Consider the following 230,686-nt stretch of genomic DNA (forward strand, 5'->3'; position numbering starts at 1 on the left):
CGAACTTCCGGCCGCGCGTCGCGTTCGTCTATACGTCCATCTTCGCACGCAGCATGTTCCGCTATCGCGAGTCGTTCTCGTACCGCGTGATGCACCACGACATCGGGCATCTGATGACGACGTTCTCACTGTTGCTGTCCTCGCTCTCCAGACCCGCTTACAGCGCCTACTCGTTTCACGATGAAGAGGTGCGCTCATTTCTTGAGCTCGACGGCTATTTCGAAGCGCCGATGGCCTATTCGCTGGCAGGGTGACCCATGCTCTCGACGCTCAAGCTCAACCCACTTTTCCGGATCCGTTTCGACCGTGCCATTCATTGCGATCTGCTGCTTGAGGGCGAGACGGTTGAGTTCCCCAGCCCGCGCTTCCTCGAACTCCTCGCGGCGGTGCGCTCGACCTGCAGCCGCGAGCAGACCTTGCGCTTGGCCCAGGAGAAGCTTGAGGTTTCGGAGCATGAGGCCGCGGATGTCATCGAGGATCTCATCACCCACCATGTCCTCGTCTCCGGCGATGAGGAGCGGCCCGAGTTGCCCGCAGTGAAGCACTGGGTGGACCGTAACTGGCTCGATGGTCTCATCCTCCACCTCCGGTCCAAGGACTTGAAGTATGAGGACGACGGCGCCGCTGACCCGCGACAGACGAACGATCAGACCTTCCGGTCGCTGATGGAGGCCGAGAAGCTCCCCCCATTCTGGAAGGAGTACCCCGACGCTCAACGCATTCAGCTCCCTCCGCCCGCGCCATTCCCGCGAAATGAGCATCTCGCCGACGTGCTTCTGCGGCGACGCTCCAACCGCCCGTACAAGGTGAGGCGCATCTCGCTCGATGTGCTGAGCCGGATGCTCACCACCGCGAACCTTGAGACGGTCGCGCTACGGGAGCGCGCCGAGCGCGAGGTGGAGTCGAACCCGGGAACGATGCTACTCAACTCTGCGTTCTCGGCGCTCGAGACGTACGTGGCGGTCTACGATGTCGTGGGCTTGGCGCCGGGCCTCTATCACTACTCCCCGCGTGACCGCTCGCTCGTGCTCGTGAAGGAGGGGTCGGTGCGCCAGGACGTCCAGAAGGTGTGCATCGGCCAGGCGCTTTCCGCTGCGGGGGCCTGCTCGTTCCTGATCTCGGCGGCATGGAAGCGATACATGTACCGATACCGCCACCCGCGAGCATACCGGAACCTGATGGTCAACGTGGCGGAACTCGCGCAGAAGTACTTGGTGCTGGCCACCGCGATGGACCTGCACACCTTCCTCACCCCGAACCTCTTGAACGACGAGGCCGACCGGCTGGTCGGTGTGAACGGCTATGACGAGGGCATCCTCTATGTCGTCACTGCCGGATGAACACGACCCTGTTGCGCCGCTCGCTGCCGGCAAGCGCTTCTACTTCTGGGCTTCGCTAGCGCACCACCGGGTCTCGAGCTTCGGCCATTTCCCGCACCCACCCACGCTGCCTGCCCGGACGTTGACGGCGGCCGCCTCTGCGCCCCCTCACACCCGAGAACAGCTCGGCGGGTCGTTGCTCTCCGCCCTGGAACGGCGCCGCTCGACGCGCACCTTCGGCAATACCCCGCTCGCCCAGCACGAGCTGATGACCCTGCTGTGGGCGACGTACGGCGGGCTTGAGTCTGGCCGTCGCACCGTTCCTTCGAGTGGCTCGGTCTATCCGCTGCGGCTCCGGGTGGTCGTCCGGGCCGTAGAGGGACTCGCACCGCAGGTCTATGCCTTCGACCATCATAACGGCGAGCTGACTCCCGAGCCTGAGGTCCCGGCGCCGATGGAGCTTCAGACTTGGTATGTCACCCGCCATGTGAACTTCGATGGCTCGGCGGCGTTGGTGGTGATGATTGGAGACCTGTCTAGGATTGCCGCTGTCTATGGCGAGCGCGGCTACCGGTTCCTGCACCTTGAAGCGGGCCACGCGGGCCAGAACCTCTGCCTCGCCGCCTCACTCCTCGACGTACCGCACGTGGCCCTTGGCGGGTTCGACGACGACGTAGTCAATCGGGCCTTTCACCTCGAGGGGTCGGACAGCTTTGTCGTGTATAGCGTATTGCTCGGGTGCCACCAGGGCTGATGATGAGCGAAGAACCGTGCCCTTTCTTGAGCCTAGTGTATCTCGACGGGCGGTGGATCCTGACTAACCCGGCGATCGATCTCCACGCGGAGATTGAGCCTCCCGAGGAAGGCAGCTTGGACACTCTCGCGGGGCTCGCCTCCAGCCCGGAGCAACTCACGCGGGAAGAGGACATCGAGACCGCCAAGTCTTTTGGGCTTCTCCGCGCGCGCGGCTCCTGGCTGGAGTGGGCACGTTGGGCTCGGGAAGCCGGAGAGGGGCCTGCGTTCGACCTCGCGGCGTTCCAATCGCTGCGCGGAGTGGTCCAGTTCCTCGACTACTCCGAGAAGACGGTCTTCATGAACGATCGCTCGAGGATGGACGCGTACCTCCAGTGCGAGCAGCCTCCGCCAATAGCAAAAACCTATCCGAACGCGCCCCGGCTGCTGCTGCACCACCCATCGCTAGGAGAGCCGTTCGACCGCGCGGGCAAGCTGGGGGTCCTGCTTTTCTGGTCCTTCGGGCGGCTTCGCCAGGCGACCTTCCTCGACGTCCTGACCATGCAGTTCAAGCCGGTGCCATCGCTGGGCGCTCGACACCCGCTTGAGGCTTATGTGTGCGTGGCGGAGGGGGCATGCATCCCGGAGGGCACCTACCACTATGATCCGATCGCTCACGCCCTGGAGCAGCTCGACACGAGAGCCGACGTGCCGTTCGAAGCCGGCCAAGTGTTGCTCACCGTCTCGGTGATCTTCGAGCGCTTCCAATGGCGCTACCGCGACAAATGGATCTACAAGGACCTCTTCCATGAGATCGGTCACGTCCAGGGCAACCTCCACCTCGTGGCCGATGAGTACAGTCTGAAGCTCGAACCGCGCGATGACCTCCACCTGATGCAGGACTCCGAGCGGCTTGTCGAAGAGCCCTACGCCTCCTTTCTCGTGCTGGGCCTTCAGGGAGACCTCGGCGAATGAGCACCCAGCGGTCCACTCTCATATGGCAGGAGATCTCAAGCCGATTCGAAGAGGGACGGTCTCTCACGGCAAGCCAGCTTGAGCACATGGAGTTCCGGCTTCTCGCAGGAGGCACCCCCCTGGAACTCGCCCGAAGGTGGACGCACGCACTCGGGTTGGGAGACGAAGGTAAGCTCCTCCAGTTGCTAGGGCGCGACCGGGAGAGCGACGTGACATTAATTGCCGGGAAGCTCATCGGCTCCTCGCGGGTGCTGGCGCTGATTGCGCGCGACCATGCAGCATTCGAGGAAAGGGACCGATTTGCCGCCGCCGCGCGGCACCTGGCGAGCACACTCCTCAATGGGCCACTACTGGGCGACAGGCGTGAGGTCGAATTCTACCGTCTGCAAGATGTGTCGGGACGCAGCCGGGAGGCACTCGCGAGGGTGGAAATCCTGACCTACCCCTTCTCGTTCGAGGGCTGGGTGGATCCGCGCGAGCACGTCCTGCTCCACCGAAATCTGGTGCTGCTCGACATCGAGGCGCCGGATTGGGAAGACGCGTGCAGGGCCGAGGGCATCGTGCCCAATGCTGGAACCATCACACGTCAAATCATCCAGCTCCGATGCGTACTTGAGCTTGTTTCGGCGAACGGTCCGTTCTCCACCTTTCACTTTCCGGGTGAACGCCTCGGCCGGCGGTCTGGCATCGAAGATGTTGAGCGCTTTCTCTGTGAATTGACCACATGGGTGCTGTTTGCCACGGCTCCCGAGGATGCAGGGGTAGACACCACGCTCTGGCGGTATGCTCTCCAGGTGTTCCTCCGACGTGGCGGCGCTGCCGGCCAGCTCTGGCGAGGTTGGGTGCGAGAGGTCTCCTCACGTGGGGGAGTCGCGATGGAGCCGGAAAGCCTCGCTCGTCAAGCCGTCATGGCCTTGTCAGAACTGTACGAGCCGTTCCTAAACTCGCCGTCCGGACAAGCGGATGGCCACGCGTGGCACCTCGCGGCTGCCGATAAGCTGCGGAGGCAACTTACCGAAGCCCACCGAGTGAACCCATGACCCTCGACTTCGTTCGATTTTTTCGCAGTGCTCCCCGCTGGCGCCCCGAGCGCCGTAACGTCGAATCTGAAGCAACGGAACTTCGGGAGATTCTCGCGCCGATCACGATCGAGCAGTTCGCCGCCGAGTACCTCGGGAAGCAGGCCCTGTTCGTGCGCGGGCAGGCGGAAAAGTTCAAGAGGCTGCTCGACATGGATTCGCTTCGACGCGCGCTCTACATCGGCAGCCAGCATAAGCCCCGCGGCTTCGACATGCGTGCGAACTTCGAACGTGGACTTAACGCGAAGAAAAGCGCGTTCATTGATGCCTCCTACGAGGAGATCGGCCCACTGCTTGAGGCTGGCGCGACCCTCTGCATCACCAACCTCCACCTAGTCGACCCGTTCCTGGCGGCGGTAGTGCGTCGAGTGAAGGTGGATCTCGGCTTCTCGGGCCGCGTGGGCTTCAATTGCTATCTCTCCGCCAGTGGCGGTGGCTTCTATACACATTACGACGCACGCACCGCGATGTCGCTCCAGATCGAGGGAGAGAAGACCTGGTCATACGCTCCCCGCCCGGCGCTCGCATTTCCGCAGCGCAATGCCAGCTATGCGCTCAACGGTGGCGCGGTCCAGGCCTCGAAGATCGTAGACGCTTTCGTGCCCATCGAGCCATGGGAGACGGTGATCCCGATCCCTGAGAACGAGTTTCTTTCCGAAACACTACGCCCAGGCGACCTGCTCTCCCTGCCGGCGGGGACGTGGCATGCCGCCAAGGCGGGTGAGCACTCGCTGGCATTGAACCTCTACTTCCAGCACGCGGACTTCCTGGGGCTGGTGCGTGACGTGATTGAGCCAATGCTCAGGCAGCACGAGAGCTGGCGAAGCGGAGCCCCTCCGGCGCCCAACCGCCCCGAGCGGCTACCCGGAAACGTCCTCTCCTACTTCCAGAGCCGACTTGCGGAGCTTCGGGACGCCATCGATCGCCTCTCCGCGGAAGGGCCTGAGCTCGAGGAAATGTGGCGTCGCCTTATCACCCTCGACGACCTCGCGTCCGATGAAAGCGCCCTAGCACCTGCCGAAGTACCGCCAGTGGACGAGGAGCAGATGTTCCGGGTTCGTCGCGACTACCCGATGATGGTCTACGAGAAGCCGGATGGGGGCGGCGAGCCGTCCGCGCACCTCCTCCATGGCTCCACGCTGCTCAGCCTCTCCATCGAGGCGCTGCCAATCCTCCGACGGCTCGCGGCGGTCACAAAGTTCCGCGCGCGCGAGGTGTTGGAGTGGAACGCGGGTACTTCCAGTCCTGCCTGGGCAGACGTCGCGGACCTGCTCGGCCTCCTCTACACGCATCGTGTCATCGAGCGAGTACCCGATGTGGCCTGACGATCGGCAAGTGTTGATCGACCCGACGGTCGACATTGCGTCGACCATCGAGGGGCACCCCGTCATCATCGGAGCGCAAGGGAGTTCGATTCTTGAAGGGCTGCCGCGCGATGTGCTCGGCGCGATCAGCGAACTCGCGCGCTCTCCGGTGAGTTGGGGGATGCTACGTGCGGAGCTGAGCAAGCGCTGTGCGGGACTCCCTACCGACGAACTACTCGAGGCTCTTGCTCCGCTGCTCCTCGTAACAGAGGAGGAGGCGCGCAGCAGGCGGCCTTCGTGGCTTCGCGTTGAGCGCCCAGCCGAGCCTATCTCGGTTGCCGGCGATGGACCCCTCGCGCGCGAGCTTGCGCGCGCCTACGGACTTGACCCCATCCCAATAGAGAATCTTCAGCAGGGGGGGGCTGGACTGGCGCTTGTCGTTCTCGATGGTTGCACGCTTGGAAGGTGTTTCGAGGAAGAGCGCCGGGTACGCGCATCGCAGATATCGGCCCTTTTCATCGTGCCGACGGCCAGAGGCATCGTCCTTGGCCCGCGGCTCGAAAGGGGGCAGGGCGAGCCGCTCGCGGCGGTCCTCGAGGAGACTGTCTTTCCGGGACTGGGGCCGCTCGCGACGCATCCTGATACAGAGAGGCTCCGCACTGCGGCCGTCGGCGCTCCAGGAGGTGCGTGGCTTGAACGGCTCATCGATGAGGTCTCGTTGCGACTTGGGTGTCCCAAAGGATCCGCCGACCCAGGGATCGCGTTGGTCAATGAGCCGGCCACCGGACGGCGTGGCCGACATTCATACGACGCCTCGCGCTTTGTCTGGCGCGAGGATGATTTGGCATCGCTCGAAGTCTTGAATCGCCCGGGAAAGGAGGGGTTCGAGGACGCCCGTGTCCCGATGCTGGCTTCTGCGCTCGCGGAGCGCGGCTCTGATCGCTTCCAGCACTCGGTGGGCACCTTCCGCGACCATCTGCTCGGCACCGGGAGAATTCTCCGCGGCTGGCGGCAGCGTTCCGAAATCTGCCGGGCAGGCATGTTTCACAGCGCCTACTCCACCCAGTTCTTCCGCGAGCACCTGTTCGCCCCCTGGGAACGGGAGACGGTACGCGAACTCATCGGCGAGACGGCCGAGGCGCTGGTATTCCTGTTCTGCACTGTTGATCGGTTTCGGCTGACGGCGGAGGTCGCCAAGCGTCACACGCTCGATGGTGGCTTAATACTCCACAACCTGCACACCGAGCAGCAGCAGCGCTTCAGCCCGCGGGTGGTCGCGGCCCTCTTGGTGGTCGAGATGGCGAACCTGGCCGAGCAGGTGGCGTATCGCGACCGCGCGCCGGGCCTCTGGATGTCCAAAGTGTCGCACTTCGGCCGTGTCATTCGCAGTCACCTGTACGCGGTACCACCGGTATTCGACCATTGCAGCGCAGTACTGACTCCCGAAGAGGAGAAGGCCGCGCTCGCCACGTATGCGCAAGCGCACACCGGCGCACCAGGAGAGGAAAAGCACCTCCGTGAGACCGTGGCCCTGAATCCATGGGTCGGAGAGCCGCACATCCGCCTTGTGCGCCTGTGCGCGGCCCGCGGAGAACACCTCAAAGCCGAGGGCCATGCCCGTCGAGGCGCGGCGCTCCTGACGGCGTGGGGAACGCCCTGGGACAAGAGCCTTCACCTCGACCAGTGGCTGGTTGCCGCGGCAGCTTCGGCGGGGTGACACACATGGAACGAACGACACTGGCCGGCCTTGATATCGAAGCGCCATGCGTGCGGTGTGCGCAGCTCTGGTTGCCGCTCGAATCCATGGACCTCGAGGTGGACCCCGACCACCTTGCGAATCCACTACCGCGCGTCCCCCGTATATGGCTGAGGGACCCAGACGGAATAGAGTTCTCCCGCCCGTACCTCCCGCACCCCGAGTGTTCGCGGCATCTTGAGCATCGTGAGAGGGTGGATGGGGCCTCCGACCTGCTGCGATACCTGACGCCAGGCCCGCTCGGCCCCATCAAGGCGCGCAACGTCGAGGGGGGCCCTCAAGGTCCTTACGTTTCGGTGGCCATCATGGACCGACCGAGGCAGGTCTCCGCCGCATTCCAGCCGCTCGTCGGCGCGGGGGTCGCGTTCGTGCGGGCGGAAGCCGAGCTCAAAGCAAGCATCGAGGCCCTCGAGCGCTTCTCTCTGTTCTTACGACCGAGGGCGCCCATCGTGTACCACACGAAGGACACCCGATCGGGCCAGACCATCCACGATGCGCGGCTGTCGCCGGGCCTCGACCGCTGGTGGGTGGAGGCGCGCGGTCGCCGCACCGGGGACGTCAAACTCGTGCCGCTCGAACTCATCAACCCCGCCGTACCTCCTCCTGAGCCTGGCATCCGGGGGAGCAGCACGGGGCTGGCGGTCCATCCCGATGCACAAGCCGCGTTTCGAGCGGGTTGTCTCGAGTTTCTCGAGCGAGCAGCCCTGGCAACGCTGTGGGCCGCACAATTGAAGTTCCTTCTGCGGCCGCGAGCGCTGACAGGTCCCGGCGCGGAGTGGATTGAACCTCTCGAACGGTTAGGCTTCGACGTCGAACTCTCGATGGAGCAACCAATACCGGGGGTGCACGTGGCGGTGGCCTTCGGTCGCAGCAGGGCCGAGTCGGCTCCATCGCTCGTGGTCTGCTCGGGCGCCGGTTGCTCACCTTCGGAGGCGATCGCCAGTGCGCTCCGTGAGCTCTACGGACACTGCACCCAGGCGTTGCGCAGCAGGACGGAGCGGCCCCGCGACGGATTGCCGACGCCGTTCGACCATCTGCTTTTCTACCTGAACCCGGCAAATGCTGATGGGCTGCTGCGCGACTGGGGATACCACCAAGCCGAGCGCGGAGACCATCTTGAGAACACAGTCGAGTGCGAACTCGAAGATATTCTCGAGGCGGCGCACGTCGAGGCCTATGTCCTCGACCGCGGCAACCTCCTGACTGATTTCCTGGGGCTCCACGCGCTCCACACCATCCTGCCTGCGTTGCGCATCCTTGAGCGCGACACTGGAGGGCCGCGTCCGTGGCCGACTCCATTCGGGTAGGCGCGCAGTGCGCCCAGCGAACGAGCCAACCGCGCCGTCGGGTAGGGGGCCTGCCGCGCTTCATCCTCATCATCGAGGCCAGGACGGCCAGCCGGGTCAGGGATGGGCGATGACGATGAGCGCGGGTGCACGATCGAGGACGCAACGCAACGCCCTCCGCATCGTCTCAGGGTCGAGCGCGCCGAAACTCTCGTCGAGCACCATCATCCGTGCGCTCTGCAGCAGCGCCCTCGCGATGAAGATCCGGCTCTGCTCTCCGTGCGAGAGCTGCCACCCGATCTCACCTACCAGCTGATCCATTCCTGAGGGCATTCTCTTGAGGAGCGGTCCGAGGCCTAGTTCCGCACAGATGTTGCGCGCGGCGCGGAGGTCATCCGGGCTGGGAGGCCAAGCTCTGCCCAGCAGCAGGTTGAACGCCAGCGACTCAGCGAAGATACGATTCTCGTGGAACTGCGGTGCGGCAACGACCTTTTGCCGCCAGCGCTCGAGTCCAATGGCATGTCGGTCCCAACCCTCAAGCAGCAGGAGGCCGGATTGCGGATCGCGGAAGCCCATCAGCAGAGAGAGGAAGGTGGACTTGCCGCCGCCGGAGGGTCCCTCAAGCAGAATCCGGTCACCGTCACGCACCGTGAGCGACGCGCCATTCAGCAGTGGGCGACCAAGTTCCCGGTAGCGGAAGACGAGATCGTGCGCCTGAAGCACCACCGCCGAAGTGGACTTGACCCGAGGGCGATCCATCGGCAGGTCCTCCTGCCACAGTTCGCAGGTAGGTGCTTGCGCGTCGCGAGTCGCGGCCCGGAAAATGGGGCCAATCCGTTTCCAGGCGACAGCGGCCAGCACCAGATGGACTGCGCTGCTGGTCCCCTGGGCGAACACTCTCATGCCGAGGAAGGCCGCGCCCACGGAGATCGCAGTTGTATCGAACGATCCGTTCGCGTCGAGAATGAAAGGAGTCAACGCCACGATCGCGACGATGAGCCAGCCCCGAGGAATCAGCATCAGGAGCCTCGCGGCGCGGCAATCGGCAGTTTTCATGCTCGCAAGGTAGCGGTCGAGCAGGTCGTCCTCCCGGGTGTGCCATCGGTCCGGGCGCTCTTCGATCAGGCGCGTGCGATGGCCGACCATCTGCTCAACGGTCTCATGAGTCAGTTCCAGGCGGGTGTCCGAGAGGGAGCCGAGCGCGACGTACAGCCGTTTGCCGAGGAGCGCTGCAAGCGCTAGCGTCAGCACGAGAGCAAGAAACTGCGTCAACGGTGCTGCCCCTCGCGCGATAATAAACAAAAGCCCGGCGAGCTCGATGACCGTCGTGAGCGCCAGCACGCCGCCTGACTGCGCGAGGGTTTCGATGAGGTTCGCCTCCATGACCCGGCCCAGCATCTGGCCCGCACCTTGGGTCCTGATTTCGTCTGTCAGGAGACGAAGTCCCCCCTCAAGGATGCGGCGCTTGAAGAGCAGACCTGCCTCAAGCATCAAACGGCCGCCGAGATCAGTGACCAACATCCGGACTGGAACCGTGGTTAGCAGCAGGAGGCCCCAGGTCACGACGGCTCCTGCTGTCAGTCTGTCTTCGAGCAGTGCCCTTCCGATGGTGAACCACGACAGGAGTAGCAGCGCGTACTCCGCTGCGTGTGCGGTGAGGAAGGATGCAAGGCGTAACGGCACCGGGGAGCGGTGCACCAGCCCCCACCATGCCGAGCGGACTGTGTCGCGAAGGAGAATGGCGCGCACGACCCGTACAACGCCAAGCCGCTCTGTCATCAGCACGCGCCGGACTCGTGCGCGCCTGCGCTCGGAACCGGTGACGCTTTCCATCATCCGGTCAACGACGGGCTTGTGGCGCTCCTCCAGCTTCGCAGTGAGCAGCCCCGCCAGCCCCCGCAGCGGCAGTGTGCGGCGAATGCCAAGGACGTCGATGACAACCGCCTTGCCTCGCGAGGTTCTGGCGAGGAGTACGAAAGCCAGCCCATCTGGGTGCGCTACCCGGAGCAGCGCTGGGGGCGACCTTCGAAGGAAGTCCTCGAGTTCTCTATACGTCGTTTCAACCTCAAGGGTCTCCAACTGGAGCTGGTCGGCAGTGCGCACAAGCCACGCACGGAACATCTCCTCAGGTACGATGGGCAAGCGAGCGTCTGGATTGGGAAGCCTCACCAACCGCTGGCTCAGCGAGGTGGTTGCGAGAAGCAACTCAAACCCCTCGCCGAGCCTCGAAAGAGGCCAGAGTAGCTTGGACGCGAGCTCACTCATCAGTCTTGCCTTCCTCGAAGCGGCCGTCAGTCAACCGGATGCGCCGCCACTGCTCAGCCTCCCAGAATTCCGATCGCAGTTCCCGCTCGGCATGGAAGAGCCGCGAGTAGCGGGATTGGCTGTTCAGAAGCCTCTCAGGAAGCCCGTCCTCGACTATCCGGCCACCCTCCACGACCAGCACGCGTGGGAAGCTGGTCGTGTCCTGGATATCGTGCGAAATGAACAGGAAAGTTGCGTCGCGCCAGAGCTCTCGTGCCTCCCTCAGCAGCGCGGCCCGCTTCTTCCGGTCGAGTCCACGGAACGGCTCGTCGAGAATCGCCAACTTCACCTGTGTCTTGGAGAACGCGCGGCCGATGCGAACTCGCTGCCCCTCACCTCCGGAGAGTAGCCCTCCGCCATCTCCTATCAGGGTCCTCAGGCCATGGGGCAGCCGCTCGAGCACCGGGTAGAGGTCGGCGCGCGCGAGCACCTCATCGAGTGCGCGACGGCCGTCCAGGGTGGAGCCGTAGGTGAGGTTCTCAAGCATCGTGCGATTCCAGAGCTGAGCGTTGGGATCGATCCACGCGGTCGAGCTCCGCAGTGCGCGCAGCCGCTCCTGCGTCAAGATGTTGCCGTCGATGAGGAGCGAGCCTTCCGCAGGAGGAAGAAATCCGAGGATGGCGCTGGCCAGGGTTGACTTGCCCGCTCCCGACGGACCAACAACAGCAATCTGCTCGCCTGGGCGAATGCTCAACTGTATCCGCTCCAGGAGCGTATGCCCTGAAGCCTTCACGGTGACTTCCCGAAACTCGATAGCGGTGCCGGGGTGCAACGGCATCTCCTGCGTAGGCTCGGCGGGCACGCCATTACAGCCGTTCGCGGTGTCTTCGAGCGCATCGAGCGGCTCAAGAATGCGGGTCACAAGATTCTTCTGTTCGGGATACCGCGAGAATTGAATGGCGAGGCCATGGCCATAGCCTGGGAGCGAGAGCGCCCAGTACACGAGCAGTAGCGCGGGTCCCAGCTCACGTGACTGTTGCAGGTAGACCGCGACCAGCACCAGGGAGATGGCAAGTCCTAGGAGCCCTTGCATGCCTGTCAGCGACACCGAGGAACGCAGAAGGTCCTTGTAGGCCCTTGCCCACTCGGTAAGGTGGTGCTCGTATTCTTTCGCCAGCGCCCGTTCGCCGCTGTGCGCCTTGAGCGGCACGAGCCCGAGGAGCGCATCCAGGTAGTGGCGCACCAGGATCGATGAGCGATTTTTGAGCCGGAGGTCCCGTTCGCTGAAGGCCCGTTGAAAGAACGGCGGCGTCACAATCAGCATGAGTACGCCCAGAAGCGCTATCCACCCGCTCCGCGCATCGAGCCAGTAGATGGCTGCGGTGGTCGCCAGCATCGCTATGAGGGCGTCGAGTACGCCGCGGCCGATCATCGGCAACTGACGGACCCGGTGGATGCTGTGCACTCGCTCAGCCATGTCAGAGGTCGGGCGGCTACGGAAATAACGGTCCTGTAGCTTCGGAATTTTGTCGAGGAATAGCGCACGCAGGTGAATCTCAAGGCGCCGTCCGATTCTCATCGAGCTGCCCACTAGGACGTACTCAAGCAACAACAGTGTGCTCATCAATCCGAGAAATCCACCGAGCATCATCAAGCGTTCGCGGGTTCCTCCGAGCGCCCTGGTGAGATCGAGAAAAGAGCGGGCGACGACGGCTTCAACGAGGGCCGCGATGGCAGCAACGGCGACGCCCACAGCCAGCAGGCCGAGCCGGCCAGTGCCGTCGCTCGAAAAGGTGTCCATCGCCATCTTGAGCGGTCGAAGCGGAGCCTCCTTCAACACCGCCTTCAGCTCGCGAGAGGCACCGGACTCCTTCGCCACATCGGTGCGGAGCCCGGCGATCTGCACGATCACCGCACCGGTGATAGATACGGCCGGCTCGCCGTCTTCGCTCTCCGACTGCGCTGGGCGAATGGTCCAGCAGTGCTCCGGAATGAGGTCGAACGCGCGCTCCGGGTTCGAGCTGGCCTCCTCGAAGTAGCGGGCGAACAGCTTTTCGGCTTCGGCTCCGCGCCTGATGCCGCCGGCCCGGCATAGGGTGTCGACAAGCCGCAGAGCCGCATCGAGCGCACCGAAGGTCTGGCCACTGGTGTCGCTCGCGCAGCGGCTCAGCCAGGCCTCCGGGTCGCGAATTCCAACACTTCGAAGCCGCTGGGCGAACGCGGGCGAGAAGCTGTCCTTCGCCCATTCGAACCATAGGGCGACCGGGATGTCCATCGTGTGGCGATAAACGTCCGAGAGGATACTGGAGGCCGTGACCCAGTGACGGCCACTGGCGGGATTCATGATTTGAATCCAGCGGTGCTGCCGGCTCCAAGCGATGGTGAAGTGGGTCGATCGGTCGGGGCTGCCAAGCACGACGATGGAGGGGAGCAGCTCCGCCTCGGGGATGAGCAGGTGATCGATCGGCACGATGCGCTGCATTGCATTCAGGCCGAGTCCTCGTGCCACATCCTCAAGGGTATCGATCGATGTGCCGTCGACGTCGGTCTGGCAGGCGTCTCGGAGCCGCTCATAGCTGGCCTGGATACCGTGGCCCGCCAGCAAGCTCTTGATGCAGGCAGGACCGCAGTCGGTCGAAGAATACTGGACGACCTCGGGGACGAAAAAGGACCGACGAGGCTTCATGAAGAGGGTACTCCCTTGGCCGCGCCTTGACTCGACCACCACTTGCCAACGCTACGGAACACCAGTTGTGCCGGTGTGATACGCTCGACCTCCACCTCGATGGAGCCAAGGAGCCCGTGCTGCAGGGGAATGCGCGTGGGGCTTCTCTCGTCGAGTACGAATTCGACGCGCAGTTGTTCTTCCCGGATCTCACTCGCCGCACCCGAGACATGCGCGGATAGGGTTCCATACTCGACCCAAGGGAAGCTCTGCAAGCGCATCACCGCTGGCTGTCCTGGCTTGATCCTTCCCACGACAGAAGAAGGAGGAAAATGGGCCACGATCTTGAAAGCGCCTTGTCCGACCACAGCAGCGACGCGAGTCCCGGCGAACAGGTAGGCACCAGAGTCGGGCACCACGACATCTGATATGGTCCCGTTGCCCGGAGCACGAATGGAACACTTGGCGATCTTTTCGTTGAGGCGCTCGATGATCTGCTTGTGGGTCTCGATGGCGCCCTCAGATTCGGCGATCTCCTTGTTGAGCCGTTCGATCCGGGCGAACTCGCGCGCGAGCTTCTCACCTCCCTCCTCCCGTGTCCGCAGGAGGCGTTGAGTCGATGCCAGTGCCGTTGAGCGCAGCTGGAGTGCCTCGGTGCGGGTGCGTTCGAGTTCCTCGGCCGAGACGTATCCCCCTTCGTGCAACTCTTTCACTCCGGCGGAGAGCCTCTCTGCGAATACGGCAGCAGTACGGGCGGCCTCCTCTTCGGCGGCAGTCTCACGAACTCGCGCCTGGGCGACGCCCCGGAGCTTGTTCACTGTCTGCTGGGTCTGGGTGCGCTCAGAGAGTAGCGACGCGAGCTGTGCCTTGACCATCACAAGGCGGGTGCGCTCCTCTTCCAACGCGAGTTCGTGCACGCGGCAGTCGAGTTGGGCGATGACCTCGCCGGCCTTTACCTCTCTGCCCAGCTTCAGCTCGTTGCGAACGATGCGGCCGTCTATCTCCGTTACGACTGGGTGAATCGTCGTCTCGACCCGAGCCTGGTCAGACGTTTCCAGAACCACGAGTGGAATGAGAAGGAACCAGCCTAGCCAGAGCAAGAGCATCGCGCCGCCCAGTCCGAGCAGGAGCAGATAGGGACGAAAACCGTCCTTTTCGATTGACCGGAGTGTGCGGCTGAACTGCATGGGTACGGCCACGAACAGTTACCTCTCCCTTGCTGGATTGCGCGTAGGAGAGCATAGAACAGATGGAGGCTCTGTATAGAGGGGGAGGCATGGAGAAAGGTGGCAGAGGAACCAGAACGCGGTGGCCGGAGTCTGACGGCCGCCCCCTCTGGACCGACGCTCAACTAGGACCGAAGGCGCGCCTGCAGGGATGTCTCGGAGGCATCACAGCAGCTCATGGCTGGAGCAAGCTCGCCGCCACGGGCTCATAGCCCGGGGTTGATAGTGGACTGTAAAACGAAGTCATTGGACATAGTCCGTGGGCCTATGATGTTCCACCAACTCAGAGGAGGCGAGAGCGCATGCTCACGACTATGCCCACCCGGACCCGGCGCAGGACGTCGGACATCTCCCGCCGTCCTGGCTCGGGGTCCGTTGGCGGACCGGGGTTTTGTTTCCAGCTTCGCCCTCCTGACAGGATGGTCTGATGCGGGGTCTCGTGAGATGGTGCCAAGCCCTGATGCTGCTCTCGCTTGTCGGGTGCGTTCATAGCACGGGCGTCGAACCCAGGCGGTTCTTCATGGGCAGGGCGATGCAGAATGATGCCGAGCGCTGGGAGCTGTTCGAGGCCCCCCTGCGCGTGCTGTCGTACTTGGCGGCTCCCGGTGGGGTGCGTGTCATCCTGGAGCATCGGAAGCTGTCCTCTGGGCCTGCTCAGCTGAGCCCGGCGTAGGGTCCATCACCTGGAGCATGAGGCGCATGGCGCCTTGTTGCTCTTCACCGACTGGGCCGCCGCAGCGGCCACGGAGCGGCGTGTGGTGCGCTTGCCATCTCCCGCCGAGTACCGGCCAGGGCACTTCTACGCGCGCGAGTTTCCGGTCCTGCTCGCCCTGCTCGCTCAGGTCGAGCACCCACCGTGGGCGCCGCGCACGAGAAGGGCATGGGCGCACACCCATGACCGACCCGGATACCGTCGTGTCGGAGCTGGCCGACAAGCTCGGGCTGGAGCGCACCACCATCTGGCACTTGTGCCGTCGCTACGAAGCGTAGGGTGTCGATGTGGTGCTGGAGGCACCCCGCTCCGGCCGTCCGCGGGAGCTTTCCCCCCCCCTGCAGCGAGTGGAGGTGGAACAGTTGGCGTGTTGTGAGTCGGCGGGCGTGGGCTTGCAGATGACGCACTGGTCCATCCGGAGCCTGGCCCTGGTGGCACGCTTCGCACTCACTACCCGCATGTCCGGGTGATTTTCACTCCAGCCCATGCCTCCTGGCTCAACCAGGCGGAGTTGCTGCTAAGCGCCTTCGCCGAGCGCTACCTGCAACGAGGGGACTGGGCCAGCCGTGACGCGCTCGTCGAGCACCTCGACGCCAGCTGGCCCGGGTACAACCGCTTCTGCGCCCACCCCTTCTCCTGGTCCTGGACCCGCGCCAGGATGCATTCGTGGGTGGACCGGCACCTGTCCTGACTATGTTGAAAAACTTGTCGGACACTCCACTAGGTCGGCGAATTTTCTCCACGAAATTACTTTTGTAGTCGGGTTGCATCTACCCGGAGGCGGTGCGGCCCTGGCGGCTCATCGCTGGCAGTAGCTCGGCATGGTGCTCGGCAGTCCGCCCGCGTAGGGAGACGGGACGGTGCCGAAGGGGTGGGCCTGGAGGAACTGCCAGACCGCCGCGCGTGCGTCCGTGGGGATGGAGTGCCCCCTGCCGTGGTTGCAAATCATGGCGAACTGGGACTTGGACTTCAGGTCGTTGTAGTAGTTCTGGCTCACCGTCTGGAAGTTGATGACGACCTGGTCGGACGAGCCTCCATGGAAGATCATGGCGGCGAACTTGTTCGTCGGATCCTGCGTCGGGATGGTGGAGGTCCTTCCACCCGAGTAGGTCGCCACGCTCGCGATGTAGCCAGAACGGCGGTAGCTCATGTGCGTGGTGTTCAGGCCACCCGCGCTCATGCCCATGCTGTGGATGCGGCTCACATTGATGCCGACCTTCTGGATGGCACAGGCCAGGATCTCGTCCGCCACGCGGAAGTCATCGTCGCGTGACGTGGACGAGACATAGAACCAGGGGAAGGTGCCCGCGGCGGGATCATGTGCTGGCGCCGCGACGATTCCACCCTGGGCCTTGATGGCTTCGATCTGCGTCGTGCCAATGCCCGTGGTGGCCTCCGTCGGCTGGCTGCCCGTGCCGTGCCAGTAGAAGACGAGCGGGCCATCCAATGTCTTGGCCGCGTCCGACATCCAGATGCGAACCGAGCGGGCCGCGACGCCCGCCGGCTGGAAGGTCAGCGTTCCATCCTTGAACTCGGGACAGGTGCCGGTGGGCTTGGGAAGGAAGGTGGGAGAAGGTTGGGCCAGACTGGCGCTCGTGCCCGCGAGCGCGTCGGAGGCGCTGTCCTCCGCGCCGCTCCACGAGCCTCCTTCTTCACCACCACATGCGGACACGGTCACGATGAGCGCGGCAGCGAGAACTTTCTTCATGGCAGACAACCTCCGGTGAGGCAGCGGTCAATGGGTAGACATCATTTGAGCATCCTCCGATCTGAATAGGAAGCAAAACGGTATAAACGTAAAAATCGAGTAATCCCAGCGAGGCGCCCGGCGTGCGCTGGGCTCATTGGCTCCAGTCCGCCTATGACACGCGGGTGGGCGGCACGGGGGGCGGCAGGTTCATCACGCTCTGTCGTGCCATCTCCATTCGTGTGATCTCCTCGCCGTGGCGCATGCGCAACCGGATGGTCACGGACGAGAAGTCGAGCGTGTCCCCCAGCCGCTTGCTGGGTTGGATCACGGTGATGGGGCAGTGGCGGTAGGCGCTGCCGTCCGGCTTCTTCAGTTCCAGACCCGCCGCGTGGGCCTGACGCACCAGGTTATTGATGCGGATGAACTCATTGACGTCATTGAGCAGGATTTCATTGATGGTGATGTCGGTGAGGCTGCGCTTGGCCACGTCGATGATGTTGGCCGGGGGGTTCACCTGCTCTGTCTTTCCCGAGCTACAGGCGATGACCACGATTTCCCTCGGGTTGAAGTCCAGGGCGTCGCCGAGCGGGGTGACGTTGCGCAGTCCTCCGTCCACGAAGGACTGGGGACCAATCGCCTCCCAGATGACGGGCATCGTCGCGCTGTGCCACACCGCGTCGAGGAAGTCGGGGGTCTCATGGTTGATCAGCTCGTACTCCCCCGACACGAGCGAGACGCGGCCCACATGGGTGGGGACGTGGAAGGGCCGCCCCGCCGCGTGCTTCTGGATGAGCGCTCGCAGCGGCGAGTCATCGTAGAACCCGAGTTTGTGCTGGACGGCGAGCCGGAAGGCCACGACGGGCCAGGAGAACTTCCGGTAGATGTCCTCCTCCCGGATGTTCATCCAGAGGTCCATCAACCGGGCGTATTCCCGCTGGGCGAGGAGCGTGGCGTTGAGGGCTCCAACGGAGACTCCGATGATGCGCTCCCAGCGGAAGCCGAGTTCCTCGCGAAGGACGCGCTCGGCGCCGATCTGGAATGCACCCTTGGCTCCTCCGCCAGACAGCACGAGTGTGGCAACACGTTCAGACATGGCGACTGCCCCCCCCATCATGGACTCCGGAGGAGGGGTGCATAACGGTATCTCGCGAGGCCTGATATCACCCTGGCGCACGAGGACGGAGTCCGTGTCGGGACACCCTCAGCCCAGCAGCTCGAACGCCTGACTCGCCCCCATCGCCAGGGAGACGGCACGCTCGCCGAGCTCCTCGGGAAGCTCGGGGTCCGTGAGGTTGATGCGGATCAGCCGGGCATCGGGGTGGTGGTGGACGAGGTGCTCCATCCTCCAGCGCACCACCGAGGGCGTGTTGAAGCCCGCCCCCACCTCGATGACGAGCAGCCGTCGTGCCGCGCCGTCGCGCATCCATTGCCGGAAGCGCCGCGCCTGCTCGACATAGGGCTCCTCCAGGAAGGACGCGTCCAGGCGCACGTTCATGAAGACGTCCCCTCCACAGCGGGGGCAGCGGGGGAGGGCGTCCGGCTCGGTCACCTGCTGGGTGACTGGATCCATCGCCGCGAGGCACCGCTCGATGAAGGGCCGCGTGGGCCAGGTCTCGCGAGTGCAGGCCTTCCGACACTGCATGCGCGCGTAGTCCCCTTGCGGCGTGAAGAGCCGCGCCTCGTCGAAGCCATTGCGAGGGAACAGCATGTCGACATTGGACGTGAGGACGAACGTGTCCTTGTCCTTCACGAGGTGCCGGAGTGTCTGGTAGGCGGGGCGCTCGTCCTCCCCGAAGCGCACGTGCTTCACGTGCGTCGACCAGAAGCCCCAGTGCTGCGCGGGGGTGAGGCCTTCGTGGCCAATGAACTGGTATTGGGCGCGAAAACCCAGGCGCACGAAGGCGGGGAACAGCCGGGCGAACGTCGCCGTGTCTCCGTAGTCGATGCCCGCCGCGGCCGACATGCCCGCCCCCGCGCCGATGAGAACCCGCTCGCTCTCCGCGAGCCATCGCCGTGCCAGCTCCACCGCTTTCTCGTGCTTCATGTCCCGTGTTCCTTCATGCGTGTGCATCGAGGGCTCCCCTCCGGAGGGCCGCGGAATACGCCTCGCGATCCTCGTCACCGAAGACGTTGAACAGCACCAACTCGAGCGCGCCGGGGTGCTCGCGCAGCCACGTTCCCACCGTGCGCAGCGCCACCCGGGCGGCGGGCTCCTTGGGAAAGCCGAAGATCCCCGTGGAGATGGCGCACAGCGCGACCGAGCGCACGCCCTGGAGCCGCGTGGCCACGTCCAGACAGGCGCGATAGCAGGCGGCGAGCGCCTCCTCGTGCTCCGGGCGCAAGGCGCCACGCACGATGGGCCCCACCGTGTGCAGCACGTAGCGGGCGGGCAGGTCGTAGGCCCGGGTCGCCTTCGCGTGGCCCGTGGGCTCGGGCGTGCCCTGGGCTCTCATGATGCGGGCACAGTCCTCACGCAGCCTGGGGCCGGCCGCCGCGTGGATGGCGTTGTCGATGCACGGGTGGAAGGGACGGAAGCACCCGAGCAGCTGGGCGTTCGCGGCGTTGACGATGGCATCCGCCGCGAGGGTGGTGATGTCCCCCTGCCACACGGCGCAGTGGGCGGCCGCCGTGCCCGGGACGTCGCCGAGACGGGGCAGGCGCATGGGGTCCACCTCGGGGCGCATCCGCCGCTCCGCCTGGAGCAGCCGGTCCAGGGCCAGGTGGAAGTCCTCCGGCAGTTCCCGGGGGCCGCGAACCGTGAGGAGCGCGCGCAGCCAGTCCCGCTCATCCGCCCCCAGCCGGGTGCTCGGGCCCAACTCCTCTCGCAGCCGTTGCTCGGTGCCATCCGCCTGGAGGTGCGCGAGCAGACGCCGTGACAAGGCCGGGCGTTCCTCTTCCGAGGCCGGGGCGGGGGGCGTGAACGGGGTGTCGAGGGAGACGAGCCCTCGGTAGGCGTCGAGGGCCAGCGCTGGAGTGGGAGAGGACACGGTCATCACCAGAATAAAATGAAACAGAGGTGGTTACAAATAAGGGCAAAAAAAACGAGGTTCGTGTCCCTCCCTAGCGGGAGAGCGCACCGAGCTCCTTGACGAGGTCCGCGACGGTCGTGCGCTCGAGGTCCTTTTCCAGCGCGAGCTGCGCCTCCTCGAAGTGTCCGGCAAGCGCGGACTGGATGGTGCTCCCCACGGGACAGAGGGGATTGGGGGGGGTGCTGTGCAGGGGGAAGAGGGTGCCTCCTTCCACCGCGCGGTAGATGTCCCTCAGGGTGATTCCCTTGGGAGGCCGCGCGAGCTGCCAGCCACCTCCAGCGCCGACCTGGGCGGTGACCAGCCGGGCGTCACGCAGGAGCGCGAGCAACCGCCGGATGACGACCGGGTTGGTGTTCACGCTCCCCGCGATGTACTCCGACGTCAGCTGCTCCCCCCCACCATGGGCGAGCAGGGTCAGGATGTGGATGGCGACGGTGAATCGGCTGCTGGTGTTCATCGGTGGACTTGAACTGTAACTAACATAGTTTCCGTTTACCGTCGTGTCAACACGGCCTGTGCCGCTCCTCCCGCCATGGCTGGAGCATTAATCGGTTGGGCGCCCTATTGAAGGGGGAGAGCCGCAGGCGGTCAGTTGGGACAGGCCCCAGACGCGGGCGAGAGATACCCTGCGACGCCTTCGTAGCTGTAGCCGTAGCTACCAACAGCCCTGACCGCCTCCTGCCAGGACTGTGTGTAGAAGTGGTCGCTATGGCCCCAAAGCCGGTAGAACGGACAGGTTCCCGGCTGTTGTTGTGGATAGACATAACACGCAACCCCTTCGTCCACGTACTTGTGCTGGGCGATGGCGAGGTCCCTCTCCTGCCAGGATGCCGTGTAGAAGTGGTCGTTCGTGCTTCCGCCTTTGTAGAGGCGATAGAGCGGAACTGTCCCCGCTTCTTGAGTGGAGTGGCATCTTCCAGCGACGCCTTCGTAGTCATAGGCGCCATTGACCGCACGGATCATTTCGTCGAAGTTGGTGGTGTAGAAATGATCCGACCCATCGCCGTTGTACACGCGATATAGGTTCATCGGTTCGGCCATGACGACGGATGCCGACAACGTCACAGCCAAAATCATTATCTTCTTCATGAGAAATCCCCCCCACTTGAAAATACGTCGTGTCACATGTGGATGTGACGTCAAATGACGTATTGGCTTAACGCCATGGGCACCTTGGACCCGTGGGATGCCAATGGGAAAGTACCTGTCCAGAGTAGTTGTGGTTTGGCGGACGGTCGCCGAATCATCCGTGCATGCTTTGACACCGTCCACGTCCTGCTGACGGTGAGCCGCACGACCGGGGCGGCGCCCCTGCTCGGCGGGCAGGGGCGCCGCCGGGTGGAAACAGGCGTGTCTTCAACGGCCAGCGCGAGGGTGGCGGCTTCCGGTAGGGTGTTGGTCGTTCATCCCTCGAGGAGGTCGTGTTGAAGCGTGGGTGGCTGGTGGCGGTGCTGGGGTTGGTGGCGGGTGGAGGGTGCAAGAAGTCCTCGGTCCCCACCGCGCCCGCGGACATGGTGCGCACCTCGCCGGACGGCATGCTCTCCCCGGACGGCGGGGGCGTCGTGAACGGGGGCGAGGTGGAGGTGGCCGGTCTGGTCAAGGCGGTCCACGAGGACGGCGGACGCCTCGTGGTCTCCTTCGCGTCGAAGCAGCCCACCCGGTCCGTCCTCTGCCAGGTGGAGGCGGGGCAGGCGGCCGCCGCCGGAAATCTGGCCGCGGGGCAGCTCGTGGCCATGCACGGCCTCGCGCGGGGCCAGTCGGGCGACAATCCCATGCTCGAGCCGTGCCGGGTCGTCTGGGCCGGGCCTCCTCCCGGGACGAGGCCCGCGGACGGCCGGGACGTCTCGCGCGCGGCCCGCTCCCTGGAGATGTGCAGGGTGCCCCTGCTCGTCGACGGGTTGCGACGTGGAGGCCGGACGTTGCCGGATGGCAAGCCCATGACCGAAGCGGCTTTTCGCCAACAGGAGCCCGCCCGGGCCGAGCGGCTCGACGCCGCCGAGAAGAAGGCCCGCGCGGAGCTGGCTTCCGTGGGACAGACCGCCCTGGCCTGCGATCATCCGCTCCTGCACGTCCTCCAGCGGTGCGAGACAGCCTCCGGGCCGGACACACCGGGGGTGGAGTGCGACGCCCCCTATGTGCGGGAGATTCTCGCCCTGCTGACTCCCTGAGGGGAGGGGCTCACGCTCCCTCGAAGTGGACCTGGGCGATGCCCATCACGTGCTCGACGGCCAGCAGGTGCCAGGCCACGTTCTGGATGAGGCCCGCCGACTCGGGCTCCACCATGGCCTCGCGCAACTGCGCGGGCGTCAGGCCGAAGGCGACGGCCGAGTCCTCGAGCACCTCGAAGGCCTTCCCGGGAGGCAGCTGCAGTTGGTCGCGCGCGGCCACGGCCTTGAGGGCCAGGGAAACGCGCAAGCGCCGCTCCACCTCCGAGCGCGTGGTGGGATCGTTCATCCACACGTCGAGCGCTTCCTGCTTCTCCGCGGGCGAGAAGTCCTTCTGCTCGAGCACCTGTCCCTCGGCCGCCTGCCAGCGGCGGCGGATCTCCTCGTCCACCAGGGACGTGGGGAGTTCCACCTCGGTGCGCGAGGCGAGCAGGTCCAACACGAGGTTCTGCGCCTCCAGCCACAGCACGTCGGACTGCTCGTCGAGCAGCTCGTTGGCGAGCGCGTCCATCACCTCCTCGTGCGTGGACCCCCGGCCCAATCGCCGCAGGAACTCGTCCGAGTCGGTGTCGGGCACCCGCACCTCGCGCGCGGCCCGGATGTCCACGAGGAAGCTCGCCGTGATGCCACGCAGCGACTCCACCGGGTAGTCGTCGGGCAGCACGATGTCGAACTTCACGCTGTCGCCCACGGCCGCGCCCTCGAGCGCCTCCGCGAAGCCGGGGAGCGTTTCCTGGGGGGCCAGCTCCATCCAGAAGCTGGTGCGGATGCTGAAGGGCAGCAGTTGGCCGTTGGCGTAGGCGAGCGTGTCGAGCTGGACGTCATCGCCCATCGCCACCTCCTCGCCCGGCCGCCGGTCGCGGCTCTCGGCGAGCGAGCGCGCCAGCTCGTGGAAGCGGCGCAGCAGGTCCTCCTCGGAGAGCGGCGGTGGCGCGGGGACCGTGACCTCGAGGCCCTCCGTGGAGGGCGCCTTCACCTCGGGCAGCACCACCCGGGCCCCCCCCAGGTCGGGGACCTGGGGGAAATGCCGCGTGAGATGGAGCACCGGCGAGGGGGGCGACGCGGGGACCCCCGCACCGCCGTGCGTCTTCTTCTGTGCCACCGGAACTCCTCCTGGCAGGTAGGTGCCACGGCCATGGTCCCAGACTGGGTTGAAGCGCGTGCGTTTCACGAGGCCTACCAGAAAAGCATTCCGGTGACAGCGCGCGCTAGCCGAAGAGTCCGCCGACGAAGCTGGAGACCGTGGACACCGCGGCGCCCACCTGGCTGACCACGGGGATGTTGGTGGCGGCGGCCACCGAGCCGACGGCGGTGATGACGCTCGTCACCTTCTTGGTGGTGCTGGCCTTCGGATCCTTCACGGTGGAGTAGGCGCTCGCCACGTCGAGGGCGGCGATGGCGACGTTGGCGCCCGGGACGAAGCGGCCCGCGGCCTTCGCCACGGGACCGGCGGCGGCGCGAACCCCGGCCTGGACCGCGGCCTTGCCGGCGGCCTCGGCGCCTTCGCGCGCCAGCGTCCGGCCCGCCGCGCGGGTCGCCGCGCCCATGGTGTTGGCGATGGAGGTGCCGTTCTGGGCCACCTTCTTCACGGCCTCCTGCACGCCACGGCGCGCCACGCCCTCGGTGGCACCCTGGAAGGCGTGCCTGGCCGCGGTGGTGGCCGCCGCGCGCACCGCCTTGCCCGTGGCGTTGGGGGCCGCGGTGCGGAAGGCCTGGGAGGCCGCGCGGTAGGCGCCGCCGAACTTCTGCACGTCACGGGTGAGCTCCAGCCCGCCCTTGACGGTGTTGATGGCCGTCTTGGCCGCGGTGGCCACCGAGCCGATCGCCTTGTCACGCTGCTCGGCCGAGCCGGAGCGCAGGGCATCGCGCACGTCCTTGATGGCCGTGCCGACCTGGCCGGGCAGCTTCACGGCGTTGGTCACCGTGCCCACCGCGCCGCTCAGCTTCTTGGCCACGCCCAGCTTGTTGAGCGTGTCCTTGGGGTTGGTGGCCTTCTCCGCCGCCTTGCTCCAGTTGTTCCTCACGGTCGCCTTGAAGCCATCCCGCTTCACGGCGCGCGCGTTGTCGAACACGTCCTTGGGCGTGCTGCGCAGCTTCTGGTACCCGTCGAAGGCCGACTTCGCGGTCTCCGCGGCCTTGGCCGGGTTCTTCACGAGTGCGGTCGTCTTCTGCGCCACGGTGTGGGTGGCGCGCGACACCCCCCGCTTGACTCCATCGATCAGGCTCACGGCGACTCCCCTTCAAATTCCTTGGAAAGACAGTGCTGGATTATCGGAAGCCGAGAGGAAAGGTTTCCTGAGGGGGGGTGCTCTTTCTTCCACACCGGATGACGCGGCGAGTCATTCCTGGTTGGAAGGGAGCGTGGCGGCCGGGCAGGGAAACACTCTGGGGTTCATCCGCGAGCTGCCTCCGACGTTGGTGAATGCCTTCCGCGCCACGCTCGAGGAACTCTCCGAGGCCGATCTGCTCCTGCACGTCGATCAGCTCGCGCACGGGAGCAGGGCTCAGGCAGCTCCTACTCCGGGTGGAGGAGCTGCTCTGGCGCGAGGGCAAGTCGCTCACGGCCAGTGGAGTCTCCATGCAGGATGAGCCTCATCCCCATTGGGAGGCCCCCTGCTTGCTGGCCCACATCGCGGCTGTGTAGGGTCCCGTCTCCCAGTGAACAAAAGGGGGTTGGGATGAAGCTCGTATCGAGCAGTGCCATTGTGACGGGAGCGGGGCAGGGAATCGGGTTGGCGATCGCCGCGCATCTCATGCGGGACGGAGCCAATGTCCTGCTCTTCGGCCGTACCCGGGAGAAGGTGGAGGCCGCCGCCGAGGGGCTCAATCGGACGATGGAGGGACGTGCGCGGGCCGTGCCCTTCGCGGGAGACGTGGTCCGGGCCGCGGACGTGTCCCGGGCGCTCGAGACGGCCACGCGGGAGTTCGGCCTGCCGGGCATCCTGGTGAACAACGCCGGGACGGGCGCCCTCTCTCCCATCATCGACATGCCGGAAGAGGAGTTCGATCGGATCCTCGCCATCAACCTCAAGGGGCCCTTCCTCTTCACCAAGGCCCTGGGGCGGGCGCTCGTGGACGCGAAGCAGCCCGGCTCCATCGTCAACATCTCGTCGTTGAACCAGACGAACGTGACGGATGGGCTCGCCCACTACTGCGCCTCCAAGGCGGGGCTCGCGAACTTCACGAAGGTCACGGCCTCGGAGTTGGGCCGCTACGGCATCCGGGCCAACATCGTCGCGCCGGGGCTCATCCGCACGCCCCTGTCCGAGGGGGCCGGTCTGCAGACGGAGGCCATGACCCGGGCGTTCCTCGAGCGGACGCCGCTCGGCAAGCCGCTCGGCGAGCCGGAGGACGTGGCGAAGGTGGTGTCGTTCCTGTGCAGTGATCTCGCGTCGTGGGTCACCGGTGAGACCATCGCCGTCGACGGCGGCAATCACGTCCGCGGCGTCCACAGCTACCTGGACACGCTGGGCATCACCAGCCCCAAGGTGGGTTGAGGCGCGCTCTTCCTTCCGCCCATCGGGCGGAGGGCGGAGTTCTTCGACACCTGGGTGGACCTGGAGTCTCGCATGTTGCTGATTCGGACGATGTGGACAGGGGTACTGGTGGCCTCGCTGGCCACGGCCGCGGCCCGGGCGGAGGGCTCGTCCCCGGCGCCCCCGCCCGAATCCACCCAGGCGCCCGCCGAGGAGTTGACGCCCATGCCCCCTCCGCCGCGCACGGGCTGGGGGGTCCAGGGCCTGCCGCTCATCAACTACAACAGCGACGAGGGTCTGGGGTATGGCGCGCGGCTGCTGGTGGTGGACTCGGGCGACGGTTCGATCCAGCCCTATCGCTACGCCTTCATGGCGCAGTTCTTCCAGACGACGGTGGGGGTGGCCATCCACCGCCTCTCCCTGGATGCCCCCCGCTTCCTGGACTCGCCCTGGCGGGTGGTCCTGGACGTGGCGCTGATCAACGATCGCTTCTCGCCGTACTACGGCCCGCCCGGGGACACGCGCTACGTGCCCTCCCTCAACACCTGCGATGACCGCGACGCGCTGAAGTCCGACCCCAATGTCTGTCCGGGCAACCCGGACTTCCGAGGCGCGCGCTACTACGCCTTCGATCAACGCACCTTCCCGAGCGTCATGCTCAACGTGCGCCGCTCGCTCAACGGGCCCTGGCAGGTGGCGGCCGGCTACCGCTTCCGGCTCACCGAGCTGCGCACCCGCTACGCCGTGGATGACCTGGGCCAGGCCCGGGACTCGCTCCTGGAAGAGGACGTGCGGGCCGGACGCATCTCCGGACTGACGGTCGACCACCTGGATGGGGTGAGCATCTTCCGCACGGCCGAGGTGACGGCGAGCCTGCTGCTGGACCTGCGCGACAACGAGCCCGCGCCCGTGCGGGGCATGTTCCACGAGCTCGCGGTGCGCGGGGCCGCGGGCGTGACGGGGAGCGCCTTCAACTACTTCGGTGTCACGGCCAACCTGCGCTTCTTCCATCCGCTGGGCACGGACCGGTTGGTGGCCGCCTTGCGGCTCTTCGCGGACGTGATGGGCGGCGATGTCCCCTTTCCGCAGCTCACGTCCTTCGGCGGCGTGGAGTGGCGCGAGACCATGAGCGGCATTGGCGGCGTGAGCACCGCGCGCGGCATGCTCAAGAACCGGCTGCGCGGACAGGTGAAGGCGCTGGCCAACGGGGAGCTGCGCTGGAAGTTCCTCTCGGTGGCCCCGGGGAATCAGCACCTGGACTTCACCCTGCTGGCCTTCATGGACATGGGCCAGGCGTGGGCGGACCTGGGCTCGCTGGACGCTCGGGCCCCGCGCTACACGGGCGGCGGCGGCCTGCGCATCGCGTGGGAGGACAACTTCATCGTCCGGCTCGACTACGGCGTGAGCCCCCAGGAGGGCACCACCGGCTTCTACCTGGACTTCAACCACGTTTTCTGAAGGGGAGGGCGGTGATGAGGACCCTGGCGAGGATCGGCCTTGGTGCCGGTGGCGCACTGGTGTTGTTGGCCGCGGTGATGGGCGTCCGCACGGCGAGGCTCGAGGCCCCCGTGGGGGCGGCCCTGGACGGGGGCTCGTTGGCCGGGCCCGTCGCGGTGGATGTGAACGCGGCCGCCCAGCGCCTGTCCCAGGCCATCCGCTTCCGCACCGTCAGCCACCAGGACAAGGCCGAGGATCAGCCCGCCGAGTGGGATCGGTTCCATGCCTGGCTCCAGAGCGCCTACCCCGCCGCGCACGCCGCCATGACGCGCGAGGTGATCTTCGGCCATACGCTCATCTACACCTGGAAGGGCTCGGAGCCCTCGCTGGCCCCCATCGTCCTCATGGCCCACCAGGACGTGGTGCCAGTGACCCCCGGCACCGAGAAGGACTGGCGCCATCCGCCCTTCGACGGCGTGGTCGCCGACGGCGCGGTCTGGGGCCGCGGGGCCATCGACGACAAGGGCTCGTTGATCTCCCTGTTCGAGGGCGCCGAGTTGCTCGCCGCCCAGGGCTTCACGCCTCGCCGTACGGTGCTCCTCGTCTCCACCCACGACGAGGAGGCACGCGGCGAGGGGGCCCCCGCGGTGGCGGACTGGATGAAGGCGCGTGGGCTCCAGGCCGAGTTCGTGCTCGACGAGGGCATGGCGGTGATCTCGGACAATCCGGTCACCGGTGACGCGGTCGCCCTGATTGGCGTCGCCGAGAAGGGTTATGGGACGTTGAAGGTCGTGGCCCGGGCACCCGGAGGCCACTCGTCCTCTCCGCCCAGGGACGCCGGTGGCGCCGTGCTGTTGTCCAGGGCCGTCGTCGCGATCGCCGAGCATCCCTTCCCCCTGGAGTTCAAGGGGCCCGGGGCGGCCCTGCTGGAGACGCTCGCGCCCACGGGGCCCTGGGCGCTGCGCATGGCCGTGGCCAACCGCTGGCTGTTCGAGCCGCTCATCCTCCAGCAGGTCGCGGCCACCCCCACGGGCGCGGGCCTGCTCCACACCACCATCGCGCCCACCATGTTGAGGGGCAGCCCCAAGGAGAACGTGCTGCCGCAGGACGCCACGGCGTGGATCAACTACCGCATCGCGCCCGGTGACACCTCGGAGACGGTCCTGGCCCACACCCGCGCCGCCGTGGGGGAGCTGCCCGTCGAGCTCTCCTGGACGAAGACCCCGGATGAGCCCACCCCCATCTCCTCCACGCGCTCGCGGGGGTGGAACGTGCTGGCCGCGCTCGCCGGGGAGATGACCCGGGCGCCCGTGTCTCCCGGGCTGGTCACCGCGGCGACCGACAGCCGTCACCTGCGGCCGGTGGCCACGGACGTCTACCGCTTCCAACCCATGACCTTCTCGCTCGCCAGCCTCCAGATGATTCATGGGACGAACGAGCACCTGACGCTCGAGAACCTGGAGTTCGCCGTGGGCTTCTACGCGCGGTTGATCGCGACCGCGGCCCGCTGAGTACTTCGCCCGTCTACTTCCGGGGCCATCCCAGCAGCACGGCTCCAATCACCACCAGTCCCGCACCGGCGAGCTGCCGCCGTCCCATCCGTTCGTTCTGGAGCGCGCCGAGCGCCAGCGCGAACACGATGGACGTATTGCGCAGGGTGATCACGGCCCCCGTGCCACTGCCCGTGAGCGCGACGAGCATCAGCGAGAACGACAGCGTGCACAGCACTCCCGCTGCCACGAGCAGCAAGGGCCGGGTCCTGATCTTCTGGAGCAGCGCGCCCCAGCTCGTCTCCTCCCGGCGGCGCATGAGGACGAGCAGGGGGAGGGCCACTCCGAGCGACAGGGTGAACAGGGCCGGAGGCTGCGCGCCCTCTCCCAGGGCGCGTTTGTAGCTGAGGTTGTACCCGGCGATGCATGCGGCACTCGCGAGGGACCAGAGCACACCATCCTTCTCCCTGCCTCGAGGCAGCACGAGGTTCATCCCCGCCATGCCCACGGCCACCAGGGTCGCGCCAGCCACGGAGCCCGGCGTGAGCTGCTCGTTCAACCACAGCACGGACACGGGCCACACGAGCAACACCGCCCCGCCTCGGGACACCGTGTACGCGAGTCCCAACGGGGCACGGCTCAGGGACTTGGCGAGCGTCACCAGGTAGCCGCTCTCCAGCACGCCAGCCATGAGGCCCCACATCAAGGCTCCGGAGGTGGGAAAGGCCGCGCCCTGGAGACCGAGCGCCCAGAGCCCTCCGCACATCACGGTGATGGTGATGACGCCCACCACGGCGGACTCCGGGTCCTCGTGCCGCTTGAGGAGCGCGCTCCACGACGCATGGAAGAAGGCAGACGACAGGACCAACATCATGGCGACGGGGCTCAACGGTGCTCCAGGGGACGCGCATGGTGCGCGAAGACGGTGTCGAAGGAGTCGAGACGGGGGCCTCGGCTCGCGTTTTCTACACCAAGAAGACGCGTGGCGCAGCCTCGTGCGCTCCCACGTCCCGCGCGTCGGCATCTCCGGCGCGGGAGACTGGCAGCTGGCCGTCAGCGGAGACTGACGGCCTCGCCAGGGCTACTTCATGCGCACGGAGACGGAGTTGGTGGCGGAGGACCAGGTGAGGTAGCCCTTCTGGAACTCGCTCTCGCGGCCAGCAGTGACGGCGTACTCGTCGGACACCGGGTAGCCCAGGGTGCTCTTCTCCCAGCCGAGCGACGCCCACTTGTCGCGGATGAGGCCGCGCACCTCGTGGGCGCCGGTGGCCGGGGTCCAGTAGATGCTGCCCGTCTGGAAGTGGTTGTAGCGGCCCACCGTGTCCGGTGTCGCCATCTCGTCCGTGGTCGGGTAGCCCAGGCCCTTCTCCCAGCCGAGTGCCGCCCACTTCTCACGGATGAGGTGGTGCACCTCGTGGGCGCCGGTCTCCGGGGTCCAGTAGATGCTGCCCTGCTCGAAGTGGTTGTAGCGGCCCACCGTGTCCGGCGTCGTCATCTCGTTGGTGATGGGGTAGCCCAGGACGCTCCGCTCCCAACCCATCTGCTCCCACTTGGCGCGGATGAGGCCGTGCACCGCCCAGGCTCCCGTCGCCTGGGTCCAGTAGATGCTGCCGTTCTGGAAGTGGTTGTAGCGGCCGCGCCCGTCCGGCGTCGTCAACTCGCTCGTCATGCACCCCCCGAGGACTCCTCCTGCTCCGCCCAGCGAGTTGTAGCGCTCCAGGATGGCTCCGCCCACCGAGCACGTTCCGCAGTGGGCATTGGCCCGGTTGAGGTAGTCCGTCCAGGGCCAGTTGGCGCCGGGATCGGTGCGGTTGTACGGCTGCAACTGGCCGTGCCCCACCACGTGGTAGCGATCCCGGGGAATGCCGTGGTCACGCGTCATGTCGCACAGCAGCCGGGCCGAGGCGTCGATCTGCGCCGCTGGCCACGTCGTCTGCGCCGCATACCCGCCGTGCTCGATGCCGATGGTGAAGTCGTTGGAGCTCTTCCCGTTCAGCCCACACTCCATGCCGCTGTTGTTGCTGCACTGGTAGGTGGCGCCGATGTGCCAGGCCCGGCTTCCATCCCGCACGAGCTGGCTGATCTCTCCTCCGTCCTCCCGCACCACGTAGTGCGCGCTCACCTGCGAGGTGCTGTTGATCAGCCAGCTCCAGCACCCCGAGTAGCTGCTCTCACAGGTGTGGATGACGACCATGCGCGGAGCCATGGGCCGGGCGTTGAAGTTGGGCGAGGGCCTCCACACGGCCGCCGCGTAGTCCGGAGCGGCGAGCGCCTGCTCGTTGCGCCCCAGTTCCTGCTCGGCCAGGCCCTGTCCACTCGCGGCCCACTCCGCCGAGAGCGTGCCCAGCCCCAGGCGGGCCACCCGGAAGACCTCGCCGTGGACGAAGCCGCGACGGCCCTCCTCGCTCTCGATGCCGGAGACCGCGCCCACCGCCGGCGCCCAGTTCTCCGCCCGCGTCCGGTCGAGCTGGAGCGCCCCCGCGCGGTGCGACAGCAGGGCCGCCGCCGCCCGGACGTGGGCGCGCGCGTCGGTCCTGGCCTGCTCCTTCGTGACGCCCGCCAGCTTTGCTCCCTCCTCGAGCAGTGCCTCCGACAGCGCCATCATGCCGTGGACGGCCGGGCGCCCCTCGAACTCCTCGGCTCCCTCCACCATCTGGTAGCGCGTCTGCACGAACGCGAGGGACTTGAGCAGCGCTGGCGGCACGTCGAACTCCTGTCCCGCCTCCCGGAAGAGCCCATCGAAGGAGGCATCCTCTCGTGCGGACGCCTCCGCCCCCTTCACGTCCACCGCCATGGCGGGGGCCACGGACTCCTGCTGCGGCTCGTTCGTGCCGCACGCCTGCGTCAAGGCCAGCGAGGCGGCGAGCACGACGATTCCCGGCTTGTTCTTCATCGATTCCTCCCAACGTCTTCACACGTGTGTGGTGGGCAGCCCCTCGCCCCATGCACGTCAGGCGGGGGCTGGCCCCAACAGGAAGAGGTGACGAGCCGGGCCTCGTCCCAGGAATCGACAGGAGGAGCCCCCGAGAAGGGGGGAAGTGCTCACTCCAAGTTCACGCGCATGTCGTGTTCGCGCGGCCAGAAGTTGCCCTATCGGGGGCCTCTCGGGCCGCCTGGGCTCAGACGCGGACCGAACGCACGAACGGCAGCTCCCGGACGCGGGTGCCGGTGAGCGCGAAGATGGCGTTGGCGAGCGCGGGGGCCACGGGGGGCACTCCCGGCTCTCCGACTCCGCACGGCGGGCCCTCGCTGGGAATCACGTGGACATGGATGCGCTGGGGTGCCTCCGCGATGCGCACCAGGCGGTAGTCGCGGAAGGTGCTCTGCTCGGTGGCGCCGTCCTTCATGGTGATGGCGCCATAGAGCCCCAGGCTCATCCCGAAGATGACCGCGCCCTCGAACTGCGCGCGCACGCGATCCATGTTGACGACCGTTCCCGCGTCCGCGACGAGCCACGCCTCGTCCACGCGGATGCGCTCGTTCGCGTCCTTCACCACGGACATCACCACCGCCACGTAGGACAGGAAGCTGCGGTGCGCCGCGAGCCCCAGCGCACGCCCCTCCTTCTTGCGCGAGTCCCAGCGCGACAGCTCCGTCACGTGCTCGATGACGCGGCGCAGGCGCCCGGTGTCGATGGGGTGCTCATCCAGGGACTGGCTGTGGTTGCGCAGCCGTCCCACGCCCAGCTCCTTGGGCGTCACGATGCGCGGCGGGCCGATGAGCTCGAACCGCATGTCGCGGGGATCCGTGCCACGCGCGTGGGCGAGCTCGTCGATGAAGCTCTGCACGGAGAACGCATGGTAGACGTTGGCCACCGAGCGCATCCAGCCGATGCGCGTATACGCGCGGGCCTCGCAGTTTTCCTGGCGCACGTGGGGGATGGCGAGCGGCAAGTCCAGGAGGCCATGGTTGAGCTCGCTGTCGCCCGCGAACGTGGCGCCCGAGAAGACGGAGTCGATGGGCGGAAACGCGCTGCGGTGGCGCCAGGCCTGGACCTTTCCCGAGTCATCGAGCGCGGCCGACAGCCGCTGCGCGCTGGTCGCGTGATAGTAGTCGTGGCGCAGGTCATCCTCGCGCGTCCACTGCACGCGCACGGGGGCGCCCACGGCGCGTGCCACCAGGGCGGCCTCCGGTACGAAGTCCGGCATCGACTTGCGGCCGAAGCCACCACCGAGCAGCGTCACGTGGATGGTGATCTGGCTCTCGTCGATGCCGAGTGCCCGTGCGACCTCGGTGCGGTCGGCCTGGGGGTTCTGGGTCGCCGCCCAGATCTCGCACCGGTTTCCCTCCACCCGCGCGACCGTCACGGGCGGCTCCATGGGCGCATGGGCCAGGTGCGGCGTGTAGTAGTCGGCCTCGACCTTGTGTTTGGCACTCGCGAGCGTCGCGTCGGCATTGCCCACGTTGCGCACGATCTTGCCCGAGGCGCCGATGGCCTTCGTCAGTTCCTGCCGGTACTCCTCCGAGTCGTAGCCCGCGTTGTCGCCGTGCTCCCATGTCACCTCGAGCGCCGCGCGCCCGCGCATCGCCGCCCAGGTGTTGTCCGCCACGACGGCGATGCCTCCGAGCGGCTGGAAGCCGAAGGGCAGCTTGGGCGCGGGCAGCTCCACCACGTGCTTGACGCCCGGCACGGCGAGCGTGCGCGTCGCGTCGTAACGGACGGCCCGGCCACCGGCGACGGGAGGCCGGACCACCATCGCGGTGAGCATGCCGGGCAGCACCACGTCCGCGCCGAAGATGGCCTTGCCGGTGACGAGCTCCGGCGCGTCGATCAGTGGCAGCTCCTTGCCCAGATGGCGCAGCTCGGAGCGGGGCCGCAGCGTGACGTCCTTCTTCTCGGGAACCGGGAGCCTGGCGGCGTCGTTGGCCAGCTCGCCGAAGCCGATGGAGCGCTCGCTGGCCGGGTGGAACACGGCATGGTCTCGGGCCACGCAGGCGTTCGCGGGCACTCCCCAACGCCGGGCCGCCACGGTGATGAGCATGGTGCGCGCCGTGGCGCCCACGTAGCGCAGGTCCGTGAAGATCTTGCGCACGCTGCACGAGCCGTCGGTGTTCTGGTCTCCGTAGGCCTCGTCCCCATCGGCCTGGGTGACCTTCACCTGGGCCATGTCGGCGCCCATCTCGTCCGCGATGAGCACGGGCAGGGAGCTGCGCACTCCCTGGCCCATCTCCGAGCGGTGGCACACCACCGTCACCACCCCATCGGGTGCCACGTGCACGTAGACGTGGGGACGGAATCCCTGCTCGGGCACGGGTGGGTAGGCGTTGGGCATGGTGGCCGCCCGCGCGTTCGTGGGCAGCAACTCGAGCGCCAGCCCGGCGGCGACCAGTCCGACCCCCTTGAAGAAGGAGCGGCGCGACAGGCGGATGGGGTTGTCGTCCAGGACGTGCTCACTCATGGGGAAGTCCCGCCGCCTTCTTGATGGCGCAGCGAATGCGCGTGTACGTGCCACACCGGCACAGGTTGCCGCTCATCGACCTGTCAATCTCGCCGTCGCTGGGCTGGGGCTTCTTCGCCAGCAGCGCCGCCGCGGTCATGATCTGCCCGGACTGGCAGAAGCCGCACTGGGGCACGGCGAGCTCCACCCAGGCCTTCTGCAGGGGGTGGGAGCCATCGGCGGACAGCCCCTCGATGGTGGTGACGTGGCGTCCCGCGGCGCGGCTGACCGGGGTGACGCACGCGCGCACGGCCTCGCCGTCCAGGTGCACGACGCACGCGCCGCACAGCGCCTGGCCACAGCCGTACTTGGTGCCCGTCAGTCCGAGCACGTCCCGCAGGGCCCAGAGCAGCGGCATCTCCGGGTCGACTTCGAGTTCGCGCTCGGTTCCGTTCAACTTCAGGTGGATGCTCATGGCCGTGCCTCCTCGTCCGGACACTCGGCGCCGTCCTTCGCCCACGCGGCGATCAGGGCCCCGAATTGTTCTTGCGTGCCGGGGGCGGGAACCCGCTCCCTCCCCGGTTTCCATCCCCACCCGACGAGCTCGTCGTGAGCGGAGTGCTCGATGAGCTGCTCGAGGCTCTTGTTGCCGTTGCGCTGGCGATCCTTGAGCTGTTCGCACAGGGAGCGGGGCGTGGCGCCCACCCAGGCCATGGAGCGCGGAGCGAGGTGCCAGTTGGGAGCGCCCGGAACCCGCGCGTGGGCGAGGTTCTTGTCCTGATGGCAGGAGGTGCACTCGAGGCCGGGCACGCCCTGGTCCTTGGCGCCACGGAAGACGGGGGGCTGATGAGCGAGCCCGCGCTCGCCCTGGGCGGGGGTGTCTCCGGCGGGGTGGCAGTTGGTGCAGCGCGGATGGAGCATCACGCGGCTGGCTTCCAGGAAGAGGGCGCGTGAGCGCTCCGGACGGGAGGTGATGCGCGCGAACATGTCGGGGGTGCGCAACTGCTGGGCCGTCACGGGGGGCAGCTGCGTGGCGGGACTCACGCCGCCACGGTTTGAACTACACGCCAGCGCGAGCGCGGCGCACAGGGCTCCCGCTCCCAGCGAAGCGGTGAGGATGCCCGGGTGATGCATCATGGAGACCTCCAGGCGGGGTGGGGATGGCCCGCACTAGTCGGTTTATTTTGTGTCCTTAGCTATTCCTATTTAAGCCAGTTTTTATTAATAAACCGTGTAGCGCTACTTCATGAGCAAAAACGAATCAGTCGCTCGGTGACGTGGTCTTGGTTATCGGCGGCGAATACATGACCGCTGTTCAGGATTAATCCAGCCAGGATGTCCGTGGCGATCAGGCGCACGCCGTGGAGCATCTGCTCTCGCGGGAGGCTCTGGTCTTCGTTGCGCACGAGGGCTGGCCTCAGCGGTGTCTCGTCATACTGGAAGCCACCGCGCATACCACCCGGTGCTGCATAGTGATTGAGAAATTCCGTCCAGTCTGTCTGGTTCCGAGGGAGGGAGAGGAACCAAACGAGCGCTTCGACACCTGAACCGGCTCACTCCAAGGAGGAGAGGGCGGAAGGGGAACGCCCTTCCTGTCCGCGCTCGGCGATGGCCTGGGGCACGCCACCTTGTCCGCCGATCTCCCGGTGGAGCTGGATGACGGTGTCGCGCACCTGCCGCAGCAGGGCGTCGCGGTCCGCCTTCCCGAGCCCCTTCGTGTCGATGGGCTGGCCCACCTTCACGCGGATGTCGTGTCTGCGCAGCCAGATGGCGCCCCGGGGAAGCACTTGCAGGGCGCCCTCGATGGCCACGGGGACGATGGGCACCTGGGCCTCGATGGCGAGCACGAAGGGGCCCTTCTTGAAGGGGAGGATGAGCCCGTCACGCGAGCGGGTGCCCTCGGGGAAGGCCAGGATGGACTTGCCCGCGCGGATGCGCTCGCCGGCGAGCGCCAGGCTCCGCACCGCCTCGCGGTGGTGGGAGCGGTTGATGAAGATCATCCCCGTCATCGCCATGTACCAGCCGAGGAAGGGCACGTACTTGAGGACGTGCTTGGCGATGAAGCGGAGGTTCACCGGCAGCGCCGCGAACGCGCAGGGGATGTCCATCGCCGACTGGTGATTCATGACGAAGATGTGGGGCTTGCTCCAGTCGATGTCCGGCAGCGGCTCCACGAGCATCCGCGAGCCGGTGATGCGCCAGTGCAGGGGGGCCCAGAAGCGCCGCGCCATCATCAGCGGCACGTTGCCGTCGAGGGTCAGGATGGCCCCCAGGCCAGCGACGATGATCCAGAAAGCACCCCACGCCACCAGGATGAGGGCCTGGAGCACGTTGAGCAGAGGGTAGAGGAGCTTCATGGGCGGACATCTCCCGGCATGGCGGTGCCTTTCCGGGAATGGCCCTCTATCACGCTCCTGGGGCGGCGGGAGGGGGAGGCCCCCGTGCCGGGGAGCCTCTCGGGACGAGTGGGCTCGGAAGCGGCCCGAACGCATGATTCAGACAGCGCCTGGTTGATAATGGCCGTTTGGTAGACATTGTTCAAACTCCTTTCAATTGACGCGCGCGAGAATCAGCAATCGCTCTCGATTTCTTTCCAATCAAGAAGCCCTGGTCGAGCTCACGCACAGCGCGATCCGGAGATTCCGGCCGCTCTCTATCTCTGCTTCCACGAAGATGCTTTGAACCGGTTCACACCCTGGGACGAATGGTTCCGATGGGCACAGGGTGGCCGTCACCGCGGGCACGCCAGTTCCCGTTCCCCTTCGTGTCAGCGGAGAACGAAGGGCAGGAGTTGCCCGGGTGTTCCACTCATGCGAGGTGGCCGGGGCACCGCTTCCTCATGGGAGCGCCCCGGCCATCCCCGTGTCCGACTCAGACGCGAACCGAACGCACGAACGGCAACTCCCGGACGCGGGTGCCGGTGAGCGCGAAGATGGCGTTGGCGAGCGCGGGGGCCACGGGGGGCACTCCCGGCTCTCCGACGCCGCACGGCGGGCCCTCGCTGGGAATCACGTCGACGTGGATGCGCCGGGGCGTCTCCGCGATGCGCACCAGGCGGTAGTCGTGGAAGTTGCTCTGCTCGGTGGCGCCGTCCTTCATGGTGATGGCGCCGTAGAGCCCCAGGCTCATGCCGAAGACGACGGCGCCCTCGAACTGCGCGCGCACGCGCTCCGCGTTGATGATGGTGCCCGCGTCCGCGACGATCCACGCCTCGTCCACGCGGATGCGCTCGTCCGCGTCCTTCACCACGGACATCACCACCGCCACGTAGGACAGGAAGCTGCGGTGCGCCGCGAGCCCCAGCGCGCGTCCTTCCTTCTTGCGCGAGTCCCAGCGCGACAGCTCCGTCACGCGCTCGATGACGCGGCGCATGCGCCCGGTGTCGATGGGGTGCTCGTCCAGGGACTGGCCGTAGTTGGGCACCTTCTCCACCCCCAGCTCCTTGATCGTCACGATGCGCGGCGGGCCGATGAGCTCGAGCCGCGTGTCGCGGGGATCCGTGCCACGCGCGTGGGCGAGCTCATCGATGAAGCTCTGCACGGAGAACGCGTGGTAGATGTTGGCCACCGAGCGCATCCAGCCGATGCGGGTGTGCGCGCGGGCCTCGCAGTTCTCCGTGCGCACGTGGGGGATGGCGAGCGGCAAGTCCAGGAGGCCCTGGTTGAGTTCGCTGTTGCCCGCGAACGTGGCGCCCGAGAAGATGGAGCCGATGGGTGGGAACGCGATGCGGTGGTGCCAGGCCTGGACCTTGCCCGAGTCATCGAGCGCGGCCGACAGCCGCTGCGCGCACGTCGAGTGGTAGTAGTCGTGGCGCAGGTCATCCTCGCGCGTCCACTGCATGCGCACGGGGGCGCCCACGGCGCGCGACACCAGGGCGGCCTCCGCCACGTAGTCCGGCTTCGACTTGCGGCCGAAGCCGCCGCCCAGCAGCGTCACGTGGATGGTGACCTGGCTCTCGGCGACGCCGAGCGCCCGCGCGACCTCGGTGCGGGCGGACTGGGGATTCTGGGTCGCCGCCCACACCTCGCACCGGCCGCCCTCCACCCGCGCGACCGCCGCGGGCGGCTCCATGGGCGCATGGGCCAGGTGCGGCGTGTGGTAGTCGGCCTCGACCTTGCGCTTCGCGCCCGCGAGCGCCGCGTCGGCATTGCCCACGTTGCGCACGACCTTGCCCGAGGTGCCGATGGCCTTCGTCAGCTCCTGCCGGTACGCCTCCGAGTCGTAGCCCGCGTTGTCCCCGTGCTTCCACGTCACGTCGAGTACCGCGCACCCGCGCATCGCCGCCCAGGTGTTGTCCGCCACGACGGCGATGCCTCCGAGCGGCTGGTAGACGAAGGGCAGCTTGGGCGCGGGCAGCTCCACCACGTGCTTGACGCCCGGCACGGCGAGGGCTTGCGTCGCGTCGTAGCGGGCGACCCGGCCACCGGCGACAGGAGGCCGGACCACCATCGCGGTGAGCATGCCGGGCAGCACCACGTCCGCGCCGAATTGAGCCTTGCCGGTGACGATGTCCGGCCCGTCGAGCAGTGGCAGCTCCTTGCCCAGGTGGGGCAGCTCGGAGCGGGGCCGCAGCTTGACGTCCTTCCTCGCGGGGACCGGGAGCTTCGCGGCGTCGTTGGCCAGCTCGCCGAAGCCGATGGAGCGCTCGCTGGCCGGGTGGAACACGGCATGGTCCCGGGCCACGCAGGTGTTCGCGGGCACTCCCCAACGCCGGGCCGCCACGGTGATGAGCATGGTGCGCGCCGTGGCGCCCACGTAGCGCAGGTCCGTGAAGATCTTGCGCACGCTGCTCGAGCCGTCGGTGTTCTGGTCTCCGTAGGCCTTGTCCCCATCGCCCTGGATGACTTTCACCCGGGCCATGTCGGCGCCCATCTCGTCCGCGATGAGCACGGGCAGGGAGCTGCGCACGCCCTGGCCCATCTCCGAGCGGTGGCACACCACCGTCACCACCCCATCGTGCGCTACGTGCACGTAGACGTTGGGGCGGAAGCCCTGCTCGGGCAGGGGCGGGTAGGTCGTGGGCATGGTGGCCGCCCGCGCGTTCGTGGGCAGCAGCTCGAGCGCCAGCCCGGCGGCGACCAGTCCCACTCCCTCGAGGAAGGAGCGGCGCGACAGGCGGATGGGGTTGTCGTCCAGGGCGTGCTCACTCATGGGGAAGTCCCGCCGCCTTCTTGATGGCGCAGCGAATGCGCGTGTACGTGCCACACCGGCACAGGTTGCCGCTCATCGACCTGTCAATCTCGCTGTCGCTGGGCTGGGGCTTCTTCGCCAGCAGCGCCGCCGCGGTCATGATCTGCCCGGACTGGCAGAAGCCGCACTGGGGCACGGCGAGCTCCACCCAGGCCTTCTGCAGGGGGTGGGAGCCATCGGCGGACAGGCCCTCGATGGTGGTGACGTGGCGTCCCGCGGCGCGGCTGACCGGGGTGACGCACGCGCGCACGGCCTCGCCGTCCAGGTGCACGACGCACGCGCCACACAGCGCCTGGCCACAGCCGTACTTGGTGCCCGTCAGTCCGAGCACGTCCCGCAGGGCCCAGAGCAGCGGCATCTCCGGGTCGACCTCGAGTTCGCGCTCGGTTCCGTTCAACTTCAGGTGGATGCTCATGGCCGTGCCTCCTCGTCCGGACACTCGGCGCCGTCCTTCGCCCACGCGGCGATCAGGGCCCCGAATTGTTCTTGCGTGCCGGGGGCGGGAACCCGCTCCCTCCCCGGTTTCCATCCCCACCCGACGAGCTCGTCGTGAGCGGAGTGCTCGATGAGCTGCTCGAGGCTCTTGTTGCCGTTGCGCTGGCGATCCTTGAGCTGCTCACACAGGGAGCGGGGCGTGGCGCCCACCCAGGCCATGGAGCGCGGAGCGAGGTGCCAGTTGGGAGCGCCCGGAACCCGCGCGTGGGCGAGGTTCCTGTCCTGATGGCAGGAGGTGCACTCGAGGCCGGGCACGCCCTGGTCCTTGGTGCCACGGAAGACGGGGGGCTGATGCGCGAGCCCGCGCTCGCCCTGGGCCGGGGTGTCTCCGGCGGGGTGGCAGTTGGTGCAGCGCGGATGGAGCATCACGCGGCTGGCTTCCAGGAAGAGGGCACGCGAGCGCTCCGGACGGGAGGTGATGTGCGCGAACATGTCGGGGGTGCGCAACTGCTGGGCCGTCACGAGGGGCAACTGCGTGGCGGGGCTCGCGTTCACGCCGCCACGGCCTGAACCATACGCCAGCGCGAGCACGGCGCACAGGGCTCCCGCTCCCAGCGAAGCGGTGAGGATGCCCGGGCGATGCATCATGGAGTCCTCCAGGCGGGGGGGGGAGATGGCCCCGAGCCAGAGCGGGACATTGTGCGCCCGGAGCTGTTTCGCCCCAAACCAGATGTTGTGAATGGGCCTTGAAGGGCTCCTTCACGAAGCGGCTGCGCCGCCCGGAGACCCGATGCGGGGCCTCAGACCGCCGGTTTCACGGTGGCGAGCATGCGCCGCACCTCGCGCAGCAGGGCATCGGGCAGGCACGGCTTGGTGACGTACGAATCGCAGCCCGCGTCCTGGGCCTCGCGCGAGTGCCCGTCCAGCGCGTGCCCGGTGAGCGCCACCACGGGGATGGCCTTGGTGCGCGCGTCGCCCTTGAGCCGGCGCGTGGCCTCCCAGCCATCCATCACCGGCAGGGACAGGTCCATGAGGACGACGGCGGGCCGGAACTCCATGGCCTTCTCCACCGCCTCCAGCCCGTTGCGCGCCTCGATGACGCGGAAGCCGGAGAACTCCAGGTACTCGGCGTACATCTCCCGGGCATCCTGATAGTCATCCACGATGAGGATGAGCGGCGCGGACTCGTTGGCCATGGCTTGGGTCATGACCGCCTCGCGAGGCGGGGCAGGTGCAGGGTGAACGTCGAGCCCTGGCCCACGGCGCTCTCCAGGCTCACGCGCCCGTCGAGCATCGCGGCCAGCCGGCGGCAGATGGACAGGCCGAGCCCCGTTCCCCCGTAGGCCCGAGTGGGCGAGTTGTCCACCTGCTGGAAGTCCTCCCAGATGCGCTCCTGATGGGCCGGGTCGATGCCGATGCCGGTGTCCATCACGGAGATGTGGAACGCGGCGGTGGCGACCTCGTACCGGGCCTTCACCTGGATGCTCCCCTCGTGGGTGAACTTCAGGGCGTTGGACAGCAGGTTGACGACGATCTGCTTCACCTTCTGCCGGTCGCTGTGCACCCCGGGCAGGTTCGCCTCCACCTGGGTGCTCACCGCCAGCTTCGAGCGGACGATGATGGGATCCAACTCCGCCATGACCTCCTGGAGCAGCTCGGGCAGGCGGAACTCGGACAGGTGCAGCGGCATCCTTCCCGCCTCGATGCGGGTGATGTCGAGGATCTCGTTGATGATCTCCAGGAGGTGGCGCCCGTTGGAGTCGATGCGGCTGAGGCTGCGGCGCTGCGGAGGGGGCAGCTCGCCGTTGACGCCCTGCAGCAGCATGTTGGTGTAGCCGAGGATGGCGTTGAGCGGCGTGCGCAGCTCGTGGCTCATGTTGGCGAGGAACTGGGACTTGGCGGCGCTCGCCTGTTCCAACTGGATGGCCTGGCGGCGCAAGAGCTCGTTCTGCGTGGCCAGCTCCTCGGTGGCGGCGTTGACCCGGGCGGCCAGCTCACTGGAGGCGGCCTCGAGCCGGGTGAGCTGCCGGCCCTTGTACAGGCGCGTGAGGTGCGAACCCAGGTGGCCCGCGAGCCAGCCCACGTCCGGCGACAGCTCCGACGAGGCGGGCGTGACCAGCAGCAATCCCGGCGGAGGAATGCCGGGGGCCGCCTTGCCGAGCGACAGCGAGAAGAGCCCCCGGCGCAGCGGCGACAACTCCGGGGAGAGCTGGCCCGGAGCGATCCACCGGGGCTCGGACCACTGGAGGGCTTCCACCAGCGGGTGCTTCGTCTCGTGCAGCGCGAGCACGACGCCCTCCACGCCGGGCATCCCATAGGAGGCCAGGGGCACGAGGGAATCCGATTCGTCGGGTGCCAGACACAACACCTGCTCCACCCGCGCGTGGTGCACGAGCCAGGACACAGCGGCTTCGGCACACGTCCGGGCGTCATCGCACCCGAGCAGCAGCTCCGAGAAGGCCAGTCGGGCCTCGGAGCTGGGCGCGGGGTGTGTTGGCAGTGCGGCAATGGATGGCAAGACGTAACGCTCCGGTGTCCGTGGGGTTCAGAGGTCTCGGGTGCGGATCATGGAGTCGAGTGACTCCATGGTAGTGTGTCCCCTCCACGTTCCGGCCAACGCCCGCCAGGCCCGGTTGTTGGGTCTTATACAAAAAAAGGCTTCAGTGGAGGACAGGCAGGCAGGCGCGCCCGGCTGCTCGTTCCCCCTACCAGCCCTCGGCCGAGTTCCTAGCCTTGGAAGATGGTCGATGAGCGCGAGCATCAATCCTTGTGGACGGTGTCGGCTCCGGCGCGGCGGTATCCCCCGCTGCCGGGGGATCTCGAGGTGGACGTGGTGGTGGTGGGGGGAGGCCTGGCGGGGCTCACCACGGCCTGGCTGCTCAAGCAGGAGGGCAAGCGGGTCGCCGTGGTGGAGATGCACCGCATCTTGACGGGGCAGACAGGGCAGACGACGGCGCACCTCACGGAGCTGCTGGACGTCTCCTATGACACGCTGGCGTCGGACTTCGGGGAGAAGGGGGCGCGGTTGGCGGCCGAGTCCGTGCGTGCCTCCATCGAGAAGATCTCCAGCCTGGTGGAGCGGCTGGGCATCGCTTGTGATTTCCAGCGGTTGCCCGGCTACCGCTACGCGGAAACGGAGGACGAGGCGCGGCAGCTCGAGCACGAGGCCTCCGCGGCCCGGCGGGCGGGGTTGCTGTGCTCGCTGACCCGGGACGTGCCGCTGCCCTATCCGGTGACGCTGGCGTTGCGGGTGGAGGATCAAGCGCAGTTCCACCCCCGCGCGTATCTCCAGGCGCTCGCGGAGCGGATCGTCGGGGAGGGCAGCCACGTCTTCGAGGAGACACAGGTCACCGACATCCACGAAGGGGCGCCCTGCCGGGTGCAGACCACGCGCGGGGTGCTCCTGTGCCAGGAGGTGGTGGAGGCAACGACCACGCCCCTCAACCGCGTCCTGCTGCACACCAAGCTCATGCCCTACCGCTCCTATGCGCTGGCGGCGCGGCTCGAGGCCCCCCTGGCGCCGGGGCTCTATTACGACAGCAAGGACCCCTACCATTACATCCGCACCCAGCGCGTGGACGGCGCGGACTACGTCATCGTGGGAGGCGAGGACCACAAGGTGGGCGCCGAGGAGGACACGGCCCGCCGCTACCTGGCCCTGGAGGAGTACCTGCGGCAGCACTTCCCGGCGTCGCGGGTGGAGTACCGCTGGTCGGGCCAGATCATCGAGCCGGTGGACGGGCTGGCGTACATCGGCCGCAACGGCGGCTCGCGCCACGTGTGGGTGGCCACGGGCTTCTCGGGGACGGGGATGACGTTCGGGACGCTGGCGGGGATGATCCTCTCGGATTTGATCCTCGGCCGGGACAACCGCTACGCCTCGCTCTATGACGCCACGCGGGTGAAGCCGGTGGCGGGGGCGAAGGACTTCGTCCAGGAGAACGCGGAGGTGGCCTTCCACTTCGTGGCGGACCGGCTGGCGAGGCCGGACACGCACGACCTGTCCGACGTGCCGCCCGGCGAGGGCCGCATCGTGGAGGTGGAGGGCCGCAAGGTGGCCGTCTACCGGGAGGCGTCCGGCGGCGTCCACGCGCTCAGCCCGGTGTGCACCCACCTGGGGTGCCATGTGCACTGGAACAACGCCGAGCGCTCGTGGGACTGCCCGTGCCATGGCGGCCGCTACAGCCCGACGGGCGAGGTGCTCAACGGCCCTCCGGTGAAGGGGCTCGCGTCGAAGAAGATCCGCTGAGACGATGCGCGCCCATGCCCGCCTCTTCCCGCGCCGCTCCCGCGAGCGACTCCGTACCCGCGCCCGACAGCCTCCTGCCCGAGGGCTTCACGCCCGCCGCCCGCCGCGCCCTGGCCCGGGCGGATCCCCTCCTCGGCGCGTTGATGAAGCAGGTGGGGCCGTTGCGGCTGGAGGTGGAGGCGCTGCACAACCCCTTCGTGGCGCTGGCGCGCTCCATCGCCTACCAGCAGCTCACGGGCAAGGCGGCGGCCACCATCTTCGGCCGGGTGTGCGAGCGCGTGGGCCAGGGCGCGCGCTTCACGCCGGAGGCGGTGCTGGCCGTGCCGGTGGAGGACTTGCGCGCGGCGGGACTGTCCGGGGCGAAGGCGGCGGCGATGAGGGATCTGGCGCTCAAGGCCCGGGAAGGGGAGGTGCCCACGCTGGTGCGGGCCCGGCGCATGAGCGATGCCGCGCTGGTGGAGCACCTGACGAAGGTGCGGGGCATCGGACAGTGGACGGTGGAGATGATGCTCATCTTCCGGCTGGGCCGACCGGACGTGCTGCCCGTGGATGACTACGGGGTGCGCAAGGGCTTCATGCGCACCTATGGGCTAGCGGAGATGCCCCGGGCCCGGGAACTGTTGGCCCATGGGGAGCGCTGGAGGCCGTGGCGCTCGGTGGCGAGCTGGTACATGTGGCGGGCGCTCGAACTGCCGAAGAACCCGGCCCCCTGAAGCGCTCGGCGCCTAGCCCTGACGGCGGCGCAGGCGCGTCAGCGTGGCCGCCGCGAGCGCGAAGACCAGCATGGGCGAGCCACCCGTGGCCGAGCAGCCGCCCTTTTCGTCGTCCGGCTCGGTGGGCGTCGTTCCCCCGGAGACCGTCACGTTCAGTGTCGTGGTGGCGCTGCGGTCGCCCGAGCTGTCGTAGTTCTTGTTGGCCGAGTTGCCCGCGCCGAAGATCTTGACGCTTCCGCTGGCGGGGGCGACCAGGGAGAAGTCGAAGCGCAGCTCGCCATTGGTGAAGGACTTGAGCCCGTTGTGGGTGATCTCCTTGCCGATCTTCTGGCTCCCCTCGCCCGCCTGGAGGACCGCCGCCGCGTTGTCCACGGCGATGTTCATGCCGCCCACGTTCGCGGCGCCGCCCTTGATGATGAGCGTGTACTGGCCCGTGGCGCTGGGCGCGAGCGTCGCGGGTCCGGAGATTTCCACCGTGGGCGCGGAGCCGCCCGAGTGGCAGGTGTTGCACGTCGCTCCGTCCTTGCCCGATTGGCCGGTGATGCCCGAGCTGTTGGCGAGGGCCGACGTCGAGATCAGGCAAGCGGAGATCACACCCACGGTACCGAGAGAAGCGCGCATTCAACCTCCAAGAGGGGGGGGACTGTGCTGATGGAGACTCTCTTCGTAGCCCGGTTCGCGCCTCTGGGGAATGTCACGATTCAGCGATGGGTCGAATCTCCGGAGGGCGGGGCGCGGCGGGAGGTTGACGGGCGGGTGGGGCGCCGTTCCACCGCAGTGGAGTGTCACTCGAAGAACGAGTGTTCCCGGCGGGCTCATACCAAGCGTCCGGTAGTGTTCCCGCGCGTGACCTGGTGCGGATGGGCGGTGCGGCATCTGGTGCAGTGTCCCAGCGGGGGAGCACGATGCGACTGGAGACACTCAAGGCCCGGGTCCGCGATGCGGGAGGGCCCGAACTGCTCGAGCGGTTGGAGTGGCTCGATGCACAGGGGACCCGGCCACCCACCGCGCCCCGTCTGGTCGGCAGGCCGGACGCGAGGCGGCGCCCGGACTTCGACGTCGTGCTCGCGGGTGGAGGGCTGTCGCTCCTGTACGCGCCCGTGCTGGCCGGCTTCGGCCTGAAGGTCGGCGTGTTCGAGCGGGCCCGGGCGGCGGCGGTGCATCGCGAGTGGAACATCAGCGGCTCGGAGCTGGCGCCCCTCACGGCCAGTGGCCTCTTCACGCCGCCGGAGGTGGAGTCCCTCATCGTCGCCCGCTACGAGCGCGGCGTGTGCCGCTGGCATGGCGGAGGCGAGTACCCGGTGCGGGGCGTGCTCGATCACTCCATCGACGCGGGCCGGTTCCTCTCCGAGGTGCGCCGCCGCGCCGAGCTGCGCGGCGTGTCCTTCCACGACGGCCAGACCCTGGTGGGCCTGCGCGAGGGCCCCCACTGCGTGCGCCTGTTGTTCGAGCGCGCCGGGGGCGGATGGAGCGACGTGACGGCGCGCGTGGTGCTCGATGCGCGGGGCTCTTCCAGTCCCCATGCGACGGGGGATCTGATCTGCCCCACGGTGGGCGGGGTGCTCTCCGGGTTGAAGCAGGGCCGTGCTCCGGACGAGGTGGATCCCCGGGTGGGCGACATCCTGGTGACGACCGAGGGCGTGGACGGGGGACGCCAGTACATCTGGGAAGGCTTTCCCGGACGCGCGGGCGAGACCACGGTCTACCTCTTCTATTACGCGCGGGCGCGCCGGAGCCGGGAACATGGGCTGCTGCCGCTCTATGGGCGGTTCTTCGAGCGGCTCGGTCGCTACAAGCGGGGCGAGCCGCGCCTGCTCCGGCCGACGTTCGGCTATATCCCGGGCTGGTCGCGGTTGACTCCCGCCCCGAGGGCGCCGGAGCGCCGGGTGGTGCTGGTGGGGGACGCGGCCGCGCGCCACTCGCCCCTCACCTATTGTGGCTTCGGCGGGATGATGCGCTCGTTCCTCCCCGGCTCCAGGGCGCTCGCGGAGGCGCTCGCGCGAGAGCGCTTTCCTCCCGGCCCCATCGTCCATGACACACCCCTGCATTGCGTGACGGGGTTGCTGGCGCTCTCCATGGCCATTCCCTCGCGTGCTCCGGAGCGCCGCGACGAGGTGAATCAATTGCTGGATACGGCCTTCGCCGTCCTCCACTCGCTGGGCAACGATTCCTACGCGGCCCTGCTCAAGGATCAGCTGGAGGGGCGCGACTTCGCGCGGTTCCTCGGGGGGATCGTGCGGCGGCGGCCCCAGGTGATCCGGGAGCTGCGCACGCTCGCGCATACCGGTCCGTTCGCGCTCGCCCGCTGGCTGGAGGGGTTCTCCCGCCTGTTGCTCAACCCGTTCCTCGCACCCTGATGGGAGGTGGGCCCCATGCGCCTGCCATTCGAGTGGTCGAAGCTCTCCATTCCCCGGTTGTCTCCCGAGAAGCTCCCGCCCGCGCGTCTGGCTCTCCGGTCGAGCGCTCCCGGGGGCGTCACCACGGCGGTGGTGGGCGGGGGGCTCGCGGGCCTGGCGGCCGCCACGGTGCTCGCCGAGCGCGGTGTCTCCGTCACGGTCATCGAGCGGGAGCCGTACCTGGGCGGCCGGGTCGGAGGCTGGCGGGAGCGGCTGGCGGATGGCGAGCCGTTCGACATGGAGCGCGGCTTCCATGCCTTCTTCCGGCAGTACTACAACCTGCGCGCGTTGTTGCGCCGGGTGGATCCCCGCGCGGAGCGCCTGCTCGCGCTGGACGACTATCCCTTGCTGGGCCCGGAGGGGCGCCGGGAGTCCTTCTCGGGCCTTCCCGCGCGGCCTCCCTTCAACCTGGTGGGGCTCGTGGCCCGCACGCCGTCGCTGCGGCTCAAGGACCTGCTCCACCTCGAGACGCGCTCGGGCCTGGCGATGCTCACGTTCGACATGGAGCGCACGTACGCCCGGTTCGATCACCGCAACGCGCGCGAGTTCCTGGACTCGCTCCGCTTTCCGCCCCATGCGCGGCGCATGCTGTTCAATGTCTTCGCGCACTCCTTCTTCAACCCGGAAGAGGAGATGTCGGCGGCCGAGCTGTTGATGATGTTCCACTTCTACTTCATGGGGAATCCGGAGGGCCTCGTCTTCGACGTGCTCGATCAGCCCTTCTCGCTGGCGCTGTGGCATCCGCTGCGCCGCTACCTGGAGTCGCTGCGGGTGGACTTCCGGCTGTCCCAGTCGGTCACCGCGGTGGAGCCCCGGGTGGATGGGAAGTTCCGGTTGCAGGTGGAGGGGCAGGAGCCGCTCGCCGCGGACGCGGTGGTGCTCGCCACGCCGGTGCCCGCGCTCCAGCGGATCGTGGCCCGGTCACCGGAGCTGCTCGATCGCGCGTGGCGCGCGCGGGTGGAGGGGCTGGCGTTGACGTCGCCGTTCGCGGTGTGGCGGCTGTGGTTGGACCGACCGGCGCGGCCCGGGCGTGCGCCGTTCGCGGGGACGACGGGGGTGGGGATGATCGACAACATTTCGCTCTATCACCTGTTCGAGAGCGAGAGCCGGGACTGGGCGGCGCGCACGGGGGGCGCGGTGGTCGAGCTGCATGCCTACGGCCTGCCCCGAGGGGTGGACGATGCGGAGGTCCGGAGGGACCTGCTGGCCGGCCTGCACGCGTTCTACCCGGAGTTCCGCGACGCGCGGGTGCTGGAGGAGCGCTTGCTGTGGCGTCAGGACTGTCCGGCGTTCGCGCCGGGCTCCTTCGCCTCGCGGCCGGGGCCGGAGACGCCCTCGTCCCGGGTGGCGCTGGCGGGGGACTTCACGCGTCTGCCCATTCCCACGGCGTTGATGGAGCGGGCGGCCACCTCGGGCTTCCTGGCGGCCAATCACCTGCTCGCGGGCTGGGACGTCCAGGGCGAGGACATCTGGTCCGTTCCGCGGCGGGGCCTGCTGGCCGGGGTGCCGCTGCTGGACTGAGGGGCGGGAGGCGCCTGCCCCCTCTCAGGGAGCAGGCGCGGACTCACCGGGGTTCAGGGATAGGTGATGGACGTCACGTAGCCGGCCGTGGTCGGGCTACACGCTCTTGGGTACGTGTAGGCGCTGCTCTCGTACGACCTCGGGAACGTCTGGGGAGCCTTGCCTGACTTGCGCACCGTGATGGAGGCGGTGACGGGCGAGTCGGGGCTGGGTGAGGGATTGAAATCCGCGGTCTCGAAGCAGACGTGATAGGTGCCGCTGGGAGGAGTCTTGCCCGAGGCCCAGAAGATGTTCTCCGGTCCCTGGCCCGTGTAGTCATCCTGATCCTTCTGGCCACCGTCCGTGCCCGGGTTCGGGCCCATGTTGTCGGACGAGATCAGCTTGCCAGTGGGCGTGGTGACCATCAGGTCCCCATCACCCGGGCGGCCCCACGTCGCGCTGATCTGGAGGCTGCCACCGCCGCCCACACAGCTCGACCCCACACAGGACTGACCCTCGCCGCAGGCCTTGCCGCAGCCTCCGCAGTGGGCCGCATCAGAAGTCGTATTCACACAAGCGTTTCCACAGGCCGTCCTGGGGGCCTCGCAGGTGCAGGTGTAGCTGCCCGGGGTGTTGGTGCACGTCTGCGCGGAGGCGCAGGTTGTCGGCTCGGTGCACTCGTCGATGTCGGTGCACGTGGAGCCATCGCCCGTGTAGCCCGCATTGCACGCACAGGTGAATCCACCCGTCGTGTTGGTGCAGGTGGCATGGGCATCGCAGGTGTCCGTGTTGCTGGCGCACTCGTCGACGTCGGTGCACGTGGTGCCATCGCCCGAGTACCCCGCCTCGCAGGCACAGGTGAATCCACCCGGCGTGTTGGTGCAGGTGGCATGGGCATCGCAGTTGTCCGTGTTGCTTGCGCACTCGTCGATGTCCGCGCACATGGTGCCATCGCCCGAGTAGCCGGACTTGCAGGTGCAGACGGCGCTTCCGGACGTCTCGGTACAGAGGGCATTGGCATCGCATTTCACCGAGCCGTCGGCACATGAACCCGTCTGCCGGGTACAGCGGCTCGGCGCACCCGTGCACTGCCATCCCCGCTCCACCTGGCAGGCTCCGTCACACCCATCGCCCCCGGCTTGCTGGCCATCGTCACAGCTCTCCTGCTGCTGGACGACGCCGTCGCCACATCCTCCAGCGGAGGGATTTTCACCGGTGGTGGGACCACACCCGGCCGCTCCCAACACGAGCCCGAGAACACATACGAAACGCCGCACTGCATCAGTCATGGGGAATCGCTCCTTGAGTGTCGCGCATCCTGCAAGCGACCTGCCCCGCTGTCTGCTCTCTTGATGCCGAATCCCACGAGGCACCCCGGACGCTCCGGGGGTGGGTCCGGTGGAGGGCGAGGCGCACTCGCCTCGCACGTTAGACTCTCCAGGCGATGGACGGCCGGTGATGGCCGGGTCCTGCGTGAGGCTGGAGGAGACAACGGCATGAAATCCAGACGCAATACGTGGATGGCCTTGTGGGTGGTGGCCGCGGGGAGCGCTTGTGGCACCACGGAGTCCCAGGAGCCGGAGCCCGTCAAGGGCGTGAGGAACCTGGCCGAGCACTGCGAGGTGCCGCCCCCCTTCACGGGCAACTTCGAGCCCGAGCTTCAGTGGGCGTGGACGGGCAGCGCGGTGCTGCCCGACCACAAGCAGGTGATGATGACCCCGGCGGTGGTGGACGTGAACGGGGATGGCACTCCGGACATCGTCTTCAGCTCCTTCGCCGGTGGCAACTACAGCGCGGACGGCGTGTTGCGCGCTATCAGTGGCGATGACGGCCATGCCTTGTGGACGGTGACGGACGCCTCGGCCCGGGTGAAGCCGGGCGCCAGCATCACGGCGGGTGACCTCGATGGTGATGGGCAGGTGGAGATCTGCGGCATCCCCGAGAACGGGCGCGGCATCATCTGCTTCGAGCACGACGGCACCTTCAAGTTCCGCTCGGCCGAGGCCGCGTACGACTACAACGAGTGGGGTGGCCCCTCGCTGGCGGACCTGGACGGTGACGGCTCCGTGGAGATCCTCGATGGCAACCGCGTCTACAGCCACACCGGGCAGTTGTCGTGGGTGGGCGGCGATTCCATGGGGGGTGCGCACTCCACCGGGCCCGTGTCCTTCGCGGTGGACCTCGACCAGGATGGCAAGCTGGAGGTGATCAACGGCCGCTCGGTCTACAACTTCGACGGCACCTTGCGGTGCAACAACCCGAACGTGCCGCACGGCTTCGCGGGCGTGGCCAACTTCGACGCCGACGCGGCGGGGGAGATCGTCGTGGCGGGCCGCGGCAAGGTGAGCCTGCTCGACGATGACTGCTCGCTGTTGTGGACCCGGGACGTGTATGTGACGGGCCACTCCGCGGCTGGCCACGGTGGCCCGCCCACGATCGCGGACTTCGATGGCGACGGCCAGCTCGAGATCGGTCTGCCCGGCGAGTGGAACTACACCGTCTATGGCTCCGACGGCTCGGTGAAGTGGTCCAGCTCCATCCAGGACTACAGCTCGGGCCGCACCGCTTCCACCACGTTCGACTTCGAGGACGATGGCAAGCTCGAGGTCGTCTTCGCGGACGAGGCGTACCTGCGCATCTACGACGGCGTCACGGGCGCGGTGCGTTGGCAGACGCGCAACAGCTCGGGCACCACGCACGAGTACCCGCTCGTCGTGGACGTGGATGGGGACAACGCCGCGGAGATCATCGTGGTGTCCAACAACCACGCCTACCCGGGCCAGAACGGCATCCGCGTGTTCCACGACGCCAGGGAGGGCTGGGCCAATACCCGGCGCGTCTGGAACCAGCACGCGTACTCGGTCACGAACGTCAACGACGACGGCGCCATCCCGGTACACGCGGCTCCCCATTGGCTCCACCCGAAGCTCAACGTCTTCCGCGCCAACGTCGCTAACTACCTGGGCGAGGGTCCCAGCCCCTACGCCGCCCCGGACCTCGCCGCTTCCCGCGTGACCGCCACGTGTGATGGCGAGGGCCTGCTCGTGCTCGGCGCGAGTGTGCTCAACCAGGGCGAGGCCCCCGTGGGGGCGGGCGTGAAGGTGGCCTTCTACAAGGGCAGTCCCGCCTCGGGTGGCACGCTGCTCGGCGTGACGGCCGTACCGGAGCCCCTGCCCGTGGGAGGCAGCGCCACCGCCACGCTCCAGGTGGCCTCCTCCTTCACGGGCACCGCCGAGGTGTGGGCCGTGGTGGACGATGACGGCACGGGCCAGGGGAGCACCTCCGAGTGCCTCGAGGACAACAACGGCGCCTCCGCGCTGGCGGAGCTGTCGTGCGAGGTGTCCCCGGCGAACAAGCCGCCGGTGGCCCTGTGCCGTGACGTCACCGTCAACGCCGACGCGTCCTGCCTCGGTGGCGCCAGTGTGAACGGTGGCAGCTACGATCCGGACAACGGGCCGTCGCCGCTCGCCGTGACCGAGGTGCCCTCCGCGTCCTTCGGTCTGGGCACCCACCCGGTGACCCTGACGGCGTCGGATGGAGAGGCGAGCGACCAGTGCGTGGGCCATGTCACCGTGGTGGACGCCACGAAGCCCGCGGTGGGCTGCCCCGACTCGCAGGTGCTCGACACGTGCTCGCTGGCGGGGGCCTCCGCCTCCTTCGAGCTCTCCGCCACCGACAACTGCGGCTCGCCCGCCGTCACGTGCTCGTATGACTCGGGTGCCACCTTCCCGGTGGGCGAGACGTCCGTCACCTGCTCCGCGAAGGATGCCTCTGGCAACAGCGCGTCCTGTGGCTTCAAGGTGCAGGTGCGTGGGGACTCGACGCCGCCCGTGCTGCACTGCCCCACGGCGCCGGTGGTGGTGGAGAGCTGCGCGGGAAGCGCCCCGGCCTCCTTCGAGGTCTCCGCCACGGACAACTGTGGCCCCGTGCCCGTCACGTGCTCGCGGGCCTCCGGCTCCTCGTTCCCGGCGGGCAATACCTCCGTGTCCTGCTCGGCGACGGACGCCTGGGGCAACTCGGCCTCGTGTCTCTTCACCGTCCAGGTGCGCGGCGCGGGCTCGTCCACGCCGCCCACCCCGGGCGCGGATCGGGGCCTGGAGCTGTGGTCGCCCAACCACAAGTACGAGTCCCTGCCCGTCTCGCTGTCGGAGTGCGCCGCCCCGGCGAAGGATGCGTGCGGCGGCTCGCTGCCCCTGGAGCAGTACGGGCGCATCCTGCGCATCACCTCGGACGAGGTGGAGGACGCCAACGGCAACGGTGATGGCCGCACGTGCGACGACATGATCATCGACGGCCCCACGTCCATGCGGCTGCGCTCCGAGCGCGAGGGCACGGGGGACGGCCGCGTCTACACCGTGACGTACGTGGTCGCCGCTCCCGGCGGGGTGCCCACGCAGGGCACCTGCCACGTCTACGTGCCGCACGATCAGTCCGGCCGGGGCGCGGTGGACAGCGGGGTGAAGTTCTGTGTCGGCGAGGGCTGCCCGCCGGGCACCGCGGAGCACAGCCCCCTGTGCAAGTGAGCCGTTGACGCGCTGAAACGCACGAGGGCCCGGGACCGGATCCAGCCGGTGCCCGGGCCCTCTTTTTCGTGCCTCGTGCCGCCCGAGGACTACGCCGGGTGCTCCCGCTCAGCTCTGGGGCACCGACCAGCTTCCCGTCCACGTCAGGGGCGTGTCCGGGTGGAGGGAGGTGAGCGTATAGGTGCAGTGCTTGGCACCGCTCGGCTCCGGGCTCCGGATGGTGACCAGCGGGGACAGGCGCGAGCCGCGCTCCGTTCCAGCGTACTGCACTTCGTACTCCTTGCTGCTGGTGCTGGTGGTGACGCTCTCACCGCGCTCGGTCCTGCGTGTCGTGGTGCACTCGGTCTCGAGCTTCACGCGCCAGGCGCCCTTGCTTCCCACCTGGGGCACCTTGAGCTCGGCGCGCATCATGTACTCACCCGGGGGCAGATCCTCCGTGCTGGCGCCGAGATACTCCTGACACTCACGGCCCTGACCCTTGCAGATACCGATGCTCTGCTCGTCCCAGGGCTGCACGCCCGCCCGCACGTCCGAGAGGAGAGGACCCACCAGACCCTGCTCGAAGGACGTCAGCCCCGCGGAGGGGCTGGCCGTCGGAGTCTGATTGGCGCACTGCTGGGTGCTCACCGTATTGCCTTCGCCAGAGCAGGCGAGGAGTGCCCCCGAGACCACCACTCCCATGAATGTCCGCATGTTCTTCTCCTGTCACCCGAGGCGGGCCTGGGCCCGCGCGAGTGGTGGCTTTGTAGCGGAGGCGGTGAGGGCTGACTTCCACGAGCCCGCCAACTGGTTGAATGGGCGCGCCAGCCGTTGGTTACGCCTTCCGCTCGGTCCTGGAGAAGCTTTTCGGCTCAGGGCGCGGGCGTCAGCTCCGGCAGCATCGGGACCCGCCGCGTCCCGGGGCCGTTGGGTGTCGAGGCGCTGTTGTTCGTCACCCGCCGCATCTTCGAGCGGAGGAGGGGGAGATCCTTGCGCAGGGCGGACACGAACGCGGAAGGGGCGGTGGGCTCCACGTAGAAGGCGACCGTGGCCCCCGTCGCGTCCGTGACATAGGCGCCGAAGTCCTGCAGGGCCTGGGCGACCATCTTGCCTTGCGGCGAGAGGCCCAGCGCGTTGATGTCCACCGAGGGGGGAATGGCGAAGTAGGCCCCCATGGGCACGTGGCCCTTGTAGGTCGTCTCGCTGCCCCAGTCCTGCTCGGTGGCGGGCCAGACATAGCCCTTCGCCGTGCCGTAGCCGTTCGCGTCGTAGCCGCTGGCGCCCCCGCTGTAATAGAGCTGGACGCGATCGACGGCCACGGCCAGGGCGTGTTGGATCTTCCCCGTGTACTTCGGATGGGTGGAGTCGGTCTCCCAGCCGCGGATGAGCCCGCCAATCGCCGAGCCGCCATAGGCCCGCACGCCATTCGCCGGCCCGATGCCACTGCCGTGGAGATCGATCTCGTGGTGCCGCCCGGCCCGGTAGGCCGTGGTGGATTGCCGCGTCACGTTCCAGGCTTCCTCGATGGTCGTGCGCGTCGGCTGGATGACGTGCATGTGCTTGTCGGTGCCATTGGCGATGACGGCCGTCGCGGGAATGTAATAGGACCCGCTGCGCGAGGAGTCGTTGTAGTCCGTCACCTTGGCCCAGGGATCGCTCGAGGAGGCGAAGGTGATGGGGTGGGAATAGACATCCCAGTTGGCCCAGGTGTTGATGGTCATGCCATTGATGCTCGTGGCGATGAAGTCCCGGGTGGCGGGATCCGCCGCGTCCGCGTACGTCGCCCCGGTGCCGATGGGCAGGTTCCAGACGGAGTTCGAGCGGAAGGGTTGCAGCGTGGCGTCGCGAGTGACGGCCGGGGCCTCGCTGGCGGTGCCATCCCCGTCCGTCTGGACGGGCGCTTCGGCCGTGCCGTCACATGCCGACTCCAGGGCCAGCAGCGGCAGCAGCACGCAGAGGGGGGCGCACCTTCGCGCGCGCTGAGCGGGTCGTGAAACCGGAATCATCTTCTCTCCTCGCGTCTTCATGCGTGAATTCACTCTTTATTCGTGAATACCATGAAATCAAGGACTGTGGAGTCCCTGCGCACGCCTCGAGGCCCAGCCCGCGGTGGGCCGCGGTGACCAGGGCAGTTCTGGTTCCCGTTGCCTGTTGCATGCGTCCCGGCACCTTCCGCTGATCAGGATGGCAGGGGCACCTTCATGCCCTCGGGAGTGCTGGGCAGGTCAGGGAGGGGGAGAGCTGACTTTGTGGGGCCCTCGACATGTTCCACAGGTGATGTGGAGCAGGGGCGCTTCGTCACCACGAAAGAAGGAGAGCCCATGACGATGGCCGACGGGCATGGACGTGACGCGGGGTGGGCGGTTTCCGTTCCCTCCTTTCCCAAACTGCTTGTCCAGGTGGGCGCGAGCCTTCATGCCACGCTGATCGTCGACAGCCTGGGGCGGATTCTCCGGATGGACCACCTGCTGGCTTCCCTGGCCGGGTGGGGGGACGGGGCCTCGTTCGAGGGACGGGCCTTCGAGGAAGTGCTCCACCGCCTCCCCTGGCTCACCCAGGCCCTCCGCACGGCGCTCGCCGGGAGGGAGACGGTCTGCGAGGGCGGCACGCCGGGACGGCGGCTGAGGGCCCTGGTGCTTCCCGTCTTCGAGGACGGCGGCCTCTGCCTGGGGGCATGCGCACGCTTGAGCGCATGCGAGCCCGAGCGCGCCGAGTCGGCCCGCCACGAGGCCCTGCGGCGGGAACTCACCCGGACCCAGCGGCAATACGAAGAACTCCTCAACACCCTGGGCGCCATCGTCTGGGAAGCCGATGTGGACTTTCGTTTCACCTTCGTGAATCGACAGGCGGAGCGCCTGCTCGGCTTTCCTTTCCTCCAATGGATCCAGGAGCCGGATTTCTGGGATGCCCACGTGCACCCGGAGGATCGTGCGTGGGCCCGGGCCTACTGCAGGAATGCGACTCGGGAGGGCAGGCCCTATGAGTTCGAGTACCGCATGGTGGCCGCGGATGGACGCGTCGTGTGGTTGCGGGCTTTCGTCACGGTGCTCGGAGAGGAGGAGCATCCCCTGAAGCTGCGCGGTATCCTGGTGGATGTCACCGAGCAGCGCCAGGCCCGGGACAAGCTCGAGCAGATGGTCTCGTTGCTGAGCGCCACGTTCGATTCCATCACGGATGCCGTGCTCGTGGCGAGCAGCAACCGGCGGCTCATCGCCTTCAACAAGCGGTTCCAGCGGTTATGGGGGCTCTCCGATGAGCTGCTGAGCGGGGATCCGGACCACATGAAGTCCCTCGCGTTCGCGGTGGCCCAGGTCAAGGATCCGGAGCGCTTCACCGCGCGGATCCTCGAGATGTATGAGGCTCCCGAGAAGGAGGGCGTCGACATCGTCGAGCTGCGCGACGGGCGCATCCTCGAGCGCACCACGTTGCCCCAATGGCTGGGCAGCACCATCATCGGACGCATCTGGAGCTACCGCGACATCACGGCCGAGCGCCAGGCCCGGGCGGAGCAGGAGCGGGCGTTCGCGGCCGAGCAGCATGCCCGCGAGCGGATGGAGGAGTCGTTCGCCCTGCTCGACACCTTCTTGAACAACGCGCCCATCGGGCTGGGCTTCTTCGGCCTTGATTTGCGCTTCATCCGGCTCAACGACGCGCTGGCCGCGCTCCACGGCAAGAGCCGGCACGAGGAAGTGGGCCGGGCTCTCCATGAGCTGTCTCCTCGGGTGGCGGCCACCGTCGAGCCCTTGCTGCGCCAGGTCCTGGACACCGGCGAGCCCATCATCGGATTCGACACGGCACTCGAGGTGCCGCCCACCCCGGGCCAGTTGCGGCACTGGCGCGCCAGCTACTACCCCGTGCGGACGACGAGCGGCAAACTGGTGGGCGTTGGTGCCGTGGTCGTCGAGTTGACGGCGGAGCGTCACGCCCAGGCGGAGCGGGAGCGGCTGCTGCGCGAGGCACACGAGGCCATCCAGATTCGCGATGACTTCCTCAGCATCGCCTCGCACGAGCTGAGGACTCCCCTCACCCCCCTCAAGCTCCACCTTCAGTTGCTCAATCAGCGGTGCGCCTCCGGTCAACCCCTGCCGCCCCAGCTCGCGCGCAAGGCACTCGCCCAGGTGGACCGGCTCTCGGGGGTGATTTCCGACATGCTGGACTCCTCGCGCATCCAGGCGGGTCTGCTGGCGCTGGAGCGCGAGCCCCTGTCGCTCCAGGAACTCGTTCGTGACGTCGTGGCGGACTTCCGCCCGCACTGTCCCGAGCACCCGCTGGAGTACGCGGAGTGCGCGCGGCGGCTCGTCGTCCGGGGAGATAGGGGCCGGCTCGCGCAGGTGCTGGCGAACCTGCTGGAGAACGCCCGCAAGTACAGCCCCCTGAAGGGGCCCATCCGCGTCACGCTCGCCCCGTGCGGAGCGGAGGCGCTCGTCTCCGTCTCGGATTGTGGAATCGGCATTCCGGTGGATCAACAGGCCCATCTCTTCGAGCGCTTCTTCCGGGCCCGCAACGCCCCCATCTCTGGCTTTGGCGGGCTGGGGCTCGGGCTCTACATCTGCCGGCACCTTGTCGAGCGTCACGGGGGCCGCATCTGGGTGGAGAGCGAGCCGGGCCACGGCTCCACCTTTCGCTTCACCCTGCCGGTGGAGGACTGAGCCGCTACGGAGAGGTGCCGGCGGGTGGTAGGGTGGGGCCTCCTCATGAGCGGCCTCTTGCGCACCCTCCATCGGCACCGTCTGCGGCGCCGGCCCTTTCCTCCTGAGTGGCTCGGCCACCTGGAGCGCCATGTCCCCTTCTTCGAGGAACTCGCGCCGGAGCCGCGCCAGCGCTTCCTGGAACTGCTCAAGCTCTTCGCCTGGGAGAAGGAGTTCATCGGGGCGGGAGGCTTCACCATCACCGATGAAGTGCGGGTGGTGGTGTCCGCCACGGCCGTGCGCCTGGTGCTCTATCTGGACTTCTCCTATTACGACCGGCTGCGCGAGGTCATCGTCTATCCGGACGCCTTCAGGATTCCGGATCGCACGGGCGTGGTGTTGGGCGAGGCGAAGAACTGGGGGAGCGTCATCCTGTCGTGGCGCTCGGTGCTGGCGGGGTTGCGCAACCCGCATGATGGCCACTCCACGGCCACGCACGAGTTCGCCCATGTCCTGGACCGGGAGGATGGGGCGTTCGACGGCACGCCGGAGCTGCGCCGCTACTCGCACTACGCGGCGTGGGCCTCGGTGATGGGCGAGCACTTCCACAAGCTGCGCGAGGGCCGGCGGCTGGAGCGGCAGGTGATGGATGACTACGGTGGGGTGAACGAGGCCGAGTTCTTCGCCGTGGCCACCGAGTCCTTCTTCGAGAAGCCGCACCAGATGCGGGAGAAGACGCCGGATCTCTACGAGGAGCTCAAGCGCTTCTACGGGTGGGATCCCGCGCTCGGGCGCTGAGCGGGGGACGGGTACACGGTTCCTCGGAAACGCTCAGGAAGTTTCGAGCACGAACAAAAGACCAGCCCACCGTGTGCGATGAGCCGTCGGGGAATGACTCGACTACCCGACAGTCAGCCTGACGTGCGCCGGGTCGACTGACATGTGATGTGGATCACAGCGAGGGCGCGGGAGGTGCTGGTATGTTTTCTCATACCAGGGTTGGGAAGGGCCCGTCCCTGGGGGATGACTCCCCACTTCCTTTTCATCAAAGGTCACCGCCGTGTCCACTCCCGCCCAAAGCAATACACCCGCATCCGTCGAGGAGAAGACGGGGCCCGATACCTTCCTCTTCGGCGCCTCCTCGGCCCCCGCGGACCCGAAGCAGCTGTATCGCTACGACTACAAGAAGCTCGCGCCGCTCGCGATGATCGCAACGCTGCCGAAGGCGGAGAAGCCGAGCCACCAGTGGATGATGCAGTGCGTTCAGTTGTCCCTCCGCGCCGTCCACAATCGCTTGCATTGGGATGACGCGGTCTCGTACACGGACGTGGATACGGCGGAACTCGATCTCAATGAGTTGGGCCTCGGCACCGTGAACCTCGACGCGGCTCCACTCCACGCGGTGAAACCACACGAGGCCGCGGCGATGGCTCCGGCCGACTTCCATCAGATGAGCCCGGAGCAGTTCGCGGCGGCGTTCCCTGGCGAGGAGGGCCCGGTGTCCTTCGGCGGAGAGGAGTCCAAGCCGGGCGTGCTCGCCGTGCTCAAGATGGTCGCGACCATCTCCCGCGAGCTCATCCAGAAGGGCGTCACCGATCCGCTCGGCATCCTCGAGTTCGTGCTCAATCGGGCCAATGTCCACAGGACGGGGCGCCCCAAGTCCCTCGACGACTACGCGCGCTTGTTCGCCACGTTCGAGCGGCCCTGGTTCGCCGACCGGTACGACTCCGACGAGGTCTTCGCCTATCTGCGCGTGGCGGGCTTCAACCCGCTGGTGCTCCAGCGGGTGGCGACGCCGGGAGAGAAGTTCCCGGTCACCGACGCGCAGTTCCGCGTCTCTATCGGCGACACGGGGGACTCGCTGGCCCTGGCGGGCTCCGAAGGTCGGCTCTTCCTCTGTGACTACGCGGCCCTGGCGCGCGTGAAGAATGGCAACTTCCCCGCTGGCCCCAAGTACTGTTTCGCCCCGCTCGCCCTGTTCGCGCTCCCGCGCGGCGGCTCGAGGGCGCGGCGGCTCCATGCGGTGGCCATCCAGTGCGGTCAGGATTCGCGCAACCACCCGGTCTTCACGCCGGCCGACGGCGACGCCTGGAGGAAGGCGAAGCTCGTGGTCACCGTCGCGGACTTCAACCACCACGAGCTGATCTCCCACCTGGGTCGCACCCACCTGCTGATCGGTCCGATGGTGATCGCCACGCGCCGGTGCATCCCCGACGAGCACCCGGTGAGCACGCTGCTGCGGCCGCATTTCGAGGGCACGCTCAACATCAACGACATGGCCCAGGCCACGCTGGTGGCGCCCGGGCATGAGGTGGACAAGTCGCTCGCCGGGACCATCTGGGAGAGCCGGAGGGTCGCCGCGGAGAGCCTGCTCGCCAAACCCTTCAACGAACTCTTCCTGCCCGCCGACCTCGAGGCGCGCGGCGTGACCAGTGCCTCGTTCGACTACCCATACCGCGAGGATGCCCTGGCGCTCTGGCACGCGATCGACGAGTGGGTGAGCAGCTACGTCAAGCTCTACTACGGCTCCGACGAGCAGGTGCGGGCGGACGCGGCGCTCCAGGCCTGGGCGGCGGAGATCGTCTCGCAGGAGGGCGGACGCATCCCGGGTTTCGGGGACGCGGGGGACGGGCGCATCCAGACCGTCGCGTACCTGTGCCAGGCGCTCACGATGATCATCTTCACGGCCAGCGCGCAGCACGCGGCCGTGAACACTCCCCAGGCGGAGCTGATGACCTACGCGCCGGCCACTCCGCCCGCTGCGTACCGGGCGGCCCCGCTCTCCGAGCTGGACTCCGAGAACAGCGACTACCTCGACTACCTGCCGCCGCTCGAGATGGCCGCGCTCCAGATGGATTTCCTGCACATGCTGGGGGGCGTGTTCTACACCCGGCTCGGCCACTACGAGACCCACTGGTTCAAGGACAAGCAGGTGGCGGAGCCGCTCGCCCGCTTCCAGAAGAAGCTCGATGACATCGAGGCGCTGATCACCGAGCGCAACCACACCCGCTTCGGCCCCTATCCGTTCCTGCTGCCGAGCCGGCTCCCCCAGAGCATCAACATCTGAGCCGTCAATGGCGGCACCGCCCGGTGGCGCCCGAGTGCGCACACCGGACCCACGTGCCGGTCCTTCTCATGCGGCGGCCGCCACACGCGTGGTGGCCAGTTGCCGGAGCGCTCCTGGCGAGGGCATCCACTCCACCAGTGACACCGTCGCCCCTCCGTCCGGGTGGGGCTCGGCGACCACCGCGGTGAACCGCGTCTCCAGCTTCGCCAGCCGCTGCCGCTGGGGCTCCAACCCGGGGTTGTTCCGCAACTCATCGAGGAAGTCGGCCCAGTCCGAATCGGGCGCCTCCGGCGACGGCAGCCGCATCAGCCAGATCCAACTGCCGGAGTTCGCGTAGAGCACCTCGGCGTCCTGCTTCCAGCGCGCCGCGTGGGTGTGACCGATGATGACCGCCCCCGCTCCAAACTTCTTCGCCAGACGCTGGGCTTCCTTCGACTCCGCCTCGGTGGGCTCCAGGCTGAGGTAGCGCTGGCCGCTCTGACCCACGAACAGCCGCTGCATGCGCGCGTAGGCGCCCAGGGCGGCGCGGGCAAGCTTGATGCGTGTCTGCTGGCTCGGTTCCACCTCGTCTCCACCGAAGCTCACGGGGGAGGGGCCCATCACTTCCTCCAGCTCTCGCCGCTCCTCGTCGGTGAGGTTGGCCTCGTCCACCCTCTGGGCCAGCCCCAGGTCTTCCTCGACCGGTGCATTGGGGTCGAAGGCGAGCGGCACCTGCGACTTGCGGAACAACTGCCAGAGGATGTCGAAGGTGGTGTTCTGGAACAGCAGCCTCACCGCCGAGGGATTGACCGCCAGCGCTGCCATCACCGCGCCCTGGAAGTCCGGCACCAGCAGGTCCGCGAAGCGCATCCCATACCGCCGCTTGAGCGGGTTGAGCAGCGTCTTCACCAGCACGGAGCCCGCGGCGTACTTGTAATCCCCGGCATGCGCACTGGCCGGAGCGCCAGGCCCGGGCAGATGGGCGTACTCCACCTTGTTCCAGTTGTCCCCGTGGTCTCCATGGGTGAGCAGCAGCCGAGCCCCGCCCACGTCGAGTAGCTCCGGTGCGTCTCCGCGATGGATCAGGAGCCTGGCGGCGATGTCCGGTGGCTGGCGCAGCGCCTCGCGCAGCACGGCCTGCACCTCGCCCAGCGCCAGTTCGATGTCGTGGTTGCCCAGGCGCACGAGGACTTCCCCTCCCACGGCCAGCAGACGCCCCAGCGAGGCGAACACCGTCGCGGTGGAGGGCATGGAGACGAGCGCTCGCGCCTGCCGCACCGCCCGCTCCACCTGGAGCTCGAGCGGATCCTCGTTCATCAGGAAGTCGACCGTGTCTCCATTCAGCACCACCCGGGTGGGGGCGCTGGCGAGGGAGTCGAGGAACGCGGGCAGAGCCGTCTCTCCCGCGAAGATGTCGTAGCCCTGTCCATTGCCCAGGTGCAGGTCGCTCAGAATGACTGTCCGCATCTCAAGACCTCGTGAAGGGATTGCGCTGTCAGGATTCACTTGCGGCTCAGCCGCGCGAGTGCAGCCGTTCCATCGCGGCCAGCCCGGCCTCCTTGTAGACCTGCTCCCAGTGGCGTAGCTGCTTGAGAGAGACGCCCACCCGTTCCGCGATGGCCCGCTGACTCTCCGAACCCGAGAGCAGCGCGAGCACCGCCTCCGCCATCTTCTCGGCGCTGGGAAGGGGCTCCGGGGCCGCCACCGGCCTGCCGAACAACGAAGCGGCGAGCTCCTGGGCCGATACGGGTCGCGCCGCCTTGCTCTCCCTCCCGGCGGAGACCGGCAATCGGACCGCGGGATCCCCCAGCAGGACATAGCCGGCGAGATCCTGGCGCAGCATCCAGAGGTGTGCCCGCTGGGTGGGGTCCACCGGATCCGGGCGGTCCGAGCGCCGGGCCTCCTCCTGCGATTCGTAGAGCGTGGTGAGCTCCGTGTTCGCATCCGTGAAGAAGCGTGACAGCGCGTTCAGACCGACTCCGGCCCGGCGCCCGGACACCAGGGAGCGCAGCAGGCCCTGGAAGCGGGAGGGCCGGTTCTTCGCCGTCGTGCCCGGGTCCTGGAAGCTGTACGACCAGGCCAGATCCATGTGGCCCACGACGGCCAGGGGCCCCTGGGGATTGGCGAGCACCGCCTTGGGCAACGCGGCGACGAAGGGCCGCTCCCCCTGTCGGGGCAGCGAGGCGAGCAGACGGTCCAACGGGCCCGTGAACTGGCCCGCCGCACGCAGCTGGGACAGCCATGGATGGAAGGCGCTCCGCGAGGGGGTCCCCGCGCCGAAGCAGGCCAGGTAGAACCAGAGGCCACCGGGGAGGAAGGGCTGGTTCGCCAGTGCCGAGGCGTCCAGCATCTGCCCGGCGCCCAGGCTCATGGCTCCCTGGAGCCCGTGCTGCGCGTCCACGGACTTCCAGCCCTGGCGAGGCGCGCCCAGCCCATGGCTCAAGGAGAACAGCACGCTCGGCTCTCGCGAGGCCGCCTGCTCCAGCAGCCTGTCCACGGACCCGTTCTCCTCATCCCCCAGCTCCAGGATCTCCTTCGCCGGGAAGTCGCCCAGTTCCTGGCGTTCGCGGCAGCGCTGGAGGCTGGGCGTGATGAGCCCCTGGTAGCCCACGCTCGTCGCCCGCGTCCCGTCATGCGCGGTGTAGAAAAGAGCGCGCGCTTGGGCGTCGGAGGGGTTCTTCTCCCAGCGCAGCACCTTCTCCACATACGCCTGGTAGTCCGCGTCCCGGGAGAACGCGAGCCGCCCGATGAAACCGTCACCGCCGAGGATCTGCTGCATCTCGAGCGAGAGCTGATCCAGATCTCCGAGCATGAGCAGGTAGCGGGGCCGATTCGCCTCCGCGACCGCTTCGTCCTGGAGCACGTGCCTCTTCCACCGAGCCGCCGTGGGGGCGTCCATGTCCGGCGGTGCCCGGTAGACGCGAACGGGCGCGCCCTGGCCCTGCTGGCGTAGCTCGCGCAGAGGCGCGATGAGCGCCAACAGCCGGTCCCCGGCGGGTCCCTCCGGCGCCACCACTCCCCAGCGCTGCGCGGGCAGCTCGTTGGGCTCCCCGCCCGGGTCCCACAGGTGCGTCGGCATGTCGCTGGCCGCGGGCCTGGGCGGGTTCAACGCCGATTCGAGTGGGAGCCCTTCCTCCAAGGTCGGGAGATGGTCGTCCGCGTGGGTCAGGAGCAGTTCGAGGTTCATGTCTGGAGTTCCCGGGGGCGCGGTCTCACTCGGGAATGCCGAGGGCGGCGCGGCCCGCCTTGCCGTAGATGGCGGCGAGGCGTTCGAGTTCGCGGCGTTCGATGCCGTATTTCGCGGCGAGCTCCTTGGGGCTCAGCTCCCCGCACATGAAGTAGCAGATGGCCTCCTCGAGCTTGTCCGCGGCGATGGGCAGTGGCGCGGGCGGGAGAGGCGAGGGGGGCGCGGCCGTGTAGGGCTTGGACCGCTTCGGCTCGACCGGGAGGCGGACCGCCGGATCCCCGAGCAGCACGTAGCCGGCGATGTCCTGCCGCATCATCCAAAGATATCCACGCCGGATCAGCTCGTCGTTCGAGGACGGGGCGCTCGTCTGGACATCTTCGTCGTGGAGGCTGGCGAGTTCGCTGTCGGTGAGCGCGAGGTAGCGGTACAGCTCGCGGAAGCCGATGCCGACCCGGTCCGACTTCAGCATCGTCTTCAGGGTGTTGATGAAGCGGCCCGGACGCTTCTTCGCGGGTGAGTCGTCCTCGCGGAAGCTGTAGGTCCACGCGAGATCGACATGGCCGACGAACGCCAGCGGACCATTCGGGTTGGCGAGCACCTTCTGCGGTGTGGCGGCGACGAAGGGCCTGCCCGTCCCCGCCAGGGTCTTCACCACGTCGGGCACGCTGGGATAGCGCCCGGCCTCGACGAGCTTGCGGAGCCAGTGCTCGTACGCGCTCGTGTCCGGAGTGCCGGCGCCGAAGCACGCGAACATGAACCAGATGCCATTGGGCATGAACGTGCGCGCGGCCAGGTCGTCCGCGCGCAGCAGTCCGTCTCGGCCGAAGCTCATGCTCCCCTGGCCCGCGAGGCGATCCGCCTCCGTCGTCCAGCCCCCCTTGGGCGCGCCAGCGCCGTGGCTCATGCTGAACAAGACGCCCGGAGCGGCGTGTGCCGCGCTCGCCAGGAACCGATCCAGACCCGGCTCCATCTCCTTGCCATGGATGTCGCACTCGTTGGTGGGAAACAGGCCCGTGCCCATCTCACCGCGCATGAGCTCGATGCCGGGGTTGATGAGTGCCTTGAATCCCGCGTCGAGTGCTCTCGAGCCGTCATGAGCCGTGTGAAGGATGACCCGGCCGGAAGCCTCGCGGGGCAGCTTCTCCGCGCGCAGGACCTTCTCGACATAGGCCTCGTAGCCCCGCTCATCGGAGAAGTGGAGGCGGCCGACATAGCCATCCGTGGACTGCATCTGCTGGAGCGCGAGCGGCACCTGATCGAAATCGCCCAGGATGAGCTGATACCGTGGCAGGTCCGTGTTCGTGTGCTCCCCCGCGTCGAAGTGCTTCTTGCGCCACTGCGCGGCCCCGGCCATGGTCATGGGCCCCGCCGGGACGCGATACTCCTTGATGGGGTGTCCTCCCTGCTGCTCCCGCCGGAGCGCGATCAGCGGTTGGATCAGCTCGCGCAGGCGGTCACCCCGGGGGCCCTCGGGGAGGATGAGACCCCATCGCTGGGCCTTGAGGTCGTTCGGGTCCCCGCCTTCCTCCCAGAAGTCGAGCGGCTCCTGAAGCTGCTCCCGGGTGCTCTCGAGCCCGACGGCCGCGTCTACGGGCGGACCTTCCTCCAGCATGGGCGTGTTCGAGTCGGCGTGGACCAACAACAGCTCGAGGTGGTCGTTGTGTCTCGGCATGGGTGTCTCTTCTTGCTGGGAGGTGGTCGGGCTCCGGCATCACGGGCCCTCGGTGCGTACTCTGAAGCCGTATTCCAGAGGGCGCTGTGACTGGCTTCACACGTCAGGTGTGAAGCCGCTCAGCCCACGGGGAGGAAGCGCACGCTCATCCCCTTGGGGCGCATGGTGCCGAAGAAGAGCTCTCCCTTGTACTCCTGGTGGGCGCCCACCTCGGGCCGGCTCGCGGTCAGCAGCGACACGAGCAGCAGCTTGATGTTGAGCAGCCCGAGCGCGCTCCCCGCACACGCCCGCCGGCCTCTGCCGAAGGGAAAGAAGTACCCGCTGCCGAGAGGGTTCTCCGCCAGGGTGTTCCCCTTCCAGCGGTCGGGCTCGAAGCGCTCGGGATCCTTCCAATGCCGGGCCGAGCGATGAAGGGGCCAACACGTGAGGAGGAGGTCGGTGTTGGGTGGCAGGACATGCCCTCCGAGGGTGACCTGCCGGTCCGGGCTCGAACAGCGCGAGTAGATGGGCACGGGAGGCAGCACGCGGAGCGACTCCAGCACCACGCGATTGAACTCCGGGCAGCTCTCGAGCACCTCGAGCATGGGGTCCAACTCGCGAGTCGCCAGCCCGCGCACCTCGGCGAGGACACGCTCCCGCACGTCCGGATGCCGCGTCAGGAGGTACAGCGTGTGGATGACCCCGCTCGTGATCGAGGTCATCCCTCCGAAGAAGATGTTGCCGAGTTGCGTCGCCAGGGTCGCATCATCGAGCGCTGTTCCCACCTGGAGCGTGGCGTGGAGGACGCTCCTGCCAGTTCCGGGTGACTGCCTGGCTTCTCGCACGAGGCGCTCGAACCGGGCTTGCCAGTGCCCGCGCGCACGCGCCCCGGCCGGGGTGAAGGGCAGGGGGATGGGCGAGTTGATCCGGTCGGTGCCCACCTTCACCAGGGTCTGGAACGTGTCGAAGAGCTCATCCTCGAGCAGCCTCCCCACGGCTTGAATCGAGAGCGCCTCGAAGGCGAGGCGCGCGATCACCGGCACGACGTCGCCCAGGGGCTCGCCGCGCGTCGCCTCGACCTGGGCGCGCACCTTCTGGCTGAGCGCTTCACGCACGGCGTGGGCGTCGAACTCGAACCCCCGCGGGCCGGTGGCGTTGCGGGCCGGGTCCGTCTCCCGCTTCTGCTTCCACCGCGCGCCGTTCGCGATGAACTCACTCGCGTCGGTGATGATGGGGAGGAACTGTTTGCGTGGACTGGCCTTGTAGTAGCTGTCGAAGTCCCCTTCGAGCACCCGCCAGATGAGTTCCGGATCCGTGACGATGAGCGTGGGTGTACCGAGGAACCAGACCAGGAGCATGCCACCGTAGCGCTCGGCGAACTGGGAGCAGACCTCCCAGGGGAGCTTTCCGATGAAGTCCTGGGCGTTCCCCAATGGAAGAGAAGGGGCGGGACCAGGAATGCCCGCGTAAGCTTTCATCCGGTGGCGCCAGAGTGCTTGGAAGGCCTTCTGGGGCAGGGTCCGTGTGCTGGATGAACTGGCATCGACTGGGGTTGGCGCGGTGTCATTCATCTGCGGATGTCTCCCTTTCTGGGGTGACGGGGCCCACATAACATCCGAATCCGGGTACATCTTGTTCTTGCCTGCTCACCTCACGAGGAAGCAGTGAGCGCCATGGTACCGTAGAGGTCTTGGGGCCGATGAATCCAATTGCCGGGTATTCCATTCAACAGACGTTGTTCACCAGTACCAGGTCCATCATCTATCGGGCGACGCGGCTCGCGGATGCGCTGCCGGTGGTGCTGAAGGTGTTGAATGCGGAGTTCCCCAGCACCGAGCACGTCGCCCGATTCCATCGCGAGTACCGCTTGACGCGGGCGCTCGCGATGGACGGAGTCATCCAGGTGCTGGCCCTGGAGCGTTTCGGAACGAGCATGGCCCTCGTCCTGGAGGATTTTGGCGGCCAGTCGCTCGCTCTCCAGCTGGGAGGCCGAGCCCTGGGGTTGTCGCGCTTCCTGCGCATGGCTCCGCGGCTCGCGGACATCCTGGGCCACGTCCACCAACGGCAGGTCATCCACAAGGACATCAACCCCTCCAACATCGTCTGGAACCCGGACACCGACGAGCTCAAGCTCATCGACTTCGGTATCGCGACGGAGTTGGTGCGCGAGACGCCCGCTGTCCTCAACCCCCACGTGCTCGAGGGAACGCTCCCCTACATGTCGCCGGAAGCGACGGGCCGCATGAACCGGGCCATCGACTACCGCGCGGACTTCTACTCGCTGGGCGTCACCTTCTATCAACTCCTCACGGGCCGGCTCCCCTTCTCCGCCACGGACCCGATGGAGCTCGTCCACTGCCACATCGCACGGGTGCCAGTGCCTCCCCACGAGCTGGTGCCTGGCGTGCCCGCCGCTGTCTCCCAGCTCGTCATGCGCCTTTTGTCCAAGCGGGCCGAGGATCGCTACCAGAGCGCCTTCGCCTTGGTGCGTGACCTGCGGCGTTGTCAGGACGAGCTCCAGGCCACGGGCCATGTCTCGTCCTTCGAACTCGGGCGTGATGACGTGTCCGAGCGCTTGCAACTCCCCCAGAAGCTCTACGGGCGCCAGCGGGAGATCGACGAGCTGCTCTCCATTTTCGACCGGGCGGCCGAGGGTCGGGCGGAACTGGTGCTCGTCGCCGGCTACTCGGGCATCGGCAAGAGCGCGCTCGTGCACGAGGTGCACAAGCCCATCGTGCAACGCCGTGGACACTTCGTCTCCGGCAAGTTCGACCAGTTCAACCGGAACATTCCCTATGACTCCCTCATCCAGGCACTGCGGGAGCTGATGCGGCAGTTGCTGACCGAACCCACGGAGCGCCTGGCTCAATGGAAGGAGAAGTTGCTGGGCGTCCTGGGCCCCAACGCCTCTGTCATCATCGACGTCATCCCCGAGGTCGAGTTCATCGTCGGAGCGCAGCCACGAGCCCCCGAGCTGCCGCCCACCGAGGCGCAGAACCGCTTCCACCTCGTCTTCGAGGGCTTCGTGCGCAGCTTCGCCGGGCCGGAGCACCCGCTGGTGGTGTTCCTCGACGACTTGCAGTGGGCCGACCTGCCCTCGCTCAAGTTGATCGAGCGGTTGATGACCGACCCGGGCACGCGGCACCTGCTCCTCGTGGGGGCCTACCGCGACAACGAGGCGGGCACGTCGCACCCGCTCCGCTCCCTTCTCGAGGAGATGCAGGCGGCTGGTGCCACCGTGGGCACCATCACCCTTGGCCCGCTGGGCCGCGAGCACTGTATCGAAATGCTCGCCGACACCCTGGGCCGCGCCCCCGCCGACGTCGAGTCCCTGGCGGAGCTCTGTCTGCGCAAGACCGAGGGCAACCCCTTCTTCCTGGGACAGTTCCTGCTGTCCCTGTCCCAGGAGGGGCTGATCCACTTCGACGCGCGGGTGGGCAGGTGGGCGTGGGACATGGACCGGCTCGTCCACACGCCCATGACGGACAACGTCGTGGCGCTGATGGCCACGAAGATTCAAAAGCTTCCGGCGGATGCGCAGCGCGTCCTCTGGCTGGCGGCGTGCATTGGCAACAGCTTCGACCTCAAGACCCTGGCCATTGTCGACGCGCGCGCGCCCCTGGAGACAGCGGAGTCGCTCTGGGCGGGGCTGCGCGAGGGGCTGGTCCTGCCCGTGGGAGACGCCTACAAGTTCATCGAGGATCGCTCCGCCGCCGCGGCCTACGTCGAGCAGGAGGAGCCGGGTGCGAGCGCCAGGGTCGTCTACCGTTTCCTGCATGACCGCGTACAGCAGGCGGCCTACTCCCTCATCCCCGAGGACAGACGGCGGGAGGTCCACCTGCGGATCGGCCGCCTGATGCGCTCGGCGCTCAGCGAGGGAGAGCGCAACGAGGAACTCTTCACCATCGTGGGACACCTCAACCTCGGTGCGGAGCTGATCACCGGGCAGGCGGAGCGGGACGAGCTGGCGGAGCTCAATCTCATGGCCGGGCGCAAGGCGCAGTCCTCCGCCGCGCATGTGGCCACGTTGGGGTATCTGGAGAAGGGGCTGTTGCTCCTGGGCCCCGAGCGCTGGACGCGGTGTTACACGCTGGCGCTCGGGCTCCACACCCAGATGGTGGAGGCGAGCTTCCTGTGCACGGACTTCCCGCGCATGGAACTCCACGCCGCCGAGGTCCTGCAACACGCTCGCGGCACGCTCGACCTGGTCCGGGTCTACGAGATGAGGATCCAGGCCTACATCCTCCAGAATCGGCTCAAGGACTCGGTTCTGACCGCACGCCGGATCCTGGCGCTGCTCGGCATCGAGTTCCCGGAACAGCCGACCCTCGAGCATCTCGCGGCCGCGCTCGCGGAGACCCGGGCCGCCATTGGAGAGCGTCGCATCGAGGACCTCATCGACCTGCCCCCGATGACGGATCCGGTGATGCTCGCGGCGACACGGATCTTCGCGATCATCGCCTCCGCTTCATTTGTCTCCGAGCCGCTGCTCTTTCCCCTCACCACGCTCCGTCAGGTCGTGATCGCGGTGGAGTATGGCAATACGGGAGCATTGGCCTATGGCCATGGCACGTATGGCATTCTTCTCGCCGAGGCGCTCGGAGACATCGACTCCGCCTATGCATTCGGAAAGCTGGCGCTGCGGCTGCTCGATCGCTACGAGGCCCGGGAGTATGTTCCACGCACGCACTTCATCTGGAACATGTGCATCCGGCACTGGAAGGAACACCTGCGTGACTGCCTTCGTGGCTTCCAGGATGTCTACCAGATGGGATTGGAGGTTGGGGATCTCGAGTTCGCCGGGTGGGGGGTGGAGTGGGCCGCGATGAGCTCCTTCCTCCTTGGGCATGAGCTCTCGGAACTCGATCAGCGAAACGCCCGGTGGGTCCAGGCCATCGCACAGCTCGAGCAGAAGAGCGCGCTGAATTACACGCGGATCCAGCATCAGGCCGTGCAGAACCTGAGGGGACTGTCCGAGCAGCCCTGGCTTCTCGTCGGATCCGCGTACGACGAGCGGACGATGCTGCCCATCCACTTCGAGGCGAACGACACATTCGGTCTCGCCACGTTCTTCACCCACAAGCTCCAGCTCTGCTTCCTGTTCGGACGCCAGGCCGAAGCGCTCGAGCAGGCCACGAGGGCCGAGCACTACCTGCGCGGGGCGGCGTCCACTCCCTATGGCCCCCAGTTCCAGCTCTTCGACACGCTCACGCGCCTGTCGCTCTACCCGGAGCTGCCCCCGGAGGAACGTGAACGCGCCATGGAGCGCATTGATGGGGGCGTGACGAAGATGAAGGCCTGGGCCCACCACGCACCGATGAACTACGGGGCCAGGCATGCCTTGCTGGAAGCGGAGCGCCACCGCGTGCGCGGCGAGGTGGAGCAGGCGCGCACGGAGTACTACCGGGCCATCTCCCTCGCCCGGGAGCACGAGTACATCAACGACGAGGCGCTCGCCACCGAGCTGTTCGCCGCCTTCCTTCGGCAGAGGGGAGAATCCGAGGTCGCGCGCTTCTTCATGGCCAAGGCGCGCCACCTCTACCACCTGTGGGGGGCCGAGGCGAAGGTGCGGGATATCGATCGCACCTTCCCGGAGTTGCGCACGGTGGCGGTGTCCTCCAATGGATCCACCACCACTGCTCCGCGCACCGCCATCAGCACCACCACCTCGTCCCAGGACTCTCATTCCTCCCATGCGCTCGATCTGGTGAGTGTCGTCAAGGCCTCGCAGGCCATCTCCGGCGAGGTCGTCCTCACCGAGCTGCTCAAGAAGCTGGTGCGCATCGTCGTCGAGAACGCCGGGGCCCGCTCGGGCCTGCTCGTGCTCGAGGGCGAGCGGCCACTCGTCGCCATGGCGCAGATCTCGCTCCAGGACGAAGCGAACACGGTCACGCTCCACGAGAACCTGGAACAGCTTCCGATTGGCTTCTCACGCGCCATCATGCGCTATGTGGAGCGCACGCAATCGGTGGTGGTGCTCGGCGACGCCTCCCGGGCGGAGGGCTTCCAGTCGGATCCCTACATCCGCGAGCGCCAGCCCAAGTCGGTGCTGTGCATGCCCATCCTCTACCAGAAGAAGCGCGTGGGCCTGCTCTACCTGGAGAACGAGCTGCTGGCCAACGCCTTCACGCCCGAGCGCTGCGAGGTGCTCGAGCTGCTGGCCGCGCAGAGCGCCATCTCCCTCGAGAACGCCAAGCTCTATGACACCCTGGAGGCCCGGGTGAAGGAGCGCACGCGCGAGCTCTCCGACACGCTGCGCACCCTGCGCGAGACGCAGAAGCAGCTAGTCCTCCAGGAGAAGCTCGCCTCCCTCGGCAGTCTCACCTCGGGCATCGCCCACGAGCTCAAGAATCCACTCAACTTCGTCAACAACTTCGCCCAGTCCGCGGTGGGTCTCATCGACGAGCTCCGCGAGGCGCTCCAAGGCCAGCGTGACACCCCGGCACGGGAGGGCACTCCGATGGTGGACGAGGTGCTCGACGAGCTGACCCTCGCCGCGACGAGGATCTCCGAGCATGGCTCGCGAGCCGACCGCATCATCCGCGCGATGCTCGAGCACGCGCGCTCGGGCGTTGGCAGACCCAGCCGGGTGGGCATCAACGAGCTCGTGCGGGAGCACGTCAACCTCACCATCGTGGGCCATGGCTCCCGGCCGGGGGCCACCATGCTCGGAGCAGTGCTCCAGGAGGATTACGACGAGCGCCTGGGCAACGAGCTCGTCACGCCGGAGAACCTCGGGCGCGTCATCCTCAACCTCACGAACAACGCGCTCTACGCGCTCGCGCTCAAGAAGAGCGCGCTGGGCGAGGCCTTTACCCCCGTGCTGGCCGTGAAGACGCGTGACCTGGGGGACCGGTTCGAAATCCGCATCCGGGACAATGGGCCGGGCATCAGCGCGGCGAGCAGGGAGAAGATCTTCACTCCCTTCTTCACCACCAAATCCTCTGGAGAGGGCACGGGACTGGGCCTGTCCATCAGCCACGACATCGTGGTGCAGGGCCACGGGGGCACGCTGGAGTTCACGAGCGAGGAAGGCCAGTACACCGAGTTCGTGGTGACGCTGCCCAAGCGTACGGGCGATGGTTGAGCGGTGTGTTCCGGGGACCGCTACGACGTGTCTGGAAGTGCCCCGAATCAAGAAGGGGCATGCCGCATCGGATGAGACGAAGCCCCCGTGATAAGAGGACCCGCCATGAAGAGCCCCATCCTCCAGACCCTGCCCCTTGGCTCACCCCCCTGGGTGACCGCGGATCCGTTCCTGTTCTGCGTGCACCATGACGACCACTACCCCGCCGGTAACGAGCATCTGGGACCGGAGGCCTCGCTCGACGGCCGCAACCTTGGCCAGGACTTCGCGGGGAAAGACGGCTGGAGCATGTACCACGGTGAGCAGGTGCCGGGCTTCCCCGGGCACCCGCACCGCGGTTTCGAGACGGTGACGCTGGTGCGCAACGGGTTCATCGACCACTCGGACTCGCTCGGCGCCACCGCGCGCTTCGGCTACGGCGACGTGCAGTGGTTGACCGCGGGCGCGGGCATCGTGCACTCGGAGATGTTCCCGCTCGTGAAGAAGGGCGAGCCCAACCCCACCGAGCTGTTCCAGATCTGGCTGAACCTCCCGGCCGAGGACAAGCACGCGCCCCCCCACTTCTCGATGCTCTGGAGCCAGGACATCCCCCGCCTCACGTTCACCGACGCGGCGGGCCGGCGCACCGAGGTGACGGTCGCCGCGGGCGAGCTCGAGGGCCGGCGCGCGCCGCCGCCGCCGCCCCGCTCGTGGGCCTCGCGTCCGGACACCGACGTGGCCATCTGGACCGTGCGCCTCGAGCCCGGTGCGACGTGGACCCTTCCGCCCGCGAAGAACCCGCGCGCCCAGCGCACGCTCTACTTCTTCGAGGGCGACGCGCTGAAGGTCGCGGACCACGTCGTCCGTGAGCACCAGATATTGGCCGTGCAGAGCGATGTCGCGCTGCGGCTCGAGGCTCAGGGCGGCGCGGTCGAGGTGCTGATGTTGCAGGGGCGCCCCATCGGGCAGCCCGTCGTGCAGTACGGCCCCTTCGTGATGAACACCCGCGCGGAGATCCAGCAGGCGTTCAACGACTACCAGCGCACGCGCTTCGGCGGCTGGCCGTTCGGGAAGGACGACCCGGTGCACTCGCGCGAGGAGGGCCGGTTCGCGCGGCACGCGGACGGCCGCATCGAGCGGCCAGCTCGCTGAGGCCATCCGGCACCGGGAGGTGGCCTTCTATGAGGCGCGGCGGGGGGGCGGCTCCGTCACGCGGAGGGTGGCCACCACCTGGCCGTGGTCGGACTGGATGCGGTCGGGCCGCTCCCGGCTCAAGGTCCGGTCCACGAGGTGGTCATTGAAGTAGTGGACGTACTCCACCTCGCCCAGCCGTCTGGGATTGACCCGGCTGAACTCCTGGGAGACATAGATTTGGTCCAGGGTGTCGTAATAGCCATTGTAGATGTGGCTGTAGCTGACATCCCGCCGGGTGTTCTGTCGCGCCTGGATGTCGAAGGCGTTGTAGAGCAGCACATCCCAGATGGCTTGCTTCTCGTCATGGGGCAGGTAATGCACGGGGGGCGTGCCCGAGACGATCACCGTCGTGACGGACAAGGCGGAGTCGTTCAGGTCTCCGAGCAGGACCACGGGCCGCTGCGTCCCCTCCATCAGCTTGAGCAGGATGCAGCGCAGGGCATAGGCCTCGGCGGAGCGGACCATGAGGGAGCGCGCGCTGCCCAGGGCGATGTTCTTGGCGTCCGACTCCGTCTCCTCGTCCAGCAACGGGCGCTTGGACTTGAGATGCGCGACGAGCACGGACAGCTCCAGGCCCGTCGGCAGCTTCAGGTCTGCCTGCAACACCGGACGGGAGAACGACTTGATGGGGCCGGGAATCCCGGAGACCGTGAGCTCGAAGCCGTCTGGAAAATCCTGGTGAGTGATCGTCCGGACGACTTCCAGTGAGGTCGCCAGCCCCACCTGGGGGGCCTTCTGCTCCTGGGTCGCGACCATCACATGGAGGGGGGCGCTCCCGGGATTTCCCGCCTGGACGGCGTCCTTCAGCGCATCCAGATGCCACACTTCCTGGAAGCCGACGACCTCGGCATCCATCCGTCGCAACTGGCCGCCAATCCATGCGATCTTGTTCGCGTACTCTTCCTTGCTGAACGGCCTGTCGTTCGGATAGGTCACCTGCCCCGGCAGGGCGAGATTGAGCACATTGAAAGTCCCTACCTTGAATCGCGACATTCGCGTCTCCTGAATTCGAATCCCGGTGCGCTGGCGGGCGCCCCGCCCCCCGGAGAAGACCTCCGTGTCGAGCGAGTGTACGGGTTTTCCCGCATCGTCGCATGGGAGGAGGAGGGGCCTCCTGGGTAGTGGACGGTTGCCGCGACGAAGTGTTCGACATCTTCCTCGGTGGGCCACGTCATGTATGCGCTCCGTGGGCCACTCTGGTGTGATGCCGGGGCGCGTCAACGCGCTGCGCGCGGGGAGCGAATGGGTGAAGACAGGGAGCAGAGGGTCGGACTCGAACGCGAGGGCACCGCGAACGTTCGGAATGCGGCTGATCATCGCCTACAAGTTCGTGAAGGCCGTCTTGATGATCGGACTGGCGCTCTGGTTCACGGTCGATCCGGAGGCCGCCTATTCGTTCGGGCAACACGTCGCGTACGAACTCGTCGAAGCGCGGCCCTTGCTGGTGCGGATTGGCAACTGGCTCCACGGCCACCTGACGGAGCAGGTGATCGAACGCAGCGCCCTGGTGGCCTGGCTGGACGGGACCACCACGGCGCTCGAGGGCCTCCTGCTCCTGCTGGGAAAGCCGTGGGGGGAATGGCTCGTCACGATCAACCTGTCCTTGTTCCTGCCCTTCGAGGTCTATGAGCTGATCCACAAGCCGGGGGTGGGCAAGGCCATCGTGCTGCTCCTCAACGCCGCGATCGTCGTGTACCTGCTGTATGCGCGGCTACTCCCGGTCCACCGCGCCCGTTCAGGACGGACTCCCCCGGCCGGGTAGGGGAACTGGCCCTTCTCCTCGCGACGTCACCTGTCGAGGAAGCGGCGCTCCCAGCGCAAGGTCTCCTCTCCGTCGATAGGGTATTGAGTACGGGGCTCCTGGTAGAGCCAGGGCTCCAGTGCGCGTGCCCACTCGCGGTAGAGGGGCAGGTCCCGGCCCTGCTCGGTGTCACCCGCTTCGGGCCAGGAGCCCAGGGTGACGACAGCCCGGTTGCCGGGCATCTCTTGAATGCGGACCTCCTGAGAAGAGAAGCGGGAGCGCAGGCCGGTGACTCCTCCCAGTTCGTCGAGCACGGGGGCACCCAGGAAGTTCATCCACGCGGGACCGCGGATCCGTGTGCCGATGTTCCAGGACACATGCCCCAGTTCGGTGTCGTCCAGTCCCGGGTGGCGAAAGCGCAGGAATGAAAGTTCTCTCGGAATGCCAACGTGGTTGAATGCGAGGCCCGCGTGGCCAGAGCAGAAGGGCAGGGGGTCCGCGAGTTCCCACATGAGTTCTCGCACGTGCTCCGGTCCCTTTTCTTCCAGGTACTCGGTGGGGAGCCAGAAGGACACTGCACTGACGGCGTTTCGATCCAGGCTGTCCGGTAGCTTTCCGCAATACTCGACTTCGTAGCCGCGGGCTGACTCCGGGCTGTCACACCATTTGAAAAGGAGGTCGCCGGAAGCGTGCTCATCTCTCAGCTCGCGTAAGGTCTTGTTCCGCGCCGAGTCATCCAATTCCCACCAATCGCCATTGTAATCGGGCGACCATGAGGGTGTACCTGGCCCGACGGCTTGCAGGTAGGTTTCCATCGAGCTTGCCACCTTGGATGCAATCTCTTCATGCGGATGATTCATGTAGAGGCAGATGCGGATGCCCTCGCGAATCAACAACCCACCATGCCAGGCGGGGTATCGTATTCGTGGATAGTGAGCGCTCATTGGATTTTCCAAACAGGAGCAACGCGAAAAGGTTCGACGCCTGATAATTCTTTGTACGCTTTCCCCTGGTTGAGTTCAGAATAAGGGTGTCCCTGTGGGTACTTGTTCCACTGGGGCTCATTGCTGATAGGGCAGGGGAACTTGAAGTCGTAGATAGCCAGAATCCGAAGTGGATCGCCTGAGTGGATGACCACGTCCGGTACGAGCGTCCCCACGAGTTCGTCGCCGCAACTTTTTCGTAGGAGTTCTCGTGTTTCCTTTGAACCAAGCAACTGCTTTTGTCCTGTTTGACGGTCGTACCGGTAGCGTGGCTCCATGCTGAAGCTGCCTGGTGCCAGGATCTCCAGCTTCGCCTGTGCACACTGGAGGGCGAGTGTGTGCTTTTCTCTACCCAGGCGCATGGCCCGAGTCACCTTCCTGCCACATGCGTCCACTTCCAAGACTTCCTGACATTGTTCTCGCGAGGGACTACGACCGCCCATGCGTAGGTCATTGACCTCCGCGTGGGCCTGCTGCGCGCACTCCACCAAGGCATCTTCGATGCTCGACCGGGTGGAGGCGGTGAGGACACGGAGCGTGGAGGAGATGGACGCAAGTTCGGCACCACCCCGGACCGTGGGGACCACTGTTTCTTCGCCCATCACGGTGGCGCAGTAATCTGGTTTCTGCCGACAGGCGCTCGTGGCGCTGTCGAAGGCGTAACTGGCCGGGATCAAGGTCAATGCGACCAGTACTCCCCACTTGCTCCGGATGTTCCTTGGAGTCGGCATGTCACCTCGTTGGATGAGGCGGGAGAGTGTGGCATGGATGCCGTCAATGGAGGAAGAGCGCATTCGTGGTGCGCCATCCTCGCTGCCCGGGCGGATGGTACGTGGTAGATGGCGGGGTCGTCATGGGCCTGGAGTTTTAGCCGGAGTCAGCCGATGAGCAGCGCATATCCTCGAATTCGCCACCATGAGCAGGGGCCAGACGGTGATGTGCTCGTGCGGAGAGAGGTCATCCGGCTGGTGTTGCACCTGCCGTTCAATCATGACGCGCTCGCGCTTCCCATCCAGCGTGCTCTCGATATGTACCTGGACGCGGTTGGGACGGGGCCCGAGAGCTTCTCGGAGTACTCCTTGGGGTACGAGCCCGCTGCTCTTCACGAGGACAGTTGGTCGAACATCCGCCAGATGCTCTCCACTTCGGACGAGGAGTATTTCCTCGATGACGAGGCGGATGAGCAACTCCGCTTGATGCAGATGAAGAACCAGTTCGACCGGATGGTGGAATTGTCGAGCGAGGAGCGCGGCGTCACTGGTTACGGCTTCTTCTACTGGGCCCGTCTGCCGTGGCGCGTGCCTCCGAAGAATCAGGTGAGTCTGGTGAGCTTTTCCTGGCCCACGGAAGACCTGGAGGAGTGTGGTCCCGGGCGGATGAGGGAAGAGATGATGGCGCTGGCCGCGCTGCTGCCCTATTCCTCGGGTCACGCGGGGCTCGCCTTCTCCTCCCCGAACCTCTGGGGACCCTCCATGAAGGACATCCATGAGGAGGCGCTACTCTACCCAGGCCTGGACGTGACACACGGTCAGCGGGAACTGGGCACGCGCGTGGATGGCGTGCACTGGCTCAATTTCCTGGGCCCGGAGGTGTTGTCCCAGGTGGGAGGTGCCGAGGCGCTCCGTTCTCGGCTGCATTCCCCTTCCACCACCGTGCACTCACTCGAGGGCGGGCGAGTCCTGGTGTCACTGGGCCCTGGCCCCGAGGCGGGTGACCTGCACCGAGGCGACACGCTGCCCGCCTACCGCGAGTTGGCGCGCGTGCTCGAGCCCTGGCTCTATCCCTTCCCAGAGAAGTCCTGGCGGGACTGCCTTCCCGATACAGCCCGCCGCTGGTGGCGCCGCTTTCTCGACGAGTGACCCTTGCTGGGGCCTCTTCACGCCCAGAGGCCATTCACGGTTTCGCGGACTGCGGCGGGCGGCCCCGGTCCTTCGAGACGGGCATGTAGCACTTGCCCTGGTACTCGGCCTGGACGGCGGTGCAGGGAGGGCGCCGCTCAAGCGTCACCCAGCAGCCTCCGTTGATCTCAACCTCACCCAGATCAGGTCTACAGGGAGCTTTCGCCTGATTGCGGAAAGGCTCGTAGGGCAGGGGATAGGCGATGGACGTTGTTGATGGCTCACCTGTATTGGCCAGAATTGGCGCATTGAGCTGAGAGGGCCTCTTTCCTGCCTCGTCCCAAGAGGTGAGTTCCGATTGCATCGAAGCACCCACCTCTTGGATCCAGACACCCAGCGCGAGCACGGCGGCGCCCGCTGCGACGCACGCGGCCCACCGCCCCCAGGGACGCACGGCTCCCCGAGCAATGTGGGCCTGTACCTTGGGGTTGTCCTCCACACGCGTGAGGGCGGCGGTCATCTGCACGAAGACGTTCGTCAACTCCGACACCTGCGCCGAGTCGGGCGAACGCACCACCGTCAGTGACATGGAGGATGTGCCAGGCCGGCAATAGACCCGCAGCTCCCAGGCTCCCTCGGGTCGCCAGTCCACGCCCGCTCCCGGCAGCAGCGTCAGGGCCGCCCTGCCTGTCCATCCATGCCGCGCTTCGTAGAGGCGGCCCAGCTCCGGCCCCACCTCCTCGTAGCTCTTGCCGAGCAGGAACGGCCCCTCCCCGCTGTCCTTCCCGCGCTCTTCATCCGCCATGTGACGCCCCTTGCTGGACTGTGCCCACACGGCAGCGGATTTGACCGCTCAAGTCAAGTCAAGAGAGAGGTCTTGTTAGGTTCAATGAGCGATTCCGCGAGGAGAGCGAGAGCCCGGGTGCTGCGCTTTCCGCGGCTCACGGATGGCCGGAGCGGTGTGGGTCTTCCTTCGGGAGCGAGACGAGCGAGCCGACCGGGTAGTGGTCAGGACCGTGGTGGCCGGGACGCACGGACGTAGCCCGAGACTCGGGGATTGCTTGGCGTCAGATCGGAGGGAGTCGGGACGTCTGGCGGCGCGAATTCCTGACGAGGAGCAACACGATGGGATGGGCGACCGATGCGGTCAGCGCGTTGACGAGGGGAGAAGAGGTCACGGTCCGGCCGCGAGGCGGCTCGATGCGAGGACGGATCGAGGATGGGCAGCCGGTCACGTTGGGTCCCGTTGACCCGGCCGTGGTGGAGGCCGGAGACGTGGTGCTGGTTCGGTGGAGGGGGGGCTTCCTTCTGCATCTGTTGAAGCAGGCCACCGTGGACCGGCTGCTCATCGGCAACAACGTGGGCAAGGTGAACGGTTGGGCGAGTCGCCGCGCCGTCCTCGGGCGCGTGGTGCGGGTCCATCCTTTGGGAAGGTAATGCTCGGCAGCCCGCTGCCCGCTACGGACACTTTTCTTCCTTGGGACCCACGGGGTGGTCTCGCGTGTGAGGAACCTGGCAGACTGCGCGTCATGACGGAGCTGGCCGCATACCTGGAGCTGGGTGAGGGCGAGGCCCGCCGGCAGTGGCTCCAGGTTCGCGAGCGGATCGAGCGCAAGCGGCAGGAGCCCTTCCTGCCCATCGAGGTGCTGCTCTGCTACGCCCTGTTCTTCGTGCTCAATCCCCACTCCTTCGGAGGCTCGAACATCAACAGCCTTCCCGATGGGGTGAAGCTCCTGGCGCACACCCTGCGACGCACGCCGGGCTCCCTGACGAGCAAGATGCTGAACCTGGATGGCTCCCGGAAGAACAGCGCCCGGCTGGAGCCAGAACTCTTCTCCCGGTTGGCCCAGGAGCCGGATCGCTTCGCGGCGTTGTACCAGACCGTCCTGCGGGCGGCTCGGGACGTGGCGTTGGGGCCGGAGCGCGTCCCGGACGTGCTCGGAGTTTTGCAGGTCGGTGCCGTGGAACTCCTGGGTCAGGACGAGCTGGGTTCGGGTGAGATCGACCAGGTGCTTCACGAGCATCGTGGCGAGCTGGTGCAGCTCGAGCAGTCCTTTCATCTGGGCGAGTCGCGGACGACGCGCCTGGTGGAGCAGCGGGTCCGGCTTGGTCAGCATCGCTTCGCCACCCGCGTGCTGGAGAACTATGCGCACCGCTGCGGCTTCTGTGGCTTCGCGCCGAGCGGGCTTCGTGGTCATCGGCTGCTCGTGGCTTCTCACATCAAGCCGTGGGCCGTTTCGACCGACAAGGAGCGGATGGACGTCGCCAATGGCATCACGGCCTGCCCCACGCATGACGCGGCCTTCGACACGGGATTGCTCACCATCAACGGGGGGTTGCGCATCCACCGGGCGCAACCCCTGCGGGCGAGCATGGCCGCCGATGCGGGGACGGAGTGGTATTTCGGCGAGCGCATCCTGGGCTCCCAGCTCGTCAGGCTTGATCCAAAGTCCTGGGGGGAGGTTTTGAGGAGGGGTGGGAGGGAGACAAGCCGTATCAGGCAATGAGGTGGCGTTCTCCCAGACGGCCCTCGCGAGAGGCGCCCCCCGGGGAGGGATACTGGCTGAAGACGGACCCGCGAAGCCGAGGAGGTGGAAGCAGAGGAGACCGGAGCCAGGCGCTGGCGGGCGCTCAGGCAAGTGCGGCCAGAGTCTCCGGGAGCACCGCCAGGCCCAGCAAGCCTTGGTAGAGCACTTCCTGGGTGCGAGCATAGGACACGGGCCTGCCGTCTTTTGGGGGCAGGTGTGTGCGCACCAACGCCAACAGGTTGTAGGCCAGCAGCCGCAGCCAACTGAGCACCACGGGAGCCTGCCCCCGTAGGCTGGCCGAGGCCGTGTCTTCCTCCAGCACCACGTCCGCCGTCCAGTTCGGCCCGTTCTCTATTCCCCAATGCCCTCTCACTACTGTCAGCATCTGCTCCCCCGACAACTCCCCACTGGGAATGGAGGTGAGAAACAGTCGCGTCTCCACCTCGGGCAAACGCCCCTCGCGCTCCCGCGTGCTGCGCACCCATATCCATTGCCGGGCTTCGGGAAACTCTTCTGTCTCGGGTACGGGCGTGACTCTCAACTCCCTTTCCACCCACTCGCCCCGCGCCTTCTCTCTCACTCTCACCTGTACCGGGGCCGTTGCCAGCGCTATCCACGCCACGTCGTGCAACCGGCTGAAGTTCTCCTTGAGCGCGAACAGGTAATGTTTGCCCGCTTCCCTCACCGCCCTCGCGTTCGCCGCGCTCGTCAGCCCCGCGTCCCCTGTCACATACTTGAAGTGCTCGCCATACTTCTCCACGACTCGTCCGAGCAACTTCGCGAAGGCCGTCGCTTCTCCTTGCTTGCCTTCCAACATCATCTGGTCGAGCACCGGGCACGCCCTGCTGCTGGTGAGCGCCGCCCGGAGCGCGAAGGGGTACCAATACTCCTGCCCTTGCTCATCCCGGAGTGTGTGACAGGGCTCGCACGGCGCTTGTCCTCGCGTGCTCTCCCCCGCCTTGCCGTCAATCGACACCACTCCCGCCGCCAGCCTGTCTTGCCTCAGCACTCCCTGCTCGAGTGCTGTCCGCACCGACTGCTGCAACACCTTGTCCCATCCCTCGGGCCCAAGCTGACTGAGCAGTCTATCCAACGTCGTGTCCGACACCGCTCCGCTCAACCCCTTCGGCTCCGTCCCTTCACGCACCAGGTCCTCCCCCAATGCCTCTACCTGTCGCAGCACTCTTCTTCCCGTCGCCATCCCCACCACCAGCAGCGACAGGAGCGCCCCCAACCCGTGCCTCTTGCCGCGACTGGCCCGCGGGTCCACTATCTCCTTGAACGTCAGTCCCAATCGCGTCAGCATCTGCTGCACGGCCGAGGTGTTTGCTCCCTGCTGCTTCCTCGTCCCTGTTTGCTTCTCAGGGGGTGTGGAGGGCCCGCCAGCTCTCCCGCCCCGGTTTTTCTCCCCGTCCACGTCGACTCTCCAACGGCCTCATCTGGCCCGCGTCCTACCTGTGCCGGACTCGTGCCTCGCGATCAGCCCACCGCTGCCCGCGCCACCTCGTCCCATGGATGGGCACCTTACCTCGCCCGTAGGTCCAGGTGGGATAACTTCTCTCGTGGGACTTTGAATCAAGCCTGTCCCAGCTCGTTGTTCCTTCAGACGGTGTTCGCCCCAAGTCGGAGTACCTGCGCTTCCACCACGAGCATGTATTCCAGGGGCAGCTACGAAGTGCCTGACACCTTCGCTCGCCTTCGCTCGTGTCTGACACCTCGTGAGAGTCTTACGAATTGTCTGACACCTCGTGAGACACCGCGTGAGGCTAATATGGGCAGGTTTGCCCACACGTCGTTAGCCGACAACCCGCCTGCGCTGCCTGCCCCTGCGCATCATCATTGGCAAACCTACATGCCTTTGTGCAACCTCCAAGGAACTTTGTAGAGCCGAAACCAGTGAACGGCGCGCACGCCGCTCCAGTTGAGATGCTCACCGCGCTGCATTCGACTTTGCAGTTCCTGGCAAGAGCATGTACCTCCCCATCAGAGGACTCGCCGCTCTGAGAATCCTCATGGGTCCGTTCTTCGGTTGGGGGAGTCGGCTCTTCTGCCGCAGTACCGCACCCAAGGCCAAAGAAGCTCAAGAAGCCACAGCCGATCAACAGCAAGATTTGCCGCTTCATGGACACTCTCATTTATTGATTCGGGTTTAATTGAAATACCATGAAAAGCTAGCCTTTCATCGAGATGCGTGGAAGCGGCACCACGGGGGCGCGTGTCTGCGAAGTTTTTCACATGCTTGGTGCCCACCACGAGCGGAGCGAGGCACGGCTTCACCTGTAAGCAGCGCGGACTCGACTTTCCCCATTTGGGGCTGGTCAAGGTCCGCGGTTCATGCGGCCTTCGGCTGAGGCAGTGAAGCTGGTTTACGGGATGGACGGTCGGCAGTGCGGTTCCATGTGCATCCCCTGGGAAGGGGGTGCTCGGCGGCCGTTGGTGGGTTGTAGGTCCTGCCGGCTCTTCCCGAGAACAGGGCTCCCGGGAGAGCGTTGCACGTTGCCCCTCCGGGTGTACGTCTGTACAGTGGCCGGCCTCATGAAGCCAGAGAAGGAAGAAGGGGCTTTCACCGGGTCTCGGCGCAAGCCCTGGACGGGACCTCGCGGACTCGATGCCGTCCTCCAGGGGTGGCGCGAGAACAACCAGATCTGGCCCGACATCGTCCTGGACGAGGTGACCCCGGCCCGGCCCGGTGCCCATGCGCCCATCCCCGAGGGCGTGGCCCCCCAGGTGCGCGAGGCCCTGCGCCGCCGCGGCATCGAGCGGCTCTTCTCCCACCAGGCCGAGGCGTACGAGCTGGCCCACTTGGGCAAGAACCTCGTCATCGCCACGCCCACCGCCTCGGGCAAGAGCCTCTGCTACAACCTGCCCCTGCTGGACCGCTTCGCGCGCGAGCCCCAGGCCCGGGCCCTCTACCTCTTTCCCACCAAGGCGCTCTCGCGCGATCAGGAAGAGTCCCTGCGCGTCTTCATGCGCGAGGCGGGCCTGGAGCACGGCGCCATCACCTTCGACGGGGACACCCCGGCGGATGCCCGGCGCGCCGCCCGCGAGCGCAGCGGCGTGCTGCTCACCAACCCGGACATGCTGCACACCGGCATCCTCCCGCACCACGCGAGCTGGGCCCGCCTCTTCTCCAACCTGCGCTACGTCGTCATCGACGAGCTGCACACCTACCGGGGCGTGTTCGGCTCGCACCTGGCCAACGTGCTGCGCCGCCTGCAACGCGTGGCGGCCTTCCATGGCTCCTCGCCCACCTTCATCCTGGCCTCGGCCACCATCGGCAACCCCAAGGCCCACGCCGAGCGGATGCTGGGCCGCGAGGTGGCGCTCATCTCCGAGAGCGGCGCCCCCGCCGGCGAGCGCCGCGTCATGGTCTACAACCCCCCCGTGGTCAACGCCGAGCTGGGCATCCGCGCCAGCTACCTCAAGAGCGCCGTGCGCCTCACCGCGGACCTCGTGCGCGCCGAGGTGTCCACGCTCCTCTTCGCCCAGTCGCGCAACTCCGTGGAGGTGATGCTCAAGTACCTGCGCGACAAGTTCGTGGCCGAGAAGATGGACCCGAACCTCATCCAGGGCTACCGCGGCGGCTACCTGCCCGGCACGCGCCGCGCCACCGAGGCCGCCCTGCGCGCCGGCGAGGTGCGCTGCGTGGTGGCCACCAACGCGCTGGAGCTCGGCATCGACATCGGCTCGCTGGACGCCGTGGTGTGCGCGGGCTACCCGGGCTCGGTGGCCGCGCTCATGCAGCGCTTCGGCCGCGCCGGCCGCCGGGGCGCGGGCAGCCTCGCGCTCCTGGTCACCTCCAGCGCTCCGTTGGACCAGTACCTCGCCTCGGATCCCCGCTTCCTCACGGGCGCCCCGGTGGAGCACGCGCGCATCGATCCGGACAACGTGGAGATCCTCGTGCAGCACCTCAAGTGCGCCGCCTTCGAGCTGCCCTTCGCCGAGGGCGACACCTTCGGGGACGTGCCGGCCGAGTCCGTCACCGACGCGCTCGGCTACCTGTCCCAGCACGAGGTGGTGCACCCCTCGCCCGGCCCCGAGGGCCGCAAGATGTTCCACTGGTCCTCGGACGCGTACCCGGCCAACCACGTGTCGCTGCGCAGCGTGGGCTGGGACAACGTGGTCATCATCGAGCTGGGCACGGATCGCACGCTCGCGGAGATGGACTTCCGCTCGGCGCACACCATGTTGCACGAGCAGGCCATCTACCAGCACGAGGCCGAGCAGTATCAGGTCGAGCGCTTCGACTACGACAACCACAAGGCCTACGTGCGCAAGGTGGCGCCCGACTACTTCACCGACGCGATGACGTACGTGCGCGTCAACGTCATCCAGGAGGACCAGGGCTCCCCCATGGGGCCCACGCTCCAGGCGGGCATGGGCGAGGTGAGCGTCATCGAGAAGGTGGTGGGCTACAAGAAGATCAAGTTCCACACCCACGAGAACGTGGGCTACGGCGAGGTGGCCCTGCCGGAGATGCAGATGCACACCACTTCGCTCTGGCTCACCGTGCCCGAGACGGTGGTGCGCTCGTTCGGCGCGCCGCGCCCCGCCGTCATCGACGCGCTCCGGGGCATCGCCACCGCGCTGCGCACCGTGGCGTGCGTGGGGCTGATGATCGACCCGAGGGACCTGGGCAAGACGCTCGGGAGCAAGGACGACGCGGACGGGCCGCCGCGCAAGGACGGCGGCGTGGGCTTCGATCCGACCATCTTCCTCTACGACAACATCCCCGGCGGCGTGGGCCTGGCGGCGCGGTTGTTCGATCAGCGCGAGGAGCTGTTGCGGCGCGCGCGCCGGCTCCTGGAGGGGTGCTCGTGCGAGGAGGGCTGCCCCGCCTGTATCGGCCCGGCGGCGGGCTCCTTCCCGGGCAGTGCTCCGGTGGAGGAGCATCCGCGCAAGCGGCTCTCGCTGGAGATCCTCTCGGCGCTCGGGGTCGTGGCCCTGCAATAGGCGAGGTGCACCGTGGACTTGAAGCGCAAGCTGGCGCGGCTTGGCGGCGTGGGTCCCGGGGGCAAGCCGGGCGCGTCCGCGACTCCGGCTCCGGCCACTCCCGTGGTTCCCGCTCCCGCTCCCGCCGTGGAGCCCGAGGCGCCCTCGGCGGAGCAGGCCGCGCGCGTGGCCATGTTGCGCCGGATGCTCGGAGAGCTGACCGAACGTCACGGGACGGCGCTCCGCCGGGGTCCTCCGCAGCCTCCTCCGGGTCCTCTCCCCGCCGAGCCCCGGACGACGCCGCATGGGGTCATCCACGTCGCCGAGCGCCTGCTGTCTCCGGAGCACCACCACGGAAGCGCGCCGCTCGCGGAGGCGCTGGACGCGGAAGCCTCGCTCGTGGCGAGCCTCGCGTTGCAGCCGGGCCTCGCGGGCGTGGACTTCCAGCGGATGCTCTTCCTGGACACGGAGACGACGGGGCTCGCGGGCGGTACGGGCACGGTGCCCTTCCTCGTGGGCCTCGCCTGGTTCGAGGGCCGCTCGTTGCGCGTGCACCAGCTCTTCCTGCGCCGGCTGGGCGAGGAGGCTCCGCTCCTGCGGGAGCTGGCCGCGCGCATGGCCCAGGCCTCGTGCCTCGTGACGTTCAACGGCAAGAGCTTCGACTGGCCGCTCTTGCGCACCCGCTTCGTGCTCAACCGCGTGCCCGTCCCCGCCGAGCTGCCGCACCTGGACCTGCTGCACTGCGCTCGCCGCGTCTTCAAGCACCGGGGCAGCGGGACGCGGCTGGTGCACCTGGAGGAGCAGGTGCTCGGCTTCCACCGCGTGGGCGACGTGGACGGGGCGCTCATCCCGGAGCTGTACTTCCGCTTCCTGCGCGGCGCCGAGGGCTCGGCCCTGACGCCCGTGCTGGAGCACAACGTGAATGATCTCCTCTTGCTGGCGGCCCTGCTGGGCCTGCTGGCGCGGCGCTTCCGCGCGAGCGGCGCGGAAGGGGAGGACCCGAGGGACATGCTGGGCTTCGCGGGCGTGGCGCTCCGGGCGAGAGACCCCGAGCGGGCCCTGGCCTTCGCCCAGGCCGCGGCGGCGGGAGACTCGGGCGCGGTGCGGGCCGAGGCGCTCGCGCTCGCCTCGCGGTTGTCGCGCCGGGGCGGGGATGTCCGCACGGCGGTGGCCAACCTGCAGCGGGCGCTCGCGTCGGCCCGGAAGGACCAGACGGCGCCGCTCCACCTGTCCTTGACCAAGCTGTACGAGCACGGGCTCAAGGATCTGCCGCGCGCGCTCCACCACGCCCGGCTCTGTCCGCCCGCCGAGAGCGGCGAGGCCCTGCGCCGCCGCGTCGAGCGCTTGGAGCGCAAGCTGTCCAAGGCGACGCGCGCCTCCACCCTGGATTTGGGCGAGCCGCTCTGAGCTAGGCCCGCCAGGGCACGAGCACCCGGGGCGGTTGCCGCTCCGTGCTGGCCAGTTGCGTGAGCATGTCATCCACGCGCGTGAGCCAGTGCAGGAGGCGGAAGGGGCTGGCGGTGCCCCGGCGGGCGGCCTCCTCGGGCGCGAGGCGGTGCCGGGCCTCCTGGATGAGCGTGGACGCGGGCTCGACGTGGGGAGTCGCCTCCTGGCCCAGCGCGCTCGCCATCACCCGGGCGTTGTTCGCGAGCCGCTCCGCCGCCTCGCGCAACAGCTCCCGCGACGCGTCGTTCATCTCCATCAGCCCGCGCCCCATCTCCAGGTGCCGCACGGACAGGACGAGCTCGGACACGGTCCGCAGGGTGTGCGTCGCGCGCGGGGTGAAGTGCCGGAGCCCTCCGGTGAGCGGTTGCGCCGCGGCGCGCAGGTCGCGCAGGCGCGCGTCCAGCACCCGCGCGGAGTCGAGCAGCCGGGCCGGCTCCGTCTCCGGGGTGCGCTTCACCACGGCCTCCTCGAGGTACTCGCACACCGCGTCCAGTACCTGCCGGGCGGAGGTCTGGATCTGCGCCGTGGTGCGCTCGGGGAAGAGGATGAGGGCGATGATGGCACCGGCGGCCGCGCCAATCATCGTCTCCTCGATGCGCAGCCAGAGCAGCTCCGGGGTGAAGCGGCCGAGCAAGCCATAGAGCACGGACAAGAGCGTGGTGAACCAGAACACCATCCACGCGTAGGAGATTTGAATCAGATAGAAGCCGAAGAAGACGCACACGAAGATGCTCACCAGCTCGATGCCGGCATGGCCACTGACGGCCCCGGCGAGTAACAGTCCGGCCAGCACGCCGAGCACCGTTCCCAGCACCCGCGCCCAGGCGCGCTGCAGCGTGTCCCCCCGCGAGCGCGTGCGCGTGAAGATGACGAAGGCGGTGATGACGGCCCAGTACCAGCGCTCGGCGGACACCGCGTAGCCCACCGCCATCGCGATGACGCTCGCCACGGTGACTTGAATCGCCTGGCGCGTGGAGGGATGGAGGCCCGTGCGCGCGAGCGGGCCCGGCGCGGCCTTGTCCGTGGGCGCGGCGGCCTGCTCCGGGGCGAGCGGTGCATGTTCGCGGGGAAGCCGCTCGGCGGCCTCGAGCAGATCCGTCAGGGCACGGTGGATGCGCTGGGCGTCCACCCGGCCCCGCTCGTCTCCGGGCGCTTCCAGCACCCGGTCGAGGTACGCCCTCATCGCCTGGGCCGCCGCCGGGTCCCGGTCGCGGATGGCGACCCGCGCCGACACCAGGGCCTGGCGGAGGTCCGCTCGCGCCCCCGGTGACAACGCGCCCGAGTCGACCACCTGTTGCACGGAGCGGAGCACGCGGTTGGCGGCGAGCTCCAGCTCGAAGAGCCGCTGTCTCAGGTCGGAGTGGCCGCGGGAGACCAGGTCCTCCACCGCGAGCGCCGCGTCACTCAGGCGATCCGCCTGCCGGAGCAGCCGGCGCAACAGGGCACAGGTCATCCGGGGCTGCTCGGGGATGTCCGCGAGCTCCCACAGCACGACATCGATCGTCTTGCGAAAGGCCCGCACGGTGCGCCGCAGGACATGGTCGGGGCGGTCCGGGACGAGCACGAAGCGCACCGTGTACGCGATGCCGACGGCTATCACCATGGCCCCCGCGAGCGCGGGCACCTGCGAGAGCTGGGCGTGGAAGAAGAGGGCGTTGAAGAAGGAGAAGAAGCCAATCATCCCGAGCGCCAGTCCCCGGGGGCCGAACCTGCGCACGAAGGTGGAGACGAAGATGGTGACCGCGAAGGCCGCGGCGCCGAGCAGGGGAATCTGGGCGGCGAGCGTGCCCAGGACGGCCGAGGTCAGCGCGGGCACGACGAGGAGCGCGGTGGTGAGGCGCTGCTCGCGGGGTTCCGGGTCCGTGGCGAGCTGCGAGCCCATCATCGCCACCATGGTGCCCACCATGGTGACGGTGGGTGGCTCGCCGAGCAGGCGCGCGAGCCGGGAGAGGATGAGGGCGGCGAGGCCCGCGCTCAGGGCGGCGCGCAGGCCCTTGCGCAGCCGTCCCAGGTCGGGGTCGGAAATCACGAACAGGTCCCACAGGTGCGTGGGATTCAGGCGGTGCTGGAGATGTCGCAAGCCGTTCCTCCGCCGCAAGGGTGCGGATGGAAGGCCGGCTCGTGCATGCCCGTTCCCCTGGCCGCTGGGGCTCCGGGGCGGCGTGAGTCGCTCGAGAGCGCCCGTACCGGGAGGCCTCGCGTGGGGCCGGGTGTGACGCACCTCACTCGCTGGCTGTGGACGCCGTCACATCGGGTGCCCCCCTTCTTCGTGCACTGTCTCTTCATGAACGGGGGCCGCCGCTGAGGCGGCCCGGCATCGCACGGAGGCACGCCATGGTCGAGACACTTCGCGAGCACAAGGACAACGCCGCTCAACTCTTCGCCAGTGGGCAGTGGGAGGCGGCGCTCGTCGAGTACCGGCACATCACCCGGGCCGCGCCGGAGGACCTGGCCAGCCGCCAGAAGGTGGCCGAGCTGCTCCAGCGGCTGGGTCGCAAGCAGGAGGCCATCGAGACGTACACGGACGTGGCCAAGGCCTGGGCCCGTCAGGGGTGGCTGCTGCGCGCCATCGCCTTGTGCAAGCTCATCCTCCATCTCGAGCCGGGTCATGGCCCCACCCAGCGGTTGCTGGCGGACTTCCACGCGGGCCACGCGCGCCCCCAGCCCCGGCTGACGCCCGCGCCCGTGGTGTCCGCCACCTTCCAGGAGTCGCACGAGGAGGGCGAAGAGGTGCTCCCGCGCATCCCGCTCTTCTCGAAGCTGAGCCCGGAGGCGTTCCTGGCGGTGGTGGAGGAGTTGAAGCTCAAGCCCTTCGAGCCAGGGGCCACCCTCATCACGGAAGGCGAGGCGGGCCAGTCCCTGTTCGCCATCGTGGAAGGGCGCGTGGACGTGGTGCGGCAGGGGGATGGCGGGCAGAACCGCAAGGTGGCCTGCCTGGGCGAGGGCGACTTCTTCGGGGAGATGGCCTTGCTGTCGGACGCTCCGCGGCTGGCGAGCGTGGTGGCCGCCACGCGCACCGTGGTGTTCGAGCTGACGCGGGAGCAGGTGGAGCGGCTCGCCGAGCTGCACCCCTCGGTGGCGCACATGCTGCGGTCCTTCTACCAGGTGCGGCTGCTGGCCAACATCCTGCGGGGCAACCCGCTGCTGTTCTCCCTCACGCCCCTGCAGCGCGAGGCCATGACGAAGGCCGTCCAGTTCCACGCGGTGTCGGCCGGCCAGAGCCTGCTCGTCCAGGGACAGCCCGGTGACGCCCTCTACCTGCTGCTCCGGGGCCAGTGCCGCGTGGTGCACCGCCTCCCGGATGGTCACGAGAACGAGCATCCGTCGCTGCACGAGGGGGACATGTTCGGCGAGCTCTCCGTGCTGCTCGGCCTGCCCGCCACCGCCTCGGTGATCGCCGACACCCCCTGCACGCTGTTGCGGCTGGCGCGCGCGGACGTGGAGCGGCTCATCGTGATGAACACCGGGCTGCGCGAGGCGCTCTTCCGTCTGAGCTCCGAGCGCCTCCAGCGCACCGCCCAGCTCGTGTCCAGCTACGAGCTGGACGGGGCCTAGCCTCGGGTCCGAGTCCCCTGCTCAGGGCTCGAAGCGCATGACGTCGCGCACCTGCCGGAGCGCGGCCCCCGCGGGGACGAGGCGCATGAGGGTGTCGCGCAGGAAGCGGACCGCGGTGTTCTCGAGCTGGGCGAGGCGTCCGAGCTGGAAGGAGCGGGACACGAACTGGTTGGCGCGCGGGAGCCGGCGGCGCTCGTACCCGGCGAGCGCGAGGGAGGGCTCGGGCTCCCGGGCCAGGCAGCGGGCGAGCACCACGGCGTCCTCGATGGCCTGACAGCCGCCCTGTCCCATGTTGGGTGTCATGGGGTGGGCGGCGTCTCCGAGCAGGGTCACCCGGCCCTGGCTCCAGCGCGCGAGCGGCACCCGGTCATGGATGTCGGTGCGGAAGATGTTCTCCTCGGACGTGGCGTCGAGGATGGCGGCGATGGGCGCGTGCCAGCCGCCGAAGTACTGGAGCAGGGCCTCGCGGGCGCGGCCGGGTTCATCCCGGACTCCCGCGGGGGCGTTCCGGGTGGCGTACCAGTACACCTCGCCGTGCCCCACGGGGACGATGCCGAAGCGGGCGCCGGGCCCCCAGCTCTCGCTGGCGCTGGTGGGGTGGGCCTGGGGCGGCAGTGTCGTCATACCCCGCCAGCTCGTGTAGCCCGAGTAGCGCGGAGCATCGCCCCACAGCGTCTGGCGCACCACGGAGTGGAGCCCGTCCGCGCCCACCAGCAGGTCTCCCGTGGCGGTGGTGCCATCCGACAGGCGCACCGTCACGCGCTCGCCATCGTCGTGGAAGCCCGTCACCGCGCGTCCCGTGCGCACCTGGCCCTCCTCGAGCCCGGAGAGCAGGACCGCCTGCAGGCGGGAGCGGCGGATGGCGATGGCCGACTCTCCCAGCTCCCGTGAGAGCTGCTCGAGGTCGACGCGGGTGAGCACCCCGCCGGAGCCGGTGAGTGTGGCCAGGGAGGTGAGGGGCTGCCCCTCCTGGCTCACCGCCTCCGCCAGGCCGATGGAGCGCAGCGCCTTCATGGCGTTCATCTGCACGGTGATGCCCGCGCCCACCGGGCGCAGGACCTCGGCGCGCTCGAACACGGTGGAGGTGATGCCCGCCTGGCGCAGGGCGCGGGCCAGGGTGAGCCCCCCAATGCCGCCTCCCGCGATGAGCACGTGGCGGGTGGAGGAGCTCGTCGGGGTGGGAGAGGCGGACATGGGGCGACTCCGGGTGGGGGGCTCTCAGCCCGTGGTGCGCGGGAGGATCAGGGCTTCCAGCCGATCCACGGCCTTCTCCAGCACGTCCTGGGAGGGGCCGAAGGACAGGCGCACGTAGTTGCGGAAGCGCGAGGGGCGGGCGCGGCGCTTGCCGGGGTTCACGTCGAAGAACTCCCCCGGCACGGCGATGATCTTCTGCTCCAGCGCGGCGCGGAAGAAGCCCATGCCGTCATTGAGGGGCGCGGGCAGGCCGGACACGTTGCCCCAGATGTAGAAGGTGCCATCGGGCGGGCGATCCGTGCGGATGCCCAGGCGCTCCAGGCGCGAGTGGAAGCGGTCGCGCTTGTCGCGGAAGTGGCGGTGGATGGCGAGCGTCTCCTTCACCACGAGCTCCTCCTCGAGCAGGGGGATGGCGGCGCGCTGCAGGGGCCGGCTGCCGCCGCCGTCGAGGAAACTGCCCGCGCTGGACACCGCCTCGATGACCTGGCGGGGCCCCACGGTCCACGTCATGCGCCAGCCCGGGTAGCGCCAGTTCTTGGTGAGGCCGTCGAAGAGCACGACGGGGTCGCGGTTCACGTCCTCCACGTAGCGCGCGGCGCTCTCGATGGGGAGCTGACCCGGGCGGCCCGTCCAGATGTAGTGCGAGTAGAACTCGTCGATGAGCAGGGTGCACTCCAGCTCCCGGGCGACGCCCACCCAGCGCGCCAGCTCCTCGCCCTGCACGAGCTTGCCCGTGGGGTTGCAGGGGTTGGAGAAGAGCAGGGCGGACAGGCCCCGGCCCTGCACCTCGCGGCGCAAGTCCTCGTGGGTGAAGGCATAGCCGCGCTCGCCCTCCAGGAGGATGGGGATGGAGGTGAAGGCCTTGAAGACGTCCAGCAGCTCCTCGTAGGCGGTGTAGTCGGGCAGGAAGTGGCCGAGGTTGACGGAGCCGAGGCTCGCGGCGGCGCGGGTGAGCGCGGTGCGTCCTCCGCCGGAGAGCGCGACGTTCTCCGCGCTGTACTGGCTCGGCAGGCCGCGCCGGTAGAGGCGGTTGTAGAGCGAGGCGATCGTCTCGCGCACCTCCCAGAGTCCGGCCACCGGGGCGTACTCCAGGTCGTTCATGTCCACCGTGACCTGGCCCACGCGCGGCGGGGCTCCGGGCAGCTCATCCGTTTCGGGCTGGCCCTGGCCAAGGTTGCACCAGTCGGGGTCCCCCCCCTTGTAGCCCCGGCGCATGGCCTCGGTGGTGACGTAGATGACGCCCGTGCGCGGCACGGTGCGGAACGCGGGAAAGGAGTCTTCGCTCACCCGCCGCACGCTAGCGGAGGAGGGCACGCGCTTTCATCTGAATGATTCACGGCGCGAAGAGCCGCAGCAGGGTGTTCGTCTTGGGGTACGGCACGTGATTCATGTGGGGGAGGATGCGCATCAGCGCGAGCCCCTGGATGGTGGCCAACCACATCCACGCGAGCTCGGCCGCGGGCGTGCGCACCACCCGGCCCTCTTCCTGGCCCGCCTCGATGAGCGTCACGAGTTGTTGGAAGAACTGCGAGCTGTAGCGCTCCAGCGCCTGTCCGACGGGACCGGGGACGCTCTCGCTCGCGTGGGCCTGCACGAGGATGAGCGGGAAGGACGGCTCGCGCTGGACGCCGTCCAACACCCGGGTGCACAGCCACTGCAACTGCTCCCACGGGGAGCCGGAGTGCTGGCGAGCCTCGGCGACGAGCTGGATGCCCTGTTGTACGGACTCCTCGACGAGCGCGGCGAACACGGACTCCTTGTCCGGGAAGTAGTGGTAGACGAGCCCGTAGCTGATGCCCGCCGCGGCGGCCAGGTCCGTCATCTTGCTCGCCGCGAGTCCCTTGCGCGCGAAGACCCGCCGGGCCGCCTCCAGCAGGGCACGCCGTCGCTCCGCCTTCAACCGCTGGTTCTGTGCTTCCGTGCGAGGCATGGGGGCCCGGGCAACCTATCATGGCTGTACCCGGAGGTGCCGGAACGGCATGCTCCCGCGCCATGCCTCACCCCGACCGCACCCTCTATCAATTCCCCATCTCCCACTTCTGCGAGAAGACCCGCTGGAATCTCGACGCCAAGGCCATCCCCTATGGCGTCCGCAACCTGCTGCCCGGTGTGCACGTTCGGGTGACGAAGCGCCTGACGGGGGGGCGCGGCCACTCCGTTCCCGTCCTGGTGGACCGGGGCACGCCCCTGGGCGACTCCACCGACATCGCCTTGCACCTGGAGCGCGCCTATCCGTCCGCGCCCCGGCTGATCCCCGCCGGGGGCCCCGAGCGCGAGCGCGTCCTGGAGCTGGAGGCCTACTACGACGAGACGGCCGGCGTGCACGTGCGGCGCTGGGCATACGCGAAGCTCATCGAGGAGGAGTCGGAGGTGAAGTCCTTGATCTTCAGGGCCTTTCCGCTTCCGGTGCGGCTGATCGGACGCGCGATGTTTCCCCTCGTGAAGAAGAACATCCAGCGCCACTACGTCCAGTCGCCCGAGAAGGTGGAGGCGTCGCGGGTGAAGCTGCTGGAGGGGCTCGAGCGGCTGGAGCGGGAGATTCAAGGGGACCCCGCGCGCTACCTGGTGGGGGATCGCCTGTCGATCGCGGACATCACCGCGGCGGCGCTCTATTCCCCGTTGATGCGCCCCGAGGGCTCTCCGTATGCGCCCCAGCGCGGAGAGCGCGCATCGCGTCAACTCGAGCGGATGCGTGAGGAACTCCTGGCGCGTCCCGCGGGCCAGTGGTTCGTGCGGCGCTACCGGGAGGATCGCCAGCGCCTGGCCCGGGGTTTTCCCCCGGGCGCGGACACTCCCCGGACGTGAAGGTCCCTCGGGGCGGATGGGAATTTCCCGCCGCCTTTGGAGTTGGCGGCCCGGGTTTTTTCATCAACCCCAACCCCACGAGATTCCATGAACCGCATGAAGTTCCTCCGTCACGCCTGGGCCCCGGGTACGCTCGGTGCCTGCCTCCTGCTGGGATGCGCGGCGAGCACCCGCTCCACCGCCCTGGCGGAGTCTTCCTCCGCCGCCCAGGCGGAGGCCAAGAGCCCGGCCCTGTCGCTCGGCGTCGAGACGAAGCACTTCGACACCAGCGTGCGTCCCCAGGATGACTTCTTCCGCTACGTCAACGGCACGTGGCTGAAGACGGCCAAGATTCCGGCGGACAAGGGTCGCTACGGCTCGTTCATCGAGCTGCGCGACAAGAGCGAGGAGGCGCTGCGCACCCTCATCGAGGAGTCCTCCGCCGTGCAGTCTCCGGCGTCCGGCTCCGACACCCAGAAGGTGGCGGACTTCTACAAGAGCTTCATGGACACCGAGCGCATCCAGTCGCTCGGCATCGAGCCGCTGCGGGCGGACCTGCAGCGCATCGCCGCGCTCAAGGACAAGAAGGAGCTGCCGGAGCTGTTCGCCGTGCTCGGGCGCATGGGCGTGCAGACGCCGTTTGGCGGCTTCGTGGGCCAGGACGCCAAGAACGCCGAGCGCTACATCCTCTATGTCAACCAGAGCGGGCTGGGCCTGCCGGATCGCGACTACTACAGCAAGCCCGAGCCGCGCTTCGTCGAGACGCGCGCCGCGTACCTCACCTACATCGAGACGATGATGCGTCTGGCGGGAGAGAAGGATCCCGCGGGCGCGGCGAAGACGATCCTCGCGCTGGAGACCGCGCTGGCGGAGAAGCACTGGGATCGCGTGCGCAACCGCGACCGCGAGGCCACGTACAACCTCAAGAGCGTGGCGGAGCTGGACGCGCTCACGCCGGGCTTCGCGTGGACGAGCTACCTCAAGGCCGCGGGGACCGAGAAGTCGCCCGCCGTCATCGTGCGCCAGCCGGACTACTTCCAGGCCCTGGCGAAGATGATCCAGGGCACGCCCCTGCCCACGCTCAAGCAGTACCTCACCTTCAAGCTGGTGAGCGGGTACGCGCCCCTGCTCAGCACGCCCTTCGAGCAGGCCCACTTCGCCTTCTACGGCAAGACGCTCCAGGGCCTGGAGGAGGACCGGCCCCGCTGGAAGCGCGGAGTGGAGTCCGTGGACCGCGCGCTGGGTGAGGTGCTCGGCCGGATCTATGTGGAGCGCTACTTCACGCCCGAGAGCAAGGCGCGCATGCAGAAGCTGGTGGACAACCTGCGCGTCTCCTTCAAGCAGGGCATCGACCAGCTCGACTGGATGAGCCCGGAGACCAAGGCCCAGGCCCAGCAGAAGCTGGCGAAGTTCAACGTGAAGATCGGCTACCCGGAGAAGTGGCGGGACTACTCCGCGCTCACCGTGCGCGCGGACGATCTGGTGGGCAACGTGAAGCGCTCGAGCGAGGTCGAGTACAACCGCAACGTGGAGAAGCTCGGCAAGCCCATTGATCGGTTGGAGTGGGGCATGACGCCGCAGACGGTGAATGCCTACTACAACTCCTCGATGAACGAGATCGTCTTCCCGGCGGCCATCCTCCAGCCTCCGTTCTTCGATCCCCAGGCGGATGACGCCACCAACTACGGCGCCATCGGCGGCGTCATCGGGCACGAGATCAGCCACGGCTTCGATGATCAGGGCAGCCGCTCCGACGGCGACGGCAACCTGCGCGACTGGTGGACGGCGGAGGACAAGGCCGCCTTCCAGCAGCGCACCGGCCAGCTCTCCGACCAGTACTCCAGCTTCAGCCCCCTCCAGGGGATGAACGTCAATGGCAAGCTCACCCTGGGTGAGAACATCGGCGACCTGAGTGGACTGACCGTGGCCTACAAGGCCTACAAGCTGTCCCTCGGCGGCAAGGAGGCTCCGGTGATCGAGGGCTTCACTGGCGACCAGCGCTTCTTCCTCGGCTGGGCCCAGGTGTGGCGCACGGCCAACCGCGAGGACGCGCTGCGTCAGCAGCTCCTCACGGATCCGCACTCGCCGGGCGAGTACCGGGTCAATGGCGTGGTGCGCAACATGCCCGAGTTCTACTCCGCCTTCGGCGTGAAGGAGGGCGATGGCGCCTTCCTGCCGGCCGACAAGCGCGTGAAGATCTGGTGATTCGCGCCTGAAAGGGCGCGGGCCCGGGAGCGTCGGAAATACGCTCCCGGGCTGATAGGTTCGCGCGCCATGCGAACCCCTCTTGTTTCCGCCGTCGCGTGTGCCTTCTGGCTCACGCACTGCAGTCATGCTCCGGAGCCGCGGGAGGCGTCCGCCCCCAGCGCTCCGGCTCCCTCCGCCGTCACGCCCGTCAGCGCGCCCAAGGGCCTGAGCTATCCGGCCGCGCGCAAGGACGACGTGGTCGACGACTACCACGGCACGAAGGTGGCGGACCCCTACCGCTGGCTGGAGAACCCGGACTCGCCCGAGTCCCGTCAGTGGATCGAAGCGGAGAACCAGCTCACCTTCGGCTACCTGGAGAAGATTCCCCTGCGCGCGCGGCTCAAGCAGCGCATGACGGAGCTGTGGGACTACGAGCGCTTCTCCGTCCCCTGGAAGCAGGGCAGCCGCTACTTCTTCTTCCGCAACGACGGTCTGCAGAGCCAGTCCGTGCTCTACACGGCGGACTCGCTCTCGGCCGAGCCCCGGGTGCTGTTGGATCCCAACACGCTGTCCGCGGATGGCACGGTGGCGCTCGCGGGGCAGGACATCACCGAGGACGGCCACCTGCTGGCCTATGGCGTGGCCACCGCCGGCAGCGATTGGAAGGAGTTGCGCGTGCGCGACGTGCGCACGGGCAAGGATCTGCCGGACATCATCCAGTGGGTGAAGTTCTCGGACGCCTCGTGGACCCGGGACGGCAAGGGCTTCTTCTACAGCCGCTATGACGAGCCCAAGACGAGCGAGGCGCTCAGTGGCGCCAACTACTACCAGAAGCTCTTCTTCCACCAGCTCGGCACGCCGCAGAGCCAGGACACGCTCGTCTACGAGCGCAAGGATCAGAAGGAGTGGGGCTTTGGGGGCCACGTCACCGACGACGGGCGCTACCTGCTCATCAACATCTCGCGGGGCACCGAGCAGAAGAACCTGGTGTTCTACAAGGACCTGAAGGATCCCAAGGCCAAGGTCGTCGAGCTGCTGCGCGACTGGGACGCGAAATACGAATACATCGCCAACGACGGCACGCTGTTCTGGTTCAAGACGGATCTGGACGCGCCCCGCGGCCGCGTGGTCGCCATCGACCTGCGCAAGCCGGAGCGCAAGGAGTGGAAGGAGATCATCCCCCAGGGCGAGGAGACGATCGCCTCGGTGGACATGGTCAACGAGCTCTTCCTGCTCAACGTGATGAAGGACGCGCACTCGGTGGTGCGGCGGGTGTCGCGTGACGGCAAGCCCCAGGGCGAGCTCGCGCTGCCGGGTCTGGGCAGCGTGTCGGGCCTCAACGGCAAGCGTCAGGACACGGAGACCTTCTACTCGTACTCCAGCTACACCTCGCCGCCCACCGTGTACCGCTACGACGTGAAGTCGGGCCAGAGCACGGTGTTCAAGGCGCCCCAGGTGAAGTTCGATCCGTCGCAATACGAGACGGAGCAGGTCTTCTTCCAGAGCAAGGACGGCACCCGCGTGCCCATCTTCCTCAGCCACAAGAAGGGGCTGAAGTGGGATGGGACCACGCCCACGCTGCTGTATGGCTATGGCGGCTTCAACGTCCCCCTGACGCCGGGCTTCAGCGTGGCCAACCTGGTGTGGATGGAGCAGGGGGGCCTCTACGCCGTGGTCAACCTGCGCGGCGGCGGCGAGTACGGCCGGGAGTGGCACGAGGCCGGCACGAAGCTGCGCAAGCAGAACGTCTTCGACGACTTCATCGGCGCGGCCGAGTACCTCATCGCCCAGAAGTACACCTCCACGTCCCGGCTGGCGATCACCGGCCGCTCCAACGGCGGACTGCTCATTGGCGCGGCGGTGACGCAGCGGCCGGACCTCTTCGGCGTGGCGCTGCCCGGCGTGGGCGTGCTCGACATGCTGCGCTTCCACAAGTTCACCATCGGCTGGGCGTGGACGAGCGACTACGGCTCCGCGGAGAACCCGGAGGAGTTCAAGGCGCTCCACGCCTACTCGCCGCTGCACCAGGTGAAGCCCGGCACGCGCTACCCCGCCATGCTCGTGCACACCGCGGACCATGACGACCGCGTGGTACCCGGCCACAGCTTCAAGTTCACGGCGGCCGCCCAGGCGGCGCAGGCCGGTGAGGCCCCGGTGCTCATCCGCATCGAGACCAAGGCGGGCCACGGCGCGGGCAAGCCCACGGGGAAGATCATCGAGGAGTACAGCGACCTCTGGGCCTTCACGTTGGACCAGATGGGCGTGGGCCGCACCCAGTCCGTCGCGGGCACGCAGTCGCCCTGACGCCGGGGAGGTGAGGGGGCGGGCAGGTGGGTGCATTCCCCCGTGCCCGCTTCCCTGTTGCCTCGCTCATGGGGACGTCCACCTTTCGGGCAGATGACTCGAACCAGGAGAGTTCCCATGAAGAAATTCGTTCTGGCCACCGCCACCTGTGCCCTCACCTTGTGGGGGTGCGCCAACTCCTCGAAGGCCCGCTCCGAGGAGCCCGAGGCGTCGATGCAGGAACTGACGGACGAGAAGAGCCGGGCGCAGAAGGACCGCATGGGCGCGCCCACCGTCTATGAAGGCGAAGCCACGGGCGGCGCGGGCAATGCGGTGCGCAACGGGGACGGGGAGCTCTGGGCACCCGAGGTGGCTCCCGGCAACACCGTCGTGCGCACGCCCTCGGACACCCAGCAGAGCATCGAGCGGCAGACCCAGGGCGCGCAGCCGTCGGACAATGGCTCGTCCGAGGTCATCGACGAGGGTCCGAGCGAGGATGTCCCGAAGCAGTAGCGGTGAGCCGCGCGAAGGGTCCTCCCGCGGAGGAGGACCCCCGCGGGGTCGTGAGGGATGACTTCAGCTCTCGAGCGAGGCGCGCAGGAACCACGCGTGCTTCTCGAACTCGGTGATGATGCCGGTGAACAGGTCCACGGTGTCCGTGTCCTGGTGCTGCTCGGCCGCCTTGCGGCTGTCGCGCAAGCCGACGAGGTAGCCTTCGATGCGCTCGGCCAGGAGCTTCACGTGCTCCAGGTCCTTCGTCGTCTCCTGCGGGTAGTCCGCCAGCCGGCTCGTCTTGGCCACGTAGCGGCTGGTGCCGTAGGCCTTGCCGCCCAGCGTCACGGCGCGCTCGGCCACCGAGTCGTTGTGGTTGGCCAGGCTCACCGCGAACGTCTCGAAGAGCGGATGGAGCGCCGCGAACTGCGGGCCCTTGATGTTCCAGTGCGCGACCTTGATCTGGCTGTGCAGATCCAGACCGTCGGCCAGACGCGCGTTGAGCTGCTCGACGAGGGCGGCACGGGACTGCTCGGGAAGGGGGCTCGGGCTGCGGTACATGAGGAAGTCCTTTCTGAAGATGTGTGGATTGGATGCGCGATGGGGAAAAAGGAATCGCCCCCCGGTGGTGACACCGGAGGGCGCTTCTTGAAAACCCGCGCGATGGGGAACTGACGGCTTTACGACTCGAGACCGACCGCGGCCGCGTGGATGACCGAGGCGATGCGGACGGCGTCGTTCACCTGGTCCTCGGAGAGGCCACCGTCGACGACGACCTTCTCGTGGGACTGCACGCACATCTCACAGCCGTTGATGGCGCTCACCGCGAGGCAGACGAGCTCGAAGTCCACCTTGTTGGTGAGCACCTGCCCCAGACGGTTCATCCGCAGACCGGGCCGCTTGGTGGCGTAGGACTCCTTGCCCACCATGTGACGGAACCGGTAGTAGATGTTGTTCATCCCCATCAGCGAGGCCGCCGCGCGGGCGTCCTCGATGACGGGCTCGGCCTGATCGCCGAGGGCCTGGCGGGCCTCGTGGAGCATGGCCTTCTTGATGAGCTCGTTGCGGGCCGCGAAGGCACACGCCACGGCCACGCCCCAGCGCTGCGCGGGGGTGAGGCTGTTGTTCTCCAGCACCGACTGGAGATTGAGGCGGGTGTCCTTGTGGGCATCCGCCAGCTCACCGCGAACGACTTCGAGCGACGCCATGGTGCCTTACCCCGCCTTCGCCAGCTTGGTGGTGAGGGTCTCCTCGCCCTTCTGCCAGTTGCAGGGGCACAGCTCGTCCGTCTGGAACGCGTCCAGGGTGCGGATGACCTCGCTCACGTTACGGCCCACCGACAGGTCGTTCACCGACACGTGCCGGATGATGCCCTCGGGGTCCGCGATGAAGGTGGCGCGCAGGGCCACGCCCTCGTCCTTGTGCAGCACGCCCAGCGCCGCGCTCAGCTCGCGCTTGATGTCCGCCAGCATCGGGAAGGGCAGACCCTTGAGGTCCGGGTGGTGCGTGCGCCACGCGTGGTGCACGTACTCGCTGTCCGTGCTCACGCCGAGGATCTGCGCGTTGCGATCCTGGAAGTCCTTGTCGCGCTTGCCGAACTCCGCGATCTCCGTGGGGCAGATGAAGGTGAAGTCCTTGGGCCAGAAGAACAGCACCGTCCACTTACCCTTGTAGGTGTCCTGGTTGATGTCCTTGAACTCCTTGCCCTTCTCCAGGCTCACCACGCCCTTCAGGTTGAACGCGGGAATCTTGTCGCCAACGGTCAGCATGTGTTTCGACTCCTTGGATGGGGGCCTGCTTGCTCCCAGGCCCGGGTGGTGAAGTTCGTGTACTCTCAAAGCAGCCGCCGTGCCAGAACACGTCCTTCGTGATTCCAGGGGGTTACTACAGCCCTGTGTTCCAGCCGGTGCCGCCGGACCGGTGCATACCGAAATAACGGTGTCCGGCGCCACTGACATTTCGGTGCCGCCCCGGTTATCTACGTAGACGTATGGCGGATGACATCGTTGCGGTGACGCGCGCGGATTGGCGCGGGGAAGCCCGGGACCTGATCGAGCTGGCGACCTCGGAGCGGCCCGTGGCGGAGCTGCTGCGCCGGGGGCTGGAGTGGCTCACCCGGGTGGTGCGCTTCGACCTCGCCACGCTCTTCTTGCTGCGAGAAGGCAAGCTGGTGGCGGTGGTGGCCCGGGGGCCCCTGGCGAGCGAGCAGGTGCGCCGGCACGAGCTGCGGCTGGCGGACTTCCCCTCGCTGCGCCAGGCGCTGGAGACGCGGCGGGCGCGGGCCTTCACGGACGAGGACCACTCGCACGGGGACGGCGACCCCTTCGATGGGGTGTTGGACCTGCCGCCCGGCCATTCGTGCATGGTGGTGCCCCTGTGCGCGGCGGAGCGCTGCTACGGGCTGCTGACGTTGGACAGGACCGAGTGCGAGACGTATCCGCAGTCGGTGGTGGATCTGGTGGAGGTGTACGGGCAGATGCTGGCCACGTCGCTGCAGGAGGTCGAGCAGAAGAGCACGCTCGAGCGGCTGCACCAGCGCGAGCACGAGCACGCGCGGCTGCTGGAGTCGCAGTTGGGCGGGGACGAGGTGGGGGTGCTGGAGACGTCGCGCAGCCCGGCGGTGCGCGAGCTGGCGCTGCGGGCGCGGCAGGTGGCGGAGACGGACACGCCGGTGCTGCTGCTGGGCGAGACGGGCACGGGAAAGGAGCGGCTGGCGCGGGCGGTGCACCGCTGGAGCACCCGGGCGGAGGCACCCTTCGTGACGCTCAACTGCGCGGCCATTCCCGAGGGGCTCCTGGAGAGCGAGCTGTTCGGCCACGTGAAGGGCGCGTTCACCGGGGCCACGAAGGACCGGGCCGGGCGCTTCCAGATGGCGCACGGGGGCACGCTCTTCCTCGACGAGGTGGGGGAGATGCCCGTGGAACTGCAGGCCAAGCTGCTGCGCGCCCTGCAGGAGAAGACCTTCGAGCCGGTGGGCAGTGACAGGACGGTGCGCGCCGACGTGCGCATCCTCGCCGCCACGCACGTGGACCTGCGCCAGGCCATCTCCCAGCGGCGCTTCCGCGAGGACCTCTACTACCGGCTGAGCGTCTTCCCGCTGCGGCTGCCGCCGTTGCGCGAGCGGTTGGAGGACCTGCCGCTGCTGTGTGCCTTCCTCCTGGAGGAGCAGGCCCGGAGGACGGCGCGGCGGGGGATGAAGGTGACGCCGGAGGGGCTCGCGCGCCTGGCGGCCTATGACTGGCCGGGCAACATCCGCGAGCTGGCCAACGCCCTGGAGCGCGCCACCATCCTCTCGCGCAAGCGGGAGCTGGGCGCCGAGGCGTTCGACCTGCCCGCGCGGGCGCCCGAGCCGAAGCGCCCGCCCGAGCCCGCTCCCGTAGCGGAGTCCGGGGAGGAGGGCTCCGTGGCGACGCTGGAGGAGGTGCAGCGCCAGCACATCCTGCGCGTGCTCGCCCGCACGCAGGGCCGGCTCTACGGCCCCGGGGGCGCCGCGGCGCTGTTGGGTCTCAAACCCTCCACGCTGCAAAGTCGCATGAAGAAGCTGGGCATCACGCGTCTGGAGCAATACGTCGCCACCCCGCCAGCCCCTCCCGGGAAATAGCGCGGGAGGCGGAGCGTTGGCCCCGTACGCCGCTGTCCTGGAGGAATGAGGAACCATGAGCGATCCGATGCCGCCGCCCTCGTCTTTCGGCCCTCCCCCGGGCGCATCGAGGAAGCCCCCATCCTCGCGCGCGCCGCTGATCGTGGTGCTCCTGGGCGTCGTGGTGGCGCTGGCCATCGTGGGGTACTCCTGGTGGAAGGGCCGCCAGACGCCAGTCGCCACGCCCGAGCCCGCGCCCCCCGTGGCCACGGCGCCGGATGCCTCCATTGATGATGTGCCCCCGCCGCTGCCGCCCCTGGCGGAGAGCGATGCCCGCGTGCGCGAGCTGGTGGGCCTGCTGTCCCCCCTGCCCGAGCTGCAGAAGTGGCTGTCCTCCACCGAGGACCTGGTGCGCCGCTTCTCCTCGGCCGTGTCCAACATCGCCGAGGGCCAGAGCCCCCGCTCCTCGCTGTCCTTCATGGCCCCCGTGGGGGACTTCCAGGTGACCCGGCGCGAGCACCGCCTCTTCATCGTTCCCGAGAGCTTCGCCCGCTACGACGGCGTGACGCGCGTGTTCACGTCGCTCGACACGTCCACCAGCGCCATCACGTACAAGGCGCTCCGGCCCCTCATCCAGGGCTCCTACCTGGAGATCAGCCGCCCCGGGCAGCGCTTCGATCAGACGCTCTCCAACGCCATCCAGCGGATGCTGGACACCCCCGTGCCCGAGGGCGACGTGGAGGTGGTGGACGCGCCGGGCGGGGTGAACTTCAACTATGCCTCCGAGCAGCTCGAGGGGCTCAGCGCCGCGCAGAAGCACCTGGTGCGCATGGGGCCCACCAACGCCCGGGCCATCCAGGCCAAGCTGCGCGAGCTGCGGGACGCGCTCGCCCTGCCGCCGCCCGAGGCCTCTCCCTCGCCGTGAGGGGGACGGCGCGCTCAGAGGCCTCCGGGGGCCAGCACGACGATGCTGAAGGCCACCAGCGGCTTGTCCCCCTTGTTGCGGTAGGTGTGCTTCTGGTCCCCCCGGAAGACGAGCACGTCGCGCGCCTCGAGCGTCCACACGGAACCGACCGTCACCAGCTCCAGGGTGCCGCTCTCGCAGGTGAGGTATTCCCGCGTGCCGGGCGTGTGTGGAACGCCCACGAGCACGCCGTCGCCGGGAAAGTCCATCCGCTCGATGATGAGGCCCGGCAGGCTGTCCGGCAGCACCCGCTCAATCCGCACGTTGCCCTTGGTGCGCGAGGAGAGGCTCGCCCGCTTGACGAGCCGGGCCTCCTGCCGGGGGGCGCCGAGCAGCTCCTCCACCGAGGTCTGCAACGACGACGCGACGCGCAACAGGACCGACAGGGTCGGATTTCCACTGCCCGACTCCAGGTGGGTCCACGTCGCGCGCGGCACGCCCGCCAGCCTGGCGATCTGCTGCTGGCTCAGGCCGCGCGCGTCGCGCAGGGCACGCAGGTTGCGCGCCAGGTTCTCGGAGGTGCGCTCCATGGCCATGGCTGCCTCTCCCGTCCGGTTCTCCCGTGACATCCCCGCCGCCTCTTCCCCGTGCCTTGGCGCCATCGCATTGGCGACCGGACAATTTATTGACCAAGCCGCTGACATACGGACCGCATGCCGGTAGAGCAAGGGGCAGCTTCAGCCTACCCACGACGAAAGGACGTCCCATGCCGTTCACCCTGCCCGAACTGCCCTACAACAAGGATGCACTCGCCCCCCACATCAGCGCGGAGACGCTCGAGTACCACCACGGCAAGCACCACAATGCCTACGTGACGAACCTGAACAAGCTGCTCGAGGGCAAGCCCGAGGCCAACCAGTCGCTCGAGCAGGTCATCCTCGGCAGCGACGGGGGCGTCTTCAACAACGCCGCCCAGGTGTGGAACCACACCTTCTACTGGAACTGCATGAAGCCCAACGGCGGCGGCAAGCCGACGGGCGACCTCGCGGACGCCATCAACCGCGACTTCGGCTCGTATGAGAACTTCCGCGAGCAGTTCTCCAACGCCGCCGCCACGCAGTTCGGCTCGGGCTGGGCCTGGCTGGTGCTCGACAAGGACAAGCTGGCCATCACCAAGACGGGCAACGCGGACCTGCCGATGAAGCACGGCCAGAAGGCGCTGCTGACCATCGACGTGTGGGAGCACGCCTACTACATCGACTTCCGCAACGCGCGCCCGAAGTACATCTCCACGTTCCTCGACAGCCTCGTCAACTGGGACTTCGTCACCCAGAACCTCAAGACGCGCTGAGCGAGGCGCTCGCGGTGTCAGGCGTCCGGCGCGTCGGTGGCGCCGGGCGCGTGGCGCGGGAGAGTGAGCGTGAAGGTCGTGCCCTCCTCCGCCGAGGAGCGCACCCGCACCTCGCCCTGGTGCGCCCGGACGAACTCCCGGACGATGTAGAGGCCCAGCCCCACGCCGCCCCCCGAGGCCCGGCGTCCGCCGTGGCCTCCGGTCCGGAAGGGCTCGAAGAGGTGGGGCAGCAGGGCCGCGTCGATGGGCCTGCCCTGGTTGTTCACCTCCAGCCGCTGCTCTCCGGCGGCATCCCAGAGCTGGATGGTGATGGGGTGGGACTCGTCGCCGTGCTCGAGCGCGTTGCCCACCAGGTTGGAGAAGACCTGCGCCAGGCGGTCCGCGTCCCAGTGGCCCTGGGTGTTGCCCTCCACGGTGAGCTGGAGGCCGCGCCGTGGGTAGATGGCCGTGAATTCGTCCAGCACCCGGCGGCACACCTGTTCCAGGTCCACGGCACGGCGCACCACCGGGAGGGCCCCGTCACGCGCCCGGACGCTGTCGAGCATCTGGCGCGTCAGCCGGGTCATGCGCCGGGTGGTCTCCTCGATGCGCGCGAGGCTGGTGTTCTGCGCCGGGGTGAGGTTGGGGGCCTGCGCCAGCATCTGCGAGGACAGTCGGATGGCGGCCAGCGGGCTGCCCAGATCATGGCTGACGATGCCGAGGACACGCTCGACGAGCCGTGTCTCCCGGGCCGACTCCTCCTCGCGCCGCTTGTGCTCGCTCACGTCCATCATCGCCCCGATGAGCCGCTCGGGCCGCCCCTCGGGGCTCCGGTCGATGTAGCCACGCTCCAGCACAGCCGCGTAGGTGCCGTCCGCCCGCCGGAAGCGGTACTCGCTCGACCAGTGCTCCTCCTGGCCCTCCATCGCGGCGTGCAGGGCGCGCAGGACCCGGGGCTGATCGTCCGGGTGGATGCGCTCCCTCCACCAGCCCGGTGACGTGCCGCACTCCTCGGGCACCTCGCCGAACACCTCTCCGAGCGCCGTGCTCCAGTGCATCTCTCCGCTGCCCAGGTGCCAGTCCCACAGCACCTCCCGGGTGGCGCGCGCCACCAGACGGTAGTGTGCCTCGCTCTCCTGGAGCGCCCGCTCCAGGTGCTTGCGCTCGGTGATGTCCCGGGAGATGCCGAACAACCCGGTGACGGCTCCCGTCTTCTCGTCCCGCAGCGCCCCCTTGGTGCACAGCCACACCCGCTGGCCCGCGAGATCCTCGTCCTCGTACGTCAGGGGCCGCTGGGCGGCGAGCACCTCTTGATCATGCGCCCGCGTGGCGCTCGCGTCCTCGGGCAGGAAGATGTCCTGGTCGCCATGGCCGATGATGTCCGCCGGCGAGGCGCCCATCGCGCGCGCTCCCTCGGGGTTGATGAGCGTGTAGCGGCCGTGGAGATCCTTGGCGAAGATGGCGTCCGGGGAGCAGTGGATGACCCGCTGGAACAGCTCCCGATCGCGCCGCAGCGACTCCGTCTCCCGCCGCTCGGCGGTGATGTCGCGGATCCACAGCATCAGGTGCCCGGCGCGCTGGGCCGCGTCGATGTGGAAGACGACCCGGTCCTCTCCCTCGCCATGGCTCAGCTCGGTGGAAAGGCTTCCCTGGCCCTCGAGCGTGTCTTCCCAGCGCAGCAGCTCGCGCACGAAGGGCTCCTGCTTGTCCTGCTCGAGGATGTCCCGCAGGCGCAGGCCCGCGAACAGGTGCGCGCCCGGCACCAGGCGCCGGGTGGCGGGATTGGCCTGGATCCACAGGGCATCTTGAAGGGGCGTCTGGGAGTTCAGCGCCAGCCTCAACAGCACCAGGCCGTAAGGCGCGAGCGACCAGAAGGAGCTCGTCACCGCCTCGATGCTCTCCACTCCCCCCGCTGCAATGGCTCGCATGGAAAGACCCTAGCGCGCTCCTTCCGCCGGCTTGAATCGGCCCCGGGTCTGATACCAGTGTTCTTGTTAAAACCAGTTTTCCATGAAAGATGTTCACCGGCTCGGAGCGGGCGGAGCCATGTAGAACTGGAAGCGAGTCACCGGCCGGTAGCCCATGCGGCGGTAGACGGGCAGTCCCGCGGGGGTGGCGTGCAGCACCGTGCGCTCCAGGCCCCAGGCGCGATGGGCCTCGGTGAGTGCGTGGCGGATGACGGCCTCGGCGCAGCCGAGCTGCCGGTGGGGGGGGAGGGTGGCGACCATCGAGATGTAGGCGACGTCGTCCGCGCGCATCACGGCCGTGCAGCTGGCGGCCTGCTCGAGGCGGTAGCCGACGAAGCCCAGGTTGTCGCCGGAGAACATCGCCGGGACATCGAACACCTGGCGTCCGGTGGCCAGCGCCACGTCGTAGCTGAGGGAGTTGAGGTCGGCGAGGTCACCCCGCACGTGCGCGTCACTCGCCGCGCGCATGTCCAGGCGGGGCAGGGGACGGGCGGGGGGAAGCAGCCGCTCGGCGACCATGCCGGTGGCCACCACGCTGGGCGTCAGGCCCAGGGGCGCGAACAGGGACGCCGCGCGCGCGCGCAGGGCGGGAGGAACCCAGTCCTCGCACAGCGCGAGCATCCAACCCTTTCCCCGGGGGGTGAAGTAGCGGGCGGCGGTGGTGGCGGCGTGGCTCAGGGCCGCCTCCGTGTCCACCGGCGCGGGCAGGAAGGCCGCGTTGAGCATGGCCCAGGGGACGTTGCTCGCCGCGAGGCTCACCCCGGGCGGGTCGAGCACCTCGCCCGTGGGACTGCCGCGGGCGAAGAAGCGCCAGGCGTCTTGGAAGCGGGTATTGGACTCGTGGATTTCTTCTGGGGACATGGGGGCTCAGCGCGAGCCCGCATTATTGGAACCCCTCTCTCCAAAGGCCAGCGTCGTGAGCGAGCCCGAGTCGTAGAGGAACTGGTAGGCCGCCGCGCTGCCCAGCACCCGCTTGACGTACAGGCGCGTCTCCTCCACGGGAATCTGCTCCACCCACTCGTCCAGCTCGGCGTTGGGGAAGCGGGAGATCCACCGGTCCACCGCGCCCGGGCCGGCGTTGTAGCTGGCCACCGCGTACGCCAGGTTGCCGGAGAAGCGCCGTTGGAGGCCGCCGAGGTACGCCGAGCCGAGGCGGATGTTGTGGTGCGGCTCGAGCAGGGCGTCGGGCGTGGCCAGCGTCAAGCGCAGCTCGCGCGCCACCACGGAGGCGGTGGCGGGCATGAGCTGGGCGAGCCCGAGCGCGCCCGTGGACGAGCGCGCCTTGGGATTGAAGGCGCTCTCCTCGCGCATGAGGGCCTGCATCAGATCCGGGTTCACCTTCGCCGAGCGGCAGTGACGCACCACCAGCTCGCGGAAGGGCTGGGGGTAGGCCGCCGAGTAGATGAGGCGCGTCTCGGCCTCGGTGGGCGCGGCGAGTCCCTCACGCCGGAAGGCCCAGGCGATGGGGCGCGCGTAGCGCTCGTTACCCGAGGTGTGCAGCAGGTGGAACAGCAGGCGGATGGACTCCTCGTCGCGGCCCTTGCGGTCCACGGCCAGCAGCTCCGCGGCCGCCTCGCGGTGGCCGAGCCGCAGCATCTCCAGGCCGGTGACGAAGTGCGCGTCCTTCATGAGGGCGCCGGCCTCCAGGGGCCACACCTCGGCGGGGCTCGTGGGCTGACGCAGCTGGGCGACGATGGCGTTCGCGCGCTCCGGGGCCTCGTGCGCCAGGCGCGAGCGCGCCAGGAGGCCGTACCACGTGGCCGCGCCCTCGGCGGACACCCGCTCCAGCAGCGCGTGCGCTTCCACCGCGCGACCCAGGCCGGGCAGCAGGCGCGCGCGCCAGTAGCGGGCCCGCTGCACCGACTCGTGCGTGGATCCCGTGCCCCGCAGGGCCTCGATGCGCGTGAGGGCCTCGAGCGCCGCCTCGTTCTTGCCCTCGGCGCGGTACATCCAGAAGCGCTGGAAGAGGGCCTCGGAGGCGAAGTTGCCCTCCGGGTAGTTGGCGATGAGCTGATCCAGGTAGTTCACGGCGGCGGCCTTCTCCCCGCGCTCCTGCGCCTTGCCCGCCGCGTAGAAGAGGGCGTCATCGGCGTAGGGGTGCTTGGGGTAGTCGCGCGCGAGCTGGAGGTAGGTGTTGATGGAACTCTCCGGCTCCACCACCGACTCCGAGTAGCCCAGCACGTAGAGGGCGCGGGGCCGCAGCGCCGCGTCCTGGCACTGCTCGGTGACGGGCCGCAGCACGCGGATGGCGTGGGAGTGCTTGCGCTCCTTGCGCAGGGCGGTGCCGTAGGCGAAGTGCGCGCGGCAGGCCAGCTCGTCGGGCAGCTCCAGCTTCGGCAGCATCTTGCCGAGCGTGTCCATGGCCTCGCGGTTCTGGTGCAGCGACAAGAGCGTCTCGGCGCGCGCCACCTTCCACTTGGGCACGTAGGGCAGGTCGCGCAGGCCCTTCACCGCCGCGCTGGCCTCCTTGGAGAAGGGGTGCAGCGCCCACACCGCGAGGTGCGCCCGGTGCTCGCCGTTGTAGTCGGCCTGGTAGCGCGCCAGCCGGGCGATGGTGAGCCACGCGGCGGACTGGTCGGGGTCCGCCGGCCGGGGCGTGTCCGTCTGCACGAGCGGCGTGAGGGCCACCACGGCCGCGGCGTAGTCGCGCTTGCGCTTCTCGAGCAGCGACGCCATGCCGAAGCGCGCGTCGGTGTAGCGCCGCGCGCCGGGCTTGACGGCCTCGTAGTGGGCGATGGCCTCCGTCCACTTGCGCTGCTTCTCGTAGGCCCGCGCCGCCTCGAAGTGGCAGTAGTCGCTCATCGCGGGCCAGTCCTGGGCGAGCCCCGCGAGCTCCTCGGCCGCCACGGCCCACTGTCCCTGGCCGAACGCGCTCATCGCCCGGAGGTAGCGCACGGGCGCCGTCGGCGCCTCCTTGTCCAGCAGTTGCCGGGCGACGCGGTAGCGGCGCTGGTCGTACGCGCTCTTGGCCTGGGCGAGCACCCCCTCGGCGAAATAGGAGGTGAGGCTCGTGCCGTCGAGCTTGTTCACCCACTTGCGCTCACCCGGCGCCACCGGTTCCGCCGGGCCGAGGGTGAACTCGGGGGGAGCTTCCTCGTCCTCGCTGTCGAGCGAGGAGTTGAGCTGGGGTTTGGCCGAGGCGCTCTCGGCGAGGTTGGAGATGTCCGCGCCGCCGGGCGGAGTGAGCGCGGCGGGTGCTTCCGCCCACACGGGAGTCACCCAGAGCGCGGCAACCAGCGGCCATTGCTTCCATCCGAGCATCGTGTCTTGCAGTCCCACACCATTCCCCTGGTCGAGGCCCGAGCCGTCAGTGAGGGCCTGGAAATAGGGACGGCGGGGAAGCCTGGGGAGTGAGGGAGCGTGCGTCTTCGCACGCGGGCGTTGTCCGGTGCACGGCACACATTCGCTCCATTCGCGTGGCGGGCGGATTCACACGGGGTGCGATGTTGTCTCGTGAACCCGACAGGGGCCGCTCATGTCATAGGGTAGGGCGCCATGCCCATCACCCAACTGGAGGTCGCCGGCTACCGCTCGGTGCGCAAGCTCGTGCTCCCCGTGGGGCCGCTCACCGTCATCGTGGGGCCCAATGGCAGCGGCAAGACGAACCTCTACCGCGCGCTCCACCTGCTGTCCGAGGCCGCCGAGGGCCGGCTGGCGCGGGCGCTCGCGGAGGAGGGCGGGGTGCCCAGCGTGCTGTGGGCGGGCGCGCGCGAGCGGGGGCCCTCGCTGCTGACGGTGGGCGTCAGCTGGGGGGAGCTGGAGTACCAGTTGACCCTCGGCGCGGTGCCGCCCCAGGTGGACGAGAATGGCGAGCCCCTGAGCCTCTTCAACCTGGATCCCGAGGTGAAGGAGGAGCACCTGTGGGTGCTGGAGGGCCGGCGGCGCGGGGTGCTGCTGGAGCGCAAGGAGCGCACGGCCTTCCTCCGGGACGCGGACGGCGAGCGCGTCACCTACCCGGTGCGGCTGTGGGCGGGCGAGTCGGTGCTGTCGCAGCTCGCCGAGCCCCACCGCTTCCCGCGTCTGGCCGAGGTGCAAGGCACGCTGAGGGAGTGGCGCTTCTACCACCACTTCCGCACGGACCTGGAGGCGCCCCAGCGCTCGCCCCAGATGGGCGTGCGCACGCCCGTGCTCGCCCATGACGGGAGGGATCTCGCCGCCGCGCTGCAGACCATCCTCGAGGTGGGAGACGCCGGGGGCCTGGAGAGCGCCGTCTCCGATGCCTTTCCGGGCGCGCGCCTGGAGATCCAGGCCCCCCGGGGACGCTTCAGTCTGCTCCTGCACCAGCCGGGGTTGAAGCGCCCCCTGTCCGCGCGCGAACTGTCGGATGGCACGCTGCGCTACCTGTGCCTGCTGGCGGCGCTGATGAGCCCCCGGCCCCCGGCGTTCCTCGCGCTGAACGAACCGGAGACGAGCCTCCACCCGGACCTGCTCGAGCCCCTGGCGGCGCTCATCGTGAACGCCTCGCGCGACAGCCAGGTGTGGGTGACGACCCATGCGGAGCCGCTGGCCCGGGCCCTGGCGCGGCGGGCGCGGGTGGACCCCCTCCGGCTGACGAAGGAGGGGGGGGCTACCCGGGTGGTGGACCCGGAGATGTCCGAGGACTGACACAGGGCGTGCAACCCCGTGGGAAAGGGTGCACCTTGAAGGGCGTCATGAGTCCACGTGCCACCGTTCCCCCTGATGACTTCCTTCTCCTCGTGGGCGTGCTTCCCGAGGTGCTGCAGGACGCGGTCCGGGAAATGCCGCCCGGCGAGGTGCTCGAGGTGGTGATGGACCTGGGGCGCCCGCCCGAGGCGCGGCTCGTCGGGGGAGTGGCCAGGCTGTCCGAGGCCCCCGTCACCCGCAAGGAACTGGAGCAGGTGATCGCCCAGGTGGGCAGCGTGGGCGAGGACAACCGCGCCGGCATCGAGCGCACGCTCCACCGCGTCTCCGCCATCCGCAACCGGCGGGGCAAGGTGGTGGGCCTCACGCTGCGCGTGGGCCGCGCCATCTTCGGCACCATCGACATGCTCAAGGATCTCATCGCCTCGGGCCAGAACATCCTGCTGCTCGGCCGGCCCGGGGTGGGCAAGACGACGAAGCTGCGCGAGGTGGCGCGTGTGCTCGCCGATGACCTGGGCAAGCGCGTCATGGTGGTGGACACCTCCAACGAGATTGGCGGCGATGGCGACATTCCCCACCCGGGCATCGGCGGCGCGCGCCGCATGCAGGTGTCGCGGCCGGATCGCCAGCACGACGTGATGATCGAGGCGGTGGAGAACCACATGCCCGAGGCCATCATCGTCGACGAGATTGGCACCTCGGCCGAGGCCGCCGCGGCGCGCACCATCGCCGAGCGGGGCGTGCAACTGGTGGCGACGGCCCACGGCAACACCCTGGAGAACCTGGTGCTCAACCCCACGCTGTCCGACCTCGTCGGCGGCGTGCACACCGTCACGCTCAGCGACGAGGAGGCCCGGCGGCGCCACACCCAGAAGACGATCACCGAGCGCAAGGGGCCGCCCACCTTCGACGTGGTGGTGGAGATGGTGAGCCGCGACGAGGTGCGGGTGCACGGCGATACCGCCGAGGCCGTGGACCGGCTGCTGGCCGGAGAAGTCCCCGGAGGCGAGCAGCGCCAGCTCGTCGGGGGACAGGTGGAGGTGAAGCCGGCCTCCCCGGTGGACAGCCCCCGGCCGGCCCGGGGCGCCCCGTCGCCGGCCCGGCCGCCGCCCCCGCCGCTGCGTCCGCTCGCCGCTCCGTCCCGGCTCGCCTCGGGCAAGGCCCGGCCCGCGGCGCCGGAAGCCCCGCGCCCCGAGTCCCTCTCCCGGGAGGAGGTGGAGCGCAGACATCCGGGACTGCGTCAGGGCACCACGCGTCTGTACGCGCACGCGGTCAGCCGGGATCTGCTCGAGCGGGTGCTGCGCGACCTCGCGGTGGACGCGAAGGTCATCGGCCGCCTGGAGAGCGCGGACCTCATCCTCACGCTGCGCTCGCGGGCCAATGATCCGAAGCTGCGCAAGCTCGCGGGCAAGGCGGGGGTGCCGGTGCTGGCCATCAAGCGCAACAGCTCGTCGGAGATGCGGCGGGTGTTGCGCGACGCGTTCCTCTTGGCCGAGGGGGAGAACGAGGAGCGCATTCGCGAGGCGGTGCTGGAGGCCGAGGAGGCCATCCAGCGTGTCCTGGGCGAGTCGGTGGTGGTGCCGCTGGCCCCGAGACCTCCGCGGCTGCGCAAGCTCCAGCACCGGCTCGTGTCGCGCTACCACCTGGAGGCGATCAGCCACGGCAGCGAGCCCCAGCGCCACCTCGTCATCTACCCGCTCGGAGCCCTGGTGGACGCGCCGCGCGAGTCGGAGTTCGAGGACGAGGAGGCGGACGACGAGGGGGCCGAGCAGCCCGCGACGAACTGAGCGGGGCGCGAGCGCTCAGGGCGCGTTCGCGTCCCCCACGCCCTTGAAGGGGTTGAACGTGTACGTCGTGGAGAAGCGCGAGGCCGGGCTGAAGTAGATCGCCGCGAGCTTCGCCGGATCCGTGGCGATCTCACCCCGCGCGACGGCGCCGTCGTTGCCGTCGTCCCAGCCCCAGGGCGCGTTCGCCGAGTTGGTTCCGCACTGGCCCGCCACGTAGCCGCAGCCCCCGCTGGTGTCACCGCGGAACGTGCCATCGGAGGCGAACAGCTCGGACAGGGAGCGGCGCGTCCACAGCCCCTCGGAGCCGTAGATGTCGAGGAGCTTGTAGCGCACGTCCGAGTCGCTGGCCGACGAGGGCTCCTCGGCGGTGGTCAGCGAGGGGTAGTACTTCACGCCATCGCCGTTGATGTCGTATTGCGGCCAGGCCTTGAGCCCGTGGCCCTTGGCCTCCTGGGCGGTGATGGGGTGCTGGAGCCCCTCGAAGTCCGCGGTGGACAGCTTGCCGTCGAGCGACTCCGCGCCCGAGGTGAGCGGGCTGCCGTCCGGCGTGTACGAGAAGAAGTCCTTGTGCGCCACGGTCACCGCGCCCACGAGCGAGCCGTACTCCGTGCCATTGCGCTCCACGATGAGCAGCACGCCCTCGCCGTCGTTCTCGTGCTCCGTGTCGAAGATGGAGTCGAACCAGTCGCGCGGGTGGAAGAACGTATAGACGATGTACCAGTGCGAGCTCGTCTCCACGACGGACTGATAGACATAGGCGGGCAGCGCCCTGGACGCGGCGTTGTCCCAGTTGTTCGTGCCGCTCCAGTCCCCGTCGAAGTCGACCCGGGTGATGTAGTCGGCCTTGCCGCTGATCGCGTGCGAGCCCGTCACGTCCACGTCCTGGTAGTGGATGGGGGCCCAGCGCTTGGCGAGGGCGGCGCGGAACGCGGCCGAACCCGCGTTGCCCGCGAGCGCTCCCCGGGTCTCCCCGAGCGCTTCTCCTTCCAACGGGCTCGTGCCGCAGGCGGACAGCAACATCACGGCGGCGGGGAGGACGGCGCGTGCGACGAATCCACGACGAGGGCGACGAATGGAAACCATAAGGGGTTCTTCCTTTCTCGCGCCGCACTAAAAGCTCGCCGGGCTGGTGGGGTAAACTTTTTTTTCTGGGTTTCACCCGGTTTTTGCCCGTGCGATGCGCAACCGCCAAGAAGCGGCCCCCACCAGGACCGCCGCCCGCGAAGGTGACGCGGACGGCGGAGGAGCCGCGTGGCGTGGGGTTCTTACATCGGGCCCGCGCAGTTGGCGGTGTGAGCGCCGGCGGGGCACCAGAAGTTGCGGATATTCAGGCCGTCCTTGGTGCCGGTGCGCGAGGTGCAGGCGTTGGGGGACCAGTTGGCCTCACGCAGGGTGATGCGGTTGGGGTTGGGGGCGGTGTCCACATCCGCGACGAAGGCGGCGTGCCCGTACACGTGCGACGTGGGGATCATCGCCACACACCCCACGTGGGCGTGGTTGCTGTTGATCACCGCGACCTTGTCGCTCCAGTAGGTCAGCCCATAGGGGAGGTTGGGCGCCCTGCACCGCGCGAACAACACACAGTTGTCGCAGTAGTCCGTGCAGGCCGCGGACTCCGCGGTGGCGGTTTCCTCCGAAGCCTGGGGCGCCACGTCCTCCATCTCCATTTCGGTTCCGCCACATCCGGTGGTGGCGAGCGCGAGGGCGAGCAGGGACAACGAGAGGAGCCGCGTGGGGGACGAGATCATGGTGGAGGGTTCTCCGTGGACGGGTGGGTGCGGACGCTGCGGACCGGGCACCTCCCTCTGGAGGCGCCCTCATGAAAAAGGAGAGTCCGGACTTCCACCCGTCCCAGGAAAAAGAATTAAAGCGGGAATATTTCTGGTCCGGACCATCCTGGGGTAGTCAAGGGTGTGCCCGGTCCCATCCAGGGACACGGGTACACCCTGCGGGATGGACGCCGGGCGCCGCCGTGCCGTCCGTCGCCCTGTCGATCGCGCAGAGAATCGGAAGGCTCCGCGGATGACTCCAGACATGAAGAACAATCGGGTCTCGCACCCGCTCGTGATGCTCGTCGTGTGCCTCCTCGCGTTGCTCCCGCGGGAGGGGCGGGCCGAGGGGCGCGAGGTTTCCAGCCTCGCCCCGAGCTTCAAGGTGCTGGCCTTCTACAATGGCACCTGGGACGCGGCCCACATCGACTTCGTCAAGGAAGCCAACCTCTGGTTCCCGCGGCTCGCCGCGCAGCACGGCTTTTCCTATACGGCCACCAACAACTGGGATCAGCTCAACGCCAGCACCCTCGCCCAGTACCAGGTCGTCATGTTCCTGGACGACCTGCCTCAGACGGCGGCCCAGCGCTCCGCGTTCCAGCAGTACGTGCAAGCGGGGGGCGGCTGGATGGGATTCCACGTCTGTGCGTTCACCACCTCGCCGGCGGACTGGAGCTGGTACCACCAGCAGTTCCTCGGCTCGGGGTCGTTCAAGTCGAACACCTGGGGCCCCACCACCGCGGTGCTGAAGGTGGAGAACCGGACGCACGCGTCGACCGTGAACCTCCCGGCGACCTTCACCTCGGCGGTGAGCGAGTGGTACAGCTGGAGCAACAACCTGCGCGCCAACCCGGACATCCAGGTGCTCGCCTCGGTCGACCCCGTGAGCTTTCCGCTGGGCACCGATCCGAACCAGTCCTGGTACAGCGGCGACTACCCCATCCTGTGGACGAACAAGAAGTACAAGATGCTGTACGCGAACTTCGGCCACAACGCGATGAACTACTCGAACAACACGCCGCTGTCGTCGACGTTCGCCAGTGAGATCCAGAACCGGTTCATCCTCGACGGGCTGAAGTGGCTCGGGGGGAGCGGAGGCACGCCGCCCCCTCCTCCGGGTCCGATCTCTCCGACCGCCTGGTATTCGGTGGTGGGCCTGGGCGCCGGCAAGTGCGTGGACGCGAGGTCCGCCGCCTCGGCGGATGGCACCGTCATCCAGCAATACACCTGCAATGGCACCCAGGCGCAGCACTTCCAATTCCAACCGACCAGTGGCAACTGGGTGCGGATCAACAGCCGCCTCAACAGCGCCCAGACGCTCGACGTGACGAACGTGTCCACGGCCGATGGCGCGCCCATCCAGCTATGGGTTTACAGCAATGGCAACAACCAGCAGTGGCAGCCCGTGGCGGAGGCCGGTGGTTCCTACCACTTCGTCAACCGCCACAGCGGCAAGTGCCTCACCGCCACGGGCTCCGCCGACAGCACCCAGTTGGTGCAATACACCTGCAACGGCAGCCCCTCGCAGTCGTTCTCCCTGACCCAGCAGCCGTAAGCGGGCCACCGTCCCCGCCCCGTGGGACTGGAGGGCGGGGCGCTCTCCGCTCAGCGGCCGCGCGGGGCGGGGCGACGTGCCGCCGCGGGGCTCTGCCGCGGGAGGATCCCGGTGCGGACCACGGGGTCTCCCGGCTCGAGCAGGGTTCCCTCTCCGCCCACCATCACCGGCGGTTCGGAGCCGGTGAAGTAGAGGTCGGTGTTGGGCGCCTTCACCACGAGGGAGGCGAGGCCGATCTCCGGGTGGATGATGACGTGCTCCGCGTCGAGGGTCCGTCCGGCGATGGTGAGGTTCCGGGTGCCTTCGCGCGAGAGCGTCACCGTGACCTTGCGCGGCTTGGGCGTGGTGGCGAGGGCCTGGAGCTTCACGTCCTCGCCCTGGCGCAGGCGCGGCATCAGGTTCTTCGCGGCCAGGACGAAGCCCACGCCGGCGAAGGTGCGGCCCGGCTCCACCTTCAACTTCTCGTTGTAGCGGCGCGTCTTGCCGTCCTTGACGAGGGTGCCCGTGGCGCGCCCGCTGCCGAAGTCGATGTCGAACTGCCGCGTCGCCGTGCCGCCCTTGAGCTCCCGCCACCGCCAGCGCTCCTGGGCGAGCTCCGGCTTCTGGGTGAAGATGGCGAGTTCCTCGATGCGCCGTCCGTCGTTGTAGTCGTACGTGAGCAGGACGTGGAGTCGCTCGCCCTCGGTCCACTGGGTGAGCATCCCCTTGCCCAGGGCCTGTCCCGCGGGGGTCGTCACCGACAGCTCACGGGTGTCGTTCTTCTCCGGATAGCGTTGTTCCAGGGCCCAGGCCGGAGAGGCGAGCCCACACAGCAGTCCCAGGCCGAGCAGTAGTCTTCCACGCAATGAACGAGAGGTCCGAGCCATGCCTGGGAATATGCGGAGCACCCGGCCTTTCGGGGAGCACGGCGCGAGGCACTCCAGCGGCTTCCTTCCCGTCCGGACTCCAGGCGAGCGTGCACGGCGCGACTCGCACCGGGACTCGAGGGCGACATCCCGGTTGACCCCTGGGTGTCCATTAATTTTAATTATTGCGTATTAATGGCGTATAAAGCAGATTCATCCATGTCATGGATCTGCTCTACGCGCGCGCACAGATGGGGCTGTCCCTCGCCTTCCACATCCTCTTCGCGGCCGCGGGCATCGCCCTGCCGCTGTTGATGGTGCTCAGTGACTTGAAGGCGTGGCGGACGAGGGATGCGGACTACACGGCGCTGAGCGTGAAGCTGGCGAAGGGGACGGCCATCCTGTTCGCGGTGGGGGCGGTGAGCGGCACGGTGCTGTCGTTCGAGCTGGGGCTGTTGTGGCCCGGCTTCATGGGCACCTGGGGCGAGGTCATCGGCCTGCCGTTCGCGCTGGAGGGGACGGCCTTCTTCACCGAGGCGGTGTTCCTGGGCATCTACCTGTATGGACGCGATCGGATCTCCCCGGGGCTGCACCTCTTCTCGGGGGTGATGGTGGCGCTGAGCGGAGCGGCGAGCGCCTTCTTCGTCACGCTCGTCAACACCTTCATGAACGATCCGGTGGGCTTCACGCTCACGGCCACGGGGCCGGTGGACGTGGACCCGGTGGCGGCGATGTTCAGCCCGGGCTGGGTGCACCAGACGACCCACACGCTCGTCGCGTGCTACCAGGCGAGTGCCTTCGCCATGGTGGGCATCCACGCGCTCGTGTTGCTGCGCCATCCGGGCCTGACCTTCCACCGCAAGGCGCTGTCGGTGGCGCTGCCGCTGGCGTGCCTGTCCGCCCTGGTGCAGCCGCTCGTGGGCCACCAGTCCGCCGAGCACGTGGCCCGGGCGCAGCCGGTGAAGCTCGCGGCGGCGGAGGCGCTCTTCGAGACGCAGCGGGGCGCGCCCCTGAGCGTGGGCGGCCTGCCGGACATGGAGACGGGCACTTTGCGCTACGCGCTCGAGCTGCCTCGGGGCCTGTCCCTGCTGGCGTTCAGCGATCCCAACGCCGAGGTGAAGGGGCTGGAGGAGTTCCCCCGGGACGAGTGGCCTCCGGTGACCAAGGTGCACCTGGCCTTCCAGGTGATGGTGGGGGCGGGGGGCGCCATGGCGTTGCTGGCGCTGGTGACGCTCGCGCTGCGCTGGCGCCAGGGGGCGTGGCCCGAGGGGCGGCGGATGCTGGGGGCGTGGCTGGTGTGCGGGCCGCTCGGGGCGGTGGCGATGGAGGCGGGGTGGCTCGTCACCGAGTGGGGCCGCCAGCCGTGGATCCTCCGGGGGGTGATGCGCACGGCGGACGCGGTGACTCCGGTGGGCGCGCTGGCGGTGCCCTTCTGGACGTTCACGCTCGTCTACCTCTTCCTGGGCGTCATGGTGGTGTTCCTGCTGGTGCGGCAGGTGGCGGGCACGGTGCCGCACGGGCGGGAGCCGCACGAGGTGGCCCATGCCCACTGAACTGCTGCTGGGAGGCGTGTTGGTGGCCGCCCTCGTCCTCTACGCGCTCTTCGGGGGCGCGGACTTCGGGGGCGGGGTGTGGGACCTGTTGGCCTCGGGGCCGCGCCAGGCGAAGCAGCGGGAGTTGATCGCTCGGGCGCTCGGGCCGGTGTGGGAGGTGAACCACGTCTGGCTCATCCTCGCCGTCGTCATCCTCTTCTCGGCGTTTCCCCGGGCCTTCGCGGCGCTGTCGGTGGCGCTGCACGTGCCGCTGACGCTGCTGCTGCTGGGCATCGTGTTCCGCGGCACGGCCTTCACCTTCCGCACCTACGACGCGCGAGCGGACAGGGTGCAGCGCCGCTGGGGGCTCGTCTTCAGCGGGGCGAGCGTGCTGTCGCCGGCGGTGCTCGGGCTGTGCGTGGGGGCCATGGCGGGGGGCGAACTGGGAGGAGGGGAGCGCGGCCTGTTCTCCGGGTGGCTGTCGCCCTTCGCGCTGGCGGTGGGGGTGTTCGCGTTGTGCCTGTTCGCCTTCCTGGCGGCGGTGTACCTCACGGCGGAGACGAGCGAGCCGGCGCTCCAGGAGGACTTCCGGCGCCGGGCGCTGGGGGCGGGGGTGGCGGTGTTCGTGGCGGCGCTGGGGGTGCTGGTGCTCGCGCGGGGGGGAGCGCCCCGGGTGTGGGAGGGGCTGACGACCTCGTCCTATGCGCTGGTGCTGCACGCGGCGACGGCCGTGGTGGCGGTGCTTGCCTTCGGGCTGCTGCTCACCCGGCGCTTCGCGTGGGCGCGCGTGGCGGCCGCGGCGCAGGTGGGCCTCATCGTCGCCGGATGGGCGGCCTCGCAGTACCCGTACCTCGTGGTGCCGGACCTCACCCTCCAGTCAGCGGCGGCCTCGCCCGTGGCCCAGCGCGTCCTGTTGATGGCGCTCGCGGTGGGCGCCGCGCTCATCTTCCCCTCGTTGCTGTTGCTGTTCCGGGTCTTCCGCGCGCCTCCCAGGACGTCCTGACGAGCGGCCACCTCACCGAGCCCCCGCTTTTCATCGTTCCTTTCCATGCCCAGCTTGGAGCCAGGGAAAGGCCGGGAGATGGGCACGGAGCGACCGAGACGCAGGGCGCCGGGCTGGGCGAAGGCGCGCATCTACACGGTGGGCCATTCCACGCGCTCGGCGGAGGAGTTGGTGGAACTGCTCCAGGCGCATGGCATCCAGACGCTCGTGGACATCCGCACGGTGCCCCGCTCGCGGACGAATCCCCAGTTCAACCGGGACACGCTGCCCCGGACGCTCGCGCGGGCGGACATCCGGTACGTGCACATGGCGAGGCTCGGAGGACTGCGGCGCGCGCGGGCGGACTCCCCCAACGGCGCGTGGCGCAACGCCAGTTTCCGAGGCTACGCCGACTACATGCTGACGGACGAGTTCACGCGGGGGCTCGAGGAGCTGCGGGAACTGACTCCGGACGGGCCGCTGGCGCTCATGTGCGCCGAGGCGGTGCGCTGGCGGTGTCACCGCTCGCTCGTGGCGGACGCGCTGTTCGCCCGGGGCGTGGAGGTGCGGCACATCACCAGCCGCACCCGCGCCGAGCCGCACAAGCTCACCCCCTTCGCGCGGCTGCACGGCAGACAGGTGCTCTATCCCGAGGACAGTACTTCGTCCGCGGACCTGTCCGCGCCCAGTGAATCGGGGCGCTGAGGGAGTGAGCCCGGAGCCTGGGGATAGTCCACCAACGTGGGCGGGAACGTTCTTGCCATCTTCCTCGCCCGTGATTCGTTCGCGGCTCTCATGCTGCCTTCGGTCCGCTCCGGCTGTTCCCGGTTCATCCTCCTGCTACTGACCTGCACGCTGCTCGGTTCGTGCGCGGCCGGCCCGCGGCACTCCGGCTTTTCTGGCGGAGCCTTGCGCTTCGATACGGAGACGGCAGGCCGTATGCGCCATGCCGCGGCCCTGAAGAGAGCGGCGGGTGTAGTGGTCTCCACCGTTGCCGTGGCCTCGACGATTGGCCTCCTGGCTCCCGAGGTCCTCGGGTTTTTCCAGAACGATGAGGAGGAACTCTCTCGGTTGGAGGTAGCCCTCATGGCGTGTGTCCAGCGAGCGGAGCGGGACATCAACGCCGAGCGCTTTGGCTACGGCGCCCCAACCGCTGCTGACTGCAATGCGGTGGTGGGGGCGGACCGGTGCGGCAGGCCCATCTACCAGTCCATGGAACTGGGTACCCTGAAGCACGCCCATGCCCTCGCCTGTATGCAGGACATCTTGAAAGAACTCTGGCCTGGCCCTGTCAGCATCGAGCAGCGGTATCGTTTCTATCGCCATGCCAAGGTCCTCGAGACGATCAGCCGTGAGCAGGAGAAGCGCCTTCTCGATGCGGACTGTGCCGAAGAACTACGGGGCACCATCAAGCCCGATGTCGTCCTCCACGCGGACCGTCATCTTCTCCGGGCCATCCTGATCCTGGATCTCAAGTTCCCTTGTCCCGGGGACAGAGAGCCCAGGTGGACAAAGTACGGTGACAAAAGTCCCTATGATGGTTTCAATCAGGGTCAAATCTATCAGGAAGCGTTGGGCGGAAAAGCCTTGATGCTGTCTCCAAAGGGGATCTTCGATTGAGCGAGCGCTACCCTGTGGTGCAAGTGCGTGGAATAGATGGGCAACTCACTGTCCGAGATGGTCTCATCCTGTGCTTCTTCATGCGGCGCAGGTACCCGGAGATTGCTCAAACGGTCTGGCTTGCTCTGCAAACCTATCTGCGTGCCATCCCTTCTGGTTCTCTGGGGTGGTATGTGGATCAACAGGGAGACATGCAGTCGCTGGATGAGCAGGGTTGGATGCATATTCGCGAAAAAATCCTGAATCGCCCCCTGGCTCATGCCTGTCTCGTCGAGTTGTTGCAGTACGAGTCTGGAGTGGGGGGCTACAACTTCGAGTATGCCGGCTACCAGCTTGACTCTCAGGTCCTCAATGACGAGAAAGCGGCCTGCGCCATCTCCTTCTCACTGCCCACGGAGTATCTCCTGGAGCACGGTCCGGACAAGGTCCGTGCCCTGGCTCTCGAACTGTCTCGCGATCTGCCCTTCAGCTTCGGCTACGCCAGCCTGGCCTTTGTTGCCCCCTGCGGGCAGTGGTATTCGGTTCGCAGGGAGTTGTTGCCCCTCCTCGAGCGTTACCGGGGGTTCGACCTTTACAGCCTCGGCAAGACCAGCCGAGTTATTGGCACCGGTGCCCGCGGTGCCTATTGGCTCACCTTCCTGGGTCAACCCCTGCTGAGCCAACTCGGCGGCCTGGAAGTGCTGCGTCGCGAACTGCCTTTCCCCGAGGTCTCCTTCGAGTCCCTGGAAGGAGAGCGTCTACTGCTCACCCTGGGAGAGTGGCCCAGCCCCATGGATATCCGCGAGCACATCAGCCGGCCCCACTTCAGGGCCCTCGCCCACCTCCTGGAGCCCTACTTCCCCGAGGAGAAGATTGGCCTCACCTCGCTGTTGGAAAACCGCAACATGGCCCGTTGGCTCCGCCGCTTCTGCTTGTGAGTGTCCGCCAGCCCTTCGCGCCCTACTCCTGTCAGGACTGAGCCGAGGGACACGCGTATGAGGTATTTCAGAGTCGAGGAGGATAGGTCCTCGCGCTACACGGGTGATGTTGATGGCGCGCACAAGTGGGGGCTTCCAGGCATCTTCTGTTGCCCTGTCTGTCAGGCCACCTGGAGCGGCGGCTCCAAGACGTACCCCTCGGTGGATTTGACATCAGTCTCCCAGAGAGCTGACTTCGAAGAAGCCCGGGCCGAGCCCATCGAGGAGTACGAAAGACTGAGTGAGATGGTACGCCCGCACCTTCCTTCCGGCGCCATCGTGGAGCCGGGCTCTTCCTTTGGTCCGCTCGTGGGAACGGCACGGGGTTCCTTCGGGTCGTTCGTCACGCCGGTTCCCTGGTGGCTACTGGTTCGGCGTGAGGCATTGGAGAAACTCCAGGCCGAGGGTCTACGCGGTCTCAAGGGATGCCCAACCCAATTGCGCTTTCGCCAGCGTGTTTCGCCAGAGTTGCTGGAACTGGAACTCCTCCCCGTGGGCCGGCTCCACCCGGATTGTTTGCCCCCGGAGCGCAAACCGCCCTGCGCTCGCTGTGGCCGCCGTGGTGTTCGCCTGCCCGAAACCCTCTTGCTGGACGCCGCGACCCTTCCCCGCGATCTGGACGTCTTCCGGCTGGAGGACTTCTCCACCGTCATCCTCTGCTCTGAACGGTTTGCCGATGCCTGTCTGCGCCTGGAACTCGACGGTGTGAGCTTTCATCCCCTGCCCGCGAAGTGAACCAGGATGTACGCGGCGGATGTCCGTGACGGCCTGGCCTCCCGGCTCATTTCCCAGGGGCGCGCACCGCCAGGACCGCGGGCACGAACTCCTCGCGCACGGCCCGGGCCAGCAACTCTGGCGGCAGCAGCCCTTGGTGGACGAGGAAGGTGTTGAACGCCATGCGGTCGAACTTCGTCCCGAGCGCGAGCTCCGTCTCGGCGCGCAGCTCCAGCAGCCGCGTGTACCCGTAGAAGTAGCTGCCCGCCTGTCCCGGAGAGCGGGACGTGTAGCGGTCAAGCTCCTGCCGGGCCATGGGTACGGACAGTCCCACCTGCTCGGTGAGGATGCGCAGGGCCTCCTCGGGTGAAATCTGTCCCAGGTTGAGCATGGGGTCCAGCATGGCGCGGGCCGCGCGCAGCAGGCGGAACTGCAGGGCGATGAACTGGCCGTCGAGGGGCTCGTACGGGAGCATCTCCGCCTCGGCGTAGAGCGCCCAGCCCTCGACGTTGACGGAGTTGAAGGCGAACAGGCTTCGCGCGAGCGACACGCCCCGCTCCATCATGGCGGCGAACTGGAGCTCATGCCCCGGGCGGCCCTCGTGGGCGGAGAGGCTCCAGGCCGCCGCCCCGAAGGAGAAGTCATCCGAGGGCCCGTTCTGGCCGCCTGCCTTCGGACTGCCCAGCGACAGCACGAACTGGCCCGGCTTCCCGCTCCCTCCCACGAAGTCGGGCAACTGCATGTAGGGGGCGGGGTGCGCGGCGCTCTCGGCCTCCGAGGCCATGCGCATCACCACCGGACGCGAGGGCAACTCCACCACCCGGTGCTTCGTGATCGACTTCTCCAGCTCGCCCAGCACCTCGCGGTAGTGCCCCTGGAGCTTCTCCCGGCCCAACTGCTCCTTCTTCAACGCGCGCAGCACACCGAGCGTGTCCGTGGCCGGCAACCGCCGGGCCTTCGCCACGAGCGGCGCCAGGGCCGCCAGCTGCGCGCGCAGCTCCACGAACGCCACCTGCGCGCGGCGCACCAGTTGCTCGGGCGGCAGGTCGATGCCCATCTGCCTCAGCTTGAAGGCATACAGCTCGGGTGGCAGGCGGACGTCCTCGCGCGCCCGGGGCAGCACCACCTCGCGCCGCCAGCGCGTGTCCTCCTCCACCTGCTTCTCGAGCGCCGCCAGGGCGGGCTCGGCGCCCTCGAGCTTGTACTCCGTGAACAGCTCCCGGATGCCCCGCACGTAGGTGGGGGCCTCGCGCATCGCCTGCTCCAGCGCCGGCTTCACCGGCCAGAGCCGGCCGGGCTGGGTGAGCCCCTCCTCGAAGCGTGCCCGGGCCAGGTGCGTCAACGGGGTGCTGCCCGGTTCCAGCCCCACGTAGCGCCGCAAGCGGGGCAGGGCGTGGGCACGGCGCTCGGGGGGCACGTCCTCCTGGAGCAGCTCGCGCAGGCCGAGGAACATCACCTGGGGCGCGTCCACCCAGTGCAACAGGTAGCGCTCCTGGAGCGTGGAGTCCTGGATTCCCTCCTCCACGGCATCCACGAGGATGCGCAGATCCTGGCGGACGTTCGGATCCTTCTCCGCCTCGAGCCGCTGCTCCAGGGTGGCCTTCGCCTGGGCCATGGCGGCGCGCTTGCGCCCGGCCACCCCGGGGCCCAGGTCCATCACCTGCTCGTCCCGCCCGGCCATGCCGAGCGCCGAGGCGTCCTCGGGGTCGAAGCGCGCCAGGAGCTCCAACAGCACCTGGGCATGGGCGTCACTGCGTGCCACCCACTCGGGCTTGCCCGCCTGGGGCCGTGCCAGGGCCGTGGAGGCCAGGAGGAAGAGCACCAGTCCCGCGATTCTCCGTGAAGCCATGTCATCTCCCGCCGGGGGTGAACCCCGGTCCGCCCTGTCCTGACGCGTCAATCGGTGGAGCCATTGCATGGGACGTCGCTCTTGCGAGCCTCGCCATGTCGCGAACATCATCCCCGCCCATGCCCGCTCCTTCCTATGTTCACGGTATCGGCACGACTCCGTTGCTCGGCGAGACCATCGGCCAGAACCTGCGCCGCACCGTCGAGCGCTGGGGTGACCGCGAGGCGCTCGTCGTCCTCTCCCAGGGCTATCGGGCCACGTGGCGCGAGTTCTGGGAGCAGACCACCCGGGTGGCGCGGGGCCTGCTCGCGCTCGGGGTGCGCAAGGGGGACCGGGTGGGGCTCTGGTCCCCCAACCGCTTCGAGTGGGTGGTGACCCAGTACGCGGTGGCGCGCGTGGGCGCCATCCTCGTGAACCTCAACCCGGCGTACAAGACGGCGGAGCTGGAGTACGCGCTCAACCAGTCCGGGACCGAGGTGCTGTTGTTCGCCCGGGGGTTCCGCCAGGCGAACTACCGGCAGATCCTGGACGAGGTGCGGCCCCGCTGCCCGGCCCTGCGCCTCTCGCTGATGCTGGAGAGTGACTGGGAGGCCCTGTGCGCGGGCGGCGAGGACGTGAGCGAGGCCACGCTCGCCGAGCGCGAGGCGTCGCTCCAGTTCGACGATCCCATCAACATCCAATACACCTCCGGCACCACGGGGTTCCCCAAGGGGGCCACGCTCAGCCACCACAGCGTGCTCAACAATGGCTTCTTCGTGGGCGAGACGCTGCGGCTCTCTCCCGAGGACCGGGTGTGCGTGCCCGTGCCCTTCTACCACTGCTTCGGCATGGTGATGGGCAACCTGGCCTGCTCGTCCCACGGCTCGACGCTGGTGATTCCGGGCGAGGCGTTCGAGCCGCTCGCGGTGATGCGGGCGGTGGGGGAGGAGCGCTGCACGGCGCTCTACGGCGTGCCCACCATGTTCATCGCCGAGCTGGACCATCCGCGCTTTGGCGAGTTCGACTTCTCCACGCTGCGCACCGGCATCATGGCCGGCTCGCCGTGCCCCATCGAGGTGATGAAGCAGGTGCGGTCGCGCATGAACATGCGCGAGGTCACCATCTGCTACGGCATGACGGAGACCTCGCCCGTGTCCACGCAGAGCGCGGTGGATGATCCGCTCGACAAGCGCGTCACCACGGTGGGCCGGGTGCACCCGCATGTGGAGGTGAAGGTCGTCGAGCCGGCGACGGGCGCGGTGGTGCCGCGCGGCTCGCCCGGGGAGCTGTGCACGCGCGGCTACAGCGTGATGCTCGGCTACTGGAACAACCCCGAGGCCACCCGTCAGGCCATCGACGAGGCCGGCTGGATGCACACCGGCGACCTGGCCACCCTGGACGAGGAGGGCTACGTGAAGATCGTCGGCCGCATCAAGGATCTCATCATCCGCGGCGGCGAGAACGTCTACCCTCGCGAGGTGGAGGAGTTCCTCCATACCCATCCGGTCATCAGCGAGGCCCAGGTCATCGGCGTGCCCAGTGAGAAGTACGGCGAGGAGGTCATGGCCTGGGTGAAGCTCAAGCCGGGCGCCACCGTCACCCACGAGGAGCTCACCCGCTACTGCACGGGCCGCATCTCCACCTTCAAGATTCCCCGCCACTGGAAGATCGTGGAGGAGTTCCCGATGACCGTGACGGGAAAGGTACAGAAATTCCGGATGCGAGAAGTTTCGGTGGTGGAGTTGGGGCTGGAGGCGGCCGCTTCCATCCGCACGGCGTGACGCGCGGGGCGGAATCTGAACTCTAATGCGGGCCGCCTCTCTCGTGCCCAGGAGCCTCGCCGGTGCACCCTTCGTCCTCCTCTGATCCCGGAATGGAGCAACTCCTGGCGTTGGCCCATCCCACGGATACCTGCCGGGGCATGTTCTTCAACGGCCTGCTGGACGCCGCGCGCTCCCTGGGCGGCGAGCCGCTGCGGGCCCGATGCTTCGCGGCCGTGGGGGAGCGCAAGTTCGTGGACTTCTTCAGCTACCCCATCACGGACTTCCTGCGCTCCATCTTCCTCGTCGCGCAAGAGCTCGGCCCGACGCATGGGGGCACCGAGGCCGTCCTGCGCCTGCTCGGGCGGCGCGCGACGACGGACTTCGCCCAGTCCACCGTGGGCAAGACGCTGCTCGCGCTCGCCGGCAATGATCCCGGGCGGGTGCTCGCCGCCGTCCCCAATGGGTGCCGGGCCTCGCTGAGCTATGGCGAGCGCTCGGTGGAGGTGCTGGGAGAAGGGCACGCCCGGTTCCTGGCGCGTGGGGACTTGCTGCCCCGGCCGTATAACGAGGGGATGATCGCCGCCGCGATCGAGCTCTCCTCGGCTCGCGACGTCCAGGTGCGGGGCGAGCGCCGGGGCGTGCTCGACGTCGATTACGACGTGCGCTGGTCGTGAGGGGCGCGTTATGGGAAGCGCCTGCCTGGCCGCTCTCCGTGTCGAGCCGTGACGGGCAGGCGCCCGGGGGGTGCTGGGGAACCCCGGAATACCTCCGGTTCGCGACATAATCCGCGCCTTCCACCCGTTGCGAGGGGATGAGGCTCGAAGCAGACGGAGAAACGAGGACGCGATGGGTGTGAAGTTGCTGCTGGCGGGCTGGTACGGACAGGAAGACGCGCTCTCGGGTCCCGAGGCCCCCCGTCCCTGGTTGCGGCGCGTGGAGGCCTGGTTGCGCGAGGCGGCGGGAGACGAGCTGGAAGGCGTGCGGGTGGTGGCGAGCGCGCAGGGTCCCATCCTCTTGTTGAGACTGCATCCGGCCGCGGACGACGTGGCCATCGTGGCCGCCGGACAGGGGCGGGTGGTGGTCTCGGCCAACACCTCCATGGCGGGGCCCGGCTATCACCGCTACCTGTGCGATCTGCTGCATTCCCTGGGTGATGCGCTCCAGGTGGACTGGGCGGACTCGGCCATCACCACCGCGGGCGTGGGAGACCCCACGGGTTATTTCCATACGGGGGACGCGAGCGGTATCGCTCCGCGCATGCTGGCCTGGCTCGGGGAGATGGCGGGCCGGGTGTTGGACTTCCGCAAGCAGGGCCACTCGGGGGCCATGTTGTCGCTGCGCGCCGGGCATGGCTTCGAGCACCCCGGGGCCGTGCTCACGCCCCTGGGGCCTCGCGACGAGGCGTGGCTGCGGGCCGTCCAGGAGGAGCCCTCGCGGGGTCAGGACATCTTCCCCTGGTGGGAGCCTGGCCGGGGCGCGGCGGAGAAGCTGGGCCGCGCGCTCAGCCGCATCTGGACGGAGATGGTGTGGCGTCCGCCGCTGCTCGAGGAGGAGCGCCAGCTCTTCCGCGACGTGGCCCGGTGGCTGGAGCAGGCGTGGCGGGAGGACCCGTCCCTGCCCTATCCCTGGCGCGAGTGGCAGCAGGTGCTGGGCTACCTGGGCAAGGGCGGGACGTTGGCCGAGGAGGTGTCCCGGCGCGCGTCGGCCGCTCCCTCGGGTCCGCTCATCGGCTACCGGCGCGGCTCGGTGCAGGTGACGCTGCCCCAGGGATGGGAGATCCGCATCCCCGGCTCGCTGGCCGAGCAGCGCCTGGCGGACGGCAGCTGGGTGGCGAGGGATCACCGCCGCAGCGTGCGCTTCCTGCCGTTGCAGGACATGGGGGGCATCGCCCCGGGGCCCGAGCAGGACTTGCCCTACGAGTTCCAACACCGGGGCGAGCGGGTGAAGGGCCGGGCCACGCTGCAGAGCGAGTCGGGGGAGTACCGGCTCACGGCGCTGTGCGAGGCCGGGGCGCACCGGGCCCTGTGTGTCGTCAGCTTCGATGATCCCGAGGAGCAGGACTGGGCGCTGGGCACCTGGCGCTCGTTGGATCACGCCGTCGCGGCGTGAGTCACGTCTCCGGGGGCACCGTCGCCAGTTCGGGGTACTTCGCCTCGGCGGTGAGCGGGCCCTCGCGCTGCTTGAGCTCGAGGGCGGCCTTCTGGAAGGCGCGCTCGTTGGCGGAGCGGGGGGGCCGTCTCATCGAGGGCTGGGGCGCGCTCGCGTGCGGTACCACGGTGGGGAAGGCCCGGAGGGTGGGCACGTCCGACAAGGCCTCGGCCACGCTGCGGATGCCCTGGGCGCGGCGGTGGTTGACCGAGGCCGAGTAGTCCTCGGGTCCCGCGCCGAACTTCTCGGCGAACAACTGCAAGAGCGAGGTGTGATCGAGCGAGCCGTGGAAGGCCCGGCCCGGCCGGACCCAGGGCGAGACGATCAGCCCGGGGACGCGGGGGCCCGTGGTGGTGAAGGGCCGGGTGTAGTGCGCTCCCGCGGGGATGGGCTGCTCGATGGGCAGGGGCGGCACGTGATCGAAGAAGCCGCCGTGCTCGTCATAGGTGATGATGAGCAGCGTGTGGGCCCACTTCTCCGGGTCGCGCGTGAGCGTCGTGTACAGCCGGTGCAGGAGCAGCTCGCCCTGGCTGACGAGCGCGAGCGGGTGGTTGCAGTTGGCGGGCTCGTCCGTCCAGGCGATGTCGTAGTAGCGCGGCTCGATGAAGAGCACCTCGGGAGCGGACCCCGGGGGCTCCTCGCGCAGGTCGCGCGCGAGCGAGTCGAAGGGGCGGTACTTGGAGCCCACCAGCTCCGTGAAGCGTCCGAACAGCAGGAAGAAGGGGGGGCCGTCGTAGTAGACGCGCCAGCGCACGTGGTGGCGCTCCAACCAGTCGAAGACATGGTCCCGGTGGGGCAGCAGACGGGACTCGGTGCGATCGATGAGGGTGTCCCCCGTGAAGGCCATGCAGCGGTTGGGCTGGGTGTCCGCCGGCAGGGGGGTGAACCAGCGGTCGCAGACGCAGTACTCGCGGGCGAGGAAGGAGGACATCCAGGCCCCCCGCGAGTCGAAGTAGCCCATGGGCGGCGAGTGCTGCGCCCGGTGCTGCGTATAGGTGACGTAGGCGTCGACGAAGCCCGACATGCGGAACTTGCCGCTCGCGCTCCGGGCCAGCTGCCGGGCCACGAGCTCCCGTTCATGGGGCGGATCCCGGATGACCGACGCCTCGTCCTCGATGAGGAAGGGGCGGTGGACGCGGTTCTCGAAGACGTTGGCGTAGCGCGGATTGACGTCCGGCTCGCGCAAGCCATCCACGTCCGGGTGGAGGTTCTCCAGCGACAGATGCCCGAGCAGATGATCGAACGACCGGTTCTCCAGCATCAGCAGGACGATTCTCTGGATTCCGTCGAGCGCGGCCATGGCGTCACCTCGGGCAGGAGAGTTGGAATTGGAGCAGCAGCCGTCCATCCACGGCTTCGAGCGCGTCCTCGCAGCGCTCGCCCTCGTCGAGCGGCAGCCGCAGCCGCCAGCGGCCCAGGGCCGGTTGTCCCTCGAAGGCGGAGGAGCGGGCTGTCTCGCCCAGCGTCGCGGAGGTTCCCGCCTTGTCCATCACCAGGGTGCGCGCGTTGAGGTTGCGCACCTGGCCGAGGAGCACCTGGGGGGACAGGTTGCCCTCCTCGAGGCTCAACGTGGTTTCCAGCACCCGCTCCTCGGTGCGGCACGTGAAGGGGCTCGGCTGGCCGCTGTCGACGACGCCGTACTCCACGGGGCGGGGAGGCGTGAGCACCTCGCTCTCGGTGAGCGCCGTCTTGGAGCCACGGGTGACTTCCAACCGGAAGCGCGTGGACTCCCGCACCGGGAGTGTCTGGGTGCCCGAGCGCGCCTTGTCTCCCAGGCCGGAGAGCGCGGGGATGGCCTCGAGCCAGGCCGAGCCGTTCGTGTCCCAGCTCAGGGTCACCGCGTCTCCCGGGCAGACGATGGAGGGCGTGGCGGTGAAGCGCAGGATCTGCGGTTTGGGACAGCCGGCGAGTCCAGCCGCCAGTGAGACGAGACCCATCGTCCATGCCCATCTCATGCGCGCACCTCTCTTGCTGAAGAGTCTTCCATGTCCCCCATCCGTGAAGACAGCCTTCGGGGCCCGAGGGGACGTAGAGTGGACAGCACGATGCCGGATGCGTCCACGCTCGCCGAATGGGGATTGCCGGGGCTGTTCCTCGTGGCGGTGATGGCCGGCTCGGTGCTTCCCGCTCCGTCCGAGGCGGTGCTGGCCGCCCTCATCTATGGAGGAGTGGGCCCGGGGTGGGCCGTGACGGTGGCCACCGCCGGCAACGTGCTCGGTGCGCTCACCGTCTATGCCCTGGGCCGCTGGGGAGCACGTGGCGAGGGCGGGGGCGTGGTGGGACGATGGCTCCAGCGCCGGAGCGCCCGGGAGGGTCCTCGTCTGCTCCGGGCCCGGGAGCGTCTGGCCACCTGGGGAGCGCCCGTGCTCCTGCTCGCCTGGCTGCCCATCGTGGGAGACGTCTTCGTGCTCGCGGCGGGCCTCGTGGGGGTGCGTCCCGGGCCTTTCGTCGCCTTCGTTTCACTCGGAAAGGGGCTGCGCTACCTCGGAGTCGCACTTTCTGTTCTCGCGGCGAGTCACACTGGAATTTCACAATGAGGCTGCGAGACGGGAGCGGGGACGATGGACTAAAAGTGCTCCCGTCCCTCACCGCCCGCGTCCCTCGCGGGCAGGAAGCACGCGATGCCACTGCGCTCCTCCTCTCCGACGCCCGCCCGTGCGGGCCGCTGGTTGCTCTGTTCCCTGCTGTCTCTGTCTCTCGCCGCGTGTGGGCAGGGAAGCGCCCCGCAGGCGAAGGAGGCTCGAGAGCTGTCCTCCCAGGGCGAGGTGCTGGGAGAGGCGCGGATCCGGCTGATGGCCGCCAACATCACGAGCGGCAACAACCAGAGCTATGACCCGGGCCACGGCATCCGCATCTTCCAGGGAACGAAGCCCGACGTGGTGATGATCCAGGAGTTCAAGTACGGCACCAACTCCGCCGTCGACCTCCGCGCTTTCGTCGACACCGCCTTCGGCTCGAACTTCTACTACTACCGGGAGCCGCAGTCGGGAGGCATTCCCAATGGCGTCATCAGCCGCTATCCCATCCTCGACGCGGGCGAGTGGGAGGATTCGAGGGCACCCGACCGGGACTTCGCCTGGGCGCGCCTCGACATCCCCGGGCCCAAGGATCTCTGGGTGGTGAGCGTGCACCTGCTCACCGCGGACAGCGGCACGCGCAACACGGAGGCGAAAGAGCTCGTCGGTTACATCCAGCAGCATGTGCCCGCGGGGGACTTCCTCGCCATCGCCGGTGACTACAACACCGACAATCGGAGCGAGTCGTGCTTCTCCACCTTCTCCGCCGTGGTGTCGCCGAGTGGCCCCCACCCGGTGGCTCAGGACAACAAGGAGGGCACCAATGCCAGCCGCGCCAAGCCGTATGACAACGTGTTGGTGAGCAACAACCTGCGTGCCTACCAGACGGCCACCGTCATCGGTGCCAGCTCCTTCAGCGCGGGCCTCGTCGTGGATACGCGTGTGTACTCGCCCATCGAGGAGATCGCTCCCGCGCAGAGCGGAGACAGCGGCTCCAGCAACATGCAGCACATGGCCGTCATCAAGGACTTCCTCGTGCCGGCGGATGACACCACTCCGGTTCCCACGGGACGCTTGACGGTGGTGGTTCCCAACGGAGGCGAGAGCTGGAGCGCGGGCAGCACCCACTCCATCGCCTGGACGGCGAGCGAGACCTCCCACGTGAAGCTCGAGTACACGACGGATGGGAGCACCTGGAACGTCATCTCCGAGAGCATCCCCGCCGCGGAAGGGGGCTACACCTGGCAGGTGCCGGCGTCGGCGACCACGAAGGCGCGCGTGCGCGTGAGTGATGCCTCCGCGGCGGCCGTCGCCGACACGAGCGACGCCGACTTCGCGATCACCAGCACTTCGCCCCAGGACACGCGCGCCACCATCACCCAGGAGACCGAGGGCAACAACTCCGCGGCGACCGCCAGTGGCCGGGTGGGGGCGGACAAGAACGTGAGCGGCGCCTTGTCCACCAGCGCGGACGTGGACTGGTTCGCCTTCAACGTGACCACGGCGGGCAGCGTCAAGGTGATGCTGAGCATGCCCGGCGCGCAGGACCTGGACTGGTCCGTGTACTCCGCGTCCGATCTGCTCTTCTCCGCGGCCTCCAGCGCCACCATGAGCAACCCCGAGGTGGGCACCTTCTCCGCCAGCGCCCCGGGCATCTACTACGTGAAGGTGGTGGGCTACGCGGGCGCGACGGGTGGCTACACGCTCAACGTGAGCGGCGCGGGCGTGCAGCCGTAGTCCCGTCTCCCCCCGCACGCACGAGGGCTCCCGGGCGACAGGCGTCGCGTCCGGGAGCCCTGGATGAAGCGCGCGCGAGCGGCCTCAGTGGGAGCGCGTGTCCTCGGACACGTGGTGGAAGTGGGCCTCGGAGGCCTCCCACTCCTCGCCCTCGGCCAGCGTGGGCGCGTTGTTCGTGCTGGGCGGCGTGGGCGGCGCGCCGGGGCGCTCATTGGGCCGGCCGTAGTCGCGCTCGTAGATGCGCACCACGGCGAGGAAGAAGGCCAGGATGAGCGGCCCGAGCAAGAGGCCGATGGCGCCGAAGGCGGCGAGGCCTCCGAGCAGCGAGAAGAAGACCAGGGCTCCGTGCATGTTCATGCCGCGCTTGGCCAGCAGTGGCTTGACGACATTGTCGGACAGGCCCACCACGACGACGCCCCAGGCGGCCAGGAAGATGGCCATGGCGGGATGGCCCGTGGCGAGCAGCAGCAGGGCGGCGACGATGCACACCGCGGCGCCGCCGATGGCTGGAATGAGGGCGAAGAAGAACGTCACCGCCGCGAAGAAGACGGGCACCGGCACGCGGGCGATGAGGTAGCCCACCAGCGCCGCCAACGCCTGCACCCCCGCGGTGGCCAGGGTGGACGTCAGCACCGAGCGGGTGACGCGGCGGAACTCGGTGAGCAATTCCGTCGTCTGCCCGCGCCGCAGCGGCGACACGCTCTCCACCCACGCGACGAGCTTCTCCCCATCCACGAGCAGGAAGTAGAGCGCGATGAGCATCATCGTCACCTGGAGCGCCACGCTTCCGGTGGCCATCACCACTCCGCCCACCGTCTGGGCCGCCGCGGCGCCCTGGGCCGACACGTGATCCTGCACGGTCTGCCACACGCTGGCGCTCTCCGTCTGGAAGCGGTCGAGCATGCGCGTGGCGGTTCCCCGCAGGGACTCGGGCACATAGGTCAGCAGACCCTCCAGGCCCCGCTGGTTGATCACCCCGGTGATGAAGTTCACCCCCTTGATGACCTCGGAGACGATGAAGGCGGTGAGGGCGGCGATGGGCGAGAGCAGCGCCACGATGATGCCCACCACGATGACGCCCGCGGCGAGCCCCCGCCGGCCCCGGAAGTGCCGCGTCAGCCAGTTCTGCAGGCTATTGAAGGCACCCGCCAGCACCGCGGCCAGGAAGAACGCTTCGAAGAAGGGGCGCGCGATGAGCCCCACCAGGGCGATGGACAGCAGGATGAGCCCGATGAAGACGCGGCGGGCTCCTTGTTCGGTGGCCATGACAGCACAATGCGAATGGTCCGCGTCGCGCGGTAGGGGTGGGTGTCATCCCATGGCTCGTTGTGTCTGGTTGTCCAGCGGGCTTCCACTCTCCGTGCTTCCTCGAACCGGTGGCTGGAGCGTTCACCTCCGGTCATTCATGACGGGAGGTGCGAAGGGGGTTGTGCCCGCGCGCCGTAGTAGGCTCGCTCTCCCGGCCCGCCCGGCGGGGACCTCCAGGAGGCCCATGGAACGCCTGCGCTTCTTCTTGAACGACCGCTCCATCGAGGAGACGGGGATCTCGCCCACCACCACGTTGTTGCGCTACCTGCGCGACCGGGTGCACCTCACGGGCACCAAGGAGGGCTGCGCCGAGGGGGATTGTGGTGCCTGCTCGGTGGCCATTCTGGAGCAGGATGGCCAGGGGGCGCCCATCCTGCGCGCGGTGAACGCGTGCCTGCTGCTCTTGCCCATGGTGCAGGGCAAGCGCGTCTACACGGTGGAGGCCCTGCGCGAGGGCGGCAAGTACCATGTCGTCCAGGAGACGCTGGCGCGCACGCTCGGCTCTCAGTGCGGCTACTGCACGCCGGGCATCGCCATGTCGATGCTGGAGGCCTGTCACCGCCGCGACCTGGACGAGCCCTGGAAGCTGGACGCGCAGATGTGTGGCAACCTCTGCCGGTGCACGGGCTACCGGCCCATCCGGGAGGCCGTGCGCGAGGTGGCCGGCCTGCGCCCCGGGGATCGCTTCGCCCGGGCGCTCGCCGAGACGCAGCCCGAGCCCATGGCGCTGGCATACGAGGCGGGTGCCCAGCGCTTCTTCACCCCGGACTCGCTGGAGGCGCTCTGGGACGTGCTGGACAAGCACCCCACGGCGCGCTTCGTGGTGGGGGGGACGGACCTGTCGCTGGAGGTGACCAAGCGCTACGCCGAGCCTCCGCTCCTGGTGTCGCTGGAGGCCGTGCCGGAGCTGCGCGTGCTGGAGCCGCGCGGCGGGGGACACCGGCTGGGCGCCACGGTGCGGCTGACGGACGTGGAGGACTACGCGCGCGCGGTGAGCCCGCCGCTCGAGCGCATGCTGCGCTACTTCGGCTCGCGGCAGATCAAGAACCGCGCGACGGTGGGTGGCAACCTGTGCACCGCCTCGCCCATTGGGGACATGGCGCCGGTGCTGCTCGCGCTCGGGGCCGAGGTGGTGTTGCGCTCGCGCGCGGGGGAGCGGCGGCTGCCGTTGGAGGACTTCTTCGTGGGCTACCGGCGCACGGCGCTCGCGGCGGGCGAGGTGCTCGCGTGCGTGGACGTGCCGGCGCAGCCCGAGGGGGCGCGCTCCCTGGCGTACAAGGTGTCCAAGCGGCGCGAGGCGGACATCAGCAGCGTGTCCGCGGGCTTCCGGGTGGTGGTGGACGGGGAGGGCAAGGTGGCCGAGGCGCGGCTGGCCTATGGCGGCATGGCGGCCACGCCCGCGCGGGCCCGGCGCACCGAGGCCGCGTTGGTGGGCCAGCCCTGGACGGAGGCCAGCGTGGAGCAGGCGCTGCCCCGGCTGCGGGAGGACTTCCAGCCGCTGTCGGATCATCGCGGCTCGGCGTGGTACCGCGCGCAGCTGGCCGAGAACCTCCTGCGCGGCTTCTTCCATGAAACGCTCTCCACGCCGCTGCCCCGGCTCGCGGAGCGTCACTCGGCCACGGTTCAGGTGAGGTGATCCGGATGAGTTCGCTTCCTTCGTCTTCCCCCGATTTCGCCTCCACCCCCGAGGGAGTGCCGGCCCGCTCGCCCCTGCATGCCCCGGCTCCGCACGAGAGCGGCCTGCGCCACACGAGCGGTGAGGCGCTCTACGTGGATGACATGCCGGAGCCGCGCGGCCTGTTGACGGGGCACCTGGTCACCTCGCCCCACGCGCACGCGCGCCTGCTGCGGGTGGACGCCACGAAGGCCCGGGCCCTGCCCGGCGTGGTCGCGGTGCTCGTGGCCGGGGACATTCCCGGTCACAACCAGGTGGGCCCCGTCATCCAGGACGAGCCCCTGCTGGCCGACGGCGAGGTGCACTTCGTCGGGCAGACGGTGGCGCTGGTGTTGGCGGAGGGGGCGAGCGTCGCCCGCCGGGCCGCCGCGCTGGTGGAGGTGGAGTACGAGCCGCTGCCCGCGTTGCTCTCGGTGAAGGCGGCGGTGGAGGCGGGGGCCTTCCTGTCGGAGCCGCACGTCATCCGCCGGGGCGCGCCACGGGACGCGCTCGCCGCCGCGCCGGTACGTCTGTCCGGCGAGTGCATGACGGGGGCACAGGATCACTTCTACCTGGAGACGCAGGTGACGCTCGCGGTGCCGGGCGAGGACGGCGCGGTCCACCTGTGGTGTTCCACCCAGCACCCCACCGAGGTGCAGACGCTGGTGGCGGAGGTCCTCGGCACGGGGCGGCACCAGGTGGTGGTGGAGGTGCCGCGCATGGGCGGAGCCTTCGGCGGCAAGGAGACGCAGGCGGCGCCCTTCGCGTGCCTGGCGGCCCTGGGCGCGCGGGCCACGGGCCGGCCGGTGAAGGTGTGGCTCAACCGGGACGAGGACATGGCGCGCACCGGCAAGCGCCACCCCTTCTGGGGCCGCTACGACGCGGGCTTCGATGAGACGGGGCGGCTGCTCGCGCTCGTGGTGGAGCTCGTCTCCGATGGTGGGTGGAGCACGGACCTGTCGCGGGCGATCCTCGATCGGGCGCTCTTCCACCTGGACAACGCGTACTTCGTTCCGGAGCTCGAGTTCACCGGCCGGGTGGCGCGCACGAACCTGCCCTCCAACACGGCCTTCCGCGGCTTCGGTGGGCCCCAGGGCATGTTCGTGATGGAGGAGGTGCTCAACCACGCCGCCGAACGGCTCGGCTTGGATCCCGCCAGCGTGCGCGAGCGCAACTACTACCGCGACGCCCCGCACCACCTCGCCCCGTATGGCCAGGCGGTGGTGGGCAACCGCCTGTCGCGGCTGCACTCGGAGCTCATGGCCTCCAGCGACTACGCCCGGCGCCGCGCGGAGATCGAGGCCTTCAATGCCGCCTCGCGCTGGACGAAGCGGGGCATCGGCTTCCAGCCGGTGAAGTTCGGCATCTCCTTCACCACGGGCTTCCTCAATCAGGCCGGGGCGCTGGTGTCGGTGTTCACGGATGGCAGCGTGCAGCTCAACCATGGCGGCACGGAGATGGGGCAGGGGTTGCACACGAAGATGCGGGCCGTGTGCGCGCACGAGCTGGGCGTGCTCCCCGAGCGCGTCCGGGTGATGCACACCGCCACGGACAAGGTGCCCAACACCTCCGCGACGGCGGCCTCCAGTGGCTCGGACCTCAATGGCCAGGCGGTGAAGCAGGCGTGCGAGGTGATTCGCGAGCGGCTGCGCCCGGTGGCCGCGCGGTTGTTGAAGCTGGAGTCGCTCGGGGACCTGGCGGCGATCGCGTTCTCCGGGGGCCAGGTGTTCCACGCCGCGCGTCCCCTGCGCACGGTGCGCTTCGCCGAGGTGGTCCATGCCGCCTACCTGGATCGCGTCTCCCTGTCGGCCACGGGGTACTACGCCACTCCGGACATCACGTATGACCGCTCGACGGGGCGCGGCAAGCCGTTCCACTACTATGCCTTTGGCTCCGCGGTGGTGGAGGTGGAGGTGAGTGGCCTCACCGGTGAGCACCGGGTGCGCCGCGTGGACGTGCTGGAGGACGTGGGCACCTCGCTCGTGCCGAGCATCGATCGGGGCCAGGTGGAGGGCGGCTTCATCCAGGGCCTGGGCTGGCTCACGAGCGAGGAGGTGCTCTTCGACGCGAAGGGTCGGCTCGTCACGCACTCGCCGGACACGTACAAGATTCCGGCGGTGGGGGACGCGCCCGAGGACTTCCGCGTCCACCTGCTGGAGCGTGCGCCCCAGGACAACACGATTCATGGCAGCAAGGCGGTGGGAGAGCCCCCCTTCATGCTGGCCCTGGGGGTGGTGACGGCGCTGCGCCAGGCCATCGCCGCCTTCGGTCCTCCACGCACCCCGGTGTCACTCGCCTCGCCCGCCACGCCCGAGGCCATCCTCCGTGCGGTGGCGGCGGTGAGGGCGGCCAGTTAGACAAGGGCTCTCTCCACCCCCGAGGAGCCCATGTCGTCCAGACACCTGGTTGATCCCGAGCTGTTGCCCCTGCTGGACTCGTTTCCCGTGATGACGCTGGCGCGCGAGACGCTGGCCGAGCAGCGGCAGACGGCGGCCCAGTTGTTTCTCTCCTCGCCCAAGCCGGAGGTTCCCGAGGTGGAGACCCTCGAGCGCCGCGTTCCGGGTCCAGCGGGAGCACCCGAGGTCCGTGTCCTCGTGTTCAGGCCTCGGGCGGCGGGGGAGCGGCGGCCCGCGCTGCTGCACATCCACGGAGGTGGCTACGTCATGGGCTTGCCCGAGATGTCGGGCGCGCGCAACGCGCTGCTCGCGAAGCAACTCGATTGCGTCATCGTCTCGGTCGACTACCGCCTGGCGCCCGAGACTCCCTTCCCGGGCCCGGTCGAGGACTGTTACGCCGCGCTCAAGTGGCTGCATGCGAATGCCGACGGGCTGGGCGTGGACACGCGGAGGATCGCCATTGGCGGCGAGAGCGCGGGCGGTGGGCTCGCCGCGGCGCTGGGACTGCTCGCGCGTGACCGGGGAGAAATCTCCATCATCTTCCAGTGGCTCCAATACCCCATGCTGGATGACCGGACGGTCGTCCGGGAGACGTCTCCCCTGCTGGGCGAGTTCGTGTGGACGCGGGCCGCGAATCGCTTCGGGTGGACGAGCCTGCTCGGCCGCGAGCCAGGAGGCGAGGGCATCTCTCCCTACGCCTCGCCCGCCCGGGCCGAGAAGCTCACGGGCCTGCCGCCCACCTTCCTCAACGTGGGCTCGTTGGATCTCTTCTTCGAGGAGGACCTCGAGTACGCGCGCCGGCTGGCGAGCGCGGGGGTGCCCGTCGAGTTGCACGTGTACCCGGGCGGATTCCATGGCTTCGATGTGTTCGCCCAGAGCCGCTTGGGAACGCGGGCGCATCACGATGCCACGGAGGCGCTGCGGCGCGCGTTGTCGCGCGCCTGACGGACGAGGCTAGGCCCCGAACGCGCCGCGCAGGGGCGTGAGGGACTGGAGCCACCCGCTTCGGCTCTCCTCGCGCGCTTGCCTCTCCTGGGGCAGGCCGCGGCCCAGCACCTCGAAGAGCGCATACACGCTTCGTACCGCGCGCGAGGACTCGTGGAGGAGCGCCTCGCGCGCGCTCGCGCTCAGGGTCAGCTGATCCAACGTGTCGAGCAGGTGCGCGCGGTAGGCCTCGCCATCCAGGTGGGTGGCGTGGCGCAGGAAGACCGTCCCCGTCGAGCCCCGCAGTCCGAGTGCCCGGGCGAGGCCGCCGCCTGTCTGTCCCTGTCCGGGCAGCGCCGTCGCGTAGAGCGCCCAGGCATGCGCGGCGAGCAACTCCGGCGCCTCGTCGCACAGCAGCCCCAGCCGCTCCACGGTGGGGGCCGCGTCCTGGCGGCGCGCGCTCGCGTACCAGCCCGGGCCCAGCAGGGCGCGCAGGTCGTCCTGCAGCAGCTCGTTGCACCACAGCTCGGGCAGGCACAGCGGGCCCACCACCGGGTGCTGGCGGTGCCACATGAGGGCCCACTCCAGCTCCGCGTAGATGGCCTGGAGGCAGGACAGCCAGCGCACATAGGCGCCGCGCTCCAGCGTTCCACGCGCGAGCCTCCGGGCGAACGCCGTCCCCGCCACCGCGCGCAGCTCCTCGGCGGTGGCCCGCCGCAGCAACTCCGTCAGGGGGCTCATTGCTTCCACTCGCTGGAGGGCGTCACCGGCGCGGCCTCCTTCTCCGTCACACCCGCCAGGGCTCGCAGCGCGTCGCCGATGGTGTGCCACGTCGCATGCAGCGTGTCCGCGTCCAGGCGGATCGTCATCGGCCCGAGGCTCAAGTGGATGTGCCCGCACGAGCAGCGCGCCACTTCCGCGCTGGGTCCACGGGCCAGGAGGGTGCGGCAGCAGGTGGGCGGGGACATGCGGTTCTCCTCGGCTTTCGCCGTTGTTGATTCTGATTATTAATTTCAAAATCAAGATGCACCGGAACGGGGGTGGAGTCAATGGCCCGCGCGCGCGAGTGTGAACGGGGCTTCTCCCCGGAGGGGCGGGCGTGTCAGCTTGTGCCCATGTTGCTGACCGCTCCGCTGACCACGTCCCGGCTGTTGCTGCGCGAGTTCGAGGAAGAGGACTGGCGCGCCACCCACCCCTACGAGTCCGACCCCGAGGTGATGCGCTACCAGTTCCATGACGTGCGCACGCCGGAGGAGAGCCGGGACTACATCCGCCGCGTGAGGGCCCTGGCGCTCGAGACGCCCCGGCGGGTGTATGACCTGGCGGTGGTGACGCGCGAGGGGGGGCGGCTCATCGGGCGCTGCGGCATGCGCATCACCGATGCCGAGCAGCGCGAGGGCACGCTCTGGTACATCCTCCATCGCTCCGAGTGGGGCCGGGGCTACATCACCGAGGCCGCTGGAGCGCTGCTGGACTTCGCCTTCGGCCCGCTGGGCCTGCACCGCATGTTCGGCGACTGCGATCCGCGCAATCCCGGCTCCTTCCGGGTGATGGAGAAGCTGGGCATGCGCCGCGAGGCGCACTTCCGGGAGAACGCCTTCATCAAGGGCGAGTGGTGTGACTCGCTCATCTACGCGGTGCTGGACCATGAGTGGCGGGCCCGGGCGGCGGCCCGCGTGGGCGGGTAGCGGCAGGAGGAGGGGAGCGCGCGCATGGCGAGGAAGCCGAAGGTGCCCCGGTGGTTGGAGGCCGCGCGCCGGCGTCAGGCGCCGGTGCCCGAGGGAGAGCGCGCGGAGTGGCTGGCCCGGGCGTTGGGCCGGGCGGGGGTGTTGCCCCGGGTGGAGGCGGAGCGGGCCATTCGCGAGGGGCGGGTGGAGGTGGACGGGCGGGTGGAGCGGGATCCCTTCGCGCCGGTGCATGCGCGCGGCGAGGTCCGGCTGGACGGGCGGCCGTGCGCGCTGGGGGCGCGGACGCGGGTGCTGATGTTCCACAAGCCGGCGGGCGTGGTGGTGCACGGCAGCGATCCCGAGGGCGTGGGGACCGTCTTCGAGCGGCTGCGGGACGTGCTCCCGCCGGAGCTGCGGGGCTACGAGTGGTACGCGGTGGGGCGGTTGGACCGTGACACCACGGGCCTGCTGCTCTTCACCAACGAGGAGCGGCTGGTGGCGCACGCGACGTCGCCGGAGACGCACCTGCCCAAGCGCTACGTGGCGGGGGTGGAGGGCCTGCCCTCGGAGGCCGCGCTCCATCGGCTGCGCGAGGGGCTCGTGCTCGACGACGGTCCGACGCGGCCGGCCGAGGCGCGGTTGCGCGCTCCCGGGTGCGTGGAGCTGGTGCTCACGGAGGGCCGGCACCATCAGGTGAAGCGGATGCTCGCGGCGGTAGGGCACCCGGTGCGCGAGCTGCACCGCGAGGCGGTGGGTCAGGTGTCCCTGAACGTGCAGGCGGGAGGCTGGCGCGAGCTGTCGGAGTCCGAGGTGGCGGAGGGGCTCGGCTTCGCACCGGGGAGCGCGAGCAGCTCGGACACGGTCACGAAGCGGTAGCCCTGGGCGCGGAGCTTCTCCAGGACGAGGTCCACGGCCTGGAGGGTGCCCGGCTTGTCGCGGCCCCCATCGTGGAACAGGAGGATGGAGCCGGGCCGCACGGTGGCCATGACGCGGGAGGTGAGCAGTGCCACGTCCTGGGTCTCGTCGTCCCGGGGCACCACGTCGAAGAGGATGTCCTTGCGGTGGCCGCGGGCGAGCAGCCACGGAAGGACGAGCAGCTTCTTGCCGTAGGGGGCGCGGAAGAGGATGTCTCCCTGGACGCCCACCGCGCGCAGCAGGGCGTCCGTCTTGTCGATCTCCTGCCGCACGTAGGACGGCGACTTGAAGATGAGCCGGTGGTGCGAATACGAGTGGTTGCCCAGCTCGTGTCCCTCGGCGAGGGCCCGGGCCGCGAGCTCCGGGTGGCGTTCGAGGTTCTGCCCCACCAGGAAGAAGGTGGCCTTCACGCCGTGGCGCTGGAGGATGTCGAGGACGGCCTCCGTCTGACCGGGCTTCGGCCCATCATCGAAGGTCAGCGCCACGACGCGCTCCGAGGTGTCCACGCGGGCATGGAGTTCGCCGAACACCTGGAATGTCCACGACCGTGAGAGTTGCCACGCGCCCGCCAGGAGGACCAGCACGCCCAGTGGTATTGCTATCACCCAGCGCATCCATCGTTTCCGCGTCATGGGTCCGCTCCCATTGCAGGAGTCGCGCCGCGACACGCTCCGAGTGAACGCCGTGCCCGTGTCTCCGCATGGCCACACCGGTGAGGGGCTTGGGGGCCGTTTCGAGGCAGGTCTGCCACACCTTCAGCAGGGTGAGAGACGTCCAACCCATGAGCCAATGCATGGAAAACCAGATGGCGCGGCGGGCGGGGTTTTGACTCCCTGCGCCATCCTTGCGTGGGATTTTTTTTACTTCTACGGTTGCCCCCCCGCGTTGGCTTGCCACGGCTGGCAGGGAGCCTCCATTCCCTCGCATCCGCGGAATCCGCGCGCCCCCGACACACTGGAGCTGGACATGCAACGGTTGTTCTCGCGGCAGAAGAGTCTTTCTCTCGCCGCCCTGCTTCTATTGCCACTCGCGGCCTGTAACCCCGATCCCACTCCGGGGCCCGACGACGCGGGAACCACCAACCCCCCTCCCACCGACGCGGGCACCGACGCCGGTACCCCCGATGACTGGCCGGCCATCCAGAGCGCGATCCCCAAGGACCCCGAGCTCGAGAAGCGGATCGACACCCTGCTCTCGAAGATGTCGCTCGAGGAGAAGGTCGGGCAGATCACCCAGGTGGAGATCTCCAACGTCACCCCGGACGAGGTGAAGCAGTACCACCTCGGCTCCGTGCTCAACGGCGGTGGCGCGTGGCCCAACGGCAAGAAGGGCTCCACGGTGGCGGAGTGGAACGCGCTGGCCGATCAGCTCTGGGCGGCCTCGGTGGATCCGGCCAACGGCCAACGCATCCCCATCATCTGGGGCGTGGACGCGGTGCACGGGCACAACAACGTGAAGGGCGCCACCCTCTTCCCGCACAACATCGGCCTGGGCGCCGCGAATGATCCCGAGCTGGTGAAGCGCATTGGCGAGGTGACGGCGCGTGAAGTGGCCCAGACGGGTCTGGACTGGGCCTTCGGGCCGACGGTCGCCGTCGTGCGCGATGACCGCTGGGGCCGCACCTACGAGGGCTACTCCGAGGACCCCGCCATCGTCGAGTCCTTCGCCGGCAAGATCGTCGAGGGGCTCCAGGGCCAGCTCGGCAAGGACGCGAAGGCGAACGAGAAGGTGATCGCCTCGGTCAAGCACTTCCTGGGCGACGGCGCCACGAACGAGGGCAAGGACCAGGGCGTCACCCGGTTGACGGAGAAGCAGCTGCGCGACATCCATGGCCGCGGCTACTTCACGGCGCTCGCGGCCGGTTCGCAGACGGTCATGGCCTCGTTCAACAGCTGGCAGGACGCGGCCCAGGGCGAGACCGCCAAGGCCTACAAGATGCATGGCAACAAGTACCTGCTCACGGACGTGCTGAAGACCAAGATGGGCTTCGACGGCTTCGTCATCTCCGACTGGAACGGCATCGGGCAGATCACCCGGAACAACAGCGACTCGCCCCGGGACTGCACCAACGGTGACTGCCCGCAGGCCATCAACGCCGGCGTCGACATGGTGATGGTGCCCTACCGCACCGATTGGAAGCCCTTCATCACCAACACGATCGCCTCCGTGAAGAATGGGGAGATTCCCCAGGCGCGCCTGGATGACGCGGTCCGCCGCATCCTGCGCGTGAAGCTGCGCTTGGGCCTCTTCGAGAAGCCCAAGCCCTCGGAGCGCAACGCCTCGCACGAGATTGGCACCGCGGAGAACCGGGCCGTGGCCCGGGAGGCGGTGCGCAAGTCGCTGGTGCTCCTCAAGAACAACGGTGGCACCCTGCCCCTGGCTCGCTCGGCCAAGGTGCTCGTGGCGGGCAAGAGCGCCGACAACCTGTCGAACCAGTCTGGCGGCTGGTCCATCACCTGGCAGGGCACGGACAACACCAACGCCGACTTCGGCGGCGGCACCACCCTGTGGGAGGCCATCCGGAAGATCGCCCCCAACGCGAAGCTGGACACCAGCGCGGATGGCGCTCAGGCGGACGCGAGCTACGACGTCGCCGTGGTCGTGATTGGCGAGACGCCCTACGCCGAGGGCAATGGCGACATCGGCAAGACCAAGACGCTGGAGCTCGCCCGGCTGCGCCCGGAGGACTACACGCTGCTGCAGAGCCTCAAGGCCAAGGGCGTGAAGAAGATCGTCACGGTGCTCTTCTCCGGCCGTCCGCTCTACACCAACAAGGAGCTCAACGTGTCCGACGCTTTCGTCGCCGCGTGGCTGCCCGGCACCGAGGGCGAGGGTCTGACGGACGTGCTGTTCCGCAAGGCCGATGGCACCATCGACCACGACTTCCACGGCAAGCTCTCCTTCTCGTGGCCCAAGGCGTCCTGCCAGGTGTCGATCAACAAGGGCGATGCGAACTACGATCCGCTCTTCGCCTATGGCTACGGCCTGACGTATGCCCAGACCCAGGAACTGGGCGCGTTCGAGGAGAAGACCCAGACCAACGGCTGTGGCGTGGAGCCGGGAGACGGGAGCACCACCAACCTCCCGCTGACCCTCTTCGAGCGCGGCAACCAGGATGACTGGGTGATGCGCATCGGCGCGCCGTCCAACTGGGGCGGCATCGACGTGCGGCAGGGCACCAGCAACACCACGAGCCTGGCTCCCAATGAAATCAGCGTCACCCCGGTGGACGACGAGGGCGGGCTCCAGTGGGCCGCGGTCAACGTCAAGTTCAGCGGCACGGGGCAGGTGTACATGCAGAACAAGAACGGCAACGAGGGCCGCAACCTCCAGCCCTACCTGAACTCCAAGGGCGCGCTCGTCTTCGCGGTGAAGGTGAACACGGCGCCGAGCGCCCAGGTGAACCTGTCCACGCACTGCATCTACCCGTGCCAGGGGGAGATCCAGATCACCGAGACCCTCAAGGGCCTGGCGGGCAAGGGGTGGAGCGAGCTGGCGGTTCCGCTCCAGTGCTTCGCGGACAAGGGGCTGGACTTCGGCCTCGTGAACTCGCCCTTCCTGCTCTACACCTCGGACACGCTGGACGTGACGCTCGCCAGCATCCGCTGGGAGCCGAACCGGGCGGGCAACGTGAGCTGCACGAGCACGCCTCCCGTGACGCCCATCGCCATCACCGATGACAAGGACGCCTACGTCAACGGCGTGTCCGACACCGCGCTCTTCGCCACGCCCAACGCATGGACCAGTGGGACGACGGGGACGGTGACGCTGAATCCCGCGTTCGACATCGGCGGGGGGGAGAAGGTCATCGACGTGGTGATGAGTGGCCTCAAGGAGGGCGGCGGCAACGGTGGCATCGCCTTCGGGGTCAAGGATCCGAACCTGCTGGACGTGTCGGCCATCGCCGAGACGGGCGGCGTGCAGTTCGAGGTGCGGGTGCTCGACTACGGACAGACCACCCAGGATTTCTGGGTGAAGAGTGTCTGCGACCGCAAGCCAGACTCCTGCACGACGGGTGACTTGAAAAACCTGCTGGGACACCCGGCGGTGGGGTCGTGGACGACGGTGAAGATGCCGTTCTCCAGCTCGGCCTACCCGGCCACCTGGAACAAGACCAAGGTCAGCGCGGTCTTCGAGATGCTGCCCGCCTGGGGTGACCAGGGCGGCAACATCCACTTCCAGGTGCGCAACGTCCGCATCAAGAAGCAGCTCCAGTAGCCCTCACGGGTGATCGCGGGCCTGGCCGGCGCGTCATTGCGGCGCCTGGCCGGGCTCGCGGGTCTCATCCTTCTCAGGAGCGGTGCCGTTCGGCGACGCGGTAGAGCTGGGTGAGGGAGAAGTCCAACAGCGACTGGCACGAGCGCATGTAGCGCGAGGCCCGAACGAAGGGCAGCCAGGCGCGCCCACCCACGAGCACCTGGGTCTCCTCGAGCTTCTGGCGCGGAATCCACTGGCCGCCGAGGTGGCGCACGAGCACCTCGCCCAGGTACGCGCCAATGGCGGGCACCGCGTGAGCGTCGATGTGTTCCCGCTCGAAGACTCTCGGAAACTCCTCCTGCCAGAAGTGGAAGTCCACGTCCGTGAGGGACTCGGGAGATGCATCGAAGACGGAAGGCACCTTCGAGTGGAGCAGCGCCACGAGGAGTTCGGCGAGATAGCTGTAATGCGCGCGAGCCCGCTCAGGGTCGTCCACGTCCGGAGGAAGGGCGGAGTTGGCGGGGAGCCACTCGTCGGGCTCGGGCGGGCGCCACGCGTTGAGTTCGGCGATCTTCCGCTGGCGTTCGTGACTGGCTACACCCTCCACCACTCGATGGAGAACGGGCGCCACATCTGGCTGAAAGCGGGGTTCCACGGGGGCCAGCGTGGCGCTGCGCCCATGCAAGGCTCGCAGCACGGTGTCGAAGTTCAGGTCTGGCCGGAGGTGGACATGCGCGCGGGCCTGGGCCTCACGAGCCTCGTCACTGGCGAAGTCCGCGGCGGTGGGCCAGGTCACCAGGAGGACGGAGCCATTGGGCAACTCCTCCACCCGCCAGGCCGGCGTGGAGAGCATGCGTGCACGGCCGACGGTTTCCACCAGCTTTGGGCCAAAGACGTTGATCCAGGACACCTCATAGATTTTGTCGAACCCGTCTCGTATGGAGGTCTGCATCTCGCGGCCGAAGCGGGGCTCGCCCGCCAGTTCTGCGTCATCCTCGCTGTGGGCTGCGGCGTGGGTGACCGGGTAGTGAGAGGCCCAACTGCGCACCATCTCCACGAATTGGCGACAGCGCTCCGCCTCCGCGAAGAAGGAGAGCGGCTTCACCTTGAGCCGGATGTCCAATTCAGGGGGGCGTGGAGGGAGCCAGAGCCAGAGCCGCATCTCCAAGGCGGGCCACTTCGTCCGGTAGAGTCCGAGGGCCGTGCTATCCCCCTCGCGCCGCTCCTCCAATGCCTTCCAGAAGGAAGGGCGGGAGTATTTGCGTTGTCGCTTGCCGTTGACAACGTCCGGCATCCACTCGCCCGCGTACGTCTCGAGTGACTGGAGGAAGGATTCCAGAGCACGTTCCAGTTCAGCCCGCGAGTCAACGGTCCCCTTGAAGGTGAGCCGGAGGCCGTCCTCATCCCTCATCTCCAGTACCTTCATTGGAACAGCACCTCCACACCTGGAACCTTCTTGTTGACCATGTTCAGGGCTGCATCCAGGTCGCCTACCTTCTTGGGCTTGAGGTTGCCACCCTCATAGATGAGACGGACTCTCGAAACTCGCACCTCGCTGCTTCCCGTGAGAAGGGATTGGAGAGAGGGTCGACGGATATTCAGCATTTCACCGTAATTCAGCAGGGCTTCTCTCGCATCTTCGATCATCTGTGCTTCCAGTGCCTCGTACTTCAACGCCGAGAGGTCGCGGCTCTTGACGCTCCAGGTCTCCACGCGAGGTGGCCGTCCGGCGAATTCGCCCGTTTCGATGACGAGCACATCCGCGAAGCGCAGGCCGGGACCCGGCTTCATCACGCCCACATTCGTCTCGATCCGGGGCTGGTTGAAGTCCCCGAGGAAGCGGCGTTGTGCCCGAGGCAGTTCCGCATCGGCGCGCAGCAGTTTCAACAAAGCTCGTTCGAAGGCCAGCCCTCGGGTGAACCACCCCCGCATGGACTCGTAGGGCTCCCAGCGCAGCGGCCCTTTGGTTGCCTTGCCCTGCTGTAACTCTCCGAGACGCTTCTCGTAGTAGGCGACGTACTCGGGCCAGCGCGGGTTGCCCTCGGCCCCGGGTGGAGGAGCGTCCATCGCGGGACGTTGTTGCTCCAGCACCGCGACGTCCTTGGGCAGACGCGGGCCCGTGGCCTCCAACTCCACCAGCGCCAGCCGGGCTTCCACCACCTCGCGGGTGAGACCCACCCCCTCGTCCACCAGCGAGGCCAGGGTTTCGGTGCGCCCCGTGCCAACGGCTCTCCTCGTCGAGGAGCCCGTGGCCTCGGGTCTGGCCTTGGACATTACCGCCTGGGCCCTGGCCACGTCGCCTCGGGCCTCGCGCAGCGCCAGCGCGGCGTCCATGCCTCCCACGGCCACGAAGCGGCCCGCCTCGCGGCTGGCTTGAATGTCCCGGGCCAGCTCACGCAGCCCGTCCACCCCCAGCCGTGCATTCCACTGCCGCACCACCTCCAGGAGGGCTGGCGGGCGTGATTCGGGCAGGGCGCGCAGGCCCTTGCCTCCGGCGTACAACGCTCCCACCAGGAGCGCGGGGGCCAGCTCGCGCGTGGCCTGCTCGTACTGGCCCTGGGCCAGCGAGGCGAGGCCCTGGGTGGTGCCGACGCCCAGGTAATAGAAGCCCAGGGGCACGCCGAAGGTGAGCGAGTCGAAGCTGCCCAGCACCACGCGGCCCGGAGCGAAGTGCTGCCAGGCCAGGGCGAGCTCCACCTCGTGCAGGGCCTGGCGGTAGGGGGGAGGCAACTGCTCGCGCCGGGCGCTCATCTCCAGGTAGCGCTGGCCGTCAATGGCCTGGCTGGTGGCGAGGGCGTCCCGAGCGGCGCGGCCCAGGCCCCGCAGCACGTCACCGGCCCGCTCGCCGCGCTCGGGGAAGGCCGAGAGCGGAAGGCCGCGCCGTTTCAACTCCTCGCGCACGGTGGGCATGAGCCCCAAGGTCTGGCCCAACAGCTTGTCGCGGGCCAACAGGCGCAACAGTGCGTCCAGCTCGTCGTCGTGCGTCGAGTGCAGCACGTAGAGGGCGAACACCTCGGCATAGGCGAGGCCATAGCGCTCGGTGACGGCGAGGAGGAAGGCGGCGCGCTTGCGCTGGAGGATGCCGACGGCGTCCTCGCGCACGGGCCCCAGGGCGCCCAGGCGCACCGCGCTCCAGTCATCCAGAGCCTCCAGCAGCCGGGGCATGTCCACGCGCTGCTGCAGGGCGACGTACTCGGCGGGCGAGGTGCACGCGAGGAAGGGGGCGAGCCGTGGCTCCGCCTTGCTGAAGGAAAGGGTCGCTCCACCACACGCGTGCGCGCACCCCCTGGCGAGCGGAGCGCTGGTGGCACACCCGGTCAGCAGCAGGAGTCCCGCCGTGAGCAGGAGCGCCAGGCCCATGCGTGTCATGACCAAAGGGCGAGCGGGCAGGGGGCGTGTCATGCGGCCCCGGACATAACACCGTCCGGTGGGCCGCTGGCACTCTCACGGCTCGTCGATGGAGGCACTCCTCACGCCGGGAAGCGCGCCGCGCAGTCCCTCGAGCAACTGGAAACCATCCATCCGCTCCGGCAGGGCGAGCTCGAAGACGGCGGTGCCTGCCCGGGACGCCGGCACTTGTTCGAGCGCGAGCATGCGTGCGTCGGGGTGCAGGGCCCGCAGCGGGGGCAGGGCGGCTCCCAGGTCCTCCACGCTCAGCGACAGCTTGACCCACTGGGGGCGGCGCTGTGCCGTCAGGTCCAGCGCGACGAGGACGGCGCCGAGGAATCCGGTGGCGCAGATGGCCACCCGGAAGGCGCCGAGGCCACAGGACATGCCCACGCCGATGAGCACGAACATGACGGCCGCGTCGCGCGTGTCCTTGATGCCCGAGCGGAAGCGGATGAAGCCGCCGAGCCCCACCAGTCCGAAGGCGCGCGACATGCTGTCTCCAATCACCGTCGTCATCACCGCGCCGGCCACGGCGATGAGCAATTGGGTATGCGCGGTCTCCTGGGGCATCACGGGGGCGGACGGCATCCACCGGCGCCAGGGCCGGTAGGCCAGGAGCGCGCCGAGCACCAGGGCGAGGCTGAAGCGCAGCAGGGCCTCGGGGATGAACAGCTCGTGGGGATCCGACACGTCCGTGCGCGTCAGCATTTCAAGCGGTGGCATGACGCCGCTCCTGTCCAGGGTGTGCCGCCACCCGCGCCGCCTGCCGCAACAGGGCGAAATCCCGGGGATGGTCCGTGAGCAGCCGGGAGATGAGCTCCTGTCCCCGCGCACTCGAGGCCAGGGGCCCCATGCTCTTCACCGTGGCCGCTGGCCACGTGTCCGCCAGCGCCTGGCGCAGCCGCCATGCCGTGGCTCCGTCCATCCCCTCGAAGGACTCCAGGGCCTCCTCGCAGGAGACACCGAAGGACTCGCGCAGGGCCCAGGCCCGAGGGTTGTTCAACCCCCGCAGGGACTCGAGGACGAGCCGCGAGGCCCGCCCCGCGTGCTGTTCGCGCAAGGCCCACGCCCGCTCGCTGTCGAGTCCCTCCAGGGTGCGCAGCACGGCATCCGGCGCCACCTCCCATGCCCGTTCCCGCCAATCCCAGGCGGGTGCGTCATCCACGCCCCGGATGGACCGGCAGGCGATGCGCGCCACCTTCTCCTGGTCGAGCGCCGCCTGACCTCCCCGCTGCGACAGCCAGCGCTCGCGCAGCACCCAGGCCCGCGCGTCGCCGAGCCTCGTGAGCGAGGTGACCACGGGCTCCGGAAACCTCCCGTGGAGGCGCTCGCGCATCGCCCACGCCTGTTCCGAGCCGAGCCCATCCAGGGAGGCGGCGACGGCCTCGGGCGCCCTCTGTTCCCACCGCTCCCGGAGCGCCCACGCCTGGGGGGACTCCGCGGCCAGCGCCTTGAGCGAGCCGAGCACCTGCACGGGCGCGGCTTGCTCCAGGCGGGCCCGCAGGTCCCACGCGCTCGCGTCGGTGAGGCCGGAGAGGCCATGGGCGATGAGCTCGGGGCAGCGCGTGGCCAGCCGCTCACGGCGCTCGTCGATGTCCGCGCCTTCCAGGCCCGAGAGGAACCAGGCGGCCAGTCCTGGTTCTTCCTCCATCCACCGGTCCACCCGCTCGAGAAATCGCGCCCGGGCCTCGTCGGCGGAGCGGGGCGGAGTCGGGGCACGAGGGGTGGAAGATGGGGTGCCCGGCTCGCCCCCGCGCACCATCCGCAGCACCTCCTGGGTGAGCTGGGTGACGAGCGCCTCGAGCGTCACGTCCGTGTTCTCGATGAGGGTCCATTGCTCGGGCGACTCCGCGGCGAGCGCCCGGTAGCCGGCGCGCAGCCGGGTCTGCATGCCCGCTCCGGCGAGCCCCTTGCGTGAGGAGGGCACCCCCGTGTCGGGCGCGAGCAGCTTCGAGATGCGGCGGCGGGCGCGCGCGATGGCCGGGTCCACGTCGATGAGGAAGACGCGCTCGGGCCGCAGTCCCCGGGTGCAGGCGTCCACGACGGGGCGCACCGCGTGCTCGGGCAGACCCCGTCCCCACCGGGCGAGCACCTCGGCGGTGTAGAGGAAGCGGTCGGCGATGACGACCTCGTACTCGGCGAGCGCCGGGCGCGTCACCTCCTCCAGCAACTGGGTCTCGCGGGCGGAGTAGAGGAGCAGCTCCGCCATGGGGGTGAGCGCGAGGTGGAGGGGATTCTTGGTGAAGAGTCGCAGTCCCTCGGACACGGGCGAGGCCAGCTTGCCGTCCTCGCGCACGTGCCGCACGCGCAGCCCCGCCTGGCGCAGCTCCCGCGCCACGCGGTTGGACAGCGTCGTCTTGCCGGAGCCATCGATTCCCTCGAATACGATCAGCATCAGAACACCACCTCCAACTGCAACAGCAGGGCCTTCCGGGTGACGAGGTCATCGTCCAGGACACTCAGCAGGGCCGGGACGGCGTTCTGGGCCACGCGGCGCTCGACTTGCGCCTGCAGCCGCCAGCGCCGCCACTGTCCGACGTTGACGCCTCCCACCCCTTCTCCCAGCAAGTCGTTGCGCGTCTTCAGGTCCGGCTCGAGCACCGAGAGCATGGCGAAGGGCTCCACGTACCACGTGCCCTTGGACACGCCTCCGAAGCGCACCGCCGTCAGGGCGCGCCCGGTGAGCAGCCTTCCCTGGGCGCCTGACAGGACGGACGTACGTCCCACCAGCACCTCGGCCCAGGAGCGCCACTCGCCCCAGCCGAAGGGCAGCGCGTGCTTCAAGTCGAGTCCGGCCGTCCAGTTGGCCGCCACGCCGCTCGGGCTCGTGCCCAGCAGCTCCGCCCGCGCGGAGCCGCCCAGCTCGAGCGACTCCAGCACCTGCCACGTCGCCCGGGCCATGGGCACGAGTCCCAGTCCCTGCTGGAGGCTGGCCCGCTCCAGGTCGTTCTGGAACACGCCCGCGCGCACCCGCACCACCCGCTCGCAGCCCGTGCACTGCCATTCCAACTGCGCGCCGACGCGGCGTCCAGTGAGGTTGAGCGTGTCCTCGGACAACACCTCGCGCAGCAGGCCCCGGCGCACCACGGGCAGCCGCGCGGTGGACTCCAACTCCACGAGCGACAGGGGCACCTTGAACTGGCCCACCCGGACGGCGAGCCCGTCGACGAGCTTCAGCGAGGCGTAGGCGTCCTTGAGTCCGTCCGTGACGTCGAACTCCACCACGGCCTTCAGGCGCTTCTTCCATTGATAGGTGAATTCCAGACGCGCGGAGGGAATGGACAGGATGCCCTTGAGCACCTTGTCCTCCTTGGCGCTGACGGCCTCGCGCGCGCGCAGCCGACCACCGATCTCCACCGAGCCGAAGGCGGAGGGCAGCACGAGGCCCGCCTCGGTGTTGCCGCTGGGGGGAGGGCTGGCGTCGGACGGGCCCTGCTGTTGATCCGAGTCCTGGGCCCGGGCGGAGGACACCAGGAGCAGCGTGGCGAGGACGAGCCACCGCGCGGGAGGAAAGGCTGACTTCATGGCAGGTCCATCTCCGCGTCCAGGCGCCAGCGCATGCCTTGTTCGAACTTCGAGTCCTGGGTCTCGAAAACCTCCAGGTTTCGCAGACAGTCGCGCAGCCACGGCGGGCTGTTCGCCCGCCACTTCACCTCCAGCAGGATGGCGGGAGCGTGACGGATGAGCCGCTCGGGCATGGCGGGCGCGCCCGGGCCGGTGGGCCGGGGCGGGAAGGCGAACACGAGATCCTCGTCCACGGTGAATCGCACGCTGGCGTCGGCGTTCGCGTAGGTGCCGCGCCGGTACCAGGCCGTCACCCAGGGGCGGACGGGGCCATGGGGACTGTCGCACAGCAGCCGGGCCGCTGCGCTGTCCTCGTCGAGGGACCCGCCCGCCAGCAGGGCCACCGCTTCGCGCGGGGACACGGGGAGGCGGACCTTGGTGCGCCGCTGACCCGTGTTGGTCTTCATCTCCAGGAAGCGCGTGCCGGTGAGCACGGGAGGCTCGGACAGGGAGGCACTTCCCGCGTACTCCCGGAGCCGCAGCCGCTGCGTATGTCCATGGCGGCAGGAGTCCAGGAAGCGCAAGTCCTCGGTGTCGAAGTAGGTCGTCCGCGTGAAGGCGAATGGCAGGCGGGCGTCATACACACAGGGTTGGGTCCAGGGGCGGGTGGCCCGCATGAAGTCATCCAGCGCCGCGCGGGAGGGCAGGAAGCGCCGCTCATGGTCCTGCTGCGACGCGAGGGGGGGGGAGGGGAGGGGAGGACTCATGCGGGCCACCGCGCTCATGGGTTGGCTCCCAGGGCCGTCTGGACCTCACCCTGGCGCCGGGCGGCGAAGCTCAGCAGCCCATTGGTGCCACTGAACGCGTCGATGAACGCCTGGGGCGAGCTCAGGAAGGTGTAGCCCGGCTGTTCGGCGTTCTCGCCCACCACCCAGGGGGTGATGAGTTCATGCGCCGCGCGCAAGCGGGCCTGGAACGACTCCGGCGCCATCACCCCGTTCGCGGCCTCCAGCGCGTACTTCGTGTAGTCGGCCTTGTAGGTGGGGTCGTCGAGCAGGTAGCGGATGAGCGGCCAGGTGGCGTCGGTGGTGTCGTACGTCAGGGACGTGGAGCGGCCCATGCTCTCGCCCATGGAGCGATCATGGTCCCAGGTGATCCAATGCAGCCGGCCGTTCTCCTGGGAGTGGGCGTAGAGATAGTAGTTGTGGGACATGGCGCCGTAGGCGTCCCAGTTCTGGACCACGGTGTTGACCGCGAGCCACTTGAGGAAGCCCTGCACGTTCAGCTTCTGCTCGAGGCGCGCGCGCCAGGCGGCCGCGTCGCTCCGGTCCGAATGGAGGGCGTTGATGGCTTCCTGCACGGGAGTCCAGCCAATCTCCTCGTTGGCCTGGATGTCGAAGGACGCCTCGTCGAAGGTGCCCCAGCGGGCGCCGGTGCCATCGGCCTCGTAGAGCGCGCCCTTGTGTTCCCCGAAGTAGCCGTCGAGCAGCGAGTTGTTGTCGATGTCCTCGTCGAGCGTGTAGAGGCCCCAGTACTGGGAGCCCTCGCCATGGTCCACGTACAGGGCGACGAAGGCGGTGCGGGGGGCGGGCACACCGGACTCGCGGAAGAGGTCCGAGGCGATCTTGTCGCGCATGAGTGACGCGTCGGCCGCGCCATTGCCCAGCGACAGCGTCTTGAAGCCGTAGAAGCGCTGATCCTGCGTCTCGGGATGCTCATCCTCGAACTTGTCGAAGCTCAGACGCAGCGGCAGCTTGGACACACCACTGCGCCAGGTCTGTGACAGCGAGGAATTGCCCTTCATGCGCACGCCGATGTAGGGCCAGGTCTTGCCCTCGAACTTGAAGGTCGCGGGCACGTAGACGGGCGTGTTGGGGAGGATGTCCCCGCCACCACCCCCCGGCGGAGCACCACCGCCACCGGACCGCGGCCTGCAGAGGAGCTGCGCGCCTCCCGGACCCTGCGCGCAGGTACTGGTGAAGGTGTTTCCCTGGAAGGTGGCGGTGCAGGCATCTCCCGCGGCCTTGTCCACGCACGGCTCGGTGAGCTCCGCGGGTATCGCGCCTCCCGGGCTGCCGCCACCCGGGCCTCCACCGCCCCCTCCCGGGCCCATGCCGCCACCCGCGCCGAACTCGCCCGCCATGGCGGTCATGTCGTCCTGCATGGTCTGCCAGTCCGTGGGGGCGATGATGAGGTCGAACCTCTTCACCTGCTCCTGGGGAAAGACGACGGCATAGGCGGGAGCGGCGTTCTTGCCGTGAGACTCCTCGCTCCATCCTTCGATGGTTTCGCTGCCCCCTCCACACGCGGAGGTGAAGGCGACGACGACGGTGGCGAGTGCTCCAAGGCGCGGACTTCGGTGCATGAGGGTCCTCTCGGAAGGAAACGGGGGTTCCTTCGCCAGGGCGGGGCGGTGGGCCGGCCATGGCGTTGCGAGTGGGCACCCTGGAGCGTGCTGGTGACCTCTTCTTTACGCTTTTGTGACGAAATATTTTCGAAATGGGGGGTTGACGCCCGCCGGATGAGCCTGCTCAAGGACTCTCGGGACGGAGAACCGAGCAGGCGCGCCTATCGCGCGGAGTCTGGCGAAGATGACTCGCTCAAATGGTCCTTCATGGCGCCATGGGAGTGACGGTGTTGGACGCCCAGAGCGGGCTGCCCGCCGAGTCGTAGATCACGAGGTTTCCATCGTTCTGCAGATAGAACATGGCGCCCCCCTGGCCAGCGGTGCGGGTCTGCCACAGGACCTGACCGGCCGAATCGTATTCAACGAGGTTTCCATCTTGTTGGAACAACACTTCCGCCGCCGTGCTTCCTACCGTGCCCGTGGCGAAGAGGGGTGTGGAGCCATGGTACAAAACCAGATTGCCATCGTTCTGCAACGTCAGTGAGAAACGACCATCGCAAGACACCAGGCTCTGTCCTCGCGTCAAGCCCTGGCCCGGGGACAGGGCTCCGCATTCCGAGGGAGGCTGCACCGGGGGCAGAGGCGTGGAGGGCGGCGCGGTGAAGAGGCCGAGGTCGACTGCATGGGCGATGGCCGCCAGTCCAGCGACGTTCGGATGCAGGTGGTCTCCGGTGTCGAATGCCGGCAAGAACCAGGTGGGCTTCGCCGGGTCATGCGTGGCCGTGTCCTGGTCGATCACCGCGTCACAGCCGCTCGCTGCGCTGCGCACGAATCCGTTGAACTGCTGGCGGGCCTGCTCCTGGCTGGACGTCCATCCCGTGGTGCCTTCATACGGCGTCAGCGTCGAGCAGAAGAACTTGATCTGGTTCTGATGGGCCTTGGCGATGAGGCGCTTGAGCACATCGATGAGCTGCGTGGCCGTCGGCTGCGGCGACGCCATCAGATCGTTGATGGGATCGTCGGAATAGATGACCCAACGGACGCCCGGTTGAGCCAGCACGTCGGAGTCGAACCGGTGCTCGGCGCTCAACCCGGCTCCATCGGCCAGGCTGCGGTTGCCGCTGATGCCTTGATTGAGAACGCCGACTTGAATGCCTTGTTGCAGCAGGCGTTTCGCCAGGACGTTGGGCCAGCGGTCATTGCCATTGAAATTGCTGCCCACGCCATCGGTGATCGACGCGCCCAGGGTGACCACGCTGCCCAATGCCTGGGGGTTCTGCACGTCCAGGTTGGTGAGGAAGTAGTAGCTGCCGGTGGTACCCACGCTGCTCAGGTTCACGCTGCTTCCCACATCACCAGGGGCGATGTAGTTGGTCTGCTGGCCCGTCTGGTGCGCCGTGGCCGGGCCCGTCGCACCGGGCAGGTACATGCTGATGGCCACATCTCCAAACGCTGGCACCTGGAACTGGATCGGATCGCTGGTCAGCCTGGTCCCGACTGGGAGCGTGATTTGCGTGCTCCCGCCGAAGGTGATGGCGCGATCGGTCCCGGACACGATCGACGAACCATTGCCCCGGAGCGCGATGCGCACGTTGGCGATCCGCAACGGCTGCGAGCCGAACTGGTTGGACACTTCCACTCGCACGACCGACCCGCCAATGCTGGTGCGCACGATCTGGCGCAGTGTCTGCGCATTGAAGGTGTCACCGCTTGCCTGTGGAGACGCGGCCCAGGTTCCCACCCACCCGTCGATCACCGCCGCTTTTTCGTGTCCAACGGCCTGGCCGCTGTGTACGGCACAGGCCATCACCAGCGTGGTCTTGGCGAACTGGCGGAACCAAGATGGAAAATGATTCTTGTTCATTCTGTTCTCCATTTGTCAGCGGCTGAATAAAGGGTCAGCCGAGGCGGCCTCCTGCCTCTGTACCTCATGATGAGTAATGACAACAGAACCAACTCCTTCCTCTCAGTGGCTGAGAATTCCTCCGGGCTCGGCCTCATCTACGAGAATGAGAAGCAGGGTGATTGTAATGATACGGTGGAGTGGGCTCGGAGAGGGAGGGGACTGTGAGGGGGTGGGAATCTGATTGACTTCTCGGTTCATCTATTGGGGAATTCAAGTAAAACCAGTTGAGTCAGGAGTCGCGGAATGCGAATCAGCGCGCCGTGGTGGATGAGCAGGTTGTTGGCGGTCTGGCTCGGAGTCTTGTTGGGGGGTGGTTGTGGCCAGCCGGGTGGCATCTCTGAAGAGCCGGAGGTGCGGGACTCTTCTCTGCTGGGTTCGTGGGCACGAGCTCGCGTCGCGGCGGGAATGCATCACTCCCTGGTCGTGCGCCTGGATGGAACGGTCTGGGCGGCGGGTGACAACTCGGACGGCCAATTGGGGGATGGGACCACAGTTTCTCGCCACGTGCCGGTGCGAGTCCACGGATTGAGAGGGGTTGCGGCCGTGGCCGCGGGCACCGATCACTCGCTGGCACTGCGCCATGATGGCACCGTGTGGGCCTGGGGTGGCAATGCCTTGGGCCAGTTGGGAGACGGCTCCTCGGACAGTCACTCCGAGCCGGTGCGGGTGCGAGGGCTGAGCGGAGTGGTGGCCGTCTCCGCGGGCGAGGGCCATTCACTGGCACTGCACCGGGACGGCACCGTGTGGGCCTGGGGCGACAATGCCTTGGGCCAATTGGGAGATGGGACCTCGGACAGCCACTCCGAGCCGGTGCGGGTGCCAGGGTTGAGCGGAGTGGTGGCCGTGTCGGCGGGTGACAACCACTCGCTGGCGCTGCGCTCCGATGGCTCCGTGTGGGCCTGGGGCGACAACAACTCCGACCAACTGGGCGGGGCCCCTGGTGCGCAGAGCTATTCCGTGCCATGGCGGTTGGAAGACCTGAGTGAGGTGGTGGCCGTGGCCGCGGGCGGTAATCACTCCCTGGCGGTGCGCGCCGACGGCACCGTGTGGGCCTGGGGCGACAACTTCGCCGGCCAGTTGGGAGACGGAAACATCCTGACCACCCGCTGGCTGCCGAAGCAGGTCCAGGGATTGAGCGGGGTGGTGGCCGCGTCCGCGGGCTGGGCCCACTCGATGGTGGCGCTCTCCGATGGCAGCGTGTGGGCCTGGGGCAACAACACCTCCGGTCAGCTAGGCAATGGCATCTCGGTGGGATACGGCGCCCTGCCGGAACAGGTGCAGGGCCTGCGTGGGGTGATGGCCGTGGCGGCTGGCGGTCTCTACTCGCTGGCGCTGCGCTCCGACGGCACCCTCTGGGCCTGGGGCTCCAACGACCATGGCCAGCGGGGAGATGGTTCCACGGTCTATCTCTCCTCGTCGGTGCGGGTGCGATGGCTGAGCGGGGTGGTGGCCATGGCCGCGGGCTCCGCTCATTCCCTGGCGGTGCGTTCAGATGGCACCCTCTGGGCCTGGGGGGCCAACTACTACGGCCAGCTCGGGGATGGGACCCGGAAGGATCACGACACGCCGAAGCGGGTGCAGGGGCTGAGCAGGGTGGTGGCCGTGGCCGCGGGAGATGGTCATTCGATCGCGCTGTGCGCCGACGGCACCGTGTGGACCTGGGGCTACAACCATGACGGTCAGCTGGCGCATGGCTCCACGAACGACAGCCCCGTGCCGCTGCATGTGCGAGAGCTGAGCGGGGTGGTGGCCGTGGCCGCGGGCGCGCTGCACTCGCTGGCGGTGCTCTCCGACGGCTCCGTGTGGGCCTGGGGTTACAACAGACAGGGTCAGCTGGGGGATGGCAGCCTGAGCAGCAGTGCCGAGCCGGTGCGGGTACAGGGGCTGAGCGGGGTGGCCGCCGTGTCCGCTGGCCTCAACCACTCGCTGGCGAGGGGCACCGATGGCGGCGTGTGGGCCTGGGGCGGCAACTCCTTCGGCCAGTTGGGAGAGGGCACCACGAGCAACGCCCTGGTGCCGGTGCGGGTGCGGGGGTTGAGCGGGGTGGAGACGATTTCCGCTGGCTTCAACCACTCGCTGGCGAGGGCCTCCGATGGTGGCCTGTGGGCCTGGGGCGGCAACTACACCGGTCAACTGGGTGATGGGACCACGAGCAACAGTTCCGTGCCGGTACGGGTGCAGGGGCTGAGCGGCGTGGCGGCCGTGTTCGCTGGCCTCAACCACTCGCTGGCGGTGCGCACCGACGGTTCCGTGTGGGCCTGGGGCATCAACTCTTTCGGCCAGTTGGGGGAAGGGACCACGAACACCAGCTTCGCGCCGGTACGGGTGCAGGGGCTGAGTGGGATGGAGACGGTGGCCGCTGGTTCTCTTCACTCGCTGTCCGTGGGCTCCGACGGCTCCATGTGGTCCTGGGGGAACAACCACCACGGCCAGCTGGGCCATGGGCTTCCCGGAAGATCACCCACCCCTGTTCGCTCCCTGCTGTATTGAGGGGCGGTGGTCGGTTTCCAGGTGCTGGTGAAGGTGGTCCCCTGGAGGAGTCCGGGGGCTGGGACGTCCGTGGATTCGCTTGACCCCCTATCTTGCGACCGATAGGTAAGGCCCCGCCCGACGAACCGAGGAGGCGCGGCGGGATGAGTCGGTCTGGAGGGGGCGCGGCCGTTTCGCCGCCAAGGGCCTTGGGTTCGTGGCCTTCCCGTCTGACCGCGAGTATCCGCGTGGCCGGTACGCCTTGGCTTGGTTCACCACCCTTGTCCGTTGCCCAGGTCCTGGCCCGTCCAGGAACGCTCCATGCACTTCGATCGAAACCGGACTTCCTTCCTCTCCACCCTCGCTCTCTTGTCCGCTCTCGGGGCCGGGGCCTGCAAGTCCCCTGAAGCGCCCCCACCGGCCGCTCCCCCGGCCGTGGAGGTGGGTACGATCACGGTGCGGCCCTCGACCATTCCGGTGCTCGATGAGCTGCCGGGGCGCATCGCTCCGACACGGGTCGCCGAGGTGCGTCCGCGTGTGTCCGGCATCATCGTCGAGCGCGTCTTCCGGCAGGGGGGCAGCGTGAAGGCGGGGGACGTGCTCTTCAAGATCGACTCCTCGCTGTTCGAGGTCGAGCGCGCGAGCGCCAGGGCCGTGCTGGTCAAGGCCGAGGCCACGGCCGCCGAGGCGCGCCAGCAGGGAGAGCGGGGCGAGAAGCTCATGGCCAGCGGTGTCATCACCCAGGAGCAGCACGAGGCGCTCCGGGCGGCGCTCCAGCGGGCCGAGGCCGATGTCGCCGTGGCCCGGGCGGCGGTGCGCCGCGCGGAAATCAACCTGGACTACACGACGATCCGCGCGCCCATCAGCGGGAGGATCGGCCGGGCCCTGGTGACGGAAGGCGCCCTGGTGAGCCAGGGAGATCCCACGGCGCTCGCGGTCATCCAGCAGCTCGATCCCATCTACGCGGACTTCACCCAGCCCGCGATGGAGCTCCACCGTCTGCGCCAGGCGTTCAAGGACGGGCGCATCCAGGGCGTCACCCCCGAGCAGGCCAACGTCCGGCTGGTGCTCGATGATGGCTCCCTCTACTCGACGCCGGGCAAGCTGCTCTTCTCGGACGTGACGGTGGATCCCGGCAGCGGCCAGTTGACGCTGCGGGGCGAGTTCCCCAATCCGGACGCCGAGCTTCTTCCGGGCATGTACGTGCGGGGACAGGTCGAGCAGGGCTCGCTGAGCGAGGCGCTCGCCGTGCCCCAGCAGGCCATCCAGCGGGACAACGCGGGCAAGTCCCAGGTCTTCGTGGTCGCGTCCAATGGCACCGCCGAGGTGCGCCCGGTGCGCACCTCCCGCGTCTACCAGAACCATGCGGTGATCCAGCAGGGCCTCAAGGCGGGTGATCAGGTCATCGTCGAGGGCTTCCAGAAGATCGCCGCGGGCGCACCGGTCAAGCCGGTGGCCTGGACCGCGCCTGGAACCGACGTCACTCCCTCCCAGACTCGATAGGGCCCACCGCCATGCCTCGTTTCTTCATCGACAGGCCCATCTTCGCCTGGGTCATCGCGCTGTTCATCATCATGGCGGGCGTGCTCGCCATCCCCAACCTGCCGGTGGCGCAGTACCCCAGCGTGGCGCCGCCGCAGATCACCATCGCGACCTTCTATCCGGGCGCGTCTCCCGAGGATCTCTACCAGAGCGTCACGCGCATCATCGAGGAGGAGCTCAACGGCACGAAGTCGTTGCTCTATTTCGAGTCGAGCAGTGACGCGACGGGGGCGGTCTCCATCACCGCGACGTTCGCGCCGGGGACGGATCCCGCCCTGGCCGCCGTCGATCTCCAGAACCGGGTCAAGCGGGTCGAGCCGAGACTGCCGCTCGCCGTGTCGCAGCAGGGCTTGCAGATCGAGGAAGCGGGCAGTGGCTTCCTCCTGATGGTGACGTTGCGCTCCACCGACGGCTCCTTCGACGAGATCGGCCTCGGGGATTACCTCTCGCGCAACGTGCTCAATGAATTGCGGCGCATTCCGGGCGTGGGCCGGGCGCAGCTCTTCTCCTTCGAGCGCGCCATGCGCATCTGGGTGGATCCGAACAAGCTGCAGGGTCTGGGCCTGTCCTCCCAGGACGTGACGAACGCCATCCGCTCGCAGAACGCCCAGGTGGCGGCGGGCTCGCTCGGCTCGCAACCCGGACCGGTCACCCAGCAAGTCACCGCCACCGTGCTGGTGAAGGGCCAGTTGACCTCGCCGGAGGAGTTCGGCGCGATCGTGCTGCGCGCGAACGCGGATGGTTCCTCCGTGCGCCTGCGGGACGTGGCCCGCGTGGAGCTGGGTGGGCAGAGCTATGCCATCTCCTCGCGGCTCAATGGCCAGCCGAGCGCGGCCATCGGTGTCCAGTTGTCCCCCACGGGCAATGCGCTCGCCACCTCGACGGCGATCCGCGCGAAGATGGAGGAACTGTCCCGGTTCTTCCCCAAGGGCGTCGAGTACGACATTCCCTATGACACGGCCCCGTTCGTGGGCGTGTCGATCAAGAAGGTCCTCGTGACGCTCGTCGAGGCGGTGCTCCTGGTCTTCCTGGTGATGTTCCTGTTCCTCCAGAACATCCGCTACACGATCATTCCCACGATCATCGTCCCCATCGCCCTGCTCGGCACCTGCGCGGTGATGTTCGCGATGGGCTTCTCCATCAACGTGCTGACCATGTTCGCCATGGTGCTCGCGATCGGCATCCTCGTGGACGACGCCATCGTGGTCATCGAGAACGTGGAGCGCATCATGAGCGAGGAGGGGCTGTCCCCGCACGAGGCCACGCAGAAGGCCATGCAGCAGATCACCGGGGCCGTCATCGGCATCACGCTCGTGCTCAGCGCCGTCTTCGTGCCCATGGCCTTCTTTCCCGGCTCCGTCGGCGTCATCTACAAGCAGTTCTCGCTGACGATGGTGGTGTCCATCCTGTTCTCGGCGCTGCTCGCGCTGTCGCTGACGCCGGCGCTCTGCGCGACCTTCCTGAAGCCCGTCGCCAAGGGACACTCGCACGCGCGCACGGGGTTTTTCGGCTGGTTCAACCGGGGCTTCGAGCGCACGTCCCTCGCCTATCGTGGACTGGTGGGCCGCACCCTGCATCGCGCGGGCCGGTTCATGCTCGTCTACGTCGCGGTGTTCGCGGCGCTCGGCTGGTTGTTCGTCCAGCTCCCCTCGTCCTTCATCCCGAGCGAGGACCAGGGCTTCATCATCCTCGGGGTGCAGGCGCCGCCGGAGGCCACGGTCAACCGGACGTTGGACGTGGTGGTGCAGATGGAGAAGTCGCTGCTGGCCGAGCCGGGGGTGGACCGGGTCGTGGCCATCCTGGGCTTCAGCTTCTTCGGCCAGGGTCAGAACGCGGCCTTGAGCTTCGCGACGCTGAAGCCCTGGGAGCAGCGGGGAGCCGAGGACAGCGCGGAGGCCATCGCCGGGCGGATGAACGGGGCGCTGTCGGCGGTGCGGGATGCGTTCGTCTTCGCGCTCTCTCCTCCGCCCATCGAGGGCCTGGGAACGTCGGGCGGCTTCTCCTTCCGCCTGGAGGATCGGGGAGGCATGGGTCAGGAGGCGCTCGCCGCCGCGAGGGACCAACTCCTGGCGGCCGCCGCCCAGAGTCCCGTCCTCTCCGGGGTGATGTTCGAGGGTCTGGCGAACGCGCCACAGGTGGAATTGCGCATCGATCGCGAGAAGGCCAGCGCGCTCGGGCTCACGTTCGGGGATATCAATGAAACCCTCTCCACCAACCTGGGCTCGGCCTACTCCAATGACTTTCCCAACAGCGGCCGGATGCAGCGGGTGATCGTCCAGGCGGAGGGAAGCCGGCGCATGCAGCCGGAGGATCTCCTCGCGCTCAACGTGCGCAATCGCCAGGGCACCTCGGTGCCCCTGTCCGCCTTCGCCACGGTGGACTGGCGGGTGGGCGCCACCCAGGTCATCGGCTACAACGGCTATCCCTCGGCCCGTATCAGCGGCAACGCGGCTCCCGGCCACTCGAGTGGTGAGGCCCTCCAGGAAATGGAGCGCCTGGCGAGCCAGCTGCCGCGGGGGTTCGGCTTCGACTGGAGCGGTCAATCCCTTCAGGAACTCCAGTCGGGCTCGCAGGCTCCGTTCCTGATCGGCCTGTCCATGCTCTTCGTGTTCCTGTGCCTGGCCGCCCTCTACGAGAGCTGGTCCATTCCCGTGGCGGTGATGCTCGTCGTGCCCCTGGGCGTGCTCGGCTCGGTGCTGGCGGTCATGCTCCGGGGACTGAGCAACGACGTCTATTTCAAGGTCGGCCTCATCACCATCATTGGCTTGTCGGCCAAGAACGCCATCCTCATCATCGAGTTCGCCAAGGACCTCCGGGCGCAGGGCAGGTCCATCACCGACGCGGCGCTCGAGGCCGCCCAGTTGCGCTTCCGTCCCATCCTCATGACCTCGCTCGCCTTCACCCTGGGTGTGGTCCCGCTCGCCCTCGCGAACGGGCCCGGCGCCGCCAGCCAGCGAGCCATTGGCACGGGGGTGCTCGGAGGGATGCTGTCCGCCACGGTGCTCGCGGTCCTCTTCGTGCCGATCTTCTACGTCTTCATCATGCGGCTGCTCAACCGGCGGGCCGTGGAGATCGAAACGTTACGATTGCCAGACGCCACGGATTGAACGGGCGGCGGCCCCCGCCCGTGGGTTTTTCACGTTTATTCTGTGCGGTGGGGGACGACGCACTCCGGGTATGGACTGTCTCCTCGCGCATGCTTCCCGAGGGCGGGTTTCCCGCCCGGCGGGTTCATGACCTGGTGCATCCGCCGAATCGTGTCACCTGATGACGTTCGAGGCGGTTGGGATTCGAGGGCTCCACGCCCTCTCCCAACCTGCGCCGTCACACCGTGACGGACCGAGCCTTTTTTACACCTTGTGTGTCTTCAGGTCGACGCTCGCGCGTGTCGCGTTGCGTCATGTTTTTCACGTTTCGCGGGGCTGGCAAGTGTTATAAAACTTTACTTGCTCGTTTTACTTTTTCTTCTCGTCTTTAGTGGGACGGGGAAGGGTTCGAGGACATGACACAGAGGAGTAGGGCTTCGTCCTGGAAGCAGTTCGTGGTGGGAACTGGCTTCTGGGCGGTGGGCGTGATCGCGGGCGTGGGCTGCGCCGTGGCGACCAGCGATGACACCCTGGACGCTGCCGAGGCAGGGGTTGAGGCGTCGTTGGAGTCCACGGGTTCCAGGACGCTCACCATTGCAGGGCAAACGTTCGGCCTGACGTGGGAGGATGACTTTGGCGGTGACCTGAACAAGGGCCAGCCCAAGTCCTATCTCAACACGCAGTACTGGACGAAGGAGAACCTGGGCGTCAACTTCGAGCAGCAGGCCTATACGAACCGGGAATGTCCCAGCAATCCCACCAATTGGAACTACTGTGTCGAGAACGGCAAGCTGACGCTGCTGGCGCGCAAGGAGCCGTTGGACTGTGTGGTGTGGAAGCAGTGTACCACCACCAGTGAGTGCGGCACCAACGGCACGTGCGCGGCCACCGGTTACTGTGTGTATGACCAGAACCGCAACGGCGTGTACGATCACGAGGAGTGCGCACCGTTCAACGGCACGGCCAACGCGCCGACCAACGGGACGCAGTACTCCTCGGGCCGCATCAAGAGCGACGAGAAGGTCGAGTACCGCTACGGCTACATCGAGTTCCGCGCGCGCATGCCCTTCGCGGATCTGCCTGCCGGGGCCACGCCGCCCAACGGCATGTGGCCCGCCATCTGGATGCTCGGCGCCAACGGAACCATCACCAATGGTGGCCGTGATGACAGCGCTGGCTGGCCCATGAATGGCGAAATCGACATCATGGAGTACACGCAGATCAAGGAGAACAAGGCCCTCTACCCGAACAACGAGGCCATGGGCTACAACGTGCTGTGGCGCGAGCTTCCCGAGGCGGGCGAGCTGGCGAACAACTCCGGTGGATGGGAGCCCAACGCGTGCAGCTCCTGGCCGAACAACGGCGATGCCAAGTGCGACGGGGACGTGGGCGGCGCCCGGGCCACCTGGAATGGCAAGACGATCGACTACCACCAGTGGCACACCTGGGGCTTCCTGTGGGACGAGAACGGGTTCAAGATCTACATCGACAACCTGCCGCAGAACGGCGGCCAGCCGGTGGGCACCTTCACCATTGGTGACGGCGCGACCGAGTTCCGCCAGCCGATGTACCTCATCCTCAACAACGCCGTGGGTGGCGAGCTGGGCTGCCTCGGGTTCAAGGATCGCGCCTGCACCTCCAGCGCGCAGTGCGCCAACGGCGCGGCGTGCGTGAGCGGCAAGTGCCAGGAGACGGCGAGCTCGTGCATCAACATCGACTGGGCGGCCCATGGTGACAAGGCCAAGCTCGAGGTGGACTACATCCGCTGGTATCACCGCGGCTCTGGCTATCCGCAGGCCGCCCGGGCCGCGTGCCAGGACAGCGACAACAACGGCGTGCCGGACAACCTCATCCGCAACTGCGGCTTCAACGAGGACTTCACCTATCACCGCAGCGATCTGTTCTTCGACGGTGGCGCGGGTCTCACCGAGGTCATCAACGAGGGCGGCACGCACGGCTTCGTGCAGTGGGTGCGCGTGGACAACGGCGGCTGGGCGACCCACAGCGTGCAGGTGCGGCAGGAGGGCTTCCAGCTCCAGGCCGGTACCTCCTACAAGTGGAAGGTGGACCTGAAGTCGAACGCGGCGCGCACGCTGCCCGTGAAGATCGTCCAGGCGCATGATCCGTGGACGGTCGTCGCCTCCTTCAACTGCAACGTGGGCACCGGGTGGACCACCTGCACCGGGCCGAACTTCACCCCGTCCGCCACGGACACCTACAAGTTCGAGATCTCCATGGGCGGTGCCGCCTACACCGGCGCGCAGCTCTACCTGGACGACATGTACATCGGCACCACGGCCAACGCCTGCCAGCCGGACTGCACGGGCAAGCTGTGTGGCGGCGATGGTTGCGGCGGCACCTGCGGCGCGTGCCGCACCGGTAGCACCTGCGGCAGCTGGGGCCAGTGCGTGGCCGGCACCAGCACCTGCACGCCCTCGTGCTCGGGCAAGGTGTGTGGCAGCGATGGTTGCGGCGGCACCTGCGGCACCTGCGGCTCGGGCCAGACGTGCAGCAGCACGGGCCAGTGCACCAGCACCTGCACGCCCTCGTGCTCGGGCAAGGTGTGCGGCAGCGACGGTTGCGGCGGCACCTGCGGCACCTGCGGCTCGGGTCAGACGTGCAGCAGCACGGGCCAGTGCACCGGCGGCACCACGACGCCTCGCCGCCTGGAGGCGGAGAGCGCCACGCTGACGGGCTGCTTCGCCGAGGCCGGCGGTGACAGCGGTGGCAAGGTCGTCGCCTTCGAGGGCAACGACTCCATCTGCTGGAGCAACGTGAACATGTCGGGCATCACCTCCGCGACGGCCCACGTGGGCGCGCCGTACTCCGGTGGCCAGGCGCAGCTGAAGTTCAACGGCGCGGTCATCGGCACGTTCACGTTGAACACGGCGACCGGCGGCTGGAGCAGCCCGAGCCTGACCAACCTCACCACGTCGGTGGCCACCAGCGGTACGGGCACGCTCTGCCTGGCGGGTCTGACCCACCCGAACGGGTGGATCTTCTCGGTCGACTACCTCGACCTGAAATAGGCCCCTGACGTGACCAGGACCCCTTCTGGTGAGGTTCGCCGGGAGGGGTCCTTCGTTTGTTCTGTCTGTCGTCGTCTGGTTGTCGTTGTCGAGCCGTGGCCGTCTGGCTGTAGCTGTCTGGCTGTAGCTGTCTGACATTCATCCCTCGCGGTTCCCTTCCCCCATGAATCTTCTCAATCCTCTCCTCCACGGCGCGCGCAGCGCCTGGACACGGTGGGCGTCTGCCTGTGCGAGCCTGGCGCTCGCGGGCATGACGGTCGCCAGTCCCCTCGCCGCGCACGCTCAAACCAATACCAACCTCGCCCGAGGCAAGCCCGTCACGGTGTCGTCGACGGATGGTGTGTTCTCCGGCTCCTCCGCGGTCGACGGGGATCCAGGCACCCGCTGGAGCAGTGGTTTCACCGACAATGAATGGATTTCCATCGACCTTGGGTCGACCGTGTCCATTGGCCGCGTGGTCCTCAACTGGGAGACCGCCTACGGCAAGAACTACACGCTCGAGTCTTCCACCGACGGGGCGAACTGGACGGCGCTGAAGACCGTCACCAACGGAGATGGAGGCATCGACGATTGGACGGTGTCCGGCTCGGGCCGCTATGTCCGCATGCGCGGGCAGCTCCGGGCCATCGGCTACGGGTACTCGCTGTGGGAGTTCGAGGTGTATGGCTCGGGCGGCACGTCGACGAGCACGGACCTCGCCCGGGGCCGTTCCGCCACGGCCACGAGCATCGAGAACAACGACCCCAACCTGGGGCCGAGCTTCGCCTTCGACGGCAACGCCAACACGCGCTGGTCGTCCGTCAGCGGGGTGGATCCCCAGTCGATCCGGGTCGACCTGGGCTCGTCCCAGCAGGTGGGCAAGGTGGTGCTCAACTGGGAAGGCGCCTACGCCAAGACGTACACCATCGACGGCTCCAACGATGACGCTGGCTGGCAGACGCTGGCCACCATCACCGATGGCGCTCCGGGCATCCGGGAGATTCCCGTGTCCGGCACGTACCGCTACGTGCGCATGCGTGGCACCGCGCGCGGTACGGGCTACGGCTACTCGCTCTACTCCTTCGAGGTCTACCAGTCCGGTGGCACCACGCCGCCTCCGACGCAGACGACCAACCAGACCGTCAAGTTGGTCTTCCCCGACCTGGCCTACGCGAAGGTGAGCATCTCGCCCACGCCGCTGGCCGTGTCGCCCGTTCCGGAAGAGGGCCTCGCGACGCCCTCCGTGCGCAACCCGGCCAAGGTGGTCACCTACCTGTGCACGTTCCCGCCCAACACCACGGTGACGATGTCCAAGAACCAGTTCTCGCCCACCCAGCCCAACACCGACATCCGCCTGGTGGTCACGGACTCCACGGGCACCACCAAGCGCGCGCAGTCCGTCACCGCGCTCGCGGTGCAGGACGCGGTGTGGCAGGTGGAGATCTACAGCACGGGCTCCACGGATCCGGGCACGCCCTCCGGGCCCATCATCCCCGACCCGTACGTGAAGGTGGCTCCTCCGGCGACGGCCGGTTCGTTCGCGGTGACCGCGCCCGCCAACGGCGCGATGATCACCAACACCCGCCGCCCCACGTTCCAGTGGGCCGCCGTCACCGGCGCCACCAACTACAAGCTCTTCGTCAACATCACCCGGAATGACTACGACTGGATGGCGGCCGGGGACCTCCTCAACCGCTTCACCGAGGTGGGCTCCACCACGGGCACCTCGCTCACCCTCAACCAGGACTTGGTCGATCGCTGGACCTACAAGTGGTACGTCGTCGCCACGCTCTCGAGCGGGGCCACCAGCCGCTCGGACCTGCGCACCTTCAGCGTCTACCTCCCCGTGGTCGAGACCGTGGCGGATGGCGTGTCGCTCATCAACGGGATGCGTGACATGAACAAGAACGGCGTCATCGATCCGTACGAGGACTGGCGCAACCCCATCGCCACGCGCGTCAACGATCTGATGAGCCGGATGACGCGGCACCAGAAGGTGATGCAGCTGTTCTTCAATGCCAAGGAGTACCCCGACGCGGGCTTCACCATGGGTCCGCTGGCGCCCGAGGACATCGTCGCCTTCCAGAAGGCCTCGGCGGCCACGCCCCTGGGCATCCCCTACATCGACGCGGGTGACTCCATCCACGGCTTCAAGACGAGCTGGCCCACCCAGCCCGGTCTGGTGGCCACGCGTGACCCGCAGCTCGCGTACGAGATGGGTGACATCCAGCGGCGCGAGCAGCTCGCCGTGGGCAGCCGCGGCACCCTGTCGCCCCTGGCCGAAGTGGGAACGAAGATCCTCTACCCGCGCATCCAGGAGGGCAGTGGCGAGGACGCGGACGTGGCGGCTGGCTTCTCGCGCGCGCTCATCGCCGGTCTGCAGGGCGGCCCCGAGGTGAATCCCCACTCCATCTGGGTCACCACCAAGCACTGGCCGAGCCAGGGCGCCGGTGGCGAGGGCGGCATCACCTACGACGGCACCACCATCCACTACCACATGCGTCCGTGGCACGCCGCCCTCGAGGCCGGCACCAGCGGCATCATGCCTGGTTATGCCGGCAGCAAGCTCCTGGCCCCGGGCCAGTGGGGCGCGGGCGACAGCCCCGGCATCATCAACTACCTGCGCCAGAACATGGGCTACACCGGCGTCATCTGCACGGACTGGCTGCCCGCGGGCGATCCCTGGGTCCGCTCGCTCATGGCCGGCTCCGACGTGATGGGCGGCGCCGACCCCGGGCAGATGGGTGACTTCGAGAGCCGGGTGACCGATGCCCGCGTCGAGGAGTCCGCCCGCCGCGTCATCGAGCTGAAGTTCCGGCTCGGCCTGTTCGAGGACCCCTATCGCAAGGGCCTCGCGGGAACGGCGGATTGGCACACGGCCGACAACAAGAAGGCGGCCCGTCTGGCCGCCCAGGAGTCGATGACCCTGCTCAAGAACGACGGCGTCCTGCCGCTGCGCGTGGGCGCGGGCTCGTCCATCGTCATCGCCGGCCCGCGCGCCGATGATCCGTCCTGCATGGTCACCTGGCGCTCGGACTTCCACAACACGGACTTCGGCGCCCAGACCTTCTACCAGGCCATCAAGCAGCGCGCCGAGGCAGCGGGCATCACGGTGTACAAGGACGCGGCGCCCGCGGGCGTCACGCCCAGCGCGGCCATCGTGGCGGTGGGCGAGAGCTACTACACGCACGGCACCGCGTGGGACAAGGAGAAGCCCTACATCCCGGGTGACCCGGCCGGTCCCGCGCACACCGCCTTCGCCAAGCCGGAGGAGCCTCGCGATCACTACGGCATCATCACCAGCTTCAAGTCGAAGAACATCCCGACGATCACGGTGATGGTCCTGCCGCGGCCCTACATCCTCACCAACGTGGCGCCGCAGAGCAACGCGCTGGTGGCCACCTACCGGCCTGGAGACCTGGGCGGCCCGGCGTTGGCGGACGTGCTGTTCGGCGACGTGCTGCCCCGCGGCAAGCTGCCGTGGGATCTGCCTCGCTCGTTGGATCAGATCGGCACCGACGTGGAGACCGATCAGAAGGAGCGTTGGGACTTGCCGTTCGACCTCGGGGCCACCGAGGCCGAGCGCACCATCATCCGCGACCGGATCGCCAAGGGTCTGTCCGTGCAGCCCATCTATGGCAATCCGTTCTATCGCTATGGCGATGGCATCCAGGGCTTTGGTCTGACGGACTCCACGCCGCCCACGGCGTTCACCCTCCAGACGCCGGCGAACGGAACCACCATCACCGGCACGCGGCCCGCGTTCTCGTGGACGGCGAGCAGCGATCCTCAGACGGGCATCCAGTACTACGAGGTCGTCATCGACGGTCAGGCCGTGCTGGGGGGCCGCACGAAGGCCACCTCCGCCGCGCTCGAGGGGCTCAAGCTCGCCAATGGCCAGCACTCCTGGTACGTGAGGGCCGTCAACTGGGCCAACGGGGTGACCACGTCGGCCACGTCCACGTTCACCCTCAATGACACCACGCCGCCCGCGGCCTTCTCCGCGCTCCTTCCGGCGGCGGGCTCGGCGGTTCCCGGCACCTCGACGCGCTTCATCTGGGAGCGCACGAGCGACGTGGGCGCGGGCGTTGCCCAGTACGTCCTCAACGTGGACGGAACGGACCGCACCCCGGTCATCACCGCCGGGGCCTACACGGCCACGACCGTCAACCTGGCGCGTGGCAAGAATGTCTCCGCTACCTCCAACGAGTTCGGCAGCGCCAACGACGCGGTGGATGGCAATACCACCACGCGCTGGTCCAGCCGGGCGGACACCGCCAACCCGAACACCGAGTCGATCACCATCGATCTCGGCGCTGTCTATTCCATCAAGCGCGTGGTGCTCAATTGGGAGGCCGCGTACGGCTCGAAGTACGTGGTGGAGGCCTCGCTCGATGGCACCACCTGGACGCCGCTGTACACGGAGAACGCCGGCAATGGTGGCATCGATGATCTCACCAACCTGAGTGGGGTGGGCCAGTACGTGCGGATGCGCGGCGTGCAGCGCTTCACGCAGTTTGGCTACTCGCTGTGGGAGTTCGAGGTGTATGGCCTGGCCACGCACGAGACCACGTTGACCGGGCTGGCGGCCGGAAGCCACACCTGGCGCGTGCGCGCCGTGGATGGTGCCAACAACAGCACGCAGTCCAACGGCCCCATCTCGTTCACGAAGTAGTCCCGCCGACGTCCCGAGCGGGTTGAAGACAGGGGGCGGCCTCGCGAGGGGCCGCCCCTCCTGCTTTCGGAGGGAGGCTCAGCTCGCCGTCTTCTCGCGCAGCTCCCGGCGGAGGATCTTCCCCACGTTGGTCTTGGGCAGATCCGCGCGGAACTCGATGAACCTGGGCCGCTTGTAGCCGGTGAGCTGTTGGCGGCAGTAGTCGAGCAGCTGGGCCTCGGTGAGGGACGGGTCCTTCTTCACCACGAAGAGTTTGACGGCCTCGCCGGAGTGCTCGTCGGGCACGCCCACGGCGGCCACCTCCAACACGCCCGGGTGCATGGCGACCACGCCCTCCACCTCGTTGGGATAGACGTTGAAGCCCGACACGAGGATCATGTCCTTCTTGCGATCCACGATGCGGGTGTGTCCGCGCTCGTCCATGATGCCGATGTCGCCGGACTTGAAGAAGCCGTCGGGCAGCATGACCTTGGCCGTCTCGTCCGGGTGGTTCCAGTAGCCCGCCATCACCTGGGGGCCGCGGATGCAGATCTCCCCGGGCTGGCCGAGCGGCACGTCCTTCCCCTCGTCATCGCGGATGGCGATCTCCGTGGAGGGCAGGGGAAGGCCGATGGTGCCGGAGTACTCCGTGGCGGTGGCCGGGTTGCTGGTGGCCACCGGCGAGGTCTCGGACAGGCCATAACCCTCGAGGATCGGAACGCGGGTGGTGGCGAACCACTTCTCCGCGGTGGCCCGCTGCACGGCCATGCCGCCTCCGTTGGCGACCCTCAGGTGGGAGAAGTCGAGTTTGGCGAAGTCGGGGTGGTGCACCAGCGCGTTGTAGAGGGTGTTGACGGCCGGCAGGATGTGGAAGGGCTGCTGGGACAGCGTCTTGATGAAGTCTGGAATGTCGCGCGGGTTGGGGATGAGGATGTTCATCGAGCCCATGCGGATGCCCATCAGCCCGCAGACGGTGAGCGCGAAGATGTGGTAGAGCGGCAGCGCGCAGACGATGTTGAGTGCCTCGGACGAATTGCCTTTCATGGCGGGCTGGAGCCAGGCTTCCACCTGCAACAGATTGGCGATGACATTGCGGTGCAGCAGCGTGGCGCCCTTGCTCACGCCCGTGGTGCCACCCGTGTATTGCAGGAAGGCGACGTCGTCGCGCGACGTCGTCACCGGCACGAGCGACAGGCGCTTTCCCTCGGCCAGCATCTGGTTGAACTTGACGGCGCGTGGCAGGTGGTAGGCGGGCACCAGCTTCTTCACCTTGCGCACCACGAGGTTGACGAGGGCGCCCTTCACGCCGCCCAGCAGGTCGCCCATCGAGGCGACCACCACGTGCTGGAGGGCCGTGCGCTCCACGACCTGTTGGAGCGTGATCGCGAAGTTCTCCAGGATGAAGATGGCCTGGGCTCCGCTGTCCTTGAGCTGGTGTTCCAGCTCGCGCGGCGTGTAGAGCGGGTTGATGTTCACCACCGTGTAGCCCGCGCGCAGGATGGCGGCGATGCAGATCGGGTACTGCAACACGTTGGGCATCATGATGGCGACGGCCGCGCCACGGGTGAGCCCCTGGGATTGCAGCCACGCGCCCACCCGCTGCGACAGGACATCCAGCTCCCGGTAAGTGATGGACTTGCCCATGCACTTGAAGGCCGGGCGATCGGCGAACTTGCGGAACGACTCCTCCAACAGGTGGGTCAGCGAGGGGTACTGCTTGTCATCGATCTCGGCCGGAACCCCAGGTGGGTAGTGCTTGAGCCAGATCTTCTCCATTCGCGTGTCTCCTCGCCCTTCGAAGGTGATGGGACTGGAATGGTAGTGGATCCCCATGCCACCACCTCAAGCGCCGAGTTCACGGTGCGTGCGGATGTGGACCCATGCGGACACGGCGCGGAGCGTCAGGAAGGCGGAAGGAGCCCGAGCACGGCGAGCAGGGTGAGGGTGAGGCTCACCAGGCTCTCCCCGGCGATGAGGCCCGCGGCCAGGGGGACGGTGGCGACGAGCGCGAAGGCGGGCCGCGCGCGGGCGAGGAGGGCCGCGGCGAGCGAGCCCAGGAACATGGACAGGGCGGCGGAGGGGGGGAGCACGAAGGCGATGCCGACGCCGATGGCCGAGGGGACGAAGGGACGCAGGCGCTCGGGGGCATGTTGCTCGAGCAGCGCCAGGAGGATGCCGCCCACCCCTCCGGCGAGCGCGCCCCAGCGGGAGGCGGGGGCCAGGGTACCGAGGCCCGTGGCGAGCACCCGGGCCAACCCCTCCACGAAGGTGCCGCCGGGAGCGGGGAAGTGCTCCTCGGAGAGGACGGAGGTGTCCGGCACGAGGAGCAGGAAGGCGGGGACGATGACGGCCGAGCCGACGAGGCAACCCCAGAGCTGGGCGAGGACGGTCTGCCGGGGGGTCGCGCCGAGCAGCGAGCCGGCCTTGACGTCGGTGAGCAGGTCCGCGCTCGTGGAGGCGGTGGAGCCCGAGAGGCTGGCGGCGATGGTGCTGGCCAGGGGGTTGCCGGGCATGACGACGCAGAAGGCGATCTGGGCGAGCTGTCCCAGGGCTCCCGAGGGGGTGACGTCCGTCTCCCCGGTTACCCGGCACGCCGCCACGGCGAGCGGGAAGGAGAGCAGCACGCCGAACAGCCCCAGGTGGGGGGGGATGCCGAAGACTCCAGCTCCCAGCACCACCGTCCCCAGCGAGAGCAGCGCGAGGCCGGCGAGCCACCAGGAGCGTGGAACCTGTCCCGGGCCCGTGTGGCTCCCCGGGCCCCCGGCTCCGGCCTGGAGGAGCGAGGAGAACGCGCGGCGCAGGACGTCCCGCCGCGACAGCAGGTGGGTGAAGGCGGCGCTCGTCACCAGGGCGGTGCCGGGCCACATGCTCCAGTCGGACGCGTGTGCGTAGTCGGGTTGGGGCAGGGTGCCTCGAACGTGGAGCCAGGGGACGAGCACGCCGAAGCAGGTGATGGCGCCGAGCAGGATCGAGGCGGCGATGCGCGGGCCCACCAGGGCGCCGACTCCAGGGGAGAGCAGGCCGAGGTCGAGGGAGAAGGAGAGAGGAGCCAGCGGTACGCCGTGGACGGTGCCTGCAAGGGGCAGCGAGGCGGGTATCCGCTTCAGCCCATCGCGGGCGAACGTGAGCAGGCCGGCCACCAGGGCCGCTCCACCGAGCACCCGGGTTCCCTGGCGCGCGGAGACGTCTCCTTGCTGGAGCATCCGCGCCGCCGAGGCCGCGGCCAGTCCGGAGGGGAAGGGGAGGCTCTCGCGGTGGAGGAAGGCGTGCTGGAGTGGGACGGCGAAAAGGACTCCGAGCGCGGAGATGAGCAGCGTCCAGCAGAAGAGCGCCCAGCCCGGAGGGTGGTGGCCGGAGAGCATCAGCCACGCCACGTTGGCGGAGATGAGGGTGCCTCCCGTGGAGTAGCCCGCCGAGGAGGCCGTGGACTGCATGGCGCTCGTCTCCAACAGGGACAGCCCAGGGCGCGAGCGGGTGCGCCATGGCCAGGCCAGCGCCCGGTACATGCCGAGCCCCAGCACGCAGGCGATGACCGTCACCGGAAAGGCCAGCCCCGTCTTCAGTCCGACGTAGAGGTTGGTGAGGCTGAGCCCCGCGCCCAGGAGCGCGCCGAGCGCCAATGCGCGGGGGGTGAGTGCCCGGCCGGACACGGCGGCGCCGGGGGGGGGCTCGCTCCGCTCCTCTCGCATGGGCGGGAGACTACTCCGGCCCGCGGAGCAACTCCAAGACACGAGCGCCGTGCCGCTGGCTCAGGCCAGCTTCTCCCACCCGCTCAGGGGCAGCTCCAGGGTGAAGCATGCGCCATGGCCCTTGCCTTGGCTTTCACAGCGCAGCCGGCCCTTCATCGCCTCGGCGGCCAGCGCGCTGGAGTGAAGACCAAAGCCATGGCCTTCCTTCTTGGTGGTGAAGCCGTGGGAGAACAGCCGCGTCAGGTGCTCCGGGGCGATGCCCACCCCATTGTCTTCCACCTCGATGCGCAGCCACACCTCGCCCTCGCGCCGCACGCGCAGCGACAACCGCTTGTCATCGCGTCCGCTCTCCACCAGGGCATGCCGCGCGTTGCCCAGGAGATTCACGAGGATCTGCAGCAGCCGGTGCCGGTCCAGCGGCAGCGGTGCCACCTCGGTGTACTCGCGCTGGATGCGGATGCCCAGGCGCTCGAAGGCGTCCAGGTGCAGGCGCAGCGCGTTGTCGATCAGCTCGGACACCGTGACCAGCTCCACCCGGCCCACGACGCGGGCGTTCTCCTGCTGCAGGCTCACCACCTCGCGGATGTGCTCCACGTTGCGCAGCAGCTCCTTCATCTCCGTGAGCAGATCCTCCTGCTCCCGCACCAGGTGCCGGGACACCGTGGACAGGTACTTCGGAAGCTGGCGCCCCCGGGTGTCCTCCGTCAGGAAGGTGGGCAGGTTCGTCTCGTGCTCGGCCAGGAGCTCCGAGGCACGCAAGAGGGACGTGGTGCGCGAGCCTTGCAGCCGCTCGAGCACGAGCGAGGCGGAGACGTTGACGCTGTTGAACATGTTGCCCACGTTGTGCAGCACGCCCGTGGCCATCTCCGCCATGCCCGCCTGGCGGGACACCTCCATCAACCCCCGGTGCAACTCTCCCAGCTTCGCCTCGGCCTCCTTGCGCTCCGTGATGTCGCGTCCGAAGAGCGTCACCCCCACGGGCCGATCCCCCTGTCCCCACAGGGGGTGGAGCGCGACATCGAGCACCCAGGTGCGGTGGGGGCCCCGCCTGACCCACTCGAAGCGGACGCTCTCTCCGCGCAGGGCGCGCTGCAGGCTGTTGCGCCATTGCTCCTGCACCGCGGGATCGCTGCGCTGATCCAGCTCGGTTCCCGGGTGCAGCTCCTTGCCGTACATCTCCAGGAACATCTTCCGCGCCACGCTATTGGACGTGATGATGCGCCCCTGTTCGTCGAGCGAGCACACCGGATCCGTCGTGCTCTCCAACAAGCTGTGCAGCTTGCGCTCGCTGTCGCGCACCGTGGCGGAGGCCTCGTCCCGCGCGATGCCGAACAGCGAGCTCAACCCCCAGCCGAGCAGCAGGATGAGTGAGTCGAGCACTCCGGCGATCCACGCCTGGGAGTTGGCGAAGATCGGCTCCCGGCTCCCGAACCCCGACAGGTAGAGGGGCAGGAGGATCCCCGAGTTGAGACAGAAGAAACCCGTGAAGACGAGCCCCGCCTTCACTCCCAGCAGGTAGACCGCCAACAGGGGGATGAGCAGGCTGGCCGCGTGCGAGGCGACGATCTGACGGGACATCAAGAACGTCGTCAGCATGTACCCGGCCAGCATGGTTCCGCAGACGAGGAGCGACCCGAGCCGGAGCGGGCCTCCCGCTCTCAGGTACACCAGGATCAACGCGAAGCCGATCGCGGCGCCCGTGCCGATCCTCACCAGAGGTGCGCCCCCGTTCACCCCCAGGCCAGAGGTGATCGCGAGCACCAGGGACATGGCCGCCAGCAGGACGGTGCTCCCCAGCAGGACCCGGTAGCGGCCAAGCTCACCAGGCGTCAGGTGGTGCCGGTTCTCGGGCAACAGGGCGTCCAAACGCCCAAGCAACCACGTCCACCGCCCTGCGCTCATCGACGACCTCTCCGCTCGAGCAAGAACCCAGGTCGCGTGGTCGCAAACCCCCCCCCGAGTGAGCGGCGGCCCTGAGACGCCCGCAGCAGAGCCATGGCTACCACGCGTCGAAAGTCATGAGCAACCCATTGGAGCCACGTTTGAGCGGATTTGTTCAACCTCATCGTGCGCGGCAGAACTCCAGACAACCAGTGAAAACATCATCATCCTGGAGTCTGGTGACGAATGAGTGAAAACGAACTCGCTCGAATTGACATCGTTTCCGCGACCCTGGGCCCACGCGGGGAGTGACAGCCCGCGCGCGGGAGGAGAAGGGCGCTTGTCCGGCCGGCCGGGGGTGCATGGGGGCTCTTCCGGGTGGCTCACGGCGTCGCGCGTCCACGTTCCCTGGAAGTATCCAGGTGGGCTGTGTCCCATGCGTGGCGATGGGCGAGTGCTCTGAGGACGGCGCGGGGCCTGTCCTGCTAGAAGGCGGCGGCGACCGGCCCGGCTCTCCGTCACCTGGAGGCCGGGCTCCCTGCCCGTCGCGGTGCCTTCCGACAAGGACCCCCCTGACATGTCCGAACAAATCAAAGACTACAAGGCCAGAGCGCAGCACCTGGTGTCCCAGATGACGCTGGAGGAGAAAGCCCTGCTCATGTCTGGCAATGGCGCGTGGACGACCCACAAGGTCGAACGCCTGGGAATTCCTTCCATCTTCATGGCGGATGGCCCGCATGGGCTCCGGAAGGCATTGGGGCCCAATACGGCGGACAGCGTCCCCGCGACCTGCTTCCCCACCGCGTCCGCCCTGGCCTCGAGCTGGGACACGGAGCTCCTCGCGGAGATTGGCGCCGCCCTGGCACGCGAGGCGCAGGCCAACGACGTCCAGTTGTTGCTGGGTCCGGGCAACAACATGAAGCGCTCTCCCCTGGGCGGGCGCAACTTCGAGTACTTCTCCGAGGATCCCTTCCTCGCCGGCCACCTGGCCGCCTCGTACATCAACGGGTTGCAGGGCCAGGGGGTGGGAAGCACCCTGAAGCACTTCGCGGTGAACAATCAGGAGCACGAGCGGATGGTGAGCAGCTCCATCGTGGATGAGCGCACCCTGCACGAAATCTACCTGCCCGCCTTCGAGATCGCCGTCACCCAGGCCCAGCCGTGGGCGATCATGTGCGCCTACAACAAGATCAACGGCGTCTATGCCTCCGAGAACCACCTGCTGCTCGAGGACATCCTCCGGGATGCGTGGGGCTTCCAGGGGTACGTGGTGTCCGACTGGGGCGCCGTGCATGATCGCGTGAAGGGCATCATGGCCGGGTTGAACCTGGAGATGCCTGGCAGCGGCGACGTGAACCGCAAGAAGATCATCGAGGCCGTCAAGGCGGGCCAGCTGCCGGAGTCTCGCCTGGACCAGGTGGTGGCCGGACTGCTCGCCGTGGTCCTCAAGGCCACGGAGAGCCGCCGCGGCGGTGTCCGCGTCGACGTGGACGAGCACCATGCCCTGGCGCGGCGGGCGGCGGGCGAGAGCATCATCCTCCTGAAGAACGAGGATGACCTGCTGCCGCTGGAGACCGGAGGAAAGAAGAAGATCGCCGTGATTGGCGCGTTCGCCAAGGACCCCCGCTACCAGGGCGCTGGAAGCTCGCAGGTGAATCCGACCCGTATCTCCAACGCCTATGCCGAGCTGGCGGCGCTCCTCGGTGGCGACGAGCGCCTGTCCTACGCGAGCGGCTATGACCTGGAGGGGGTCACCACCGCGCAACTGCTCGAGGAGGCGCGGCAGCAGGCGAAGAGCGCGGACCTGGCCATCGTCTTCGCCGGTCTGCCGGACAGCCACGAGTCCGAGGGCTTCGACCGCTCCACCCTGGACATCCCCGAGGGCCACAACCGGTTGATCGACGCGGTCAGCCAGGTGCAGCCCAACACCGTGGTGGTGTTGATGAACGGCTCGGCCATCACCATGCCCTGGGTGGGCCGGGTGAAGGCCATCCTGGAGGGCTGGCTGACGGGACAGGCCGGCGGCGGCGCCATCGCCGACATCCTGACCGGCAAGGTCAACCCCTCGGCGAAGCTGGCGGAGACCTTCCCGACGCGGGTGGAGGACACGCCGACCTTCACCGAGTTCCCCGGTCTCAACCAGCAGGCCCGCTACGGCGAGGGCGTCTTCATCGGTTACCGGTACTACGACAAGAAGAACATCACGCCGCTGTTCCCGTTTGGTTTTGGTCTGAGCTACACGACCTTCGCCTACTCGGAGCTGAGCTTCAGCGCTCCGTCCATCCATGAAACCGAGAGCCTGACCGTGGAACTGAAGGTCAAGAACACGGGGAAGGTGGCGGGAAAGGAGATCGTCCAGCTCTACGTCCGCGAGGACAAGCCCGTGGTCAGCCGTCCGGACAAGGAGCTCAAGGCCTTCACCAAGGTGGCGCTCGAGCCCGGCGAGGAGAAGACGGTGCGCTTCACGCTGAGCCGGCGTGATTTCGCCTACTACAACACCAATCTCCACCGCTGGTCCGTCAACCCGGGCCGCTTCGACATCCTGGTCGGTGGCTCGTCCCGGAACCTGCCCCTGCGCAAGCACGTCCTGGTGGAGGTGGCCCAGCAGGAGGTCCCCTCGCTGTCACGCCACTCCCTGGTGAAGGAGTTCAAGGACCACCCCAAGGGCAAGGAGTTCTACCCCCAGCTGGTGGGCGTCATCATGGGCGGGACGACCGAGGAGCCCGGCGGCGTCAAGCGCACGCCCGAGGAGGAGCGCGCCCGGAAGAAGGCCGAGATGTCGACGCTGGTGTTCGCCCACGACATGCCCGTCTACAAGCTGGTGCTCTTCTCCGAGGGCAAGTTCTCCGAGCAGAAGCTCAACGACATCCTGGCGCGGGTGCAGTAGCCGCGAGCGCCCCGGTGCCGTGAGGGCGGCGGGGCGCATCCACCCGGAAGTGGATGCGCCCGCTTCGCCGCCCGAGGTGGTTGTTACTTGGGCTTGATCTCCGTCAGGACGAGGAGGTTCTCCGGGATGGAGTTGGGCGTGAGCTTCGCGTAGGGGTTGTCCTTGTTCGGGAAACCCGTGAAGCGGCGCGTGCTGTACTCACCCCAGGACGGGCCGGGGAAGAGCGGGATGACGGGCGCGTTCTCCACGAAGAGCACCTGGAGCTGATCGGAGATCTTCTTCTGCTCCGCGGGATCGCTCGTGGCCTCGAAGGCCTTGAGCAGGGCGTCCGCTTCCTTGTTGCCGAAGCGGTGCCAGTTGCGCGCCGCGACCGTGCCCACGGGCTGCACCGTCTCGGTGCCGAGGAAGTCCCGGTAGACGTAGTACGGATTGGGCTCGTCGGACGACCAACCCATGGACAAGTCGAACTCACCCTTCTGGATGCGCTCGAACCAGGGGCTGAAGTCGTAGGTCTTCAGGGTCGCGTCGATGCCCACCTGCTTGAGGTTCTGCGCGATGATCTGCGCGGCGCGCACCCAGTCGGACCAGCCCGTCACCACGTTGACGTCGTAGCGCAGGGGCTTCTTGTCCGGTCCCACGCGAATGCCATCGTCGCCGCGCTTGTAGCCCGCCTCGTCGAGCAGGGCGCCCGCCTTGGCGGCGTCGAACTTCACCCAGTCACCGCTCTCCACGGCCTTGGCGTTGCGCCAGCTGTTGTGGGTGTCGCTCAGGCCCGTGGCGTCCGAGGGCCGCGTGTAGTTGTACATGGCGACCTTGACGATCTGCTCGCGGTCGATCGCCATGCTGAGCGCCTTGCGCACGCGCACGTCGTCGAAGGGCTTCTTCGTGGTGTTGGCGTAGAGAATCACCGTGTTGCCCACGAGCGGGAACCAGTAGTGATTGTTCTCCTTGTCCTTGCTCACGTAGAGCCGCTCGATGTCCGGCACGAAGTTGCCCGCGTAGTCCACCTCGCCATTGAGCAGCGCGAGGTTGGCCTGGTCGTTGCCGGGGTAGGCCGGGAAGCGCAGGGCCTGGACGTAGGGCTTGCCCTGCTGCCAGTAGTTCGGGTTGCGGCCGATCTCCCAGATCTGGTTCTGGAAGACCTTGATCTCCGTGAAGGGCCCCGTGGCCACGGGGTTCTCGTTCTTGTAGGAGACCGGGTCGGCGACGTCCTTCCACTTGTGCTCGGGGACGATCGGCTGCTGCGCGATGTAGAGCAGGCCGGGCACGAAGACGCGGCTGAAGGTGAACTCCACCGTGGCGTCATCCTTGGCCTGCACGCCCTCGAGGAACGCCCACACGCTCGACAGATCCAGCGCCTTGTGCTTCTTGAGCAGCTCGAAGGTGAAGGCCACGTCCTTGGCGGTGAGCGGCTGGCCGTCCGACCACTTCACGCCCGGACGCACGGAGAAGGTGAGCGTCTTGTTGCCCTCGCCCCACGTGTACTTCTCGGCGAGCCACGGCACGTAGTCCGCCTTGAGCACGTTGAAGATGAGCATCGGCTCGTAGATGCCGGCGCGGGTGGGCCAGCGCGAGCTGCTGCTGGCCAGCAGGGGATTGAAGTTGCGGATCCAGGAGGTCTGTGCCTCCTGGGCAATGGTGACGGCCGTGGCCTTCTCCGCCGCGGGAGCCGTCGCGGTGGCCGCCGGCGTGCTCCCCTCCTGCTGCTTGCTCTTCGAACAGCCCGCCAGTCCCCCCAAGGAGACAAGACCCATGCACATCACGACTAGCCGGCGTTGCATCCACTGGTTGTTCATCTAGAGGCGCTCCTGGATTCCAGTTGAGGAGTAGGACCCGCTTCGGGTTGCTCGAAACGAGAAGGTAGTTCGCGCACCTACCCAGGCCGTGGCTTAGCATGGTTCTTCACCTCCTCCACCTCCAGAGTCATGCGTCTTCGCGGAGAGTCTCGACGCATCGCGGCGAACGACGCGCCGCGTCGAACCTGCTCTTCGCGCCTCATTGGAATGGAACAAAGGAATGGAACAAAGTCATTCACTCTCATCACGAGAGGAATGACGGATGAGAAGGTATTGGCGCGGGGCAGGACCCGGGGGTCCTGGGAGCGTGTCAGGCTTTTGAAGCCGCGCCCAGCTCGCCGAGCACCTGGGCGAGCTGCGCGAGGGGCAGCACGAAGTCCGCGGGCCCCTGGGCGAGCGCCGCGGCGGGCATGACCGGCATGTGCGCGGTCTCGGGCGACTGCACCAGCGTGACGCCCCCCGCCGCGCGCACCGCCGCGAGGCCTCGCGCCCCATCCTCGTTGGCGCCGGTGAGGATGATGGCCGCGAGCCGGGCGCCGTAGATGTACGCCGCCGATTCGAACAGCACGTCGATGGAGGGGCGCGAGTAGTGGACGGGCTCGTCCACCGAGAGCGACAGGGTGGGCCCCGTGTCCACCATCAGGTGGTAGTCCGGGGGAGCGAAGTAGACCGTCCCGGGCTTCACCGGCTCCTTGTCCTGGGCCTCCCTCACTGGCAGGGCACACCGGGGCGCGAAGATGTCCACGAGCAGGCTGGGCCGCTCGGGCGGAATGTGCAGGACGATCAACAGGGCGGGACGGAAGGTGCGCGGCAAGAGGGGCAGGAGGAAGGACAGCGCTTCCACGCCTCCCGCGGACACGCCCAGCACGACGGCGGAGACGCGGCCCCGGAACGCCTCGGGTCTGAGTCCGCTGGAGCTGAGGATGTCCGTGCCGTTCACGAAAAGCCCTGCCTCTTCTGGGCGAGCCACTCGTCCGGCACGAGTGGGGTGAAGGACTGCCCGTGTGCTCGAGAGTGTAGCGGCTTCCGGGGCCGAGCAAGCCCCGGGGGCCCAGCCCATCACGGAACGCTCGCGCACCCGGCCCACGGTTGAAGAGGAGTGTTTGTTTCTGGGCGTCGCGCCGTGCTTCCAGACGACACCTCCCGGCCCGCACTCGAGGGCGCGGGCCAGGAGGCAACGGTGGGACTTCAGGGGGCGATGTAGAGCCACCCGCCGAGCAGGGTGTTGTTGTCCACGCGCAGCTCGGGGTTCATCTGGTCCACGTTCACCGCGGCGCCCACGTAGGCCAGCCCTTGCGTGTCCGGGTTGCTCGACGGCGGGGGCGAGGCATTGCCGGTGATGGACACGGTCTCGCACCAGCCGGGCTGGAGAAGGCCCGTCTGGGCCTCACCCACGATGACATCCGTCAAAGGAGCGGGCGGCGAGGGGAGATGGAGGGTGGCGTCCGTGGACAGGAGCACGCTCACCCGGGTGCTCGCGGCGAGGGTGCCCTGGTTGCAGACGTTGACCTGCGTGGTGAGGCTCTGCCCGCTGCGGACGAACACGGGACTCTCCACCGAGGTGATGACGAAGTCCGCGTCCTGACCCACGCTCAGCAGGTAGCCCGGGTGGGTGTTGTTGTCCGTGCGGAACTCCTCGGGGACGTGGTTCGGGTCCATCACGGCGCCCAGGTGGAAGGTGCGCGTGCCGGGCGGGCTCATGGGCGGCGGATAGACGCTGCTGGCGGAGATGGACACCGTGGCGCACTGGTTGGGGGCCAGTGGCGGCACCGGCGCGTCACCCACGACCTGGTCCTCGAGGGGGCCCGGATACGAGGGGAGACGGATGTTCTCGTCCTCGGACAGGAGGAGGAACACGCGGCTGTCGTGGCGGCTGGTGCCCTGGTTGCAGACGGTGACCTGGGCGGAGAGGGGCTGGCCATGCTCCACGCTGGCGGGGCCCTGCACCGAGGTGATGACGAAGTCCGCCTCATACCCCACGCCCAGCACGTAGCCCGGGTGGGTGTTGTTGTCCGTGCGCAGCTCCTCGGGGGCGTAGTACGGATCCACCACGGCACCCAGGTGGAAGGTACGCGCGTCGGGCGGGCTCATGGGGGGCGGATAGATGTTGCTGGTGGAGATGGACACCGTGGCGCACTGGTTGGGGGCCAGCGCGGACACCGGCGTGCCGCCCACGACCTGATCCTCGGGAGGCGCGGAGGGCGAGGGGAGGCGGAGGTGCTCGTCCTGGGACAGCACGAGCATCACCTGGGTGCTCTCTCTCCGGGTGCCCTGGTTGCAGACGGTGACCTGGGCGGAGAGGGGCTGGCCATGCTCCACGCTGGCCGGACCCTTCACCGAGGTGATGACGAAGTCCGGCGCATACCCCACGCCCAGCACGTAGCCCGGGTGGGTGTTGTTGTCCGTACGCAGCTCATTGGGGGAGACGGACGGGTCCAATACGGCGCCCAGGTGGAAGGCGCGCACGTCGGGCGGGCTCGAGGGCGGCGGATGGATGCTGCTGGCGGAGATGGACACCGTGGTGCACTGGCCGGGGGCCAGCGACGGCACCGATGTTCCACCCACGAAGGCGTCCTCGGGAGGAGCGGACGACGAGGGGAGGCGGAGGTGCTCGTCCTGGGACAGCAGGAGCATCACCTGGGTGCTCGCGGTCCGAGTGCCCTGGTTGCAGACGGTGACCTGGGCGGTGAGGGGTTGGCCGAAGTCCACGCTGGTGGGGCCCTTGACCGAGGAGATGACGAAGTCCGCCTCATACCCCACGCCCAGCACGTAGCCCGGGTGGGTGTTGTTGTCCGTGCGCAGCTCCTCGGGGGCGTAGTACGGGTCCAGCACGGCGCCCAGGTGGAAGGCACGCACGTCGGGCGTGTTCGTGGGCGGCGGATAGATGCTGCTGGAGGAGATGGGCACCGTGGTGCACTGGCCGGGGGCCAGCGGCGGCACCGGTGCGTCATTCACGATCTGGTCCTCGGGCGGCATGGGCGGAGAGGGGAGGCGGAGGTGCTCGTCCTGGGACAGCAGGAGGAACACGCGGGTGCCCCGGGCTCGGGTGCCCTGGTTGCAGACGGTGACCTGGGCGGTGAGGGGCTGGCCATGGTCCACGCTGGCCGGGCCCTTGACCGAGGAGATGACGAAGTCCGGCGCAGACCCCATGCCCAGCACGTAGCCCGGGTGGGTGTTGTTGTCCGTGCGGAGTTCCTCGGGGGCGTAGTACGGGTCCACCACGGCACCCAGGTGGAAGGCGCGCACGTCGGGCGGGCTCATGGGCGGCGGATAGATGCTGCTGGAGGAGATGGGCACCGTGGCGCACTGGCCGGGGGCCAGCGGCGGCACCGGTGCGTCACCCACGACCTGGTCCTCGGGAGGCATGGACGGAGAGGGGAGGCGGATGTGCTCGTCCTGGGACAGCAGGAGGAACACGCGGGTGTCCCGGATGCGGGTGCCCTGGTTGCAGACGGTGACCTGGGCGGAGAGGGGCTGGCCTTGCTCCACGCTGGCCGGACCCTTGACCGAGGAGATGACGAAGTCCGGCGCATACCCCACGCCCAGCACGTAGCCCGGGTGGGTGTTGTTGTCCGTGCGGAGTTCCTCGGGGGCGTAGTACGGATCCACCACGGCGCCCAGGTGGAAGGCACGCACGTCGGGCGTGCTCGGGGGCGGCGGATAGATGCTGCTGGAGGAGATGGGCACCGTGGCGCACTGGCCGGGGGCCAGCGGCGGCACCGGCGCGTCACCCACGACCTGGTCCTCGGGAGGAGTGGAGGGCGAGGGCAGGCGCAGGTGCTCGTCCTGGGACAGCAGGAGGAGCACGCGGGTGTCCCGGGCGCGGGTGCCCTGGTTGCAGACGGTGACCTGGGCGGAGAGGGGCTGGCCGTAGTCCACGCTGGCCGGGCCCTTGACCGAGGAGATGACGAAGTCCGGAGCATACCCCACGCCCAGCACGTAGCCCGGGTGGGTGTTGTTGTCCGTGCGCAGCTCGGAGGGATCGTTCGGGTTCAACATGGCGCCCAGGTGGAAGGCGCGCACGTCGGGCGTGCTCGGGGGCGGGGGGTAGATGTTGCCGGAGATGGACACCGTGGTGCATTGGCCGGGAGCGAGCGGAGGCACCTGCGTGCCACCCACGAAGGCGTCCTCGGGAGGACCGGAGGGAGGGGGGACGAGGAAGTGCTCGTCCTCGGACAGCACGAGGGCCACGGAGGTATCGCGGGTGCGGGTGCCCTGGTTGCAGACGGTGACCTGGGCGGTGAGGGGCTGGCCATGCTCCACGCTGGCGGGGCCCTTGACCGAGGAGATGACGAAGTCCGGCGCAGACCCCACGCCCAGCACGTAGCCCGGGTGGGTGTTGTTGTCCGTGCGCAGCTCCGAGGGGTCGTTCGGGTCCAGCACGGCGCCCAGGTGGAAGGCGCGCACGTCGGGCGTGCTCGAGGGCGGCGGATAGATGCTGCTGGAGGAGATGGACACCGTGGCGCACTGGCCGGGGGCGAGCGGAGGCACCGGTGCGTCACCCACGGGCTGATCCTCGGGAGGCGCGGAGGACGAGGGGAGGCGGATGTTCTCGTCCGCGGACAGCACGAGGAACACGTGGTTGCCGGAGGGGCGGGTGCCCTGGTTGCAGACGGTGACCCGGGCGGTGAGGGGCTGGCCGTGGTCCACGCTGGCGGGACCCGTCACCGAGGAGATGACGAAGTCCGGCGCAGACCCCACGCCCAGCACGTAGCCCGGGTGGGTGTTGTTGTCCGTGCGGAGTTCCTCGGGGAAGTAGTTCGGGTCCACCACGGCGCCCAGGTGGAAGGCACGCACGTCGGGTGTGCTCGGGGGCGGGGGATAGGCGTTGCCGGAGATGGACACGGTGGTGCACTGGCCGGGAGCGAGCGGAGGCACCGGGGTGCTACCCACGACCTGATCCTCGGGAGGCGCGGAGGGCGAGGGGAGGCGGAGGTGCTCGTCCTCGGACAGGAGGAGGGCCACGCGGCTGTCGTAGATCCGGGTGCCTTGGTTGCAGACGGTGACGCGGGCGGTCAGGGGCTGCCCGTGCTCCAGGCTGGTGGGACCCGTCACCGAGGTGATGACGAAGTCCGGCGCTTTCCCCACGCCCAGCAGGTAACCCGGGTGGGCGTTGTCCTCGACGAACTCGGGGATGGATTGGCTCGGGTCCACCACGGCGCCCAGGTGGAAGGCGCGCACGTTGGGCGTGTTCGTGGGCGGGGGGTAGATGTTGCCGGAGATGGACACCGTGGAGCACTGGCCGGGAGCGAGCCAGGGCACCGGCGCCTCACCCACGAAGCTGTCCTTGGTGGAAGAGGAGGGCGAGGGGAGGCGGATGTCCGCGTCCTCGGACAGGAGCAAGGCCACCTGGGTGCTCTCGCTCCGGGTGCCCTGGTTGCAGACGGTGACCCGGGCGGTGAGGGGCTGCCCGGGCTCCACGCTGGCGGGACCCTTCACCGAGGTGACGACGAAGTCCGCTTTGAAGCCGATGCCCACCGGCGCGCTGAAGCGCGTGTTGTTGCCCGGGTTCTCATCCCCGAGTGAATCGAGGCGTGCTCCCACATACCAGACACCGTTCGTGGGCACCTGGGCGGACATCCGCGTCGTCTGCCGTGAGCACTGCCCGGGAGCCAGATAGGGCAGGTAGAGCTGTCCCCCGGGCAGGTCCGTCTGCGGGGAGAAGACGGTGTCGGCGGAGAGGAACAACGCCGCCTGCGTGGAGCCTCCCTGTCCTCCTTGGTTGCACACCGTGGCCGCGACCTCGAAGGCGTCTCCCGGCAACACGCTGGAGGGAGCGTTCAACTCCGTCACCACGAAATCGGGTCCGGTGACCAGAGGGTTCGCGGCCTCACTCGCGCCCGCCGCGGAGGGCTCCGGCGTCTGGCATCCCAGGAGGGCCATCATGGAGAGGGCTCCCAGGCTCGCTTTCATCCTGCGTTCATCCATTGGTGTTCGCTCTTTCGACAGCATGGGGTAGTGCGGCTTCGGTCAGGGGCCGAGCCGCGAAGCGCCCGGGGGTGCGCGACAGCAGAATATTCTGTTTTGGGTCGAAAATCCTGAGTTCTTGGAAAGGTGGGTTTTTTCACGCGTGGTGAAGGGGCTCACCCGGTTCGGGGACGGAGGTTCGCGCCCGCGGGTCAGGCTCGGCTTCCGACGGAGTGGTTCGACTCCAATGCGTGCCGCGGCGGTCCCCAGGCTTCCCTCCGCCGCGAGCACCTTTTTTCGTCGTGGCTAACCTCGCGCTTTTTTTCGGCTCCGCGTGGGACAGGCGTCTCGTTTTCTCGTCCTTTGGGAGAACCCACGCTGGCGCTGAATTCCGGCGTTCACTCCGCGGAGATGCTCGTGACCAAGAAACTGACGCGTTCCTGGGTCGTTCCATTCGCCCTCCTGGGCCTGGCTGGATGTGCCAAGCCCGGTTCCGACGAAGCGCCCGCTCCCGCTTCCGGGGACGCTCACGCGACGGCGTGGGTGCCCGGGACGCCGGTGCCCGCCCAGGCGCATGCCGAGGGAACGGGGCACACGATGGAGATGGACTGGATCCGCCGGGACGGTTCGATCGATGACCTGACCGACCACTCGGCGTTGATCGTCAGCGGCCGGGTGGAGTCCACGCGCTACGACGTCGTCCGCGCCTGGGCGCAGTCCAAGGTGGAGGGGCAGCCTACCGGACCGGAGAGCGGCATCTACTCCGACCTTCCGGTGACCATCGCGACCGTGCGGATCGGCGACATCGCGCGCTCCTCGCAGGAGTTCAAGACCGCCTCGGGCGGCACGGTGGCGCAGGGCTCCACCGTGGAGATCATGTTCCCGGGCGGTCTGCTCTCCGACGGATGCACGATCGCGCCGCAGGACAGCTTGCTGCCGGCGGTGGGCGCCCAGGCGGTCTTCTTCCTCGTCCCGCCGGGGGGCACCAAGCCCCTGGCCACGCGCTCCATGGAGGGCCTCTACTCCGTGGTCGGCGGCCCGGTGGGCCAGTTCCAGGTGAAGGACGGCCTCATCCAGGACGCGGGCTCGCAGCGTCACGCCGCCGCGACCGAGGGATACGCCGGCAAGCCGGTCAGCGCGCTGCTCGAGCGGGTCGCGTCCCGCGCGAAGGCCGTCCAGTACCTGGGCCCCGACCTGCCCAGGCTGGCCATGTTGGATGAGCGCCCCTCACAGGGGCCGTCCGCCCAGAGCTGGTGCGGGATTCCGCTCTTCCCCCACAAGTGGTGCCGCAAGCCCACGAACATCACCTTCACGGACTACTCCAGCACGAAGTGGCCCGTCGGCGACGGCATGAACGAGTGGATGTACAACAACTACAACAACAGCCTGTACCTCCACTGGCGCGCCAGCGGCACGTCCGACGTCATGGTGTACGAGAACAACTACGGCGCCAATGGCTGGTACGGGTATGCGACCTACAACGCCGCCAGCGCTAGCTGCATGGCGAGCGCCATCATCCAGTTGAACACCTACTACTACTCGGGCTGGCACTACGGGAAGACGGTCTCGACCCACGAGATCGGGCACGTCCTCGGGCTCAATCACCACAGGGATTGCAACTCGATCATGTATTACAACCCCACCGCGTGTGCGGCCAACATCACGACCTGCGACATGCAGGCGGTGTCGGAGCGCTATCCGTACTGAGCGCGGTCTGATGACACGCTGAACCAAGCGCGCCTCCTGGCTCCTGGCCGCGGAGGCGCGCCTCGTGGCCCCGGCTCCGCCTCCGCTCGAAGCGAGCTCAAGAGTCCCTCACCCGCGCAATTGACGGGCTCGCATTCAAGCATCGCCGACGACTTGAACGCCGAATTGTTTGAGCATTTCGGCACACGAGCCGGACTGCTCATCGCCCTGTATCGAGACTATGACGAGCGACAGACCCTGGCGATGCGCGCCGCCCTGGAGACCAATGGACGGACGCTCGAGGACGTCGCGGGGATTGTCAGCGCCGCCTACATCGATTGCGTCCTGACTGCCGGACCCGAGTTCGGAGCCATCTTCGCGGCCCGCTCGGCCACTGAAGAAATGGAGGACTTCCGGCAATCCTTGCGAGACTCCTATGTCGCCGAGTATCGCGAGGCGTTCGCGCGCTTCGTGAAGCTTCCCCGCCAGGAGGGCCAGGTGCTGATGGAGGGCATCCTCGGCGCCTCGGAAGCCCTGGCGCAAGCCGCCGCCTCGGGGCGGACGTCGCGAGAGCAGGCCATCGCCGCGCTCTCGCGCATCATGCTCGGGGCGCTCAGCGCCCCGGACCGGCCGTGACTCCTCGCTGTGTGCTCGCCGGTCGTGCGGCGATCAATGCTCGTTGGAGCGGCAGGCGTGTCCCAATGCGCGGAGCACATGAAGTGCGGGAGAGCCACTAAACTGCGGCAGGCTCACCTCCACGCCCGGCGCCGTGAGGCGAAGGGCTCCCGGCGGTGGGGCCGGGGACATGACTCTCATGGGGGTGGCGTTCGGCGCGTGTCGGGCACGACCTCCGCGCTGCGTCACGGATTGATGGAGCCCTGAAGCGGCCAGAGCGCTTCCCGGAAATTGGCGGGCGCTCCACCTCTTGAGGCTCGGCAGTCAGGGCCCCATGCCTCCTATCCGCGATGCGCATGAATTTGCGACGCCCCCCCTACTGGTCAAGAATGTTTCCTTGACTTGAGTGAGGGGAAGCATCCACGGATGAGCCATCGCCGTCAAAGCACAACGCCTTCGCTCCCACTAAGCACGCTGGATGGAAGATCCTTCGGTCGTCCGGGGGACGAGTTCGAGGAGAATCTCGAGGGCAAGTGGATTCCCCAGGCGGACGACTACACCCGGATCATCGCGCTCGTGAAACGCATCGAGCAGGGTCTTTCCGTCGATGCGGAGGGACTTGGGATCGCCCCGCGGCAGGTGGATTACTACACCCAGGCCGCGCAGATTCTCGGTCTCGTCTCGGCGAAGAACCGGCTGCTCGCGGCGGGCCGGGCGCTGTTGTCTCTCCAGGATGATCCCACACGCCGTGCGCGGTTGGCACTCGCATTCGAGAACAGCCGATGCGGTCGCGCGTGGACAAAATGGTTTGGTGTGACCAGTCTGGCCGAGGTCAATCCCAAGAGCGCGACGGAATTCATCACCGCCAGAACTGACCTCGGCGGTGCAACCGTGGGCCGCCGTGCCTCCACGCTGGAGACGTGGATGGATGCCTGGATGTATTTCCATCCAGCGGTGCAGAAAGACCGCGATCCCGCGCAAGCCCGGAAAGCCCATGCCTTGGGACACACGGCGGTGCTGGATAGCGGTCAATCCCGGCTGGTTGTCCAGGCACTGGGTCCGGGAACGTCCTTGCTGCGATGCGCAACGGCTTACCTCTCCGTTGGAGGCTACGAGCTGCTCGTCGAACCGTTGAGAGAGGCGGAACTGCGTCTGCTTGTCGGCTCGGATTCAGCCTTCACGAGTGTCAGCCAAATCATCACGGACTTCCGCCGGAGCATCACGGAAGGGGTTCCGACGCTCGATAAAAAAGAAGCCATCCAGGATCTTCAGCGTGGCGTCGTCACCGGGCGGGTCAAGGTTCGGATTTTCGACCCACGCTACAAGCCACGACTTCATGCGAAGATATACATCTTCGATGAGTACGCGGCTTATGTCGCGTCCGCGAATCTCTCCAAGAGCGGTCTACAAACCAATATCGAGGGGGGATTCAGCGTCCGCGAGCCCGACGCCATCGCATACTACCGCAACCAGTTCGATTCCTTGTTCCAGAAAGGGGTGGAACTGACGCAAGAGGTGCTGCGTGAACTGGAGGAGAGCTGGGCCTTCGCGCCGCTGACGACGCCTTATCTCCTTTACCTTCGGGTATTGATTGAGCTGTTTCCAGGAGTTCCTGAACTCACCCGGGAGACGCAGCGGCGGCTCGCGGACTATCAAGAGTTGACGGTGGGCGCGGTGCTGCGCGCCCTGGTCGAACAGCGGGGGGCGCTGTTGATTTCTCCCACGGGCACAGGCAAGACGGTCATGGCCTGTTACGCCGCTAAGGTTCTGTTCTTGCGGCGGGATGTCCAGCGCATCATCGTCATCTGCCCGAATGCTCGGCTTCATCGAATGTGGGAGGAGGAGTTTCACCGCTTCGGGCTCCCGGTGAAGGTGGTGACGCATGGCATCGTCCAGGGCAAGGGAGCTCCTGCGGAAGGTCACGCAACTCGTCTTGGCCGGATTCATGGCGGCGCACGTGAAACGGATCTCGTCATCGTCGATGAGTGCCACGCCTTCAGGAACGTGCGAACGAATGGGTTCGAGAACCTGAACTCCCTGTTGGACCGACGCGAAGGCCCCGGCGTACCCCGTCTGCTGCTTCTCTCCGCGACGCCCATGAGCAGGGGCCTGGATGATCTGAACGCGCTGCTCCAATTGGTCTCCGAGCCTCCTCTGGAGAAAATCGAGGATCTCGTGAGCGCGCGCCGGGTCGTGAACATCACACTTCCCTTCATCATCAAGCGCTTCGGTATCAAGAAATCAGGCCATTCTGGAGGGGGGCTCCGGTTCGGGAATGAGGTAAGGTATTTTGGCCGGATTCAAGTTCGTACCCTGTCGTATCAGTCGCCTGCGGAGCAGGTGTTCGATCTCATCTCCAAGATGGACTTTCGTTTCCGGTGGCTTCCAGATGAGATGGAGGAATTGAGGGCGGCGGGTGACGTCGCATTCCCCCAGGGAGAGATCGTCGAATCAGCAGCATTCCTCAAGCTGCTCTTGCTGCGAAGAGCGGAAAGCAGTCCTGGAGCCATCAGGCAGACGATTGATCGCTTGTTGGCGTCGGACGAGAGCAGGTTGGCTCCTGAATCCCGGGAGGAACTCAATGCGAATCTGCGAGAACTGCGACGACTGACGCAATCCACTGTGAACGATACGAAGCTGACGGAACTCGTGCGTGTGCTCAAGGAGCGTGTTGGTCGGCGACGTGTGCTTGTCTTTTCGCTCTGGACGGATACGGTTGAGTATCTCGTGTCCGCGCTGTCCAGGGAGTTGCCTGGGGCGAAGATCGAGGCGTTGACGGGTAGACTCAACACGAAGGAGCGCGGGCGGTTGATTCGACGCTTCGCGCCATCCGCTCAGGGACGTTCGCGCCGCGTGAGACACGACGATATCGATGTTCTTGTCGCCACAGACGCCATCGCCGAGGGTGAAAACCTTCAGGATGCGGATGTCGTTGTCAATTACGATTTGCCGTGGACCCCTCTCTGTCTGATCCAACGGGTCGGGCGTGTGGATCGACCCACGAAGAAGCTGAGAGACATCGAGGTCTTGAACTTCTATCCAGAGAACGAGCTTTTCGAGCAGTTGTTGCAACTCCGGCGGAGATTGGAAGATCGCTCCAGGATGTACGAGAAGATGTCGCGGACTCAAGTCGTCGGAGAGACCGAGCGGAACCTCGCCCATGTGGATGAGAACGACATCGGGCTGATTTGCGAGTTCTACAAGTCCGCCGTCGACTTTGAGCGGATCCGCGAGAAGTGCACACGCGTGCCGACATCGGCGTATCTGCTCGACAGGGCAGGGGCGTCGAAGCGTGACGTGACTCGGGCCAGCTCACTGCCCATCGGTGTCTGTTCGTGTCGGAGCGGACCCCGGCCTGGAATCTTCGCGCTCCTGCGGATGGGGACAGAGTTGCGATGCGTCTTCTGGCCTGCGGACGGCGGTCCCCCCGAGGAGTCTCCTGGAAATCAGGCTCACGACTTGCTTCTCGAATACGTCCGGGTTTCTCCCGAGACAGCTCAGCTCGACGAACCATCCACCTTCAGGCAAGAACTCGAGGCCCTCGTCCAGCAATGGGCGGAGAACCACCGGCCGAAGGGTGATGAAGTCTCGGTCGTTTGCGCCGAGTCCATCGTGCCAAAGCGTACGGACATGCCTTGAGCGTGTCAGGGGCGATCATTCTCCAGCCCCGGCTCCGCCCCCGCTTGAGGAAGCGGCAGGCCGCGCTCCAGGCCCACGGCGAAGGCGAGTCTGCAGGGCGAGCGCGGCACCAATCAGCATGTGGGGCCCCACCGTGCTCGAGCCGGGCCAATGGTATCATGCCGCCGCGGTGTTCAAGCACAACGACAAGGTCTACCTCTATCTCAACGTTCGATGCGTCGAATCGCTGTCGAGCGGCTCTGGAACTTCCAGACTCCACCCTACGCCGATTTCCGCTGACTCAGCGCCACGCTTCCCAGGATCAGCGCGCCCGCGCTCAACATGGTGCCCGTCAGCGGCTCGCCCAGCATCAGCCAGGCCCAGGCCACGGCGAACAGCGGCACGAGGTAGGTGACGGTGACCGCGCGCGCCGCGCCGATGCGCTGGATGAGGCGGTAGTACAAGGTGTACGCGATGCCGGAGCAGATGACGCCGAGCGCCGCGGCCGACAGCCACGACACCGCCGGGATGGGATGCGACGGCCACGTGGCGACCGCGAACGGCAGCGTCAGCAATGCCGCGCAGGACAGCGTGGCCGCGGCGACCGCGCCAGCCGGCAGGCCGGTGAGATGACGTCGCACCATGTTCGCGCCAATGCCATAGAGGAACGCGGCCGTCGTGCCCGCCGCCACCGCCCAGCCGATGCTCGCGCCCCCGACCTTGCCGCTGGCCAGCACCACCACGCCGGCGAAGCCCGCGAACAGCGCCACCGCACGCCGCTTGCCGATGCGCTCCCCGTAGAACAGGAACGCCACCAGGGCGGTGAACAGCACCGTCATGCTGTTGGTGATCGCTCCGATGCCGGCCGGTGCACGTTGCGCCGCCCAGGCGAACAGCGAGAACGGCACCGCGGAGTTGATCACGCCGATCAGCGCCAGCTTTGGCCACAGCTTCGGACCGAAGGCCGCGCGCGCTCGCCACAGGAAGGGCATCAGCACGAGCGCTCCCAGGGCGAGCCGGAGCTCGACCAGGGGCAGCGCGCCAAAGTCCCTGGCGGCGATGCGCATGAACATGAAGGATGCACCCCAGATGGCGCCAAGCAGGCCCAGCTCGAGCGGCGTGAGCCACGCTCCTGCCAGGGGGGAAGGGGATGTCGTACGGGCGAGCGCGGGAGAGCTCATGGGGGTTGCCGGGTCCTTGGAAGGGAGGAAAGGCGGCGCCATGACAACAATGAAGTTGTTGTCTGATGGCCATTGTCGCCACCCGGGCCCAGGTCACAAGCGCATCCTTTTGAGGTCAGCCACAAATGTGATTTGAGGCTCGCCATGACCCTGCCGACGGACTGGCTCCCGGCCCTGGCGGCGTTCGAGTCCGCTGCCCGCCACCAGAACTTCGCCCACGCGGCGGAAGAGCTGCACCTGACCGCCAGCGCGGTCAGTCACCATGTGCGCAAGCTGGAAGCACAGCTCGGCGTCGCGCTGTTCCAGCGGCACGCGCGTGGCGTGTCGTTGACGGCCGAAGGTCGCCGGCTCGCCGATGCCGCCAGCAGCGCGCTGAGCGACATGGACGTCGTCCTGCGCGGACTGCGCGCCGCTCGCGACGAGCACGACCGCGTACGCATCACCACCCTGCACTCGCTGACCTACACCTGGCTGCTGCCGCGCCTGCCGCGGTTCATCGCCGCGCATCCGCACATCCGTCTCCACGTCGACACCGAATTGGTGCTGACTCGCTTCGACGAAGCAGGCCCCGATCTCGGCATTCGCTATGGCCAGGGCCATTGGCCGGGATTGACCGCGCACCACCTGATGGACGACGCACTGTTCCCGGTGGCCTCACCGGCGTTGGCCGGTATCGAGGGCATCCACGAAGCGGCCGACATCGCGAAGCTGCCGCTGGTCTCGGACCTCGCGCTCCAGGGCTGGCAGGACTGGTTCCGCGCCGCGGGCGTGCGCGGTGCCCGGCTCGATGAGCGTCATGGCTTCAGCGACACCACCAATGCGCTGATGGCCGCGGTGCATGGCCTGGGCGCGGTGCTCGCGCGCGAGCAGATCATCGCGCCCTACCTCGCCGACGGCCGCCTCGTGCGACTCCCCGGGCCGACCATGCCGGCGCGCTTCGGCTACTACGTGGTGTATCCCGCACATCGACGGCTGCGGTCGGCGGCTCGCGCCTTCGTCGATTGGCTGCTGGAGCAGCCGGGGCAGCCCGACAGGTAGCCCGCGAGGACCCCTCCGCGGCCGGACCACCCGCATCGGCTCGTTCTCGGCTTTTCTCGCTCCGGTGGACGGAAGAGAGCCCGTGGAGAGCGCGCCCGCCGGGCTCTCGTGTCAGGGATGCGCGTTGGCGATGCCGAGGTACTCGCCGAGCCGAAGCTCGACCTCGAGGCCTTTCTCGGCGAACTGCCTGCCAAGCCGCGCGAAGCCCGCCTGGAAGCCCGGTCCAGCCAGCGAACTCGTGTACTCCGCATATGCCGTGGCAAAATCAGCGTCCGGAGGCAGTGACGCCCGGTTGACTTGCGCCTTGGCGGCAGCCACGACGGCCTTGTCGAAGGAGGCGACGCGGGTCGCGAGCCTTTCCACGAATCGATCGAGCTCGGCGTCGGGCAAGGTTCGTGTGACCCAGCCGTATCGCTCGGCAAGCTCGGCATCGTAGTCCTGGCTGGTGACAATCGCCTCGAGGCCGCGGTCACGCCCGATGAGGCGTGGCAGACGTTCACTGCCACCCCCCCCTGGCAGGATGCCGGTGCCGACTTCCGGCTGCCCGAAGATGGCGTGCTCGCGGCTCGCGTAGCGCAAGTCGCACGCCAGAGCGAGTTCGTTGCCCCCTCCGCGCGTTCGTCCGCGGATCTTCGCGATGCTCAAGAAGGGAGCCTTCGAAAGGCGAATGACCAAGTCGACCCACAGGGGGACGGAGTCTGGGCCTGGTATGAATGGAAACTTGTCGGCTTGCCGAAGATCGAAGTGATTGAAGAAGAAGCCGCTGACGTTGCTCGTGAAGATGACAACCTGAACTCGAACGTCATTCTCGAGTTCATGGAGGATCTCGTGCAATCGTGTCACGGTCTCCGGCGCGATCACATTCGCGGGCGGATTCGCGAAGGTGATGGTGGCGATCTTCGGCGTTGATTTTTCGAAAATGATGGTGCTTTTCTCGCTCATATTGCGCTCCTGAGATGGCTGGATGTCGGCGCTCCGCGATGGACCGCCGAGGCGAAGTTCGAGGCGACTCCCGCGCTGGTCGCGACGGACCAGCACGGAGCGCGCGCTTGCTTGCTACGGTGTGGCTAGCGACCGAGGAAGCGGTTCACGTCAGCGGCGAACTCTTGTGGATACTGGAACAAGAATGCGTGCCCAGCGTCCGGGTAGATTCGCAGCTGCGCATTCGGAAGATGCCTGGCCATCAGGTAGGAGTTCGCCGTTGGCACCATGATGTCGTTGTCTCCGTTGGCGACCAGCGTCGGCTGCTTGATCGCCGCGAGGCGCGAGAGTTTCGACGCGTCCGGGATACCCCAAGTCGAGATCGCGGTGAGATGCGCGTTGGCGGTATCCATGGTGACCGGGACGTCTCGATTGGCCTGACGCAGGCGGAGGCGTTGGATGAACTCGCGGCCCTTCGCGCGACTTGACTCCGTCTTCTCGAAGAAGATGGTGAGCATCGCCTCCGCGTCGATCGTCTCGCGGATCGCGATCTCGAGCACTTCTGGCACGTACATGTGCATGCCCTCGCCGCCTTGGGGGCCCGTTCCGGCGAGAACCAGGCGGCGTACTTGATGAGGCCTCATCAATGCGAACTCCTGCGCCACGAAGCCACCGAGCGAGAAGCCTAGGATGTCAAAGCGCGCGAGCTTGAGCGCATCGACGAAGGCGATTGCACCATGGGCCATCTCGGCGACCGTGTCAGGCGTCTTGCCGCTCGAGCCGGCGACGCCAACGTTGTCCATCAGGATGACCTCGCGCTCCGTGGCGAGCGCATCGACGAGCGCCGGGTCCCAGTTGTCGAGATTGGCGCGATAGTGAACGAAGCACACGAGAGGCGTCGCCGCGCCGCCGGTCTTGCCGAAGCGCCGATAGGCATACCTCACGCCGTTTGCCGCTTCGATGGTCAGGTTTGGAGCAGTCAGTTGTCCGTCTTTCGTCGTCATATTTCGTGTCCTTTCAGCCCGTGCATGGTTGAAGCGCTTGATGGAGTTCCTCATCCCCTTGGTGCCGAGGGGGCGCGGAGATACAGCCCACGCGACAGACCGTCTTTCACCGTCCTGGTGAGCTGATCGACGAGCACCTCGTCGGCCCCGGCCTCCACACCATCGAGCGCCAGTCGTGCGACCTCCTCGGCCGGCATCTTCGGCACGTCGAGCCCGCGCACCATCTTGGCGCCGCGAGCGAGCAGCGCCCTCGTGAGGCTGAGGCCGAGGCCGCGATTGGCGCCTGTGACGAGTGCGACGGAGCGTCGGATGTTCATGACCTCCTTTTTGCAAGGACCGAGGCGCTCTGGCCAGTGGCGGTAACGACAACGTTCGGTCTATCCTTGCCACATGTTCGTGCACATGGTTCTCGAGGGTGTGGCCGACAGCGCGCTCGGCGTGGGGCTCGACGTCGTCGGCACGGCGGCGGAGCTCATCGGCGCCGGGCTCACGCTGTTGCCTCCTGGGACGAGGGAGATGCGCCAGCGTGTGGTGTCGCTCGACGGCCTGCCGGTGCGGTCCGCCGCCGGGCGGACGGTCGCGGTGGACGGCGCGTTCAGCCTTCGCGGGCTGCGCAAGGGGGATGTCGTCGTCTTGCCGGGGATGTTCGCGGCCAGTGGGCGAACCGTCGCGAAGTTGTTGGCCCGAGAGGACACACAACGCGCCGCGGACCTCCTCGCCAAGGCAGCTGACAAGGGCGTGATGCTCGCCGCGTCGTGCTCGGCCACGTTCGTGCTTGCCGCGTCGGGCCTCCTCGAGGGGCGGACCGCGACGACAACGTGGTGGCTCGCCCCGCAGTTCGCTCGGATGTTTCCCAGGGTGTCGCTCTCGGCCGATCTCATGGTGGTCGACGCCGGGGAAATCCTCACCGCCGGCTCCGCGCTGGCTCACGCGGATCTCATGCTCGCGCTCGTCGCACGGCTGGCGGGGCCTTCCGTGGCGCATCTCGTGACGCGCTACCTCGTCCTCGACGAGCGGCCCTCCCAGGCCCGCTATATGGTGATGGAGCATCTGCGCGTGTCCGACCCTGGGCTGCGAGCGGTCGAACGTTTCATCGCGCAAAATATCGGTCGTCAGCTCTCTCTCGACGAGCTTGCCCGCGTGGCCGCGGTGTCTCCGCGGACGCTCGCTCGCCGGGTCCACGCGGGCCTCGGAGTGACGCCGCACGAGCTCGTGCAACGCATCCGCGTGAGTCGCGCGGCACATCTTCTCGAGACGACGCACGCATCGGTCGACGAAATCGCCGCGCAGGTGGGCTACGCCGACGCCGCGGCTTTCCGACGCGTCTTTCGTCGATTCGCGGGTGAGTCGCCTCGCCGACGACGTGGGCCGGCCGCCTGAGCTCCTCGACGCGGCGGCTCGAGTCGCGAAACGCGAGGACTGTCGGCCCCGACTGCCTGAGAAACAGGCGGAGGCGGTGGTTGCTGGACGCGCTGGTGGGGTTGGACAGGCTGACAGCTACGGCGGAACCGAAGCAGGGGTCGAGGTCCGGTGGGGGGCTCACATCATTCTCAGCGAGAGCCTGCTGACTGCGTGGTGTGAGTCGCCCGTGCACCGGGCTCCAGGGTTTGGTGGATAGACCCCGTGAGTTGGCTACACGGGCGGTGGCGTCCCCGTCGCGGCCGGGTCAGTGCAGATGGAACAGCCCCTGGACGTTGGCGCCGAGGATGAGGTCGCGCTCGGCCTCGGACACGGGGAGCAGGCGGATCTTCTCGAGCTCCATCCCCGGGTGGGACGTGGGGAACTCGGAGCCGAAGACAATCTTGCTCGCGCCCGTCTTCTTCACCGTCTCCTGCAGGTGCACGAAGGTGCCCAGGGACGTCTCCAGGAAGAGGTTGTCGAGGCTCGCGGCCGCGTCCACCACGTCCATGTCCGCCTGGGGCCCGCCCATGTGCTCGAGGAGGAAGCACGTCCTGGGGAAGCGCCGGGCGAACTGGATGAAGTCTCCAGGGGTCACCCCCGGCCGGAATCCGGTGTGGGAGACGAGCGGAATGTCCCGTTCGCCACAGAGCGACGCGAGCGCCGCCAGGCCCTCGTCCCGGAACGAGAACGGGTGGACGAGGGGGCTCACGATCAGGCCCCGGAAGCCCCGGGACACCCATTCCTCCAGAGCCTCCGGGGCGTGCGGCAGGCGCGGGTCCAGGCACGCCACGGCGGCCAGCCCGGGATGGGCGAGCATGGCTTGCTGGATGTAGTCATTGCAGGGAATGGGGTCGGCCTGGCGCCTGCCGGAGGTGAACTCGTTCATCCGGCGGACATCCACCATGCCCCCTGGACAGACGAGGCCCTGCTTGATGCCGCTGCGATCCAACTGCGAGAGGTAGTGCTCCACCGAGCCATAGGGCTTGGGGCACAGATGCGCGTGTGCGTCGATGATCATGCCGCGACTCCTTTCTGGGGTGGGACTGCCCTCACTCGCGCACGACGCGCAGGGCCTTGACGCCCGTACGGGGCAGGTGCTCGACGAACTCGATCTCCAGGGGCAGGCGCGTGAAGAACTCCATCTTGCTGGCCAGCGCGCTGCCCAGCTCCTTGGAGGGCCGCACTCCGGTGGCGGGCTCGCACCGGACCTTGATGCGGGCGGTGTCCGAGGCGGGCACGACGAAGTGGAACCAGTTGCCCACCTCGGGCATGCGCATGAGGTATTCCTCCAGGAAGATGGGCGACACGCTCTGACCCCGGTACTGGAGTTGCTCGAAGGTCCGGCCGCGCACGCGGAAGCGGCTCGCCGTGGCGCCGCAGGTGCACGCGTCCTCCTCGAACACTCCCAGGTCCCCGGTACGAAAGCGCAGCAGGGGACTGTCGTGGCGCAGCAGCGCCGTCACGACGAGCTCTCCCACCGAGCCCGGGGGCAGGGGCTCCCCGGTGTCGGGGGCCACCACCTCGAGCAGGGTGTGGCCCTGGGTCAGGTGGTAGCCCTGGCGGGCCTCGCACTCCACGCCCATCATTCCGCCCTCCAGTGAGCCATAGAGGAAGAAGGCAGCGCAGCCCCAGAGCGTCTCCACGCGCCGCCGGAAGGTGGGAGAGCAACCCTCGCCGGTGAGCCACATCCTCCGGGGGGCCATTGCCGGCAGGGAGAGGCCCTGTCTGGCCGCCTCCTCCGCCAGGGCGATGGCCCACGACGGACTGGTGATGACGATGCTGGGACGAAGGTCCCGGAAGACCTTGAGGGTCTTCGCGGGCGTGGAGTACGCGCCGCCCTTTCCCGCGGCGATCACCGTGGCCTGGCAGTTCTCGGTGAACTCCCGGTGCATGGCCAACCCCGAGGTGCTCATCTCATAGGGCAACGCATTGAGACACACGTCTCCCGTGGTGACCGGGAGCAGCGAGGGATAGTGGGCGGACAGGTGGTATTGCAGATCCAACCGGCTCTGGGTGCTGTAGATCTCCTCGCCGCCGCTCGTGCCCGTGGAGACCTGGATGATCATGAGGTCCCGGCGCTCGCAGGTGAGCAGCCGCCAGGGGTGTCCACGCAGCTCCTCCTTGGTCAGGAAGGGCAGGCGCGGGAGATCCTCCAGGCCTCGGATACTTCCAGGGCGGACGCCCGCCCGCTCCAGCTTCTCCCGGTAGAAGGGAGAGCACTCCTGCGCCCGGGTGGCCACGGCTCGTAGGGCCGCGGACCGATAGTCTTTCAATGTCTCGGGCTGCATCCGATCTGCTTGCTTCAACTCCGTGGCGTGGCGGGAGATGATCGTGTCGAGTCTTGTGGTGTCCATGCCGCCCAACGTGTGGACGGCACTGTCATGGATCAAGGACCCCGGACATCGTCTGGAGCCCAGACATACGAGCCAGACAATGGCTGTCGTCCAGGGAAGCGCTGCTTGGGGATGTCTGGTTCCCGAGGGTCAGACATCCGCCGGGAGCCGTCCGTCAGTAGGTGGGGCGCGTCTCCCGCGCGAGCTGCTCAATCGCCTCGCTCCAGGTGGCGCCCCGCTCGTCGCCCGCCCAGGAGGTCACGATGCCGCCCCCTCTGCTTATCACCCCCACTTTCAGCATGGCCCGGCGGTGAGGCGGAGAGGCGACGAACTGGTACATGGACGCCTCATCCTTCCAGACCGTCAGTGTCCGTTTGGTGTTGCAGGACTCGGACCCGCCGAATTGGATGGCCATCAGGCCGGGCTGTGTCGCCAGGGTTTCATTCAGGCCGACCACCGCCGAGTCGAACTCCGTCTGAGCCTCTACCGTGGACGCCATCCGCAGATAGGTGCTGCTGATGATGTAGGAACCGGGGCTCAGTTGGCCATTGGCGTCCACGCCCGGGCCCTGGAGCGCGGAGGCCGCCTGGAAGTCTGGCTCCAGCACCCCCCGCTGGCAGGGATCGGTTTCGGGCTCCTGGGTGGGAGGCGGCGCGGCCATCTCGGCTCCGCAGGCGGTGAAGACGAGGGACGACAGAACGGCGGCGAGCAGGCGCTTCATGGAGAACTCCTTGGCAGTGGTGGGGTGGATCAACGTGAGGCGGAGGGAGCGGCTTGGACGGAGCCGAAGAGCAGGGGCGAGAAATCCCGGCCCAGACGCCGGGAGTGGAAGTCATCGGCGCGGGCGAAGACCTGGACCTGGACGGCCGACTCTCGCGAGGCCGCCGTCGAGAGCGTGGCCACCCAGTGGCGTGAGCCATCGGGCGTGCGCACGCGCAGATAGAGGTAGGAGCCCGCGGGCAGGCGCTCCTCCACGAACCCCGTCAACCGCATCTGGTCGGAAGGCGCCAGGGCATGACGGCTCAAGGGATTGTCTCCGAGGGACCGGGTCTGGACCCAGCCGGCCCCACCCAGCGCCAGGAGGGACAGCATCGACAAGATGAGGAGTGTGCGTCGCATGCGCGGAAGATGGCTCATCCGCACCGTTCCTCCGCCGCGAGCCGATGGACGGCGGCCTCCATCGGATGAGCGGCGCGAGGCCCCGCTTACCGCGCCTTCACCCCCAGCGCGGCCTTGAGCGTGGACGCGGAGCGCCGACTCACGCGGGCGAGCTGCCCATCCTGGAGCTCGACCTCATGCTCCCCGTTCCGGGAGTGCACGGCCTTCACGTGGGTGAGCTGAATCAGCTCGCCCCGGTGGACGCGCAGGAAGCCATGGCTCCGCAGCCGCTCCTCCAGCTGGGTCAGCGACTCCTCGGTGCACTGCTCCCGCTGTTGCGCGAGGAAGAGCGTGTATTTGTCACTGCTCCAGAAACGCGAGATGGACCGGGCATCGAAGAAGTGGAAGACGCCCTGGCTCACCGTGAAGATGCGGCACGAGGAATCCACTGGCGCCACGGCCTCCAGCACGCGCGACACCGCGGCCTGCTTCGCGAGCAGTCGCCCGCGGGCGCGCTCGAGCGCATCGGCGAGCCGCTCGGGACGCACGGGCTTGAGCAGATAGTCGACGGCGTGGGCCTCGAAGGCCCGGAGCGCGTAGTCATCGTGGGCGGTGACGAAGATGAGGGGCGGTAGCTCCCGGTAGCGCTGGGCGAGTGCCAGCCCGTCCATCCCAGGCATGCGCACGTCCAGCAGCAGCAAGTCGGGCCGCAGCTCCTCCACCCGTCGCAGTGCCTCTTCGCCATCCCCGGCGTCGCCGACGACCTCGACGTCGGGCAAACCACTCAATAGCCGCGAGAGCCTGCGGCGCGCGGGCTCCTCATCATCGACGATCAAGACCCTCATCGGGGCGGCCCCCCGCTCGGAAGGGTGAGCCGTGCACGACACCCACCTCCAGGCACGGGCTCCAGCGTGAGCGTGCCTTGCTCGCCGTAGAGCAGGCGCAGTCGCTCGCGCAGATCCTTCACGCCCGTCTGGGCGCCCTGGTGCTCGGATGCCCCGGGCCCCGGCCCATCATCGATGACCTCGATGTGGAGCCACGTCTCCTCCCTGCGCACGAGCACCCGCACACTCACGCCCTCGCGCCGGTCCATGCCGTGGAGGATGGCATTCTCCACCAGGGGCTGGAGCACCAGGGGGGGCAGGGGGCTGCCGATGACCTGCTCATCCACGGCCAGGTGCGTGCGCAGGCGCGCGCCGTATCGGGCGGTCTGGATGGCCAGGTAGTCGCGCGTCATGTCCAGCTCGCGCTCCAGGCTCACGAAGCGGCTCTTCCCGCTGTCCAGGGCATAGCGGAAGAGCTCCGCGAGTCGCTCGAGGGTCCGCTCCGCCAGCTCGGGATTCTCGGAGATGAGACTGGCGACGGTGTTGAGGCTGTTGAAGAAGAAGTGGGGCTGGATGCGGGCCTGGAGGGCCGAGAGTTGGGCCTCGAGCGCGGCGCGCTGTGCCAGGAGGGCCCGCCGCTCGATGTGCGCCGCCGTGTTGCGCAACCGCTGCACGATCAGTCCGGGAAACAGGAACATCCACGAGATGAGCGTGGCCACCAGGAGGTCTTGCGCCATCGAGTACTGCAGCCCTGCCCCCAGGCGCACCTTGAGTGGATGGATCACGAGGATGACCATCACCAGTGGGACGCCGGAGCCCACCGCGACGTGCAACACGCCCTGGGCCAGGGGCGTCCGCAGACGCCTCACGAGGCCGGGCATCACCCGGATGTAGAGGGAGTGGAGGGTGAGTGCGAGCGTGAAGAAGATCAGGTAGCCCGCGGCGACGTGGTGGAGCGACTTCGCGAGGGGCAGGGTGAAGAAGTCCTTGTCGAGCAGGGGCGCGACGGCGAGCGGCGCGACGAGGTACAGCCAGATCATCTCCACGGGCAGCAGGGGACTCGGCTCCTCCTGGTTCTCGATGCGGCCCAGAGTGGGGTCGGACGATGCGCGCATGCGCGGCGCAGCCTAGGGGCAAGGTCACTTCCCTGGCCAGTCGAGCCGATGACTGGCGCGTCCTGGCCGACCAACGGTCCCTTGCGTCAGGGCTCCAGGCCCACGGCCTTGAATTGGCCAATGCACCCAGGGCAACGCGCATGACCGCCCTCCAAGTAGGCACCTGTCCCCCTCCAGCAGGGAGTTGAGCCTCAGGGGAAGAACCATTAAGCAGGCTCTCCATGGCATGGGGACTGATTGTCGAGCCGAATAGTGAATGTTCATCGAAGTATCAGGTCCTGATGGCTGACCTCGGCCTCGAGCCCGTCTGCGTCCAGGATGGGAAGGCCGCCAGGACCACGCTCACGAACCACGACGAGGCGCCCGCCGTGGTGATGACCGAACTGTCCCTCGCGGGGGTGGACGGCTTTCAGCTCGTTCGCGAGGTCCGGCGGCACTCGCCCGACACCCGCATCATCGTGCTCTCCTCCTTCGTGACGCTGCGCACCAAGGCCCTCGAGCAGAAAGACATGCTCGACATCCAGGGCATCCTCGCCAAGAGCGCCCCCCTGGAATCCATCCGCCGGATGCTCTACCGCGTGCTCGGCATCCAGCCGCCCGAGCCCACCGCCAGCGCGACCCAGCCAACCCCGCTGCCCATGCTCGCCCCCCTCGAGTCTCCGAGCCCGTCCCCGACGCCCACGGCCAGCCCGGTCTCCGCGAGCACCCCGATCCTGGCAAGGGAGCGGACGCGTCTGGCCCAGATCGCGAGCATGCAACTCGTCGATGAGGGGCCTCCAGACGAGGTGCTCCAGGGACTGGTACAGGAGACGGCGCGAGCCTTCAATGTCCCCATCGCGCTCGTGTCGCTGGTGCTCGAGGATCGGCAGTGGTTCAAGGCCCACGTCGGGCTCAGCGGCAAGGTGCTCGAGGAGCGCGGCACCGAGCGCGAGGTGGCGCTCTGCGCTCATGTCGTGGAGGCGGATCGGGCCGAGCCCCTGGTGGTCCCCGACGCCGCCACCCATCCCGTGTTCAGCAGCAACCGACTGGTGCGAGAGGGTCTGTTTCGCTCGTACGCGGGTGCGCCCCTCATCACCAGTGAGGGCACGGTGCTGGGCACACTGTGCATCCTCGACCACAAGCCACTGGCCATCTCCGCCGAGCAGGTGGACGGGTTGGTGGCACTGGCGCGCCGGGTGGCGGGGGAACTCGAGTTCCGCGCCCAGCTGAGCAAGAGCCAGCAGGCCTTGAAGCTGGAGCGGAGTGCCCATGCGGTGGTCCGCTTGCAGGCGGACGTCCTGGCGGCCGCGCTCAACGGCCTGGAGGACGCGGTGGTGCTCTTCGACCACCAGCGCATCATCCTCTTCGCCAACGAGTCCATGGCCCTGCTGGCGGATCGCAACGCGTCGGAGCTCATTGGCATGGAGCGGCATACCTTCATCCGCCTCCTCTCCAGCCGCTTCAAGGACTCCCTGGACTTCCTGCGGCGGATCCTCATTCCCGAGGAGGGCCCGTACGTGGCGCGAGAGGATTTCGAACTCAAGTCCTCACAGCGCGTGCTGCGCTGGATGTCCAGGCCGGTGGCCTTCGCCGATGGCCACTTTGGCCAGCTCACCACCTACCGGGACGTGACGAATGAGGTGGAGCTCGCGCGGAGACGTTCCTAGCGTCTCCCCTGCCAGTTCTTGAATCATCAGACTCCAACGCCATCACCTTCCTCCGTGCCCCATCGCTGACGGGCCAATGCCAAGACGCGGGCGTTCCCGGGCACCTGGCGCAGGAAGCGCTCGCGCGCGGCCTCGTCTGGAATGTCTCGGGCGCACCCGTGCACGCACCGCACGGCGCGACGAAGGGCGGCCTCGCCCTGCTCAGAGTCCCCCTCGGACAGGCAGACCTCGGCCAGCGTGAGGTGCACGTCGATGGACGCGGCCCCCTCCCCCCCCAGCACATCCAGCTCCCGCGTCGCGAGCATGGCCTGCTCGCGGGCCTCGGCCGTGCGCCCCTGGGAGAGCAACGAGGTGGCGAGCAGGGCACGGGCGAAGAGCCGGTAGGGAGGGTAGGGGGCCAGCACCTCGCAGGCTCCACGCGCCTGGGCCTCCGCTTCGGCCCACTCCCCGCGGTGGACGGCCACCCGCGCCAGCGCGGCCTGCACCCACCCCGCGTGCAGCAATGGACTGACCCCCGCCATCTCCTCGCGAGCCAGCGTCACCGCATCCTCCCAATGAGCAGGGGTGGGGCCATGGGACAGCGTCGTGGACAGGTGCGTGCGCACCACGGAGAGGCTGAGTGACTGCCCTTCTTCCCGGGCGCTGCCCAGGCACGCGCGCAGCTGCTCCTCGGCACCCGGCAGATCTCCCAGCGCCGCGAGCGCCTGTCCCCCCAGGGAGCGCGGCGTGTGCGAGCCACTCTCCGAGCCCGCCTCCAGGAAGGAGCTCGTGCTCTGTTGGGCGGACACGAAGGCCCGCCAGAATCTGCCCTCGAGGGCGTAGTGGACGAAATTCTGGGCCAGCCCCAACCACCCCCGTGTGACGGGCTCCCGCTCCAACTGCTGGGTGCCCACCTCGGCCATACGCTCGAGCAGCAGGGTGGCCTGCTCGCGATCACCCACCCAGGCGGCCGCACAGCACTGCTGCGCGAGCGCCTCGATGTAGGCCGCCTTCACGCCGGGCTCGGGCGTGGTGCGCAGCAGGAGCTGACCGAGCCTGACCATCTCCTCATGGCGCCCCAGCAGGCCGCCTCCACAGATGAGCAACCCCATCAACTTGCACCACATGGCGTCCCCGGGCTCGAGTTGCGGCAGCACGGGCAGGCCCAGATCGAACATCACCGCGAACCCCTCGACCCAGGCGATGGCCATGGCCCGGAGCGCGAGCAGTCGGACCCGCACCGGGCCCTCGGCCGCGCACGCCAGCGCCGCCTCCACGCACCGCAGTGTGCCGGGCATGTCATGGCGCGCGTAGAGGCGATCGGCCGCCTCGGCATGGAAGTGGGCGGCGCGCTCGGGTTGTCCTCCCAGCGAGGCGTGCTCGGCGAGCACCCGCGGGTCGCTCTCTCCGGCCTGCTCCAGCCACGCCCCCACCCGCTGATGGCCCGGGGGCTTCTGGGCGTCGGGAATGAGCCCGTAGACGGCGTCGCGCACCAGCGCGTGGCGGAAGAGGTACTCGTCTTCGCCGGGAAAGCAGCTGGCCGACCGTGGCTGTATCCACTCCTGCTCCACCAGGTACTGCAACCAGCTCCGCAGCTCCTCGGCCACCACGTCACCGCCCAGCAGCGCCCTCACCCCGCCGGACCAGAAGGTACGACCGAAGAAGCTGGCGGCCAGCAACACCCGACGGGCCCCGGGCTCCAACCGCCCCAGGCGCGCCTGCAACATGGCCAGCACGGTCTCCGGCGTCCCCTCGCCTCCGCCCTCCGCCTGACCGCGGATGAGTTCCTCCAGGAACAGGGCATTGCCCGCGGCCTGCTCCACGAGCTTGTCGACGAGCGCGTCCGGCACGTGCGAGCCCAGCACCTCATGCACCAACCGAGCGCTGGCCTTGCGGCTCAACCCACGCAGGGGCACGGACTGCAGCCGCTGCGTCCACGGCCCGGGAAGCAACTGCTCCAGCTCGGGCCGCGCCAGGGCCAGCACCAGGAAGGGCTGCTCGGAGAGTTCCCGTAGCGCCTCGTCCATGAGTCGCACGGAGAGCATGTCCCCCCAGTGCAGATCCTCCAGCACCAGCAGCACCGGGTGGTGCGCGCACTCGGCCTTCAGGAAGGCCACCAACGCGCGACCCATGTGGATGCTCATCAGCCGTGGGTCCGCTCGCGCGGCGTGCAGGCGTGGGCTGTGCTCGTCGGGGAAGGGAAGGGAGCACAGCTCACCGAGGAACTCCACCACCTCCTGAGCTCGAGCAGGCGGCAGGTGCTGGGACAGACGCCGCGAGAACCGGGCCCGGCGCTCCTCGAGCGGTTCTCCCCCGGAGATGCCACACAGCTGGCGCAGGGCCTGGCCCAGCAGGCCATCCGCCGAGCCCGCGCTCATGGGATCGCCCCGGCCGAGCAGCACCAGGGGAGCGGAGGCGTGGCGCTCCAGGCGGCGCAGGAACTCGTGACGCAGCCGGGACTTGCCCACGCCGGCGGGAGCCGTCATCAGCACGGCCTGGGCGGTGGACTCCTCCACGCAACGTTCATAGGTCATGTCGAGCAGCGCCAGCTCGTGCTCACGGCCCACGCAAGGGGTGGGCTTGCCCAGCAGGAGGCACGACTCGTCGGCGCCCAGTGGATCGCCGTGCAGCAGGATGAGACCGGAGGGAACGCGGGTGAGCCGGAAGCCGGAGCGGAGCAGCCCCGCCGTCACCTCGTCCAGCAGTACGGGAGTGGAGGCAGCCGGGGGCATCGGCTCCGCCTGCCGCAGCAACTGGCCCGCGCGATCCATGGCCTCGCCCACGGGCAGGTGGGAAGCGAGCGTGCCGAGGCCCGTGGTGAGCACCACGATGGCCTCGGGCCAGCGCGCCACCACGGAGAGCGCGCAGCGGGCGGCGAGCGTGGCGGGATCCGTGGCCGAGCCGAGGGACGCCACGAGGGTGAGCACCAGGGCGCCGTTGGCCAGCAACTCCACGCGAGCCCCCTGGGGAGCGAGCAGGGTGTACAGCGAGTCGCGGAGCGCCTGGCGCGAGAGATGCTCCGCGGAGCCTTGCTCCACGGGGGTACGCGGCGCGGCCATCAGCACGGTGACCAGTTGCCGCCCCGCCTCGGCGAAGCTGGGAAGAGGAGCGCCCACGGGCGCGGCGGCACCAGCGCCCTCCTCCAGGTGGGAGAGCAGCTGCTCCAGCGCGCCGCGCAGGGCCATGGCATCCGGCAGCCGGCGCGAGGGATCCTTGGCCAGCATGCGCTCGAGCAACTCCTGCAAGGCCACGGGCAGCTCCGGGCGGAGCTGGCGCGGCGGCACGGGCTCGGTGAAGAGGATCTTCGCCAGGGCCGCCATCATGTGGGGCGCGCGGAAGGGTGGCTGGCCGGTGAGGCACTCGTAGAGGACGCAGCCCAGCGAGAAGATGTCGACGCTGGAGGTGAGCTGGGTCTGGCTGGAGACCTGCTCTGGCGCCATGTAGCCGGGGGTGCCCAGCAGCATCTTGCCGGCCGTCATGGCGGAGGAGGGCATCACATGGCGAGCCAGACCAAAGTCCAGCAGCAGCACCTGCTCGGGGCGGCCCTGGCGAAGGAAGAGGTTGGAGGGCTTGAGGTCGCGGTGGATGATGCCGTGCTGGTGGGCCACCACGAGTGCCTGGGTGGCGTGGCGGAGCAGGGACAGCGTCTCGGCCAGGCTCAGGGGTTGGCGCGCGAGGCGCTGAGACAAATCCTCGCCCTCCAGCCACTCCATGACGAGAAAGGGCCGCCCCTGCTCGGAGAGGCCATGGGCGATGTAGGAGACGATGCCCGGGTGGCGCAGCGTGGAGAGCAGCTCGGCCTCGCGGGTGAAGCGACGAGGAGAGTCGGAGCTGGAGCCGGGGTGCAGCAGCTTGAGCGCCACGTGCTGGCCGGAGAGCGCATCGGTGGCCCGATAGACAGTTCCCATCCCCCCTCGGCCCGCGAGGGTTTCCACCGTGAAGCGGCCGGCGATGACACTGCCCTCCTTCAACGAATCCGTCGGGGCGGGTGGCTCGGAGTGCGCCAGCCAGGTGTGGGTGCTGTCCATGGGGGCGGAGCTTAACGCCCGACTCTCGGAGCGGCCTACTCTCTCTTCCCCAGGGCATCAACATCCGACGACCCTCACCCGGGGTTCACCTCCATGATCGGCTGCCCGGAAGCCGGGCAGCCAGCGGGTGCGGCTCGCCGCCGAGCGCGATGGCCGACTGACCGGTCTCGCGCATGAGGTGAACATGCAGAGCACCTCGCTTGAGGAGTATTGCGAGCAGACGGCGACCGTCACGCGCTCGCTCTACGCGGCCCCGAACCGGTTCAGCGTGTCAGGTGCGCTCGTCTCACAACCTGGGGCGTAAGAAGACGCCCTTGGCCTGCGCGACCACGATCCTTGGATCTTCCCACGCCAGGTCCGGGATCGCGTAGATGAACGGCTCATACTGCACGCCGTAGTTGTGCGCGACATCCATGACCTCGTGGAAGGTGTGATAGGGCGTCGCGGATTTGTCATAGGAAACCCGCCAGTACGCGAAGATACACCACGCCATGGCCTCCAGTTCCTGCGGGGAGGCGCCCAGCCATTGAGCGAAGTCCAGCATGCGCGCCGTGGTCTGGGAATTTCCCGCCCACACGGGCATGAAGTGCATGTCCGCCGTCTCGGTCAGAGGATTTTCCGGATCACGCGTGGAGACATGCTCAAGCCACTTCATGTTTGGCATGGCGGACGCGGCGTATTTCCCCTTTTTCGACCGCTCATCGGAGCCAACGATCTTGCGGACGAGTCCATTGCCGGGCTCGAACACCGTCGCGACGTAGGAGTTCTCGCCGGAGGTGCGGGCCAGCAGGCCTGCCCCCGCCGTGGCATGCTTCGTGACGTCCACGCTGCTGAAGTACTCCATCAGATCGTGGACGATCTCGATCTTCCGTGTGACCTTGATGCTCTTCGGATAGAGGATTCCCCAGAAGGGGGGATCGCGACGGAAGTATGTCTGATAGGCGCCCCAGCTCTGGCCCTTGTGGTCCCCGTACTCGATCTTCCCCGTCTTCCACTCTTGATGAATCTTCTCCTTCTGGTCCTTCTCCAGTGTTCTCACCTTCTCCCAGGCCCGCTGGAGCAGGACTCCGAGCAGCTTGTCGACGGTGCCATGGCTCAGGACGAGGAAGGCGAGCTGCTTCTCGAATTGACGGTTCTCCTTGGCGTTGACCCAGGCGATGACGCCCTTCGCCAGGTGTGCAAGGCTTTGATAGGCGCGCGCCTGGATCTTCTTCCCGACGAGGCCCTCGGGGTGGGAGGTACCCACATCCGTCTTCAGGTAGGCCTTCGGGTAGACGCTGATCCACTTCTGGAGCTGGTGCAGAATGGCTTCCCGCTTCTCGCGGTAGATGGCCTGGAGCTTGGGGGTGGTCTCCAGATAGGCCTCGATTCCCGGTAGCACCTCGTCGAGACGGGTGATGACCTTCCACTGCTTGTTTGCCGAATCGTAGAGGCGCAAGGACATGGGATTCGAGCTCCAGGTGAAGTGGCGAGCCCTGGAGCATAGGCGAAATCGCGAGCTTCGGTGGGCCGGACAGCACCCATGCGCTGCCGCCCGGGACGGCCCCTCCTCACTGAGCGGGGTCGGCGAAGGTCGTGCCCGCGCCAATCTCGTCGAACCAGAGGCTGCGCGTCCCCTGGCTGCCCTGCACGTGGCATGTGCCCGTTGTCGTGCTGAAGGAGTTGGAGCGCCCACCGGGCACCCGCCGCATCGCCTTCTCCCGGACGCTCGCGGCCGGTGTGCCGGTCAGAGGGGGGCGCCGAGCTGTGCGCCGAGCTGGTGGACAGGCCGTGCAACTCCCTTTGGGCACACGCCTGCTCAGGCTGAGTTCCCCTCAGGGGCGAGGCAGAGGGCTTGGGCCCGTGGGCAACCGCGGCCCGGCGCTCAACACCACGCGAGCCGCGGTGGCCCCCGCGCTGGGGCTCGCGTGGGTCGTTGCAAGTCCCTACTTTTTCAGCCGCCTGCTAGAGTATAGGACGACGATATGATGCTCGATGAAATGGGCCGCGAGGTGTCCTTCGAGGACATCTCGGCCCGCTACCGTGGCCATGAATCGCTGGACTGGTTCCTCGAAACGCGCGACCTCAACGACGAGGCGCCACGCCCCCGCATCATCGAAGGCGGCCTCGACGTCACCCACGAGCTGCGGACCAGCGACGGCCCCTGGGCCTTCATCATCGACGGAGATCTCGTGACGACGGGGGATCTCGTCTTCACGACCGAGGGCGCCGGCACTTGCGCGCTCATCGTGACGGGCAACGTCCGCGCACGGAACATCGCCTATGGGGGCAGCGCGCGCGTCGCGGTGGACGGCGATATCACGGCGTCCGGGGTCATCATTGGAAGCTGGGGAAGCGATGGCGCGGTGCTTGGAACCAGTGGAGTCCTGACCGCGCGGGCGGTGTTGCTCGACCCGCACACCCCTATCTGGGCGAACGCGGGCGGGCCGCGCTCCGTGCCCGAGGCCTTCCGCACCCTCATCGTCGGAGGCAGGGGCTGGCGGGAGTTCGAGCCCGACATCGACGCCGACCTGCCCGAGAACGGCGAGCAGACCTTCGTGCCCGAGGTGCTCAAGAACGGCATGCTCGACCTCTACCTGGCCAGGAAGCACGCGGAGCGGGGCGGCAGCCCGTTCCTCCCCGAGGTCGAGCAGTCCCTGCGCGCGAAGAAGGGCCTTTGAATGCCGGAAAACGACAGAGCCCCCGCCCTGGGCCAAGCAGCCCCAGGACGCTGCTTCCTCCCACTGCGGGGGGGGCCAGGCTGGGCACAGGTGTGTCTATAGCGGCTGCAGGGCCGGGACGGCACCCCTTCTGATGACTGACCCACGTGGGGCCGTAATCAGGGGCGAGGGAAGGGGAGTGGGCCCTTATAGAATCCTTCCGCCATTCGCCTCGCGACCTCCGCAGGTACGCGGCGTTCTTCACCCGCTGCTCGGGATCCGAAGCCGAGCCGGGCAGGGGCGCGCCGTTCCTGTGTCCCTCGCCCGTTCCGGAAGCGGGCAGGCCGGCGCGGCTGCTAAGCCGGTTGCGGATTGCGTCGCGGAATCTCCAGTCCTCGCGCCACCGCCGGCCGCGCCACGAAGGCGTCGACCGCGCGCGTGACGTTGGGGAAGTCCTGGATGCCGACCAGATCGCCGGCGCCATAGAATCCGAGCAGGTTGCGTACCCAGGGCAGAATCGCGATATCCGCGATCGTATAGTCGTCGCCCATCACCCACTGCCGTCCTTCCAGCCGCTGGTTCAGCACGCCGAGCAGGCGGCGCGATTCCGCCGCATAGCGGTCGCGCGGACGCTTGTCTTCATATTCCTTGCCAGCGAATTTATGGAAGAAGCCGAGCTGGCCGAACATCGGCCCGATGCCGCCCATCTGGAACATCAGCCACTGTATGGTTTCGTAGCGGGCCGCGGGATCGTCCGGCATGCATTTGCCGCTCTTCTCCGCCAGGTAGATCAGGATGGCGCCGGACTCGAACAGCGCCAGCGGACTGCCTCCGGGACCGTCGGGGTCGATGATGGCGGGGATCTTGTTGTTCGGGTTCAGGGACAGGAACTCCGGCGACATCTGGTCATTGGTCTCGAAACTGACCAGGTGCGGTTCGTACGGCAGTCCGGTCTCTTCGAGCATGATGGATGCCTTCACCCCGTTCGGTGTCGGCAACGAATAAAGCTGGATCCGGTCGGGATGGCTGGCCGGCCATTTTCTGGTGATGGGATAGGCTGAAAGATCGCTCATCGTAGCTCCGGTATCGGTGGTGGTGGATTGGGGGTCGACCACCGACGTGATACGGCGTCCAGGCCAGGGGTGCAATGATAACAACGTCGCGGCGCGGCTGCCGGCACAGGCCTTCCTGGCTCTCGGTGTATCATCCGGACATACCGGAGCCATGGGATACGCCTGTTCCTCTGGCTCCGGCTTCGCCCCTGCTCGGGGGGCGCCTTCCGGGGAGCGTCAGTTGATTCGCATCACGAACTTGCCCAGGTGATGCTTGAGCACCTCCTGCTGCGCCTTCGCCGCCTCCTCCAGCGCGTAGACGCGGCCAATCTCCATATGGAAGGGGCCGGCTTCGATCAGCTCGTTGATGCGCTCGAGGGACTTGGGGTTGGGGAGGCCGTCGTAGGCCTTCGTCTGAACCCCTTCGGGCCCTTTCGGCGCGGGCTCCACGCCGTTCGGGTACGCGATGCGCCCTCCCTTGCGGACGTGGCGGAGCAGGGGCTCGGCGGCGTCACCCCTCGCCAGCACCAGCGCGGCGTCGAAGCCTTCCGGCGCGAAGTCGCGGCAGGCCTTCTCCAGGTCTCCCTGTTTGCCGTCCACCACCGCGTCAGCGCCCAGCCTCCTGACCAACTCCACGCCGTCCTCGCCGGAGGCGACCGCCAGCACCTTCGCTCCCATCCTCCGGGCCAGTTGCAGCGCGAGGTGCCCCAGGCCTCCACTGGCTCCGAAGAGCAGCAGCTTTTGCCCGGACTCGAGCTGGAGATGGTCCTCCAGGCCCTGGATGGCCGTGACACCATCCCCCCCGAGCGCGGCGGCCTCTTCCACCGTCAGCCCCTTGGGCACCTTCGCCGCATGCTCCGCCTTCACCGCGACGTACTCCGCGTAGAAGCCTCCCTTGGGACTCATGAACGCGGTGCCGTAGACGGTGTCGCCGACCTTGCGGTCCCTCACGTTCTTGCCTACGGCGATGACTTCCCCCGCTCCGTCGGTGCCGGGCACGTACGGGAAGCGGGGCCCGCCGGGGACCATGTCCTTCATTTCGCCTTCGCGCTCCAGGTGGTCCCAGACTCCGATCCCCGCCACCGCGACGCGGATGAGGATTTCGTCGTCGCCACAGGCAGGCACGGAGATGGACTTGATACCCAGCACCTCTGGGCCGCCGAAGGTGTCGAGCGCCGCGGCCTTCATCTTGTCGGGAATGGACGATGCCATTGCTGTAACTCCTTCTCGGGTTGAGCGGTAACTCCCGACAGGATACGCATGCCGCATCCGACGGTTGACGGGTCCCTTGCTGGGCGGGCGGCGGAGGCTGCCTTCGCTGCGCCTCGCCTCATTGAAGGCGTCCGCTGGTCGTCTCCACTGGGGACTGACTGGGCTTGGTCATGGAGTGGGCGCCCGGCCAGGCCCTGGACGCATGCGCACTGGCCGTTTTCTTCACCGCCCGCCGAGTCCGGGACTTGCGCTCTTCCGTCTTCTCCGTGGTCCGAGGAATGGAAGGCGGGAGTTTCACCACCAACCGCACGTCTTCATCATCCCCAGAGCATAGGAAGGATTGAAGGCCTGTTGAGGGCGGAGGGCAGGTGCCGAGCGTAACTCCGGCGGGGAGGTACGTCCCGGCGGGTGGACGCGTAGCGGCCAGGCATCGGAGGCTGCTACGCCCGCCTGCCAGTGGCTCAGAGTCCGTCGGATGGTGACTCCGGGAACTGTCGGGGTCACCCGGTGTTTTCCGGGACTGGGCTTCCTTATGGGAAGAGTAATACGCTCGCCAGGAGGCTCTCCATGAAGCTGGCCAAGACGGTGGTGTTGGCGGTGTTCTTCATCGGATGCGCGACGACCCAGAGACCGGATGGGCCGGGGACGGGAGGCTCTGGCCCTTCGTCCTCACCGGGGGCCAAGCCCGCCGTGAAGAAGGAACTTCCCTGGTTGAACGTACCAGGCGGACGGATGAAGACGACCCTCTTCTACGGCCCCTGGCAGTGTCGCCGGGAGTTCATGAACGGGTGCCAGAGGGAGTGCGCCAGCGAGGGTCACACGCTCAAGGGGTGCATGTGGCTGGCCGATCTCAAGTTCGACTGGGAGGGTCGCCTCGTTGTCTTGCCCGTTCCCGTCACGGCCGGGAGCCGTTACGGCATCTATCACTGCTGCTGCTATTACCCCGAGCTGTCACCCGAGGACAATGCAGCTCAACGCAAGGCGTGGAGCAGGTTTCGGACTTCCTTCCGGAAGGCCTGGAGCGAGAAGTTTGGTCAGTGGCCCGAGCAGGCCGGGGTGTCCTGGCCGGGGCACCACATCCGAGACCTCTGGCACGGCGGGGACCCGGTGGACCCTAACAACATCTTCCCCGCGCAACCGGACGTTCACGAGGTGTACAACGATCAGTATCCCGCCTGTTACGGCGGCAAGTCCCCCTGGAATACAGTGGGTCCCAACCTGCCTTACACGGACAATTGACGATGGCCACGTCCATGAGCCGCTTGCTCGAAGAGGTCTCCCGCGACCACTTCCCGTATTCCCCCGCCACGTCCGAGGAGATCGAGGAGTTCGAGCGGCGGGTGGGCTGGCGGTTGGACGCGGATCTGCGGGCTTTCTACCTGCACTGCAACGGGGCGGAGCTGATTGATCGGTTGCCGGATGCCCCCTACCGCATCCTCCCACTGTCACAGGTTGTCCGGGCGCGAGTGGCCATCTTCGGGAAGAAGAACGACGATGACGCGCATGGGCCCGCGTCGATGTGGGCCATCTGCGACGTCCAGGACGGCAACTACGTACTGGTGGACGTGGCCCGTGAGGAGAACGACCGCTACCCCCTGACGGACGGCTATCACGAGGCATGGCCCAACCCGAAATACTGCGGGCCAGTCGCTAGCTCTTTCTCGGAGTTCTTGGAGCAGGTGCTGCGCACCCGGCGCGGCCTCTACTGGTTGGGGGAATGAACCTCTGGAACTGCCGCCCAGGAGGCTACATGTACGTGCCAAATCCGATGTTCGTGGTCGCGTTACTGCTTTTCTACTTCACATCACGAGCCCGGTGGTCGTTGGCTTGTTCCTTGCCGGCTTCATCTGGCTGTTCAAGGCGGCGGTGGGACGCGCCCTGGATAAGCGGATTGAGAGCCTCAAGATTGAAGGGCAGCAGCAGACTGAGCGGCTGACGGCGGAGTGGCAGGCGCAAGGACAGCAGCAGACGGAGCAGTTGAAGGCGGTGTTGCAGCTCGAAGTGCAACGGGACGTCGAGCGGCTGAAGGCCGAGCTGCTGGTGAAGGGACAGCACCAGCTAGAGCAGTTGCGTGCAGAGCTGAGTGCGCGCAATGAGGCCATCCGGCATGAGATGCAGAAGCAGTTCTTGCGTGCTCAGCTCGCCACGTCGAAGACGCACGAGGTGTACGCGAAGCTCATTGAACTCGTCTTGCACACCGAGGGTGCCATCGGCGGGTTGTGGGGCGCTAGGTTGGTGACGGACTACTCGACGTACAGCATCGAGCAACTGGAACAGGTGCTCAAAGAGGCGCGTCCTGGTGGCGAAGAGCAAGAGGAGATTCTCGCCATCCTCAAGGAGGAGAAGAGGGCGGGCCTCAAGCGTATCAAAGAGGTTCTGCGCCGCCGGGAGTTGGAAGAGGCTAAGCGCCAGCACACTGAGGCAAAGAACCACCTCATCCACAACCGTATCTTCGTAACTAAGCGAGTGCGGGAACTTGCGGATGAAGTTCTGCGCCAGCTGGGGTCGGCATGGACAGCCGTGCATATGGCTACGGACGCCCCAGGCTCAGGCCCGTGGCATGAGAAGTAAGACACGGCAATAGATGCAGCTGCGAAGACAATTGGTGAACTGGAGGATGCGATGCAGGCGGATCTCATGCCAGAACTCGTTGGGCCGGTGCCAACCTCGACGACGGACACGGGAACAAAGTGAGCCGCTCACCGTGTCCTAAGCAGGGGTGGGAATCTTCGCCGGGACGGCGCGTGTCGCGTAGAAGCGCCGTGTGGTAACCGGGCTCTTGTGGTTGAGGAAGGCCGCCACCGAGGCCGGGTCCGCCCTCTTCTCGATGGCCCATGTGGCGACCGAGTGCCGGAACCGTCCCTGGGTGAAGGGCGGGATGCCGGCCACCGTGCAGGCTCCCTTGATGGCCAGGGGGTATTTCTCGAAGCTGAACGGCTTCCGCTCCACCAGATGTTTTCCGGCCTCCAACACCTCGGCGGATACGGCGGTGCATTTCAGGTCCTCAACTTCCACACGCTCGCCCGACGGCGAACGTGCAAGCAGGCGATCACCGTGATGCTCTGCTCACTCAACACGTAGAAGACCGCATATGGGAAGCGGCGCAGGAGTGCGCGGCTCACAGCGACTCGAGAATGCGCGTCTTGACCACGTCCCAGGACTCTCCCCCCTCAGGGTCCGCATCCAACTCGGCCAGCCGTCTCTCGAGTTCGGCGAGCTGCTCCGGCGCGGTCTCCACCTGCTCGGGAGGGGCAGCCTCGCCGTCCCACAACTCCGCAATCTGCTGGATGCGCTCTGCCATGCTCGGGTGCTGCACCTACCGCTTGAGCTTCACGGGTAGGAGAGGGCAAAAGAAAAGGGCGCCAGACTTTCGTCTGACGCCCTGTTTCAGCTCCCCGACGTGGACTCGAACCACGGACCTAGTGATTAACAGTCACCCGCTCTACCGGCTGAGCTATCGGGGAATATGTCCGCTGCGTGGTTGCCCGGGTGGGCCGCCGCGACAACGAGGTGCTTTCTAGAGAACGGAGTCTCTCCTGTCAACAACCTGTTTCGACCCACTCGCACGACTTCGCTCGATTCCCTGGTTGGCCCTCGAAGGACTCGCCTCCCTCGTCACCGCCTCCCTCTCCCAGGTCCTCTCGGGCCAGCCCGTGGAACGGGTCCTCGACCGCACCCTCCGCGCCCATCGCCACCTCTCCCGGGACCAGCGCCAGGTCCTCGCCGAGGCCCTCTTCAACGTCTCCCTGTGGCGGCGCCGGCTCGGCTTCCACCTCGGGACCCCGGAGGACGCCCCCGGCTCCTCCCTCCTCTACGCATTCCTCCACCTGCTCGCGGGCCTTCCGTCCGATGTGGCCGCCCGGCTCGCCGAGGTCGGCACGCCGCCCCCCCTCGTCCCGGACGCGCCTCCGTCCCTCGCCCTGCGCTGCTCCCTCCCCGACTGGCTCGCCGACCACTTCGCCCGGGAGTGGGGCCCCGCCGCCGAGGACTTCTGCTCCCACCTCAATGTCCCCGGCCCCATTACCCTCCGGGTCAACCGCCTGCGCACCGACCGCGACTCCCTCCAGTCCCGGCTGCGCTCCGAGGGTGTCGAGACCCGGCCCGGCCTCCTCAGCCCCCTGGCGCTCCACGTCGTCGGCCCTCGGCCCAACCTCTATGGACTCGCCTCCCTGCGCGAGGGCCTCTTCGAGGTGCAGGACGAGGGCAGTCAGGTCCTGGGGCTGCTCGTCGAGCCCCGCCCCGGGGAGACCGTGCTCGACCTGTGCGCGGGGGCAGGGGGGAAGACGCTCCAGCTCGGCGCCGCCATGGAGAACCAGGGCCGACTGCTGGCGTATGACCCGGATGCCGGGCGGCTCGACCGCCTCCTGCAGCGCTGTGCCCGGGCGGGTCTCTCCAACGTCCACCTGCTGCGCGCTCCCCCCGAGGGACTGCTCGTGGACCGGGTATTGGTGGATGCCCCGTGCTCGGAGCTGGGCCCCCTGCGGCGCGGACCGGACCTGCGCTTCCGTCTCGCTCCCTCCTCCCTGTCCGAGCTGCCCCGGGTCCAGCGGGAGATCCTCGCTCGGGCCCGCCCGCTCGTGCGCCAGGGGGGCCGTCTCGTCTACGCGACCTGTACCGTCAACCGTGCGGAGAACGAGGACCTGGTGCTCGCTTTCCTGCGGGACGCCCCCGAGTTCCGGCTCGTGCCGGCGGAGGGCTCCGGCGCGCTGCCCGACTCGTGCGCCCGGGACGGCTTCTGGGTCTGCGCGCCGCACCTGCACGGCTGCGATGCCTTCTTCGCGGCCGTATTGGAGCGGACGGCGGGGTGACAGGGGAGCAGGGGGGAGGTTGCCGTCTGGACACCCCTGTTCGAAGCACGGGCGCATCGCGTCCCGGGTGGTATGAAGCGCCTGTGCGTTGGCTCAAACCCCTTCCCCTGCGTCCTCGCGACAAAGTCCAGATCGTCGCCTCCGCCGGCCCCTTCGACGTCCCGGCCTTCGAGAAGGGCCTGGAGGTGGTCGGACAGCGCTATACGCCCACCTATCGGCCGGATCTCTATGACGCCTGGCGTTACCTCGCCGGGAGCGATGCCCGCCGGGCCGAGGAGCTGTCCGGGGCGCTCTCCGATACCTCGTCCCGCGCCATCTTCTGTGCCCGGGGTGGCTACGGCTCCATGCGTCTGTTGCCGTCGCTGTCCCTCAAGGACCTCGCCCCCTCCGCCCTGGTGGGCTTCTCCGACATGACGTCCCTGCACGCGGTGCTCCAGGCGGCGGGGCGCGTCTCCATCCACGGGCCCGTCGTCACCCACCTGGGGATCCAGCCCCCCGCCGTCCAGGACTACCTCTTCCGTCTCCTCGAGTCCCCCGAGCCTCCTCCGCCCCTCCGGGGCACGAGCTTCTATGTGCCGGGCGTCGTCGAGGGGCCGCTGCTCGGGGGCAACCTCTCCGTCTTCTCGCGGCTGCTGGGCACGCCCTACCTGCCGCCGCTCGACGGTGCCATCCTCCTGCTCGAGGACGTGGGCGAGAAGCCCTACCGGCTCGACCGGATGTGGACGCACTTGAGGCTCGCGGGCGTCTTCGAGCGCGTGCGCGGCATCGTGCTCGGCCAGTTCACCGACTGCGAGAACAAGGACGGGCCCTACAGCTCCGCGGATGTCCTGCGCTCGCTCGCCGAGGAGACGGGACTGCCGTGCGCGGCAGGCTTCCCCATCGGCCACGACACGCCCAACTATCCCGTCGCCCTGGGCACCCACGTGCGCCTGGATGCCGGCGCCGCCCTGATCACCTTCCTCGAGGGCGCGGTCCAGGCATGAGCTCGCACCCCATCGCCCAGCTCCAGCAGGTGCTCGACGAGGCCGTCACGCTCGGCATCTTCCCGTCCGCCCAGGCCGTGGTGTTGCACCGGGGCGTCCAGGTCTTCGGTGGGGTGGCGGGGCCCGTCACTGGCGACACGCGCTTCGATCTGGCCTCCCTCACCAAGGTGCTCAGCACCACGGCGCTCTTCCTGCGCCTGTGGACCGAGGGCAAGGTGGGCCCCGAGACGCCCGTGGCGCGCTTCTTCCCCGGCTCGCCCGTGGGGGACGCCGGCGCCACCGTGGCCGATCTGCTCTACCACCGCTCGGGGCTGCCCCCCTTCGTGCCCTTCTTCGCCGAGGCGCTCTCCTCCACCCCCGAGCTGTTGGACCCCGCCTGTCCCTCCGCCACGCGCGCCCGGGTCCGGGACGAGGTCCTCCAGGCCGCCGCGCGCACGCCGCTCGCGGCCCCGTGGCGCACCCGCACCGCCTACAGCGACGTGGGCTTCATCCTCCTCGGTGAGATCCTCGCCCGGGTGGGGGGCGCGCCGCTGGACATCCTCTTCTCTCGCCATGTCGCCGGGCCGCTCGGGCTCGGCGCGCGCTTCCACCGGCTCACGGACTTCCCCACCAATGGTCTCGTCGCGCCCACGGGTGCCACCCGTCCGCGCGAGCCCGCTCCCGGTCAGGAGACGATGTGGGGCGAGCTTCCATCCCGGCCCGCCGTCCTCGGCGAGGTGGATGACGACAACGCCTGGGTGATGGACGGCGTGAGCGGTCATGCGGGCCTCTTCGGCACCGCGGTGGACGTGGCGCGCTTCGGCCAGGCCATCCTCGCCGGGTGCGCGGGGGACGCGGCGATCGCCCCCGGGCCGCTCTGGTTCCGCGCGCTCGCCACGGATCCACTCCTGCCGGGCAGCACGCGCTCCATGGGCTTCGACTCCCCCTCCGAGGGCCTGTCCAGCGCGGGCCACTTCATCGGCGACACGCCTCCGGGCGCGGTGGGGCACCTGGGCTTCACCGGCACCAGTCTCTGGGTGGACCTGCGCCGCTCGCTCGTGGTGGCGCTCGTCACCAACCGCGTAGCGCATGGCCGCAAGGAAGTGCGCATCCGCGACTTCCGCCCCGTTTTTCATGACCTCGTCGTGGATTCCCTCGGGCTCGACGACCTCACCCCGAAAGCACATGGCTGACGACAACGGCAACGTCCTCGACACCCTCTCTCCCGGCGCGGTGCGCCGCATCCACCTCATCGGCGTGGCCGGCACGGGCATGGGCTCGTTCGCGGGCATGCTCAAGGCCGCGGGCTACGACGTCACCGGCAGCGACGAGAACGTCTACCCGCCCATGAGCGACATGCTGCGCGCCTGGGGCATCCAGGCGCTCACGCCCTACAAGCCGGAGAACCTCGACGTGGCCCGGCCGGATCTGGTCATCGTCGGCAACGTCATCCGCCGGGTGAACCCCGAGGCCACCGCCGTGCGCGAGCAGCGCCTGCCGCAGATGAGCTTCCCGGCCGCGCTGGGCTCGCTCTTCCTCGAGCACTCGCACTCGGTGGTGGTGGCGGGCACCCACGGCAAGACGACCACGTCCTCGCTGATGGCCCACGTGCTGGTGGAGGCGGGGAGGGATCCGTCCTTCCTCGTGGGCGGCGTCACCCAGAACTACGCGGGCAACTACCGGGTGGGCAAGGGCGCGCACTTCGTCGTCGAGGGCGACGAGTACGACACCGTCTACTGGGACAAGGGCTCCAAGTTCCTGCACTACCGGCCCAAGACGGCCATCCTCACGAGCGTGGAGTTCGACCACGCGGACATCTTCCGCGACCTGCCGCACTACGAGTCCACCTTCGACAAGTTCGTCCGGCTCATCCCCAAGGACGGCCGGCTGGTGGTGTGCGCCGCGTACCCCAATGCGGTGAAGCTCGCACAGGCCTGCCCAGGTGAGGTCATCACCTATGTGGCGCGCGAGGGCGCCGAGGCCGACTACACCCCGCGCAACGTGCGCTTCGGCCCCGAGGGCGCGCGCTTCGAGGTGGTGGAGCGCGGGAGCGTGTTGGGCACCGCGCTGGTGACGCTCTCCGGCATGCACAACGTGGAGAACACGCTGAGCGTCATCGCCGCGGCGCGGGGGCTGGGCCTGTCGTTCGAGGAGATCTGCCGGGGGCTCGCCAGCTTCCAGGGCGTGAAGCGGCGCCAGGAGGTGCGCGCGGAGGTGGGCGGCATCCTCGTGGTGGACGACTTCGCGCACCATCCCACGGCGGTGCGCGAGACGATCGCCGCCATCCGCCACCGCTACCCGGAGCGCCGGTTGTGGGCCATCTTCGAGCCCCGCTCGAACACGAGCCGCCGCAACATCCATCAGGAGGACTACGCCCACGCCTTCACCGGCGCGGCGCGCGCGAGCCTCAAGGTGCCCGAGCGCCATGACAAGGTGCCCACGGACCAGGAGCTGGACGTGCCTCGCGTCATCGAGGCGCTCAAGGCCCAGGGCATCGCCGCCGACTCCACGGTGGACGTGCCCTCGCTCGTGGAGCGCGTGGCGCGCGAGTCCCAGCCCGGCGACGTGTTGCTCGTCATGAGCAATGGCGCCTTCGGGGGCTTCATCGACAAGCTGCTCACCGCGCTGCGCGCTCGGATGGGGGAGGGCTAGGCCATGCGTTCCATTCGACTCCTGCTGGCCTCGCTCGCCCTGTCCGGTTGTGTCTCCGCGATGCCGCCGCTCACCGAGTCCGCGCTGCGCACCTCCCAGGCGGGCCTGGGGAGGGGCGAGCCGTTGGAGTTCACCGTCAAGCGCCATCCCGGGGGAGAGCCCTACTCGCTCTCCGAGGACCGGGGGAGCGTGGTGCTCATCGACGTGTGGGCGACCTGGTGCGAGCCCTGCCGCGACGCGCTTCCCCTGTACCAGGAGCTGGCCAGGCACTATGGCGCGCGGGGCCTGAAGGTCTACGCGCTCAACGTGGACGAGGACGTGCGCGCCGTGCCGGCCTTCCTGGAGGAGACGAAGGTGGCGCTGCCCGTGCTACTCGACACGCAGGCGGCGGTGGCGGACAAGGTGCTGCGGGTGCGCGGCCTGCCGACCCTGGTGCTGGTCGATCGCAAGGGGTACGTGCGCTACATGCACGAGGGCTTCGCCGAGGAGTACCTCATGAAGTACCAGAGCGAGATCGAGGAGTTGCTGTCGGAGCAGTGAACCCGGAGTCCCCGTGAGGAGCAGTCCCCATGTCCGATGAGTCGCCGGCCACGTTGCGCCGTATCGCCGAGGAAGGTGCTCGTCTGGCGGGCCGCCTGCTCGCCGAGCGTTTCCACGGTGAGCGCACCATCGAATACAAGGGGGGCATCGATCTGGTCACCGACGCGGACCGCGCGGCGGAGGCGGCGGTGCTCGGCTTCATCCGCCAGCACTATCCCCACCACGCGGTGCTGGCCGAGGAGAGCGGTGCCTCGCAGGGCTCGGGCATCCGGTGGATCGTGGATCCGCTGGATGGCACCACCAACTACGCGCACCAGGTGCCGCACTTCTGCGTGAGCGTGGGGGTGGAGGGGCCGGACGGACTGCTCGCGGGCGCCATCTACGAGCCGATGCTCGAGGAGCTCTTCTCCGCGGCGCGGGGGCAGGGGGCGACGCTCAACGGACGCGCGTTGAAGGTGTCGGGGTGCACGGAGTTCTCGCGCGCCCTGTTGTGCACGGGCTTTCCCTATGACGTGCACCACAAGCCCGAGGGGCCGCTGGGGATGTTGCGGCGCTTCATCGTCCGGGCGCAGGGCATGCGGCGCATGGGCAGCGCCGCGTTGGATCTGGCGTACGTGGCGGCGGGGCGCTTCGACGGCTACTTCGAGTTCGGCCTCAAGCCCTGGGACGAGGCGGCGGGAGCGCTGCTCGTGCAGGAGGCGGGTGGGGTGATGCTGCGCATCGACGGGGCGCCGTACCAGGTGGGCTACGGGGACGTGCTCGCGTGCGCGCCGGGCCTGGCGCCGCAGTTCGTCGCCGAGAGCAAGGGCCTGCTCGCGGACATCGGTTGGAGCCCCCGCGCGTTTCAGCCCTGACGGGCGGACAGCCGGGCATTGGCCTCGCGCACCCGGGCCGACAGGATGCGCGCGATGTTGAGCACGAGGAAGGTGAAGCCGTCGCGGTGCTGCTGCCGGAAGGTGGCCAGGTGCTCGGTGGTGAGCCGCAACAGCTCCGTGTCCGTGCGCGCCCGCACGGTGGCGGAGCGGTCCTCGAGATCGATGAGGCTCATCTCCCCGAAGAAGCCCGGCGCGCCGAGCACCGTGAGGGGCCGGGACACGCCGCCGCCATCCCGCCGCGTCAGCTCCACTTCTCCCCGGGCGATGAGGTAGAGGCTGTCTCCGCGCTCACCCTCCTCGAACACCACGTCCCCGGCGGAGTAGCGCCGGTGCTCGGACAGCTCGGCCAGGCGGGCGAGTTCCGCGCTGGAGAGCATCTCGAACAACGGCGATGACGACACGACGGCCAGCTTCTCCATGTCTCCCGTCCCCCGGGACTCAGGTGGCTGGCCCGGAGTCTACTCCGTGCGCGCGCCTCCGATGGCGAGGACCACCTGGGCCTCGCCCCCGGGTTGGGCGGGAAACACCTAGCCGCCCTTCTTGAGCTCCGTGAGCACCAGCTTGGCCACGGCCTTGAGCGTGTCGAACACGCCCACGCCCGTGGGCGCCACCGCCTGGTACTCGGGGATGTTGCGCGCGTTGAGCGTCTTGTGCATCTCCTCCATCGAGACCGCGTTGGGCAGGTCGCGCTTGTTGTACTGCATGACGGAGGGGATCTTGTTCAGATCGTAGCCCTGCTCGGCCAGGTTGATGCGCAGGTTCTCCAACGATTCCATGTTGGCCTCCATGCGCTCGACCTGGCTGTCGGCCACGAACACCACGCCGTCCACGCCCTTGAGGATGAGCTTGCGGCTGGCGTCGTAGAAGACCTGACCGGGCACCGTGTACAGGTGGAAGCGCGTCTTGAAGCCGCGGATCTCCCCGAGCGACAGCGGCAGGAAGTCGAAGAAGAGCGTGCGGTCCGTCTCCGTGGAGAGCGAGATGAGCTTGCCCTTCGTCTCCGCGGCGGTCTTGTTGTAGATGTACTGCAGGTTCGTCGTCTTCCCGCACAACCCGGGACCGTAGTAGACGATCTTGCAGTTGATTTCGCGAGACGAGTAGTTGATGAAGGACATGGCTTCTCGGATTACTCGCTGAAGAGGTTGTCGATATCGTCGTCGGAAATCTCGGCGAACGGAGAGCCGACACCGGGACCATCGGTCTTCTTCACGAGGCTCTCGAAGATCTTGGTCAGTTCGTCGCTGGCCTTCTTGATGCGCAAGCGCACCAGGCCGAGACTCGTGCGGTTGTCGAAGATGACGACCAGGACCACGCGGCTGCCCACGATGGTCATGTAGAGCGAGTCCTTGGCCCCCTCGTGGAACTGATGGGGGAACTCGTTCTCGCCAATCAGCTTGGCCAGGCCGCCCATCGCCGCCACGTTGCCGGCCGTCAGCGAGGCCAGTGACGTGGTGTCGATGTTCTGGGTCTGCCCCGCGGAAGAGATGAGCTGACCGTTCTTGTCGACGAGGAACACCACCTTCGCGTTCGCGTCCTTGGTCAGCCGGTCGCAAACCGCGTTGATCTTGGTGAACTCCTCTTCGTACATCACCAATTGCGTGCCCATGGGCGTTTACGCTCCTACGCGTCTCGCTCGACCTGTGCTGCGGCGGCCCCTGCCGGTTTCCGGAGTGAATTTCGGAGGTTAGGTGCGGTGCTCCCGACCCGGGGAGCTTTAGCAAAGCCCCTGCCACCCCGCAAGAAGCCGCCACCTTCTGTGCGGAGGGGTCCGCGCGTCGGGCGCCCGTGCGCGTGCAGGGGGGAGGGGAAGGCCGTCATCAGGAGGGGAGCATCATCCATGCGAAGGGGATTTCAAAATTCCGGACGAGTCCACCCATTACCGGGGAAATCATCCGGTATCCACTATACTGCGCCCATCGGGGTCCGCTCGAACTTCGAACGCGTGTCTCCCCCTCCTTCTTGCGCTCGGCGGGGGGGCGGGTTCCAGGCCAGGCGTCCCCCCGTGTGCGAAGGCGAACACGCCCCGCTTGCCCATGACGCCAACCCCTCCCCCCCCGGCGGACCCCACCGCTCCGGGCCCATGGATACGCCAGGTCTTCGGGCCATACGTGCTCCGGCGCAAGCTGGCCGAGGGCGGAATGGCGGAGATCTTCCTCGCCCGGCGCGCGGACGGACAGGACGGGGCGCGTGAGGTCGTCATCAAGCGGATCCGGCAGGCGCTGGTGGGCCAGCCGGACTTCCTGGAGATGTTGCGCCAGGAGGGCCGCCTGGCGACGCAACTGGTCCACTCCCACCTGGTGCGCGTGTACGAGCAGGGGAGCGTGGAGGGCCGCGCCTACCTCTGCATGGAGTGGCTCGCCGGCGAGGACTTCTCCACCCTGGTGCGCCTGGCGAGCCTGCGCCGGGAGTTCATGCCGGTGCCCCTGGTGCTGCGGGTGCTCGCCGACGCGGCGCGCGGGCTGCACTACGCACACGACTTCGTCGACGCCTCGGGCCAGCCGCTGAACATCGTCCACCGCGATGTGTCGCCCTCCAACCTGTACGTGACGTTCGAGGGGCAGGTGAAGGTGCTGGACTTCGGCGTCGCCCAGGCGGGAGGGGCCGCCACGCGCCCGGGAGAGATGAAGGGCAAGGTCATCTACATGGCGCCCGAGCAGGCCCTGGGCGGCGCGGTGGACCGGCGCGCGGATGTCTTCTCGCTGGGCGTGTGCCTCTACGAGGCCCTCACCCATGTGCGGCCCTTCGCCCGGGAGCGCGACGCGGCGGTGCTGGATGCGCTGCGCGAGGGGGACTTCCCGCGGCCGCGCGCCTTGCGGCCCGAGCTGTCCCCGGAGTTGGAGGCGGTGGTGCTCAAGGCGATGGCCCCCGCGCCCGCGCGCCGCCATGGCTCCGCCGCCGAGTTCGCCGACGCGCTCGAGCGGCTGCTGGCGCGGGAGTACCCTCCGGCGACCCCCGCCCAGCTCGCCGCGTACCTGCGCGCGAGCGTGGGCGAGGAGCGCTACCGGGAGAAGACGTTCGTCCCGCCGTTCGACCCGTCCGGCAAGGGGGGCGGCTCCAAGGTGGTGCGCTCTCCGATGGTCACGGGCGCTCCGCGACGGAGGCCCGGGCCGCCGGGCGGGTGGCTGCCGTGGGCCGCCGGGGCGCTGGCGCTGAGCCTGGTGGGCGGGGGGGCCGTGCTCTTCTCGCGCCCGGCCTCCGCCCCGGTGCTTCCCCCCGTCGAGGGGCCGACCTCCGCGGCGCAGGTGACACCGTCCCCGGCACCCGAGGCCCTCCCGGACGCGGGGACGCAACCCCCTTCGCCTCCCCCGGAGCCCGCCGGGAAGGAGACGCCCAGGACACGGCAGGCGGGGCGGGGCTCCTCCCGGCAAGCGTCCGTGCCGGGCAAGGGCAAGGTGCCCGCCTCGTTGGAGGTCGCGGACGTCCAGCGCGTGGTGACGCGCAACCGGGCGAGCTACCTGCCATGCTTCGAGCGGCACAAGGAGGACCTGCGCGCGGACGAGGGCGAGGTGCGGATGCGCTTCACCATCCAGCCCTCGGGCCGGGCGGAGACGAGCACCCAGGGGGCTCTGGCGGAGCGTCCGCTGGGCAAGTGCCTGGAGCAGCGGTTGAACCGGTTGCGCTTTCCCGCGCACCGGGGTGACGCGGTGACGGTGGTGTTGCCGCTGGGCTATCGCGTCACGCGCTAGCCCGTCCGGGACGCTAGAGATCGCGCCGGGCGCTGAGGGCCTTGGCGAGCGTGGCCTGGTCGGCGTACTCGAGGTCCCCTCCCATGGGCAGACCCTGGGCGATGCGGCTCACGCGGATGCCCGCGGGCTTGAGCAGGCGCGTGAGGTAGAGCGCCGTGGCCTCGCCCTCCACGTCCGGATTGGTGGCGAGGATGATTTCCTCCACCCGCCCGTCCCCGAGCCGCTCGAGCAGCTCCTTGATGCGCAGCTGCTCGGGCCCCACGCCGTCCAGCGGCGAGAGCACGCCGTGCAGCACGTGGTAGCGCCCCTTGAACTCGCGCGTGCGCTCCAGGGCCATCAGGTCCGCGAAGGACTCCACCACGCACACCACGCGGTCATCGCGCCGCTGGTCCTGGCAGAAGCCGCACAGGTGCGTGTCGGTGAGGGAGAAGCACCGGCCACACAGGTGCACCTTCTCCTTCACCTCGCGGATGGCCTGCGACAAGTCCATGGCGTATTCGCCCGGGGCGCGCAGGATGTGGAAGGCGAGGCGCTGGGCGGTCTTCTCCCCGATGCCGGGGAGCTTCGCGAGCTGGGCGACCAGGCGGTTGAGAGGATCAGGCGTCATTCGAGCTCACGTAACACCGGGGATCTTCACCCCGCCCGAGATCTTGCCCAACTCCCGCTGCATCTTCTCGCGGCTGCTCGCCAGGGCAGCGTTGACGGCGGCGGTCACCAGGTCCTCCAGCAGGCCCAGGTCGTTCGGGTCCACCAGGGACTTGTCGATCTTGATGCTGCGCACTTCCTGCACGCAGTTGGCCACCACCTTGACCCGGCCGTCGCCGGCCT

173 protein-coding genes, 1 tRNA gene and 2 pseudogenes (2 of these 176 only partly in view) are annotated in these 230,686 nt (G+C 68.1%); 82 read left to right on the forward strand and 94 right to left on the reverse strand.

Going from position 1 to position 230,686, the window contains the following annotated elements; all coding sequences use genetic code 11:
- From D187_RS17270 to D187_RS17305, 8 genes are all read left to right on the forward strand, one after another.
- Nucleotides 1–254, forward strand: partial view of a SagB/ThcOx family dehydrogenase gene (locus tag D187_RS17270; protein ID WP_002628666.1) — the 3' portion only. 826 nt of this gene lie to the left of the window's left edge; the window shows 254 of its 1,080 coding nt (coding positions 827–1,080); its start codon lies beyond the left edge, outside the window; the stop codon is at nt 252–254.
- Nucleotides 255–257: 3 nt separating this feature from the next.
- Nucleotides 258–1,340: a SagB/ThcOx family dehydrogenase gene (locus tag D187_RS17275; protein ID WP_002628667.1), complete on the forward strand. Its 1,083-nt coding sequence runs from the start codon at nt 258–260 to the stop codon at nt 1,338–1,340.
- Nucleotides 1,321–2,073 (forward strand): SagB/ThcOx family dehydrogenase, encoded by a 753-nt coding sequence (locus D187_RS17280; protein WP_051256396.1) that lies wholly within the window; start codon nt 1,321–1,323, stop codon nt 2,071–2,073. The genes D187_RS17275 and D187_RS17280 overlap by 20 nt, the downstream gene beginning before the upstream one ends.
- A gap of 116 nt (nt 2,074–2,189) precedes the next feature.
- On the forward strand, nt 2,190–3,026 hold the full coding sequence (locus tag D187_RS17285) for a SagB/ThcOx family dehydrogenase (protein WP_002628669.1): 837 nt from the start codon (nt 2,190–2,192) through the stop codon (nt 3,024–3,026).
- Complete coding sequence (locus tag D187_RS17290) at nt 3,023–4,066, forward strand: hypothetical protein (protein WP_043430241.1); 1,044 nt, start codon at nt 3,023–3,025, stop codon at nt 4,064–4,066. Before D187_RS17285 ends, D187_RS17290 begins: the two co-directional genes overlap by 4 nt.
- On the forward strand, nt 4,063–5,430 hold the full coding sequence (locus tag D187_RS17295) for a JmjC domain-containing protein (protein ID WP_002628670.1): 1,368 nt from the start codon (nt 4,063–4,065) through the stop codon (nt 5,428–5,430). The genes D187_RS17290 and D187_RS17295 overlap by 4 nt, the downstream gene beginning before the upstream one ends.
- A complete protein-coding gene (locus D187_RS56365) occupies nt 5,420–7,126 on the forward strand; it encodes a DUF6817 domain-containing protein (protein ID WP_002628671.1) in 1,707 nt (568 codons plus the stop codon). Before D187_RS17295 ends, D187_RS56365 begins: the two co-directional genes overlap by 11 nt.
- A 5-nt stretch (nt 7,127–7,131) precedes the next feature.
- Nucleotides 7,132–8,472, forward strand: coding sequence for a YcaO-like family protein (locus D187_RS17305; protein WP_002628672.1), 1,341 nt, complete (start codon nt 7,132–7,134; stop codon nt 8,470–8,472).
- Nucleotides 8,473–8,568: 96 nt separating this feature from the next.
- Here the strand turns inward: D187_RS17305 and D187_RS17310 are convergent, their stop codons facing one another.
- Genes D187_RS17310 through D187_RS17320 form a run of 3 tightly spaced genes read right to left on the reverse strand, consistent with a single transcriptional unit; the run spans nt 8,569 to nt 14,559 of the window.
- Entirely contained in the window at nt 8,569–10,716 is a 2,148-nt protein-coding gene (locus tag D187_RS17310) for an ATP-binding cassette domain-containing protein (RefSeq protein ID WP_002628673.1), read from the reverse strand.
- Entirely contained in the window at nt 10,709–13,381 is a 2,673-nt protein-coding gene (locus tag D187_RS17315; RefSeq protein WP_020918098.1) for an ATP-binding cassette domain-containing protein, read from the reverse strand. Before D187_RS17315 ends, D187_RS17310 begins: the two co-directional genes overlap by 8 nt.
- Complete coding sequence (locus tag D187_RS17320; RefSeq protein WP_155893401.1) at nt 13,378–14,559, reverse strand: HlyD family secretion protein; 1,182 nt, start codon at nt 14,557–14,559, stop codon at nt 13,378–13,380. The genes D187_RS17315 and D187_RS17320 overlap by 4 nt, the downstream gene beginning before the upstream one ends.
- A 547-nt stretch (nt 14,560–15,106) precedes the next feature.
- On the opposite strand from D187_RS17320, the gene D187_RS55210 reads away from it, so the two are divergent.
- Together D187_RS55210 and D187_RS17335 are read left to right on the forward strand one after the other, a co-directional pair.
- Complete coding sequence (locus D187_RS55210) at nt 15,107–15,259, forward strand: hypothetical protein (RefSeq protein WP_155893402.1); 153 nt, start codon at nt 15,107–15,109, stop codon at nt 15,257–15,259.
- Between the two features lie 505 nt (nt 15,260–15,764).
- Nucleotides 15,765–15,989: a hypothetical protein gene (locus D187_RS17335; RefSeq protein WP_002628678.1), complete on the forward strand. Its 225-nt coding sequence runs from the start codon at nt 15,765–15,767 to the stop codon at nt 15,987–15,989.
- A gap of 108 nt (nt 15,990–16,097) precedes the next feature.
- Here the strand turns inward: D187_RS17335 and D187_RS17340 are convergent, their stop codons facing one another.
- The 6 genes from D187_RS17340 to D187_RS17365 form a co-directional block, all read right to left on the reverse strand.
- The gene (locus D187_RS17340; protein WP_002628679.1) at nt 16,098–17,006 is read right to left on the reverse strand and encodes an alpha/beta hydrolase family protein; all 909 of its coding nucleotides are present in this window, start codon (nt 17,004–17,006) and stop codon (nt 16,098–16,100) included.
- A 151-nt stretch (nt 17,007–17,157) separates the two neighbouring features.
- A complete protein-coding gene (locus D187_RS17345) occupies nt 17,158–18,081 on the reverse strand; it encodes a patatin-like phospholipase family protein (RefSeq protein ID WP_043430247.1) in 924 nt (307 codons plus the stop codon).
- Nucleotides 18,082–18,189: 108 nt separating this feature from the next.
- Nucleotides 18,190–19,032: an SIR2 family NAD-dependent protein deacylase gene (locus D187_RS17350; RefSeq protein ID WP_002628681.1), complete on the reverse strand. Its 843-nt coding sequence runs from the start codon at nt 19,030–19,032 to the stop codon at nt 18,190–18,192.
- 13 nt (nt 19,033–19,045) lie between these two features.
- Nucleotides 19,046–19,975, reverse strand: a complete 930-nt coding sequence (locus tag D187_RS17355; protein WP_002628682.1) for a protein-ADP-ribose hydrolase — start codon at nt 19,973–19,975, stop codon at nt 19,046–19,048.
- 73 nt (nt 19,976–20,048) lie between these two features.
- Nucleotides 20,049–20,474 carry an Rrf2 family transcriptional regulator gene (locus D187_RS17360; RefSeq protein WP_002628683.1) on the reverse strand — a complete coding sequence of 142 codons (426 nt, stop codon included), beginning with the start codon at nt 20,472–20,474 and terminating at the stop codon, nt 20,049–20,051.
- A gap of 131 nt (nt 20,475–20,605) precedes the next feature.
- Complete coding sequence (locus D187_RS17365) at nt 20,606–21,106, reverse strand: hypothetical protein (RefSeq protein ID WP_043430251.1); 501 nt, start codon at nt 21,104–21,106, stop codon at nt 20,606–20,608.
- 335 nt (nt 21,107–21,441) lie between these two features.
- Between D187_RS17365 and D187_RS17370 the strand changes: the two genes are divergently transcribed.
- A complete protein-coding gene (locus tag D187_RS17370; protein ID WP_002628684.1) occupies nt 21,442–22,185 on the forward strand; it encodes a hypothetical protein in 744 nt (247 codons plus the stop codon).
- 10 nt (nt 22,186–22,195) lie between these two features.
- On the opposite strand, the gene D187_RS17375 is transcribed toward D187_RS17370, so the two are convergent.
- Together D187_RS17375 and D187_RS17380 are read right to left on the reverse strand one after the other, a co-directional pair.
- On the reverse strand, nt 22,196–23,284 hold the full coding sequence (locus tag D187_RS17375) for a trigger factor (RefSeq protein ID WP_002628685.1): 1,089 nt from the start codon (nt 23,282–23,284) through the stop codon (nt 22,196–22,198).
- Between the two features lie 106 nt (nt 23,285–23,390).
- Entirely contained in the window at nt 23,391–24,410 is a 1,020-nt protein-coding gene (locus tag D187_RS17380; RefSeq protein ID WP_002628686.1) for a hypothetical protein, read from the reverse strand.
- A gap of 450 nt (nt 24,411–24,860) precedes the next feature.
- Here D187_RS17380 and D187_RS17385 point away from each other — a divergent pair, with 450 nt between their 5' ends.
- The 3 genes from D187_RS17385 to D187_RS17395 all read left to right on the forward strand — a co-directional run bounded on the left by D187_RS17385 (nt 24,861) and on the right by D187_RS17395 (nt 28,606).
- Nucleotides 24,861–25,679: an SDR family NAD(P)-dependent oxidoreductase gene (locus tag D187_RS17385; protein WP_043430253.1), complete on the forward strand. Its 819-nt coding sequence runs from the start codon at nt 24,861–24,863 to the stop codon at nt 25,677–25,679.
- A 72-nt stretch (nt 25,680–25,751) separates the two neighbouring features.
- The gene (gene omp85, locus D187_RS17390) at nt 25,752–27,116 is read left to right on the forward strand and encodes an Omp85 family outer membrane protein (protein ID WP_020918100.1); all 1,365 of its coding nucleotides are present in this window, start codon (nt 25,752–25,754) and stop codon (nt 27,114–27,116) included.
- Between the two features lie 14 nt (nt 27,117–27,130).
- A complete protein-coding gene (locus D187_RS17395) occupies nt 27,131–28,606 on the forward strand; it encodes a M20 family peptidase (protein WP_002628691.1) in 1,476 nt (491 codons plus the stop codon).
- A gap of 13 nt (nt 28,607–28,619) precedes the next feature.
- On the opposite strand, the gene D187_RS17400 is transcribed toward D187_RS17395, so the two are convergent.
- From D187_RS17400 to D187_RS17455, 12 genes are all read right to left on the reverse strand, one after another.
- A complete protein-coding gene (locus D187_RS17400; RefSeq protein ID WP_002628692.1) occupies nt 28,620–29,459 on the reverse strand; it encodes an EamA family transporter in 840 nt (279 codons plus the stop codon).
- A 207-nt stretch (nt 29,460–29,666) separates the two neighbouring features.
- Nucleotides 29,667–31,478, reverse strand: coding sequence for an N-acetylmuramoyl-L-alanine amidase (locus D187_RS57085; RefSeq protein WP_002628693.1), 1,812 nt, complete (start codon nt 31,476–31,478; stop codon nt 29,667–29,669).
- Between the two features lie 226 nt (nt 31,479–31,704).
- Nucleotides 31,705–33,984, reverse strand: a complete 2,280-nt coding sequence (locus tag D187_RS17410; protein ID WP_002628694.1) for a xanthine dehydrogenase family protein molybdopterin-binding subunit — start codon at nt 33,982–33,984, stop codon at nt 31,705–31,707.
- Nucleotides 33,977–34,438, reverse strand: coding sequence for a (2Fe-2S)-binding protein (locus D187_RS17415; protein ID WP_020918101.1), 462 nt, complete (start codon nt 34,436–34,438; stop codon nt 33,977–33,979). Before D187_RS17415 ends, D187_RS17410 begins: the two co-directional genes overlap by 8 nt.
- Entirely contained in the window at nt 34,435–35,100 is a 666-nt protein-coding gene (locus D187_RS17420; RefSeq protein ID WP_002632595.1) for a hypothetical protein, read from the reverse strand. Before D187_RS17420 ends, D187_RS17415 begins: the two co-directional genes overlap by 4 nt.
- A gap of 107 nt (nt 35,101–35,207) precedes the next feature.
- On the reverse strand, nt 35,208–35,369 hold the full coding sequence (locus D187_RS17425) for a hypothetical protein (RefSeq protein ID WP_155893403.1): 162 nt from the start codon (nt 35,367–35,369) through the stop codon (nt 35,208–35,210).
- Between the two features lie 147 nt (nt 35,370–35,516).
- Complete coding sequence (locus tag D187_RS17430; protein WP_002632597.1) at nt 35,517–36,320, reverse strand: lysophospholipid acyltransferase family protein; 804 nt, start codon at nt 36,318–36,320, stop codon at nt 35,517–35,519.
- A 514-nt stretch (nt 36,321–36,834) separates the two neighbouring features.
- Entirely contained in the window at nt 36,835–39,114 is a 2,280-nt protein-coding gene (locus D187_RS17435) for a xanthine dehydrogenase family protein molybdopterin-binding subunit (protein ID WP_002632598.1), read from the reverse strand.
- The gene (locus D187_RS17440; RefSeq protein ID WP_020918102.1) at nt 39,107–39,568 is read right to left on the reverse strand and encodes a (2Fe-2S)-binding protein; all 462 of its coding nucleotides are present in this window, start codon (nt 39,566–39,568) and stop codon (nt 39,107–39,109) included. The genes D187_RS17435 and D187_RS17440 overlap by 8 nt, the downstream gene beginning before the upstream one ends.
- Nucleotides 39,565–40,236 (reverse strand): hypothetical protein, encoded by a 672-nt coding sequence (locus tag D187_RS17445; RefSeq protein ID WP_002643469.1) that lies wholly within the window; start codon nt 40,234–40,236, stop codon nt 39,565–39,567. The genes D187_RS17440 and D187_RS17445 overlap by 4 nt, the downstream gene beginning before the upstream one ends.
- Nucleotides 40,237–40,388: 152 nt before the next feature.
- Nucleotides 40,389–40,796 (reverse strand): response regulator, encoded by a 408-nt coding sequence (locus D187_RS17450; protein WP_002643468.1) that lies wholly within the window; start codon nt 40,794–40,796, stop codon nt 40,389–40,391.
- Complete coding sequence (locus D187_RS17455; RefSeq protein WP_002643467.1) at nt 40,793–42,106, reverse strand: sensor histidine kinase; 1,314 nt, start codon at nt 42,104–42,106, stop codon at nt 40,793–40,795. Before D187_RS17455 ends, D187_RS17450 begins: the two co-directional genes overlap by 4 nt.
- 222 nt (nt 42,107–42,328) lie before the next feature.
- Here D187_RS17455 and D187_RS17460 point away from each other — a divergent pair, with 222 nt between their 5' ends.
- Nucleotides 42,329–43,837 (forward strand): FAD-dependent oxidoreductase, encoded by a 1,509-nt coding sequence (locus D187_RS17460; protein ID WP_043430261.1) that lies wholly within the window; start codon nt 42,329–42,331, stop codon nt 43,835–43,837.
- Nucleotides 43,838–43,851: 14 nt separating this feature from the next.
- Nucleotides 43,852–44,550: a DNA-3-methyladenine glycosylase family protein gene (locus tag D187_RS17465; RefSeq protein WP_002643464.1), complete on the forward strand. Its 699-nt coding sequence runs from the start codon at nt 43,852–43,854 to the stop codon at nt 44,548–44,550.
- A gap of 12 nt (nt 44,551–44,562) precedes the next feature.
- Here D187_RS17465 and D187_RS17470 read toward each other — a convergent pair whose 3' ends face one another.
- A complete protein-coding gene (locus tag D187_RS17470) occupies nt 44,563–45,171 on the reverse strand; it encodes an MXAN_6652 family MXYO-CTERM-anchored protein (protein ID WP_002643463.1) in 609 nt (202 codons plus the stop codon).
- A 284-nt stretch (nt 45,172–45,455) separates the two neighbouring features.
- On the opposite strand from D187_RS17470, the gene D187_RS17475 reads away from it, so the two are divergent.
- Both D187_RS17475 and D187_RS17480 read left to right on the forward strand, forming a co-directional pair.
- Nucleotides 45,456–46,907, forward strand: a complete 1,452-nt coding sequence (locus D187_RS17475; RefSeq protein ID WP_002643462.1) for a geranylgeranyl reductase family protein — start codon at nt 45,456–45,458, stop codon at nt 46,905–46,907.
- A gap of 15 nt (nt 46,908–46,922) precedes the next feature.
- Nucleotides 46,923–48,467: a hydroxysqualene dehydroxylase gene (locus tag D187_RS17480; protein WP_002643461.1), complete on the forward strand. Its 1,545-nt coding sequence runs from the start codon at nt 46,923–46,925 to the stop codon at nt 48,465–48,467.
- Nucleotides 48,468–48,520: 53 nt separating this feature from the next.
- On the opposite strand, the gene D187_RS17485 is transcribed toward D187_RS17480, so the two are convergent.
- On the reverse strand, nt 48,521–49,735 hold the full coding sequence (locus D187_RS17485) for an EGF domain-containing protein (protein WP_081713726.1): 1,215 nt from the start codon (nt 49,733–49,735) through the stop codon (nt 48,521–48,523).
- Nucleotides 49,736–49,942: 207 nt separating this feature from the next.
- On the opposite strand from D187_RS17485, the gene D187_RS17490 reads away from it, so the two are divergent.
- Nucleotides 49,943–52,969, forward strand: a complete 3,027-nt coding sequence (locus D187_RS17490) for an HYR domain-containing protein (RefSeq protein WP_002643459.1) — start codon at nt 49,943–49,945, stop codon at nt 52,967–52,969.
- A gap of 108 nt (nt 52,970–53,077) precedes the next feature.
- Here D187_RS17490 and D187_RS17495 read toward each other — a convergent pair whose 3' ends face one another.
- Nucleotides 53,078–53,662: a hypothetical protein gene (locus D187_RS17495; RefSeq protein WP_002643458.1), complete on the reverse strand. Its 585-nt coding sequence runs from the start codon at nt 53,660–53,662 to the stop codon at nt 53,078–53,080.
- Between the two features lie 158 nt (nt 53,663–53,820).
- Nucleotides 53,821–54,975, reverse strand: a complete 1,155-nt coding sequence (locus D187_RS17500) for a hypothetical protein (protein ID WP_155893404.1) — start codon at nt 54,973–54,975, stop codon at nt 53,821–53,823.
- Nucleotides 54,976–55,404: 429 nt separating this feature from the next.
- Between D187_RS17500 and D187_RS59555 the strand changes: the two are divergent.
- From D187_RS59555 to D187_RS17515, 4 genes and pseudogenes are all read left to right on the forward strand, one after another.
- Nucleotides 55,405–56,436, forward strand: a pseudogene (locus D187_RS59555) (PAS domain-containing protein); the annotation flags it as partial.
- 63 nt (nt 56,437–56,499) lie between these two features.
- Entirely contained in the window at nt 56,500–57,597 is a 1,098-nt protein-coding gene (locus tag D187_RS59560; RefSeq protein WP_438356954.1) for a sensor histidine kinase, read from the forward strand.
- A 45-nt stretch (nt 57,598–57,642) separates the two neighbouring features.
- Nucleotides 57,643–58,374 (forward strand): M90 family metallopeptidase, encoded by a 732-nt coding sequence (locus tag D187_RS17510; RefSeq protein WP_002643455.1) that lies wholly within the window; start codon nt 57,643–57,645, stop codon nt 58,372–58,374.
- A 262-nt stretch (nt 58,375–58,636) separates the two neighbouring features.
- On the forward strand, nt 58,637–60,643 hold the full coding sequence (locus D187_RS17515; protein ID WP_002643454.1) for a lipoxygenase family protein: 2,007 nt from the start codon (nt 58,637–58,639) through the stop codon (nt 60,641–60,643).
- 66 nt (nt 60,644–60,709) lie between these two features.
- Here D187_RS17515 and D187_RS17520 read toward each other — a convergent pair whose 3' ends face one another.
- From D187_RS17520 to D187_RS17535, 4 genes are all read right to left on the reverse strand, one after another.
- Complete coding sequence (locus D187_RS17520) at nt 60,710–62,089, reverse strand: metallophosphoesterase family protein (protein ID WP_002643453.1); 1,380 nt, start codon at nt 62,087–62,089, stop codon at nt 60,710–60,712.
- A gap of 46 nt (nt 62,090–62,135) precedes the next feature.
- A complete protein-coding gene (locus tag D187_RS58765) occupies nt 62,136–63,809 on the reverse strand; it encodes a helix-turn-helix domain-containing protein (RefSeq protein ID WP_002643452.1) in 1,674 nt (557 codons plus the stop codon).
- A gap of 25 nt (nt 63,810–63,834) precedes the next feature.
- A complete protein-coding gene (locus D187_RS17530) occupies nt 63,835–65,481 on the reverse strand; it encodes a hypothetical protein (RefSeq protein WP_002643451.1) in 1,647 nt (548 codons plus the stop codon).
- A 119-nt stretch (nt 65,482–65,600) separates the two neighbouring features.
- Complete coding sequence (locus tag D187_RS17535; protein ID WP_162159649.1) at nt 65,601–66,938, reverse strand: cytochrome P450; 1,338 nt, start codon at nt 66,936–66,938, stop codon at nt 65,601–65,603.
- A gap of 221 nt (nt 66,939–67,159) precedes the next feature.
- Between D187_RS17535 and D187_RS17540 the strand changes: the two genes are divergently transcribed.
- Together D187_RS17540 and D187_RS17545 are read left to right on the forward strand one after the other, a co-directional pair.
- Nucleotides 67,160–72,547, forward strand: coding sequence for a trifunctional serine/threonine-protein kinase/ATP-binding protein/sensor histidine kinase (locus D187_RS17540; protein ID WP_002643449.1), 5,388 nt, complete (start codon nt 67,160–67,162; stop codon nt 72,545–72,547).
- Between the two features lie 105 nt (nt 72,548–72,652).
- Entirely contained in the window at nt 72,653–73,678 is a 1,026-nt protein-coding gene (locus D187_RS17545) for a pirin family protein (RefSeq protein WP_002643448.1), read from the forward strand.
- Nucleotides 73,679–73,705: 27 nt separating this feature from the next.
- Here the strand turns inward: D187_RS17545 and D187_RS17550 are convergent, their stop codons facing one another.
- A complete protein-coding gene (locus D187_RS17550; protein WP_043430265.1) occupies nt 73,706–74,713 on the reverse strand; it encodes an endonuclease/exonuclease/phosphatase family protein in 1,008 nt (335 codons plus the stop codon).
- A 310-nt stretch (nt 74,714–75,023) separates the two neighbouring features.
- Between D187_RS17550 and D187_RS50020 the strand changes: the two genes are divergently transcribed.
- Nucleotides 75,024–75,482, forward strand: coding sequence for a DUF2127 domain-containing protein (locus D187_RS50020; RefSeq protein ID WP_002643446.1), 459 nt, complete (start codon nt 75,024–75,026; stop codon nt 75,480–75,482).
- Nucleotides 75,483–75,508: 26 nt separating this feature from the next.
- Here the strand turns inward: D187_RS50020 and D187_RS17560 are convergent, their stop codons facing one another.
- The gene (locus D187_RS17560) at nt 75,509–76,405 is read right to left on the reverse strand and encodes a type VI immunity family protein (RefSeq protein ID WP_076606180.1); all 897 of its coding nucleotides are present in this window, start codon (nt 76,403–76,405) and stop codon (nt 75,509–75,511) included.
- Nucleotides 76,402–77,238: a hypothetical protein gene (locus D187_RS55215; protein WP_155893406.1), complete on the reverse strand. Its 837-nt coding sequence runs from the start codon at nt 77,236–77,238 to the stop codon at nt 76,402–76,404. Before D187_RS55215 ends, D187_RS17560 begins: the two co-directional genes overlap by 4 nt.
- 90 nt (nt 77,239–77,328) lie before the next feature.
- On the opposite strand from D187_RS55215, the gene D187_RS17565 reads away from it, so the two are divergent.
- A complete protein-coding gene (locus tag D187_RS17565; protein ID WP_002643443.1) occupies nt 77,329–78,303 on the forward strand; it encodes a type VI immunity family protein in 975 nt (324 codons plus the stop codon).
- Nucleotides 78,304–78,337: 34 nt separating this feature from the next.
- Here the strand turns inward: D187_RS17565 and D187_RS17570 are convergent, their stop codons facing one another.
- Nucleotides 78,338–79,087, reverse strand: a complete 750-nt coding sequence (locus D187_RS17570) for a hypothetical protein (protein ID WP_002643442.1) — start codon at nt 79,085–79,087, stop codon at nt 78,338–78,340.
- A gap of 395 nt (nt 79,088–79,482) precedes the next feature.
- Here D187_RS17570 and D187_RS17575 point away from each other — a divergent pair, with 395 nt between their 5' ends.
- Nucleotides 79,483–79,719: a hypothetical protein gene (locus tag D187_RS17575; protein WP_051256400.1), complete on the forward strand. Its 237-nt coding sequence runs from the start codon at nt 79,483–79,485 to the stop codon at nt 79,717–79,719.
- 92 nt (nt 79,720–79,811) lie between these two features.
- Nucleotides 79,812–80,789: an HNH endonuclease gene (locus D187_RS17580; RefSeq protein WP_020918105.1), complete on the forward strand. Its 978-nt coding sequence runs from the start codon at nt 79,812–79,814 to the stop codon at nt 80,787–80,789.
- Between the two features lie 124 nt (nt 80,790–80,913).
- Here the strand turns inward: D187_RS17580 and D187_RS17585 are convergent, their stop codons facing one another.
- Complete coding sequence (locus D187_RS17585; RefSeq protein WP_245591757.1) at nt 80,914–82,116, reverse strand: ISAs1 family transposase; 1,203 nt, start codon at nt 82,114–82,116, stop codon at nt 80,914–80,916.
- Between the two features lie 1,229 nt (nt 82,117–83,345).
- Here D187_RS17585 and D187_RS17590 point away from each other — a divergent pair.
- A complete protein-coding gene (locus D187_RS17590; RefSeq protein WP_043430430.1) occupies nt 83,346–85,763 on the forward strand; it encodes a DEAD/DEAH box helicase in 2,418 nt (805 codons plus the stop codon).
- A 12-nt stretch (nt 85,764–85,775) separates the two neighbouring features.
- Nucleotides 85,776–87,149 (forward strand): ribonuclease H-like domain-containing protein, encoded by a 1,374-nt coding sequence (locus tag D187_RS17595; protein WP_002626609.1) that lies wholly within the window; start codon nt 85,776–85,778, stop codon nt 87,147–87,149.
- A 1-nt stretch (nt 87,150) separates the two neighbouring features.
- On the opposite strand, the gene D187_RS17600 is transcribed toward D187_RS17595, so the two are convergent.
- Complete coding sequence (locus tag D187_RS17600; protein WP_002626610.1) at nt 87,151–89,268, reverse strand: FUSC family protein; 2,118 nt, start codon at nt 89,266–89,268, stop codon at nt 87,151–87,153.
- Between the two features lie 254 nt (nt 89,269–89,522).
- Between D187_RS17600 and D187_RS17605 the strand changes: the two genes are divergently transcribed.
- Nucleotides 89,523–90,743: a cyclic nucleotide-binding domain-containing protein gene (locus tag D187_RS17605; RefSeq protein ID WP_002626611.1), complete on the forward strand. Its 1,221-nt coding sequence runs from the start codon at nt 89,523–89,525 to the stop codon at nt 90,741–90,743.
- A 21-nt stretch (nt 90,744–90,764) separates the two neighbouring features.
- Here D187_RS17605 and D187_RS17610 read toward each other — a convergent pair whose 3' ends face one another.
- The 3 genes from D187_RS17610 to D187_RS17620 form a co-directional block, all read right to left on the reverse strand.
- Complete coding sequence (locus D187_RS17610) at nt 90,765–91,937, reverse strand: FAD-dependent monooxygenase (RefSeq protein ID WP_002626612.1); 1,173 nt, start codon at nt 91,935–91,937, stop codon at nt 90,765–90,767.
- 24 nt (nt 91,938–91,961) lie between these two features.
- Complete coding sequence (locus D187_RS17615) at nt 91,962–93,152, reverse strand: pyridoxal phosphate-dependent aminotransferase (RefSeq protein ID WP_438356955.1); 1,191 nt, start codon at nt 93,150–93,152, stop codon at nt 91,962–91,964.
- 118 nt (nt 93,153–93,270) lie between these two features.
- On the reverse strand, nt 93,271–93,867 hold the full coding sequence (locus D187_RS17620) for a TetR/AcrR family transcriptional regulator (protein ID WP_002626614.1): 597 nt from the start codon (nt 93,865–93,867) through the stop codon (nt 93,271–93,273).
- 62 nt (nt 93,868–93,929) lie between these two features.
- Here D187_RS17620 and D187_RS50025 point away from each other — a divergent pair, with 62 nt between their 5' ends.
- The 4 genes from D187_RS50025 (at nt 93,930) to D187_RS17640 (ending at nt 99,704) form a co-directional block, all read left to right on the forward strand.
- Nucleotides 93,930–94,742 (forward strand): glutathione S-transferase family protein, encoded by an 813-nt coding sequence (locus D187_RS50025; RefSeq protein ID WP_002626615.1) that lies wholly within the window; start codon nt 93,930–93,932, stop codon nt 94,740–94,742.
- 87 nt (nt 94,743–94,829) lie between these two features.
- Nucleotides 94,830–96,926, forward strand: coding sequence for a M13 family metallopeptidase (locus tag D187_RS17630; protein WP_002626616.1), 2,097 nt, complete (start codon nt 94,830–94,832; stop codon nt 96,924–96,926).
- Nucleotides 96,927–96,995: 69 nt separating this feature from the next.
- The gene (locus D187_RS17635) at nt 96,996–99,212 is read left to right on the forward strand and encodes a prolyl oligopeptidase family serine peptidase (protein WP_002626617.1); all 2,217 of its coding nucleotides are present in this window, start codon (nt 96,996–96,998) and stop codon (nt 99,210–99,212) included.
- Nucleotides 99,213–99,329: 117 nt separating this feature from the next.
- The gene (locus D187_RS17640) at nt 99,330–99,704 is read left to right on the forward strand and encodes a hypothetical protein (RefSeq protein WP_002626618.1); all 375 of its coding nucleotides are present in this window, start codon (nt 99,330–99,332) and stop codon (nt 99,702–99,704) included.
- A gap of 63 nt (nt 99,705–99,767) precedes the next feature.
- On the opposite strand, the gene dps is transcribed toward D187_RS17640, so the two are convergent.
- From dps to D187_RS17655, 3 genes are all read right to left on the reverse strand, one after another.
- Nucleotides 99,768–100,244 (reverse strand): DNA starvation/stationary phase protection protein Dps, encoded by a 477-nt coding sequence (gene dps, locus D187_RS17645; RefSeq protein WP_002626619.1) that lies wholly within the window; start codon nt 100,242–100,244, stop codon nt 99,768–99,770.
- Between the two features lie 119 nt (nt 100,245–100,363).
- Complete coding sequence (locus D187_RS17650; RefSeq protein ID WP_002626621.1) at nt 100,364–100,891, reverse strand: carboxymuconolactone decarboxylase family protein; 528 nt, start codon at nt 100,889–100,891, stop codon at nt 100,364–100,366.
- A gap of 6 nt (nt 100,892–100,897) precedes the next feature.
- Nucleotides 100,898–101,452 (reverse strand): peroxiredoxin, encoded by a 555-nt coding sequence (locus D187_RS17655; RefSeq protein WP_002626622.1) that lies wholly within the window; start codon nt 101,450–101,452, stop codon nt 100,898–100,900.
- 221 nt (nt 101,453–101,673) lie between these two features.
- Between D187_RS17655 and D187_RS17660 the strand changes: the two genes are divergently transcribed.
- Nucleotides 101,674–103,284, forward strand: a complete 1,611-nt coding sequence (locus D187_RS17660; RefSeq protein ID WP_002626624.1) for a sigma 54-interacting transcriptional regulator — start codon at nt 101,674–101,676, stop codon at nt 103,282–103,284.
- Between the two features lie 55 nt (nt 103,285–103,339).
- Nucleotides 103,340–104,188 (forward strand): DUF3014 domain-containing protein, encoded by an 849-nt coding sequence (locus D187_RS17665; RefSeq protein WP_002626626.1) that lies wholly within the window; start codon nt 103,340–103,342, stop codon nt 104,186–104,188.
- 14 nt (nt 104,189–104,202) lie between these two features.
- Here the strand turns inward: D187_RS17665 and D187_RS17670 are convergent, their stop codons facing one another.
- Nucleotides 104,203–104,796, reverse strand: a complete 594-nt coding sequence (locus D187_RS17670) for a helix-turn-helix domain-containing protein (RefSeq protein WP_245591746.1) — start codon at nt 104,794–104,796, stop codon at nt 104,203–104,205.
- A gap of 137 nt (nt 104,797–104,933) precedes the next feature.
- On the opposite strand from D187_RS17670, the gene D187_RS17675 reads away from it, so the two are divergent.
- The gene (locus D187_RS17675; protein WP_002626631.1) at nt 104,934–105,518 is read left to right on the forward strand and encodes a superoxide dismutase; all 585 of its coding nucleotides are present in this window, start codon (nt 104,934–104,936) and stop codon (nt 105,516–105,518) included.
- Between the two features lie 17 nt (nt 105,519–105,535).
- Here the strand turns inward: D187_RS17675 and D187_RS50030 are convergent, their stop codons facing one another.
- The 3 genes from D187_RS50030 to D187_RS17690 form a co-directional block, all read right to left on the reverse strand.
- Nucleotides 105,536–107,425 (reverse strand): PAS domain-containing sensor histidine kinase, encoded by a 1,890-nt coding sequence (locus tag D187_RS50030; protein ID WP_051256401.1) that lies wholly within the window; start codon nt 107,423–107,425, stop codon nt 105,536–105,538.
- A gap of 93 nt (nt 107,426–107,518) precedes the next feature.
- Nucleotides 107,519–108,325 carry a GNAT family N-acetyltransferase gene (locus D187_RS17685; RefSeq protein ID WP_002626636.1) on the reverse strand — a complete coding sequence of 269 codons (807 nt, stop codon included), beginning with the start codon at nt 108,323–108,325 and terminating at the stop codon, nt 107,519–107,521.
- Nucleotides 108,326–108,331: 6 nt separating this feature from the next.
- Nucleotides 108,332–110,743, reverse strand: coding sequence for a lytic transglycosylase domain-containing protein (locus D187_RS17690; protein ID WP_002626638.1), 2,412 nt, complete (start codon nt 110,741–110,743; stop codon nt 108,332–108,334).
- Nucleotides 110,744–110,959: 216 nt separating this feature from the next.
- Between D187_RS17690 and D187_RS17695 the strand changes: the two genes are divergently transcribed.
- Both D187_RS17695 and D187_RS17700 read left to right on the forward strand, forming a co-directional pair.
- On the forward strand, nt 110,960–112,069 hold the full coding sequence (locus D187_RS17695; RefSeq protein WP_002626640.1) for an AAA family ATPase: 1,110 nt from the start codon (nt 110,960–110,962) through the stop codon (nt 112,067–112,069).
- A 47-nt stretch (nt 112,070–112,116) separates the two neighbouring features.
- Nucleotides 112,117–113,853, forward strand: a complete 1,737-nt coding sequence (locus D187_RS17700; protein WP_051256403.1) for an AAA ATPase domain-containing protein — start codon at nt 112,117–112,119, stop codon at nt 113,851–113,853.
- Nucleotides 113,854–113,868: 15 nt separating this feature from the next.
- Here the strand turns inward: D187_RS17700 and D187_RS17705 are convergent, their stop codons facing one another.
- Complete coding sequence (locus D187_RS17705) at nt 113,869–114,936, reverse strand: hypothetical protein (protein WP_002626644.1); 1,068 nt, start codon at nt 114,934–114,936, stop codon at nt 113,869–113,871.
- 182 nt (nt 114,937–115,118) lie between these two features.
- Complete coding sequence (locus tag D187_RS17710; RefSeq protein WP_002626645.1) at nt 115,119–115,601, reverse strand: hypothetical protein; 483 nt, start codon at nt 115,599–115,601, stop codon at nt 115,119–115,121.
- A gap of 286 nt (nt 115,602–115,887) precedes the next feature.
- Between D187_RS17710 and D187_RS17715 the strand changes: the two genes are divergently transcribed.
- Nucleotides 115,888–117,177 carry a ThuA domain-containing protein gene (locus tag D187_RS17715; protein WP_043430272.1) on the forward strand — a complete coding sequence of 430 codons (1,290 nt, stop codon included), beginning with the start codon at nt 115,888–115,890 and terminating at the stop codon, nt 117,175–117,177.
- A gap of 50 nt (nt 117,178–117,227) precedes the next feature.
- Here D187_RS17715 and D187_RS17720 read toward each other — a convergent pair whose 3' ends face one another.
- On the reverse strand, nt 117,228–118,022 hold the full coding sequence (locus D187_RS17720; protein ID WP_002626650.1) for a hypothetical protein: 795 nt from the start codon (nt 118,020–118,022) through the stop codon (nt 117,228–117,230).
- 224 nt (nt 118,023–118,246) lie between these two features.
- Between D187_RS17720 and D187_RS17725 the strand changes: the two genes are divergently transcribed.
- The 6 genes from D187_RS17725 (at nt 118,247) to sitI6 (ending at nt 123,847) form a co-directional block, all read left to right on the forward strand.
- The gene (locus tag D187_RS17725) at nt 118,247–119,575 is read left to right on the forward strand and encodes a cytochrome ubiquinol oxidase subunit I (protein ID WP_002626652.1); all 1,329 of its coding nucleotides are present in this window, start codon (nt 118,247–118,249) and stop codon (nt 119,573–119,575) included.
- Nucleotides 119,565–120,557 (forward strand): cytochrome d ubiquinol oxidase subunit II, encoded by a 993-nt coding sequence (locus D187_RS17730; protein WP_002626654.1) that lies wholly within the window; start codon nt 119,565–119,567, stop codon nt 120,555–120,557. The genes D187_RS17725 and D187_RS17730 overlap by 11 nt, the downstream gene beginning before the upstream one ends.
- Before the next feature lie 78 nt (nt 120,558–120,635).
- Nucleotides 120,636–121,241, forward strand: a complete 606-nt coding sequence (locus D187_RS17735; protein ID WP_002626655.1) for a DUF488 domain-containing protein — start codon at nt 120,636–120,638, stop codon at nt 121,239–121,241.
- Nucleotides 121,242–121,277: 36 nt separating this feature from the next.
- Nucleotides 121,278–122,156, forward strand: a complete 879-nt coding sequence (locus tag D187_RS17740) for a hypothetical protein (RefSeq protein ID WP_245591747.1) — start codon at nt 121,278–121,280, stop codon at nt 122,154–122,156.
- Nucleotides 122,153–123,073: a type VI immunity family protein gene (locus tag D187_RS17745; protein WP_245591748.1), complete on the forward strand. Its 921-nt coding sequence runs from the start codon at nt 122,153–122,155 to the stop codon at nt 123,071–123,073. The genes D187_RS17740 and D187_RS17745 overlap by 4 nt, the downstream gene beginning before the upstream one ends.
- A gap of 57 nt (nt 123,074–123,130) precedes the next feature.
- A complete protein-coding gene (sitI6, locus tag D187_RS17750; RefSeq protein WP_043430277.1) occupies nt 123,131–123,847 on the forward strand; it encodes a SitI6 family double-CXXCG motif immunity protein in 717 nt (238 codons plus the stop codon).
- Nucleotides 123,848–123,893: 46 nt separating this feature from the next.
- On the opposite strand, the gene D187_RS17755 is transcribed toward sitI6, so the two are convergent.
- Nucleotides 123,894–125,675 carry a DUF885 domain-containing protein gene (locus D187_RS17755; protein WP_002626660.1) on the reverse strand — a complete coding sequence of 594 codons (1,782 nt, stop codon included), beginning with the start codon at nt 125,673–125,675 and terminating at the stop codon, nt 123,894–123,896.
- A 119-nt stretch (nt 125,676–125,794) separates the two neighbouring features.
- Here D187_RS17755 and D187_RS17760 point away from each other — a divergent pair, with 119 nt between their 5' ends.
- The 3 genes from D187_RS17760 (at nt 125,795) to D187_RS17770 (ending at nt 129,526) form a co-directional block, all read left to right on the forward strand.
- Nucleotides 125,795–127,435 carry an AMP-binding protein gene (locus tag D187_RS17760; RefSeq protein ID WP_002626661.1) on the forward strand — a complete coding sequence of 547 codons (1,641 nt, stop codon included), beginning with the start codon at nt 125,795–125,797 and terminating at the stop codon, nt 127,433–127,435.
- 92 nt (nt 127,436–127,527) lie between these two features.
- Nucleotides 127,528–128,091, forward strand: a complete 564-nt coding sequence (locus D187_RS17765; protein WP_002626662.1) for a DUF2378 family protein — start codon at nt 127,528–127,530, stop codon at nt 128,089–128,091.
- 172 nt (nt 128,092–128,263) lie between these two features.
- Complete coding sequence (locus D187_RS17770; RefSeq protein WP_043430281.1) at nt 128,264–129,526, forward strand: hypothetical protein; 1,263 nt, start codon at nt 128,264–128,266, stop codon at nt 129,524–129,526.
- A 1-nt stretch (nt 129,527) separates the two neighbouring features.
- Here D187_RS17770 and D187_RS17775 read toward each other — a convergent pair whose 3' ends face one another.
- Both D187_RS17775 and D187_RS17780 read right to left on the reverse strand, forming a co-directional pair.
- On the reverse strand, nt 129,528–130,865 hold the full coding sequence (locus D187_RS17775) for a phospholipase C (protein WP_002626664.1): 1,338 nt from the start codon (nt 130,863–130,865) through the stop codon (nt 129,528–129,530).
- Between the two features lie 4 nt (nt 130,866–130,869).
- Nucleotides 130,870–131,520, reverse strand: coding sequence for a hypothetical protein (locus tag D187_RS17780; RefSeq protein WP_155893407.1), 651 nt, complete (start codon nt 131,518–131,520; stop codon nt 130,870–130,872).
- A 90-nt stretch (nt 131,521–131,610) separates the two neighbouring features.
- Between D187_RS17780 and D187_RS17785 the strand changes: the two genes are divergently transcribed.
- The gene (locus D187_RS17785; RefSeq protein ID WP_002626666.1) at nt 131,611–132,102 is read left to right on the forward strand and encodes a YqaA family protein; all 492 of its coding nucleotides are present in this window, start codon (nt 131,611–131,613) and stop codon (nt 132,100–132,102) included.
- Nucleotides 132,103–132,186: 84 nt separating this feature from the next.
- Nucleotides 132,187–133,818, forward strand: coding sequence for an endonuclease/exonuclease/phosphatase family protein (locus D187_RS51640; RefSeq protein ID WP_002626667.1), 1,632 nt, complete (start codon nt 132,187–132,189; stop codon nt 133,816–133,818).
- An 84-nt stretch (nt 133,819–133,902) separates the two neighbouring features.
- Here D187_RS51640 and D187_RS17795 read toward each other — a convergent pair whose 3' ends face one another.
- Complete coding sequence (locus D187_RS17795; RefSeq protein WP_002626668.1) at nt 133,903–135,084, reverse strand: AI-2E family transporter; 1,182 nt, start codon at nt 135,082–135,084, stop codon at nt 133,903–133,905.
- 226 nt (nt 135,085–135,310) lie between these two features.
- Between D187_RS17795 and xdhA the strand changes: the two genes are divergently transcribed.
- Genes xdhA through D187_RS17810 form a run of 3 tightly spaced genes read left to right on the forward strand, consistent with a single transcriptional unit; the run spans nt 135,311 to nt 140,121 of the window.
- Nucleotides 135,311–136,762 (forward strand): xanthine dehydrogenase small subunit, encoded by a 1,452-nt coding sequence (gene xdhA / locus D187_RS57090; RefSeq protein WP_002626669.1) that lies wholly within the window; start codon nt 135,311–135,313, stop codon nt 136,760–136,762.
- A gap of 5 nt (nt 136,763–136,767) precedes the next feature.
- Complete coding sequence (xdhB, locus tag D187_RS57095; protein WP_002626671.1) at nt 136,768–139,137, forward strand: xanthine dehydrogenase molybdopterin binding subunit; 2,370 nt, start codon at nt 136,768–136,770, stop codon at nt 139,135–139,137.
- A 30-nt stretch (nt 139,138–139,167) separates the two neighbouring features.
- Nucleotides 139,168–140,121 carry an alpha/beta hydrolase gene (locus D187_RS17810; RefSeq protein WP_002626673.1) on the forward strand — a complete coding sequence of 318 codons (954 nt, stop codon included), beginning with the start codon at nt 139,168–139,170 and terminating at the stop codon, nt 140,119–140,121.
- A 9-nt stretch (nt 140,122–140,130) separates the two neighbouring features.
- On the opposite strand, the gene D187_RS50035 is transcribed toward D187_RS17810, so the two are convergent.
- Both D187_RS50035 and D187_RS17820 read right to left on the reverse strand, forming a co-directional pair.
- The gene (locus D187_RS50035; RefSeq protein WP_002626675.1) at nt 140,131–140,841 is read right to left on the reverse strand and encodes a biliverdin-producing heme oxygenase; all 711 of its coding nucleotides are present in this window, start codon (nt 140,839–140,841) and stop codon (nt 140,131–140,133) included.
- On the reverse strand, nt 140,838–141,068 hold the full coding sequence (locus tag D187_RS17820; RefSeq protein ID WP_002626676.1) for a hypothetical protein: 231 nt from the start codon (nt 141,066–141,068) through the stop codon (nt 140,838–140,840). The genes D187_RS50035 and D187_RS17820 overlap by 4 nt, the downstream gene beginning before the upstream one ends.
- A 147-nt stretch (nt 141,069–141,215) precedes the next feature.
- Between D187_RS17820 and D187_RS17825 the strand changes: the two genes are divergently transcribed.
- Together D187_RS17825 and D187_RS17830 are read left to right on the forward strand one after the other, a co-directional pair.
- Nucleotides 141,216–141,788 carry a GNAT family N-acetyltransferase gene (locus tag D187_RS17825; protein WP_043430457.1) on the forward strand — a complete coding sequence of 191 codons (573 nt, stop codon included), beginning with the start codon at nt 141,216–141,218 and terminating at the stop codon, nt 141,786–141,788.
- 24 nt (nt 141,789–141,812) lie between these two features.
- Complete coding sequence (locus tag D187_RS17830; RefSeq protein ID WP_002626679.1) at nt 141,813–142,643, forward strand: pseudouridine synthase; 831 nt, start codon at nt 141,813–141,815, stop codon at nt 142,641–142,643.
- Between the two features lie 236 nt (nt 142,644–142,879).
- On the opposite strand, the pseudogene D187_RS57880 reads toward D187_RS17830, so the two are convergent.
- A pseudogene (locus tag D187_RS57880) lies at nt 142,880–143,314 on the reverse strand (polysaccharide deacetylase family protein); the annotation flags it as partial.
- Nucleotides 143,315–143,648: 334 nt separating this feature from the next.
- On the opposite strand from D187_RS57880, the gene D187_RS17840 reads away from it, so the two are divergent.
- The gene (locus tag D187_RS17840) at nt 143,649–146,900 is read left to right on the forward strand and encodes a glycoside hydrolase family 3 protein (RefSeq protein WP_002626681.1); all 3,252 of its coding nucleotides are present in this window, start codon (nt 143,649–143,651) and stop codon (nt 146,898–146,900) included.
- 73 nt (nt 146,901–146,973) lie between these two features.
- Here the strand turns inward: D187_RS17840 and D187_RS17845 are convergent, their stop codons facing one another.
- From D187_RS17845 to D187_RS51645, 8 genes are all read right to left on the reverse strand, one after another.
- Nucleotides 146,974–148,305, reverse strand: a complete 1,332-nt coding sequence (locus D187_RS17845; protein ID WP_002626683.1) for a hypothetical protein — start codon at nt 148,303–148,305, stop codon at nt 146,974–146,976.
- A complete protein-coding gene (locus D187_RS17850) occupies nt 148,302–150,239 on the reverse strand; it encodes a hypothetical protein (RefSeq protein WP_002626685.1) in 1,938 nt (645 codons plus the stop codon). The genes D187_RS17845 and D187_RS17850 overlap by 4 nt, the downstream gene beginning before the upstream one ends.
- Nucleotides 150,240–150,323: 84 nt before the next feature.
- Nucleotides 150,324–150,992 (reverse strand): DUF4956 domain-containing protein, encoded by a 669-nt coding sequence (locus D187_RS17855; RefSeq protein WP_002626687.1) that lies wholly within the window; start codon nt 150,990–150,992, stop codon nt 150,324–150,326.
- Nucleotides 150,979–152,664, reverse strand: coding sequence for a dTMP kinase (tmk, locus tag D187_RS17860; protein ID WP_002626690.1), 1,686 nt, complete (start codon nt 152,662–152,664; stop codon nt 150,979–150,981). Before tmk ends, D187_RS17855 begins: the two co-directional genes overlap by 14 nt.
- Entirely contained in the window at nt 152,664–153,794 is a 1,131-nt protein-coding gene (locus D187_RS17865) for a porin (protein ID WP_002626692.1), read from the reverse strand. Before D187_RS17865 ends, tmk begins: the two co-directional genes overlap by 1 nt.
- On the reverse strand, nt 153,791–154,540 hold the full coding sequence (locus D187_RS17870; protein ID WP_245591750.1) for a VTC domain-containing protein: 750 nt from the start codon (nt 154,538–154,540) through the stop codon (nt 153,791–153,793). Before D187_RS17870 ends, D187_RS17865 begins: the two co-directional genes overlap by 4 nt.
- 14 nt (nt 154,541–154,554) lie before the next feature.
- Entirely contained in the window at nt 154,555–156,138 is a 1,584-nt protein-coding gene (locus tag D187_RS17875; RefSeq protein WP_002626695.1) for a CotH kinase family protein, read from the reverse strand.
- 247 nt (nt 156,139–156,385) lie between these two features.
- The gene (locus D187_RS51645) at nt 156,386–157,984 is read right to left on the reverse strand and encodes an SGNH/GDSL hydrolase family protein (protein WP_002626697.1); all 1,599 of its coding nucleotides are present in this window, start codon (nt 157,982–157,984) and stop codon (nt 156,386–156,388) included.
- 285 nt (nt 157,985–158,269) lie between these two features.
- On the opposite strand from D187_RS51645, the gene D187_RS17885 reads away from it, so the two are divergent.
- From D187_RS17885 to D187_RS50040, 5 genes are all read left to right on the forward strand, one after another.
- Nucleotides 158,270–160,516: an RCC1 domain-containing protein gene (locus D187_RS17885; protein WP_020918108.1), complete on the forward strand. Its 2,247-nt coding sequence runs from the start codon at nt 158,270–158,272 to the stop codon at nt 160,514–160,516.
- Between the two features lie 300 nt (nt 160,517–160,816).
- Complete coding sequence (locus D187_RS17890) at nt 160,817–161,998, forward strand: efflux RND transporter periplasmic adaptor subunit (RefSeq protein WP_002626700.1); 1,182 nt, start codon at nt 160,817–160,819, stop codon at nt 161,996–161,998.
- An 11-nt stretch (nt 161,999–162,009) separates the two neighbouring features.
- On the forward strand, nt 162,010–165,144 hold the full coding sequence (locus D187_RS17895) for a multidrug efflux RND transporter permease subunit (protein WP_002626701.1): 3,135 nt from the start codon (nt 162,010–162,012) through the stop codon (nt 165,142–165,144).
- Between the two features lie 395 nt (nt 165,145–165,539).
- Nucleotides 165,540–168,152 carry a carbohydrate binding domain-containing protein gene (locus tag D187_RS17900; RefSeq protein WP_020918109.1) on the forward strand — a complete coding sequence of 871 codons (2,613 nt, stop codon included), beginning with the start codon at nt 165,540–165,542 and terminating at the stop codon, nt 168,150–168,152.
- Nucleotides 168,153–168,315: 163 nt separating this feature from the next.
- Nucleotides 168,316–172,806: a galactose-binding domain-containing protein gene (locus tag D187_RS50040; protein ID WP_002626704.1), complete on the forward strand. Its 4,491-nt coding sequence runs from the start codon at nt 168,316–168,318 to the stop codon at nt 172,804–172,806.
- Between the two features lie 78 nt (nt 172,807–172,884).
- Here D187_RS50040 and D187_RS17915 read toward each other — a convergent pair whose 3' ends face one another.
- The 3 genes from D187_RS17915 to D187_RS50045 form a co-directional block, all read right to left on the reverse strand.
- Complete coding sequence (locus D187_RS17915; RefSeq protein ID WP_043430470.1) at nt 172,885–174,561, reverse strand: long-chain fatty acid--CoA ligase; 1,677 nt, start codon at nt 174,559–174,561, stop codon at nt 172,885–172,887.
- 125 nt (nt 174,562–174,686) lie between these two features.
- Nucleotides 174,687–176,474: an OPT family oligopeptide transporter gene (locus D187_RS17920; RefSeq protein WP_002626706.1), complete on the reverse strand. Its 1,788-nt coding sequence runs from the start codon at nt 176,472–176,474 to the stop codon at nt 174,687–174,689.
- Nucleotides 176,475–176,534: 60 nt separating this feature from the next.
- Complete coding sequence (locus D187_RS50045; protein ID WP_155893408.1) at nt 176,535–178,376, reverse strand: ATP-binding protein; 1,842 nt, start codon at nt 178,374–178,376, stop codon at nt 176,535–176,537.
- Nucleotides 178,377–178,932: 556 nt separating this feature from the next.
- On the opposite strand from D187_RS50045, the gene D187_RS17930 reads away from it, so the two are divergent.
- Complete coding sequence (locus D187_RS17930; protein WP_002626709.1) at nt 178,933–181,242, forward strand: glycoside hydrolase family 3 C-terminal domain-containing protein; 2,310 nt, start codon at nt 178,933–178,935, stop codon at nt 181,240–181,242.
- A gap of 83 nt (nt 181,243–181,325) precedes the next feature.
- Here D187_RS17930 and D187_RS17935 read toward each other — a convergent pair whose 3' ends face one another.
- The 3 genes from D187_RS17935 to D187_RS50050 all read right to left on the reverse strand — a co-directional run bounded on the left by D187_RS17935 (nt 181,326) and on the right by D187_RS50050 (nt 188,924).
- The gene (locus tag D187_RS17935) at nt 181,326–183,038 is read right to left on the reverse strand and encodes an ABC transporter substrate-binding protein (RefSeq protein ID WP_002626710.1); all 1,713 of its coding nucleotides are present in this window, start codon (nt 183,036–183,038) and stop codon (nt 181,326–181,328) included.
- Nucleotides 183,039–183,348: 310 nt separating this feature from the next.
- Entirely contained in the window at nt 183,349–183,978 is a 630-nt protein-coding gene (locus D187_RS17940) for a chemotaxis protein CheB (RefSeq protein WP_002626711.1), read from the reverse strand.
- Nucleotides 183,979–184,226: 248 nt separating this feature from the next.
- Nucleotides 184,227–188,924, reverse strand: coding sequence for a CARDB domain-containing protein (locus D187_RS50050; RefSeq protein WP_162159650.1), 4,698 nt, complete (start codon nt 188,922–188,924; stop codon nt 184,227–184,229).
- A 438-nt stretch (nt 188,925–189,362) separates the two neighbouring features.
- Here D187_RS50050 and D187_RS17950 point away from each other — a divergent pair, with 438 nt between their 5' ends.
- The 3 genes from D187_RS17950 (at nt 189,363) to D187_RS17960 (ending at nt 194,885) form a co-directional block, all read left to right on the forward strand.
- Entirely contained in the window at nt 189,363–190,652 is a 1,290-nt protein-coding gene (locus D187_RS17950) for a matrixin family metalloprotease (protein ID WP_002626713.1), read from the forward strand.
- A 165-nt stretch (nt 190,653–190,817) separates the two neighbouring features.
- Nucleotides 190,818–191,267 (forward strand): TetR/AcrR family transcriptional regulator, encoded by a 450-nt coding sequence (locus D187_RS17955; protein ID WP_211241541.1) that lies wholly within the window; start codon nt 190,818–190,820, stop codon nt 191,265–191,267.
- Between the two features lie 405 nt (nt 191,268–191,672).
- Nucleotides 191,673–194,885, forward strand: coding sequence for a helicase-related protein (locus tag D187_RS17960; RefSeq protein WP_002626715.1), 3,213 nt, complete (start codon nt 191,673–191,675; stop codon nt 194,883–194,885).
- Between the two features lie 260 nt (nt 194,886–195,145).
- Here the strand turns inward: D187_RS17960 and D187_RS17965 are convergent, their stop codons facing one another.
- Nucleotides 195,146–196,087 carry a DMT family transporter gene (locus D187_RS17965; protein ID WP_306413573.1) on the reverse strand — a complete coding sequence of 314 codons (942 nt, stop codon included), beginning with the start codon at nt 196,085–196,087 and terminating at the stop codon, nt 195,146–195,148.
- 102 nt (nt 196,088–196,189) lie between these two features.
- Between D187_RS17965 and D187_RS17970 the strand changes: the two genes are divergently transcribed.
- Nucleotides 196,190–197,083: a LysR substrate-binding domain-containing protein gene (locus D187_RS17970; RefSeq protein WP_002626717.1), complete on the forward strand. Its 894-nt coding sequence runs from the start codon at nt 196,190–196,192 to the stop codon at nt 197,081–197,083.
- Between the two features lie 111 nt (nt 197,084–197,194).
- Here the strand turns inward: D187_RS17970 and D187_RS17975 are convergent, their stop codons facing one another.
- From D187_RS17975 to D187_RS57885, 3 genes are all read right to left on the reverse strand, one after another.
- Nucleotides 197,195–198,025 (reverse strand): enoyl-CoA hydratase/isomerase family protein, encoded by an 831-nt coding sequence (locus D187_RS17975; RefSeq protein WP_002626718.1) that lies wholly within the window; start codon nt 198,023–198,025, stop codon nt 197,195–197,197.
- A gap of 125 nt (nt 198,026–198,150) precedes the next feature.
- The gene (locus D187_RS17980) at nt 198,151–199,008 is read right to left on the reverse strand and encodes an alpha/beta fold hydrolase (RefSeq protein WP_002626719.1); all 858 of its coding nucleotides are present in this window, start codon (nt 199,006–199,008) and stop codon (nt 198,151–198,153) included.
- Nucleotides 199,009–199,058: 50 nt separating this feature from the next.
- Nucleotides 199,059–199,325, reverse strand: a complete 267-nt coding sequence (locus D187_RS57885; protein ID WP_002626720.1) for a hypothetical protein — start codon at nt 199,323–199,325, stop codon at nt 199,059–199,061.
- A gap of 73 nt (nt 199,326–199,398) precedes the next feature.
- Between D187_RS57885 and D187_RS17990 the strand changes: the two genes are divergently transcribed.
- Nucleotides 199,399–200,388, forward strand: coding sequence for a GlxA family transcriptional regulator (locus tag D187_RS17990; RefSeq protein ID WP_002626721.1), 990 nt, complete (start codon nt 199,399–199,401; stop codon nt 200,386–200,388).
- A gap of 286 nt (nt 200,389–200,674) precedes the next feature.
- On the opposite strand, the gene D187_RS17995 is transcribed toward D187_RS17990, so the two are convergent.
- From D187_RS17995 to D187_RS50055, 6 genes are all read right to left on the reverse strand, one after another.
- Complete coding sequence (locus D187_RS17995; RefSeq protein ID WP_002626722.1) at nt 200,675–201,427, reverse strand: amidohydrolase family protein; 753 nt, start codon at nt 201,425–201,427, stop codon at nt 200,675–200,677.
- A 31-nt stretch (nt 201,428–201,458) separates the two neighbouring features.
- Nucleotides 201,459–202,763, reverse strand: a complete 1,305-nt coding sequence (locus D187_RS18000) for a phenylacetate--CoA ligase family protein (protein ID WP_043430292.1) — start codon at nt 202,761–202,763, stop codon at nt 201,459–201,461.
- 154 nt (nt 202,764–202,917) lie between these two features.
- The gene (locus D187_RS18005) at nt 202,918–203,463 is read right to left on the reverse strand and encodes an antibiotic biosynthesis monooxygenase family protein (protein WP_002626724.1); all 546 of its coding nucleotides are present in this window, start codon (nt 203,461–203,463) and stop codon (nt 202,918–202,920) included.
- A gap of 29 nt (nt 203,464–203,492) precedes the next feature.
- On the reverse strand, nt 203,493–203,861 hold the full coding sequence (locus D187_RS18010) for a hypothetical protein (protein WP_155893409.1): 369 nt from the start codon (nt 203,859–203,861) through the stop codon (nt 203,493–203,495).
- 86 nt (nt 203,862–203,947) lie between these two features.
- Entirely contained in the window at nt 203,948–204,676 is a 729-nt protein-coding gene (locus D187_RS18015) for a LytR/AlgR family response regulator transcription factor (protein WP_002626726.1), read from the reverse strand.
- A gap of 5 nt (nt 204,677–204,681) precedes the next feature.
- Nucleotides 204,682–205,779 (reverse strand): sensor histidine kinase, encoded by a 1,098-nt coding sequence (locus D187_RS50055; RefSeq protein WP_002626727.1) that lies wholly within the window; start codon nt 205,777–205,779, stop codon nt 204,682–204,684.
- Nucleotides 205,780–206,000: 221 nt separating this feature from the next.
- On the opposite strand from D187_RS50055, the gene D187_RS18025 reads away from it, so the two are divergent.
- A complete protein-coding gene (locus tag D187_RS18025; protein WP_076606183.1) occupies nt 206,001–207,425 on the forward strand; it encodes a GAF domain-containing protein in 1,425 nt (474 codons plus the stop codon).
- A 26-nt stretch (nt 207,426–207,451) separates the two neighbouring features.
- Here D187_RS18025 and D187_RS18030 read toward each other — a convergent pair whose 3' ends face one another.
- The 3 genes from D187_RS18030 to D187_RS55230 form a co-directional block, all read right to left on the reverse strand.
- On the reverse strand, nt 207,452–211,432 hold the full coding sequence (locus tag D187_RS18030; RefSeq protein ID WP_002626729.1) for a serine/threonine-protein kinase: 3,981 nt from the start codon (nt 211,430–211,432) through the stop codon (nt 207,452–207,454).
- Between the two features lie 286 nt (nt 211,433–211,718).
- Complete coding sequence (locus tag D187_RS18035) at nt 211,719–212,876, reverse strand: hypothetical protein (RefSeq protein WP_002626731.1); 1,158 nt, start codon at nt 212,874–212,876, stop codon at nt 211,719–211,721.
- A gap of 106 nt (nt 212,877–212,982) precedes the next feature.
- Complete coding sequence (locus tag D187_RS55230; protein WP_002626732.1) at nt 212,983–213,123, reverse strand: hypothetical protein; 141 nt, start codon at nt 213,121–213,123, stop codon at nt 212,983–212,985.
- 273 nt (nt 213,124–213,396) lie between these two features.
- On the opposite strand from D187_RS55230, the gene D187_RS18040 reads away from it, so the two are divergent.
- Complete coding sequence (locus D187_RS18040; RefSeq protein ID WP_002626733.1) at nt 213,397–214,092, forward strand: hypothetical protein; 696 nt, start codon at nt 213,397–213,399, stop codon at nt 214,090–214,092.
- Between the two features lie 335 nt (nt 214,093–214,427).
- On the opposite strand, the gene D187_RS18045 is transcribed toward D187_RS18040, so the two are convergent.
- Together D187_RS18045 and D187_RS18050 are read right to left on the reverse strand one after the other, a co-directional pair.
- Nucleotides 214,428–215,144 (reverse strand): glutathione S-transferase N-terminal domain-containing protein, encoded by a 717-nt coding sequence (locus D187_RS18045; RefSeq protein WP_002626734.1) that lies wholly within the window; start codon nt 215,142–215,144, stop codon nt 214,428–214,430.
- Nucleotides 215,145–215,360: 216 nt separating this feature from the next.
- Entirely contained in the window at nt 215,361–216,335 is a 975-nt protein-coding gene (locus D187_RS18050) for an NADP-dependent oxidoreductase (RefSeq protein ID WP_002626735.1), read from the reverse strand.
- A gap of 567 nt (nt 216,336–216,902) precedes the next feature.
- Here D187_RS18050 and D187_RS18055 point away from each other — a divergent pair.
- The 3 genes from D187_RS18055 to D187_RS18065 all read left to right on the forward strand — a co-directional run bounded on the left by D187_RS18055 (nt 216,903) and on the right by D187_RS18065 (nt 218,906).
- Complete coding sequence (locus tag D187_RS18055; RefSeq protein ID WP_002626736.1) at nt 216,903–217,574, forward strand: hypothetical protein; 672 nt, start codon at nt 216,903–216,905, stop codon at nt 217,572–217,574.
- A gap of 2 nt (nt 217,575–217,576) precedes the next feature.
- A complete protein-coding gene (locus D187_RS18060; RefSeq protein WP_002626737.1) occupies nt 217,577–218,056 on the forward strand; it encodes an SMI1/KNR4 family protein in 480 nt (159 codons plus the stop codon).
- A 94-nt stretch (nt 218,057–218,150) separates the two neighbouring features.
- Nucleotides 218,151–218,906: a hypothetical protein gene (locus D187_RS18065; RefSeq protein WP_002626738.1), complete on the forward strand. Its 756-nt coding sequence runs from the start codon at nt 218,151–218,153 to the stop codon at nt 218,904–218,906.
- A 138-nt stretch (nt 218,907–219,044) separates the two neighbouring features.
- On the opposite strand, the gene D187_RS18070 is transcribed toward D187_RS18065, so the two are convergent.
- The 3 genes from D187_RS18070 to D187_RS18085 all read right to left on the reverse strand — a co-directional run bounded on the left by D187_RS18070 (nt 219,045) and on the right by D187_RS18085 (nt 219,799).
- A complete protein-coding gene (locus D187_RS18070) occupies nt 219,045–219,284 on the reverse strand; it encodes a tyrosine-type recombinase/integrase (RefSeq protein ID WP_162159651.1) in 240 nt (79 codons plus the stop codon).
- Between the two features lie 169 nt (nt 219,285–219,453).
- A complete protein-coding gene (locus tag D187_RS18080; protein WP_002626740.1) occupies nt 219,454–219,636 on the reverse strand; it encodes an addiction module protein in 183 nt (60 codons plus the stop codon).
- A gap of 90 nt (nt 219,637–219,726) precedes the next feature.
- Nucleotides 219,727–219,799, reverse strand: a tRNA-Asn gene (locus D187_RS18085).
- 123 nt (nt 219,800–219,922) lie between these two features.
- On the opposite strand from D187_RS18085, the gene D187_RS18090 reads away from it, so the two are divergent.
- The 6 genes from D187_RS18090 to D187_RS18115 all read left to right on the forward strand — a co-directional run bounded on the left by D187_RS18090 (nt 219,923) and on the right by D187_RS18115 (nt 226,151).
- The gene (locus D187_RS18090) at nt 219,923–221,143 is read left to right on the forward strand and encodes an RsmB/NOP family class I SAM-dependent RNA methyltransferase (protein ID WP_002626741.1); all 1,221 of its coding nucleotides are present in this window, start codon (nt 219,923–219,925) and stop codon (nt 221,141–221,143) included.
- Nucleotides 221,144–221,226: 83 nt separating this feature from the next.
- Nucleotides 221,227–222,126 carry a S66 peptidase family protein gene (locus tag D187_RS18095; protein WP_002626742.1) on the forward strand — a complete coding sequence of 300 codons (900 nt, stop codon included), beginning with the start codon at nt 221,227–221,229 and terminating at the stop codon, nt 222,124–222,126.
- On the forward strand, nt 222,123–223,298 hold the full coding sequence (locus D187_RS18100; protein ID WP_002626743.1) for a serine hydrolase domain-containing protein: 1,176 nt from the start codon (nt 222,123–222,125) through the stop codon (nt 223,296–223,298). Before D187_RS18095 ends, D187_RS18100 begins: the two co-directional genes overlap by 4 nt.
- Nucleotides 223,291–224,757 carry a UDP-N-acetylmuramate:L-alanyl-gamma-D-glutamyl-meso-diaminopimelate ligase gene (gene mpl, locus D187_RS18105; RefSeq protein ID WP_002626744.1) on the forward strand — a complete coding sequence of 489 codons (1,467 nt, stop codon included), beginning with the start codon at nt 223,291–223,293 and terminating at the stop codon, nt 224,755–224,757. The genes D187_RS18100 and mpl overlap by 8 nt, the downstream gene beginning before the upstream one ends.
- A 3-nt stretch (nt 224,758–224,760) precedes the next feature.
- A complete protein-coding gene (locus D187_RS18110; protein WP_002626746.1) occupies nt 224,761–225,297 on the forward strand; it encodes a TlpA family protein disulfide reductase in 537 nt (178 codons plus the stop codon).
- Nucleotides 225,298–225,326: 29 nt separating this feature from the next.
- Nucleotides 225,327–226,151, forward strand: a complete 825-nt coding sequence (locus D187_RS18115) for an inositol monophosphatase family protein (RefSeq protein WP_002626748.1) — start codon at nt 225,327–225,329, stop codon at nt 226,149–226,151.
- Here the strand turns inward: D187_RS18115 and D187_RS18120 are convergent.
- The 3 genes from D187_RS18120 to mglB all read right to left on the reverse strand — a co-directional run bounded on the left by D187_RS18120 (nt 226,142) and on the right by mglB (nt 227,778).
- Nucleotides 226,142–226,591, reverse strand: coding sequence for a cyclic nucleotide-binding domain-containing protein (locus tag D187_RS18120; protein WP_002626750.1), 450 nt, complete (start codon nt 226,589–226,591; stop codon nt 226,142–226,144). The two genes, D187_RS18115 and D187_RS18120, sit on opposite strands and share 10 nt — an antisense overlap.
- 108 nt (nt 226,592–226,699) lie before the next feature.
- Complete coding sequence (gene mglA / locus D187_RS18125; protein ID WP_002626752.1) at nt 226,700–227,287, reverse strand: gliding-motility regulator Ras-like GTPase MglA; 588 nt, start codon at nt 227,285–227,287, stop codon at nt 226,700–226,702.
- An 11-nt stretch (nt 227,288–227,298) separates the two neighbouring features.
- Entirely contained in the window at nt 227,299–227,778 is a 480-nt protein-coding gene (gene mglB, locus D187_RS18130; protein ID WP_002626753.1) for a gliding-motility regulator GTPase-activating protein MglB, read from the reverse strand.
- A gap of 502 nt (nt 227,779–228,280) precedes the next feature.
- On the opposite strand from mglB, the gene D187_RS18135 reads away from it, so the two are divergent.
- Complete coding sequence (locus D187_RS18135) at nt 228,281–229,858, forward strand: protein kinase domain-containing protein (protein ID WP_002626755.1); 1,578 nt, start codon at nt 228,281–228,283, stop codon at nt 229,856–229,858.
- Between the two features lie 13 nt (nt 229,859–229,871).
- Here D187_RS18135 and recR read toward each other — a convergent pair whose 3' ends face one another.
- Complete coding sequence (recR, locus tag D187_RS18140; RefSeq protein WP_002626758.1) at nt 229,872–230,465, reverse strand: recombination mediator RecR; 594 nt, start codon at nt 230,463–230,465, stop codon at nt 229,872–229,874.
- Between the two features lie 6 nt (nt 230,466–230,471).
- Nucleotides 230,472–230,686 carry the 3' portion of a YbaB/EbfC family nucleoid-associated protein gene (locus tag D187_RS18145; RefSeq protein WP_002626759.1) on the reverse strand. It continues 103 nt past the right edge of the window, so the window shows 215 of its 318 coding nt (coding positions 104–318); its start codon lies off the right edge, out of view; it ends in the stop codon at nt 230,472–230,474.

The organism is Cystobacter fuscus DSM 2262 (assembly GCF_000335475.2).
In the GTDB taxonomy this organism is placed as follows: domain Bacteria; phylum Myxococcota; class Myxococcia; order Myxococcales; family Myxococcaceae; genus Cystobacter; species Cystobacter fuscus.

Coding starts and splice junctions, on each gene's coding strand:
- D187_RS17275 (WP_002628667.1), top strand. CDS start 258: ATGCTCTCGACGCTCAAGCTCAACCCACTTTTCCGGATCCGTTTCGAC.
- D187_RS17280 (WP_051256396.1), top strand. CDS start 1,321: ATGTCGTCACTGCCGGATGAACACGACCCTGTTGCGCCGCTCGCTGCC.
- D187_RS17290 (WP_043430241.1), top strand. CDS start 3,023: ATGAGCACCCAGCGGTCCACTCTCATATGGCAGGAGATCTCAAGCCGA.
- D187_RS17295 (WP_002628670.1), top strand. CDS start 4,063: ATGACCCTCGACTTCGTTCGATTTTTTCGCAGTGCTCCCCGCTGGCGC.
- D187_RS56365 (WP_002628671.1), top strand. CDS start 5,420: ATGTGGCCTGACGATCGGCAAGTGTTGATCGACCCGACGGTCGACATT.
- D187_RS17305 (WP_002628672.1), top strand. CDS start 7,132: ATGGAACGAACGACACTGGCCGGCCTTGATATCGAAGCGCCATGCGTG.
- D187_RS17310 (WP_002628673.1), bottom strand. CDS start 10,716: ATGAGTGAGCTCGCGTCCAAGCTACTCTGGCCTCTTTCGAGGCTCGGC.
- D187_RS17315 (WP_020918098.1), bottom strand. CDS start 13,381: ATGAAGCCTCGTCGGTCCTTTTTCGTCCCCGAGGTCGTCCAGTATTCT.
- D187_RS55210 (WP_155893402.1), top strand. CDS start 15,107: ATGGGCAGGGCGATGCAGAATGATGCCGAGCGCTGGGAGCTGTTCGAG.
- D187_RS17340 (WP_002628679.1), bottom strand. CDS start 17,006: ATGAAGAAAGTTCTCGCTGCCGCGCTCATCGTGACCGTGTCCGCATGT.
- D187_RS17345 (WP_043430247.1), bottom strand. CDS start 18,081: ATGTCTGAACGTGTTGCCACACTCGTGCTGTCTGGCGGAGGAGCCAAG.
- D187_RS17350 (WP_002628681.1), bottom strand. CDS start 19,032: ATGAAGCACGAGAAAGCGGTGGAGCTGGCACGGCGATGGCTCGCGGAG.
- D187_RS17360 (WP_002628683.1), bottom strand. CDS start 20,474: ATGAACACCAGCAGCCGATTCACCGTCGCCATCCACATCCTGACCCTG.
- D187_RS17365 (WP_043430251.1), bottom strand. CDS start 21,106: ATGAAGAAGATAATGATTTTGGCTGTGACGTTGTCGGCATCCGTCGTC.
- D187_RS17385 (WP_043430253.1), top strand. CDS start 24,861: ATGAAGCTCGTATCGAGCAGTGCCATTGTGACGGGAGCGGGGCAGGGA.
- omp85 (WP_020918100.1), top strand. CDS start 25,752: ATGTTGCTGATTCGGACGATGTGGACAGGGGTACTGGTGGCCTCGCTG.
- D187_RS17395 (WP_002628691.1), top strand. CDS start 27,131: ATGAGGACCCTGGCGAGGATCGGCCTTGGTGCCGGTGGCGCACTGGTG.
- D187_RS17400 (WP_002628692.1), bottom strand. CDS start 29,459: ATGATGTTGGTCCTGTCGTCTGCCTTCTTCCATGCGTCGTGGAGCGCG.
- D187_RS57085 (WP_002628693.1), bottom strand. CDS start 31,478: ATGAAGAACAAGCCGGGAATCGTCGTGCTCGCCGCCTCGCTGGCCTTG.
- D187_RS17410 (WP_002628694.1), bottom strand. CDS start 33,984: ATGAGTGAGCACGTCCTGGACGACAACCCCATCCGCCTGTCGCGCCGC.
- D187_RS17415 (WP_020918101.1), bottom strand. CDS start 34,438: ATGAGCATCCACCTGAAGTTGAACGGAACCGAGCGCGAACTCGAAGTC.
- D187_RS17420 (WP_002632595.1), bottom strand. CDS start 35,100: ATGATGCATCACCCGGGCATCCTCACCGCTTCGCTGGGAGCGGGAGCC.
- D187_RS17430 (WP_002632597.1), bottom strand. CDS start 36,320: ATGAAGCTCCTCTACCCTCTGCTCAACGTGCTCCAGGCCCTCATCCTG.
- D187_RS17435 (WP_002632598.1), bottom strand. CDS start 39,114: ATGAGTGAGCACGCCCTGGACGACAACCCCATCCGCCTGTCGCGCCGC.
- D187_RS17440 (WP_020918102.1), bottom strand. CDS start 39,568: ATGAGCATCCACCTGAAGTTGAACGGAACCGAGCGCGAACTCGAGGTC.
- D187_RS17445 (WP_002643469.1), bottom strand. CDS start 40,236: ATGATGCATCGCCCGGGCATCCTCACCGCTTCGCTGGGAGCGGGAGCC.
- D187_RS17450 (WP_002643468.1), bottom strand. CDS start 40,796: ATGACCCAAGCCATGGCCAACGAGTCCGCGCCGCTCATCCTCATCGTG.
- D187_RS17460 (WP_043430261.1), top strand. CDS start 42,329: ATGGTCGATGAGCGCGAGCATCAATCCTTGTGGACGGTGTCGGCTCCG.
- D187_RS17465 (WP_002643464.1), top strand. CDS start 43,852: ATGCCCGCCTCTTCCCGCGCCGCTCCCGCGAGCGACTCCGTACCCGCG.
- D187_RS17470 (WP_002643463.1), bottom strand. CDS start 45,171: ATGCGCGCTTCTCTCGGTACCGTGGGTGTGATCTCCGCTTGCCTGATC.
- D187_RS17475 (WP_002643462.1), top strand. CDS start 45,456: ATGCGACTGGAGACACTCAAGGCCCGGGTCCGCGATGCGGGAGGGCCC.
- D187_RS17480 (WP_002643461.1), top strand. CDS start 46,923: ATGCGCCTGCCATTCGAGTGGTCGAAGCTCTCCATTCCCCGGTTGTCT.
- D187_RS17485 (WP_081713726.1), bottom strand. CDS start 49,735: ATGACTGATGCAGTGCGGCGTTTCGTATGTGTTCTCGGGCTCGTGTTG.
- D187_RS17490 (WP_002643459.1), top strand. CDS start 49,943: ATGAAATCCAGACGCAATACGTGGATGGCCTTGTGGGTGGTGGCCGCG.
- D187_RS17495 (WP_002643458.1), bottom strand. CDS start 53,662: ATGCGGACATTCATGGGAGTGGTGGTCTCGGGGGCACTCCTCGCCTGC.
- D187_RS17500 (WP_155893404.1), bottom strand. CDS start 54,975: ATGAAGACGCGAGGAGAGAAGATGATTCCGGTTTCACGACCCGCTCAG.
- D187_RS59560 (WP_438356954.1), top strand. CDS start 56,500: ATGGAGGAGTCGTTCGCCCTGCTCGACACCTTCTTGAACAACGCGCCC.
- D187_RS17510 (WP_002643455.1), top strand. CDS start 57,643: ATGAGCGGCCTCTTGCGCACCCTCCATCGGCACCGTCTGCGGCGCCGG.
- D187_RS17520 (WP_002643453.1), bottom strand. CDS start 62,089: ATGCGGACAGTCATTCTGAGCGACCTGCACCTGGGCAATGGACAGGGC.
- D187_RS58765 (WP_002643452.1), bottom strand. CDS start 63,809: ATGAACCTCGAACTGCTCCTGACCCACGCGGACGACCATCTCCCGACC.
- D187_RS17530 (WP_002643451.1), bottom strand. CDS start 65,481: ATGCCGAGACACAACGACCACCTCGAGCTGTTGTTGGTCCACGCCGAC.
- D187_RS17535 (WP_162159649.1), bottom strand. CDS start 66,938: ATGAAAGCTTACGCGGGCATTCCTGGTCCCGCCCCTTCTCTTCCATTG.
- D187_RS17540 (WP_002643449.1), top strand. CDS start 67,160: ATGAATCCAATTGCCGGGTATTCCATTCAACAGACGTTGTTCACCAGT.
- D187_RS17545 (WP_002643448.1), top strand. CDS start 72,653: ATGAAGAGCCCCATCCTCCAGACCCTGCCCCTTGGCTCACCCCCCTGG.
- D187_RS17550 (WP_043430265.1), bottom strand. CDS start 74,713: ATGTCGCGATTCAAGGTAGGGACTTTCAATGTGCTCAATCTCGCCCTG.
- D187_RS50020 (WP_002643446.1), top strand. CDS start 75,024: ATGCGGCTGATCATCGCCTACAAGTTCGTGAAGGCCGTCTTGATGATC.
- D187_RS17560 (WP_076606180.1), bottom strand. CDS start 76,405: ATGAGCGCTCACTATCCACGAATACGATACCCCGCCTGGCATGGTGGG.
- D187_RS55215 (WP_155893406.1), bottom strand. CDS start 77,238: ATGCGCTCTTCCTCCATTGACGGCATCCATGCCACACTCTCCCGCCTC.
- D187_RS17565 (WP_002643443.1), top strand. CDS start 77,329: ATGAGCAGCGCATATCCTCGAATTCGCCACCATGAGCAGGGGCCAGAC.
- D187_RS17570 (WP_002643442.1), bottom strand. CDS start 79,087: ATGGCGGATGAAGAGCGCGGGAAGGACAGCGGGGAGGGGCCGTTCCTG.
- D187_RS17575 (WP_051256400.1), top strand. CDS start 79,483: ATGCGAGGACGGATCGAGGATGGGCAGCCGGTCACGTTGGGTCCCGTT.
- D187_RS17580 (WP_020918105.1), top strand. CDS start 79,812: ATGACGGAGCTGGCCGCATACCTGGAGCTGGGTGAGGGCGAGGCCCGC.
- D187_RS17585 (WP_245591757.1), bottom strand. CDS start 82,116: ATGCTGACGCGATTGGGACTGACGTTCAAGGAGATAGTGGACCCGCGG.
- D187_RS17590 (WP_043430430.1), top strand. CDS start 83,346: ATGAAGCCAGAGAAGGAAGAAGGGGCTTTCACCGGGTCTCGGCGCAAG.
- D187_RS17605 (WP_002626611.1), top strand. CDS start 89,523: ATGGTCGAGACACTTCGCGAGCACAAGGACAACGCCGCTCAACTCTTC.
- D187_RS17610 (WP_002626612.1), bottom strand. CDS start 91,937: ATGTCCGCCTCTCCCACCCCGACGAGCTCCTCCACCCGCCACGTGCTC.
- D187_RS17615 (WP_438356955.1), bottom strand. CDS start 93,152: ATGCGCCGGGGCTACAAGGGGGGGGACCCCGACTGGTGCAACCTTGGC.
- D187_RS17620 (WP_002626614.1), bottom strand. CDS start 93,867: ATGCCTCGCACGGAAGCACAGAACCAGCGGTTGAAGGCGGAGCGACGG.
- D187_RS50025 (WP_002626615.1), top strand. CDS start 93,930: ATGCCTCACCCCGACCGCACCCTCTATCAATTCCCCATCTCCCACTTC.
- D187_RS17630 (WP_002626616.1), top strand. CDS start 94,830: ATGAACCGCATGAAGTTCCTCCGTCACGCCTGGGCCCCGGGTACGCTC.
- D187_RS17635 (WP_002626617.1), top strand. CDS start 96,996: ATGCGAACCCCTCTTGTTTCCGCCGTCGCGTGTGCCTTCTGGCTCACG.
- D187_RS17640 (WP_002626618.1), top strand. CDS start 99,330: ATGAAGAAATTCGTTCTGGCCACCGCCACCTGTGCCCTCACCTTGTGG.
- dps (WP_002626619.1), bottom strand. CDS start 100,244: ATGTACCGCAGCCCGAGCCCCCTTCCCGAGCAGTCCCGTGCCGCCCTC.
- D187_RS17650 (WP_002626621.1), bottom strand. CDS start 100,891: ATGGCGTCGCTCGAAGTCGTTCGCGGTGAGCTGGCGGATGCCCACAAG.
- D187_RS17655 (WP_002626622.1), bottom strand. CDS start 101,452: ATGCTGACCGTTGGCGACAAGATTCCCGCGTTCAACCTGAAGGGCGTG.
- D187_RS17660 (WP_002626624.1), top strand. CDS start 101,674: ATGGCGGATGACATCGTTGCGGTGACGCGCGCGGATTGGCGCGGGGAA.
- D187_RS17665 (WP_002626626.1), top strand. CDS start 103,340: ATGAGCGATCCGATGCCGCCGCCCTCGTCTTTCGGCCCTCCCCCGGGC.
- D187_RS17670 (WP_245591746.1), bottom strand. CDS start 104,796: ATGTCACGGGAGAACCGGACGGGAGAGGCAGCCATGGCCATGGAGCGC.
- D187_RS17675 (WP_002626631.1), top strand. CDS start 104,934: ATGCCGTTCACCCTGCCCGAACTGCCCTACAACAAGGATGCACTCGCC.
- D187_RS50030 (WP_051256401.1), bottom strand. CDS start 107,425: ATGCGAGCCATTGCAGCGGGGGGAGTGGAGAGCATCGAGGCGGTGACG.
- D187_RS17685 (WP_002626636.1), bottom strand. CDS start 108,325: ATGTCCCCAGAAGAAATCCACGAGTCCAATACCCGCTTCCAAGACGCC.
- D187_RS17695 (WP_002626640.1), top strand. CDS start 110,960: ATGCCCATCACCCAACTGGAGGTCGCCGGCTACCGCTCGGTGCGCAAG.
- D187_RS17700 (WP_051256403.1), top strand. CDS start 112,117: ATGAGTCCACGTGCCACCGTTCCCCCTGATGACTTCCTTCTCCTCGTG.
- D187_RS17705 (WP_002626644.1), bottom strand. CDS start 114,936: ATGGTTTCCATTCGTCGCCCTCGTCGTGGATTCGTCGCACGCGCCGTC.
- D187_RS17710 (WP_002626645.1), bottom strand. CDS start 115,601: ATGATCTCGTCCCCCACGCGGCTCCTCTCGTTGTCCCTGCTCGCCCTC.
- D187_RS17715 (WP_043430272.1), top strand. CDS start 115,888: ATGAAGAACAATCGGGTCTCGCACCCGCTCGTGATGCTCGTCGTGTGC.
- D187_RS17725 (WP_002626652.1), top strand. CDS start 118,247: ATGGATCTGCTCTACGCGCGCGCACAGATGGGGCTGTCCCTCGCCTTC.
- D187_RS17730 (WP_002626654.1), top strand. CDS start 119,565: ATGCCCACTGAACTGCTGCTGGGAGGCGTGTTGGTGGCCGCCCTCGTC.
- D187_RS17735 (WP_002626655.1), top strand. CDS start 120,636: ATGGGCACGGAGCGACCGAGACGCAGGGCGCCGGGCTGGGCGAAGGCG.
- sitI6 (WP_043430277.1), top strand. CDS start 123,131: ATGAGGTATTTCAGAGTCGAGGAGGATAGGTCCTCGCGCTACACGGGT.
- D187_RS17755 (WP_002626660.1), bottom strand. CDS start 125,675: ATGGCTTCACGGAGAATCGCGGGACTGGTGCTCTTCCTCCTGGCCTCC.
- D187_RS17760 (WP_002626661.1), top strand. CDS start 125,795: ATGCCCGCTCCTTCCTATGTTCACGGTATCGGCACGACTCCGTTGCTC.
- D187_RS17765 (WP_002626662.1), top strand. CDS start 127,528: ATGGAGCAACTCCTGGCGTTGGCCCATCCCACGGATACCTGCCGGGGC.
- D187_RS17770 (WP_043430281.1), top strand. CDS start 128,264: ATGGGTGTGAAGTTGCTGCTGGCGGGCTGGTACGGACAGGAAGACGCG.
- D187_RS17775 (WP_002626664.1), bottom strand. CDS start 130,865: ATGGCCGCGCTCGACGGAATCCAGAGAATCGTCCTGCTGATGCTGGAG.
- D187_RS17780 (WP_155893407.1), bottom strand. CDS start 131,520: ATGAGATGGGCATGGACGATGGGTCTCGTCTCACTGGCGGCTGGACTC.
- D187_RS17785 (WP_002626666.1), top strand. CDS start 131,611: ATGCCGGATGCGTCCACGCTCGCCGAATGGGGATTGCCGGGGCTGTTC.
- D187_RS51640 (WP_002626667.1), top strand. CDS start 132,187: ATGCCACTGCGCTCCTCCTCTCCGACGCCCGCCCGTGCGGGCCGCTGG.
- D187_RS17795 (WP_002626668.1), bottom strand. CDS start 135,084: ATGGCCACCGAACAAGGAGCCCGCCGCGTCTTCATCGGGCTCATCCTG.
- xdhA (WP_002626669.1), top strand. CDS start 135,311: ATGGAACGCCTGCGCTTCTTCTTGAACGACCGCTCCATCGAGGAGACG.
- xdhB (WP_002626671.1), top strand. CDS start 136,768: ATGAGTTCGCTTCCTTCGTCTTCCCCCGATTTCGCCTCCACCCCCGAG.
- D187_RS17810 (WP_002626673.1), top strand. CDS start 139,168: ATGTCGTCCAGACACCTGGTTGATCCCGAGCTGTTGCCCCTGCTGGAC.
- D187_RS50035 (WP_002626675.1), bottom strand. CDS start 140,841: ATGAGCCCCCTGACGGAGTTGCTGCGGCGGGCCACCGCCGAGGAGCTG.
- D187_RS17820 (WP_002626676.1), bottom strand. CDS start 141,068: ATGTCCCCGCCCACCTGCTGCCGCACCCTCCTGGCCCGTGGACCCAGC.
- D187_RS17825 (WP_043430457.1), top strand. CDS start 141,216: ATGTTGCTGACCGCTCCGCTGACCACGTCCCGGCTGTTGCTGCGCGAG.
- D187_RS17830 (WP_002626679.1), top strand. CDS start 141,813: ATGGCGAGGAAGCCGAAGGTGCCCCGGTGGTTGGAGGCCGCGCGCCGG.
- D187_RS17840 (WP_002626681.1), top strand. CDS start 143,649: ATGCAACGGTTGTTCTCGCGGCAGAAGAGTCTTTCTCTCGCCGCCCTG.
- D187_RS17845 (WP_002626683.1), bottom strand. CDS start 148,305: ATGAAGGTACTGGAGATGAGGGATGAGGACGGCCTCCGGCTCACCTTC.
- D187_RS17850 (WP_002626685.1), bottom strand. CDS start 150,239: ATGGGCCTGGCGCTCCTGCTCACGGCGGGACTCCTGCTGCTGACCGGG.
- D187_RS17855 (WP_002626687.1), bottom strand. CDS start 150,992: ATGCCACCGCTTGAAATGCTGACGCGCACGGACGTGTCGGATCCCCAC.
- tmk (WP_002626690.1), bottom strand. CDS start 152,664: ATGCTGATCGTATTCGAGGGAATCGATGGCTCCGGCAAGACGACGCTG.
- D187_RS17865 (WP_002626692.1), bottom strand. CDS start 153,794: ATGAAGTCAGCCTTTCCTCCCGCGCGGTGGCTCGTCCTCGCCACGCTG.
- D187_RS17870 (WP_245591750.1), bottom strand. CDS start 154,540: ATGAGTCCTCCCCTCCCCTCCCCCCCCCTCGCGTCGCAGCAGGACCAT.
- D187_RS17875 (WP_002626695.1), bottom strand. CDS start 156,138: ATGCACCGAAGTCCGCGCCTTGGAGCACTCGCCACCGTCGTCGTCGCC.
- D187_RS51645 (WP_002626697.1), bottom strand. CDS start 157,984: ATGAACAAGAATCATTTTCCATCTTGGTTCCGCCAGTTCGCCAAGACC.
- D187_RS17885 (WP_020918108.1), top strand. CDS start 158,270: ATGCGAATCAGCGCGCCGTGGTGGATGAGCAGGTTGTTGGCGGTCTGG.
- D187_RS17890 (WP_002626700.1), top strand. CDS start 160,817: ATGCACTTCGATCGAAACCGGACTTCCTTCCTCTCCACCCTCGCTCTC.
- D187_RS17895 (WP_002626701.1), top strand. CDS start 162,010: ATGCCTCGTTTCTTCATCGACAGGCCCATCTTCGCCTGGGTCATCGCG.
- D187_RS17900 (WP_020918109.1), top strand. CDS start 165,540: ATGACACAGAGGAGTAGGGCTTCGTCCTGGAAGCAGTTCGTGGTGGGA.
- D187_RS50040 (WP_002626704.1), top strand. CDS start 168,316: ATGAATCTTCTCAATCCTCTCCTCCACGGCGCGCGCAGCGCCTGGACA.
- D187_RS17915 (WP_043430470.1), bottom strand. CDS start 174,561: ATGGAGAAGATCTGGCTCAAGCACTACCCACCTGGGGTTCCGGCCGAG.
- D187_RS17920 (WP_002626706.1), bottom strand. CDS start 176,474: ATGCGAGAGGAGCGGAGCGAGCCCCCCCCCGGCGCCGCCGTGTCCGGC.
- D187_RS50045 (WP_155893408.1), bottom strand. CDS start 178,376: ATGAGCGCAGGGCGGTGGACGTGGTTGCTTGGGCGTTTGGACGCCCTG.
- D187_RS17930 (WP_002626709.1), top strand. CDS start 178,933: ATGTCCGAACAAATCAAAGACTACAAGGCCAGAGCGCAGCACCTGGTG.
- D187_RS17935 (WP_002626710.1), bottom strand. CDS start 183,038: ATGAACAACCAGTGGATGCAACGCCGGCTAGTCGTGATGTGCATGGGT.
- D187_RS50050 (WP_162159650.1), bottom strand. CDS start 188,924: ATGATGGCCCTCCTGGGATGCCAGACGCCGGAGCCCTCCGCGGCGGGC.
- D187_RS17960 (WP_002626715.1), top strand. CDS start 191,673: ATGAGCCATCGCCGTCAAAGCACAACGCCTTCGCTCCCACTAAGCACG.
- D187_RS17965 (WP_306413573.1), bottom strand. CDS start 196,087: ATGGCGCCGCCTTTCCTCCCTTCCAAGGACCCGGCAACCCCCATGAGC.
- D187_RS17970 (WP_002626717.1), top strand. CDS start 196,190: ATGACCCTGCCGACGGACTGGCTCCCGGCCCTGGCGGCGTTCGAGTCC.
- D187_RS17975 (WP_002626718.1), bottom strand. CDS start 198,025: ATGAGCGAGAAAAGCACCATCATTTTCGAAAAATCAACGCCGAAGATC.
- D187_RS17980 (WP_002626719.1), bottom strand. CDS start 199,008: ATGACGACGAAAGACGGACAACTGACTGCTCCAAACCTGACCATCGAA.
- D187_RS57885 (WP_002626720.1), bottom strand. CDS start 199,325: ATGAACATCCGACGCTCCGTCGCACTCGTCACAGGCGCCAATCGCGGC.
- D187_RS17990 (WP_002626721.1), top strand. CDS start 199,399: ATGTTCGTGCACATGGTTCTCGAGGGTGTGGCCGACAGCGCGCTCGGC.
- D187_RS17995 (WP_002626722.1), bottom strand. CDS start 201,427: ATGATCATCGACGCACACGCGCATCTGTGCCCCAAGCCCTATGGCTCG.
- D187_RS18000 (WP_043430292.1), bottom strand. CDS start 202,763: ATGGACACCACAAGACTCGACACGATCATCTCCCGCCACGCCACGGAG.
- D187_RS18005 (WP_002626724.1), bottom strand. CDS start 203,463: ATGAAGCGCCTGCTCGCCGCCGTTCTGTCGTCCCTCGTCTTCACCGCC.
- D187_RS18010 (WP_155893409.1), bottom strand. CDS start 203,861: ATGCGACGCACACTCCTCATCTTGTCGATGCTGTCCCTCCTGGCGCTG.
- D187_RS50055 (WP_002626727.1), bottom strand. CDS start 205,779: ATGCGCGCATCGTCCGACCCCACTCTGGGCCGCATCGAGAACCAGGAG.
- D187_RS18025 (WP_076606183.1), top strand. CDS start 206,001: ATGGCATGGGGACTGATTGTCGAGCCGAATAGTGAATGTTCATCGAAG.
- D187_RS18030 (WP_002626729.1), bottom strand. CDS start 211,432: ATGGACAGCACCCACACCTGGCTGGCGCACTCCGAGCCACCCGCCCCG.
- D187_RS18035 (WP_002626731.1), bottom strand. CDS start 212,876: ATGTCCTTGCGCCTCTACGATTCGGCAAACAAGCAGTGGAAGGTCATC.
- D187_RS55230 (WP_002626732.1), bottom strand. CDS start 213,123: ATGCGGCGGGTGCCCGGTGGGCGCTCCAACTCCTTCAGCACGACAACG.
- D187_RS18040 (WP_002626733.1), top strand. CDS start 213,397: ATGATGCTCGATGAAATGGGCCGCGAGGTGTCCTTCGAGGACATCTCG.
- D187_RS18045 (WP_002626734.1), bottom strand. CDS start 215,144: ATGAGCGATCTTTCAGCCTATCCCATCACCAGAAAATGGCCGGCCAGC.
- D187_RS18050 (WP_002626735.1), bottom strand. CDS start 216,335: ATGGCATCGTCCATTCCCGACAAGATGAAGGCCGCGGCGCTCGACACC.
- D187_RS18055 (WP_002626736.1), top strand. CDS start 216,903: ATGAAGCTGGCCAAGACGGTGGTGTTGGCGGTGTTCTTCATCGGATGC.
- D187_RS18060 (WP_002626737.1), top strand. CDS start 217,577: ATGGCCACGTCCATGAGCCGCTTGCTCGAAGAGGTCTCCCGCGACCAC.
- D187_RS18080 (WP_002626740.1), bottom strand. CDS start 219,636: ATGGCAGAGCGCATCCAGCAGATTGCGGAGTTGTGGGACGGCGAGGCT.
- D187_RS18100 (WP_002626743.1), top strand. CDS start 222,123: ATGAGCTCGCACCCCATCGCCCAGCTCCAGCAGGTGCTCGACGAGGCC.
- mpl (WP_002626744.1), top strand. CDS start 223,291: ATGGCTGACGACAACGGCAACGTCCTCGACACCCTCTCTCCCGGCGCG.
- D187_RS18110 (WP_002626746.1), top strand. CDS start 224,761: ATGCGTTCCATTCGACTCCTGCTGGCCTCGCTCGCCCTGTCCGGTTGT.
- D187_RS18115 (WP_002626748.1), top strand. CDS start 225,327: ATGTCCGATGAGTCGCCGGCCACGTTGCGCCGTATCGCCGAGGAAGGT.
- D187_RS18120 (WP_002626750.1), bottom strand. CDS start 226,591: ATGGAGAAGCTGGCCGTCGTGTCGTCATCGCCGTTGTTCGAGATGCTC.
- mglA (WP_002626752.1), bottom strand. CDS start 227,287: ATGTCCTTCATCAACTACTCGTCTCGCGAAATCAACTGCAAGATCGTC.
- mglB (WP_002626753.1), bottom strand. CDS start 227,778: ATGGGCACGCAATTGGTGATGTACGAAGAGGAGTTCACCAAGATCAAC.
- recR (WP_002626758.1), bottom strand. CDS start 230,465: ATGACGCCTGATCCTCTCAACCGCCTGGTCGCCCAGCTCGCGAAGCTC.